192 protein-coding genes (2 of these 192 only partly in view) are annotated in these 230,686 nt (G+C 60.7%); 104 read left to right on the top strand and 88 right to left on the bottom strand.

The genetic code is table 11. From position 1 onward, the window contains the following. From OZ428_RS19250 to OZ428_RS19200, 11 genes are all read left to right on the top strand, one after another. Window positions 1–3,207, top strand: partial view of a nitrate reductase subunit alpha gene (locus tag OZ428_RS19250; RefSeq protein ID WP_269130929.1) — the 3' portion only. The gene continues 567 nt to the left of window position 1, outside the view; the window shows 3,207 of its 3,774 coding nt (coding positions 568–3,774); the start codon falls outside the window, past its left edge; its stop codon occupies window positions 3,205–3,207. A 1-nt stretch (window position 3,208) separates the two neighbouring features. Then, window positions 3,209–4,747 carry a nitrate reductase subunit beta gene (gene narH, locus OZ428_RS19245; protein WP_269130928.1) on the top strand — a complete coding sequence of 513 codons (1,539 nt, stop codon included), beginning with the start codon at window positions 3,209–3,211 and terminating at the stop codon, window positions 4,745–4,747. Window positions 4,748–4,750: 3 nt separating this feature from the next. Then, window positions 4,751–5,506: a nitrate reductase molybdenum cofactor assembly chaperone gene (gene narJ / locus OZ428_RS19240; RefSeq protein ID WP_269130927.1), complete on the top strand. Its 756-nt coding sequence runs from the start codon at window positions 4,751–4,753 to the stop codon at window positions 5,504–5,506. After that, window positions 5,499–6,179: a respiratory nitrate reductase subunit gamma gene (gene narI, locus OZ428_RS19235; protein WP_269130926.1), complete on the top strand. Its 681-nt coding sequence runs from the start codon at window positions 5,499–5,501 to the stop codon at window positions 6,177–6,179. Before narJ ends, narI begins: the two co-directional genes overlap by 8 nt. Before the next feature lie 10 nt (window positions 6,180–6,189). Then, window positions 6,190–7,005: a peptidylprolyl isomerase gene (locus tag OZ428_RS19230; RefSeq protein WP_269130925.1), complete on the top strand. Its 816-nt coding sequence runs from the start codon at window positions 6,190–6,192 to the stop codon at window positions 7,003–7,005. A gap of 1 nt (window position 7,006) precedes the next feature. Then, window positions 7,007–7,993, top strand: coding sequence for a GTP 3',8-cyclase MoaA (gene moaA / locus OZ428_RS19225; RefSeq protein ID WP_269130924.1), 987 nt, complete (start codon window positions 7,007–7,009; stop codon window positions 7,991–7,993). A gap of 138 nt (window positions 7,994–8,131) precedes the next feature. Then, a complete protein-coding gene (locus OZ428_RS19220) occupies window positions 8,132–10,126 on the top strand; it encodes a ribonucleoside triphosphate reductase (protein ID WP_269130923.1) in 1,995 nt (664 codons plus the stop codon). Between the two features lie 31 nt (window positions 10,127–10,157). Beyond that, complete coding sequence (gene nrdD, locus OZ428_RS19215; RefSeq protein WP_269130922.1) at window positions 10,158–10,313, top strand: anaerobic ribonucleoside-triphosphate reductase; 156 nt, start codon at window positions 10,158–10,160, stop codon at window positions 10,311–10,313. Further along, on the top strand, window positions 10,310–11,005 hold the full coding sequence (locus OZ428_RS19210; RefSeq protein WP_269130921.1) for an anaerobic ribonucleoside-triphosphate reductase activating protein: 696 nt from the start codon (window positions 10,310–10,312) through the stop codon (window positions 11,003–11,005). Before nrdD ends, OZ428_RS19210 begins: the two co-directional genes overlap by 4 nt. Before the next feature lie 69 nt (window positions 11,006–11,074). Continuing rightward, window positions 11,075–12,694, top strand: coding sequence for a methyl-accepting chemotaxis protein (locus tag OZ428_RS19205; RefSeq protein WP_269130920.1), 1,620 nt, complete (start codon window positions 11,075–11,077; stop codon window positions 12,692–12,694). A gap of 109 nt (window positions 12,695–12,803) precedes the next feature. After that, window positions 12,804–13,013, top strand: coding sequence for a DUF3079 domain-containing protein (locus OZ428_RS19200; protein ID WP_033901870.1), 210 nt, complete (start codon window positions 12,804–12,806; stop codon window positions 13,011–13,013). Here the strand turns inward: OZ428_RS19200 and OZ428_RS19195 are convergent. Both OZ428_RS19195 and OZ428_RS19190 read right to left on the bottom strand, forming a co-directional pair. Then, on the bottom strand, window positions 13,002–13,286 hold the full coding sequence (locus tag OZ428_RS19195) for a hypothetical protein (RefSeq protein ID WP_269130919.1): 285 nt from the start codon (window positions 13,284–13,286) through the stop codon (window positions 13,002–13,004). The genes OZ428_RS19200 and OZ428_RS19195 overlap by 12 nt on opposite strands. A gap of 65 nt (window positions 13,287–13,351) precedes the next feature. Then, window positions 13,352–13,828 carry a hemerythrin domain-containing protein gene (locus tag OZ428_RS19190; protein WP_269130918.1) on the bottom strand — a complete coding sequence of 159 codons (477 nt, stop codon included), beginning with the start codon at window positions 13,826–13,828 and terminating at the stop codon, window positions 13,352–13,354. 267 nt (window positions 13,829–14,095) lie between these two features. Here OZ428_RS19190 and OZ428_RS19185 point away from each other — a divergent pair, with 267 nt between their 5' ends. After that, entirely contained in the window at window positions 14,096–14,302 is a 207-nt protein-coding gene (locus OZ428_RS19185) for a PLDc N-terminal domain-containing protein (RefSeq protein ID WP_028616597.1), read from the top strand. Between the two features lie 58 nt (window positions 14,303–14,360). On the opposite strand, the gene OZ428_RS19180 is transcribed toward OZ428_RS19185, so the two are convergent. Next, window positions 14,361–14,921: a type 1 glutamine amidotransferase domain-containing protein gene (locus tag OZ428_RS19180; protein WP_269130917.1), complete on the bottom strand. Its 561-nt coding sequence runs from the start codon at window positions 14,919–14,921 to the stop codon at window positions 14,361–14,363. 200 nt (window positions 14,922–15,121) lie between these two features. On the opposite strand from OZ428_RS19180, the gene OZ428_RS19175 reads away from it, so the two are divergent. Both OZ428_RS19175 and OZ428_RS19170 read left to right on the top strand, forming a co-directional pair. After that, window positions 15,122–15,334, top strand: a complete 213-nt coding sequence (locus tag OZ428_RS19175; RefSeq protein ID WP_269130916.1) for a hypothetical protein — start codon at window positions 15,122–15,124, stop codon at window positions 15,332–15,334. A 2-nt stretch (window positions 15,335–15,336) separates the two neighbouring features. Next, complete coding sequence (locus OZ428_RS19170) at window positions 15,337–15,768, top strand: DNA methylase (RefSeq protein WP_269130915.1); 432 nt, start codon at window positions 15,337–15,339, stop codon at window positions 15,766–15,768. Window positions 15,769–15,775: 7 nt separating this feature from the next. Here OZ428_RS19170 and OZ428_RS19165 read toward each other — a convergent pair whose 3' ends face one another. Beyond that, on the bottom strand, window positions 15,776–16,558 hold the full coding sequence (locus OZ428_RS19165) for a DeoR/GlpR family DNA-binding transcription regulator (protein ID WP_033901874.1): 783 nt from the start codon (window positions 16,556–16,558) through the stop codon (window positions 15,776–15,778). Between the two features lie 121 nt (window positions 16,559–16,679). On the opposite strand from OZ428_RS19165, the gene OZ428_RS19160 reads away from it, so the two are divergent. Continuing rightward, entirely contained in the window at window positions 16,680–17,840 is a 1,161-nt protein-coding gene (locus OZ428_RS19160; RefSeq protein WP_269130914.1) for an alpha-hydroxy acid oxidase, read from the top strand. 192 nt (window positions 17,841–18,032) lie between these two features. Here OZ428_RS19160 and OZ428_RS19155 read toward each other — a convergent pair whose 3' ends face one another. Continuing rightward, entirely contained in the window at window positions 18,033–18,959 is a 927-nt protein-coding gene (locus OZ428_RS19155; RefSeq protein ID WP_269130913.1) for an alpha/beta hydrolase, read from the bottom strand. A gap of 163 nt (window positions 18,960–19,122) precedes the next feature. Here OZ428_RS19155 and OZ428_RS19150 point away from each other — a divergent pair, with 163 nt between their 5' ends. Both OZ428_RS19150 and OZ428_RS19145 read left to right on the top strand, forming a co-directional pair. Beyond that, entirely contained in the window at window positions 19,123–19,980 is an 858-nt protein-coding gene (locus OZ428_RS19150) for an SDR family NAD(P)-dependent oxidoreductase (protein ID WP_269130912.1), read from the top strand. Window positions 19,981–19,991: 11 nt separating this feature from the next. Next, window positions 19,992–20,579, top strand: coding sequence for an NUDIX domain-containing protein (locus tag OZ428_RS19145; protein WP_269130911.1), 588 nt, complete (start codon window positions 19,992–19,994; stop codon window positions 20,577–20,579). Between the two features lie 200 nt (window positions 20,580–20,779). Here OZ428_RS19145 and OZ428_RS19140 read toward each other — a convergent pair whose 3' ends face one another. Further along, complete coding sequence (locus OZ428_RS19140) at window positions 20,780–21,193, bottom strand: hypothetical protein (RefSeq protein ID WP_038846883.1); 414 nt, start codon at window positions 21,191–21,193, stop codon at window positions 20,780–20,782. Window position 21,194: 1 nt separating this feature from the next. Beyond that, the gene (locus OZ428_RS19135; protein WP_269130910.1) at window positions 21,195–25,985 is read right to left on the bottom strand and encodes an RHS repeat-associated core domain-containing protein; all 4,791 of its coding nucleotides are present in this window, start codon (window positions 25,983–25,985) and stop codon (window positions 21,195–21,197) included. Window positions 25,986–26,186: 201 nt separating this feature from the next. Here OZ428_RS19135 and lexA point away from each other — a divergent pair, with 201 nt between their 5' ends. The 6 genes from lexA to uvrA all read left to right on the top strand — a co-directional run bounded on the left by lexA (window position 26,187) and on the right by uvrA (window position 36,244). Continuing rightward, window positions 26,187–26,804 carry a transcriptional repressor LexA gene (gene lexA, locus OZ428_RS19130; protein ID WP_033901881.1) on the top strand — a complete coding sequence of 206 codons (618 nt, stop codon included), beginning with the start codon at window positions 26,187–26,189 and terminating at the stop codon, window positions 26,802–26,804. Continuing rightward, the gene (gene imuA / locus OZ428_RS19125; protein ID WP_033901882.1) at window positions 26,804–27,418 is read left to right on the top strand and encodes a translesion DNA synthesis-associated protein ImuA; all 615 of its coding nucleotides are present in this window, start codon (window positions 26,804–26,806) and stop codon (window positions 27,416–27,418) included. Before lexA ends, imuA begins: the two co-directional genes overlap by 1 nt. 7 nt (window positions 27,419–27,425) lie before the next feature. After that, the gene (locus OZ428_RS19120; protein ID WP_269130909.1) at window positions 27,426–28,838 is read left to right on the top strand and encodes a Y-family DNA polymerase; all 1,413 of its coding nucleotides are present in this window, start codon (window positions 27,426–27,428) and stop codon (window positions 28,836–28,838) included. Then, window positions 28,814–31,906, top strand: a complete 3,093-nt coding sequence (locus OZ428_RS19115) for an error-prone DNA polymerase (RefSeq protein ID WP_269130908.1) — start codon at window positions 28,814–28,816, stop codon at window positions 31,904–31,906. Before OZ428_RS19120 ends, OZ428_RS19115 begins: the two co-directional genes overlap by 25 nt. A 109-nt stretch (window positions 31,907–32,015) precedes the next feature. After that, window positions 32,016–33,728: an ATP-binding protein gene (locus OZ428_RS19110; protein WP_269130907.1), complete on the top strand. Its 1,713-nt coding sequence runs from the start codon at window positions 32,016–32,018 to the stop codon at window positions 33,726–33,728. Beyond that, window positions 33,725–36,244: an excinuclease ABC subunit UvrA gene (gene uvrA, locus OZ428_RS19105; RefSeq protein ID WP_269130906.1), complete on the top strand. Its 2,520-nt coding sequence runs from the start codon at window positions 33,725–33,727 to the stop codon at window positions 36,242–36,244. Before OZ428_RS19110 ends, uvrA begins: the two co-directional genes overlap by 4 nt. A gap of 826 nt (window positions 36,245–37,070) precedes the next feature. On the opposite strand, the gene tkt is transcribed toward uvrA, so the two are convergent. Then, window positions 37,071–39,134, bottom strand: a complete 2,064-nt coding sequence (gene tkt, locus OZ428_RS19100; RefSeq protein ID WP_269130905.1) for a transketolase — start codon at window positions 39,132–39,134, stop codon at window positions 37,071–37,073. 178 nt (window positions 39,135–39,312) lie between these two features. Between tkt and OZ428_RS19095 the strand changes: the two genes are divergently transcribed. Next, window positions 39,313–39,537, top strand: coding sequence for a DUF465 domain-containing protein (locus tag OZ428_RS19095; protein ID WP_038843444.1), 225 nt, complete (start codon window positions 39,313–39,315; stop codon window positions 39,535–39,537). 412 nt (window positions 39,538–39,949) lie between these two features. Here OZ428_RS19095 and OZ428_RS19090 read toward each other — a convergent pair whose 3' ends face one another. Then, window positions 39,950–40,867, bottom strand: a complete 918-nt coding sequence (locus OZ428_RS19090) for an EamA family transporter (protein ID WP_269130904.1) — start codon at window positions 40,865–40,867, stop codon at window positions 39,950–39,952. A gap of 323 nt (window positions 40,868–41,190) precedes the next feature. Beyond that, window positions 41,191–42,567 carry a 2-oxoadipate dioxygenase/decarboxylase HglS gene (hglS, locus tag OZ428_RS19085; protein ID WP_269130903.1) on the bottom strand — a complete coding sequence of 459 codons (1,377 nt, stop codon included), beginning with the start codon at window positions 42,565–42,567 and terminating at the stop codon, window positions 41,191–41,193. A gap of 289 nt (window positions 42,568–42,856) precedes the next feature. On the opposite strand from hglS, the gene OZ428_RS19080 reads away from it, so the two are divergent. Next, on the top strand, window positions 42,857–44,266 hold the full coding sequence (locus OZ428_RS19080) for an OprD family outer membrane porin (RefSeq protein WP_178950984.1): 1,410 nt from the start codon (window positions 42,857–42,859) through the stop codon (window positions 44,264–44,266). A 69-nt stretch (window positions 44,267–44,335) separates the two neighbouring features. After that, on the top strand, window positions 44,336–46,969 hold the full coding sequence (locus OZ428_RS19075; RefSeq protein ID WP_269130902.1) for an MGH1-like glycoside hydrolase domain-containing protein: 2,634 nt from the start codon (window positions 44,336–44,338) through the stop codon (window positions 46,967–46,969). 46 nt (window positions 46,970–47,015) lie between these two features. Here the strand turns inward: OZ428_RS19075 and OZ428_RS19070 are convergent, their stop codons facing one another. Further along, window positions 47,016–47,330 (bottom strand): SCP2 sterol-binding domain-containing protein, encoded by a 315-nt coding sequence (locus OZ428_RS19070; protein WP_048730219.1) that lies wholly within the window; start codon window positions 47,328–47,330, stop codon window positions 47,016–47,018. Between the two features lie 56 nt (window positions 47,331–47,386). Further along, on the bottom strand, window positions 47,387–48,097 hold the full coding sequence (locus tag OZ428_RS19065) for a histidine phosphatase family protein (protein ID WP_177111642.1): 711 nt from the start codon (window positions 48,095–48,097) through the stop codon (window positions 47,387–47,389). Between the two features lie 193 nt (window positions 48,098–48,290). Between OZ428_RS19065 and sohB the strand changes: the two genes are divergently transcribed. Further along, window positions 48,291–49,316, top strand: coding sequence for a protease SohB (sohB, locus tag OZ428_RS19060; RefSeq protein ID WP_269130901.1), 1,026 nt, complete (start codon window positions 48,291–48,293; stop codon window positions 49,314–49,316). 6 nt (window positions 49,317–49,322) lie between these two features. On the opposite strand, the gene OZ428_RS19055 is transcribed toward sohB, so the two are convergent. Beyond that, window positions 49,323–50,858 (bottom strand): MFS transporter, encoded by a 1,536-nt coding sequence (locus tag OZ428_RS19055; RefSeq protein ID WP_269130900.1) that lies wholly within the window; start codon window positions 50,856–50,858, stop codon window positions 49,323–49,325. Between the two features lie 150 nt (window positions 50,859–51,008). Here OZ428_RS19055 and OZ428_RS19050 point away from each other — a divergent pair, with 150 nt between their 5' ends. Next, window positions 51,009–51,884: a LysR family transcriptional regulator gene (locus OZ428_RS19050; RefSeq protein WP_269130899.1), complete on the top strand. Its 876-nt coding sequence runs from the start codon at window positions 51,009–51,011 to the stop codon at window positions 51,882–51,884. Here OZ428_RS19050 and OZ428_RS19045 read toward each other — a convergent pair. Beyond that, window positions 51,862–52,977 (bottom strand): MDR/zinc-dependent alcohol dehydrogenase-like family protein, encoded by a 1,116-nt coding sequence (locus OZ428_RS19045; protein WP_038846173.1) that lies wholly within the window; start codon window positions 52,975–52,977, stop codon window positions 51,862–51,864. The genes OZ428_RS19050 and OZ428_RS19045 overlap by 23 nt on opposite strands. 63 nt (window positions 52,978–53,040) lie before the next feature. Then, window positions 53,041–54,048 carry a substrate-binding domain-containing protein gene (locus OZ428_RS19040; protein WP_033902333.1) on the bottom strand — a complete coding sequence of 336 codons (1,008 nt, stop codon included), beginning with the start codon at window positions 54,046–54,048 and terminating at the stop codon, window positions 53,041–53,043. 481 nt (window positions 54,049–54,529) lie between these two features. Here OZ428_RS19040 and OZ428_RS19035 point away from each other — a divergent pair, with 481 nt between their 5' ends. Further along, entirely contained in the window at window positions 54,530–56,086 is a 1,557-nt protein-coding gene (locus tag OZ428_RS19035) for a TerC family protein (RefSeq protein WP_269130898.1), read from the top strand. Here the strand turns inward: OZ428_RS19035 and OZ428_RS19030 are convergent. The 3 genes from OZ428_RS19030 to OZ428_RS19020 form a co-directional block, all read right to left on the bottom strand. After that, a complete protein-coding gene (locus tag OZ428_RS19030; RefSeq protein WP_269130897.1) occupies window positions 56,067–57,146 on the bottom strand; it encodes a GGDEF domain-containing protein in 1,080 nt (359 codons plus the stop codon). The two genes, OZ428_RS19035 and OZ428_RS19030, sit on opposite strands and share 20 nt — an antisense overlap. Window positions 57,147–57,194: 48 nt before the next feature. Next, window positions 57,195–57,560 carry a thioredoxin family protein gene (locus OZ428_RS19025; RefSeq protein ID WP_269130896.1) on the bottom strand — a complete coding sequence of 122 codons (366 nt, stop codon included), beginning with the start codon at window positions 57,558–57,560 and terminating at the stop codon, window positions 57,195–57,197. 75 nt (window positions 57,561–57,635) lie between these two features. Continuing rightward, entirely contained in the window at window positions 57,636–57,884 is a 249-nt protein-coding gene (locus OZ428_RS19020) for a hypothetical protein (RefSeq protein WP_033902336.1), read from the bottom strand. 333 nt (window positions 57,885–58,217) lie between these two features. Between OZ428_RS19020 and OZ428_RS19015 the strand changes: the two genes are divergently transcribed. From OZ428_RS19015 to OZ428_RS18980, 8 genes are all read left to right on the top strand, one after another. Next, window positions 58,218–59,066: a transporter substrate-binding domain-containing protein gene (locus OZ428_RS19015; RefSeq protein ID WP_016976587.1), complete on the top strand. Its 849-nt coding sequence runs from the start codon at window positions 58,218–58,220 to the stop codon at window positions 59,064–59,066. A gap of 51 nt (window positions 59,067–59,117) precedes the next feature. Continuing rightward, complete coding sequence (locus OZ428_RS19010; RefSeq protein WP_269130895.1) at window positions 59,118–59,780, top strand: amino acid ABC transporter permease; 663 nt, start codon at window positions 59,118–59,120, stop codon at window positions 59,778–59,780. 11 nt (window positions 59,781–59,791) lie between these two features. Beyond that, window positions 59,792–60,454, top strand: a complete 663-nt coding sequence (locus tag OZ428_RS19005) for an amino acid ABC transporter permease (protein ID WP_016976586.1) — start codon at window positions 59,792–59,794, stop codon at window positions 60,452–60,454. Continuing rightward, complete coding sequence (locus OZ428_RS19000; RefSeq protein WP_033902339.1) at window positions 60,451–61,233, top strand: amino acid ABC transporter ATP-binding protein; 783 nt, start codon at window positions 60,451–60,453, stop codon at window positions 61,231–61,233. Before OZ428_RS19005 ends, OZ428_RS19000 begins: the two co-directional genes overlap by 4 nt. 15 nt (window positions 61,234–61,248) lie before the next feature. Next, window positions 61,249–61,635: a RidA family protein gene (locus OZ428_RS18995; RefSeq protein WP_016976584.1), complete on the top strand. Its 387-nt coding sequence runs from the start codon at window positions 61,249–61,251 to the stop codon at window positions 61,633–61,635. A 189-nt stretch (window positions 61,636–61,824) separates the two neighbouring features. Continuing rightward, the gene (locus tag OZ428_RS18990; RefSeq protein WP_269130894.1) at window positions 61,825–62,589 is read left to right on the top strand and encodes an IclR family transcriptional regulator; all 765 of its coding nucleotides are present in this window, start codon (window positions 61,825–61,827) and stop codon (window positions 62,587–62,589) included. Window positions 62,590–62,598: 9 nt separating this feature from the next. Then, window positions 62,599–63,807, top strand: a complete 1,209-nt coding sequence (locus OZ428_RS18985; RefSeq protein ID WP_061448800.1) for an amino acid deaminase — start codon at window positions 62,599–62,601, stop codon at window positions 63,805–63,807. 10 nt (window positions 63,808–63,817) lie between these two features. Beyond that, window positions 63,818–64,729, top strand: coding sequence for a sugar kinase (locus OZ428_RS18980; protein ID WP_269130893.1), 912 nt, complete (start codon window positions 63,818–63,820; stop codon window positions 64,727–64,729). Window positions 64,730–64,809: 80 nt separating this feature from the next. On the opposite strand, the gene OZ428_RS18975 is transcribed toward OZ428_RS18980, so the two are convergent. The 15 genes from OZ428_RS18975 to OZ428_RS18905 form a co-directional block, all read right to left on the bottom strand. Further along, entirely contained in the window at window positions 64,810–65,085 is a 276-nt protein-coding gene (locus OZ428_RS18975; protein ID WP_003174397.1) for a peptidylprolyl isomerase, read from the bottom strand. 43 nt (window positions 65,086–65,128) lie between these two features. Further along, entirely contained in the window at window positions 65,129–67,624 is a 2,496-nt protein-coding gene (locus OZ428_RS18970) for a PAS domain-containing hybrid sensor histidine kinase/response regulator (RefSeq protein WP_269130892.1), read from the bottom strand. A gap of 135 nt (window positions 67,625–67,759) precedes the next feature. Then, a complete protein-coding gene (locus OZ428_RS18965; protein ID WP_269130891.1) occupies window positions 67,760–69,718 on the bottom strand; it encodes an acetoacetate--CoA ligase in 1,959 nt (652 codons plus the stop codon). Between the two features lie 13 nt (window positions 69,719–69,731). Continuing rightward, window positions 69,732–70,505 (bottom strand): 3-hydroxybutyrate dehydrogenase, encoded by a 774-nt coding sequence (locus OZ428_RS18960; RefSeq protein ID WP_033902345.1) that lies wholly within the window; start codon window positions 70,503–70,505, stop codon window positions 69,732–69,734. 7 nt (window positions 70,506–70,512) lie between these two features. Continuing rightward, a complete protein-coding gene (locus OZ428_RS18955; protein WP_269130890.1) occupies window positions 70,513–71,904 on the bottom strand; it encodes a GntP family permease in 1,392 nt (463 codons plus the stop codon). 286 nt (window positions 71,905–72,190) lie between these two features. Further along, on the bottom strand, window positions 72,191–73,594 hold the full coding sequence (locus tag OZ428_RS18950; protein WP_330911101.1) for a sigma-54 interaction domain-containing protein: 1,404 nt from the start codon (window positions 73,592–73,594) through the stop codon (window positions 72,191–72,193). Next, window positions 73,591–75,165, bottom strand: a complete 1,575-nt coding sequence (locus OZ428_RS18945) for an ABC transporter ATP-binding protein (protein ID WP_269130889.1) — start codon at window positions 75,163–75,165, stop codon at window positions 73,591–73,593. Before OZ428_RS18945 ends, OZ428_RS18950 begins: the two co-directional genes overlap by 4 nt. Window positions 75,166–75,175: 10 nt before the next feature. Continuing rightward, complete coding sequence (locus OZ428_RS18940; RefSeq protein ID WP_028616409.1) at window positions 75,176–76,198, bottom strand: ABC transporter permease; 1,023 nt, start codon at window positions 76,196–76,198, stop codon at window positions 75,176–75,178. After that, the gene (locus tag OZ428_RS18935) at window positions 76,198–77,259 is read right to left on the bottom strand and encodes a microcin C ABC transporter permease YejB (RefSeq protein ID WP_016976573.1); all 1,062 of its coding nucleotides are present in this window, start codon (window positions 77,257–77,259) and stop codon (window positions 76,198–76,200) included. The genes OZ428_RS18940 and OZ428_RS18935 overlap by 1 nt, the downstream gene beginning before the upstream one ends. Further along, window positions 77,259–79,118, bottom strand: a complete 1,860-nt coding sequence (locus OZ428_RS18930) for an extracellular solute-binding protein (RefSeq protein WP_269130888.1) — start codon at window positions 79,116–79,118, stop codon at window positions 77,259–77,261. Before OZ428_RS18930 ends, OZ428_RS18935 begins: the two co-directional genes overlap by 1 nt. A gap of 130 nt (window positions 79,119–79,248) precedes the next feature. After that, window positions 79,249–79,530: a peptidylprolyl isomerase gene (locus OZ428_RS18925; protein WP_010210937.1), complete on the bottom strand. Its 282-nt coding sequence runs from the start codon at window positions 79,528–79,530 to the stop codon at window positions 79,249–79,251. Between the two features lie 88 nt (window positions 79,531–79,618). After that, entirely contained in the window at window positions 79,619–80,467 is an 849-nt protein-coding gene (locus tag OZ428_RS18920) for a response regulator transcription factor (RefSeq protein ID WP_269130887.1), read from the bottom strand. 65 nt (window positions 80,468–80,532) lie between these two features. After that, a complete protein-coding gene (locus tag OZ428_RS18915) occupies window positions 80,533–81,951 on the bottom strand; it encodes an aminotransferase (protein WP_269130886.1) in 1,419 nt (472 codons plus the stop codon). A gap of 25 nt (window positions 81,952–81,976) precedes the next feature. Beyond that, a complete protein-coding gene (locus tag OZ428_RS18910) occupies window positions 81,977–83,077 on the bottom strand; it encodes a polyamine ABC transporter substrate-binding protein (protein WP_269130885.1) in 1,101 nt (366 codons plus the stop codon). Window positions 83,078–83,174: 97 nt separating this feature from the next. Further along, window positions 83,175–83,669 carry a DUF1543 domain-containing protein gene (locus tag OZ428_RS18905; RefSeq protein ID WP_269130884.1) on the bottom strand — a complete coding sequence of 165 codons (495 nt, stop codon included), beginning with the start codon at window positions 83,667–83,669 and terminating at the stop codon, window positions 83,175–83,177. 106 nt (window positions 83,670–83,775) lie between these two features. Here OZ428_RS18905 and OZ428_RS18900 point away from each other — a divergent pair, with 106 nt between their 5' ends. Beyond that, window positions 83,776–84,597, top strand: coding sequence for an aldo/keto reductase (locus tag OZ428_RS18900; protein WP_033902355.1), 822 nt, complete (start codon window positions 83,776–83,778; stop codon window positions 84,595–84,597). Window positions 84,598–84,649: 52 nt separating this feature from the next. On the opposite strand, the gene OZ428_RS18895 is transcribed toward OZ428_RS18900, so the two are convergent. Further along, complete coding sequence (locus tag OZ428_RS18895; protein WP_033902356.1) at window positions 84,650–85,165, bottom strand: Hcp family type VI secretion system effector; 516 nt, start codon at window positions 85,163–85,165, stop codon at window positions 84,650–84,652. A gap of 480 nt (window positions 85,166–85,645) precedes the next feature. On the opposite strand from OZ428_RS18895, the gene tssA reads away from it, so the two are divergent. From tssA to OZ428_RS18815, 16 genes are read left to right on the top strand one after another with little or no spacing between them, the layout of a single operon-like run. Next, window positions 85,646–87,196: a type VI secretion system protein TssA gene (tssA, locus tag OZ428_RS18890; protein WP_269130883.1), complete on the top strand. Its 1,551-nt coding sequence runs from the start codon at window positions 85,646–85,648 to the stop codon at window positions 87,194–87,196. A gap of 32 nt (window positions 87,197–87,228) precedes the next feature. Then, complete coding sequence (tssB, locus tag OZ428_RS18885; protein WP_269130882.1) at window positions 87,229–87,726, top strand: type VI secretion system contractile sheath small subunit; 498 nt, start codon at window positions 87,229–87,231, stop codon at window positions 87,724–87,726. A 28-nt stretch (window positions 87,727–87,754) separates the two neighbouring features. Then, window positions 87,755–89,230, top strand: a complete 1,476-nt coding sequence (gene tssC, locus OZ428_RS18880; RefSeq protein WP_269130881.1) for a type VI secretion system contractile sheath large subunit — start codon at window positions 87,755–87,757, stop codon at window positions 89,228–89,230. Window positions 89,231–89,244: 14 nt separating this feature from the next. Further along, entirely contained in the window at window positions 89,245–89,646 is a 402-nt protein-coding gene (gene tssE / locus OZ428_RS18875; RefSeq protein WP_269134200.1) for a type VI secretion system baseplate subunit TssE, read from the top strand. After that, window positions 89,636–91,423, top strand: coding sequence for a type VI secretion system baseplate subunit TssF (tssF, locus tag OZ428_RS18870; protein ID WP_269130880.1), 1,788 nt, complete (start codon window positions 89,636–89,638; stop codon window positions 91,421–91,423). Before tssE ends, tssF begins: the two co-directional genes overlap by 11 nt. Continuing rightward, window positions 91,387–92,400, top strand: coding sequence for a type VI secretion system baseplate subunit TssG (tssG, locus tag OZ428_RS18865; protein WP_269130879.1), 1,014 nt, complete (start codon window positions 91,387–91,389; stop codon window positions 92,398–92,400). Before tssF ends, tssG begins: the two co-directional genes overlap by 37 nt. A 6-nt stretch (window positions 92,401–92,406) precedes the next feature. Continuing rightward, on the top strand, window positions 92,407–94,839 hold the full coding sequence (locus tag OZ428_RS18860; RefSeq protein ID WP_269130878.1) for an AAA family ATPase: 2,433 nt from the start codon (window positions 92,407–92,409) through the stop codon (window positions 94,837–94,839). Next, window positions 94,836–96,368, top strand: coding sequence for a sigma-54 interaction domain-containing protein (locus tag OZ428_RS18855; protein ID WP_269130877.1), 1,533 nt, complete (start codon window positions 94,836–94,838; stop codon window positions 96,366–96,368). Before OZ428_RS18860 ends, OZ428_RS18855 begins: the two co-directional genes overlap by 4 nt. Window positions 96,369–96,409: 41 nt before the next feature. Next, a complete protein-coding gene (locus tag OZ428_RS18850) occupies window positions 96,410–96,541 on the top strand; it encodes a hypothetical protein (RefSeq protein WP_033902364.1) in 132 nt (43 codons plus the stop codon). 16 nt (window positions 96,542–96,557) lie between these two features. Further along, window positions 96,558–97,730, top strand: a complete 1,173-nt coding sequence (tagH, locus tag OZ428_RS18845) for a type VI secretion system-associated FHA domain protein TagH (RefSeq protein ID WP_269130876.1) — start codon at window positions 96,558–96,560, stop codon at window positions 97,728–97,730. Between the two features lie 5 nt (window positions 97,731–97,735). Then, window positions 97,736–98,221, top strand: a complete 486-nt coding sequence (tssJ, locus tag OZ428_RS18840; protein WP_269130875.1) for a type VI secretion system lipoprotein TssJ — start codon at window positions 97,736–97,738, stop codon at window positions 98,219–98,221. A gap of 1 nt (window position 98,222) precedes the next feature. Then, the gene (gene tssK / locus OZ428_RS18835; RefSeq protein WP_269130874.1) at window positions 98,223–99,551 is read left to right on the top strand and encodes a type VI secretion system baseplate subunit TssK; all 1,329 of its coding nucleotides are present in this window, start codon (window positions 98,223–98,225) and stop codon (window positions 99,549–99,551) included. 5 nt (window positions 99,552–99,556) lie between these two features. Continuing rightward, window positions 99,557–100,420: a type IVB secretion system protein IcmH/DotU gene (icmH, locus tag OZ428_RS18830; RefSeq protein WP_269130873.1), complete on the top strand. Its 864-nt coding sequence runs from the start codon at window positions 99,557–99,559 to the stop codon at window positions 100,418–100,420. A gap of 15 nt (window positions 100,421–100,435) precedes the next feature. Beyond that, complete coding sequence (tssM, locus tag OZ428_RS18825; protein WP_269130872.1) at window positions 100,436–103,786, top strand: type VI secretion system membrane subunit TssM; 3,351 nt, start codon at window positions 100,436–100,438, stop codon at window positions 103,784–103,786. Then, window positions 103,783–104,496, top strand: a complete 714-nt coding sequence (locus OZ428_RS18820) for a PP2C family protein-serine/threonine phosphatase (RefSeq protein ID WP_442964804.1) — start codon at window positions 103,783–103,785, stop codon at window positions 104,494–104,496. Before tssM ends, OZ428_RS18820 begins: the two co-directional genes overlap by 4 nt. Beyond that, the gene (locus OZ428_RS18815) at window positions 104,493–105,338 is read left to right on the top strand and encodes a serine/threonine-protein kinase (RefSeq protein WP_269130870.1); all 846 of its coding nucleotides are present in this window, start codon (window positions 104,493–104,495) and stop codon (window positions 105,336–105,338) included. The genes OZ428_RS18820 and OZ428_RS18815 overlap by 4 nt, the downstream gene beginning before the upstream one ends. Window positions 105,339–105,342: 4 nt before the next feature. Here OZ428_RS18815 and OZ428_RS18810 read toward each other — a convergent pair whose 3' ends face one another. Then, window positions 105,343–105,672, bottom strand: coding sequence for a DUF6388 family protein (locus tag OZ428_RS18810; protein WP_269130869.1), 330 nt, complete (start codon window positions 105,670–105,672; stop codon window positions 105,343–105,345). A 13-nt stretch (window positions 105,673–105,685) separates the two neighbouring features. After that, window positions 105,686–105,952: a hypothetical protein gene (locus OZ428_RS18805; protein ID WP_269130868.1), complete on the bottom strand. Its 267-nt coding sequence runs from the start codon at window positions 105,950–105,952 to the stop codon at window positions 105,686–105,688. A 296-nt stretch (window positions 105,953–106,248) separates the two neighbouring features. Here OZ428_RS18805 and OZ428_RS18800 point away from each other — a divergent pair, with 296 nt between their 5' ends. Further along, window positions 106,249–108,324, top strand: a complete 2,076-nt coding sequence (locus OZ428_RS18800; RefSeq protein ID WP_269130867.1) for an EAL domain-containing protein — start codon at window positions 106,249–106,251, stop codon at window positions 108,322–108,324. Here the strand turns inward: OZ428_RS18800 and OZ428_RS18795 are convergent. The 3 genes from OZ428_RS18795 to OZ428_RS18785 are packed head-to-tail and all read right to left on the bottom strand — an operon-like array spanning window position 108,321 to window position 111,595. Beyond that, a complete protein-coding gene (locus OZ428_RS18795) occupies window positions 108,321–109,154 on the bottom strand; it encodes a metal-dependent hydrolase (protein WP_269130866.1) in 834 nt (277 codons plus the stop codon). The genes OZ428_RS18800 and OZ428_RS18795 overlap by 4 nt on opposite strands. Before the next feature lie 15 nt (window positions 109,155–109,169). Further along, window positions 109,170–110,060 (bottom strand): SDR family NAD(P)-dependent oxidoreductase, encoded by an 891-nt coding sequence (locus OZ428_RS18790; RefSeq protein ID WP_269130865.1) that lies wholly within the window; start codon window positions 110,058–110,060, stop codon window positions 109,170–109,172. Next, a complete protein-coding gene (locus OZ428_RS18785) occupies window positions 110,057–111,595 on the bottom strand; it encodes a flavin-containing monooxygenase (protein ID WP_269130864.1) in 1,539 nt (512 codons plus the stop codon). Before OZ428_RS18785 ends, OZ428_RS18790 begins: the two co-directional genes overlap by 4 nt. A gap of 204 nt (window positions 111,596–111,799) precedes the next feature. On the opposite strand from OZ428_RS18785, the gene OZ428_RS18780 reads away from it, so the two are divergent. The 12 genes from OZ428_RS18780 (at window position 111,800) to OZ428_RS18725 (ending at window position 127,783) form a co-directional block, all read left to right on the top strand. Next, window positions 111,800–112,861, top strand: coding sequence for an alpha/beta fold hydrolase (locus OZ428_RS18780; protein ID WP_269130863.1), 1,062 nt, complete (start codon window positions 111,800–111,802; stop codon window positions 112,859–112,861). Between the two features lie 294 nt (window positions 112,862–113,155). Then, window positions 113,156–114,436: an alkane 1-monooxygenase gene (locus OZ428_RS18775; protein WP_269130862.1), complete on the top strand. Its 1,281-nt coding sequence runs from the start codon at window positions 113,156–113,158 to the stop codon at window positions 114,434–114,436. Between the two features lie 131 nt (window positions 114,437–114,567). Then, a complete protein-coding gene (gene praA / locus OZ428_RS18770; RefSeq protein ID WP_038843880.1) occupies window positions 114,568–115,062 on the top strand; it encodes an alkane oxidation protein activator PraA in 495 nt (164 codons plus the stop codon). 132 nt (window positions 115,063–115,194) lie between these two features. Next, the gene (gene praB, locus OZ428_RS18765) at window positions 115,195–115,704 is read left to right on the top strand and encodes an alkane oxidation protein activator PraB (protein ID WP_269130861.1); all 510 of its coding nucleotides are present in this window, start codon (window positions 115,195–115,197) and stop codon (window positions 115,702–115,704) included. 122 nt (window positions 115,705–115,826) lie between these two features. Beyond that, the gene (locus OZ428_RS18760) at window positions 115,827–117,272 is read left to right on the top strand and encodes an outer membrane protein transport protein (RefSeq protein ID WP_269130860.1); all 1,446 of its coding nucleotides are present in this window, start codon (window positions 115,827–115,829) and stop codon (window positions 117,270–117,272) included. A gap of 436 nt (window positions 117,273–117,708) precedes the next feature. Then, entirely contained in the window at window positions 117,709–118,203 is a 495-nt protein-coding gene (gene praB, locus OZ428_RS18755; protein WP_269130859.1) for an alkane oxidation protein activator PraB, read from the top strand. A gap of 150 nt (window positions 118,204–118,353) precedes the next feature. Beyond that, a complete protein-coding gene (locus OZ428_RS18750) occupies window positions 118,354–119,760 on the top strand; it encodes an outer membrane protein transport protein (RefSeq protein WP_442964846.1) in 1,407 nt (468 codons plus the stop codon). 200 nt (window positions 119,761–119,960) lie between these two features. Continuing rightward, a complete protein-coding gene (locus tag OZ428_RS18745) occupies window positions 119,961–122,486 on the top strand; it encodes an acyl-CoA dehydrogenase (protein WP_269130857.1) in 2,526 nt (841 codons plus the stop codon). Window positions 122,487–122,515: 29 nt separating this feature from the next. Then, entirely contained in the window at window positions 122,516–123,859 is a 1,344-nt protein-coding gene (locus OZ428_RS18740; protein ID WP_269130856.1) for a 3-oxoacyl-ACP reductase, read from the top strand. Window positions 123,860–123,862: 3 nt separating this feature from the next. Next, the gene (locus OZ428_RS18735; RefSeq protein ID WP_269130855.1) at window positions 123,863–124,753 is read left to right on the top strand and encodes a MaoC/PaaZ C-terminal domain-containing protein; all 891 of its coding nucleotides are present in this window, start codon (window positions 123,863–123,865) and stop codon (window positions 124,751–124,753) included. Continuing rightward, window positions 124,750–126,048: an acetyl-CoA C-acetyltransferase gene (locus OZ428_RS18730; protein WP_269130854.1), complete on the top strand. Its 1,299-nt coding sequence runs from the start codon at window positions 124,750–124,752 to the stop codon at window positions 126,046–126,048. Before OZ428_RS18735 ends, OZ428_RS18730 begins: the two co-directional genes overlap by 4 nt. 31 nt (window positions 126,049–126,079) lie before the next feature. Further along, the gene (locus tag OZ428_RS18725; protein WP_269130853.1) at window positions 126,080–127,783 is read left to right on the top strand and encodes an AMP-binding protein; all 1,704 of its coding nucleotides are present in this window, start codon (window positions 126,080–126,082) and stop codon (window positions 127,781–127,783) included. Window positions 127,784–127,853: 70 nt separating this feature from the next. Here OZ428_RS18725 and OZ428_RS18720 read toward each other — a convergent pair whose 3' ends face one another. Beyond that, complete coding sequence (locus OZ428_RS18720) at window positions 127,854–128,969, bottom strand: Gfo/Idh/MocA family protein (RefSeq protein ID WP_269130852.1); 1,116 nt, start codon at window positions 128,967–128,969, stop codon at window positions 127,854–127,856. Window positions 128,970–129,275: 306 nt separating this feature from the next. Here OZ428_RS18720 and OZ428_RS18715 point away from each other — a divergent pair, with 306 nt between their 5' ends. From OZ428_RS18715 to OZ428_RS18695, 5 genes are all read left to right on the top strand, one after another. Next, window positions 129,276–130,304: a WD40/YVTN/BNR-like repeat-containing protein gene (locus OZ428_RS18715; protein ID WP_269134199.1), complete on the top strand. Its 1,029-nt coding sequence runs from the start codon at window positions 129,276–129,278 to the stop codon at window positions 130,302–130,304. Between the two features lie 15 nt (window positions 130,305–130,319). After that, window positions 130,320–132,695 (top strand): efflux RND transporter permease subunit, encoded by a 2,376-nt coding sequence (locus OZ428_RS18710; protein WP_033902391.1) that lies wholly within the window; start codon window positions 130,320–130,322, stop codon window positions 132,693–132,695. A 78-nt stretch (window positions 132,696–132,773) separates the two neighbouring features. Beyond that, window positions 132,774–133,070, top strand: coding sequence for a DUF5629 family protein (locus OZ428_RS18705; RefSeq protein WP_033902392.1), 297 nt, complete (start codon window positions 132,774–132,776; stop codon window positions 133,068–133,070). Then, complete coding sequence (locus OZ428_RS18700; protein WP_269130851.1) at window positions 133,057–134,232, top strand: lactonase family protein; 1,176 nt, start codon at window positions 133,057–133,059, stop codon at window positions 134,230–134,232. Before OZ428_RS18705 ends, OZ428_RS18700 begins: the two co-directional genes overlap by 14 nt. A gap of 156 nt (window positions 134,233–134,388) precedes the next feature. Continuing rightward, window positions 134,389–134,568: a hypothetical protein gene (locus OZ428_RS18695; RefSeq protein WP_016980181.1), complete on the top strand. Its 180-nt coding sequence runs from the start codon at window positions 134,389–134,391 to the stop codon at window positions 134,566–134,568. Between the two features lie 318 nt (window positions 134,569–134,886). Here OZ428_RS18695 and OZ428_RS18690 read toward each other — a convergent pair whose 3' ends face one another. The 11 genes from OZ428_RS18690 to OZ428_RS18640 form a co-directional block, all read right to left on the bottom strand. Further along, window positions 134,887–135,480 carry a glutathione S-transferase gene (locus OZ428_RS18690; protein ID WP_269130850.1) on the bottom strand — a complete coding sequence of 198 codons (594 nt, stop codon included), beginning with the start codon at window positions 135,478–135,480 and terminating at the stop codon, window positions 134,887–134,889. Further along, complete coding sequence (locus tag OZ428_RS18685; RefSeq protein WP_269130849.1) at window positions 135,477–139,115, bottom strand: AAA family ATPase; 3,639 nt, start codon at window positions 139,113–139,115, stop codon at window positions 135,477–135,479. Before OZ428_RS18685 ends, OZ428_RS18690 begins: the two co-directional genes overlap by 4 nt. After that, on the bottom strand, window positions 139,112–140,353 hold the full coding sequence (locus tag OZ428_RS18680; protein WP_269130848.1) for an exonuclease SbcCD subunit D C-terminal domain-containing protein: 1,242 nt from the start codon (window positions 140,351–140,353) through the stop codon (window positions 139,112–139,114). Before OZ428_RS18680 ends, OZ428_RS18685 begins: the two co-directional genes overlap by 4 nt. A gap of 82 nt (window positions 140,354–140,435) precedes the next feature. After that, the gene (locus tag OZ428_RS18675) at window positions 140,436–140,669 is read right to left on the bottom strand and encodes a DUF6124 family protein (RefSeq protein ID WP_269130847.1); all 234 of its coding nucleotides are present in this window, start codon (window positions 140,667–140,669) and stop codon (window positions 140,436–140,438) included. Window positions 140,670–141,219: 550 nt separating this feature from the next. Continuing rightward, the gene (locus OZ428_RS18670; protein ID WP_269130846.1) at window positions 141,220–142,860 is read right to left on the bottom strand and encodes a BatD family protein; all 1,641 of its coding nucleotides are present in this window, start codon (window positions 142,858–142,860) and stop codon (window positions 141,220–141,222) included. Then, window positions 142,857–144,596, bottom strand: coding sequence for a tetratricopeptide repeat protein (locus OZ428_RS18665; protein ID WP_269130845.1), 1,740 nt, complete (start codon window positions 144,594–144,596; stop codon window positions 142,857–142,859). The genes OZ428_RS18670 and OZ428_RS18665 overlap by 4 nt, the downstream gene beginning before the upstream one ends. Beyond that, the gene (locus tag OZ428_RS18660; RefSeq protein WP_269130844.1) at window positions 144,593–145,681 is read right to left on the bottom strand and encodes a vWA domain-containing protein; all 1,089 of its coding nucleotides are present in this window, start codon (window positions 145,679–145,681) and stop codon (window positions 144,593–144,595) included. The genes OZ428_RS18665 and OZ428_RS18660 overlap by 4 nt, the downstream gene beginning before the upstream one ends. Then, a complete protein-coding gene (locus OZ428_RS18655) occupies window positions 145,674–146,168 on the bottom strand; it encodes a DUF4381 domain-containing protein (protein WP_028616472.1) in 495 nt (164 codons plus the stop codon). Before OZ428_RS18655 ends, OZ428_RS18660 begins: the two co-directional genes overlap by 8 nt. Continuing rightward, on the bottom strand, window positions 146,165–147,097 hold the full coding sequence (locus tag OZ428_RS18650) for a DUF58 domain-containing protein (protein WP_033902401.1): 933 nt from the start codon (window positions 147,095–147,097) through the stop codon (window positions 146,165–146,167). Before OZ428_RS18650 ends, OZ428_RS18655 begins: the two co-directional genes overlap by 4 nt. 5 nt (window positions 147,098–147,102) lie before the next feature. Beyond that, complete coding sequence (locus OZ428_RS18645; RefSeq protein WP_003174327.1) at window positions 147,103–148,062, bottom strand: AAA family ATPase; 960 nt, start codon at window positions 148,060–148,062, stop codon at window positions 147,103–147,105. 319 nt (window positions 148,063–148,381) lie between these two features. Further along, window positions 148,382–148,735, bottom strand: coding sequence for a hypothetical protein (locus OZ428_RS18640; protein ID WP_269130843.1), 354 nt, complete (start codon window positions 148,733–148,735; stop codon window positions 148,382–148,384). Between the two features lie 490 nt (window positions 148,736–149,225). Here OZ428_RS18640 and OZ428_RS18635 point away from each other — a divergent pair, with 490 nt between their 5' ends. After that, window positions 149,226–154,085: an NAD-glutamate dehydrogenase gene (locus OZ428_RS18635; protein ID WP_269130842.1), complete on the top strand. Its 4,860-nt coding sequence runs from the start codon at window positions 149,226–149,228 to the stop codon at window positions 154,083–154,085. A gap of 64 nt (window positions 154,086–154,149) precedes the next feature. Here OZ428_RS18635 and OZ428_RS18630 read toward each other — a convergent pair whose 3' ends face one another. The 4 genes from OZ428_RS18630 to OZ428_RS18615 all read right to left on the bottom strand — a co-directional run bounded on the left by OZ428_RS18630 (window position 154,150) and on the right by OZ428_RS18615 (window position 157,680). Beyond that, complete coding sequence (locus tag OZ428_RS18630) at window positions 154,150–154,770, bottom strand: hypothetical protein (protein WP_269130841.1); 621 nt, start codon at window positions 154,768–154,770, stop codon at window positions 154,150–154,152. Between the two features lie 104 nt (window positions 154,771–154,874). Beyond that, entirely contained in the window at window positions 154,875–155,582 is a 708-nt protein-coding gene (locus OZ428_RS18625) for a GntR family transcriptional regulator (RefSeq protein ID WP_269130840.1), read from the bottom strand. A gap of 18 nt (window positions 155,583–155,600) precedes the next feature. Further along, window positions 155,601–156,302 (bottom strand): FadR/GntR family transcriptional regulator, encoded by a 702-nt coding sequence (locus OZ428_RS18620; RefSeq protein ID WP_016980165.1) that lies wholly within the window; start codon window positions 156,300–156,302, stop codon window positions 155,601–155,603. Between the two features lie 52 nt (window positions 156,303–156,354). Continuing rightward, window positions 156,355–157,680, bottom strand: a complete 1,326-nt coding sequence (locus OZ428_RS18615; RefSeq protein ID WP_269134198.1) for a C4-dicarboxylate transporter DctA — start codon at window positions 157,678–157,680, stop codon at window positions 156,355–156,357. A 217-nt stretch (window positions 157,681–157,897) separates the two neighbouring features. Here OZ428_RS18615 and OZ428_RS18610 point away from each other — a divergent pair, with 217 nt between their 5' ends. Next, window positions 157,898–158,527, top strand: a complete 630-nt coding sequence (locus OZ428_RS18610; protein ID WP_269130839.1) for a DNA-3-methyladenine glycosylase I — start codon at window positions 157,898–157,900, stop codon at window positions 158,525–158,527. A gap of 3 nt (window positions 158,528–158,530) precedes the next feature. On the opposite strand, the gene OZ428_RS18605 is transcribed toward OZ428_RS18610, so the two are convergent. The 3 genes from OZ428_RS18605 to pdxR form a co-directional block, all read right to left on the bottom strand. Next, window positions 158,531–158,932 (bottom strand): cupin domain-containing protein, encoded by a 402-nt coding sequence (locus tag OZ428_RS18605; RefSeq protein WP_269130838.1) that lies wholly within the window; start codon window positions 158,930–158,932, stop codon window positions 158,531–158,533. A 96-nt stretch (window positions 158,933–159,028) separates the two neighbouring features. Beyond that, window positions 159,029–159,310, bottom strand: a complete 282-nt coding sequence (locus OZ428_RS18600; protein WP_033902410.1) for a putative quinol monooxygenase — start codon at window positions 159,308–159,310, stop codon at window positions 159,029–159,031. An 84-nt stretch (window positions 159,311–159,394) separates the two neighbouring features. Next, entirely contained in the window at window positions 159,395–160,828 is a 1,434-nt protein-coding gene (gene pdxR / locus OZ428_RS18595) for a MocR-like pyridoxine biosynthesis transcription factor PdxR (protein WP_269130837.1), read from the bottom strand. Between the two features lie 144 nt (window positions 160,829–160,972). Between pdxR and OZ428_RS18590 the strand changes: the two genes are divergently transcribed. The 3 genes from OZ428_RS18590 to OZ428_RS18580 all read left to right on the top strand — a co-directional run bounded on the left by OZ428_RS18590 (window position 160,973) and on the right by OZ428_RS18580 (window position 166,776). Continuing rightward, window positions 160,973–161,413, top strand: coding sequence for a carboxymuconolactone decarboxylase family protein (locus OZ428_RS18590; protein WP_269130836.1), 441 nt, complete (start codon window positions 160,973–160,975; stop codon window positions 161,411–161,413). Between the two features lie 22 nt (window positions 161,414–161,435). Beyond that, a complete protein-coding gene (locus tag OZ428_RS18585; RefSeq protein ID WP_269130835.1) occupies window positions 161,436–164,849 on the top strand; it encodes a calcium-binding protein in 3,414 nt (1,137 codons plus the stop codon). A 76-nt stretch (window positions 164,850–164,925) separates the two neighbouring features. Continuing rightward, window positions 164,926–166,776, top strand: a complete 1,851-nt coding sequence (locus tag OZ428_RS18580; protein ID WP_269130834.1) for a hypothetical protein — start codon at window positions 164,926–164,928, stop codon at window positions 166,774–166,776. 53 nt (window positions 166,777–166,829) lie between these two features. Here OZ428_RS18580 and OZ428_RS18575 read toward each other — a convergent pair whose 3' ends face one another. From OZ428_RS18575 to OZ428_RS18555, 5 genes are all read right to left on the bottom strand, one after another. Then, window positions 166,830–167,597, bottom strand: a complete 768-nt coding sequence (locus OZ428_RS18575) for an SDR family oxidoreductase (RefSeq protein ID WP_269130833.1) — start codon at window positions 167,595–167,597, stop codon at window positions 166,830–166,832. Between the two features lie 9 nt (window positions 167,598–167,606). Beyond that, window positions 167,607–168,674: a phosphotransferase family protein gene (locus OZ428_RS18570; protein WP_269130832.1), complete on the bottom strand. Its 1,068-nt coding sequence runs from the start codon at window positions 168,672–168,674 to the stop codon at window positions 167,607–167,609. 129 nt (window positions 168,675–168,803) lie between these two features. Continuing rightward, window positions 168,804–169,757: a 2-hydroxyacid dehydrogenase gene (locus tag OZ428_RS18565; protein WP_269130831.1), complete on the bottom strand. Its 954-nt coding sequence runs from the start codon at window positions 169,755–169,757 to the stop codon at window positions 168,804–168,806. Between the two features lie 53 nt (window positions 169,758–169,810). Continuing rightward, window positions 169,811–170,335: a cysteine hydrolase family protein gene (locus OZ428_RS18560; protein ID WP_269130830.1), complete on the bottom strand. Its 525-nt coding sequence runs from the start codon at window positions 170,333–170,335 to the stop codon at window positions 169,811–169,813. Between the two features lie 184 nt (window positions 170,336–170,519). Continuing rightward, a complete protein-coding gene (locus tag OZ428_RS18555; RefSeq protein WP_269130829.1) occupies window positions 170,520–171,113 on the bottom strand; it encodes a TetR/AcrR family transcriptional regulator in 594 nt (197 codons plus the stop codon). Window positions 171,114–171,397: 284 nt separating this feature from the next. On the opposite strand from OZ428_RS18555, the gene OZ428_RS18550 reads away from it, so the two are divergent. Both OZ428_RS18550 and OZ428_RS18545 read left to right on the top strand, forming a co-directional pair. Further along, on the top strand, window positions 171,398–172,675 hold the full coding sequence (locus OZ428_RS18550; protein ID WP_016980153.1) for an HAAAP family serine/threonine permease: 1,278 nt from the start codon (window positions 171,398–171,400) through the stop codon (window positions 172,673–172,675). Between the two features lie 191 nt (window positions 172,676–172,866). Then, window positions 172,867–173,991 (top strand): IS481 family transposase, encoded by a 1,125-nt coding sequence (locus tag OZ428_RS18545; protein WP_269130828.1) that lies wholly within the window; start codon window positions 172,867–172,869, stop codon window positions 173,989–173,991. An 863-nt stretch (window positions 173,992–174,854) separates the two neighbouring features. On the opposite strand, the gene acnB is transcribed toward OZ428_RS18545, so the two are convergent. After that, window positions 174,855–177,464, bottom strand: a complete 2,610-nt coding sequence (gene acnB, locus OZ428_RS18540; RefSeq protein WP_033898481.1) for a bifunctional aconitate hydratase 2/2-methylisocitrate dehydratase — start codon at window positions 177,462–177,464, stop codon at window positions 174,855–174,857. Between the two features lie 397 nt (window positions 177,465–177,861). On the opposite strand from acnB, the gene OZ428_RS18535 reads away from it, so the two are divergent. Next, window positions 177,862–178,332, top strand: a complete 471-nt coding sequence (locus OZ428_RS18535) for a DUF1289 domain-containing protein (protein WP_016979484.1) — start codon at window positions 177,862–177,864, stop codon at window positions 178,330–178,332. A 3-nt stretch (window positions 178,333–178,335) separates the two neighbouring features. Here OZ428_RS18535 and OZ428_RS18530 read toward each other — a convergent pair whose 3' ends face one another. Further along, window positions 178,336–179,199, bottom strand: coding sequence for a universal stress protein (locus OZ428_RS18530; RefSeq protein WP_038841892.1), 864 nt, complete (start codon window positions 179,197–179,199; stop codon window positions 178,336–178,338). A gap of 156 nt (window positions 179,200–179,355) precedes the next feature. On the opposite strand from OZ428_RS18530, the gene OZ428_RS18525 reads away from it, so the two are divergent. Then, window positions 179,356–179,958 (top strand): tRNA-(ms[2]io[6]A)-hydroxylase, encoded by a 603-nt coding sequence (locus OZ428_RS18525; RefSeq protein ID WP_016979482.1) that lies wholly within the window; start codon window positions 179,356–179,358, stop codon window positions 179,956–179,958. Here the strand turns inward: OZ428_RS18525 and OZ428_RS18520 are convergent. After that, entirely contained in the window at window positions 179,914–181,113 is a 1,200-nt protein-coding gene (locus OZ428_RS18520) for an MFS transporter (RefSeq protein ID WP_269130827.1), read from the bottom strand. The two genes, OZ428_RS18525 and OZ428_RS18520, sit on opposite strands and share 45 nt — an antisense overlap. Window positions 181,114–181,270: 157 nt before the next feature. Here OZ428_RS18520 and OZ428_RS18515 point away from each other — a divergent pair, with 157 nt between their 5' ends. Both OZ428_RS18515 and OZ428_RS18510 read left to right on the top strand, forming a co-directional pair. Continuing rightward, complete coding sequence (locus OZ428_RS18515; protein ID WP_269130826.1) at window positions 181,271–181,978, top strand: winged helix-turn-helix domain-containing protein; 708 nt, start codon at window positions 181,271–181,273, stop codon at window positions 181,976–181,978. Further along, entirely contained in the window at window positions 181,979–183,256 is a 1,278-nt protein-coding gene (locus tag OZ428_RS18510) for an ATP-binding protein (RefSeq protein WP_269130825.1), read from the top strand. A 9-nt stretch (window positions 183,257–183,265) separates the two neighbouring features. On the opposite strand, the gene OZ428_RS18505 is transcribed toward OZ428_RS18510, so the two are convergent. The 7 genes from OZ428_RS18505 to OZ428_RS18475 all read right to left on the bottom strand — a co-directional run bounded on the left by OZ428_RS18505 (window position 183,266) and on the right by OZ428_RS18475 (window position 193,103). Next, complete coding sequence (locus OZ428_RS18505; RefSeq protein ID WP_269130824.1) at window positions 183,266–187,318, bottom strand: hypothetical protein; 4,053 nt, start codon at window positions 187,316–187,318, stop codon at window positions 183,266–183,268. Window positions 187,319–187,441: 123 nt separating this feature from the next. Then, the gene (locus tag OZ428_RS18500; RefSeq protein WP_269130823.1) at window positions 187,442–188,233 is read right to left on the bottom strand and encodes a MipA/OmpV family protein; all 792 of its coding nucleotides are present in this window, start codon (window positions 188,231–188,233) and stop codon (window positions 187,442–187,444) included. 17 nt (window positions 188,234–188,250) lie between these two features. Further along, entirely contained in the window at window positions 188,251–190,065 is a 1,815-nt protein-coding gene (locus OZ428_RS18495; protein ID WP_269130822.1) for a serine hydrolase domain-containing protein, read from the bottom strand. Window positions 190,066–190,175: 110 nt separating this feature from the next. After that, window positions 190,176–190,901 (bottom strand): amino acid ABC transporter ATP-binding protein, encoded by a 726-nt coding sequence (locus OZ428_RS18490; protein ID WP_269130821.1) that lies wholly within the window; start codon window positions 190,899–190,901, stop codon window positions 190,176–190,178. Further along, window positions 190,894–191,553 (bottom strand): amino acid ABC transporter permease, encoded by a 660-nt coding sequence (locus tag OZ428_RS18485; RefSeq protein WP_269130820.1) that lies wholly within the window; start codon window positions 191,551–191,553, stop codon window positions 190,894–190,896. Before OZ428_RS18485 ends, OZ428_RS18490 begins: the two co-directional genes overlap by 8 nt. 5 nt (window positions 191,554–191,558) lie before the next feature. After that, window positions 191,559–192,221 (bottom strand): amino acid ABC transporter permease, encoded by a 663-nt coding sequence (locus OZ428_RS18480; protein WP_269130819.1) that lies wholly within the window; start codon window positions 192,219–192,221, stop codon window positions 191,559–191,561. Between the two features lie 51 nt (window positions 192,222–192,272). Next, entirely contained in the window at window positions 192,273–193,103 is an 831-nt protein-coding gene (locus OZ428_RS18475; protein WP_177077046.1) for a transporter substrate-binding domain-containing protein, read from the bottom strand. A gap of 372 nt (window positions 193,104–193,475) precedes the next feature. Here OZ428_RS18475 and OZ428_RS18470 point away from each other — a divergent pair, with 372 nt between their 5' ends. Beyond that, entirely contained in the window at window positions 193,476–194,720 is a 1,245-nt protein-coding gene (locus OZ428_RS18470) for an NAD(P)/FAD-dependent oxidoreductase (protein WP_269130818.1), read from the top strand. Between the two features lie 21 nt (window positions 194,721–194,741). Beyond that, complete coding sequence (locus tag OZ428_RS18465) at window positions 194,742–195,743, top strand: 4-hydroxyproline epimerase (protein WP_269130817.1); 1,002 nt, start codon at window positions 194,742–194,744, stop codon at window positions 195,741–195,743. A 40-nt stretch (window positions 195,744–195,783) separates the two neighbouring features. On the opposite strand, the gene OZ428_RS18460 is transcribed toward OZ428_RS18465, so the two are convergent. From OZ428_RS18460 to OZ428_RS18445, 4 genes are all read right to left on the bottom strand, one after another. Beyond that, window positions 195,784–196,482 (bottom strand): GntR family transcriptional regulator, encoded by a 699-nt coding sequence (locus OZ428_RS18460; protein ID WP_177077040.1) that lies wholly within the window; start codon window positions 196,480–196,482, stop codon window positions 195,784–195,786. 109 nt (window positions 196,483–196,591) lie between these two features. After that, window positions 196,592–198,166 (bottom strand): aldehyde dehydrogenase (NADP(+)), encoded by a 1,575-nt coding sequence (locus OZ428_RS18455; protein ID WP_269130816.1) that lies wholly within the window; start codon window positions 198,164–198,166, stop codon window positions 196,592–196,594. Window positions 198,167–198,241: 75 nt separating this feature from the next. Beyond that, entirely contained in the window at window positions 198,242–199,138 is an 897-nt protein-coding gene (locus OZ428_RS18450; protein WP_269130815.1) for a dihydrodipicolinate synthase family protein, read from the bottom strand. Window positions 199,139–199,264: 126 nt separating this feature from the next. Beyond that, window positions 199,265–199,753 (bottom strand): GFA family protein, encoded by a 489-nt coding sequence (locus OZ428_RS18445; RefSeq protein WP_269130814.1) that lies wholly within the window; start codon window positions 199,751–199,753, stop codon window positions 199,265–199,267. Window positions 199,754–199,844: 91 nt separating this feature from the next. Between OZ428_RS18445 and OZ428_RS18440 the strand changes: the two genes are divergently transcribed. From OZ428_RS18440 to OZ428_RS18425, 4 genes are read left to right on the top strand one after another with little or no spacing between them, the layout of a single operon-like run. Then, entirely contained in the window at window positions 199,845–200,966 is a 1,122-nt protein-coding gene (locus OZ428_RS18440; RefSeq protein ID WP_269130813.1) for an AAA family ATPase, read from the top strand. Continuing rightward, on the top strand, window positions 200,963–201,409 hold the full coding sequence (locus OZ428_RS18435; RefSeq protein WP_269130812.1) for a bpX5 domain-containing protein: 447 nt from the start codon (window positions 200,963–200,965) through the stop codon (window positions 201,407–201,409). Before OZ428_RS18440 ends, OZ428_RS18435 begins: the two co-directional genes overlap by 4 nt. Beyond that, window positions 201,396–203,192 carry a hypothetical protein gene (locus OZ428_RS18430; RefSeq protein ID WP_269130811.1) on the top strand — a complete coding sequence of 599 codons (1,797 nt, stop codon included), beginning with the start codon at window positions 201,396–201,398 and terminating at the stop codon, window positions 203,190–203,192. Before OZ428_RS18435 ends, OZ428_RS18430 begins: the two co-directional genes overlap by 14 nt. Next, window positions 203,185–206,061, top strand: a complete 2,877-nt coding sequence (locus OZ428_RS18425; RefSeq protein WP_269130810.1) for a bpX6 domain-containing protein — start codon at window positions 203,185–203,187, stop codon at window positions 206,059–206,061. The genes OZ428_RS18430 and OZ428_RS18425 overlap by 8 nt, the downstream gene beginning before the upstream one ends. Here the strand turns inward: OZ428_RS18425 and OZ428_RS18420 are convergent. After that, a complete protein-coding gene (locus OZ428_RS18420; RefSeq protein WP_269130809.1) occupies window positions 206,048–206,947 on the bottom strand; it encodes a LysR family transcriptional regulator in 900 nt (299 codons plus the stop codon). The two genes, OZ428_RS18425 and OZ428_RS18420, sit on opposite strands and share 14 nt — an antisense overlap. A 131-nt stretch (window positions 206,948–207,078) precedes the next feature. Between OZ428_RS18420 and OZ428_RS18415 the strand changes: the two genes are divergently transcribed. From OZ428_RS18415 to dctM, 8 genes are all read left to right on the top strand, one after another. After that, window positions 207,079–207,897, top strand: coding sequence for an FAS1-like dehydratase domain-containing protein (locus OZ428_RS18415; protein ID WP_269130808.1), 819 nt, complete (start codon window positions 207,079–207,081; stop codon window positions 207,895–207,897). A 28-nt stretch (window positions 207,898–207,925) separates the two neighbouring features. Then, window positions 207,926–209,089 (top strand): acyl-CoA dehydrogenase family protein, encoded by a 1,164-nt coding sequence (locus OZ428_RS18410; protein WP_269130807.1) that lies wholly within the window; start codon window positions 207,926–207,928, stop codon window positions 209,087–209,089. A gap of 10 nt (window positions 209,090–209,099) precedes the next feature. Further along, window positions 209,100–210,449 (top strand): MmgE/PrpD family protein, encoded by a 1,350-nt coding sequence (locus OZ428_RS18405; protein ID WP_269130806.1) that lies wholly within the window; start codon window positions 209,100–209,102, stop codon window positions 210,447–210,449. 9 nt (window positions 210,450–210,458) lie between these two features. Further along, complete coding sequence (locus tag OZ428_RS18400; RefSeq protein WP_269130805.1) at window positions 210,459–211,652, top strand: CaiB/BaiF CoA transferase family protein; 1,194 nt, start codon at window positions 210,459–210,461, stop codon at window positions 211,650–211,652. 18 nt (window positions 211,653–211,670) lie between these two features. Further along, window positions 211,671–212,486: an HpcH/HpaI aldolase/citrate lyase family protein gene (locus OZ428_RS18395; protein ID WP_269130804.1), complete on the top strand. Its 816-nt coding sequence runs from the start codon at window positions 211,671–211,673 to the stop codon at window positions 212,484–212,486. A gap of 102 nt (window positions 212,487–212,588) precedes the next feature. Then, entirely contained in the window at window positions 212,589–213,572 is a 984-nt protein-coding gene (locus OZ428_RS18390; protein WP_028616372.1) for a TRAP transporter substrate-binding protein, read from the top strand. 180 nt (window positions 213,573–213,752) lie between these two features. Further along, window positions 213,753–214,385: a TRAP transporter small permease gene (locus tag OZ428_RS18385; protein WP_033896622.1), complete on the top strand. Its 633-nt coding sequence runs from the start codon at window positions 213,753–213,755 to the stop codon at window positions 214,383–214,385. Beyond that, window positions 214,385–215,665, top strand: coding sequence for a C4-dicarboxylate TRAP transporter large permease protein DctM (dctM, locus tag OZ428_RS18380; RefSeq protein WP_016979464.1), 1,281 nt, complete (start codon window positions 214,385–214,387; stop codon window positions 215,663–215,665). Before OZ428_RS18385 ends, dctM begins: the two co-directional genes overlap by 1 nt. 133 nt (window positions 215,666–215,798) lie before the next feature. On the opposite strand, the gene ampC is transcribed toward dctM, so the two are convergent. Beyond that, a complete protein-coding gene (ampC, locus tag OZ428_RS18375) occupies window positions 215,799–216,953 on the bottom strand; it encodes a class C beta-lactamase (RefSeq protein WP_269130803.1) in 1,155 nt (384 codons plus the stop codon). Between the two features lie 128 nt (window positions 216,954–217,081). Between ampC and OZ428_RS18370 the strand changes: the two genes are divergently transcribed. Then, window positions 217,082–217,960, top strand: a complete 879-nt coding sequence (locus tag OZ428_RS18370) for a LysR family transcriptional regulator (RefSeq protein ID WP_269130802.1) — start codon at window positions 217,082–217,084, stop codon at window positions 217,958–217,960. Between the two features lie 78 nt (window positions 217,961–218,038). Beyond that, window positions 218,039–219,223 carry a DUF2252 domain-containing protein gene (locus tag OZ428_RS18365; protein ID WP_033896618.1) on the top strand — a complete coding sequence of 395 codons (1,185 nt, stop codon included), beginning with the start codon at window positions 218,039–218,041 and terminating at the stop codon, window positions 219,221–219,223. Here OZ428_RS18365 and yghX read toward each other — a convergent pair. Together yghX and OZ428_RS18355 are read right to left on the bottom strand one after the other, a co-directional pair. After that, window positions 219,220–220,107, bottom strand: coding sequence for a YghX family hydrolase (yghX, locus tag OZ428_RS18360; protein ID WP_269130801.1), 888 nt, complete (start codon window positions 220,105–220,107; stop codon window positions 219,220–219,222). The genes OZ428_RS18365 and yghX overlap by 4 nt on opposite strands. A gap of 43 nt (window positions 220,108–220,150) precedes the next feature. Next, window positions 220,151–220,645 (bottom strand): PaaI family thioesterase, encoded by a 495-nt coding sequence (locus OZ428_RS18355; protein ID WP_269130800.1) that lies wholly within the window; start codon window positions 220,643–220,645, stop codon window positions 220,151–220,153. Window positions 220,646–220,779: 134 nt separating this feature from the next. On the opposite strand from OZ428_RS18355, the gene OZ428_RS18350 reads away from it, so the two are divergent. Beyond that, on the top strand, window positions 220,780–221,334 hold the full coding sequence (locus tag OZ428_RS18350; RefSeq protein WP_426129110.1) for a YceI family protein: 555 nt from the start codon (window positions 220,780–220,782) through the stop codon (window positions 221,332–221,334). Here OZ428_RS18350 and OZ428_RS18345 read toward each other — a convergent pair. Beyond that, the gene (locus OZ428_RS18345; protein ID WP_269130798.1) at window positions 221,331–222,221 is read right to left on the bottom strand and encodes a DMT family transporter; all 891 of its coding nucleotides are present in this window, start codon (window positions 222,219–222,221) and stop codon (window positions 221,331–221,333) included. The two genes, OZ428_RS18350 and OZ428_RS18345, sit on opposite strands and share 4 nt — an antisense overlap. 90 nt (window positions 222,222–222,311) lie before the next feature. On the opposite strand from OZ428_RS18345, the gene OZ428_RS18340 reads away from it, so the two are divergent. Then, window positions 222,312–223,637, top strand: coding sequence for an aminotransferase-like domain-containing protein (locus OZ428_RS18340; RefSeq protein ID WP_269130797.1), 1,326 nt, complete (start codon window positions 222,312–222,314; stop codon window positions 223,635–223,637). Between the two features lie 28 nt (window positions 223,638–223,665). On the opposite strand, the gene OZ428_RS18335 is transcribed toward OZ428_RS18340, so the two are convergent. Beyond that, on the bottom strand, window positions 223,666–224,097 hold the full coding sequence (locus OZ428_RS18335; RefSeq protein ID WP_016979456.1) for a nuclear transport factor 2 family protein: 432 nt from the start codon (window positions 224,095–224,097) through the stop codon (window positions 223,666–223,668). Between the two features lie 247 nt (window positions 224,098–224,344). On the opposite strand from OZ428_RS18335, the gene OZ428_RS18330 reads away from it, so the two are divergent. Together OZ428_RS18330 and OZ428_RS18325 are read left to right on the top strand one after the other, a co-directional pair. Next, the gene (locus OZ428_RS18330) at window positions 224,345–224,584 is read left to right on the top strand and encodes a DUF6434 domain-containing protein (RefSeq protein WP_269130796.1); all 240 of its coding nucleotides are present in this window, start codon (window positions 224,345–224,347) and stop codon (window positions 224,582–224,584) included. An 11-nt stretch (window positions 224,585–224,595) separates the two neighbouring features. Then, complete coding sequence (locus OZ428_RS18325; protein WP_442964845.1) at window positions 224,596–225,315, top strand: CPBP family intramembrane glutamic endopeptidase; 720 nt, start codon at window positions 224,596–224,598, stop codon at window positions 225,313–225,315. A 1-nt stretch (window position 225,316) separates the two neighbouring features. Here the strand turns inward: OZ428_RS18325 and OZ428_RS18320 are convergent, their stop codons facing one another. Continuing rightward, window positions 225,317–227,017, bottom strand: coding sequence for an amidase (locus OZ428_RS18320; protein WP_269130794.1), 1,701 nt, complete (start codon window positions 227,015–227,017; stop codon window positions 225,317–225,319). A 54-nt stretch (window positions 227,018–227,071) separates the two neighbouring features. Next, a complete protein-coding gene (locus OZ428_RS18315; RefSeq protein ID WP_269130793.1) occupies window positions 227,072–227,860 on the bottom strand; it encodes a helix-turn-helix domain-containing protein in 789 nt (262 codons plus the stop codon). An 84-nt stretch (window positions 227,861–227,944) separates the two neighbouring features. Here OZ428_RS18315 and OZ428_RS18310 point away from each other — a divergent pair, with 84 nt between their 5' ends. Then, window positions 227,945–228,292: a DUF2834 domain-containing protein gene (locus tag OZ428_RS18310; RefSeq protein WP_269130792.1), complete on the top strand. Its 348-nt coding sequence runs from the start codon at window positions 227,945–227,947 to the stop codon at window positions 228,290–228,292. 11 nt (window positions 228,293–228,303) lie between these two features. Here the strand turns inward: OZ428_RS18310 and OZ428_RS18305 are convergent, their stop codons facing one another. The 3 genes in view from OZ428_RS18305 to OZ428_RS18295 are tightly spaced (at most 41 nt apart) and all read right to left on the bottom strand, a layout consistent with a single transcriptional unit that may run on beyond the window. Continuing rightward, a complete protein-coding gene (locus OZ428_RS18305) occupies window positions 228,304–229,227 on the bottom strand; it encodes a sugar ABC transporter substrate-binding protein (RefSeq protein ID WP_016979990.1) in 924 nt (307 codons plus the stop codon). A 41-nt stretch (window positions 229,228–229,268) separates the two neighbouring features. Then, window positions 229,269–230,402, bottom strand: a complete 1,134-nt coding sequence (locus OZ428_RS18300; protein WP_269130791.1) for a phytanoyl-CoA dioxygenase family protein — start codon at window positions 230,400–230,402, stop codon at window positions 229,269–229,271. Then, window positions 230,402–230,686 carry the end of an SDR family oxidoreductase gene (locus tag OZ428_RS18295; RefSeq protein ID WP_269130790.1) on the bottom strand. It continues 552 nt past the right edge of the window, so 285 of the gene's 837 nt are visible here — the last part of the coding sequence; its start codon lies beyond the right edge, outside the window; it ends in the stop codon at window positions 230,402–230,404. Before OZ428_RS18295 ends, OZ428_RS18300 begins: the two co-directional genes overlap by 1 nt.

Genomic DNA, 230,686 nt, shown 5'->3' with positions numbered 1-230,686 from the left:
CCGATCCCGGCCATGTCCATGGTCAGCTACGCCGCCGGCTCGCGTTACTTGTCGCTGCTCGGCGGGGTGTGCCTGAGTTTCTATGACTGGTACTGCGACCTGCCACCGGCCTCGCCCATGGTGTGGGGCGAACAGACCGACGTGCCGGAATCGGCCGACTGGTACAACTCCAATTACATCATCGCCTGGGGCTCCAACGTCCCGCAGACCCGTACCCCAGACGCGCATTTCTTTACCGAGGTGCGCTACAAGGGCACCAAGACCGTGGCCATCACCCCCGACTATTCGGAAGTGGCCAAGCTCACCGACCTGTGGCTCAACCCCAAGCAGGGCACCGACGCCGCGTTGGCCCAGGCCTTCAATCATGTGATCTTCAAGGAATTTCACCTCGACCACCCGAGCCCCTATTTCACCGATTACGCCAAGCGTTTTACCGACCTGCCGGTGCTGGTGATGCTCAAGCCCGTGACCGGTTTTGCACCGGGTGCCGGCTTCCAGCCTGACCGCTTCCTGCGCGCCTCGGACCTCACCGGCAACCTCGGCCAGGACAACAACCCGGAATGGAAAACCATCGCCCTCGACGAAAGCGGCGAACTGGTCTCGCCGCAAGGCTCTATCGGCTACCGCTGGGGCGAGAAGGGCAAGTGGAACATCCTCGCCAAAGAGGGCGGAGAAGGTCGCGCCATCGACCTGAAACTGAGCCTGATCGGCGCGGACGTGGCCGAGGTGGGCTTCCCGTATTTTGCCGGCGAATCCCACGAGCACTTCCAGCATGTGGCCGGGGATGCCGTGCAGTTCCGACGCGTGCCGGTGCACAGTGTGACGCTGGCCGATGGCAGCGTGGCCAAGGTCGCCACGGTGTTCGACCTGTCGGCCGCCAACCTGGCCATCGACCGTGGCCTGGGCGGCAGCAACGTCGCCAAGGGCTACGACGATGCCAGCGTGCCCGGCACCCCGGCCTGGCAGGAAGCGATCACCGGCGTCAGCCGCGAGAAAGCCATCCAGATCGCCCGCGAGTTCGCCGACAACGCCGACAAGACCAAGGGCCGTTCGATGATCATCGTCGGCGCGGCGATGAACCACTGGTACCACATGGACATGAACTACCGTGGGCTGATCAACATGCTCATGCTCTGCGGTTGCGTCGGCCAGACCGGCGGCGGCTGGGCCCACTACGTCGGCCAAGAGAAACTGCGCCCGCAATGCGGCTGGCTGCCCCTGGCGTTTGGCCTGGACTGGAGTCGTCCGCCACGGCAGATGAACGGCACCAGCTTCTTCTACGGCCACAGCTCGCAGTGGCGCCATGAAAAAATGAACATGCACGATGTGCTCTCGCCCATGGCGGACAAGTCGCAGTTTCCCACCCATGCGCTGGACTACAACATCCGCGCCGAACGCGCCGGCTGGCTGCCGAGTGCGCCGCAGCTCAACACTAACCCGCTGCACATCTGCCGGGATGCGGCGGCGGCGGGCATGGACCCGAAAGACTACGTGGTCAAGTCCTGGCAGAACGGCACCTTGCGTTTTGCCTGCGAACAACCGGACAGCCCGGCGAACTTCCCGCGCAATATGTTTATCTGGCGCTCCAACCTGCTCGGTTCGTCGGGCAAGGGCCATGAGTACATGCTCAAGTACTTGCTGGGCACCAAGAACGGCGTGATGAACGAAGACATCGGCTTTGGCGGCGAGAGCAAGCCCACCGAGGCCGAGTGGGTCAACGAGGGCGCCATCGGCAAGCTCGACCTGGTGACCACGTTGGACTTCCGCATGTCGTCCACCTGCGTGTATTCCGACATCGTCTTGCCGACCGCTACCTGGTACGAAAAAGACGACATGAACACCTCGGACATGCACCCGTTCATCCACCCGTTGTCGGCGGCCATCGACCCGGCGTGGGAGTCGCGCTCTGACTGGGAAATCTACAAGGGCATCGCCAAGGCCTTTTCCGACATGGCGGTCGGGCACCTGGGCGTCGAGCAGGATCTGGTCACCGTGCCGCTGATGCATGACAGCGTTGGCGAACTGGCCCAGCCCTTTGGCGGCACCGACTGGAAAAGCGCCGGTGTGGCGCCGGTACCCGGCAAGAACGCGCCGAACATGGCGGTGGTGGAACGCGACTATCCGAATATCTACAAAAAATTCAGCTCCCTCGGCCCGTTGCTGGAAAAACTCGGTAACGGCGGCAAGGGCATCAACTGGAACACCGAGGAAGAAGTCGAGTTTCTCGGCGAGCTGAATCATCACGAAGGTGATGCAGGCATCAGCCACGGTCGGCCGAAGATCGACACGGCCATCGACGCGGCCGAGGTGATCCTGTCCCTGGCCCCGGAAACCAACGGCAAGGTCGCCCTGAAAGCCTGGGCCGCGCTGTCGGAATTCACCGGCATCGACCACAGCCACCTGGCGATTTCCAAGGCCCACGAAGCCATCCGTTTTCGCGATATCCAGGCGCAGCCGCGCAAGATCATTTCCAGCCCCACCTGGTCGGGCCTCGAAGACGAGCACGTGAGCTACAACGCCGGCTACACCAACGTTCATGAAAACATCCCATGGCGCACCATCACCGGCCGCCAGCAGTTCTACCAGGACCATCCGTGGATGCAGGCGTTCGGCGAGCAGCTGATGAGTTATCGGCCACCGGTCAACACCCGCACCATCGAGGGCGTGAAGGGCAAGCGCAGCAATGGCGAGCCGGAGATCGTGCTGAACTGGATCACCCCGCACCAGAAGTGGGGCATCCACAGCACCTACAGCGACAACCTGCTGATGCTCACCCTGAGCCGTGGCGGGCCGATCGTGTGGCTCTCGGAAATCGACGCCAAACGCGCCGGTATCGAGGACAACGACTGGATCGAATGCTTCAACGTCAACGGCGCGCTCACCGCCCGTGCGGTGGTGAGCCAGCGGGTCAAGGAGGGCATGGTGATGATGTACCACGCCCAGGAACGCATTGTGAACGTGCCGGGTTCGGAAACCACCAAGACCCGTGGCGGCCACCACAACTCGGTGACCCGCGTTGTGCTCAAGCCGACCCACATGATCGGCGGCTATGCCCAGCAGGCCTACGGCTTCAACTACTACGGCACGGTCGGTTGCAACCGCGATGAATTTGTCGTGGTGCGCAAGATGGCCAAGGTCGATTGGCTCGATGGCTCCCACGGCGATGACCTGCCACGCCCATTGCCGACCGATATCGAGGAGAACTGAGATGAAAATTCGCTCACAGATCGGCATGGTGCTGAACCTGGACAAATGCATCGGCTGCCACACCTGCTCGATCACCTGCAAGAACGTGTGGACCAGCCGTGAAGGCATGGAATACGCCTGGTTCAACAACGTCGAGTCCAAGCCCGGCATCGGCTACCCCAAGGAATGGGAAAACCAGGACAAATGGAAGGGCGGTTGGATCCGTAACGCCAGCGGCACCATCAACCCGCGTATCGGCGGCAAATTCCGCGTGTTGGCCAACCTCTTCGCCAACCCCGACCTGCCGAGCCTGGACGACTACTACGAGCCCTTCGACTTCGACTACCAGCACTTGCACACGGCGCCGCTGGGCGAGCACCAGCCCACTGCGCGCCCGCGTTCGGTGGTGTCGGGCAAGCGCATGCAGAAAATCGAGTGGGGGCCCAACTGGGAAGAAATCCTCGGCACTGAGTTCGCCAAGCGCCGCAAGGACAAGAACTTCGACCAGATCCAGGCCGACATCTATGGCGAGTACGAAAACACTTTCATGATGTACCTGCCGCGCCTGTGCGAGCACTGCCTCAACCCGGCGTGTGCGGCGTCGTGCCCCAGCGGTGCGATCTACAAGCGTGAAGAAGACGGCATCGTGCTGATCGACCAGGAAAAATGCCGGGGCTGGCGCATGTGCATCAGCGGCTGCCCGTACAAGAAAATCTACTTCAACTGGAAGAGCGGCAAGTCCGAGAAGTGCATCTTCTGCTACCCGCGCATCGAAGCCGGAATGCCCACCGTGTGCGCCGAAACCTGTGTCGGCCGCATCCGCTACCTTGGTGTGTTGCTGTACGACGCCGACCGCATCAGCGAAGTGGCCAGCACCGCCAGCGAACACGACCTCTACGAGAAACAGCTGGAGATCTTCCTCGATCCCAACGATCCGGCCGTAATCCGCCAGGCTCTGGCCGATGGCGTGCCACAGTCGGTAATCGACTCGGCCCAGCGCTCGCCCGTCTACAAAATGGCCGTGGACTGGAAGCTGGCGCTGCCGCTGCACCCGGAATACCGCACCTTGCCGATGGTCTGGTACGTGCCGCCGCTGTCGCCGATCCAGAACGCCGCCGCTGCCGGCACCGTGGGCATGAATGGGGTGATCCCGGACGTGGACAGCCTGCGCATCCCCCTGCGTTACCTGGCCAACATGTTGACCGCCGGCGACGAAAAACCGGTCAAGCGTGCCCTCAAACGTCTGCTCGCGATGCGTGCCTTCAAGCGTTCCCAGCAAGTGGAAGGCGTGCAGGACCTGCAAGTGTTGGAAGATGTGGGCTTGAGCGTGCCGCAAGTGGAAGAGATGTACCGCTACCTGGCCATCGCCAACTACGAAGACCGCTTTGTGGTGCCCAGCGCCCACCGCGAGGACGCCATGAGTGACGCCTTTGCCGAGCGTTCCGGCTGTGGCTTCAGTTTCGGCAGCGGTTGTAGCGGCAGTTCCGACACCAATATGTTCGGCGCCAAAAAGGCTAACCGCCGCGACGTGCTGAAAACCGTACAGATCTGGGAGGACTGAGCCATGCGCATTCTTAAAGTGATCTCGCTGCTGCTGGACTATCCCACTGAGCGCATGGTGTGCGGTCGCGATGAGCTGGAGCAGGCGATTATCGAATCTCGGGAAATCAGCCCCAAGCAACGTGGCGCCTTGTTCGAACTGCTGGAACTGATCTGCGCCAATGACCTGATGGATGGCCAGGAACACTACGGCGCGTTGTTCGGCCGTGGGCGTTCACTGTCGCTGTTGTTGTTCGAACACGTGCACGGGGAGTCCCGCGACCGTGGCCAGGCGATGGTCGACATGATGGCCCAGTACGAGGCAGCCGGTTTTGCCATCGGCGTCAAGGAGCTGCCGGACTTTATCCCGTTGTACCTGGAGTTCCTCTCTACCCGCGAAGATATCGAGGCCCGCGAGGGCCTGGCGGACGTAGCGCACCTGCTGGCGTTGCTCGCGGCGCGCCTGGAAGAGCGTGAAAGCGCCTACGCCAGTTGCTTCCGGGCACTGCTGCAAATCGCCGGCGCCGAGCCGCACCAGGCCGTGGCCGAGGTGCGAGCCCAGGTGGCTGCAGAACCGCGTGATGACTCCCTCGAAGCCCTCGACAAGATATGGGAAGAGGAGGCCGTGGACTTTATGCAGGCCGAACAGCAGGACCGCTGCGGTGCGCTACCGAGCGCACCGGGTAAAGCGCGGGAAGAAAGCGCCGTGCCGTTGCACTGGGTGGATTTTCAGCAAGAAGGGCGGGCCGCGTTGCCTGCCGGGGAGGTGGGTAATGTCTAAGTGGAATTTGCTGGTATTCGGGGTGTACCCCTATGTGGCCCTGGCGATCTGTTTGTTGGGCAGTTGGGCACGGTTCGACCTGTCGCAGTACACCTGGAAGGCCGGCTCCAGCCAGATGCTGGCCAACCGTGGCATGCGCGTGGCGAGCAACCTTTTCCATATCGGCGTGCTGTTTGTGCTGGCCGGGCATTTTGTCGGTTTGCTGACCCCGGCGTCGGTGTACCACCACGTGATCAGCACTGAAAACAAGCAACTGCTAGCGATGGTCTCCGGCGGATTTTTCGGTCTGCTGTGCCTGGTGGGCTTGCTGATGCTGGTCAAGCGTCGCCTGAGCGACCCACGTATGCGTGCCACGTCGAGTGCGTCGGACATCCTGATCCTGCTGGTGCTGCTTGCGCAGTTGCTGCTCGGGCTGCTGACCATTGTCGCCTCGACTGGGCATATGGACGGCTCGGTGATGGTGATGCTCGCCGACTGGGCGCAGAACGTGGTGTTGCTGCGGCCGGTGCAGGCGGCGGAGTCGATCGCGCCGGTACCGTTGATCTACAAGGCCCACGTGGCACTGGGCCTGACGCTGTTCGTTTTGTTCCCGTTTACCCGCCTGGTGCACATGGTCAGCGCACCGATCTGGTACCTGGGCCGTCGTTATCAAATCGTGCGGCAGAAGTCGTGAGGAGCGCGTAATGACCCAGCCTGAATTGATTGCCAGCAGTGAACAGGAATGGCCCATTGTCAGCGTCAACGGCGTGTCGATCACGCCCGAGGCGATGGCCCTGGAGCTGCAATACCACCCGGCCGAAAGCCGCGAAGCGGCGGTGTACCTGGCCGCCCGCGCACTGGTGATTCGCGAGTTGCTGCAACAGCGCATCACTGAGCTGGGCCTGGCGGTGGACATCGCCCCCGGCGAGAACGAAGAAGAAGCCGCCACGCGTTTGTTACTGGAGCGCGAGATTACCGTGCCGCAGTGCGACGAGGCGACTTGTCGGCATTATTTCGACAGCAACCGTGGGCGTTTCCACAGCGCGCCATTGCTGGCGGTGCGGCACATACTGCTCGAATGCGCGCCGGACGATGCCGAGGCCCGGCAGATGGCTCATGTGCAGGCCGAAATCCTGCAGATGAGCCTGGCGCAGGCCCCAGGCAGCTTCGCCGAACTGGCTCTCAAGTATTCGGCATGCCCGTCCAAGGCCCAGGGCGGTTCACTGGGCCAGATCAGCAAGGGCCAGACCGTGCCGGAACTGGAGCGCCAGTTATTCACCCTGGCGCCCGGCCTGGCCGACAAGCCCTTGGAAAGCCGTTACGGCTGGCACGTGATCAGCGTCGACCAGCGCATCGAAGGCCAGCCGTTGCCCTACGAAGCCGTGGCGGGCGCCATCCGCACCCAGTTGCAGCAGGGCGTGTGGCAGAAGGCGTTGGTGCAATACCTGCAAACCCTGATCGGCGCGGCGGACATCCGTGGCCTTGCGCTGCAAGGCGCCGACTCGCCGTTGGTGCAGTGACATGAGCCTGGTGGATGGACTCGGCCGTTCAATCGATTACCTGCGTTTGTCGGTGACCGACCGATGTGATTTTCGCTGTGTGTACTGCATGGCGAAAACCATGACCTTCCTGCCGCGCCAGCAGGTGTTGAGCCTGGAAGAGCTGGAACGCCTGGCCCGGCTGTTTGTGGGCCAAGGCGTGCGCAAGATTCGCCTGACGGGTGGTGAGCCGTTGATCCGTCCAGGCATTGTGGATTTGTGCCGCAACATTGCGGCGCTGCCGGGCTTGCGTGAGCTGGTGATGACCAGCAATGGCTCGCAGTTGGCGCGCCTGGCGCGGCCGTTGGTGAAGGCGGGGGTCAAGCGCATGAATATCAGCCTCGACAGTCTGGATCCCGAGCGGTTTCGGGCGATCACGCGTAACGGTGATTTGCGCCAGGTGCTGGAGGGGATCGAGGCGGCGCGGGATGCGGGGTTTGAGCGGGTCAAGCTTAATTGTGTGGTGATGAAGGGGCGCAATTTTGATGAGGTGTCGGGGTTGGTTCGGTATGCGATTGAGCAGGGGATCGATATCAGTTTTATCGAGGAAATGCCTTTGGGGGATGTGGGGCGTTCGCGGGGGGAGGCGTTTTGTGCCAGTGATGAAGTACGTGGGGTGATCGCGCGTGAGCATGTCTTGCTCGACAGTGCAGAGAGTAGCGGGGGGCCGGCGCGGTATGTGCGGTTGGCGCGTTATCCCGACACGCGTATCGGGTTTATCTCGCCCAATTCACAGAATTTTTGTGGGAGTTGTAACCGGGTGAGGATGACGGTGGAGGGACAGCTTTTGTTGTGTCTCGGGCAGGATGATGCGCTGGATTTTCGTGGGTTGCTTAGGCGGTATCCGCAGGATGATGGGCCTTTGATTGAGGCATTGCATAAGGCATTGCAGGGGAAGCCGGTGCGGCATGATTTTACTGGGGCGGGGGAGGTGCAGGTGGTGCGGTTTATGAGTATGAGTGGGGGGTGATAGTGGGCTGGGTACATATGTACACGATCAAAAAACCTTGACCCCGATCAATAGCGCTGCAACCCAATCTCCGTAATCTCACTGCATATTGTGCTAGCCAAGAAAAAAATACCTATATGTAGTGTCTGGAGCCCCCCAATGCAAACCACGCTAACCCCGCTCACCAGCACCCACCTCCAAAAACGCGACGGCACCCTGGCCCCCTTCAACGCCGAAAAAATCCGCCAAGCCCTGATCGCCGCCGGCACCGCCACCGCCGAATACCCAACCACCGAGGCCGACCTGCTACTGAGCGCAGTCCTGGCACGCCTAAGCAGCATCAATCCCCTGGGCGTCGAACAAGTCCAAGACAACGTCGAACGCGTACTGATGGACGCCGGCCACTTCCAGTCAATGCGCGCCTACATCGTCTACCGCGAACAACACGGCCGCCTGCGCCGCAACCGCAAAACCCTGGTGGAGGTCGCCACCTCGATGAACGAATACCTCAACCGCGAAGACTGGCGCGTGCAAGCCAACGCCAACCAGGGTTATTCCCTGGGTGGACTGGTGCTGAACGTGGCCGGCAAAGTCACCGCCAACTATTGGCTCGACGAGGTCTACAGCGAGCAGATCGGTCGCGCCCACCGCGAGGCGGATCTGCATATCCATGACCTGGACATGCTCGCCGGCTACTGCGCCGGCTGGTCCCTGCGCTCGCTTTTGCACGAAGGCCTCAACGGTGTGCCGGGCCGGGTCGAAGCCGGGCCACCCAAGCACTTGAGCAGTGCCTTGGGCCAGATGGTCAACTTCCTCGGCACCCTGCAAAACGAATGGGCCGGCGCCCAGGCGTTCAGCTCTTTCGACACCTATCTCGCACCCTATGTGCGCAAGGATCAACTGAGCTATCCCGAAGTGCGCCAGGCCGTGCAGGAGTTCATCTACAACCTCAACGTGCCGTCGCGCTGGGGCACGCAGACGCCGTTTACCAACCTGACCTTCGACTGGGTCTGCCCGCAAGATCTGCGTGAGCAGGTGCCGGTGATCGGCGGTGAAGAAATGCCCTTTGCCTATGGCGACCTGCAAGCGGAAATGGAGCTGATCAACCGCGCCTACATCGAAGTGATGCAGGCCGGGGACGCCAAGGGCCGGGTGTTCACCTTTCCGATTCCCACCTACAACATCACCCATGATTTTCCCTGGGACAGCGACAACGCCGACCGCCTGTTCGAGATGACGGCGCGTTACGGTTTGCCGTATTTCCAGAACTTCCTCAATTCCGATATGCAACCCAACCAGGTGCGCTCGATGTGCTGCCGCCTGCAACTGGACGTGCGTGAATTGCTCAAACGCGGTGGCGGATTGTTCGGTTCGGCGGAGCAGACCGGCTCACTGGGTGTGGTGACGATCAACTGCGCACGCCTGGGTTACCTGTTCAAGGGCGACACCTCAGGCCTGCTGCAACGCCTGGACAGCCTGATGGAAATGGCCATGGAGAGCCTGGAGGTCAAGCGCAAGGTGATCCAGCACCACATGGATGCCGGTTTATATCCCTACACCAAGCGCTACCTGGGCACGCTGCGCAATCACTTCTCCACCATCGGCCTTAATGGGATGCACGAGATGCTGCGCAATTTCAGCGGTGACGAGGAGGGCATGCACACCGAGCAGGGCCGCGCCTTTGCCCTCAAGCTGCTCGACCATGTACGCGCCACGTTGCTGCGCTTCCAGGAAGACACCGGCCACCTCTACAACCTCGAAGCCACCCCGGCCGAAGGCACCACCTACCGCTTTGCCAAGGAAGACCGCAAGCACTACCCAGACATCCTGCAAGCGGGCAGCGACGTCGCGCCGTACTACACCAATTCCTCGCAGCTGCCGGTGGGCTTTACCCAAGACCCCTTCGAAGCCCTGGAACTGCAAGATGAACTGCAATGCAAATACACCGGCGGCACCGTGTTGCACCTGTACATGGCCGAGCAGATTTCCTCGACCCAGGCCTGCAAGCAACTGGTGCGCAAGGCGCTGGGGCGTTTCCGCTTGCCGTACTTGACGGTGACGCCGACGTTTTCGATCTGCCCGGTGCATGGCTACCTGGCCGGTGAACATGAGTTCTGCCCCAAGTGCGATGAAGTGTTGGCCCTGGCCAGCTAAGCGAACCTTTCAACCCTCAAGGAGATTCACCATGCAAACCTCCCAGCCACAACGCCAGCGCTGCGAAGTCTGGACCCGGGTGATGGGCTACCACCGGCCGGTGTCGGCGTTCAACCCCGGCAAACAATCCGAGCACAAGGAGCGCGTGCACTTCACTGAAACGGCCGCTGCGGCCGGGCGCCAATGAGTCGAGCGCTACAGGTCGGGGGCCTGGTGCCCCTGACCACTCTCGACTACCCCGGCATGCTCGCCTGTGTGCTGTTCTGCCAGGGCTGCGCCTGGCGTTGTCGTTACTGCCACAACCCGGACCTGATCCCACCGCGCGCCAGCACGCAGGTGGATTGGCGCCGGGTGTTGCTGTTTCTGCAACGGCGCCGCGACTTGCTCGACGCCGTGGTGTTCAGCGGCGGTGAACCGACCTTGCAGGAAGGCTTGCCGGCGGCGATGGATGAAGTGCGCGCGATGGGTTTTCACATCGGCCTGCACAGCGCGGGGATCAAGCCGGCAGGGTTTGCCCATGCCTTGCGCCATGCCGACTGGGTCGGGTTTGATGTCAAGGCGCTGGCCGAAGACTGCCAGTCGATCACCCAGGTCAAAGACAGCGGCGCCGCCAACTGGCGCAGCCTCGACACCTTGCTTGCCAGCGGCGTGGAGTATGAATGCCGCACCACCGTGCATTGGCACCTGATCGACCCACCGCGCCTTTTGCTCCTGGCCCAACGTTTGCAAGCCCGTGGTGTGCAGCGCTTTGCCGTGCAGATGGTGCGCACCGCCAGCATGCTCGACACGCAGTTGCCGAGTGCCCCGGCACAGGCCGCATTGCCGGAGCTGTGGGGCCGTCTGCGCGAGTTGTTTCCCGCTTTTGTATTGCGAGGGTGACCCGCACCCTCAGCCGGTTTTTATCGATGCTGCCCATGGTGGGCAGGTTTTCATCAAGGAATGTTCAGAATGAAGCAGTTAACCACGGCACAACGCATTGTCATCGGTTTCGCGATTGCGCCGCTGGCCCTGGTCGGTTTGGTGTTCTATGCCTTGCACGACCTGGCAACCCTCAAGCAACAATCCCAACAGATTGTGCAGCAGGACTGGCCGAAAATCGCGCCGATCATGGTGATCGCCACCGGCGTGCGCGATAACGGCCGCAACACCCGCGACCTGCTGATCGACCAGGATAACCAGCAGGCCCAGGAAGCCATCGGCACCACCCGGCAACGCATTACCCAGGCGTTCGCGACCCTGGAGCCGCTGCTCGATACTGCCGAAGGCAAGGCGGCCTACGCGACATTGAAGGCCCATCGTGAAACCTATGTGGCGGCGTTCACGCAAGTGCAAGCGCTGATCAAGCAAGGCGCCCGCGAGCAGGGCCTGGCCCAGCTCAAGCAGCAGGTGGTACCGGCCGAGCTTGAAGTGTTCAAGAGTCTGGACGCGTTGATGGCCATGCAGGGACGTTTGTTCGCCGAGCGTGAGCAGGCCGCGCAGTCGCTGTACGACAACGCTCGACGCAACATGATCGGGCTGCTTTTGCTGTGCGTGGCGTTGGTGGTGACCGCCGCCGTGATCGTCACCCGCAGCGTGATCCGTCCTTTGGGCGGCGAGCCGGACGAAGCCGCGCGTGTGTTGAGCCATATCGCCCAGGGCGACCTGACCATCAACGTGCCGGTGGGCAACAGCGCCGAGGGCAGTGTGATGCGCAACCTGCATCAGATGCAGCAGAACCTCAACCAGATGGTGCGCCATATTGCGGCGTCGGTGGACGGCGTGGCCAGTTCCTCCGAGGAGCTCAGCGCGGTCAGCAGCCAGACCAGCAGCAGCCTGCAGTCCCAGGGCCATGAGATCGAACAAGCCGCCACGGCGGTGAATGAAATGACCGCCGCCGTGGATGAAGTCGCGCGCAACGCCGTGAGCACCAGCGAGGCCTCGCGCCTGTCGGAACAGACCGCCCAGCGCGGCCGTGCGCAGGTGCAGGAAACCGTGGCGTCGATCAACACCTTGGCCACCGGCGTTGTGGAAACCTCCGAACGCATCCAGCAACTGGCGGGCCGCGTGCAAGACATCAGTAGCGTGCTGGAAGTGATCCGCAGCATTGCCGACCAGACCAACCTGCTGGCCCTCAATGCCGCCATCGAAGCGGCCCGTGCCGGCGATGCCGGACGCGGCTTTGCGGTGGTCGCCGATGAGGTGCGCGCGTTGGCCCATCGCACCCAGGCGTCGACCCAGGAGATTGAGCAGATGATTGGCAATATCCGCCAGGACACCGAGCACGCAGTCGCGGCCATGCACAGCAGCAGCGAGCGCGTACAGGCGACCCTGGGCGTGGCGCAGCGTTCGGGTGAAGCCCTAGATGAGATCACCCGGTCTATTTCGCAGATCAACGAACGCAACATGATGATCGCCAGCGCCACCGAGGAACAGGCCCTGGTGGCGCGGGAGGTGGATCGCAATCTGGTGGGTATTCGCAACTTGTCGCAGCAAGTGCTGCAAGGGGCGTTGCATACAGAGACGGCGGGGCATGACCTGGCGGGCATGGCGGGGGCGCTGCACCAGACGGTGGCGCGGTTCAAGGTTTAGCCTGCAGCGGGCGCCGAAACAGTGCGGACTGTGGGTTTGATTTCAGTCAAGTCCACAGCCGTGCGTCAGCAGTAGGGTGGGGGCTCTGTCCGGAGTAAGGAGCACAGCCATGGCCAAGCCTTTTCCGTTGCACCCCAAACACCCCGAACGTATCTGCTGGGGCTGCGACCGCTACTGCGGTGCGGCCGACCTAGCTTGCGGCAACGGTGCCGACCGCACCATGCACCCGGCCGAGATGCTCGGTGATGACTGGTACGAACACGGCGACTGGGGGCTTGCGCCTGAGCCGCCGGTGACGGATGAGTCGTCAACTGCCTGAGCGAGGTTTTTGCTGAGTTTCTTTTTGCTGGCGGTCGGCGGGTTTAGCCGGCTTGCTCGGTTGCTTTTCAGTTTCTTTGGTTTTCTTGTCGCTGTCGGGGGGGCTGCTGGGGTAGGTTCCCGGCGGCAGTGCTGAACCGGCAGCGCTGTCGCCGCTCAAGGCGCTCGCAGCCGGCTCGGGGTTATCGCCAAATGCGGCGAAGGCAGGGCCGGCGAGCAGGGCTGACAGGCCGACGACTATGAGTAAAGTCCTTTGGGGCAACCAGGTCTTCATGACGCAATCCCCTCTCGTGATGCATCAAGAGCCTGGATTTGCTCCAGGCTCGGGTCATGCCTCGATCAGGCCGCCATGGGCTTGGTCGAGTGCAATTTTTTATGCGCCGCTTTCACCGCTTCCATTTCAGCACCCAACTCTTCAAGCAGCGCTTTGCCCAGCAGTTTTTTTGCCTGGGGGAACATCTCGGTTTCTTCTTCCTCGATGTGGTGTTCGAGCAGCTCCTTGACCACTTTGACGCGACCGGAAAACTCCGTAGTCGAAGGTTCGGTCTGCTTCAGATCAGGCAGTACCAAGGAATCGACAGTGCGGTGCTCCTCTTTGGCTTCGTGATACATGATGTCCTGCTCCTTGCCGCCGGCTTTCCTGAACGCCGGGTAGAGAATTTCTTCTTCGAGCTTGGTGTGCAGGCTTATTTCCGCTTCCAGCTTGGCCAACAGCTCAGTGCGTTTTTTGACCCCGCGTTCGGTGGACTCACTCAATTGAGTCAACAGGGCCTTCACGCGTTCGTGGTCGGCTTTGAGCAGGTCAATGGCGTTCATGGATGACACCTCACGGGAATATTCAGGGCATGTCGAAATGCATACCTCGTCCCGTACTCTGGTGCATCAGTTGTACCAACTTGAGCTATTTTTAATTCATCAATTAATTCAATGGCCTACGATAATCTGAAGGTGAAGCGTGTCGTGCAGGTTGCATGGTGTTGCCTGTGACACGTTGCATTCCACAACCCGAATCAGTTGACGCAAATTTTTATGAACCCTCGCAGCCATCGCTTGACCTAATGCATACGACCTAGGAGGTGAAGCATGGAAATTCAATACATCTGGATCGGGTTGGCGGTGATTCTGCTGCTCTTGGAACTATGGGCCATCAACATCGTACTGCGCAGCACGGGGGGCTGGGAGTCGAAAGGATTGTGGCTGGTCATTCTGATTTTTGTGCCGTTGTTTGGGCTTATCGCCTGGGCGATGTTCGGGCCCAAACGCGAGATGCCCGAGCAGCGTAAAAGTTGAGTCAGGCCTGAACAGACAACAGGCGCCATTGCGGCGCCTGTTTTCGTTCTGCTCAGAGTCAGCCGGCGACAGCTTTGGCGATTGCCTCGCTGAACGCTGACAAATCGTCCGGTGTACGCGACGTTATCAACGTCCAACCATTGGCCTGGCATTCCTTGACCTCGGCATCGACCCAGCCTGCCGCACCCGCGTTTTCCAAGTCGATACGTACACTTTTATAGGAGGTCAGGGTCTTGCCCTTGATCACACCGGCATCAATCAATGCCCACGGACCGTGACAGATTGCCGCCACGGTTTTACCCGCTTTGACGAACTCATTGATTAACGTCAGCGCCGCTGCATCCTGGCGCAAGGTATCCGCGTTAACGGTGCCGCCGGGGATCACCAGTGCATCGAACTCACTGCCCGATAGCTCGGACAACTTCGCATCGGACTCAACTGTTGTGTCCTTTTCGGTATCACCGACGAAGGTCTGGGTGGTGCCGCCTTTGCTGGAACCATGGGTTACCGTTGCGCCAAATCCACGCAAGGCTTCCAGGGGTTTGAGCAGTTCATCGCGCTCGATACCGGTGTTGGATGTGATGACCAGAATCTTCTTGCCGTTAAGGTTTGTACTCATGATCGAGTGTCTCCTGATGGGGGTGCGAAGGATGGGATATGGGAGAGTTGATCCGGCCCGGGCGGCAAAGGTTTAAATTAATTTGCGCTTATTTCTTGGGTGGTTGGCGCGGCCAATTTCCTTGAACTATCCAAGGCGGGTGGCTTCTGTTGCACAGGTGCCCGACATTTTTGCGGGCATTCATTGATTGGAGAAACACCATGACTGTCGATAAGACCCCAGCACCTATCAGTTCCGAAGAAGCTCAGCAGGGCACTGATAAAGCCACAAAAGGCCAGACCCTGGAGCGCCCAAATCCCAACACCGAAACCGTCGACAAAGTGCTGACGCCCACCTCGATCAAGGACACCGAGCGCCAGACCGATGCCATCAATGAACAGGCTGCTAAGGCCGAGCGCAAGCTGGGCCACTGATCGTGGCTCGTTCTATCACCGCGTCGGAGTTGGGCATCGAGCTCAAACCCGACGATGATGGCGGCCTCTTCAAATGGTTTATCGCCAGCTTCCTGATGGGCAAGCGCATCCAGGCTCCGATTGCCGCACAGGCCTACAAGGTGATCGTTGAAGAGCAGGGCCGCGACACGGCGCGCAAGCTGCAGCACTGCACATCGCGTGAGTTGGTCGCCATGCTCGGACGCGCGCGTTATGTGCGCTATGACGAAACCACCGCACAACGTTTGCTCGACCTTAGTGCCAAGTTGAATGCTGAGTACGCAGGCAAGATCACCCACATGCGTAGAGCCAGTGATGACCGTCAGGCCTTCGAAAAACGCCTAGGGGAATTCGACGGTGTAGGGCCCAAGACCATTGAGATTTTCATGCGCGATGCCGCCAAGGTGCTGTTCTAATCATCACTTAGACTTCCACCCGCAACACTTCCAACCCCAGCTGCTCATACGCCTCCACACTCGGCACATGCCACTCCGTAATCAACGTGTGAATGCGACTGCACGGTGCCACCACAAAAGGCTCCACGGCACCGAGTTTGTCGGCCATGGTCACCGCTACCACATGGGAAGCGCTGTCGAGCAGTGCCTGCTTGACCGCCACTTCATCAAAATGCAGCGAGCTGATGCCCACTTGCGGGTGCAGCGCGCAGACGCCGGTAAATAGCAGGTCGGCCTTGATGCCCTGGATCATTCGCACGGTTTCATGGCCGCTGGTGGACAGCGTCGCCGGGTTGAGCTGGCCGCCCGTGAGGATCACTTTCACGTCAGGATGGTCGGCCAAAGCGATGGCGATCATCGGTGATGTCGTGACCACGGTGAGGCGGATCGAGCGCGGCAATGACTGGGCAATCTGCAGCGTGGTCGAGCCGGAATCGAACAGTACGATTTGCCCATCTTCCACACGGTCTGCCGCCAGCCGAGCGAGGTGGCGCTTGGCCTCATTGGTCTCGCCGACGCGGGTGAAAAAGTCTTTTCCGGTGTCCTTGGGCCGGGGCAGGGCGCCACCGTGGACGCGTTGCAACAGCCCGGCGGCGGCGAGTTCGCCGAGGTCGCGGCGGATGGTGTCCTGGGACACGGCAAAGTGTTCCACCAGCTCTGAGGCGGTGACTTTACCGTCGCGCTCCAGCAGCAATAGGATCTTCTGTTTGCGCAAAGAAGGCAGGTCGATGTCTTGGTGAGTGTTGTGCATGTTTGTGCGCTTTTTTGCGGGTTTATGCGAGATTAGCCGTGCAGCTATCTAAACGCAATGGCTGGTTGCGCAGCCGATGGGCGGTTACTCTCAGCATTCAGTTCAGGGAGAGGTGACCTAGATGCCGTTGATCACAACCATCGAAGATTTACGCAAGCTCGCGCAAAAACGTGTCCCACGGATGTTCTACGACTACGCCGATTCCGGCTCCTGGACTGAGAGCACCTACCGGGCAAATGAAAGCGATTTTGCCAGCATCAAGTTCCGCCAGCGCGTGGCGCGCAACATTGATGAACGCTCGATCCGCGCCACGATGATCGGCCAGGAGATGGCTATGCCGGTGGCACTGGCGCCTACCGGATTGGCCGGTATGCAGCACGCCGATGGCGAGATTCTGACCGCGCGTGCCGCCGCTGCATTTGGCCTGCGCTATACCTTGTCGACCATGAGTATCTGTTCTTTGGAAGACATCGCCGAGCACGTCGGCCAGCCGTTCTGGTTCCAGCTCTATGTGATGCGCGACCGCGCCTTTATCGCACAGTTGATCGAGCGCGCCAAGGCTGCCGGTGTGGATGCCCTGGTGCTGACCCTCGATCTGCAGATCCTCGGCCAGCGTCACAAGGATCTGATCAATGGCCTGTCGGCGCCACCGAAACTGACCTTGCCGAATATCCTCAACATGGCCACCAAGCCACGCTGGGTGATGGGCATGCTCGGCACTAAACGCCGGGGTTTTGGCAATATCGTCGGGCACGTGAACGGCGTGGCGGACATGAGTTCGCTGTCGTCCTGGACCGCCCAGCAATTCGACCCGCACCTGAGTTGGGACGATGTGGAGTGGATCAAGAAATGCTGGGGCGGCAAGCTGATCATCAAGGGCATCCTCGATGTGGAGGATGCTCGCCTGGCCGCGAACGCCGGCGCCGACGCACTGGTGGTGAGCAACCACGGTGGTCGTCAATTGGACGGTGCGCCTTCGAGCATCAGCCAGTTACCGGCGATTGTCGAAGCGGTGGGCGAGCGCATTGAGGTGTGGCTAGACGGTGGCATTCGTTCCGGCCAGGACGTGCTCAAGGCGATGGCATTGGGCGCCAAGGGCACCATGATCGGCCGCCCGCATTTGTATGGTTTGGGCGCGATGGGCGAGGCGGGTGTGACCAAGGCGCTTGAGATCATCGCCCGTGAGTTGGACGTGTCGATGGCCTTGTGTGGGTATAACGATATACGCGATGTGAATCGCGAGATTTTGTTGCCCGGTACATTTCCTGAAAGCGTTTGCTGAGCAAAAAAAACGTAAAAATATAAAAAGAGTTGTCCACGAAAACCGTGGGTATCTCTGTGGATAACTTTGCGAAGCCCCGGCAGGGTTGGCGATTTCGGCAGAGGTTATTATTTGATCAACTTCTGTTTTGGCCCAGCATGGGCAGGGTTTGCGCTTGACACGCAAGCGCGAACCCAGTGCCGAAATACGCTTTTACGAGTCGCCGCTGCGACCTGTGGAGTGTGTGACTACCTGCGTCGGCATCTTCGCTTGCATCAGCTTGTCCAGCGCCTGGCCATAGCTGCGACCCGCCAGGCTCATGCTGTTGTTATGGCTGGCACCGGGTACCAATAGCAGTCGCTTGGGTTCCTGGGCAGCTTCAAACAATTGCTGGCTGAAACGGGGCGGTACGTAGCGATCGTCCAGGCCATGCACCACCAGCAGCGGCATATGGATATCGGCAATCTTGTCGATGGAATCGAATTTCTGCGACAGCAACCAGCGCACCGGCAATGAGGTGTTCGCCACGGCCGTGGCCACATCCGCCAGCGACGTGAAGGTGGATTCGATCACCAGCCCGCGCACCGGCAGCGGTGTTTGCTTGCCCAACTCGGCAGCCAAATCGATGGCCACTGCGCCGCCGAGTGAGTGCCCGTAGATCAGGCGTTTATTCGGGTCCGGTTGCAGCACCTGGAAACGCTCCCAGGCGATGCGCGCGTCTTCATACACGGTGGTTTCCGACGGCAGTTCGCCGTGGCTCTGGCCGAAGCCGCGATAGTCGATAGCCAGGACCGAATAACCCAGGGCGTGCAGTTGCTCGATGCGAAACAGTTGCCCGGTCAGGTTCCAGCGCACGCCGTGCAGGTAGAGGATGGCGGGCGCGTCTTTCTTGTCCGCCGGGTACCACCAGCCATGGATATTCTGTCCGGCTTTGAAACTGGCCGGCTTGAGTTCGAATTCCTGCACTGCCTTGGGCAAGCCGCTGTACCAACTGGCGGTGCCCGGCTCGATGCGAAACACCAGCTCGCGCTCCTTGTGTTGCAGCACAGCACAGCCTACCGGCAGGCCGACGATCAACAACGCCATGCACACCAGGGGAAACCAGCGCAGGCTCAGGCGCGAGAAGAAACGAGAGGACATGAAGGTTCCAGGAAAAAGGTGAAGCAGGGGTTTTACCAGATGGCCCAATCAGGCAGGAATTAATTCGACAGCCGTCAACGGGGATTGCTTGCAAAGTATTACAGCATTGAACAAGGCGCGCCGAGGTTGTTAGGGTGGGCGGCCCGAACAGGAGAGCAAGCACATGGACTTCACAGGCAAAACAGCACTCGTCACTGGCGGTGCACGCGGGTTGGGGCTCAGTTACGCACGGGCTTTGGCCCAGGGCGGCGCACGGGTGGTGATCAGCGATATCGGTGCCGACAATGCCGGCGCGGGCAGCGATGCCTCGGTGGTCCAGGCAGCGGCAGAAACCCTGCAGGCCGACGGCTTGAACGTGCTCGGCCATGGGGGTGACTTGTCCACGAACGCGGGCTGCGAGCAACTGATCGCGTACGCCATCGAGGCCTTCGGCCAACTCGACATCTTGATTCACAACGCCGGCTGGGTCGGTTACCAGCCCATCGCCGACCTCGACGCCGCGTTCCTGCAACGCGCCATGGACATCAACCTCTACGCACCGCTATGGCTGTGCAAGCACGCCTGGCCGCACCTGCTGCGCTCACCTGCACCGCGCATCATCCTCACCACCTCCGACCGCGCCATGTATGCGCAATATGAGCAGACCGGCCTGGTGGCCTACAGCGCGGGCAAGATGGCGCAACTGGGGATCATGAACGCGTTGAGCCATGAGGGCGTGGAGGCCGGGATCAAGGTCAATGCAATCTCGCCGGTCGCCAAGACGCGCATGTGGGGCGTGACCGAAGAACCGGACGAACTCAAGCCCGAATGGGTGACGCCGGGGGTGCTGTTTCTCGCCTCTGAGCAGTGCGAGGACACGGGTTATATCCTGCGCGCCAGCAACGGCCAATTCACGGCCACGCGCTTCACCGAAAACCCAGGGGTGGACTACCCGCGCAACTTGGCACGGATCAAAGCGGGCAGCGCCGAAGCAGTCGCCGCTGCCTGGAACAGCATCAAACAAATACAACCTTTTTCTTGAGACGCCCAAGCATGGACAACAGCCCCGTTCGCATCACCGCCGAAGAGATCCTCTCGAAAAACTGGTACCTGCTGAAAAAATACAGCTTCGACCTGCGCCGCCGCGACGGCAGTTGGCAAGCCCAGACCCGCGAGGTGTACGACCGCGGCAATGGCGCGACCATCCTGCTGTACAACCGCGAGCAGCGCACCGTGTTGCTGATCCGCCAGTTTCGCATGCCGACGTTCGTAAACGACTACCCCGGCTACCTGATCGAAGCGGCAGCCGGCTTGCTCGACAATGCCAGCCCCGAAGAACGTATTCGCCTGGAAGCGGAAGAGGAAACCGGGTATCGCGTGGGGCATGTGGAGAAGATCTATGCGGCGTTCATGAGCCCGGGGTCGGTGACGGAGCGGATTCACTTTTTTATCGGTGAGTATCAGCCGGGGGATCGGGTGGGGAGTGGTGGCGGTTTGGAAGAGGAGGGTGAGGATATCGAGGTGTTGGAGCTGGGGTTTGAACAGGCGCTGGGGATGGTGCAGAGTGGGGAGATTGTGGATGGGAAGACGATTATGTTGTTGCAGCATTTGGAGTTGCGGATGCTCAAAGAAGGGTGGTGAGTGGGTTGATTGCTGTGTGAACTCGATCTCTGTGGTGAGCAGGTTTACCCTGCGTCGGGCTGCGGAGCAGCCCTAAAACAGACACTGCGATATAACAAAAAAAACCATTGCCTGGATTGGGGCCGCTTCGCGACCCAGCGCGAGCAAGCTCGCTCACTACAGGACGGTGGTATACGTTGAGTATTCATATGAAGAAAGACTCAGTTGAATTTTTCATAGTCTTGGGCACCTAGTGATGCTAGCCACTTTTTAAAGAAGTCAATCTGTTCTTGTGGGTTGTTTGTAAGGTTGTCCTCTTCATAATCGAACAGGTGAACGATGTTTTCGTTAGTTGCTTGCTTGCCTAGCGTCATTTCGTATGCGACAAGACCGGCACTCATTTGAGATGCCATTCTTGAGGGCTTGACATTTAACTTAGCACCTTTGCATAAAAATGTTATGTGGGGGAAGTCTGCCCTGATTTTTGCGAGGCAGACATACATGTCTCTTCCTTCGTAAATGGTTTTAAAATTATCAGCCTCTGAGAAAACCATGAGTGATTTCGATGTGTCATATTTTACAGTCACTTCTGTTTTCTGATTGCCGATTATTGCGGGTATTTTTTGCGTTTTCATTTTATTTCCTGTTTGGGTTCGGGATCGAATATCCTATATAACTTCCATCGGCTTTGACTGGTGTGGCTCCTAGAACGTCCTCGGGACTTATTTTGTGGTGAATGGCAAATTCTTTTTCTTTTGGATATGGTGTCTGGTTACCTAATTCTAAGTTTATATCATGTCCCTCGATACTTTTAAGCGTGTACAAATAACCCTTCTTCTCTCCGTAGCTAGTAGCAAAGGTGATACCTACTGTACGAAGAGGCGATGTACTAATAAAGTTGCTTGGTGGGTCATCGCTGTCAACGGCGTGCAAATATAGGTCCTCGCTGTTACCTTTGCTTTTGAAACCATTTTTAAATACCTCGCTTGGGGGGATTTTATCTCCGCGGAAAAGGTATTCCTCATCTCGATTTGGAGCCGGTGGGTTGGGCTCCGATTTCGTAATTGACGCTTGTGCTGAAGACTCTGGAGGGCCAGATGTGGGTTTGCATCCCCCTTCACCTGGACATCTGTTCAAACCCAGTGGATCCACCCACCCCGTAGGATTGGGCACGTATTGGTACGTATTAATCCCACCCGCCAGCTTCACCGGGTCCGGTGTCAGATAGCGACCAATATCCGGATTGTAATAGCGATGGCGGTTGTAGTGCAGCCCGCTTTCTGGGTCGAAGTATTGGCCCTGGAAACGTAGCGAATTGTCAATTTTGTTGATGTCGAGGCGGCTGATTTCGCCATAAGAACGGTAATGCGCAGACCAGACGATTTCGCCGTTGGCATCGGTGAGTTCCTGCGGCGTACCCAAGTGATCCAGTTGGTAGTGGTAGGCCTTGGTTTCCTTTGGACCAAAGCCTTCCAGCAGCGCCAATGGCCTGAAGCTGTCGGGTTCGTAGAGGTAACTGCGATGGCGATCCGCTTGGTGTTCGGCGATGAGTTTGTCGCCTTGCCAGAAAAACTCGGTAGTCACGCCATCAACGGTCTTGCTGATCCGCCGCCCAAACGGGTCATAGCGATAGCTGGCAGTCTGGCCGTTGGGTTTTTTAATCCCGATGAGCCGGTGCTGGCAGTCGTAGCGATACTCGGTGACGAGTTGGTGACCTTTGCCGCGCCGTTCGCGGATAAGGTTGCCGAAGGCGTCGTAGTCGTAGTGGTGGTCGCCTTGGATCATCAGGCGGTTGCCCGCCACGATGTCCGGGCCGGGGCGGTTTTGCATGAGCAGGTTGCCGGCCGGGTCGTGGGCGAAGCGTTCCAGTTCGCCTTGGGAGTGGTCGGCGTGGGTGAGGCGGTTGAGTGGGTCGTAGTGGTAGTGGTGTTCGCCTTTGTGGGTGTCGATCAGGCGGGTGAGGTTGCCGGCTTTGTCGTAGTCGTAGTGGCGTTGGTAAAGGGTATGTTGCTGTTGGGTGACGGCGTGGGCGTGCAGGCGTTGCTGGTCGTCGTAGTGGTAGTGACTGATCAGTTGGCCTTGTTGGCGCTGGTGTTCCTGGCCGGCTTTGAACAGGTGGGAGGTTAGGGTTTCACCGTTCAGCTCGACGGTGGAGAGGTGGCCGCCTTTGTCGTGGTTGAAGGTGAGACGGTTGTTGTCCGGTAACCGTAGGTTTTGCAGGTGGCCGCAGCTGTCGTAGCCATAGCGCAAGGTGCCCCAGCCCTGGTGTTCGGCGGTGAGACGGTTTTGGCTGTCGTACTCGTAGGCCAGCGCCCAGTGGCCGTCTTCGACGCTTAAGAGATTGCCCTGGCGGTCGTAGGCGTAATCGACCAAGTTGCCATCGGGCAGGGTTTTTCGTACGAGGCGTCCTGCATAGTCGCGCTCATAACGTGTAACCAGTTGACTACCGTCATCGCCGTGTTCGGTCTTTTCCTGCAGGTTGCCGTTGAGGTCGTAGACGTAAGCCGTGCGCTGGCCGTCAAACCCTGTTTCCTGTTGGATCAGGCCATTGGCGTGATACTGGAGTCGGTAGCTTTCTCCGACTTCGTTTTCGATCTCGGTCAGCAACAACCGCACATTGTCGTAACGGTATTTGACCTGAGTGCCGTCAGCGTTAATGCGCCGGCTGATCAGGTGTAGGCCGTCGGCGTATTCGTAGCGGGTAACGTGGCCGAGTTCATCCCGTTCGGAGGTGATTTTTCCGTAAGCGTTGTAGGTATATTTACGCGTATCACCGCTCGGCAAGACGATTTGGATTAATCGCCCAACTGTGCTCCATTCAAATTGCGTGAGCGCGCCGTGCTCATCTTCCTGGCTGATTTTTCGCCCAAGATCGTCATAGCGATAGCGCTTGATTCCGCCATTCGGCAACTGCTCCTCAAGCAACTGCCCACGCTCATTCCAGACCAGCCGATGACAGCTGTGATCCGGCAGCCAAACCTGCGTCAGTTGCCCACGTGTGTTGTAGCTGTACTCCGTTGAGTTACCGTCAGGATCGGTCCTACGCGTAACGTCGCCCTGGTCATTACGCTCATACTTCCAAATCGCCTGACCCCGCCTTACAACCCGTACGAATCCATTGTCATGCTCGTAGGTCGTCGGCTCATCATCCCCCGGAAACAACGCCACCAAACGCCCGGCTTCGTCGTACTGGTAGGCCGTGATCGCCCCCAACGGATCCTGCTCAACCGTCAGCCGGCCTTTGTCATCGTAGGATTTGAAATGTTGGGCCCCATCCGGATCCACCCGCCGCACCAGCCGCGCCCGCTGGTCATGCACGTAGACTTCCTGGCTGCCATCAGCGTTAAACACCGTGACCTGCCCGTTGTCATCCCAGGCATAGCGCGTGTCCATCTGCGAGAAACTGGCCCAATGCCGGACACATCGCGCCGCCTTACCAGACCGTTCCCACGCCCAGAAGAAACTCGCGCCACCGGCCAAGCCACGCTCAAGAATGACGTGCTGCTCGTCGTACCGATAAATCTCACTTTCGCCTACGGCATTGGTCGCTGAAACCAACCGACCCGCCGCGTCATAGGCGTAGGAAACAACGTTCTGCTCCGTCACCCAGACAAACGGACCGTCATCCACCGCCCGCTCAATCTGGTAATCCACCGCCACAATGCGACCCGACGCATAGCGCAAAAACAACGAGCGCCCGACGCCGTTATCCAGCCGCTCAATCTGCCCCAGGTAATTACGGAAAATGCGCAACCGGTTGTCATACGCATCGCTGATCGCCGTCAGCACGCCGTCGCGGAAGTGGTAGAAACGTGCCCCTTGAGACAGGACTAATTCATCGGGTAAAGCGCCCAGATAAATCGCGGCTTCGGCCAGGCTATTGGTAATCGCCGGCCGAGAAACCGTGGGCAAGGGCAGGGTAGTCGTGCGGTTCTCATGATCCGTCCACACCACCGAATCACCGGACACACTCAGCCGATGCGCCAGCGAGTGACTCCAGCCAAACCCCAACCCGCAATCCACTTCCACCGCGCTGGTGCGATACAACCGCGTCCACTCAAACGGCAAGATCCCGTCCAGCGTGCCATCGGTCAGCGTCAGCAGTTCCTCGCCCGTGACCATCGACACCGGGCAGCCGTTGGTGGCGGTCTTATCCGAAGAAGCAGCTGCATCCCCAGCCGGGTTTCGAGCAGAAACAGGCACATCGTCGACAGCCTCCTGGCGCACCAACACCGTCCGCTGCCTAACCTTATCCCGCACCAACGGCACAGGATTCGAAACCACCTGATCCCCAGCCTTCAACGGCACATCCGGAATCGTCCGAATCGGCGTCGCCGGGCTACCCAGCAATATCGGCTTCGCCACCTCCGCGTGATCATCCACACGAAATTTCCCGAACTGCCCTGCCATGTGCTCCAACCACCTGCGCGCCCGCTGAGACTTGATGCCGTCCAGCACCTTCGTACTCAAACGCACCGCCATCCCCATCCCGGCGGTGGCGAGACACAGCAGCAAATTGATCAGGACGTCGGCGCTGATTTCTCCCAGCAACTCGTTCATGTAAGGCGGCGGCAACATCCGCATCCAACTGACCATCGCCGACACATAAATGAACAGCAGCGGTTCATCGCTCAGCACCAACAAGCCCTTCGCGAGGCTTTCAGTGCCGAGCTTCAACAGCTTTTCGAATTCCTCCTGGGAGAGGTAATGCAGGAGTTTTTCCGCATAACCCATTGGGTCAGAAAGCCACTGGAACAGCTGCTTGAGGCTGTCCCAGAGCGCATACAGCGCCTCGCCAAAACCGCGGGCGTAGGCTTGGTGCAGCGAGAGATAGCGTTTGAGGAAGTTGGCTTCGGAATAACCCTCCCACAGCGGTTCAAAGGTGCTGCTCCATTCCGCACGCAGCCAACCTTCCAGCGGTGCGAGAACCGCCTGGTAAGAGGCGTACAGCGCCTTGAAATGCGTGTTGGAGACGTTGGGGTAGAAACTGACTCGGTACTGCTGGTTGCGATCACATTCGGTGATTTCGAGAATGCCGCTGGGGCCGATGGTTTTATGAATGGGCTCACCCAGCGGGCCGCCGTTGGGTTCGATGCGTTGCACCATCACGGGCGTATTGCCAATGGGCACGAAGCGTGAACTCTGGAACATGTGCACCAGGGTCAACGTGCCGTTGGCCTGGCAGGTGGCGGTGGTGGTGCTGGGAAACAGGGAGCGGTTGATCGGCGCGACCAGTGCTACTTCATCCCCGACCTTGAAGACTTGCTCGATATCCAGCGCCGAAAAGCTGAAAAAGCTCTCCGCCCAGGCGTCGTAGTGATTGAGGCTGCGCTTGAAATCGCGGATGACGGATTCGACGTCTCGCGTTTTCGAATCCAGGGTGGCCAGTACTAGATAACCAATGGTTTGGCTGGTCAATTCGATCATGAGACAGCCCCGTCCACCGGGGGCCCAACAAATAACGCCATCCGCAATCCCTCGCACTGTGTATTCAGGCGAGGGACTTTGCGGACCTTTGCAGGGGAGGGGAGTAGAGCTAATCCGGCAACCATGTGGGAGGTTTCGACAAACCTTGTCGTCCCCTACACGACTAGCGGCTATTGTCAGAAATTTCCCACAGGAGTACAAATGTACTCCATGACGACTCTAACCCCCCGCCGTACCGCCATCCTGACCTTTATCCGCGACCGCATCGCGCAGCAAGGCCAGCCTCCCAGCCTCGCCGAGATTGCCGAGGCGTTCGGCTTTGCCTCGCGCAGCGTGGCGCGCAAGCACGTGCTGGCGTTGACGGAAGCCGGGTTTATCGAGGTCAACCCGAACCAGGCACGCGGCATTCGCCTGCTCAACCAACCGAAGCGTCCAGAGTGGCTGGATGTGCCGGTACTCGGCCGTGTGGCGGCTGGTTTGCCCATCGGCGCCGATGCGGAGGTACACAACCGCTTGCAACTGGACCCGTCGACCTTCGCGAAAACCCCGGATTACCTGTTGCGGGTGCAGGGCGACTCGATGATCGAGGACGGCATTCTCGACGGTGACCTGGTGGGCGTGCGCCGCAGCGCCGAGGCCTTGAACGGGCAGATTGTGGTGGCGCGCCTGGACGGTGAAGTGACCATCAAGCGTTTCGAACGCCAGGGCGACAGCGTGCGCTTGCTGCCGCGCAACCCCGCGTACCAACCCATTGTGGTCGGGCCCGATCAGGACCTGGCGATCGAAGGGGTGTTCTGCGGTTTGGTGAGGCAAGGCTGATGGGCGCCGTGGTTGCGCTGGACACGCTGTTCAATGGCGGGCGTGTCTGGAAAGGCCGGCCTGCCGCGCCGCCGGCCAGTGTGCACCCCACCGGGTTGGCGGCGCTGGATGCGGTGTTGCCTACGGGCGGCTGGCCGGAGGCGGCCTTGAGTGAAATCCTCATGGCCAAGGAGGGGGTGGGCGAACTGCAACTGGTGCTGCCGACCCTGGCACGCTTATCAAAAATGGGGGAGCGCATTGTGTTGGTCGCGCCGCCCTACACGCCGTACCCCCATGCCTGGCAGAACGCCGGGGTGGACCTGCGCTTGCTGTCGGTGATCCAGGCCGAGGAGCGCGACGCCTTGTGGGCGGTGGAACAATGCCTGCGTTCCGGCAGTTGCGGCGCGGTGTTGTGCTGGCCACGCAAGGCCGATGATCGGGCGCTGCGGCGCCTGCAAGTGGCGGCGGAAACCGGACAGACCCTGGCGTTTGCCTGGCGTGCCTTGAGTGAGGCGATCAACTCATCGCCTGCCGCCTTGCGCCTGGCCGTGGAAGCCAAACCCGCGCAGGTGCGCGTGCTCAAGTGCCGGGGCGGCCTGGCCCATCCGGCACCGATTGCGCTGGCGGGGCATTGAGGTTGCCATGCGCTGGGTGTGTATTGTCTTCCCGCAATTGGCGCTGGACGGGGTGCAGCGTGTGCACCCCGAGCCAGACCAACCCCTGGTCTTGCTGGCCGGCACGCCGCAACGCCGTGTGCTGCAAACCGTCAACGATGCCGCTCGCGCCCTGGGCCTGCGCCCCGGCCAATCCCTGACGGCGGCGCATGCGCTGGCCAAGAACTTTGCCAGTGCCGAATACGATCCCGCCGAGATCGAACGCTACCAGCAGTTCCTCGCGGCCTGGGCCTATCAGTTCAGCTCCCAGGTCAGCCTGTATTATCCGCGTGCCTTGTTGTTCGAGATCGAGTCGAGCCTGGGGCTGTTCGGGCCATGGCCACGCCTCGAGGCGCGCTTGCGCAAGGAATTGACCGAACTGGGTTTTCGTCACCGTATCGTCGCTGCGCCTAACCCGGTAGCGGCGCGGGTGCTGGCGAATATCAAGGATGGCCTGGCGGTGCAGGATGACGGCTTGATGCAGGCTCTGGCGCCGTTGCCCATCGACCGCGCCGGCCTCGACCCACAGGCCGCCACGGCTTTGTCGCGCATGGGCCTGCGCACATTGGCCCAGGTGCAGGCGCTGCCTCGGCACACCCTGGCACGCCGCTTTGAGGCCAGCCTGCTCAAGCACCTGGACGCACTGGCCGGGCAGCGGCCGCTGGGCTTGGCGTTCTATCAGCCGCCAGACCGGTTCGATGTGCGTATCGAGCTGAATTTTGACGTGCAATCCCATCAGGCGCTGCTGTTTCCGTTAAGGCGTTTGACGGGCGATCTGTCTGCGTTTCTGTGTGGCCGCGACAGTGGCGTGCAGCGTTTCGACCTGCATTTGGAACACGCTCAGGCGCCCGACAGCGTGATCAAGGTCGGCCTGCTCAGTGCCGAGCGTGAACCGGCGATGCTGTTTGAATTGGCCCGCGGCCGCCTGGAGCAAGTCCAGGTCACCTCACCGGTACGTGGCTTTCGCCTGGTGGCCCAGGACCTGCCGGTGTTTGTGCCCCAGCGTCAAGACCTGTTCGACGACCGCCCGCAGCAAACCCTGCCGTGGGAGCAATTGCGCGAACGCCTGCGTGCCCGCTTGGGCGATGAGGCGGTGCAGGGCTTGCGCTTTCACGCCGACCACCGCCCCGAATGCGCCTGGCAAGCGACGGCGGATAAAAATCCGTGCCCAACCTTGAACACAGTGCAGCGCCCCGGTTGGCTACTGAGCGAACCGACCTTGTTGGGCGAGCAGGGCGTGCAGATCCTCATGGGCCCGGAACGCATCGAGTCCGGCTGGTGGGACGGCGCTGATATCCGTCGCGACTACTACCTGATCCAGACCCGCGCCGGTCAGCAAGGCTGGGCCTTTCGCACCGTGGGGCAGGGCGAAGGCCTGTGGCTGCAGGGCTGGTTTGCATGAGCTACGCCGAGCTGCACTGCCTGTCCAACTTCAGCTTCCAGCGCGGCGCTTCCAGTGCGCTGGAACTGTTCGAGCGCGCCAAGCGCCAAGGCTACAGCGCCCTGGCGATCACCGACGAATGCACCTTGTCCGGCATCGTGCGTGCCTGGCAGGCGGCGAAGGCGGTGGAGTTGCCGTTGATCATCGGCAGCGAGGTGCGCATCGACAACGGTCCGAAACTGGTGCTGCTGGTGGAAAACCTCAGCGGCTACCAGCACCTGTGCCGCTTGATCACCCTGGCCCGGCGGCGTGCCGAAAAAGGCCGCTATCGTCTGCTGCGCGAGGACTTCGAGCAACCGCTGCCCGGCCTGCTGGCGCTGTGGGTGGCCGAAGACAGCGACACCCAGTCCGACGTCCAATGGCTGTGCCGAACCTTCGCCGAACGCCTGTGGCTGGCGGTGCACCTGCATTGCGGCCAGGACGATGCTCGCTATCTGGAACAACGCCTGCAATTGGCTGCCAGCCTGCACATCCCGGCAGTGGCGTGCGGCGATGTGCACATGCATGCGCGCGGTCGCCGCGCGCTGCAAGACACCATGACCGCCATTCGCCATCACGTCCCGGTGGCCGAAGCCGGTACTCGGCTGCACCCCAATGGCGAGCGGCACCTGCGCAGCCTGGAAGCGTTAGGCGCGCTGTATCCCGCGTCGTTGCTCGACGAAACCCAGGTCATCGCCCGCCGCTGCACCTTTGACCTCAGCCAATTGCGCTATCACTATCCGCGCGAACTGGTGCCTGCCGGCCACAATGCCAAATCCTGGCTGCGCGCCGTGACCGAAGAGGGCATCGCCAAACGTTGGCCGCAGGGTGTCGACGCCAAGACCTTGCAGCAGATCGACAGCGAGCTGGAGTTGATCAGCGAGTTGGGTTACGAAAGCTATTTCCTCACGGTTCACGACATTGTGCAGTTTGCCCGCAGCCGGTCGATCCTGTGCCAGGGACGCGGCTCGGCGGCCAACTCGGCGGTGTGTTTTGCCTTGGGCATCACCGAGATCGACCCGAGCCTGACCAGTATGTTGTTCGAGCGTTTTCTCTCCAGGGAGCGCAATGAGCCGCCGGATATCGACGTGGACTTCGAACACGAACGCCGCGAAGAAGTGCTGCAATACGTGTTCCAGCGTTACGGCCGCACGCGCGCGGCGCTGACGGCGGTGGTCAGCAGTTACCACGCGTCCGGCGCGGTGCGCGATGTGGCCAAAGCCTTGGGGTTGCCGCCCGACCAGATCAACGCCCTGGCCGACTGCTGCGGGCGCTGGAGTGACGAAGCGCCTCCGCTGGAGCGCCTGCGTGAAGGCGGCTTCGACCCCGACAGCCCGATCCTGCGCCGCGTGCTCACGCTGACCCAGCAGTTGATCGGCTTCCCCCGGCACCTGTCCCAGCACCCTGGCGGCTTCGTGATTTCCGAATACCCACTGGACACCCTGGTGCCGGTGGAAAATGCCGCCATGGCCGAGCGCACCATCATCCAGTGGGACAAGGACGACCTAGACGCCGTCGGCCTGCTCAAAGTGGATATCCTCGCCCTGGGCATGCTCAGTGCGATCCGCCGCTGTTTCGATCTGCTGCGCCGCCATCGCAACCGTGACATGAGCCTGGCGTCGGTGCCCAAGGAAGATCCGGCCACTTACGCGATGATCAGCAAGGCCGACACCATCGGCGTGTTCCAGATCGAGTCGCGGGCGCAGATGTCGATGCTGCCCAGGCTCAAGCCGCAGACGTTCTATGACCTGGTGATCGAGGTCGCCATCGTAAGGCCGGGGCCGATCCAGGGCGGCATGGTGCACCCGTATTTGCGGCGGCGGAACAAGGAGGAGGCAACCACTTACCCTTCGCCGGAACTGGAAGTGGTGTTGAAACGTACCCTGGGCATTCCGCTGTTCCAGGAACAGGTGATGCAGATCGCCATGGTCGCCGCCGACTACAGCCCCGGTGAGGCCGACCAGTTGCGCCGTTCCATGGCCGCCTGGAAACGCCACGGTGGCCTGGAGCCGCACCAGGCACGCCTGCGCACCGGTATGCTGAAAAACGGTTACACCGAGGCCTTTGCCGCGCAGATCTTCGAGCAGATCAAGGGCTTTGGCAGCTATGGCTTCCCCGAGTCCCACGCGGCCAGTTTCGCCTTGTTGACCTACGCCAGTTGCTGGCTCAAGTGCCATGAGCCGGCGGCGTTTGCCTGTGCGTTGCTCAACAGCTGGCCCATGGGTTTCTACAGCCCGGACCAGATCCTGCAGGACGCGCGGCGTCATCGCTTGCAGATCCGCCCGGTGGACGTGCAGGACAGCGACTGGGATTGCAGCCTGGAGCCGATCGACGGCGCACAGCCGGCGATTCGCATGGGCTTGCGCATGATCGCAGGGTTTCGTGAGGAGGATGCGCGGCGCATCGAAGCGGCGCGCCAATATCAGGCGTTCAGCGATATTGCCGACCTGGACGCGCGTGCCGGGCTGGATGCACGCGCCCAGGCACTGCTGGCGGATGCCGGCGCCTTGCGCGCCCTGGCCGGCAACCGGCACAACGCGCGTTGGGAAGTGGCCGGCGTGCACAAGCAACTCGGGCTGTTTGCCGGCCTGCCAAGCCCGGACGAAGCCGTGGTGGAGTTACCGACGCCTACCGTGGGCGAGGACCTGCACGCCGACTACGCCACGGTCGGCACCACCCTGGGCCCGCATCCATTGGCGTTGTTGCGGGCGGAACTGCGCAAGCGGCGCTGCCGTAGTTCCCAGGAGCTGATGGCGGTGGAGCATGGGCGCAATGTCAGCGTCGCGGGGCTGGTCACCGGTCGTCAGCGTCCGGGCACGGCGAGCGGGGTGACCTTTGTCACCCTGGAAGATGAATTCGGCAACCTCAATGTGGTGGTCTGGCGTGACCTGGCTGAGCGTCAACGCCAGGCATTGGTCGGCTCGCGGTTGTTGAAAGTGGACGGCCGCTGGGAAGCGGTGGGCGAAGTGCGGCACCTGATCGCCGGGCGTCTCACCGACCTGACGCCGTTACTGGAAGGCATCCATGTGCGCAGCCGGGATTTTCATTAGGGCCAGTGGCTTCTGCGGCCATTACCCCCTAAGTTATACAGGATGAAACCATCCGGCCCTGGTGCGCTCCAAATTTTGCGGCTGTCTTTTCTTTGCGCAGAGTTCAATGATGCAATTTTTATCCAATCCCCACGGCTGTGAAGGTTGGGCCGGTGAAATGGCCCAGCGGATCCGCGCGTTCAATTGGGCAACCACCGACCTGGGCCCTATCGACCAATGGTCCACCAGCCTGACCTGCACCGTGCAGATGATGCTGGCGTCACCCGTGCCGATGGTGATGCTGTGGGGCCAATGGGGGTACATGATCTACAACGACAGCTACTCGGCCTTTGCCGGTGGCCGTCACCCGTACCTGCTGGGCACGCCGGTAGAACTGGGTTGGCCTGAAGTGGCTGAGTTCAATCGTCATGTGATGGACACTTGCCTGGCCGGTGGCACCCTGTCGTTCAACAACAAGGACCTGGTGCTGCTGCGCAATGGCCAGCCGGAAACCGTGTGGCTGGACCTGTATTACAGCCCGGTCGCCGGCGACAACCAACAACCCGCCGGGGTATTGGCGATTGTGGTGGAGACCACCGAACTGGTGAAGTCCGAACAGGTGCGCCAGGAACTCACGCATAACCTGGAGCAACGGGTCGCCGCTGAAGTGCAGGCGCGCTCCGCTGCCGAGGACCAACTGCGCCAGTCGCAGAAACTCGAAGCCATCGGCGGCCTGACCGGCGGCGTGGCCCACGACTTCAATAACCTGCTGCAAGTGATCGCCGGCAACCTGCATTTGCTGGCCCGCCACGAACCGGACAACGCCCAGGTGCAGCGCCGTGTCGCCGCGGCCATTGCCGCGGTGGAACGCGGGGCCAAGCTGTCGTCGCAATTGCTTGCGTTTGCGCGTCGCCAACCGTTGTCGCCGGCGGTGTACAACCCGCAACGCATCTACGCGGGGCTTGGCGAACTGCTGCAACGGGCGCTGGGGGAAACCATCCACATTGATGTGCAATTGCCCCAGGACTCCTGGTTTATCAACGTCGACCGCAACCAGCTGGAAAATGCGCTGCTCAACCTGGCGATCAACGCCCGGGACGCCATGCAGGGCGAGGGCGTGATCCGTATCACTGGCGAGAACATCATCCTTAACCCCGACGACTGCGCGGGCAAAAGCATCAAGCCCGGCGAATATGTGCGCCTGGCGGTCATCGACACCGGTGTGGGCATGTCCGAGTCCACGCTGAAACGCGCGTTCGAACCCTTCTTCACCACCAAGCGCGAAGGCCATGGCACCGGTCTGGGCCTGAGCATGGTGTTTGGCTTTGTGCGCCAGAGCGGCGGGCATGTGGAGATGTGGAGTGAGCAGGGCAAAGGCTCGGTGGTGCAGATGTATTTCCCCCACAGCCTGGAGCCGGAAAGCCTCGATGTGCATATCGACCAGATCCCGCAGAGTGGCGGCCAGGAAACCATCCTGGTGGTCGAGGACAACGAAGGCGTGCGCCTGACCGTCGTCGAGTTGCTCGAACAATCCGGCTACACCGTGCTCACGGCCGATGACGGTGACCAGGCCATGCTAAAGCTGCAAGCCGGTTTGCAGCCGGAGCTGATCTTTACCGATGTGGTCATGCCCGGCCGCGTCAAAAGCACCGACCTGGCCGACTGGGCCCGTGTGCAGGACCCGCCGGTGGCGGTGTTGTTCACCTCCGGCCATACCCGCGACATTCTCTCCAGCAATCACCTGCTGAGCGCCGACATTCATCTGCTGAGCAAACCCTACAGCCCCGAAGCCCTGACGCAACGGGTGCGCAGCGTGCTCACCGCCCGACAAGGTTGTCCATGACTTCACAGCGCAACATTCCTGCGATCACTGCCCCGCCAAGCGGTTTCGTCCGCGTACGCGGCGCCCGCGAACATAACCTGCGTAACGTCGATGTGGACATTCCCCGGGATGCCCTGGTGGTGTTTACCGGGGTGTCGGGTTCCGGCAAATCGTCCCTGGCGTTTTCCACGGTGTATGCCGAAGCGCAACGGCGTTATTTCGAGTCGGTGGCGCCGTATGCGCGGCGGCTGATCGACCAGGTCGGCGTGCCGGACGTGGACAGCATCGAAGGCCTGCCGCCCGCCGTGGCCCTGCAACAGCAGCGCGGTACGCCGAGTGCGCGCTCGTCGGTGGGCAGCGTAACCACGCTGTCGAGCCTGATCCGCATGCTGTACTCCCGCGCCGGCAGCTATCCGCCGGGGCAACCGATGCTGTACGCCGAAGACTTCTCGCCCAACCTGCCCCAGGGCGCGTGCCCGCAATGCCATGGCCTGGGCCGTGTGTACGAGGTGACCGAAGCGCTGATGGTGCCGGACCCTTCGCTGACCATCCGCCAGCGTGCGGTGGCGTCCTGGCCATTGGCGTGGCAAGGTCAGAACCAGCGCGACATCCTGGTGACGTTGGGCTACGACGTGGATATCCCCTGGCGCGACCTGCCGAAAAAGCAGCGCGACTGGATCCTGTTCACCGAAGAAACCCCCACCGCACCGGTCTACGCCGGCTTCACGCCGGAACAGACCCGCGACGCGCTCAAGCGCAAACTGGAGCCGAGCTACCAAGGCACCTTCATGGGCGCCCGGCGCTACATCCTGCACACCTTCGCCCACACCCAGAGCGCGCTGATGAAGAAGCGCGTGTCGCAGTTCATGCAGGGCAGCGCCTGCCCGTTGTGCGAGGGCAAACGCCTGACCAAGGCCGCGCTGTCGGTGAAGTTTGCCGGGGTGGACATCGGTGAGTTGTCGCAGTTGTCGTTGGCGCAATTGGCCGAGTTGCTGCGGCCAGTGGCGGCGGGGCAAGACAAGATGAAACTGTCGGTGGAAAAACGCCTGGCTGCCCAGCGGATTGCCCAGGATTTGCTGGAGCGGGTCAGCACGTTGACCGAGTTGGGCCTGGGTTATTTGTCTTTGGAGCGCAGCACACCAACCCTGTCATCAGGGGAGTTGCAACGGTTGCGTTTGGCGACCCAGTTGGGTTCGCAGTTGTTCGGCGTGATCTATGTATTGGATGAACCCTCGGCGGGCCTGCATCCGGCGGATGGCGAGGCGTTGTTCACCGCTCTGGACCGACTGAAAGCCGCAGGCAATTCGTTGTTTGTGGTGGAACACGACCTGGAAACCATGCGCCGCGCCGATTGGCTGATCGATGTGGGTCCGGCCGCCGGCGAGCATGGCGGGCAGGTGTTGTACAGCGGCCCGCCGGCAGGGTTGGTACAGGTGCAGGCGTCGCAGACCCGTGAGTATTTGTTTGCAGAAAAACGCGTTTCTAACCCGGTGCGCCGCGAGCCGACCGGCTGGCTGAAACTGCAAGGGGTGACGCGCAATAATCTCAAGGACCTGAACGTCGATTTCCCGTTGGGCTGCTTCACGGCGGTCACCGGGATTTCCGGGTCGGGCAAGTCCAGCCTGGTCAGCCAGGCGCTGCTGGAGCTGGTGGGCGCCGGTCTTGGTCGCGTGGTGGAAAACGACGAAGAACCGAGCCTGGAAGACGACGCGCCGCAAACCAGCGGCGGGCACATCAGCGCCGGGCTGGAGCATGTCCGTCGCCTGGTGCAGGTGGACCAGAAACCCATCGGCCGCACCCCGCGCTCCAACCTGGCGACCTACACCGGCCTGTTCGACAACGTGCGCAAGCTGTTCGCGGCCACCCCGGCAGCGAAGAAGCGGCATTACGATGCCGGGCAATTCTCGTTCAACGTCGCCAAGGGCCGCTGCCCGAACTGCGAAGGGGAAGGTTTTGTCAGTGTCGAGTTGCTGTTCATGCCCAGCGTGTACGCACCGTGCCCGACCTGTCATGGGGCGCGCTACAACCCCGAGACCCTGGCGGTGAAATGGCAAGGCTTGACCATCGCCCAAGTATTGGGGCTGACGGTGGAGCAGGCGGTGGACGTGTTTGCCGAGCAACCGAGCGTACTGCGCTCGTTGCAGGTGCTGCGGGACATCGGCCTGGGTTATCTGCGCCTGGGCCAACCGGCGACCGAGCTGTCGGGCGGTGAAGCGCAGCGCATCAAGCTGGCGACCGAGCTGCAACGCAATGCGCGGGGCGCGACCCTGTATGTGCTGGATGAGCCGACTACCGGGTTGCATCCACGGGATGTGGACCGCTTGCTCAGCCAGTTGAATCATCTGGTGGACGCGGGGCATACGGTGGTTGTGGTGGAGCATGAGATGCGCGTGGTGGCGCAGAGTGATTGGGTGATTGATATCGGGCCGGGGGCGGGGGATTTGGGGGGGAAGGTGGTTGTCAGTGGTACGCCGCAGAAGGTTGCGAAAAGCAAGGTGAGCCGGACTGCGCCGTTTCTGGCTCGAGAGCTGGTTTAACTGGCAGTTTCGATCAAATATGGGTGGGTATTTGTGTTGGTGTACATATCCGTTGCTGCGGTGATGGCTGATATTGGTTCCGCCCTTACGGCGGGTCACTTTCGAAAAGCGCGAAAGTAACCAAAGCGCTCTTGCCCCAACACTCGGCACCTCGCCTAGGCTCGGTGTGCCCTCACTCCGGCTTGAATCCGTGGGCCGCCGCGATGGGCCATCCTTGGCCCAGCGCGGCTAACCCGGCGTCCTGCCGGGTTACCCACGGATTCAAGCCTGCGTTCGGCCAGCGTGTTTAACGGGGCGCCTAAGATCAAAATCAAAAGCAAAAGCGCGGCGGCCTGGTAGCCGACCGGTTTCTGGAAGCCGGTCTCAGTTTTAAATGTGGGAGCGGGCTTGCTCGCGAAGGGGGCGTGTCAGCGATTACATATCTAACTGATCCACCGCTTTCGCGGGCAAGCCCACACAATTTAGATCTCAGGTAGACATCAATCTGCTCTGGCTCTGCTTTTGATTTTGATCTTAGGCGCCCCGTCAAACACGCTGGCCGGAATCTGGCAGGGATTTGGGGGGTAAACCGGCAGGGATGCCGGTTTAGCCGCCCCGCGCCATGGATGGCGCGTGGCGGCGGCCCCCCAAATCACTGTCGGATTACGGGCACACCGAGCCTAGGCGAGGTGCCGAGTGTTGGGGCGAAGCGTTTTTGGTTACTTTTGGCGCTCTTCCAAAAGTGACCCGCTGTAAGAGCGGAACCATAAGTAGCCGTTACCGAAGAATCGGATATGTACCCGATCAAAAAAATCCCCCCGCATTCGCCCGCAATCCCACTTTTAGCTCAACCCTGAATCAATTGAACCTGCGATACAGCCTGCTTCACCACATTCTCAACAGTAAACCCAAACTTCTCCTGCAACTTGGCCAACGGTGCCGACGCACCAAAGCTGTTCATCACCACCTTGGCCCCGGTCTGCCCCACATACCGGTCCCAACCCAATGGCCCAGCCTGTTCCACCACGACCCGCGCCTTCACCGCTGGCGGCAACACGCTGTCGCGATACGCCTGGTCCTGGTCTTCAAACAACTCCCAACTCGGCATCGAGACCACCCGAGCAGCTATCCCTTCGTTTTCCAACTGCTCATACGCCGCCACCGCCAGGCTGACCTCGCTGCCGGTCGCCAGCAGAATCACCTTCGGCTCGTCCGCACTCGCCAGCACATAAGCCCCCTTGGCGGCCCCGGAAGCCGCCGCATACTTTGTACGATCCAATGTCGGCAACGGCTGGCGCGACAACACCACACAACTTGGCCGATGGGTTTGCGCCAAGGCAACCTTCCACAGTTCCAGGGTTTCATTGGCATCGCCGGGGCGCAGCGTCAGCAACCCCGGTGTGGCGCGCAGTTGCGTGAGGTGTTCGATCGGCTGGTGCGTCGGCCCGTCTTCACCCACGCCAATCGAGTCATGGGTAAACACAAACACCACCGGCAATTCCATGATCGCCGCCAGGCGGATCGGCGGTTTCATATAGTCGCTGAACACCAGGAAGGTCGAGGTGTAGGGCCGCAGGTAGGACAGCGCCATGCCATTGGCAATCGCGCCCATGGCGTGTTCTCGGATGCCGAAGTGCAGGTTACGCCCGCTGTAGTCGTCGGCACTGAAACGTCCGGCGCCGTCGAAGGTGAGGTTGGTCTTGGTCGACGGTGACAAGTCCGCTGAGCCGCCCAGCAGCCACGGGACTTGTTGGGCAAACGCATTCAGCACTTCGCCACCGGCTGCGCGGCTGGCGATACCCTTGGGATCGCTGTCGAAGTGAGGTAAATCGTCTTGCCAATGCTCGGGCATTTCTCCTGCACGCATGCGGCGCAACTCGTCAGCCAGTTCCGGCTCGTACTGCTCCAACTGCGACAGGTGCTGACTCCATGTTTCGTACAACGCCTGGCTGCGTTCCAACAGGGCATCACGCAAGACGGTGCGCGCGTCGTCCGGCACCAGAAAACTTGAATCCTGCGGCCAGCCATAAGCGGCCTTGGTCAGGCGGATTTCTTCATCGCCCAACGGTTCGCCATGGGCGGCGGCGGTGTTGTGCTTGTGGGGGGAGCCGTAGCCGATCACGCTGTCGACCACGATCAGGGTCGGTGCGCCGGTATTGCTTTTGAAGGTCTCAAGCGCCCCGCTCAATGCCTGCAAGTCATTGGCGTCGGTCACGTGCAGCGTGTGCCAGCCATAGGCCTGGAAGCGCTTGATCACGTCTTCGCTGAACGCCAACTCGGTGTGGCCTTCGATACTGATGGTGTTGTTGTCGTAGATCCAGCACAGGTTCGCCAGCTTCAGGTGGCCGGCCATCGACGCCGCTTCGCTGCTGATGCCTTCCATCATGTCGCCGTCACCGCACAGGGTGTAGACGTTGTAATCGAACAACACCTGGCCCTCACGGTTGAAACGCTCACCCAACCAGCGCTCGGCCATCGCCATGCCGACGCTGTTGGCGCAGCCCTGGCCGAGTGGCCCGGTGGTGGTTTCCACGCCAGTGGTCATGCGGTACTCGGGGTGGCCCGGCGTTTTCGAATCGGCCTGCCGAAATTGCTTGATGTCGTCCAGGCTGATCGCCGGCTGGCCCGTGCGCTTGCCATGGGCATCGATCTCTACCACACCGGCCAAGTGCAACAGCGAATACAGCAACATCGACGCGTGTCCCACGGACAACACAAAGCGGTCACGGTTGGGCCAGTCGGGATGCTCCGGGTGATAACGCAGGAAGCGACTCCACAGCGTGTAACCCACCGGCGCCAGGCCCATGGGCGTGCCCGGATGGCCGGAATTGGCCTTCTGTACGGCGTCCATGGCCAGGGTGCGGATCGTGTTGATGCATTGGGTGTCGACAGCGGTGGTGGCATGAGTCATGAAACCGGTCTCCCACGAATGGCTATCTAGAGTGGAGGGCAGGGCGCCGCAAAGGTTTGATCCAAACACCTGCGCCGCGACGAACGGGGCTGTATTGACCCCGGACATGACAAGACCCCTCGCAATGGTCTAGCTTCTAGGTCGTAGTAAGCCATTGATCAACGTGCGGAGGTACGCCATGCCAGTGAAACACGACCTGTATCTGGATTTGGGGAAGAGCAAGGAAGAGGTTCACGAACGCAGGGCGAGCGACAAACGCCTGGACTCGCTGCTCACTCAATACGATGACGCTGACAAGGAGGTGCTGAAGGCAGAATCGGCAAGCGCCAGCGATGAGGATGTGGAGAAGCTGAAGAAGAAACGGCTGTTGATCAAAGACGACATTGTGGCGAAGTTGGGTTAGGCGATGGTCCGCGCTCCTACAGGGCGCGGACACATTTGTTCAGAATTGTCTGAAGGACAGGGCGGCTTTCACTGCCTATGATGCCCACCGCCCACCCGGCTCTGGGGACTGTTGCGGCGCAAGGATTGCGCTGGTGAGCCGGGTGGGTACTTCATCGGGGTGACGTTGAGCCAAATCGGTCGGGTTTAAATCCGTGCCCTGAGCACGCTGATCTGACATAGGTTTGGCGGCCGTGTGCTAGCGCTTGAACGCCAAGCCTAGGATTTCCGAGATCTCAACCCAGCCACCAAATTGAGCCACGGCCCCCATCGAACGGATAGCCTCTTCAACATGCCCATTCTGGTATCGCAAGCGATAGAGCAATGCACTTGACTCGAATATTGCTTTCATCTCATTTCGCATAATGATGCTTTCATAGATGTTTTCCGCTTCTAATGTTTTTTGCATTTAATGATGTGGCGGTGGATAAATCGTAAGCAAGGAGTATCGCTAGTATGCCGGCTGTTGTCATGAGGAGTGCCAGGGATAACTTGGATATTGTCTGTTCGTAGAAAAATATGCCGATACTGAACAGTGTGAGCGGTAGTATAAACTGTAAAAACCCAGTTGCCGATAGTGGTATTTTGTTAGTGGCGAAAGAAAACATCAGCAATGGCGTTACGGATACCACGCCAGCGAGCAAGATTAATAAGTTTTGGTAAGAGGATTCATTGGGTTGAACGATGGTGAGGTTGAATGCCCAAATAGCGAGAGTCAGAAACGCGGACAAAAAAAGCGTTTCTAGAAATAACCCACTTACTGCGTCTAATGAGGTGGTTTTTTTTAGATATGTATATGAGCCCCATGTCGTGGCGATCAGCAGGTAGGTCCAGTGATTTAGGTTTTCACTGAGGAGAACGAGAGATACGACCGAGCTTAGCGCAACGATGGTGGACAGCATTTTTCGCGGTGTGATGGGTTCATGGTAAATCAAGCAGCCCATCCCAATGGAGATGAAAGGAGCTAGAAGGTACCCGAGACCACTTTCTAATAGATGTCCATTGAGGGATGACCAAATGAAGGCTCCCCAGTTGAAAGCAATCATTGTTGCGGCTGCGCAGTGCGTGAGGATTAATCCTGTTGTAATGTTTTTGAAGTTGCCAAGTCGCCTGAATGCAAGGAGGAGCAAAGCGAGAGTGGCGCTGGATAACGTGACTCTGTATATAAGTAATGTTATGTATGAAAAATCGCTAAGTGCTTTCCAGTAAAGAGAAGATGCACCGAGGAGCAAGTTTGCAAGTCCGGATAGACCTGCTGCCAGGCGTTGTTGGTCTATCTTCCTTGGGTTCATGATTTATTATTTTGTTTTATGAGTTTGTGTGTGGCGTGACCAAAATATTCTTCCTTATTTATCATGGGGTACATCAGAATATTCGTGGCTGTTGTCATGATATCTCCTGTTCGACACGATTAACGCTGTACGGGGGATCACGTACTTTCAGCTTCGTCTCGATTAGGATTTATCTCAAACCATGGGCTTCCTAAAAACGTGTAGGTTGTTTCTGGCAACGACCTTTCCGGGATATTAGGAGGGATTTACAACTGAGGGGCACCCGGCTCTGGGGACTGTTGCGGCGCAAGGATTGCGCTGGTGAGCCGGGTGGGTACTTCATTTCAGGCCAGCAGTGCCTTTGTACAGTCATCAATCGAGCGCTGCTGCGTCTCGCCATACAGTTTCAATTCATCAATCGTCCGACGGCCCAGCGCATTTTCAAATTCGGCCTGGTTCGAATTAGCCGCGTAGTGACTCTGCGCCGCATCCCCCAGGTTCGACTGGAAAATCCCCGCCGCACTCACCGGCAGAAAATCTTCATACACCAACGGCTCCACATCAATGTGGCCCGCTGCGATCAGTGCTTCAAGAGTACGCGGTTGCTCGGCCGTTCCGCGCGCCCCCAGGCCCTGTGCGGTGGTGAAGTAGCGGAAGTACGCCAAGCCCTGTTCACGCATCTGCGCGTGGTTATCCGGGAAGGCCTGGAAGTGATGTTCCATCAATTGCATATAACGCGCGGCGTTGCCCTCATTGGGGAAGGCGCCCAGTTCGTCGCGCGCGGCGTTTAGCAACTGGTCGTACAGCGCACGGCCTTTGGGGGTGAGCGCCACGCCGCGTTGTTCGATTTCGCCGAAGCGTGCGCTGTGGCTGCCCTGGGCGTCGGTAAAGGCGATGGGTTCGTCGAGGGCCTTGAAGCTGGTCTGGCGCAGCAGGATCGGGCACTGGCGGCAAGGGGGGCCTTCGATCACGGCTTTTGGCATGATGCCTTTGCCGGGCATGGCAGCCTGGACCTGGTCGATGTCCAGGGTGCGCGGGGTCAGGTGGTTGATGTGCGGGCCTTTGAAGGCGACCACGTCGGCGATCAGGCGATGCTGGTCGCTCAGTTGCTGGTACTGCGCGCCGGTGACGGTGGCGGTGTGGTGCCAGCGGAAGGTTTCCAGGGCCTGGCGGATGAACTCATCGGCGTCCGCAACGTTGAGGCCGCCGTCTTTTTCCGCTTGTTCGATCAGCGCCAGGGCGCCAGGGGTGAAGATCGAGCGTTTGGCCAGGGCGGTTTCGGCAAAGGCGCGCAGGTCGTGGTTCTCGATCAGTTCCAGGCGCAGCAATGAGGTGAACACGCGAAACGGGCTGGTTTGCAGCGCCTGCTCATGCACGGCGCGAAATGCGGTGGAGTGCACGGGTACGCCAGCCGGTGTCAGGTCGTAGTAGCCCACCGGTTGCATGCCCATCACTGCGAACAGGCGGCTGATGGTCGCCAGTTCTTCTGCCGTGCCCAGGCGGATCGCGCCGTGGCGTTCCATGTCCAGGCGCTGGATTTCGCCGGTGCGTTGCAGCTGCTGCGCCAGCTGCGGCTGGGTGTCGAGCACGTGGGCATTGGTCTCGGCCACCAGCGCCATCAGCGCGCCATACAGGGGAACTTCATCTCGGTACATGTCGGACATGGCCTTGGAAAAGCCCTTGCGGATCTCGTCTGGGCTGACATGTGAAGTGGTGGGCATAGAAAAATTCCTGATGGCGATGACGATAGAGGCGACCTTTGCCTGGATTTTGTTGAGCGCAAGGCACGCTTGCAAACGAAGAATCCTCAGGACTTCATTCTGCAAATGAATGAGATGACGTGAATATGACAAAAAACAGCCGGTGAGAAATTTCATTTAAGGGCGATTTTCCTAACTAATTCTTCACGGAGTCTGCCCCGGTCGGCATGAAAGAATCGTCACGTTTGCAAGGATGAAAACGCCGTTATGCACACCAGACACATAAAAAAATGTTTAGGGGCTGTCGTTAATGAAAATTTCTACACTGGCGTTGTCGATCACCGCCGCCGTTCTTGCACAACAGGCATTCGCTGATGATTTCGGGCTCGGTTCGCTGGGCACGGGCAACGGTCACAGCGGTTTCCTTGAAGACAGTCACGCGGCCATCAGCTCGCGGACCATGTACTACAGCGCGGATAACCGCTCGGGGACCAACAACGACCTGCGCGAAACTGCAACGGCGCTGCGTTTTGACTACAAATCCGGCTTTACCCAAGGCACCGTCGGCCTGGGGTTTGACGTCATGGCCTTCGGCGCGCTGCGCCTGGACGGCGGTGATGGCCACACGGCGGGCGCGGGCCTGTCGGGTAACGGCAACAGCTTCTTCCCGACCAAGAACAACGGCACCGAACCTGCCGATTCCTTTGGTCGTGCGGCGGGCAATGTGAAGTTCCGCGTTTCCCAGACCGAGTTGCATGTCGGTGGAGGCTTGGCGCCGGTGCTGCCGATTTTGGTGTCCAACGACAGCCGCGTAGCGCCGCAGACCTTTGACGGCGGCATCCTGACCTCCAACGACATTCCCAACGTCACCTTTACCGGCGGTGAGCTGAACCGTGCCGAAGGCCGAGCCTCCAGCAACTCCACAGGTTTGAGCGTGGCCGGTGGGACGCGCGACAGTGACAGCTTCAAGTTCGGTGGGGTGGACTACAAGCCGTTTGGTTCTTCCGACAACGTCATCGCGAAAAACCTGACGCTGCAGTACTACTACGCGCAGTTGCAAGACTTCTACAAGCAGAACTACTTCGGCCTGGTCCACGTATTGCCGCTGGGCAATGACCAGTCGTTCAAGACCGACCTGCGCTACTTCGACAGCAGCAGCGACGGCAAGAACGGCGAGAGCGGCTACCAGTTCAACAACAACGGCGGCTACGCCAAGCACGCCGGCGAAGTGGACAACAAAACCTACAGTGCGGCCTTCACCTACCAGTTGGGCGGCAGCAGCTTGATGCTCGGCCACATTGGTGTGGGCGACGACGGCGGCTTCGTGTGGGTGAACCAGGGCAGCCTGGCCGATCCGCATGCACAAGGCGCGGGCGGTAGCGACTTCTACCTGTTCACCGATGCTGTGGTGGGCCAGTTCTCCCGCGCGGGCGAGCAGGTCAATTTTGGTCAGTACTCGTATGACTTCAAGGCCTACGTGCCGGGCCTGAAGGCGTCCGTGGCTTATCTGGATGGCCGGGACATCAAGTCGAAGGTAGCCGGTGGCCCTGACCAGAAAGAAAACGAAGCCGACTTCCGCCTGGACTACGTTGTGCAGGCCGGTCCTCTGAAAGGCTTCGGTACGACTTTCCGTACCGGCACCTATCACGGCAAGAACACCGGCACCGCCGACCAGGACCAGACACGCCTGATCTTCAACTACACCTACGCCATCTTCTAAGTCTTCATGTGCACCCGGGCGTCATTGGGCTCTACACTGCCTTTCATCTGGTAGGCGATGGAGGACCCGATGACGGCCACACCCAACAACCGAATACGTGCAACCCTCGAAGGCCAACGCCTGGCGCAGCAGGATGCCGAGCGTTGGCGCGAGTGGGGCCCTTATCTGAGTGAACGCCAATGGGGCACGGTGCGCGAAGACTACAGCGCCGATGGCGACGCCTGGACCTACTTCCCCCATGAACACGCGCGCAGCCGCGCCTATCGTTGGGGCGAGGATGGTTTGGCGGGTTTCAGCGACAAGGCGCAACGCTGGTGCCTGGGCCTGGCCCTGTGGAATGAGTGTGACGCGATCCTCAAGGAGCGCCTGTTCGGCCTCAACAATGCCGAGGGCAACCACGGTGAAGACGTCAAGGAACTGTACTTTTTCGTCGACGGCGTCCCAAGTCATGCCTATATGCGCATGCTCTACAAATACCCCCATGCCGCCTTTCCCTACGTCGACCTGATCAGCGAAAACGCCCGCCGTGGCCTGGCGGATGCCGAGTACGAGATCCTCGATACCGGCGTGTTCGAAGACAACCGCTACTGCGATGTCAGCGTCGAATATGCCAAGCATCAGCCCGACGATATCTTCATGCGTGTCACCGTACACAACCGTTCTGACCAGCCAACGCGTGTGCAGGTGTTGCCCCACCTGTGGGCGCGCAATGACTGGAGCTGGACCTTCGACGCACCCAAGCCGCAGTTGACGCTGGACGGCGAGCACGTGCTGGCGCGTCATCATGAATTGACGGATCGCCATCTCAGCGCCTGGGGCCAGGACGGGATGGAGTGGTTGTTCTGCGAGAATGAAACCAATATCCCCCGGCTGGATGGGCAGGCGGTGCCGGGGCCGTTCAAGGACGGAATCAATGATTACGTAGTCGGCGGTGACCAGGCTGCGATTCGACGCGACAGCGGGACTAAAGTCGCCGCGCGTTTCATCCTCGACCTGGCAGGCCTGGAAAGCAAAACCCTCTACCTGCGTTTTGCGCCGGTCGACGCGCCGCCAGTCTACGCCCGCAAGCTGTTCGAGCAACGCCGCCAAGAGGCCGATGACTTCTACGCCGCCTTGCAACACGGTATCGCCGATGAGGACGCGCGCAATGTGCAGCGTCAGGCCCTGGCCGGGTTGCTGTGGTCCAAGCAGCTTTACTATTTCGATGTGAACCAGTGGCTCGACGGCGACCCGGCACAACCCGCGCCGCCGCCCGAACGCCTGCATATCCGCAATACCCATTGGCGGCACTTGTCGAATTTCGACATCCTTTCCATGCCCGACACCTGGGAATACCCGTGGTACGCCTCATGGGACCAAGGCTTCCAGGCAGTGGCCATGGCATTGATCGATCCGGGCTATGCCAAGCAGCAACTGTTGCTGCTGGTGAAAGACCGCTTCATGCACCCCAACGGCCAGTTGCCGGCCTACGAATGGCGCTTCGACGACGCCAACCCGCCGGTGCATGCCTGGGCCAGTTGGCGCGTCTATCAGCAGGACAAGGCGCTGACCGGCGTCGGTGATATGGATTTCCTGGAGCGGATTTTTCACAAGCTGCTGTTGAATTTTTCCTGGTGGGTCAATCGTAAGGATGCCGAGGGGCGCAATCTGTTCCAGGGCGGCTTCCTCGGGCTGGACAATATCGCCTTGTTCGACCGCTCGGCCGCGTTGCCACCGGGTTACCAGCTGGATCAGGCCGACGGCACGGCGTGGGTTGCGGCGTATGCGCTGGACTTGATGCGCATCGCCCTGGAGCTGGCCAAGCGCAACGCGGTGTACGTCGATATCGCGGTGAAGTTCTTCGAGCACTTCCTGTATATCGCCGGCGCCATCAACCGCGTCGACGACGGCGCCGAAGGCCTGTGGGATGAGCAGGACCTGTTCTTCTACGATGTGCTGCACCGCCCCGATGGCCAGAACGAGCCGGTGCGCCTGCGCTCTATCGTCGGGCTGATGCCGCTGTTTGCCGTGCTGGTGCTGGAGCAGCGCGAGCATGAAAGTCTGGAAGGGTTGCGCGAGCGTTTGCTGGGCTTCATGAAGCACCGTCCGGACCTGGCCAAACTGGTCTCGCGCTGGAACGAACCTGGGCAGGGTAATCGCCTGTTGCTGGCGTTGCTGCGTGGCGAACGCACCAAGGACCTGTTGCGACGCATGTTGGATGACAATGAGTTCCTGTCGGCATTTGGCGTGCGCTCCTTGTCCAAGGCGTTCGCCGAACAACCGCTGGCGTTGAAGATGAACGGCAATACCCTGTGTGCGAGTTACCAGCCGGGCGAATCCGACTCGCGGCTGTACGGCGGCAACTCCAACTGGCGCGGGCCGTTGTGGATGCCGGTGAACTACATGCTGATCGAATCGTTGCGCGAATTTCACCGCTATTACGCCGATAACTTCTCGGTGGAGTACCCGACGGGCAGTGGTTATCTGTCATCTCTGGAGGAAGTGGCTGACAGCCTCAGTCAGCGCCTGACCCGGTTATTTCTACGCGATGAGAATGGCCTGCGGCCGTCGATGGCCGGGTATGCGCAGCTGGAGGCTGACCCGGAGAGTCGCGATCTGGTGTTATTCCATGAGTATTTTCATGGCGAGACCGGGCGCGGGTTGGGGGCTTCACATCAGACGGGGTGGAGTGCGTTGGCGGCGTTGTTGCTACAGCCCAACTAAAAATCCCGCCTGTAAAGGCGGGATCGGATTCAGGGTTGCCCGTGAATCAAGCCGGGAACAGTTCGCTCAGCTTCATCGCCAGCATCATGTCGCCTTCGGTGCGCAGCTTGCCGCCCATGAAGGCCTGCATGCCGTCAGTGGAACCGTCGACGATGCCTTTCATGGTGTCGCCGTCCATCACCAGGGTGACCTGGGCGTCTGGGTTTTCGCCTTCCAGCAGTTCGCAGGTGTTGTTTTTTACCACCAGCGAGAAGTTCTGGGTGTCGTCGATGCGGAAACCGAACACCAGGTCCAGGCCGTCGGCGGCGGCTGGGTTGAATTTGGCTTTCATTGCTTCTACAGCTTTGGCTACGTCAGTCATGGTTTCGATCCTTTAGGGTAGAGTCCAGTGACCTTGGGGTCACGGTTGGCCGCAGCTCATCGGAACGTGATGAGCTGCGGCGCCTTCAACAGTTGCAAGTGGGCATGACTGTTGAAGGAAGCCAGTGCCACCTCGCGACCGCGGAATTTCAGCTGGTTGAGCGAGGTGTTAACAATTTGCCAGTTCAGTTCGAACGCTTGCGCGGCAGGCATCCGGGTAATCAGGTGGAGCAGGGCGGTGATGGTGCCGCCGGAGGTGAACACAGCGATTTTCTGCGCGTTGTCCGCCGCTTCAAGAATACGTTGCAGGCCACCCTGGACACGTTCCACAAAGCCCAGCCAGCTTTCCAGCCCTGGCGGGTCGTAGGTGCCGGCCAGCCAGCGCTCGATGATCAGGGCGAAAATTCGCTGGAATTCGCTGCGGTTCTGCGCGGCGTTGCGCAGGATCTCCAGGGCTTCGGGTTCGGTGGTGAGCAGGTCGGGGAGCAGGGCGCGGATGATTGCGTCGGCATCGAATTCGTTGAAGGCGCTGTCGGTTTCCAGTGCCGGTACCGGCAGGCCCAGGGCGCTGTACTGATCGAACGCAGCGGTGGCAGTGTGCTGCTGGCGGCGCAGGTCGCCGGCCACGCAGCGGTCGAACACCAGGCCCATTTCCGCCAGGTGGCGGCCGAGTACCTGTGCCTGTTCCACGCCGACGGGCGACAGGACGTCATAGTCGTCTGCACCGAAGGAGGCCTGGCCATGTCGAATCAGATAGATGCTGCCCACGTCCGTTTTCCCGGTACGTTGAAAGTCTGGCGAGGTTATGAGGATGCCTGCGAGCTGTCAATGAAAAAACATACGCTTGTTTTAAAAGCTCGTTAGAGGGCGCTTGGTGGCGGTTTGAGCACTGGCTCCCGGCAAGCCCCGCCGGTATGCTTGGTCAATCCGCGCCTGGCGCACTGCACTTGTAAGGAGAACCATGGATTTTTTGGCCGAATACGCGAGCTTTCTGGCGAAGACCGTCACCCTGGTGGTCGCTATTCTGGTGGTACTGATCAGCTTTGCGTCGCTGCGCAGCAAAGGCCGTCGCAAATCCGCCGGCCAATTGCAGGTCAGTAAACTCAATGACTTCTACAAGGGTCTGCGTGAGCGCCTGGAATCGACCTTGCTCGACAAGGATCAGCTCAAGGCCCTGCGCAAGTCCGAAGGCAAGGCTGAAAAGAAGAAAGGCAAGCAGAAAGCCGAGGCCAAGCCACGGGTGTTCGTGCTGGATTTTGATGGCGACATCAAGGCCTCGGCCACTGAAAGCTTGCGTCATGAAATCACCGCCTTGCTGAGCCTGGCCACACCGAAGGATGAGGTGGTACTGCGTCTGGAAAGCGGCGGCGGCATGGTCCACAGCTACGGCCTGGCCTCGTCGCAACTGGCGCGTATCCGCCAGGCGGGCGTGCCCTTGACCGTGTGCATCGACAAGGTCGCGGCCAGCGGCGGCTACATGATGGCGTGCATTGGCGAGAAGATCATCAGCGCACCGTTTGCCATCCTCGGTTCCATCGGCGTGGTCGCACAGCTGCCTAACGTGAACCGCCTGCTGAAAAAACACGACATCGACTTTGAAGTGCTGACCGCCGGTGAGTACAAACGCACCCTCACCGTGTTTGGCGAAAACACCGAGAAGGGCCGCGAGAAGTTCCAGGAAGACCTGGACATCACTCACCAGTTGTTCAAGAACTTCGTCTCGCGTTACCGCCCGCAGCTGGCGATTGATGATGTCGCGACTGGAGAAGTGTGGCTGGGTGTTGCAGCCCTCGACAAGCAACTGGTCGATGAGCTGCAAACCAGCGACGAATACCTGGCCACCAAGGCCAAGACCGCCGAGGTGTTCCACCTGCACTATGCCGAGCGCAAGAGCTTGCAGGAGCGGGTTGGCCTGGCCGCCAGTGGCTCGGTGGACCGCGTGCTGTTGACCTGGTGGAGCCGGTTGACCCAGCAGCGGTTCTGGTAAGGCTGATCAGCGGTGTGCAGGTTTCCTGGAGGCCTGTTGCACCGCTGGTATTGGGTTTCTCATCAACGTCCCTACGACTAGAGCCCCCAGCAAGCCCAACAACCCCGCGACCCACAGCACACCACTGAACCCGCCCACAAACGCCTGCCGTGCCAACGGCCGCACCGCCTCTCGCGCCGACTCCGGTAGCAATCCCATCGCCGCCGGCATATCCCCGGCCACCACGCGTGAAGCAATCCCGTTCACGTGCGCCTGCCATTGCGTGTCGATGCTTGCACTCAGCAGCTGTTCGCTGTGGCTGCTCAGCAACGCCCCATACACGCCAATCGCCAACATGATCGCGCTGAAACGCATGGTGGTGCTCATGCCGGAAGCCATCCCTGCACGGTCCCGAGGCACGCAGGCCATGATGTTTTTCTGCGTATCACCATTGAGCAGGCCCGCACCGGCGCCCGTCACGGCAATGGCCAGGGCAAAGGGCAGGTAGCCGCCCAGATTGACCGCCCAGGCACTCAGCAAATTACCGCAACCTACCAGGGTCAATCCGGCGGCCATCATTGTCGCGGGCGTAAATCGTTCGGCCAGGCGTGCGCCAATGCGTGGGCAGGCCAGCATGGTCAAGGCAAACGGCAGCATGCCCAGGCCCGAGGCAATCGCGGAGAAACCCAAGCCGTTTTGCAGGTAGAACGGCAGCAACGTCATCATCACCTGAGCGCAACCGGCGTAGGCAAACATGCCCAGCAGCGCGCCGATAAAGCGTGGGTGGCGAAACAATTGCAGGTCGACCATGGGCCGCTGCTGCAGGCGTTCAACCAGTACGAACACGCCCAGCAATGCCGCGCCGCCGATCAGCCGCGCATAAGTCAGCCGGTTATCCCAGCCAATCCGATTGGCCTCGATCAACCCCCAGATCAGGCACAACAGGCTCGCGCTGAACGCCAGGCTGCCCCAGGGATCGAGCCGTGCGGACTGGGTATCGCGGGATTCCGGAATGGCGCGCAGCACCAGGCTCATCAGCGCCAGGCCCACTGGCAGGTTGAGGTAGAAGATCCAGCGCCAGCCCAAATACTGGGTAATAAGGCCGCCGAGGGTAGGAGCGGCAGTCATCGCCACGCCCATGCACGCGCCCCAGAAGGCCCAGGCTTTGGCCCGTTCCGCTTCATCGTGGAAGGTGTGGCCGATGGATGCCAGGGCTGACGTCAGCAACAGTGCCGCGCCCACGCCTTTGATGGCGCGAGCGATATCCAGCAACAGCGCAGTGGGCGCTGCACCACAACCCAGGGAGGCGAGGATGAAAATGCCCAAGCCCCAGATCAGGGTTTTCTTGCGCCCGAAGCGGTCGGCGATACTGCCCGCCGGTAGTAGTAAGGTGGCAAACGCCAGCATATAGGCGCTGACCACCCACTCGATGTCGGCAAAGTTTGCCCCCAGGTCGCGAGCAATGCTCGGCAGGGTCACGGCGACGATATTGGTGTCGAGCACAATCAGCGAGCAGACGCCGGAGGCTGTCAGCAAGGTAAGGCGTGGGCTGACCCGGCTCATGATTGAATTACCTCAAAGGCAACACGGAAAATGCAGTTGACGGACATCGCAAGGGCTCTCTACTGTTCTAGTTGCTCCAGCATATCCGCGCTGCCCAAAGTCCTTGTTAGCCAGGCGGAACCACTTCATTACCTTTGAGCTAATCCAGCAATGGACATCCGCCACTTTCGCTACTTCCTGGCCGTCGCCCGGCAGCGCAATTTCACCCGCGCTGCCGAACAATTGGGGATTGCGCCGCCGACGTTGAGTCGACAGATCCAGGACATGGAAACCAGCCTGGGCACACGCCTGTTTATCCGTCAGCAACGCGAAGTCAGCCTCACCGAGGCGGGTGCTGCGTTGTTGATCGAGGCGGAGGCGACGGTGCGTCAGTTCGAGTTCGCCCAGCGCAATGCCCAGCGCGCCGGGCGTGGTGAGATCGGCCACATTGAGCTGGGCTATGTGGCATCGGCGGTGTATTCCGGGGTGCTGCAGCGGCAGATGCGCGGGTTTTGCCAGGCGTTTCCCGATGTCAGCGTGAACGTACGCGAATGCGCCATGGCCACGTTGCCGGGTGCGGTTGCGGACGGGCGCTGCGATATCGGCTATATCCGCTCACCGATGACCTTGCCGGAGAGTGTGGAAGCGCTACGCCTCGACAGTGAAGGCTTTGTGCTGGCGCTGCCGCAGGATTCGTGGCTGCTGGGGTTGAAAGCCATCCACTGTGAGCATTTGCAAAACGAAACCTTCATCCTGCCGGAACAGATCAGCGGCACGCTGCATGTAGCCGCCCAAGGCAGTTTTGCGCCGCGCCTGGGGCCGCAACCCGGAGGTTTGGTGGCGGTGGTCGCATTGGTGTCATTGGGGCAGGGCGTGGCCGTGGTGCCGGCGTCGGTGGTGGGGCATGCCAGCTTGCCGGGCGTGGTGTATCGCACGATCCAGGGCAGTGACGCGTCGTCCTGGCTGTCGTTGATTCACCGGCGCTTCGAAAAAGCGCCGGCGGTGGTGCGGTACATCCAGCAGGTCAGGGCTCAAGCACAACCTTGAGGGATTTGTCGCCGCGTTCCATCACGGCAAAGGCTTCCTTGAAATCCGCCAGGGCGAACTTGTGGGTGACCACGTCGCGCATGTCGATCTTGCGGTTGCCGATAAAGTCGATGGCGCGCGGGTACATGTAGGGCCCCAGGTGCGAGCCGAGTACATCCAGCTCCTTGCGGTCGCCAATGATCGACCAATCCACCGTGGCCTCGTCATTGAACACGCTGAACTCGACGAAACGCCCCAGCTTGCGCAGCATCGCCAGGCCCTGGTTGACCGCCTTGTGATGACCGGTGGCTTCGATGTAGATGTCGCAACCGTAGCCGTCGGTGATTTCACGGATCTTGGCCAGCACGTCGACTTCGGCGGGGTTCCACACCTCGTCGGCGCCCATGCGCAGGGCGAGGGCGGTGCGTTCGGGCTTCATGTCCAGCACGATGAGCTTTTTCGGGTTGCGCATGCGCACCGCGCCGATGATGCCCAGGCCCAGTGTGCCGGCGCCGGCGACCACCACCACATCATCGAAATCCACGTTGGCGCGTTCGGCGGCGTGCAGCGAGCAGGCCAGCGGTTCGATCAGGATGGCTTCGTCGGGGGCGATGGAATCCGGCACTTTATGGATGATGCCTTCCTTGGTGAAAATCATGTACTGAGCCATGGCGCCCTGCACATTGTTCTGGAACCCATACAGGTCGTGTTTCTGGCACATCCAGTACTGGCCGTGGTTGCAGAAGCGGCAGCCCCAGCACGGCACGATCTGCTCGGAAATGACCCGGTCGCCAATCTTCACGCCGCGTTTTTCCGCGCCTGGGCCGAGGGCGACCACACGGCAGACGAACTCATGGCCGGGGATCATTGGCGGCTTTACGTAGCGCGGTTGCTCGGCATCACCCCAGAACGAGGGCGCGCCGCGATAGGTCTTGATGTCGCCCATGCAGATGCCGCACAGCTCGACCTTGGTGAGGATTTCCTCGGGGCCGGGCGTAGGCACGTCGACGGTTTCCAGCCGGTAGTCTTCCGGGCCATGGCAGACCACGGCCTGCATGGTTTTCGGAATGATCGGGGACAGTTGTTCTTGCGGGCGTTCGGTGACGGTGGACATGGCTGGCCTCACAACAAAGATGAACGTATCGCTCCCGCGCGGGGAGCGATAATCCGGCAGGGCTTACTTGGCGCCGCTGACTTGTTTGTACAGCGCGTCGGCGTTGGCGTTGGTGACCGGCACCCAGGGCAGGATGTAGTTTTTGGCGGTGCCGTCACCCCATTTCACGTCTTTGGCGTAGCGCTCCCAGATCACCGATTGCGGCTTGTAGTCGCTGCCGGCCAATGCGCGCAGGGCCACATCCAGGGCACCTTGGGACTGGGCCTGGGCGTCTTGCAGGAAGGTGGTGACTTCGTCTTTTTTCGCCGCCTGGATCGCGTCCGGCATGCCGTCGATGGAGGTGACTGGCACATCCTTGGAAGTCAGTCCGTGGGACTTGAGCGCTTGCACGGCGCCGAGGGCCATGTCGTCGTTTTGTGCGATCACGCCGTTGATGCCTTTGGGGTGGGCGTTCAGCCAGTCCTCGGTCAGTGTCAGGGCTTGGGCGCGGTCCCAGTTGGCGGTTTTTTTCTCGATGATCTTGATGTCCGGGTGCTTGCCCAGCACTTCCAGCTCGCCTTTTTCGCGGTCGATCTGTGCCGACTGGCCAATCGGCCCCTGGATGATCACCACATTGCCCTTGCCGTTGAGCTTGTCGACCATGGCCTGGGCCTGCAGGCGGCCGCCTTCCACGTCGTCATTGCCGACATAAGGCACGGAGGCATCGGCTACTTTCGTATTGGAGGCGATGACCACCACGTCGTTGCTCATGGCTTGCTTGACGGTGCCCACGCCGGCCTTGGTGTCGATGGGCACGAACAGGATGGCGTCGTAGTGCTGGGTCACCATGTTTTCAATCTGGTTGTTCTGGGTCAGCGCGTCGTAGTTGCCATCGAACACCGTGAGCTGCACGGTGCCATCTTTGACGGCAGGGTGCTCCTTGAGCTCGCGCACCCAGTTCTGCATGAATTGGCCCTTGAGGCCGTAGACCGCCGCGCCGACCTTGTAGGTCTTGCCGTCGGCGGCCAGGGCGATGCTGCTGGCGAGGAGGGAGAGGGCCGCAGCGGCGGCGAAGGTCGTACCAAGTTTCATGATGAGCACCCCATTTATTGTTGTAGTCAGTCGGTCATTCATTGCCTTGCACTGATCATATGTTTATCAAATGAAAATCTGATCAGTCAAACGCTTTTGCTAAAAATGCTTAAATAGCGTGTTTTATGGGTTTTAATGAATAGAGTGACGATTTATGGCACGCATTTTGTTGTTGTTTGCATGATATAAATTTCAACAGGTGATCATATGATCGTGAAGGTCTGGCAACAGTTACAGATCTTGTAATAGTTTTGCGTTGTGGGAATTTTCTGTTTCGGCTGTACGATTCAAGTCCTTTTGTCATCGCAGGATTTGCATGAACACCCTCTCGGAGCCTCCCAGTCGTCTTTCCCCAAGACAACCGCTGCCGCTGTTCCCTCTGAAGCACCCCGTATTCCGACTGCTAACCTTGTACCGGTCCACTGACCGCGCCTTGCCGTGTCCGGCATTCTGAAAATCGATGACTGAAGAGACTTAATAAATGGAATGGTTAGCGGATCCAACGGCCTGGCTCGGCCTGTTGACCTTGATTGTGCTGGAACTGGTACTGGGCATCGACAACCTGGTGTTTATCGCGATCCTGGCGGACAAGTTGCCGCCGGAGCAGCGTGACCGTGCGCGGTTGATTGGCCTGTCCCTGGCATTGCTGATGCGCCTGGGCCTGTTGGCGAGTATTTCCTGGCTGGTAACCCTGACCCAGCCGCTGTTCGAGGTGTTCGACAAGAGCTTCTCGGGCCGTGACCTGATCATGCTGTTCGGTGGTGTGTTCCTGTTGTTCAAGGCCACCATGGAATTGCACGAACGCCTCGAAGGCCACGTGGCCCAGCGCACAGGCAATGCCGCCTACGCGATGTTCTGGCCGATCGTGGCGCAGATCGTGGTGCTCGATGCGGTGTTCTCCCTGGACGCGGTGATTACCGCCGTGGGCATGGTGGATGAACTGGCGGTGATGATGATCGCGGTGATCGTGTCCATCGGCGTGATGATCGTGGCGAGCAAGCCATTGACCCGCTTCGTCAATGCGCACCCGACGGTGATCATGTTGTGCCTGGGCTTCTTGATGATGATCGGTTTCGCCCTGACCGCCGAAGGCCTGGGCTTCCATATCCCGAAAGGCTACCTGTACGCGGCGATTGGCTTCTCGATCCTCATCGAATTGTTCAACCAGATCGCACGGGCCCGCCGCAAGAAGTCGGCGCAAGGGGTGTTGCCGGTGCGTGAGCGCACGGCTCATGCGGTGATGCGCTTGCTGGGTGGTCGGAGTCTGGCGGTGGAGGAGGTGAGCGATGAGGTTGCCGACCTGTTGGGCGAGCCGGATGCAGCGCAAGGCCCGGTGTTTGATCGACGTGAGCGTGTGATGATCAGTGGCGTGCTGCAACTGGCCGAACGGCCGATCCGCACGCTGATGACACCACGGGCCAAGGTCGACTGCATCGACCTGGCGGACGATCCCGAGAGTATTCGCCTGAAACTGATGCATTCGTCCTACTCGCGACTGCCGTTGATCCGCAACGGCGCGGTCGATGAGCCGCTGGGCTTCGTGCACAAGAAAGAGCTGCTCAAGGAATACCTGGCCGGTAATGAGCCGAACCTGGAGTACTTGGCGCGTCGCGCGATCAACCTGCTGGACAGCTTTTCGGTGCTCAACGCCCTGGAGCAGATGCGTCAGGAATCTACCCACATCGCGTTCGTGATCAACGAATTCGGTGACTTCATGGGTGTGTTGAGCATGACCGACATTCTCGAGTCCATCGCCGGTGAACTGCCGGACGCCAGCGAGATCGAGGGGCCGGATATCGTCGAAGAGGGCGCAGGTTTTCGCGCCAATGGTGCGCTGAACCTCAATCAGGTGCGTCAGCGCACGGGTTTCAACGCGGTTGCGACCGACGATTACCAGACCTTGGCCGGCCTGGTCATGAGCCTGCTGGACCGCCTGCCCGTGGTGGGCGACAGTCTGGTGCATGAAGGCTGGCGCCTGAGTGTGGCGGCCGTCGAGGAGCGGCGCGTGACCCAGGTGTCTATGGTGCGTGAAACGTAAAGCGGTCCTTGCCCGAGTGCTTTGATACGTACAACGCCTGGTCCGCCTTGATCAGTGCCTGGTTCAGGGTTTCGCCGTCCTCCACCCGGGCCAGGCCGATGCTGATGGTCACCGGGTGCTGGGTCGCTTTCTCACGCACTCGGGCACAGAGCAGGTTCGCCAAGTGCGCCGCATCCTCGCGGCGCACGCCTGCCAAGTAGATCCCGAACTCTTCGCCGCCCAGCCGGGCGTAATCGAAGTCGACCATGACCGTCTTGATGTCCTGGGCCACGCGCTTGAGGACGTCATCGCCGATGTCGTGGCCATACACATCATTCACTTTCTTGAAGTTGTCGATGTCGATCATCGCCAGGTAGTGATCGTGCGCCTTGGGCTGTTGGCTGAGCTTTTTCCCGGCGCTGGTCATGAAAGCGCGGCGGTTGGGGATTTCGGTAAGGGTGTCGAGGTAGGCCTGTTCCAGTAGCAGTTTGGACATGATGAAGTTATGCAGCTTGGCCTGGCGCAGTTTCAGGAAGCTGTAGAGCGTCAGGAAGGTCAGGAACACCGAATAGAAGGTCACCAGGGCGCCACGCACTTCCAGCAACGAGAGCTGGGCCAGGTGAAACGGGTTGAGCAATGCCCAGGTGATCAGCATTGTCGTGACGAACGACCAATGCTTGAGCGGTAGCACCGATGCGCTATAGAGGATGCTCGAAGCGGCCAGGATCAACCAGCTGGGGTGCAGGTCCATCGGCAAACCTTCGATCAGCAGGCGGGTGCCGAGGGCGATGATCGCGACGAATATAAGGTTGATCCACTGGAAGTGCTGGGCGTCGCGGGTAAATCCCAAGGTAATGGTGTTGATGGTCAGCAGCGCGAGAAAGAGCATCGAAAGCCCGGTAAAACCCTGGCCGCCCGGAAAGCTGACGATCAGGTCGAACACCAGCCAGATGCAGATGCTCGCGATGTAGATCAGCAGGCAGAAAGGCTTGAGTCGCTCGAAATCATGCTGGGCGAACTCACGTTGCAGGGCGGGTGAGGGGTGTTTCTTCAGGACTTCGGCTTCAATGGTCTTGAACATTGCTGACCCTGGTTCGGCTGAGACGGCACTCAGCAGCGTAGCCCGTGGTCAGCGACGTGCAAGGGCGGGTTTGACGGGGCGGCGTCGCTTGGCATAGCGCTTGAACAGGTTCTCCACCAGCTGGGCTTGATGCTCGGGTGGGCCGAAACCCTTTAGCTTTTCCTTTAATTCCCCATTGACGATGATCAGTCCTGTCGGGGTGCCTGTGACCTCTGGATTTCTTACGGTCTCTGCACAATCAATCACCAGGCTGACCACGCTAGGGTATTTGGCGGCGATCATTTCAAATAATGGCACTGCGCTGGTGCACGCTGGGCAGTGGGCTGAAACGTAAAGTAGGAACACCGCGCGTCGCGTATTCAATACACGCTGGTATTCCTCGGCGTTGGCAATCGTTGCGTTGGCAAGTCCCATGGCAATCGCTCTCCTGCGGATTTTCCGTGAGTGCCAACGCTAAGTCGCGAATTCCCTTCCGTCTACTGTCAACCTTCACAGGTCGCTATCGCGCTCCAGGCGTTCCCGTGCCTTGCGCGCCTGGCTTGCGCATTTCTTGTATTCAAGGTTGTCCCTCGAAGCCTTTGCCTGGCGATAGCCATGATGATTCTGGCTGGTGTAATTGGTGCTCAGGGCTGCGTTGAGCTTGCGCAGTTCTTCCTTGCACTCGCGGCGGTCGTTACTGGCCAATGCGCTGCCAGCCACCAGAAAGGAGAGCAAAACCAGGGTGAGGCGCAACTTCATCAGGGCGGAGTCCTTGTCGGAATGAATGTGCCAAGGCTAGCCCAGCGTGGGGATTTTTCCACGCGCCAGACGCACTGCAACGGTGCGCGGTAACGCCTTTGTGGCGCACGCAAGTGGGGCCTGTCACCGCTGTGTGGGGCCTTGGGTAGCAAAGTGATTTCAGGTGCTGGCTCAACGCCTTACTCCACATAATCTTTTATCTATCTGATTTAACACAAATTTATCCATATCGTTTTTTTCTGTTACCGCGTGTGGCACACTTTCTGCTGTCTATTCCGTTGTTACATACTAGGTTCCGGTATAGCGGAATACACAACTCCTGGAGTGCTTGTCATGCATCACCGACCTTCCGTGTTTAAAGCGTGTGTTTTTCTCTTCGCCGCATCGGCTTCCCTCGCCAGCATCGTGCAGGCGGCGGACAGCAAGCTCGATGATGTGCTCAAACGTGGGCACCTCATCGTGGGTACAGGCAGTACCAATGCGCCGTGGCACTTCCAGGGAGCGGATGGCAAGTTGCAGGGGTTTGATATCGACATCGGCCGCATCGTGGCCAAGGGTTTGTTCAATGACCCGAGCAAAGTCGAGTTCGTGGTGCAGTCGTCTGACGCACGGATTCCCAACCTGCTGACCAACAAGGTCGACATGAGTTGCCAGTTCATTACCGTCACCGCCAGCCGTGCCCAGCAGGTCGCCTTCACCCTGCCGTACTACCGCGAAGGCGTGGGCCTGCTGCTGCCGAACAACAGCAAGTACAAAGAGATTGAAGACCTGCAGGCCGCCGGCGACGGCGTCACCGTGGCCGTGCTGCAGAACGTGTATGCCGAAGAACTGGTGCACCAGGCGCTGCCCAAGGCCAAGGTCGACCAGTACGACAGCGTCGACCTGATGTACCAGGCCGTGAACTCCGGTCGCGCCGATGCCGCTGCCACCGACCAGTCCTCGGTCAAATACCTGATGGTGCAGAACCCAGGCCGCTACCGCAGCCCGACGTACGCCTGGAGCCCGCAGACCTACGCGTGCGCCGTCAAGCGTGGCGACCAGGACTGGCTGAACTTCGTCAACACTGCGCTGCATGAAGCCATGACCGGTGTGGAGTTCCCGACCTACAAGGCCTCGTTCAAGCAATGGTTCGGTGTCGACCTGCCGGAACCTGCGATCGGCTTCCCGGTTGAGTTCAAGTAAATCGAAACCCTGGGGCGTCGCTGACGACGCCCCAATCAGGTACTGCTGACCATGAACTATCAGTTGAACTTTGCCGCCGTGTGGCGCGACTTCCCCAGCTTGCTGGCGGGGCTCGGCCTGGGCCTTGAGCTGGCGCTGCTGTCGATCACCATCGGCTGCGTGATCGGCCTGATGATGGCGTTTGCCATGCTGTCCAAGCACCGTGCGTTGCGGGTCTTCGCCTCGGTGTACGTGACGGTGGTGCGCAATACGCCGATCCTTGTGTTGATCCTGTTGATCTACTTTGCATTGCCCAGCCTCGGGATCCGTCTGGACAAGATCCCGTCGTTTATCATCACCTTGTCGCTGTACGCCGGTGCTTACTTGACCGAAGTGTTCCGCGCCGGGCTGTTAAACATTCCCAAGGGCTTGCGCGAAGCCGGGCTGGCCATCGGCCTGGGCGAGTGGCGTATCCGCGCCTACATCACCGTGCCGGTGATGCTGCGCAACGTACTGCCCGCGCTGTCGAACAACTTCATTTCGCTGTTCAAGGATACCTCCCTCGCTGCGGCCATCGCGGTGCCGGAGCTGACCTACTACGCCCGCAAGATCAACGTCGAAAGCTACCGGGTGATTGAAACCTGGCTGGTCACGACCGCGCTCTACGTGGCTGCCTGTTACCTCATTGCCATGCTGCTCCGTTACCTGGAACAGCGTCTGGCGATCCGTCGTTAAGGAGGGCTTTCATGTACGAGTCCCCAAGCTGGCTGCATGAGTTGTGGATCGCCCGGGATACCCTCTGGGCGGGCTTTCAAGCCAGCGTTTATGTGTCTGCGTTGGCGATTATCTTTGGCACCCTGATCGGCATTGTCGCGGGGTTGATCCTGACCTACGGCAAGTTCTGGATGCGTGCGCCATTCCGCCTGTACGTCGACCTGATCCGTGGTACGCCGGTGTTTGTGCTGGTACTCGCGTGTTTCTACATGCTGCCGGCGCTCGGGTGGCAGATCACCGCGTTCCAGGCCGGTGCGGTCGGGTTGACGCTGTTCTGTGGCTCCCACGTCTCCGAGATCGTGCGCGGCGCGCTGCAAGCCATTCCCCGTGGGCAACTGGAAGCGGGCAAGGCGATCGGCCTGACGTTCTACCAGTCCCTGGGCTACGTGCTGCTGCCCCAGGCGCTGCGCCAGATTTTGCCGACCTGGGTCAACTCCTCCACGGAAATCGTCAAGGCCTCGACCTTGCTGTCGGTGATCGGCGTGGCCGAGTTGCTGCTCAGTACCCAGCAGGTGATCGCACGCACCTTCATGACCCTGGAGTTCTACCTGTTCGCAGGCTTTATGTTCTTTGTCATCAACTACGCCATCGAGTTATTCGGGCGCTACATTGAAAAGCGGGTGGCCTTGCCATGAATCAATCTCAAACCAACCAACCGCTGCTGAACATTCGTGGCCTGCGTAAGCAATACGGCCAAGTGGAAGTACTCAAGGGCGTTGACCTGTCCATGCAGCGTGGCAACGTGGTGACCTTGATCGGCTCCAGCGGCTCGGGCAAGACCACACTGTTGCGTTGCGTCAACCTGCTGGAAGAGTTCCAGGGCGGGCAGATCACCCTGGATGGCGAGTCCATCGGCTACAGCGAAATTGCCGGCAAGCGCGTGCGCCACCCCGAGCGGGTGATTGCCCAGCACCGTGCGATGACCGGCATGGCGTTCCAGCAATTCAACCTGTTCCCGCACCTGACGGCCTTGCAGAACGTCACCCTTGGCTTGCTCAAGGTCAAGAAGATGGGCAAGGACGAAGCCGTCGCACTGGCAGAAAAATGGCTGGACCGCGTCGGCCTTCTGGAACGTCGCAATCACTTCCCCGGTCAGCTGTCCGGCGGTCAGCAACAGCGTGTAGCGATTGCTCGCGCCATTGCCATGAACCCCAGCCTGATGCTGTTCGACGAAGTCACCTCGGCCCTCGACCCGGAGTTGGTGGGCGAAGTGCTCAGCGTGATCAAGGGCCTGGCGGAAGAGGGCATGACCATGTTGCTGGTCACCCACGAAATGCGCTTTGCCTACGAAGTCTCGGACAAGATCGTTTTCATGAACCAGGGCCGCATTGAAGAGCAGGGCACCTCGAAAGACATCTTCGAACGCCCGCAATCGCCGCGCCTGGCGGAATTTCTCAAGAACATTCGTTTTTAATCAGGAGCCTTTTTTATGAGCATTACTCGTTACGGTGCCGGTAGCACAGCCGGCGGTGGTCAACCCCGTCCTTTCGCCCGTGCGGTGGAAGCCGATGGTTGGTTGTACGTCTCAGGCCAAGTGCCTGCGGTGGACGGCGAAATCATCACTGGGGGCATCATCGAACAGACCCGCCAGACCATGCGCAACGTGGTGGCGATCCTTGAAGAAGCCGGTTACGAATTGAAAGATGTCGTGCGCGTCGGCGTGTGGCTGGAAGACCCGCGGGACTTCTGGAGTTTCAACAAGGTCTTCGGTGAGTACTTCACCCCGGAACACGCCCCGGCGCGGGCTTGCGTGCAGGCCAATATGATGGTCGATTGCAAGGTGGAGATCGATTGCGTGGCGTACAAGAAGAAGTAAAGATGATCGCCCTGTTTGTGAGGCATGGGTTTCCTGTGGTGAGGGGGCTTGTCCCCCGCTGGAGTGCGCAGCGCTCCCGCTTTTTTTGGGGCCGCTTCGCAGCCCAGCGCGAGCAAGCTCGCTCACCACAACAGCTCGCTCACCACAGGTTGATCGCCCGCTTTGAGCATTTATGAGACCGAAACTGCCATGACCGAAGACACCATCAAACGCCGCGCCAAAGGCCTGGACCGTGCATTCGATATCCTCGATTTTCTCAAGGAAATCGGCCAGCCCCTGCGCCCGAATGATATTGCCAGCGGCATCGGCAGCCCCAAGTCCACCGTCTATGAACTGGTGGCGTCGCTGCTTGAGCGGCGCATCCTGGAAACGGTAGGCAAGGACGGTCACGTCTACCTCGGCCGCCAGCTGTATTTTCTCGGCCAGGCGCACCTGCGTCATTTCGACCTGACCCGCGAGGCCGATCACGCCCTGCAGGAGATCGTCAGCCAGACCCACGAAACTGCGCAGATGTGCCTGCTCAACGGGCGCAAATACACGGTGGCGCTGATGCGTGAGGGCGAGCGGCATTTCCGTATTTCTTCGGACATCGGCGAAAACGCTCCCATCCCGTGGACCGCCTCCGGGCGCCTGTTGCTGGGGCACTTGAGCGACCAGCAGATCATCGACCTGATCGATCACGATGACTTCATCCTTCCGGACGGCCAGCGCCTGCCGCTGGACACCTTCCTGGCGCAAATCCGTCAGGCCACCCTCGATGGCTTCTTTTCCTTCGACAGCGTGGCCGACACCTTTACCCATTGCTTTGCCGCCCCGGTGCGGGACGCGCAAGGCATCAGCATCGCGACGCTGTGCATCGTCGCCCCACGCGCCGATGCCACAAAAAACTACAACGACTATCGCCGGGTGTTGATCGACAGCGCCAACAACCTGGCCCGGCGTATCAACGAATAGGAGTTTTCCATGTCTGCCATCAATGCCGTTGAAAAGGGCGCCGCCGCCGTTGGGGCCCACCTGGTCCGTGACGTCAGCCTGCCTGCCCTGGTGCTGCACCGTGACGCCCTGGCACACAACATCCGCTGGATGCAGGACTTCGTCAGCAACAGCGGCGCGCAGCTGGCGCCCCATGGCAAGACCAGCATGATGCCGGCGCTGTTTCAGCGCCAGATCGAAGCGGGCGCCTGGGGCATCACCCTGGCCAATGCCGTGCAGACCCGTGCCGCCTATGCCGGTGGCGTGCGTCGCGTGCTGATGGCCAACCAACTGGTAGGCGCGCCGAACATGGCGTTGATTGCTGACCTGTTGGCCGACAAGGACTTCGACTTCCACTGCATGGTCGATCACCCGGACAACGTCGCCGACCTGGGCCTGTTCTTCGCCGCCCGTGGCCTGCGCCTGAACGTGATGATCGAATACGGCGTGGTCGGCGGTCGTTGCGGCTGCCGCAGCGAGCAGGAAGTGCGCGACCTGGCCAAGGCGATCAAGGCCCAACCGGCCCTGGCCCTCACCGGGATCGAAGGCTACGAAGGCGTGATTCATGGCGAACACGCGATCAGCGGCATTCGCGATTTCGCCGCCAGCCTGGTGCGCTTGGCGGTAGACCTGCAGAACAACGGTTCTTTCGACCTGCCCAAGCCCATCGTCACAGCGTCGGGTTCGGCCTGGTATGACCTGATTGCCGAGTCTTTCGAAGAGCAGAACGCTGCTGGCCGCTTCCTCAGCGTATTGCGCCCTGGCAGCTACGTAGCTCATGACCACGGCATCTACAAAGAGGCGCAATGCTGCGTGCTCGACCGTCGCAGCGACCTCAGCGAAGGCCTGCGCCCAGCGCTGGAAGTCTGGGCTCATGTGCAATCGTTGCCCGAGCCGGGCTTTGCAGTGATCGCCCTGGGCAAACGTGATGTGGCCTACGACGCCGGTTTGCCGGTGCCGCTCAAACGCTACAAGGCCGGTATTTTGCCGGCAGAAGGTGATGACGTGGGCACGTGCAAGGTCACCGCGGTGATGGACCAGCATGCGTTCATGACCGTGGCGCCGGGGGTTGAGTTGCGTATTGGCGACATCATTTCGTTCGGTACATCCCACCCTTGTTTGACGTTCGACAAGTGGCAGGTCGGATGCCTGGTGGATGAGCAGTTGCAGGTGATCGAATCCCTGGAAACCCGATTCTGAGTGTAAAGCCATGACCCGCTTGTCCCCACGCATCGCCCTGATCGGCGAATGCATGATCGAACTGCAACACCGCGCCGACGGCAGCCTGCACCAGAGCTTCGGCGGCGACACTTTAAATGCGGCGGTGTACCTGCGCCGCGAACTGGGCGACACCGGCAGCGTCGACTACGTCACCGCCCTGGGCGATGACAGCTTCAGCGATGCCATGTGCCAGCAATGGGCACAGGAAGGCCTGGGCCTGGAAAGGGTCCAGCGCCTGCCCGGACGCCTGCCGGGTTTGTACTGCATCCAGACCGACGCCAATGGCGAACGCAAATTCCTCTACTGGCGCAACGAAGCCGCCGTGCGTGACTGTTTCACCACGCCCGCCGCCGAGCCGATCCTGGCCGCTTTGCCGGACTACGACGTGGTGTATTTCAGCGGCATCACCCTGGCGGTGTTGGGTGATATCGGCCGTGAGCGTTTGCTGCAAACCCTGGTCGAGACCCGTCGGCGAGGGGGCAAGGTGGTGTTCGACAACAACTATCGGCCGCGTCTGTGGGCCAGTGTGGACGCGGCGCGCGCGGCGTATCACCGTGTGTTGGCCGAGGTGGATATCGCCTTGCTGACCGAGGACGACGAGCGTGCGTTGTTTGGTTATGCCGACAGCGAGCAGGTGTTCGCGGCGTATCCGGGGATTGAAGAAGTGGTGCTCAAGCGCGGGGCGGATGAATGTCTGATCCGTTGCAACGGCGAGCACTTTGCGGTCCCGGCGCTGAAGGTGGAAAAGGTGGTGGACACGACAGCGGCGGGGGATTCGTTCAGTGCGGCGTATTTGGCGGGGCGGCTCAAGGGCGGTTCGCCAGAGGAAGCCGCTTTGGCTGGTCATCGGCTGGCCAGTCGGGTCATCCAAGTGCCTGGCGCACTCATCTCCAAAGTGTAAACCGAACCCTTGTGGTGAGCGGGCTTGCCCCGCGCAGGGCAAGCCTGCTCACCACAAAAGGTAGGTTTGGCACCGGTTTATCAGTCGCGGTAAAACACCTGCACCAAGTGATACCCGAACTTGCTCTTGATCGGCCCGTGAACCACCTTCACCGGCTTCTTGAAGATCACCGCATCAATCGCCCCCACCATCTGCCCCGGCCGCACTTCACCCAAGTCGCCGCCACGTTTGCCGGACGGGCAGGTGGAGTACTTCTTGGCCAGCACATCAAAGGCTTCACCCTTGGCGATGCGCTGCTTGAGTTGTTCGGCTTCTTCGCTGGTTTTCACCAGGATATGACGGGCTTGGGCTTTCATTGATCTCTACCAGGTGTGCGACGGCGCGCGATTATGCCTGAACTCATGCGTCGACGCTGATCATGCTACGGATTTTGGTGGCCAGCAGGTCGATGGAGAACGGCTTGGCGACCATGTCCATGCCGTCCTCCAGGAATCCCTGGCGTTCGGCGGCTTTTTCGGCATAACCGGTCATGAACAAGACGCGCAAGCCAGGCCGGTGTTGGCGGGCAATCTCCGCCAATTGCCGGCCATTCATGCCCGGCAGGCCAACATCGGTGACCAACAAGTCGACGCGCAGGTCCGACTCCAGCAGCGGAAGTGCCGCCCGCGCATCCGCCGCCTGGTGCGCGGTGTAGCCCAGTTCGTCGAGCACATTGACCACCAGCATGCGCACTGCCGGGTCGTCTTCGACCACCACCACCGCTTCGCCGGCCAGGGCCACCGGTGCTTCACCGAGGCTGGCAGGTAAACTGCTTTCCAGCGCCGTGCCATACAGGCGCGGCAGGTACAGACGTACGCACGTGCCTTGGCCCGGCTCGCTATGAATGGTCACATGACCACCGGACTGCTGGGCAAACCCGTAGATCATCGACAGCCCCAGGCCAGTGCCCTGGCCGATGGGTTTGGTGGTGAAGAACGGGTCGAACGCCTTGGCCAGGATTTTCGGCGCCATGCCGGTGCCGTTGTCGCACACGCCGAGCATCACGTAGTCGCCGGCCTTGACCGGTTCAAGGGTGGTGATGTCGGTGCCGTCCAGGTAACTGTTGGCGGTTTCGATCAGCAGTTCGCCGCCGTCGGGCATGGCGTCGCGCGCGTTGATCACCAGGTTGAGCAGGGCGTTTTCCAGTTGGCTGGCGTCGGTGTTCACCGGCCAGATGTCGCGACCCAGTTGCACCTTGAGCCCGATGTGCGCGCCTTTGGTGCGACGGAACAAGTCTTCCAGGGAGGCGACCAATTGGTTCGGGTCCAGCGGGCGTCGGTCCAGCGACTGACGGCGCGAGAACGCCAGCAACCGATGGGTGAGAGCGGCCGCGCGATGGGCGGAGGACACGGCGGCATCGGTAAAACGGCCGATCTCGTCACTGCGCCCGGCGGCGATGTAGCGCTGCATCAGGTCCAGGCTGCCGATGATACCGGTGAGCATATTGTTGAAGTCATGGGCAATGCCACCGGTGAGCTGGCCCACGGCTTCCATCTTCTGCGCATGGCGCAACGCGTCTTCGGCACGCTCACGCTCGTACATCTCGTTTTGCAGGCGCTGATTGGCTTCGGCCAGGGCCTGGGTGCGCTGGGCCACGCGTTCTTCAAGGTTTTCGTTGAGGTGGCGCAGGGCTTCTTCGGTGAGTTTGCGTTCGGTCTCGTCGATCACGAAGATGTAGAAACCATTGACTGAACCGTCATTGCTGAACCGCGGCAGGTACTTCATCAACGCATGGCGCGGACGGCCATCGTGGTGCGGAGTGATGGTCATGAAGCTGCAGGCCTTGCCCTTGAGCGCGGCGGCGATCTTGTCTTCACGCCCGGCGTACACCTCGTCGCCGAGCACTTCGCGGATGGTCTTGCCGTACAGCTCCTGGGGCGTCATGCCGTACCATTCCAGGTACGCGCTGTTGTTCAGGCGAAAGCGCTGTTCATGGTCGACATAACCGATCAACACCGGCATGGCGTTGATGATCAGTTGCAACTCGGTCTGGCTCTGACGCAAGGCCTGCTCGGTGTTCTTGCGCTCGGTGAGGTCCAGCGCGGCCCCGAGGAAACGTGCCGGGCGGCCTTGATGATCCTTGTAGCAACGGCCACGGGCGAACACCCAGCGTACCTGGCCGTCGGCTTGCAGCAAGCGATACTCCTCGGCGTACTCGGTGCCAAAGGTGATGCAGTGCTTGATGCTGCGCGCCACCATGCCACGGTCTTCCGGGTGCACGCCGTGCAGGTAATCGCTGATCGGCAACGAACGCGCATCGCTGGGGTCGACGCCGTGCAAGTAGGCGAAGTGCGCGTCGGCGATGAAGCGGTCTTCGCCGATGTCCCAATCCCAGGTGCCTACCGCGTCGGTGGCGGCCAAGGCCAACTGCAAGCGTTGTTCGGTGTTGTGTTGGGCCTTGCGGCGTTCGTTGGTTTCGATGGCGGTGACCAGAATCCCGGCCACACGGGCGCTTTCATCGCGGATCGGGCTGTAGGTCAGGTCCAGCCAGATTTCCGTGTCGCGATTGTTGCGTTGCAGCACGAACCGCTGCTCGCTGAAGGTGCGCACCTGGCCGCTGAGCACGGCGTCGTAGATCGGCGCGGTAAAGCTTTCCAGCTCCGGCCAGGTCTGATGCGCCGGCTGGCCCATCGCTTCAGGGTGTTTGTTGCCGGCGAGTTGGGCGAAGCCGTCGTTGTAGAGCTGCGTGAGCTGGCTGCCCCACAGCAGGAGCATCGGCATCGGCGAGTGGACGACAATATCCACGGCGGTGCGCAGGCTTTGCGGCCAATCACTGGCCTCACCGAGCGGGCTTTGCGCCCAGTCCAGCCGCGCAATCAATGCAGCGGCTTCGCTACCGGTGGATGTTCCAATCATGAAAAAGCCCTGAGCGTAACGCTTTGAAAGATGACAACACCCATTATCCCGTGACTTGGGAATGGGTGACTACCCCCGAAAAATAGCATGCATTCGGGGTTTGTCTTCAAATGAGTGCGTCAGCGCTGAAACCTTTCATCCGTTCGCCAGTTCAGGCCGGTCGCGAAACTGCTCCAGCGCCTGCGGGTTGGCCAGGGCGTCGGTGTTCTTCACCGGCTCACCGTGCACCACATTGCGCACCGCCAATTCGACGATCTTGCCGCTGATGGTGCGGGGGATATCGGTGACAGCGAGGATCTTCGCCGGCACATGGCGCGGTGTGGTGTTGGCGCGGATCACCTGGCGGATCTGCTGCTCCAGCGCGTCGTCCAACTCGACACCCTCGTTGAGGCGTACGAACAGCACCACGCGCACGTCGTCCTGCCAGCGTTGGCCGATGGCCAGGCTTTCCTGCACCTGTGGGACTTTTTCCACCTGGCGATAAATCTCGGCCGTGCCGATCCGCACGCCGCCGGGGTTGAGCACCGCGTCGGAGCGCCCGTGGATCAGCAGGCTGCCGTTGGGACGCTGTTCGGCGTAGTCCCCCTGAGCCCATACACCGGGAAACTGGCTGAAATACGAAGCGCGCAGTTTTTTTCGCTCTGGGTCATTCCAAAGCCCAATCGGCATGGCCGGGAAATGCCGAGTGCACACCAGCTCGCCTTTTTCGCCGACCAACGGCTGGCCCTGGTCGTCCCACACCTCAATGGCCATCGCCAGGCTCTTGCACTGCATTTCACCGCGACGCACCGGCAGCACCGGGTTGCCGATCACAAAGCAGGAGACGATATCGGTGCCGCCAGACATGGAGGAAAGGCACAGCTCGCCCTTGATTTCGCGGTACACGTAGTCGTAGCTCTGCGGCGACAGGGGCGAACCGGTCGAAATCAAGCCTTTGAGACTGCTCAGGTCGTGGCTCAGGCGCGGTTGCAAGCCGGCCTTTTCCAAGGTGGCGAGAAACTTGGGGCTGGTGCCGAACACGCTGATCTTCTCGGCATCGATCAGGTCGATCAAACGCTCGGGCCCCGGATGAAACGGCGAACCGTCATACAGCACCGCCGTGGCGCCGATGGCCAGTACCGACACCAGCCAGTTCCACATCATCCAGCCGCAGGTGGTGTAGTAGAACAGGCAGTCCTCGCGGGACAGGTCGGCATGCAGGCCGTGTTCCTTGAGGTGGGTGAGCAGCACGCCGCCGGTGCCGTGGATGATGCACTTGGGCACGCCGGTGGTGCCGCTGGAATAGAGGATGTACAGCGGATGGTCGAACGGCACCGCGACGAATTCAGGCGCGCCGCCGGGCTGGTAGAAGTCCTGCCACAGCGCGACGCGGGCGTGGGTTTGATAGTCCTCGATCCTTGCCTGGTGCCGCGCGTACGGCACGACGATCAACTGCTCCAGGGACGGCAGGCGTTCGAGGATTTCATTGAGCTTGGCGGTCTGGTCGATGGTTTTGCCGGCATAACGATAACCGGCGCAAGTGATCAGCACCTTGGGTTCGATCTGGCCGAACCGGTCGATCACGCCCTGGGTGCCGAAGTCCGGCGACGAACATGACCAGATCGCGCCCAGGCTGGTGGTGGCAAGCATGCCCACCAGGGTTTGCCAGGTGTTGGGCATGCAGGCCGCGACGCGGTCACCCTGCACGACACCGGCCGCCCGCAGGCTGCTTTGCAGGCCGGCGACATGGGCCGCCAGTTCGGCGTAGGTCAATTGCTCGCGCTGGCCGTCTTCACCGAGGGCGACCACGGCGGGGTGATCGTCGCGACGGCGCAACAGGTGCTCGGCGAAGTTCAGGGTCGCGCCGGGAAACCATTGGGCGCTGGGCATCTCGGCGTCTTCGATCAGCACCGCCGTGGGCGGATTGCGAAATTGCACGTCGAAGTATTCCACGATCGCCCGCCAGAAATCCGCGCGCTGGTCGATGCTCCACTGGTGCAGCGCCGGGTAGTTGCTCAGCTGCACGCTGTAGCGCTGGTTGATGTAGCGCCGGAACTGGTCCATCCGCGTGTGGACGATGCGTTCCGGGGAGGGTTGCCAGAGGATCTCGGACATAGTGGGCCTCTTGTTATTGTGCCAGCCAGCCGCCGTCGATATTCCACGCGGCGCCGCGCACCTGGCTGCCGGCTTCGCTGCACAAAAACAGCACCAACTCGCCCAATTGCGGCGGCGTGACAAACTCCAGGGACGGCTGCTTCTCCGCCAGCAGATCATGCTGCGCCTGTTGCGGGTCAACGCCGGCGGCGGCACGGTCATCAATCTGCTTCTGCACCAGCGGCGTCAGCACCCAGCCGGGGCAGATGGCGTTGCACGTCACGTTGCTGGTGGCGGTTTCCAGGCCGACGACCTTGGTCAAGCCAATCACACCGTGTTTGGCGGCTACATACGCCGCCTTGCCCACCGAACCGACCTGGCCATGCACCGAGGCGATATTGACAATACGTCCCCAGCCCTTGGCCTTCATGCCCGGCAAGCTCAAGCGTGTGCTGTGGAACACCGACGACAGGTTGATCGCAATGATCGAGTCCCAGCGCTCCGCCGGGAAGTCTTCCACCGCCGCCACATGTTGAATGCCGGCATTGTTCACCAGGATATCCACGCCGCCGAATTCACGCTCGGCGTAGGCGATCATGTCGGCGATTTGCGCCGGGTCGCTGACGTCCGCCGGGTGATGGCCGACCTTGCCGCCGAACGCCTGTACCTGGGCGATCACCGCGCTGGCGTCGCCGAAGCCGTTGAGGATCAGGTTGGCGCCGGCCTTGGCCAGGCTCAAGGCAATGCCTAAGCCGATGCCGCTGGTGGAGCCGGTGACCAGGGCGGTCTTGCCGTTCAATGTCGTCATGAAAACCTCACACAATGCCGGTGGCGTAGAAAGTACCGATCACCACGAACACCGCGAGGGTCTTGATGATCGTGATGCCGAAAATATCCTTGTAGGCTTCGCGGTGCGTCAGGCCAGTGACCGCCAGCAGCGTGATCACCGCGCCGTTGTGGGGCAGGGTGTCCATGCCGCCGCTGGCCATGGCCGCGACGCGGTGCAGCACTTCAAGGGGGATATTGGCCGCGTGGGCCGCCGAAATAAAGCTCTCGGACATGGCCGCCAGGGCGATGCTCATCCCACCCGACGCCGAGCCGGTGATACCGGCCAACAGGGTCACGGTAATCGCTTCGTTGACCAGTGGGTTAGGGATGCCCTTGAGCCAGTCCGCCAACACCAGAAAGCCTGGCAGCGAGGCGATCACGGCACCAAAGCCGTATTCGGACGCGGTGTTCATCGCCGCCAGCAACGCACCGCTGACCGCGCTTTTGCTGCCTTCGGCGAGTTTGCTCTGGATGGCCGACCAGCCAAACACCAACACCATGACGATGCCCACCAGCAACGCCGCTTGCACCGCCCAGATCGCGGTGAGCTTGGCGATTTCGGTGGTCACCGGCGTGGTCATGCCTGGCAGGGCGAGGCTGTGGGTCTTGCCGTACCACTGCGGGATCCAGTGGGTGAACAGCAGGTTCATCACGCCCACCAGAATCAGCGGCGACAGCGCGATCCAGGGGTTGGGCAGCGCCAGGTTGTCGGCCGTTTCCGGCTCGTTGCGCAGCTCGGTGCCGTAGCCTTCACCGGCCCGTTGCGCTTTGTTGCGCTGGCGTGCCAGGTACAGCATGCCGGCGCAGAACACGAAGATCGTACCGATCAGGCCCAGCCATGGCGCGGCCCAGGCCGTGGTGTTGAAGAAGGTACTGGGGATGATGTTCTGGATCTGCGGCGTGCCGGGCAGGGCGTCCATCGTGAACGAGAACGCGCCGAGGGCAATGGTCGCCGGGATCAGGCGTTTCGGGATATTGCTCTGGCGGAACATCTCCGCCGCGAACGGGTACACCGCAAACACCACCACAAACAGCGACACGCCGCCGTAGGTGAGCAGGGCGCAGACCAGCACGATCACCAGCATCGCCTGGCGCGTGCCGAGCAGACGGATTGCTGCGGCCACGATGGAGCGCGAAAAGCCCGACAGCTCGATCAGCTTGCCGAACACCGCGCCGAGCAGGAACACCGGGAAATACAGTTTGATAAAGCCGACCATCTTCTCCATGAACACCCCGGTAAAGGCAGGCGCGACGGCGGACGGGTCGGTAAGCAGGACAGCGCCGAGGGCGGCGATGGGGGCAAACAGGATAACGCTATAGCCACGGTAGGCAGCCAGCATCAGCAACGCGAGCGCTGCCAGGGCAATGATCACACTCATGGTGTGTCTCCATCGGATTGTTATTTTTGTGGGGTGTTGCTGTAGGAAGGGGCTATAGCGAGATGTGTGCCAAAACCATAACTTGTTGATATGTATGAAATATTTTTAGTTTTACAGCGAATTTCTCGAATGCTGTCTCGATTTTGAGACAAGTGGAAATCAAATGTGGGAGCTGGCTTGCCTGCGATAACGGTGTTTCAGTCACCCATGACTCTGCTGAACCACCGCTATCGCAGGCAAGCCAGCTCCCACAATAGTTCATCTATATATTGAGATTTAAGTCTCTTTATTGAGACTGCTCTATCCCCAACGCCACCATCTTCTTGTACAACGTCGACCGCCCAAGCCCCAGTTGCTTGGCCGCCTCCACCACATTGCCCTCATACGCCTTCAACGCTGCCGTGATGATCTGCCGATCAAACCGCTCCCGCGCCGCGTTGAAACTTTCCCCCTCCACCGTCGCGACGACACTGTTACGCGCCACCGGCGTAAAGGTACCAATCGCCGCCCGTATTTCCCTGGCATTCAGCACCAGGTCATCACTCAGCAGCGCCGCGCGTTCCAACACATTGCGCAGCTCTCGGATATTTCCCGGCCACGCGTGCTGTGCCAGCAGGGCCAGTGCCTCACGGTCCAGTTCATGCTGGCTACGCAACTCTTCAAGAATCGCCTCGCTCAGCGCCGGAATATCCTCCAGCCGCTCACGCAGCGGCGGCACCTGGATCGGCAGCACATTCAGCCGGTAATACAAGTCGGCGCGAAATTCACCGCGTTTGATCGCCGCTTCAAGATCCATGGACGTGGCCGCGATCACCCGCACATCGCTGTGCAGCATCTCGTTGGAGCCCACCGGCTCGAATTCCTTCTCCTGCAACACCCGCAGCAATTTGCTTTGCAGCGGCAGCGGCATGTCGCCGATTTCATCGAGGAACAGCGTGCCGCCCTGGGCAATCTGGAATTTGCCCGCACGACCCTTGCGGTCGGCGCCGGTAAACGCGCCCGGTGCGGTGCCGAAGAACTCGGCCTCCAGCAGGTCAGCGGGAATCGCTGCACTGTTGATGCTGACAAAGGCCTTATGCGCACGGCTCGACGCGCCGTGAATCGCCTGGGCCAGCAATTCCTTGCCGGTGCCGGTCTCGCCCAGCAGCAACACCGGCGACTCGGCGCTGGCACTGCGCCGCGCCCGGCGTTTGACTTCGAGGCTGGCGGCGCTGGTGCCGATAAAGTGCGCGAAGTTGTATTTGCTCTGGCGTGAACGCAGCAATGAGCGTGTCGAGGCCAACTCCTGCTGCATGCTCAGGTAGCGCTCGATCAGCGGTGACAGGTTGCGCAGTTCATCGAACAACGCAAAGCCAATCGCGCCGATCACCGCGCCGGCATCGTTGTGGATCGGCAAACGCATCACCACCAGCGGGCCTTTGGGCGTGTCCTGGATGTCCAGCAGGATCGGCTGATCATTGCGCACCACTTGGCGCAACAGGCTGTTGGAAATCACCTGCTCGCAGGGCTGGCCGATGGCTTCGTCGGCGCTTTTCAGGCCAAAGCGCTTGGCGTAGCGCTCGTTCATCCACACGATGTTCGCGTCGCGGTCGACAATCACCGTGCCTTCGCTGGACTGCTCGATGATCTCGAACAGCGACTGGATGGCCAGGCCGCGAACCTGTTGGTAATCCGTGAGGCTGGTGCTCATGAGGATAATCCGCAGGCGGCCGCCAGCAATTCCTGGGTGTAGGGATGCTGCGGCGCATCAAACACCCGATGGCTCGCGCCAGCCTCAACGACCTTGCCGTCCTTGATCACGATCATGTCGTGGGCCATCGCGCGCACCACCGCCAGGTCATGGCTGATGAACAGGTAAGTCAGGCCGTATTTCTCCTGCAGTTCACGCAGCAGCGCCACCACTTGCTTCTGCACGGTGCGGTCGAGGGCCGAGGTGGGTTCGTCGAGCAGCATCAGCGCCGGCTTGAGCACCAAGGCGCGGGCGATGGCAATGCGTTGGCGCTGGCCGCCGGAAAACTCATGGGGGTAGCGGTGACGGCTGGCGGGGTCGAGGCCCACATCCTTGAGCACCTGCACCACTTGCGCGTCGCGGTCGGCCAGGCTGCACGGCGCGTGCACTTCCAGGCCTTCGCTGATGATCTGCTCCACGGTCATGCGTGGGCTGAGGCTGCCGTAAGGGTCCTGGAACACCACCTGCATCTGCTTGCGCCATGGGCGCATCTGCTGGTTATTCAGCGGGTCGAGGGCTTCACCCTGGAAGCGGATGCTGCCGGTGGAGTCCAGCAGTCGCAGGATCGCCTGGCCCAGGGTGGATTTGCCCGAGCCGGACTCACCGACAATCCCCAGGGTTTTGCCACGTTGCACGCTGAGGCTGATGCCGTCCACTGCACGCAGGTAGGTCTTGCGCCGAAACAAGCCGCCGCCGAGGGGGAATTGCACGCTCAGGTCGTCTACCTGCAACACGGTTTCGCGCTCATCGCTGCACAGCGCATCACCGTCCGGCTCGGCATCCAGCAGCAATCGGCTGTAAGGATGTTGCGGCGCATTGAACAGGCTCTGGCAGTCGGCCTGCTCGACAATCTCACCCGCGCGCATCACGCACACGCGCTGGGCAATGCTGCGCACCAGGTTGAGGTCGTGGCTGATCAGCAGCAGCGACATGCCCAGGCGTTGTTGCAGGGACTTGAGCAGCAGCAGGATCTTGCGCTGCACGGTCACGTCCAACGCGGTGGTCGGTTCGTCGGCGATCAGCAGTTCCGGCTCGCAGGCCAGGGCCATGGCGATCATCACGCGCTGGCGTTGCCCGCCGGACAGTTGATGGGGATAGGCCTTGAGCCGTTCCTGGGGTTTCTGAATGCCAACCAGGTCAAGCAATTCGAGGATGCGCGCCTGGGCCGCCTTGCCTCCCAGGCCCTTGTGCAACAGCAGGGTTTCACCGATCTGCTTTTCGATACTGTGCAACGGGTTCAGGGAGGTCATCGGCTCCTGGAAGATCATCGCAATACGGTTGCCGCGCAGCTTCTGCAGGGTCGCCGCCGATGCGCCAATCAGCTCCTGGCCGCGGTAACGGATAGAGCCGGTGGTTTCGGTGCCGGCTTCGGGCAGCAATTGCAGGATCGAGTGGGCGGTCACCGACTTGCCCGAGCCCGACTCGCCCACCAGCGCCAGGCACTCGCCGGGGCGTACGTCCAGGCTCAGGTTGCGCACCACGGTCTGGCCGCTGAAGGCGACGCTGAGGTCGCGGATTTCGATCAGGTTCATAGGCGGTCACTCATGAGCGTGGGTCGAAGGCATCACGCAATGCCTCGCCGATAAACACCAGCAGCGACAGGATCAGCGCCAGTGTGAAGAACGCCGTCAGGCCCAGCCAGGGCGCTTGCAGGTTCTGCTTGCCCTGGGCAATCAGCTCGCCCAGGGAGGCGCTGCCTGCCGGCATGCCGAAACCGAGGAAATCCAGGGCGCTCAGGGTAGAAATCGCGCCGGTCAGGATGAACGGCAGGTAGCTCAAGGTCGCGGTCATGGCATTGGGCAGGATATGCCGGCGAATGATCTTGCCATCACCCAAACCCAAGGCCCGTGCGGCCTTGACGTATTCCAGGTTGCGCCCGCGCAGGAACTCGGCGCGCACCACGTCCACCAGGGCCAGCCAGGAAAACAGCGCCATGATCCCCAGCAGCCACCAGAAATTGGGCTCGACAAAACCGGACAGGATGATCAGCAGGTACAGCACCGGCAGCCCGGACCACACCTCCAGCACGCGCTGGCCAATCAAATCCACCCAGCCGCCGTAATAACCCTGCAACGCACCGGCTGCAATACCGATGGCGGCGCTGATCGCGGTGAGCGCCAGGGCAAACAGGATCGACACCCGCGCACCAAAGATCACCCGCGCCAACACATCCCGCGACTGATCATCGGTGCCCAGCCAGTTCACCGCCGAGGGCGGGCTGGGGGCAGGGCGGGTCAGTTCGTAGTTGGGCGTGTCGTCGCTGAACGGGATCGGCGGGAACAGCATCCAGCCGCCGTCCTGCTCGATCAGCTTTTTCACGTAGTCACTGCGGTAGTCAGCCTGGAAGGGCAACTGGCCGCCGAACTGTTGTTCGGTGTAACGCTTGAACACCGGGAAATACAGTTCGTTCTTGAAACTCAGCACCAAGGGTTTGTCGTTGGCGATCAACTCACCGCCGAGGGTCAGGATAAACAGGCCGATAAACAGCCACAGCGACCACCAGCCACGGCGGTTTTTCTTGAAGCGCTCGAAACGGCGGCGCGCCACCGGAGACAGGTTAAGCATCAGGCGTTCCTCGCGGCAAAGTCGATACGCGGGTCCACCAGGGTGTAGCAGAGGTCACCGATGAGTTTTATCAAGAGGCCGAACAAGGTGAAGATAAACAACGAACCGAACACCACCGGATAATCGCGGGAGACGGCGGCTTCGTAGCTCATGCGGCCCAGGCCATCCAGGGAGAAGATCACCTCGATCAGCAGGGAACCGGCGAAGAACACGGCGATGAATGCCTGGGGAATCCCCGAGATCACCAGCAACATCGCGTTACGGAACACATGGCCGTACAACACGCGCCGTTCGCTCAGGCCCTTGGCACGGGCGGTCACCACATACTGGCGCGTGATTTCATTCAAGAACGAGTTCTTGGTGAGGATGGTCAGCGTGGCAAACCCGCCGATGACCAGCGAGGTGACCGGCAATACGAGGTGCCAGAAATAGTCGGCAATCTTGCCCACGGTGCTGAGTTCTTCGAAGTTCTCCGACACCAGCCCGCGCACCGGGAACCAGTTCAGCGACGTGCCCCCGGCAAACACCACGATCAGGAACATCGCAAACAGGAACGCGGGCATCGCATAGCCGATGACAATCGCGGTGCTGCTCCATACATCAAAGCTGCTGCCGTGGCGCACCGCCTTGCGAATCCCCAAGGGGATCGACACCAGGTAGGTGATCAGCGTTGCCCACAGGCCGAGGGAGATGGTCACCGGCATCTTTTCCAGGATCAGGTCGATCACCGTCTTGCCGCGAAAGAAGCTGTTACCAAAGTCCAGTTGCGCGTAGCTCTTGAGCATCAGCCACAAGCGCTCCGGTGCCGGCTTGTCGAAGCCGTATTGTTTTTCGATGTCTGCGATCAACTTCGGGTCCAGGCCACGGCTGGCGCGGGAGCCGCCGCTGATGCCTTCGCCGGAGGAACCACCGACGCCACCGCCGCCAATGCCTTGCAAATGGGCAATGGCTTGCTCGACCGGGCCGCCGGGCGCGGCTTGTACGATCACGAAATTCACCAGCAGGATGATCACCAGCGTCGGGATGATCAGCAGCAGGCGCCGCACGATATAGGCAAACATCAGCGCGCACCTCCGCGTTTTTTCAACTCAGCGTTCATTTGTTCGTTGGTCAGGGGCGTGGGGCTGATTTCCCACCAGGTTTCCAGGGCTTCGTCGTTTTTCGCCTCGATGGCCGGGCGGCCGAAGCGGTTCCACCACGCGGCGGACGTGCCGGGCGGGTAGTAGTTGGGAATCCACAGGTAATTCCATTGCAGCACCCGGTCCAGCGCGTGGGCGTAGGTGAGCATCTGCGCCTGGTTGTCGGCCTTGACCAAGCCCTTGATCAGGCTGTCGACGGCCGGGTCCTTGAGCACCATATAGTTGTTGGCGCCGGGATCGAACGCGGCGGCCGAGCCGAAGTAGTTGTACAGCTCCATGCCGGGCGAGGTGGTGACCGGAAAACCGGTGACGATCATGTCGTAGTCCCGTGCCATCACGCGGTTCACATACTGGGAGGAGTCGATACGACGGATATTCAGGGTGATACCGATTTGCGCCAGGTTGCGCTTGTACGGCAGCAGCAGGCGTTCCATGCCGCTTTGGGCATTAAGGAAAGTGAATTCCAGCGGTTCGCCCTCGGCATTCACCAGTTTGTCGCCGTCCGGTTTCCAGCCGGCTTCCTCCAGCAAGGCCAGGGCCTGCAATTGCTTGTCGCGGATCATGCCGCTGCCGTCGGTGACCGGCGCCTTGAACACCTGGGTGAACACTTCGTCCGGTACCTGGCCGCGCAAGGGTTCAAGAATCGCCAGTTCTTCCGGGGTCGGCGGCTGGCTGGCCGCCAGCGGGCTGTTGGAGAAGAAGCTCTGCTGGCGGATGTACATGTTGCGCATCATCTGTCGGTTGGCCCATTCGAAGTCCCACAGCATTGCCAGGGCCTGGCGCACGCGGCGGTCCTTGAACATCGGTTTTTGCACATTGAACACATAACCCTGGGCCGGTTGCGGCATTTCCTTGGCCAGGTGCGCGCGTTGCAGGCGACCGTCATCCAGGGCCGGGCCGTTGTAGCCGATGGAGTAACCGGTGGCGGAAAACTCGCGGTTGAAATCGTAGGCACCGCCGCGCAATACCTGGCGGGCCACTTCGGTGTCGCCGAAGTACTCCAGGCTCAGGTGATCGAAGTTATACAGGCCACGGCTGACGGGCAGGTCCTTGCCCCACCAGTTCGGATCGCGGGTAAAGGTGATGGTGCTGCCGGAGTCGATCTTGCTGACTTTATAGGGGCCGCTGCCCAGAGGCGCTTCATAGCCGCCGCCATTGGCGAAGTCGCGGGTCTTCCACCAGTGTTCCGGGAAGACCGGCAGGGTGGCGATGTCCAGGGGCAGGGTGCGGTTTTCATTGCTGGAGAAATCGAAACGCACTTGGCGTTCGCCCTCGACTTCGACGTGCTTGACGTCGGCAAACAGGGTGCGAAAGCGCAGGCTGCCTTGGGTCATCAGCAGGTCGAAGCTGTAGCGCACATCTTCGGCGGTGATGGCCTTGCCGTCGGCAAAGCGGGCCTTGGGGTTGAGGAAAAAACGCAGCGACAGGCCGTCGTCGGCGCGCTCCATCTTTTCGGCCACCAGGCCGTAAACGGTGTAGGGCTCGTCCAGGGAACGCTGGGCCAGGGGCGCATACAGCCAGCCGTCGACCTGAGAGACGCCGATGCCTTTGTCGATATAGGGCAGCACGTGGTCAAAGCGCCCGATCTCGATGGCCGAGCGGCGCAGGCTGCCGCCCTTGGGGGCGTTCGGGTTGGCATAGTCAAAATGGGTAAAGCCGGCGGGGTACTTGGCCGGTTCGCCGTACACGGTCAGGTACGGTTGAGGTGCCGCGATCACGGCGGTGCTGGCCAGCAGCAGGGCCAGGGTCGAACTCAAAATGTAGGAAAAAGCCAATCGCATTGTCAGCCTTGAACGCCGTGTGAAGTAGAAAAGGGATTTGTACGCTAACGGCATCAGCGTCGCCAGTCATCACATGCACAACGGCCCACCAAAAGGCGGGCCGTTGTTTAAAGCATCAGCGCAGACTGGATCAGTCCTGGCGGCTGGTGACTTCCAGCAGATGGTAGCCGAACTGGGTTTTCACAGGGCCTTGCACGGTATTGACCGGGGCGCTGAAGACGACAGTGTCGAATTCCTTGACCATCTGGCCTGGACCGAACGAACCCAGGTTGCCGCCGTCGCGGCTGGACGGGCAGCTGGAGTTGGCTTTGGCGATCTCTGCGAAATCGGCGCCGCCTTCGATTTGGGCCTTGAGTTCGTTGCACTTGTCTTCAGTGGAAACGAGGATGTGACGGGCGGTGGCTTTGGCCATGGGAAGTAACTCCTTGAATGAAAAGGGTGAGCCTACCGGATTCAGGCGGTTATTTCCTGGCAAAGTTCCCGCCGATTGCCTGAGTGGTTCAACTGCGGGCCATGGCGCCACTGCGGGTCAGCCATTCGATAAACAGCGCAAACAGCTCGGCCTGGGAATTGATCGCCAGCTTGGTGTACAGATTCTTACGGTGCATGCGCACGGTTTCCGGCGAAATGCCCAGCACTTGCGCGGTGGATTTCACCGAATGCCCGCGCAGGATCAAGTGCGCGATCTCACGTTCACGAACGGTCAATACGCCGCTGCCAAATTCCATGAACGCGGCTTCAATCTGCTGATGGGCCTGGGTCTGGGTGAAGGCGTCGTCGCTGATCACTTTGGTCAGGCCACCGCTCGTGCCGAAACGGCGCAGTAATTCGCGGACCATGGCCTGGGTGGCTTTCTGCAGGGCCAGTTGTGGCTCAGTGAATTGGCCGGCGCTCAGCCCCTGGAACATGCACAGCGAGATCTTGCTCTGCGGGCACAGGTCGACAATGTAGTAGCTCTCCTGGGCGCCGCCGCTGCGCAGGTAATAGGTCTTGTAGTACTCGCTGTTGAAAAAGTCGTCCGGGGCAATCTCGGCCAAGTGGTAGAAACCTTCGGCCAGGCCTTTGTCCACTGCCAGGCAGAAGGGATCGAGCAAGTAGCCGCGGGAAAAGTAGCGGTGAATGATCTCGTCCTGGTAGGTCCGGGGAATGCCTTGCTGATACAGCAAGTGCGGCGGCAGGCCCTGGCGTTCCAGGCTGATCATCATCGATTCGATGGGCGTGAGCGTGCAGAGCGCGCTGGCCAGGTGTTCGAGGAACGAAGCCTCGTCCACATGAATAAGCGCCTGGCCCAGGGCGTGGTGCCAGGCTTCCAGTTGCTGCAGGGAGGGGGCAGGGCTGGTGGTTGTCATGACGGCCAGTCTACCCGGCCGTCGATGCCCAAGCCACAACGCCGAGACGGGCTCGGCGCTATAGGTCATCGGCCCTGGTACTCGCCGCTGGCGCGCAGTTCGGCTGCCGTGTCGAGGATGCACTGGCGCAGGGTCTCCACCACTTCATCGACCTGGGCGTGGGTGATGATCAGTGGCGGTGACATCACGTTCAGATGGCCGATGGGGCGCACCAGCAAGCCTTTGGCCTGGGCGCGCAGGTGGATTTTCTCACCGATGTTGACCGCGTCCGGCAACAGCGCCTTGGTGCGTTTGTCCGCCACGAACTCAATGCAGGCCATCAGGCGCTGGCAGCGGATGTCGCCTACCAGGGGCAACTCGGCCAGGGTCTTCAGGCGTTGCTCCAGATACACGCCGACCTCTTCGACATGGGCCAGCAGGTTTTCCCGTTCGATGATTTCGATGTTTTTCAGTGCCGCCACACAACTCACCGGATGCCCGCTGTAGGTGAAACCGTGGGTGAAGCAGCGACCCTTGCCCGGTTCACCGATGACTTGCCAGATTCGCTCCGAGAAAATGCACGCGCCCAGCGGCAGGTAGCCGGAAGTCAGGCCCTTGGCGGTGGTGATGATGTCGGGCTGCATGCCGAACACCTCTTCGGAGGCGAAAAACGCACCGAGGCGCCCGAATGAGGTCACCACTTCATCGGCGACGTACAGCAGGTCATGACGCTGGCAGATTTCCCACATGCGCCGATGGTAGCCCAGCGGCGGAATGATCACGCCGCCGGAACCCATGATCGGCTCAGCGAAGAACGCCGCCACATTGTCCGCGCCGAGGGTGAGGATCTTGTCTTCGAACTCATTCACCAGGAAGTCGAGAAAGTCCGCTTCGCTCATCCCCGCCGGCGCCCGGTAGTAGTTGGGGCAAGAGATGTGGTGGAACAGGTCGCTCATGAAGTCGAATTCCGGCGCGCGGTCAGCGGCCTTGTTACCAATCGACATCGTCAGGAACGTACTGCCGTGGTAGGCGCTGAAGCGCGAGATAATGTGCTTCTTGGTCGGTTTGCCGCGACTGTTCTGATAGAACTGCACCAGTCGGTAGGCCGTGTCCACCGCCGTGGAGCCGCCAGTGGTGAGGAACACATGATCAAGGTCGCCGGGCGCCAGGCTGGCGAGCTTGGCGCAGAGTTCGATGGCGGTGACGTTGGCCATGTCGCAGAACGGGTTGGAGTACGCCAGTTGGCGCACCTGGTTGGCGATGGCGTCGGCCATTTCCTCGCGGCCCAGGCCGATATTCGTACACCACATGCCGCCGACCGCATCCAGGTAACGGTTGCCGTGAGTGTCATAGATGTAGGCGCCGTCGCCCATCGCGATGTTCAACGAGCCTTGTTCACGGTGTTCGTCGAACATGTGGAAGCCGTGCATGTAGTGGGCTTTGTCGGCGGCGTCCAGTTTGTCGTGGTCGAATTGGGCGAAGAAAGCGGGATTTGGCAGAGTCATGGCATTTACCTTCAATGGCTGGGGGTCACTTGCCGGTCTTGACGGCGTTCCAGGTGCGGGTGATCAGGCGTACAGCGGCCGGCGGCTGGCTTTTCTGAGTGAACAGGCGCTGCATCGTCGTCGGGTCGGGGTAGATGGCCGGGTTGTCGCGGATACCGGCATTCACCAAGGGCTTGGCGGCCAGGTTGCTATTGGCGTAGTGGATGGTGTTGCTGACGCCGGCCATGGTGCTGGGCTGAAGGAGAAACTCGATGAACTTGTGGGCGTTGGCCACATGGGGCGCATCGGCGGGGATGTAGAAGTTATCGAACCAGATCAGCGAGCCTTCCTTGGGAATGAAATAGTCCAGCGTGATCTTGGCCCCGGCCTCCGTTGCCCGTGCCTGGGATGTGGCGTAGTCGCCGGACCAAGTGGTGGCAAGACACAGATCACCGTTGGCCAAACCGTTGATGAAACCGCTGGAGTCGAATTTGCGGATGTACGGACGCACTGCCATCAGCACGCCCTGGGCGGCCTTGAGGTCATTTGGGGCGACGCTGTTAGGGTCCAGGCCGAGGTAGGTCAAGGCCAGGGGAATCATGTCGGTCGGTGAGTCCATGAACGTGATGCCGCAATCGGCGAAGCGCGACACCACCTTCGGGTCAAAAATCATCGCCAGGGAGCCGATAGGCGCGTCCGGCATGCGCGCCTTGATCATGTCGACGTTGTAGGTCACGCCATTGCTGCCCCAGGTGTAGGGCGCGGAATAAGTGACGCCGGGGTCGTGGGCTTCCAGGCTTTTCAGCACCAATGGATCAAGGTTCTTCCAGTCGGGTAACTGGGACTTGTCCAGTGGCTGGAAGACGCCGCCCTTGATCAGCAGCGGTACCAGGGAAGCGTTGAGCAGGGCCAGGTCATACCCGGAGCGTCCGGAAAGCAACTTGCCCTGCACGGTTTCGTAGGAGTCGTAGGTGTCGTAGACCACCTTGATCCCCGTGGCTTTCTCGAAATCGGCCAGGGTGGTGTCGCCGATGTAGTCCGCCCAGTTGTAGATGCGCAAGGTATTGCCTGGGTCGTCGGCGGCCTGGCTCAAGGTGGCGGAGGCAAGCAATGCGGCGCTGAACAGGGCGATAAAGGCTTTACGCATGGGGACCCACCTTGAGTTGTGCTTGTTATCAGGCTGAGGGACTGATTGCACTGTCAGGCAGGTGGCCGGTGGGCGCCATACCCCGTTCGGGTAGGGTTCAGCTCAGGACGATGTAGTCGTTCTGCTGGATGATTGGCCGGTGCGGGCCCTGCACCAGATGAATATAGCGACCGCTCACCAGATCAATGGGCAGGCAGTCGTCGATGTCCAGCACCCCATCGGTGTGGGCTTGGGACCAGTGGCGCAGCATCCGTTGCTTGCCTTTGCTCATGGCTTCCTGTTTGTTGCGGGCGACCACCAGCAGGTAGTGGTGGGCTTCACCAAAGCTATTGGACTCGTAACCGCCAAGGTTGATGAAGTACAGGTGATGTGCACCAGCAGCCGGGGCCAGATGGCTCAGTTCGACTGTCCAACCGTCCACGCCCTCCACGGCCATCCAGGCATCGATGTGCACACCCTTGGGACTGCCGAACCAACCGGCGCGTAGTTGCGGGTAGGTCGCTTCCAGCGTGTCCGCGACCGCAAACACCACATCGTGCACTTCAATCTTTGCCCGTGGGTGCTTGCCCCCGAGCATGACGACAAACAGCATTACAGGTTCTTCCAGGTGACTTGGCAGAGGCTAACCTTACTTCGATTGAACCCTTTTGTCCGGTCAATGCCACACTGTTAATCCGCGAACTCATCAGGAGGTTGTCATGCGTACCATTGATCTGGCGGGCGTTCCCGTCCCTGTCATCGGCCAGGGAACCTGGCGCATGGGCGAAAATCCCGACCAGCACCGCGCCGAAGTCGCGGCCTTGCAACTGGGCATCGACGAGGGCATGACCCTGATCGATACCGCCGAAATGTACGGTGAGGGCGGCGCCGAAACGGTCGTCGGCGAAGCCATTCGCGGCAGGCGCGACCAGGTGTTCCTGGTGAGCAAGGTCTACCCGCACAACGCCAGCCACAAGGGCGTGCCCCGTGCCTGTGAAGCCAGCCTCCAGCGCCTGGGCACGGACTACATTGATCTCTATCTGTTGCACTGGCGCGGCCAACACCCCCTTGAGGAAACCGTCGAAGCCTTCGAGCGCTTGCGTGAAGTCGGCAAGATCGGCCGCTGGGGCGTCTCCAATTTCGATGTGGCCGATCTGCAGGAGCTCGCATCCCCGGCGTGCGCCACCAATCAGGTGCTCTACAACATCGAAGAGCGCGGTATCGAATTTGACCTGCTGCCGTGGTGGCAACAGCATCACTTGCCCTTGATGGCGTACTGTCCGATTGCCCAGGGTGGCGAGTTGTTGTCCAGCCCGACCCTCAAGCAGATCGCCCGTCGACATGAGGTCACGCCCGCCCAGGTCTCCCTGGCCTGGGTGTTGCGCCAAGACGGTGTGATCGCGATCCCCAAGGCGGTCACCCCAGAGCACGTGCGGCTCAACGCAGCCGCCGCCAAGCTGGTGCTGGATGAGCACGACCTCGACGCGATTGACCGCGTGTTTGGCGCACCCAAGCGCAAGCACCCTCTGGCGATGGTTTAGCCCGCGGTCAGGAACGACGCCTTCCTTGGCACCGTTCCCTGGTTAATTCGGTTTAACCCGTAACCGGGCTGCGCCAGTCATCGGACCCGGAAGTACCGGACACTTCGTGGGTCCACACGATCTTGCGGTAGGTGAAATACACATCCTCCAGGTGGGTGAAGTGGGCGTTGTCCGGGTCCTGGCAGTTGGGCATGCGTGACTGGATGTCCACGATGGTCGCGCCCTCCAGTTCGATGGTGAAGTAGTGCTCCTGGGTGCCGGCGGACGAGGTGCGCAGCCATTCCAGCCGGCACTTGACCTCTTCGCCGCTGGTCAGTGCGCTGAACAGCAATGGGGAGGATTTATCGAAGACTTTGCTGATCATCATGGGTTTGTGGACCCGCTGGCCGGTGGGCTGGCCGGATTGTGGGTCGCGCGGAATGATCACCTGATGAGCAAACGCCTGGACCAGGATCTGGTCCTCATGGCCTTCCTGGTAAATATTACCTACCGAGTCCTGGGTAAACGTGCCTGCCGTGATCAAACCTTGTTTGACGCCGGTGATGGATAGATAGGCGGGTGTTGGCATGACGGGTTTCCTTGTCTGATTGAAGAGGTAGTTCCAACCGATCATGACACCGGCTGGCAAGTCACCATTACTACAAGAACCGTGCCTGAAAGTGAGCGGGTTAATAAATACAGGGGTTTGGCGTTAAATAAGGCTGGAGTGATAATCAGGCGAGATGGTTTTGGTAGTTATATGGCGTATTTAGTTGCGCAGAGCTGCGCATTTAATTGCTCAGTGCGCACGCGAGTTAAATAGGGAAGTTGTAAATAGAGTCTAAATCGCACCTGTGCCTCAGTGCGCAAAATGCTGCGCAGTGGCTTTGTTTGCGCGTTTGTAGGAAAAGGATTAAGTATTTCTCTGTCGCTTGCTGAATGCTTTTGGCGTGGCTAAGGTTTGGGAGCTTTGCAGAAGTTACAGCAAGGTTAAGATGGCCTATTGGTGTGCTTTTTAAGTGTCGCTAGTTGGCTTTTTCCTGTCTTGGTTAGTTGCATCAGGTGTTGAATGTCGTATTCGGACAAGCTGTGTGATTACTATCTAGAAGTTGCGAGGCTGCCCTGTGCGCAAACAAGTTTTGCGGGCAGCGATATGCGCTTTTCGAGTGAGTATGAAACCTTGGAGTCCGAGCTGGCAAAGGCACAATCGATCCATGGCAGTGGTCAGCCGGATTGGCACAAAGTCCTGGAAATCAGTGAAGGCCTGTTACGGCAACAATCCAAGGATCTACGTGTGGCTGTCTGGTTGACCTGGGCGTTGCACCAGCGCGAATCCTATCCAGGGCTGCTGGCGGGGCTCGGGATGTTGCGCTATCTCTGCGAGCATCATTGGTCGGTGGCCTACCCCGAAAAACTGCGCACCCGTGGCGCAGCATTCGCTTGGTTGGTGTTGCGCCTCGAGCCTTTGTTCGCGCAAGGCTTGCCGTTGCAGAACCAGCAGCCCTTATTTCGCGCCGTGCTTGAGCAACTGACAGGTCTCGATGAGCTATGGGCCAAGCACTTCGCGGATGACGCGCCGTTGCTGCTGCCGATTCGCAGGCAATTGGCTCAACGACTGGAGCGTGCGGCTCAGGACGATACCCCGGCGGCGGGATTAAGCGGTGTCATTGCGCAGGTCCAGCAAGCGGCCAGCCAATTGCTCAAACCCGAAACCGTTGTGAACAACGAAAAAGACGCCAGCAAGTTACTACGTACCTTGCAGGAGCAGGCCCGCCCGTTGTGTACCTGGTGGTTGCGCCAGAACGCTACCGACCTGCGCGCCTTGCGCCTCAACCGAACATTGAATTGGTTGGTACTGGCCAGCTACCCGGATGCCGACAACGAACGGGTGACCGCGTTGCGCGGGCCTGCCCCTGACAAGCTCAAGCGTTATCAGGAGCGTTTTGCCCAAGGGCATTACGCCGACCTGGTACTTGAACTGGAGGCCAGTCTGGCCGGTGCCATGTTCTGGTTCGATGGGTTGCGCATGCTCTGGCAATGCCTGGAAGCCTTGCAGGCCGAACAGGCCATGCTCGAGTTGGAAGTTGTCTTCGCCTTGTTGTTGCAACGCTTGCCGGACCTGCCGTCGTTCTGCTTTCACGACCGCGTTCCTTTTGCCGACGCCGCCAGCCGTGACTGGATCACGCTGCAGGTCAGCCGGCATTTGCAAGTACCCGAATCAGCCGCCGTGGTGGATTCCGAAGCCGAGCCCTGGGAGCTCGCCTTGCAGGCGGTAGCGCCCAGGTTGCGCAAGGATGGGCTCAAGGCCGCGATCCATGAACTCAAGCGAGGCAGCCTCGCCGCTCGCAGTGATCGCGCGCGTTTTCACTGGCGGCTGGCACAGGCGCGCCTGTGTGTGCAGGCGGGCAAGCATGAGCTGGCGAAGATCCAGCTCGAACACCTGGACCACGAACTGCAACGCACAGGCCTTGAGCGCTGGGAACCGGAGCTGGCACTTCAAGTTGCCCAGCTTCTGTATCGCTGCTGCGACCTGTTGCCACAAAACCACGCCGTGCGCGAGCGCAAGGAAGACACCCATCGCAGGCTGTGCCTCTTCGATCTGGAAGCGGTACTTGAATAGGCTTTCGAGCCACTTGAAAAAGGAGAGACACCATGGCCAAAGAAGCTTCGGTCGCCCCCAAGGAACGCATCAATATCACGTTCAAACCCGCTATCGGCGGGGCGCAGGAAGAAGTCGAACTGCCATTGAAACTGTTGGTGCTGGGCGATTTCACCCAACGTGAGGACGTGCGCAAGCTCGAAGATCGCAAGCCCATCGCGATCGACAAGAACACCCTCGATGACGTGCTGGCCAAACAGGCGTTGAGCCTGACGCTGAACGTGCCCAACCGCCTGCAGGAGGATTCAGGTGTTGAGGAGTTGGCCATTCAGGTGCGCATCAATGCAATGAAGGACTTCAATCCCGCGAACCTGGTTGAGCAGGTGCCCGAGTTGCACAAGTTGATGGCGTTGCGCGAGGCACTGATGGCGCTCAAAGGACCCCTGGGTAACACCCCGAGCTTTCGCAAGGCTATCGAGCAGGCCCTGGCGGATGACGCGTCCCGCGCCAGGGTACTGGCTGAGCTGGGTCTGGACAGCCCCGACGCCTGACATTTTTCAGTAAAAGGACACTGACCGCATGACCACACAACAACACACACTGCCAGCACCCACCGATGATCAATTCAGCATTCTCGACAACATCGTTGCCCAGACTCTGCTGAGTGCAGACGACGAGGCGTATGGCATTGCCAAGCGGGGCGTCTCGGCGTTCATCGAAGAGCTGATCAAGCCGCAGAATCGTGGTGAGCCCGTCAAGAAACGCTTGGTCGACCGGATGATTGCCGAGATCGACACGAAGCTCAGCTTGCAGATGGATGAGATTTTGCACCACCCGCAATTCCAGGCCCTGGAAGCCGCCTGGAAGGGATTGCAGTTGTTGGTTGACCGGACCAACTTCCGCGAGAACATCAAGATCGAACTGCTGAACGTCACCCGGCAAGACCTGCTGGAAGATTTCGAGGATTCACCGGAAGTGACCCAGTCCGGGTTGTACAAACATATCTACAGTGCCGAGTATGGTCAGTTTGGTGGTCAGCCGGTGGGCGCGATTATCGCCAACTACTTTTTGTCTCCCAGCGCCCCCGACGTGAAACTGATGCAGTATGCATCCAGTGTGGCCTGCATGGCCCATGCGCCATTCATCGCCGCTGCCGGGCCGGCGTTCTTCGGGTTGGAGAGTTTTACCGGCCTGCCGGACCTGAAAGACCTGAAGGACCACTTCGAAGGTCCTCAATTTGCGAAATGGCAAAGTTTTCGCCAAAGCGAAGACGCACGCTATATCGGCTTGACCGTGCCGCGCTTTCTGCTCCGTACGCCCTACGATCCAGTTGAGTGTCCGGTCAAGACCTTCGCCTATCAGGAAAACGTGGTCAACAGCCATGAACATTACCTGTGGGGCAACACGGCATACGCCTTTGCCACGCGCCTGACTGACAGCTTCGCGCGCTTTCGCTGGTGCCCGAATATCATCGGTCCGCAAAGCGGTGGTGCGGTGGAAGACTTGCCGTTGCATCACTTCCAGAGCATGGGTGAGATCGAAACCAAAATCCCGACGGAAGTGCTGGTTTCCGACCGCCGTGAGTACGAGCTGGCGCAAGAGGGCTTCATTGCCTTGACGATGCGCAAGGGCAGCGATAATGCCGCGTTTTTCTCCGCCAGTTCGGTGCAGAAGCCGAAACACTTTGGCCTCAGTCCCGAGGGCAGGGAAGCCGAGCTGAATTACCGCTTGGGTACCCAACTGCCCTACATGATGGTGGTCAATCGCCTGGCCCACTACCTCAAGGTTCTTCAGCGCGAGCAATTGGGTTCGTGGAAGGAGCGTACAGACCTGGAGCTGGAACTCAATAAATGGATTCGCCAGTACGTCGCCGATCAGGAAAACCCCAGTGCCGAAGTGCGTGGACGACGGCCATTGCGCGCGGCGCGCATCGTTGTCAGTGATGTCGACGGTGAGCCCGGCTGGTACCGCGTCAACCTGAGTGTACGGCCGCACTTCAAGTACATGGGGGCCGACTTCACGCTGTCCCTGGTCGGCAAGCTCGATAAAGAATGAGCAGCGGCCAGGAAGTGTCCTACCACCAACGCCTTTTCGAGCGTCTTGAACGTCCGGCGGCTACTCCCGCGTGTGGCGTGACATCTGTCGCGATGCATCTGGGAAAAATGCTCAGTATCCGTGCCGGCAGCGTGCAGACACTGCCGGATTACGGCTTGCCCGACCTCAACGACATGAACCAGAGCTTGCATGAGTCATTGACTCAATCGCGTTTGTTGATCGAGCGATTTATCCGGGCGTACGAGCCACGCTTGAAGCATGTGCGGGTCACGACGTTGCCGCGGGACCAGGATCCATTGGCGCTGGCGTTCGCTATCGAAGGCACACTGACGGTCAAGGGTGTCAAGCAAACGGTGGTGTTTACCGCGCGACTCTGTGACGCCGGTCAGGTAGAGGTTTTGCCGGATGTCTTTTAACCGTTACTACCAAAGTGAGCTCAGTGCGTTGCGACTGCTCGGACGGCAGTTTTCCGAGCGCAATCCTGCGCTGGCCCCTTTCCTCGCAGAGTCTGGCCAGGATCCCGATGTCGAGCGGCTGCTGGAGGGGTTTGCATTTCTCACGGGGCGCTTGCGGCAAAAACTCGACGACGAACTTCCAGAACTCACGCACTCGCTGATGCATTTGCTGTGGCCCAACTACATGCGCCCAATGCCAGCGTTCAGCATGCTGCAATTTGACCCGTTGAAGCACTCACGTCCCGGTGTGTGTGTGGCGCGTGATACACCGGTGGAAAGCGCCGCAGTCAACGGTGAGCGATGCCGTTTTCGTACCTGCTACGCCATACAGGTACTACCGCTGCAACTGAGCGCCCTGGAGTACAGCGCACAGGCAGGGCAGGGCGTGTTGAGTCTGCGCCTGCACATGAGCGCCGCCGGTAATTTCAGTGATTGGGCCTTTGATCAGTTGCGCCTGCATCTGGCCGGGGATAGCTACATCAGCCAGGCGTTATACCTGAGCCTGCTGCGCCACCTCGAAGGTATCGAGCTGTTGCCTTTGGGCCACGATGGATTGCCCGTCAGAGGGCCCGATGGGCAGGCCATATCACTGCGACTGGGTGCTGAACAGGTACAGCCGGTGGGGTTCAGTGAGGAACAGGCGCTAATCCCCTATCCGCAGAACACCTTCCCGGGGTACCGCCATTTGCAGGAATATTTTGCCTTTCCTGACAAGTTCCTGTTTGTCGATGTGAACGGCCTGGGCGTACTGCACAAATTGCCCGGTGAGCTGCTCAAGCAAGTGTGTGGGGTGATAGTGCGCTTTGAGTTACGCACGCCATGGCGTGAGTCCCAACAGCCCACCCTGGATAACGTAAAGCTCTACTGCACACCCATCGTAAATCTGTTCAAGCATGACGCGGTGCCCATTCGCCTGGACGGGAAGCAAGATGAGTACCTGCTCATTCCCGGCGAGTATTCGCGGGAGAACGCGAGTGTGTTTTCCGTAGACCGTGTAACGGGTTGGCAGCCAGGTGGGCGTGGATATGAGGCCTACGTGCCGTTCGAATCCTTTGAACATGATGGCGATACCGACCTACCGGAAAACCCGCCCAGCTACAGCATTCGCCAACGGCCATCGACGCAGCATGCCGGGCTGGAAACCTGGCTTGGGATTGGCAACGGCCTCGAGTCGGACCAGCAAACACTGTCGATCGAGTTGACGTGCACCAATCACAACCTACCTCGACTGTTGCAGTCAGGCGACATCAACCGGCCTTGCGAGCAGACGCCAGAGGGGCTGTCGTTTCGCAACATCTGCGCGCCGACAGCCAGTCTGTCTCCGCCTCTGGACCAGGATTTTCTCTGGCGGCTTATCAGCAACATGTCGCTCAACTACCTGTCATTGAGCGATATCGACGCTTTGAAGGTGATTCTCAAAACCTATGACTTGCCGCGCTATCACGACCGACTGGCGCAAAAGGTCAGTAAGAGGAAGTTGGGTGCAATGCTATCCGTCAGTCATTCATCGGTCGACCGATTGCACCGCGGCTTGCCGTGTCGCGGAGTACGCATTGATCTGAAGATTGATCCCCAGGGTTTCTTGGGGCCGGGCGAAGTGTTCATTTTTGCGTCAGTACTCAACGAGTTCTTTGCGCTCTACGCCAGCCTCAATGCTTATCACGAACTAAGAGTCATCAGCACACAAGGAGACGTGTATCTATGGCCACCACGGATGGGGCAGCAGCCCCTGCTTTGACGCGACTGTCGCGGATCATCCGCGAATATTCGCTGTTCCAGGCGGTTTTGCAGGTGATCAAGCGTCTGCGCGATGCCCATCCTCTGTTGGATGACGACGCGCTGTATGACTTGCTGGAGTTTAAAGCCAACCCTGGCCTCGGTTTTCCCGGTCACGATATTGATCGCGTGGAATTTTTTGTCGAGCACGAACAGCTGCGCGCACGCCTTCGCCTCAACGTCTTGGGCTTATGTGGCGCGGGTTCGCCGTTACCTGCGTTTTATGGCGAGCAGGCCTATGGCGACGGGGCAGGCGGTAACGCTACGCGAGATTTCCTGGACGTGTTTCATCACCGCCTGCAACGACTGATGCTGCCCATCTGGCGCAAATATCGTTATCGGGCGTGTTTCCAGGCGGATGCGCGTGACACCTTTTCCGAGCAGATGTTTGCGTTGATCGGGTTGAGGGGACGGCAGATTCGCAGTGTCGCGCAATTGAACTGCAAGCGGCTGTTGCCCTACTTGGGGCTGCTAGGTCTGCGGGCACATTCGGCAGCCTTGATCGAGACGGTCCTGCGCTACTACTTCAAGCACAACCGGCTGTTCATCGAGCAATGGGTGCTGCGCACGGTTGTCATCGCCGACTCACAGCGAAACCGGCTCGGCGTCGCGAACAGCGTGCTGGGTCATGACCAGGTATTGGGCAGCCAGGTGGCCGACCGCAGTGGCAAGTTCAGGGTGCATCTGCAGGGCCTGCGCTGGCAGCAACTCCATGGGTTTCTGCCCACGGGTGCGGACTACCCGCTGCTGTGCTCATTGGTGCGGCTGACGGCGCGAGACCCATTGGAATATGACCTGCGCCTGGTGCTTGCCAAAGAAGAGATCCGACCGTTGCACATTGGCGAGCACAACGTCTGTCGTCTCGGCTGGACCAGCTGGCTGGCACATGAGTACGCCGATGGTGTGGTCATGGTGCCGAGCAACGCTCATGAGGGATGAATCATTATGATGAATGTGGACCTGCAACAACTTATCCAGACCTTGACCCCCCAGGCTCGTCGCGATTTGGTGCGCGCGGCTGAACGCTGCGTAACGCGCGGCGGCCGGGAGGTGTTGGTGGAAGACCTGCTATTGGCCCTACTGGAGCATCACGACGGCCTTCTGGTACGGGCATTGGCAGATGCGGGCATCGAAAACGGCGAGCTGCAAGCGGCACTGCAACCCAAAGGGGAGGCGAGTGCTTCGCGCAATCCGGTGTTTGCCCAGGCGCTTGTAGAGTGGCTGCAACAGGCCCTGATGGTTGCCCATCTGGAACTGCGACAGACCGAGGTCGATCACGGCGCCCTGTTGCTGGCATTGCTGCGTCATCCGCTGCACCACGCGGGGAGTGTCTATCAGGTTTTATTGAATCGGTTGGATGCGCAGCGTGTGCTCGACTTTGTGCGGAGCCAGGCACCTGATACTGACCCTGCCCCGAAGGGTGAGTCACTGCTGGAGCGCTTCACCCACGACCTGACGCGCCAGGCCCATGAAGGGCGTATTGATCCGGTGTTGTGCCGGGATATCGAGATCGGCCAGTTGATCGACATCCTTATGCGCCGCCGCAAGAACAACCCAATACTCGTCGGCGAAGCCGGGGTCGGCAAGACGGCCGTTGTCGAAGGCCTCGCGCTACGCATTGCCAGTGCGCAGGTGCCGGGGCCACTGCAGGATGTCCGGGTGCTGACCCTGGACATGGGCTTGCTCCAGGCCGGTGCCAGTATCAAGGGTGAATTCGAGCGGCGCCTCAAGGGCTTGATCGATGAGGTCAACGTTTCAGTGCCGCCTGTGATCCTGTTTGTCGATGAGGCGCATACCTTGGTCGGGGCGGGCGCCCAGGCAGGCGCGTCCGACGTCGCCAATCTGCTCAAGCCAGCCCTGGCTCGTGGCGAACTGCGCACCATCGCTGCCACTACCTGGTCGGAATACAAAAAATACTTCGAAAAGGATCCGGCATTGGCGCGGCGTTTCCAGCCTGTACGGGTGGGCGAGCCCAGTGTCGAGCAGGCGGTTTCGATCTTGCGCGGGCTGGTTTCGGTGTATGAGCGCAGTCACGGCGTTTACGTGTGTGACGATGCCGTCGTGGCGGCGGCGCAAATGAGTGCGCGTTACCTGTCCGGGCGCCAGTTGCCCGACAAGGCGGTGGATGTATTGGACACGGCCTGTGCTCGCTTGCGTACCCGACGGGAGACCGCACCGGAGGCATTACAGCGCCTGTACGCGGAGCAGGCGGAAGGTATGCGGCAGCATCAGGCATTAAGTCGTGACAGGGATGCAGGGTTTGCCGTGGATGAGCAGATCTTGCACGCGTTGAAACTGCGCAGGGATGCAATGGACAGTGAGCGCCGGGAGCTGGAACAGCGCTGGTTTGAGCAACAGGCTGTGCCGCAGCAGGTTTGCCCGCGCCTGGTGGCCCAGGTCATCAGTGCCTGGACCGGTATCCCGGTTGAACAACTGGCACTCGAGCACAGCGCAAGGGCACTGGGCTTTGCCGATGCGCTGCGCGCGCGCATTCTTGGCCAGGAACAGGCGGTGCAGGCCCTGGACCGCAACTTGCGCGCCGTTGCCACGGGGCTCAACAAAGCCGATGCACCGGTCGGTGTGTTCCTGCTGGTCGGCCCAAGCGGTGTAGGCAAGACCGAGACAGCACTTGCCCTTGGCGATCTACTGTATGGCGGTGAACGGTTCGTCACGACACTCAACATGTCGGAGTTCCAGGAAAAACACTCCCTGTCGCGGTTGATTGGCGCACCGCCCGGTTATGTCGGTTTCGGCGAGGGCGGGGTGCTGACCGAAGCCGTGCGCCAACGACCGTATTCGGTGGTGCTGCTCGATGAGGTCGAGAAAGCCGACCCGGAAGTGTTGAACCTGTTCTATCAGATTTTCGACAAGGGTCTGGTCAATGACGGGGAAGGCCGGGAAATCGACTTTCGCAACACACTGATCCTGATGACTTCCAACCTCGGCAGTGAGTGTATCGGTGAGCTGTGTGCCGGCGGTCAACGGCCTGACGTGCAAGTGCTGCAAGAGGCGATCCGTCCGCTGCTGCGCGACCACTTCAAACCGGCATTGCTGGCCCGCATGCGTGTGGTGCCGTATTACCCGATCAAGGGTGAGGTTCTGCATGACCTTGCAAGGCTCAAGCTTGAACGCTTGGGACAACGGTTGCGTTTACGCAAGCTGGCTTTCAGCTATACGCCAGAGCTGGTTGCACACATGGCCGAACACTGTGCCCATGCAGACAGTGGTGCGCGTTACATAGACCAGTGGATCGAGCTTAATTTGTTGCCGCAGGTGGCGGATCGGCTGCTGGCGGCCATGGCCCAGGGTGAATGCTTGGCGAATGTGCATGCGCGCCTGGAGGGTAGCGGCTATCCCATTTGTGAGTTCAGCCAATGAGGGATAATCGGTCCACTCAACTATCCCATCCCCTGGCCTTCGCCGACGCGTTGCTCGGCTGGTTCATTCGCTTGGGTATCGATGGCGACGAAGCCTCTTTGCCCGGCCTGTGTGTGACGGCGGTGGCGCAACTCAGCCAGTGCGAACTCAGCCAGTTGTACTGGCGAAATGAGTCTACAGGCCGACTCGAACTGATTGCCCAGCATTTATCCGGGGAGCTTTGCCCCGGTGATCCGGTCGGCACCAAGGACTTCCAGCACGAGCAGGTATTGCACTACGTACTCAGCCATCAAACGGCCCTTAGCCTGGAGGACCTATCGAGCAGCGTGTACGAATACGGCTTCCTGCCAGCCATGGCGACAGCCTGGGAAGCGCTGTCATGTGTGCCGTTGTTCAACCGGGACAAGGCCATCAGCGGCGTGTTGCTGTGCGCCAGCCAATACCGGAAACACTTGCAGGACTACTCCGTCTCCCTGAGCCAACTGGGTAGTTTTACCTTGATGCAATTGGCTTTGCTGCGCTGTCAGCCATCCTTGGGAAGTGTCGTCCGACAGAATCAATCCGCACCGGCTCCCCGTGCAGCATTTGGCTTGGTCGGTAGCAGTACGGCCATGGATGAGACATACCGTCTGATTGGCAAGGTCATGCATACGTCCTACACCGTATTGCTGCGAGGGGAGACGGGGACGGGTAAGGAGGTGGTGGCGCGGGCTATCCATTCTGCGGGGGCGCGTCGCAGCAAAGCGTTCGTGGTGCAGAACTGTGCGGCATTTCCCGAAGGCCTGCTGGAAAGTGAGCTGTTTGGCTATCGCAAAGGTGCTTTCACGGGGGCTGAACGCAACCACACCGGGCTGTTTGATGCGGCACATGGCGGCACGCTGCTCCTGGACGAAATCGGCGACATGCCGCTGTCGCTGCAGGCCAAGTTGCTGCGGGTTCTACAGGAGGGCGAAGTCCGCCCTTTGGGCGCCAGCGCGGCACACAAGGTGGATGTGCGGATCATCGCCGCGACTCACCGTGATCTCGCCGCGATGGTCGCCCAAGGCAGTTTTCGCGAAGACCTTTACTACCGGCTGGCGCAATTTCCCATCGAACTGCCGCCCTTGCGCGAGCGCGACGACGATGTGTTGTTGTTGGCGCGTGAATTTGCGCAAAAGGCTTCTCTTGCCCTTGAGCGCGAACCGGTGTCGTGGTCCAGCGCAGCCCTTGACCAACTGTCGAGTCACGCCTTTCCCGGCAATGTCCGTGAACTCAAGTGCTTGGTGGAACGTGCGGTACTGCTCTGCGATGACGGTGTGATCCTGCCCGAGCATTTGTCCTTGTCTGCACCCGCCACCGATGAGTCCGTCGATGCAACGTTGCGTCAACGCCTGGAGCGGGTCGAGCGAGTATTCCTGATCGATTGCCTGCACAAAAACCGTGGCAATCGCACCCGTACCGCACGTGAGTTGGGCGTCGCTCGCCGCACGCTGCTCTATCGCCTGGCGCGCCTGAAGATCCCCCTGGGTGATGTCTGCGAGGGGGGCTGAATGGGGGCGTGTTGGCACCTGATTTTCATGGGAGATACCTGATGTTTTTTCGTGCGTGGCAAGGCCTTTTGCTGGTGCTGTGTTTGTTGAGTGGCTGTAACGCCAATTATGTCTTTGATGATGCCGACTACCGTCCGTTGGGTGACCCCCAGGCGACCCGACGTGGGCAGTGAGCAGGGGAGCTCCGCCATGCAACTAGTGTTTGAAGTCTGTGGTACCGAAGGCGCTGCGACGCCTGCTCGCAAGACGTTTGAGGGCGTCGGTGGCGTGATCGGCCGTGGGGTGGGCTGTGACTGGATCATTCCTGATGCCAATCGCCTGATCTCCAGTCATCACGGCTTGGTCAGTTACCGAGAAGGCCGCTACTTCCTGACCGATATCAGCAGCAACGGCATCGGTGTATCAGGCAGCATGGAACGCCTGGAAAAGGGGCAGGCACGGCTGATCAGCGAGGGTGACGTGTACCAATTGGGCGGGCTGGAGATCCGCGCTCGCTTGCTGGCAAATGAGCGGCGGTCATATGCCCGGGATGACGCGATCCCAGACGATGCGTTCCTGGGACTTGACCCTGTCGATGCACTGGATCGCGAGCAACTGCGTGCTGATTCATCGGCAGAACTTGATGCCTTGGATACAGCCATGCAGGTGCCGTCCCAAGCTTTATGTCAGGGGGCCGTGGATCGTGATCATCTGGTCGTGCCGAAGTGGGCTGACACCGTCAGGGAGGTCCTACCTACCGGGTCCGCTGCGGCCGCGCCGGGTGGCTCGGAAACATTCTGGCCACAGTTCGCGCAAGCGTTGGGCATGCAAATGGACATGCTTGATACGCTGGGCCGTGAGGCCCTGGCGATCAAAGTGGCAGGGCTGTTCAGGCTAACCATCGGTGGGTTGCAGCAGAGCCTGCGAACCCGCGACGAGCTGAACAGTGAAATCAACTCTGTACTGACCGCTCCAGGGCTCGATACCCGCAACCCATTAAAAGCCTGTGCCGACGGCCCAACTGCCATTAAGTCATTGCTGGGTGTTGGCGAACTGGGCGAACACTCTGCCGAATACGCCGTCGCCCAGGTCTGTCGTGAACTGCAAGTGCATCAACTGGCCTTGGTCGTGGCCAGTCGGGCCGCTGTGCGCAGTGCATTGGCAGCCTTTGCGCCAGGCCACTTGCTGCTGAGTTTCGAACGCGAGGGCAAGCCACCCAGGTTCTTCAGCGATGGCGCCCATTGGCGGGCGTATCAACGCCACTATCAACGGTTGACGTCCGAAGAGCCCTTGGGCGAGCAGAGGTTGCTGAATGATTTTTCCAAAGCCTACGAGGAGCAGGTGCGCCTGGTCTCCACCTTGCACGTCGGGTGCCCAGGATGATGTTCATGTATCGGATCGCTGTCATATCAACGCTGTCAGCACTTGGCCTATTGGCCGGCTGTAGCACGCTTTCACCTTTTTCGACCCTGACCAAGCTGGACTTGACGTTGACCGCTGGCGATGAGGTCAACCCCGACCTGCACGGTCGTCCCTCACCCGTGGTGGTGCAACTGCTTGAGCTGCGGCATCCCGTGGCCTTTGAAAACGCCGACTTCTTCAGCCTCTACAGCCGGGCCGAGCAGACTCTCGCCAAGGATTGGGTCAGCAGCGAGGAGTGGGAGTTGCGTCCCGGCGAGCAGGTGCCGCTCAAGCTCAGTGTCGAGCCGCATAGCCGTTATGTCGGCGTGCTGGCGGCCTACCGCGATTTGCCCCACGTGCAATGGCGGCTGGTGCTGCCAGTGGTGCCAGGGCAACTGACGCAGGCCGAAGTTGCGCTGGACCAGACGGGCCTCCGCCTGGTCGCGCCTCAGACTGACAGGACGGAGGATTGAAATGAACGTCCATAACGTGATCTGGCAAGAGGGCATGTTGCTGCGGCCCCAGCACTTGCAGCATAACGACCGCTACTACCACCGACAGCTCAACCGTACCCGCCTGCTGAGCAGTGACGCCTGGGGTTTCCTGACCTTGGAAGTCGATGTGCAGTACCTCAATCTGGGCAAGGTTGTGGTCAACCGGGCCAGCGGTGTCTTGCCGGATGGCAGCTTGTTCGAGCTGAGTGGCGCGATGGAGCCTTTGGTGTTGCAGGTGCCTGCCAATGCAGGCAGACAAGCTGTGTACCTGGCGCTGCCGCTGGCAACAGAGAATCAGGTTGAAGTGCGCAGGCAGGAGCAAGGCGATGTCCTGGCTCGCTACGTTGCCTATGAAATGGAGATAGGGGACTCCAATGCCGGCGTCGACGCTCGTTGCCAGATCCACTGTGCACGGCCGGACTTGCGCCTGATGCTGGGGGAAGGGCCCAGCGATCCGTTCTACGTGAAACTCCAGGTCGCTCAGGTGCAGGATTCGACCCAGGAGGGCGGCGTAACGCTGGAGGCGGATTTTGTACCGACGTTCATCTATCTCCAAGGTTCGGGGTATGTGTCTTCATGCCTCAAGGAGGTGATCAGTCTGCTGGCAACGCGTGGCGATGCGATCGCATCACGCATCCAGGGCAGTGGCGCCTCGGCTGGGGCACAGGTTGGCGACTTTTTGATGCTGCAACTGATCAACCGTGCTGAGTTGATATTGCGTCATTACCAGGGGCAAACCCAGGTGCGGCCGGAGTTGTTGTATCGGGAGTTGTTGGCGATTCTCGGGGAGCTGTCGACGTTCGCCTGCGACAACAAACGTGCGCAATTGGCGGTGCAGTACCACCACGGCGACCAGGGGGCGAGCTTTCGCGGGCTGATGGAGGGTCTTCGCACCGTCTTGTCGTCGGTGCTGGAGCAACATGCCATTGAGCTGACGTTGCAACAGCGACAGTACGGAGTGCTGGTCTGCCCGGTCAGCGATCTCAAATTGCTCGGCACTGCGACATTCATTTTAGCGGCTAGCGCCCAGTGTGATACGGAGGAGCTGCGTCATCGCCTGCCGGCGCATCTCAAGATCGGCCCTGTGGAACGTATCCGCGAGCTGGTGAACCTGCATCTCGCAGGTATCAAGGTCCAGCCGCTGCCGGTAGCACCTCGACAGATTCCGTATCACGCCGGCAAGACCTATTTCATGCTCGAACTCAGTCCACGTGACATCGCGCAGTTGGAGCAATCGGGTGGTTTCGCCTTCCACGCCAGTGGCGAGTTCGCCGAGCTGGAACTCCACTTCTGGGCTATCAGGAACTGAACACCATGACGATGGACAGTGAATACCCGCAGGATGAAAAAACCATATTGCTTGATCGTGAAGGGTTCGGTCCGGCACAGGGGCCCGTCACGGACTTTCCAGCGCCGCCACGCTTCGAGCAGCTGGAAGACCGCATGATCTACACCGCCCAGCTGCAGGGGGCGCAAAGCTTCAAGATGGGTTCCAACATTCTGTTGGCGGCGGCCTGGGAACTCTTGTCGCAGGTTGCCCTGCTCAAGGCCAGCCCCGGTCGGGAAAGCCTGCAGACGCTCAATGACCAGCTTTCATCGGGTATCACCGCGTTTGAGGCCCATGCCTTGCATTTGGGGGTGGAGAGCAGTCAGGTGATCTCGGCGCGTTACGTGTTGTGCAGTGTCATTGATGAGGCCGTAGTGACCACGCCGTGGGGCAGTAGCAGCGATTGGTCGAAGAGAAGCCTGTTGAGCCGCTTTCACAACGAAACCTTCGGGGGGGAAAAGTTTTTCCAGTTGCTGGAGCGTTTGTCCCGCGACCCCTTCAAGCATCTGGCCATGCTGGAACTCATGTACTTGTGCTTGTCGTTGGGCTTCGAAGGCAAATACCGCGTCATGGAGCGGGGAAGGGCGCAACTTGAAGCGCTTCACGACGCTGTGTACCGCCAGATCAGGCATGTGCGCGGGGACCGTTTGCCGGTATCCATTTCGCCAGAGGCGGGGAGAGCATCCCGGTCACGGATACGTATTGCCTCCGGCACAGGGGTCGCCATCTGCGTGCTGGTCTGTTTGCTGGTGATGTATTCAGGATTTGCCTGGGTACTGGGCCAGGAACGCAAGACGACGCTGCAACCTCTTCAATCCTGGGTGCCAGGTTTGTTTCGGACGCACTCATAACGCTGGGAGCAATGGATGAACGCATTTTTCAAGGGCGTGGGGACGGTGCTGCGCAAAAGTTGGCTGTGGAGCTTGTTGCTGGTGTTGTCCAGCGCACTGCTGATTTGGTTTTTCGGGCCTTTGCTGGCGGTGGATGACTACCGTTTCTGGCAGAGCCCGACATCCCGGTTACTGACCATCAGCGGGTTGCTGCTGTTGTGGGGGCTGTCGATGGTCGTGGTGGGTACTCGCCGTACCGCTCGTTTGAATCAACACGAGCACCACGAGCAACATCAGCGTCAGGCATTGATCAACGACGAAACAAAGCAGGTGCAGGGGCGCTTCAAGGAGGCCCTGCACACGCTGAAAAGCTCCCGACACTATGGTGACCGCAGCGAGCGCTGGCGGAACGAGTTGCCCTGGTACCTGTTGATTGGCGAGCAAGGCAGTGGCAAGACCAGCCTGTTGGCTGCCAGCGGCGTGCAGTCTCTGTTCGGGCGACCAGAAACCGTGCTCCCAGGCACTACGCCTTACTGTGACTGGTATTTTGCCGAAGACGCCGTGATGGTCGAGACGGCCGGCCGCTACTTGGGCCAGCCAGACCCCTCGGTTGATGCTGCGGGATGGATGACACTCCTGGGTCTGCTCAAGTCGCGACGCCGGGCGCGGCCACTCAATGGCGTGGTGGTCACGCTGTCTGTCGATACACTTTCAAGCAGCAATGAGCACGACCTGGAGCGCCATGCGCGTCATGTACGTAGTCGCTTGCAGGACATCCAGCAGACATTGCATGCGGATGTTCCGGTCTATCTGGTGTTGACCCAGGCTGATCGGTTGGCCGGGTTTGCCGAGTTCTTCGACGCGCAGCAGGGCGATGGCGCAGAAGTCGTCTTGGGTGGGCACCTGGTGACAGGTACCGCCGGCACAGACATCGCTCAGGTCAGAGAGGCGTTCGAGAGCCTTTTGCAGCGTCTGGGCGCGGAGCTGATCCCGCGCTTGCATCAGGAGCGAAATATCGCGCGTCGACGCCGGATACTGGACTTTCCTCGGCAGGTTGCACACATCGGTGATCGCCTGTGCCTGTTTATCGAGACTGGATTTTCCGCCTATCGCTACCCACACATCAATGGTTTGCGAGGGTTCTACCTGACCTGTGCGAAGACGGTCGATGTACGGCCTCATTTTGTCCAAGGCTTGTTCAAGCGCGTGATTTTTGCCGAAGCCGATCTTGCCGGACTGCGTAGTCCTGAGCGGCAGCGCATACATCGGCGTCATGGGCTGATGGCGCTGGCTGCGTCGGTGGTGATCGGCACGGCGGGGGCGTTGTGGACGCACAGTTACACCTTTAACCATCAGCGGTTGGTGCAACTACTGGGATTGATCAACAACCAATCCTCTACACAACAAGGGGACGACGAGAGCCTCGTACTGTTGACGCTGCTGGACAGTCGCCTGGCTGCAACGCAAGTGTTTCCACCGCTGGCCGAAGCACGTTGGGTTGATCGGGCTGGCTTGTATCAGGGAGAGGTGAGTTATCCGCTGCTGGCCAGCGCCTATGACCAAGCCTTGCAGCTGCATTTACTGCCGTACGTGACCAGGCTGCTCGAAGGACGAGTACGAGGCAGCCTGGGTGACCGCGGGCAATTGCTGGACAGCCTGCGTGCCTACCTGATGCTTAATCTGCGCGAGCGGCGTGATGCGGGGTGGTTGGCAGAGCACGTGGCGGGTCAGTGGCGTGGGGATACTTCGACACATAAGCGTCTGAATGAGCACTTTATGCGGCTCCTTGAGCGACCATTCCTGGTGCCATTGAATGAAGAGCTGGTCGCCCAGGCTCGCTTGGTGTTGCGCGGTGAGTCGCTGGCGGAAGTGGTCTACCGGGCGCTGCGGGAACAAGCGCGGAGCCTGGAGCCTTACCGTCTGGCCGAAGGCCCGGCGTTTTCCAGTTCAGGGCCCCCTATACCGGGGTTCTACACCCAAAAATACCTGCAGGTTTTCGAAACACAGGGCGCTCAATGGGTCAATGCCATCGCCCAGGACAATTGGGTACTCGGGGAAAGCTCCGACCTCAGCGTCACGGAACTACGCCGGTTGATGCTGGCGCTGGAGCAACGCTATTTCAGTGAATACGCCGATGCCTGGAGTGACGCCCTGGGTCGGGTCAGGCTGCAGGACAGTGGCAGCCTGCGACAAGGCGCGGAGCAACTTGCGGGCCTCACATCAGCCCAGTCGGCCTTGGTGCAGTTGCTGCAGCAAGTGCGCGAAAACACGCGGTTAGTGCCGATTCCCGATCGGTTTGAGGCGGTGAGCTCGCACGTTGGCGAACTGGGCGCTGCGACTTCCAAGGTTCTGGCCAGAACACCACTGCCCGATACGGCCCGGCGTGCATTGCAACGCCGCTTCGAACCCTTGCACCAGTTGCTCGACGAAGAGCAGAACCCAGGCGGCGAGTTGACACAGGCATTGCGCTTGCTTGATGAGCTGCAGTTGCAATTGCTGGCGCTGAACCGAGATAGCTCGCCGGAGCAGGCCGCGTTCAAAATGGCCAGGCAGCGGATGGATGGGCAGCAGCCGCTGTTGGGCAACCTGCGTGATACCGCGGCCCGCTTCCCGCAGCCGCTCAAAGGTTGGTTCGAGGGTATTGCCGACCAAACTTGGCGCCACCTGCTTGATGATGCGTATGGGTACGTGAATCAGCGTTATCAAAGCGAGGTCTACGGCCTCTATGCGAAAGCCATCCAACGCCGATACCCGTTCGATGCCCACACCGGCAGCGACGTCGCCCTGGGCGATTTTCAAGCGTTCTTCAAACCACGGGGCGCGCTGGCGCGCTTTTATGAGGGGTACCTGCGGCCATTTGTAAGTGTCGAGGGCGACCGTTATCGCATGCGGGCCCTGGAGGGGCGCAGCCTGCCAATGTCGCGTTCGGTTTTGGACCAATTGACCCGGGCGCAGACCATTCGCCAGGGGTTTTTCACCGAGGACCAGGGTGATTGGGCCGTGCGGTTTACATTGGCGCCCTACAGCCTGGACCAGGCCGTCAGCCGGGCGACGTTGCGAGTCGGCGATCAGCAATTGGAATACCGTCACGGCCCGATCGTGCCAATGACCTTCCGCTGGCCGATCGAAGCCGAGAATGGTCGCAGCAGCCTGGTGCTGGAGCGCGGTGCAGAGCGGCCGCTGGGGATCGAGAAGGACAGTGGCGCCTGGTCGTTGTTCCGGTTTTTCGACTTGATGCAAAGCGAGTCTGCCAGCGGCCGGGATACGCAGATTCTCAAGGCTGACCTGGCAGGCCTGCGGGCCAATTACCTGCTCACCAGCCAACGCAACCCTAGCCCGTTCCAGATGGCGACATGGCGCACGTTCCGCTTGCCGGAGCAATTGTGAGCGGGCCGTACGCATGGCGCAGTGCCGGGCGCACGGCACAAGGCAAAAGCCGTGTGCGCAATGAAGATGCTCTCCTCGACTGCCCACAACGCGGTTGCTGGGCGGTCGCTGACGGCATGGGCGGTCATCAGGCCGGGAATGTCGCCAGCCAGTGGGTGGTCAACAGCCTTGCCGCACTGCCAGGCAAAGGCGGCTTTGACCAACGGATCGAGGCCGTCCGCCTTTGCCTGCGTGGCCTCGACAGTCAGTTGCAACCCGTCGATGGCGGGGCGGGCATCATGGGCAGTACGGTGGTTGTGTTGTTGCTCGAACCCAACCGTGCGGCCTGTATCTGGGCTGGGGACAGTCGATGCTATCTCTGGCGGGGTCAGCGGCTGTATCAACTGTCACGCGACCACTCCTTGCAGCAGCAACTGATCGACCGCCAGCAGTTGAGTCCAGAACTGGCCCAGGCTCATCCAGGCAGCAGGGCCTTGACCCGAGCGGTCGGAGGCTGGCAGCCGCTGAGCCTGGAAGTACTGGAGTTGCGCACCCAACCCGGAGACGTGTTTTTGTTATGCAGCGATGGCTTGTACCAGGGGCTCAGTCACAGGGAATTGGGGCGTGCCATGAGCGCCGGTACACCACGGCAGGTCGTGGACCGGCTGTTTCACGACGTATTGCGCGGCGCGGCACGCGATGACCTTACCGCCGTGGTGATTCAGCCATGAACGCGACGGTAGGCCCACCGAACCTACTTGCGGGGCGTTACCAGCTTGAACGCATCCTGGGTACTGGGGGGATGGGCGTGGTCTATCGCGCCCGGGACCTGCTGCATGAAGCATTTGGCGAGCCAGACTGCCGCGTGGCGCTGAAGTTGCTGGGCGAGAGCCTGTCCGCGTCGGCTGACGCTCATGTGCTTCTCTACAGCGAATTCGCCCTGACCCGAAGCCTGCGACATGATCATGTGGTGCGGGCATTTTCTTTTGAGGTGGACACGGCGCACCAAGTGGCATTTTTTACCATGGAAGTCATGCCCGGCCTGACGCTGGACCGCATGCTCCCGGAGTGTCCGCAGGGGTTGCCCTGGCAAGAGCTGCAGCCCATGGCCCTGCAACTGCTGGATGCACTGGCCTACACCCATAGGCAAGGTGTCCTGCATGGCGATGTGAAACCGGCGAATATCATGGTGAGCGAGCAGGGCGTGCGCCTGTTTGATTTTGGCTTGGGTCACGCCGAGGCCCAGGTCAGGTCAGGGTTACCGGGTTTGAGCCGAAACCGCCTGAATGCCTGGACCCCTGCGTATGCGGCGCCGGAGTTGATGGCCGGAGGATTGCCGTCTGCCAGCGCCGATCTGTACGGAGCGGCCTGTGTGCTCTATGAGCTGGCAGAGGGCCGGCGGCCTGGGGAGCGCCAATGTCATCAGCGACTGCCTCGGCCCAGGCAATTGCCCAGGCAGTACTGGCCTTCGTTACGTTCAGCATTGGCCATGGACCCCGAGCAGCGCACCTTAGGGGTCGCTGAGCTGCGCGAAGGGTTGGCCAATCGACGGCGCTTGTGGTTCGTGGGGTGATGGGTCAACCGGCCAAGTCATGCAACTGGCGGTATTCGTCCCAGCTCAGGCCGGCCATCTGTGCCACTTCCTTATGCACTTCAAGACGTTGGGCTTCAAAGTCTTCGGGGGATTCGGCGGTGAGTTTAAGGGTCAACTCCCAGGCAAACAGGCCCTGGCGTTCGGCCTCTGCTTCGAAGGCCTCATGCAGCCGTTCGGCGCGATAGTGCGCCAGGGTTTCGCCCTTGGCTTGAGCCGCCAGCGGGTTCAGGGTGTTGAGTTCCACGGCTACATCGGGGTGTTCGTTGAGAAACCGATCCAATGCCATTTGGTGGTTATCGCCGGGTGGTGACAAAGGCTTGCTCCAATCAATGGCCAGGCTTTGGACGGTGGCCGGCGCTAAGGCGGCGGGCGCGCTTGCGTAGTCGGCGTTGGGTCCAGGCGCGTATGGGGGTGAGTAAAAACAATAACAGATAGGCGATCAACACCAGGGGCAGGTCCAGGGAACCCCCGTCGGTGGATCCCGTCATTCGTTCGATCACGCCCTTGCTGATCAACAGCAGCGTAACCCCGAATACCCACAGCAGGATGTTGAAAAACAGCGGGCGTACGTTTATTGACAGCTTGTCTTGCATATCCAGCTTCTCTCCCTGGTGCCTGCTTCCTTCGCAGGCAGCCGTCCATGAATACGGCGAATCCATTGCGCAATACAGGTGCCGATAATACCCATTGAAGCAGATTCGGCGGTTGGCCCAGGTCAGAAAACTCAATTATTTTTAAAATCCAGGGGTTTGCCTGTCATCCATTACGGAAAAAACACCTGGTTGAATGGCAAAAGGCTTTCGCTCACTGTGCCAGGACGTGTAGCGTTAGCCCCGTGTTTCCGGCCCTGCCTTCCAGGGACAGTGGGCGATGGGCAGAGGGATGGGTCATGGCGCAAACGCTGTTCAAGCTTTTCTTCACCCAACGTCTGGCCGCCTTGGCCAGCACTGAGTCTCTTCGAGCGATCCGCGAAGGTTTGTTGTGGATCCTGCCATGCCTGTTGGTGTCTGCCGGCTTCCTGATCCTGTCGGAATGCGCACGGGTGCTGGGCTTCGATCCGCAAGTGGTGACGTTCCTTGCAGGCTTGCACAATCAAATCAGCTCAGTGATCCCGCTGTTGGTCGCTGCGTCAATCGGTTACATGCTGGCAATTCAGTATCGCCTGCCACAACTGCCGGTGGCGTTCCTGTGTCTGGCCCATGTGGTGGTGGCGACGTTTATCCTGCGCGAATATCCCCGTGCTTCGGCCACCTTCGTCCTGTTTATTGCGATTGCTTCGCCGCTGTTGAATGTGCCGGCGATTGCCTGGCTGCACCGTTACCGCTGGACTCGCTTGGTCAACGAAGACTTGGTAGGCCACAACCTGCGGGGCACGATCAATATGGTGGTGCCGGGCGCCATCACCGCTCTGGGGTTGGTGGTGGTGCTGTCCTTGCTGTTGCAGGTGCCGTATGTGGCGCACCTGCAGGGGCCCCAAGTACTCGATGCCCTGGAGTCGCCCTACGGCAGCGGGCTGTTCGTGACCCTGATGAATTCGTTGCTGTGGTTTTTCGGCATTCATGGCGTGTACGCCATGCAACCGCTGTTCGATGTGCTGGACCAGGCGGTGGTGCTGAACAGTACGGCGCTGGCAGCGGGCGAGCCGATCAAATATATGTTGAACAGCGGGCTGCTCGGCAGCTTTGCGTTTATCGGCGGCTCCGGCGGTGCGTTGTGCCTGTTGCTGGCGATCCTGCTGTTTTCCAAAAGCCAGTCCATGCGCTTGTTGGCGGTGGCGAGCCTGCCGCTGTCACTGTTCAACGTCAGCGAAGTGCTGTTGTTCGGTTTGCCCATCATCCTCAACCCGCGCTTGTTCATCCCGTTTCTGATCGTACCCGCATTGAATGCCATGGTGGCGTTGACGGTGGTGCAGATGGGCTGGGTCTCGCCTGCGGTGGTCAGCGTTCCATTCACAGCGCCTGTTCTGCTCAATGCCTACTTGAGCACGCACGGCGACCTCGCGGCAGTGGCGCTGCAACTGGCGCTGCTGGGCCTGGGCACTTTGGTGTATGCGCCGTATGTGCGTGCGATTCATCGCCAGGCCACCGAGGGGGGTACGGTCTACCTCAAGTCCCTGGACATGACCTTCCGGGGTCTTGAAGAAAAGGGCCGGCTGCGCGAGCTGGACCCGGTGCTCGCGTCCCACAAGACACTGGCGCGCCAGGCCAATGAATTGAGCCGCATCCAACAAATCAGTGACTACGAGTTCTACCTCGAATTCCAGCCGCAGGTCTCGACCCGTACTGGCTTGTGCACCGGTTGTGAAGCCCTCATGCGTGCCCGTGATGCCGAGGGCAAGGTGCATTCGCCGTGGGAGTTCCTGCAATGGCTGGCCCAGGCGCGGTTGATGCCGGACGTTGATGTGTGGGTAGCGTCCCAGGCGGTTCGCCAATACCAGAAGTGGCAGAAACTCGGCTTTGCCTTGCCGATGACCATCAATATTTCCAGCGCAACCCTGACCGACGCCGCCTACGGCGAGCGCCTCGTGGAAATCCTGGCCCAGGCCCGAGGGCAGGTCTCGGTGGAAATCACCGAAGACGCACTGGTCAGCGATATCCAGGTCACGCGCCAGACCATCCAGAAACTGCAAGCCATTGGCGCCAAGGTCTATATCGATGACTTCGGCACCGGGTTTTCGGCCTTGAGTTACCTGCATCAGTTTCCGGTGGATTTCATCAAGATCGACCGCAGTTTCGTGGTGGCCCAGCACGATCCCAAGGGCGCCCAGGTCATGACCGGCATGCTGCGCTTCTGTGAGGCGCTGAACCTGGGCGTGGTGGTGGAAGGCGTGGAGACCGCCGAGCAGTTGGCCTTCCTGAATACCGGCGCCGAATTGATCATCCAAGGCTGGTATTTCAGCAAGGCACTGCCGGGCGATCAACTGGAAGGTTTTGTGCGTGAACGCGCCGCCTTGGCGCAAGCCTAATACCCGCGTTGGGTCTGCTCGATGTCCTCGACCAGGTCGTCAATTGCGGCCAGTCGCGCACGGTTGTCATGATCCCAGGGGTGAAAGCCGGGTTTGAAGTAATGCAGCCACGGCACCAGCATCCGTGGGAAAACGCCCTTGGGCCCATACAGAAATTTCAGCATGCGCCAGAAGCCTTTCAGGTGTCCGCCGCACTTGCGGTCGGCGATCAGCAGGCGCAGGTGGAAGTCGAAGACCACCAGCCAGAAAAACACGGTGGTGGTGAGCATGGTCCCGGTGCGTAGCAAATAGCGCTTGGGCCCGGGCTTGATCACCGTGTTCCAGACATCAAAGGCCACCGCCTTATGTTCGGTTTCCTCCAGCGCGTGCCAGTACCACATCTGTTGGTAGCCCTTGAGTGACTCGCCAAAGCGGGACGGATCGCTCAACAGGATCTCGGCCAGCATCGCGGTGTAGTGTTCAAGGGCAATGGTCACGGCCAGGTTGAAGGACGCCGGCAGATGTTTTTTCTGCAGGTCGAGGATGAATTTCAGCCGGCGGTCCAGGGTATGCGCGGGCAAGCCGGCGGCTTGTAGCAAGTCGTTGTAGGCTACGTGTTCGCGGCTGTGCATCGCCTCCTGGCCAATAAAACCCTGGATCTCTTTCTTCAGCACGGGGTCGTCGATGCGTTGGCGGTAGTGGCGCACGCTGTCCATGAAAAACAGCTCGCCCTGAGGGAACAGCAGCGACAGGGCATTGAAGAAATGTGTGATGAACGGACCCTGTTCATGCCAGTCCTTGATGCGCTCGGCGGGCAGGGCGAAACGGATGTCACGGCGGATCGGCAACATGGTGCGTGCTCCTGTTCAGAGGCGGGGCTCGTCGTTGGGTTCAAGTACCGGCGTGCGGGGTTTTGGCGCCATGCGTTTGCTGGCAAACACCACCAGGGCTTGATAGGCCGCTGGCAGGCAGCGGGCGAGCAGGTCGAGGCAATACGCGTCGCGGCCGATCAGCACACGGCGCTTGTTTTTGCGTACCCCGTGCAGGATCACTTTGGCGGCCTGGTCGGCGTCGGTGATGAACAGCTTTTCGAAGTCGGCGCGGGCTTGCTGTTCGCTGTGGATCAGGAACCCCGTCATGTTTGCGTCGATACGGCTGCTGCGGCAGATATCGGTGCGAATGCCGCCAGGGTGAACGCAAGTGGCCGATACACCGCAGCGTTGCAGGTCCAGCTCCTGGCGCAGGGATTCGGTAAAGCCGCGCACGGCAAACTTGGTGGCGTTGTAGCCGCTCATGCCCGGTTGGGCAAACAGGCCGAACACGCTGGAGGTGTTGATGATATGGCCATCGCCTGCGGCTTTCAGGTACGGCAGAAACGCCTTGGTGCCGTAGACCACGCCCCAGAAGTTGATGCCGACGATCCATTCCAGGTCGGCGTAGTCCACACCCTCTACGGTGCTCGACAGAGCCACCCCGGCATTGTTGAACACCAGGTTGACCTGGCCGTGATCGGCCGCGCAGCGTGCAGCCCAGTCCTCCATGGCCTGGCGATCGGACACATCCAGTACCTGGGTGGTGATCAGCACAGGCGCCAGGGTTGACGTTTTGATCAGCGCCGACGTCTGTTCCAGCCCCTGGCTGTTTTTATCCGCCAGTGCCAGGTGGCAACCTTCCCGTGCCAAGGCTAATGCCAACGCGCGACCCATGCCCGACGCCGCGCCGGTAATGGCCGCCACGCGGCCGCTGAATGACTTCATGACAGGCTCCCTTCGGCAGCGGAATGGGCAGCGGGCACAGGACGGTCGGGCGCATTGATCGGCACCAGGCTGGCCACATAGTCCTTGAGCGCAAACTGGCGTGTGACCTGCTTGAAGCGCCAAGTCGAGCCGGGCCACAAGGTGGTGTTCTTGCCGGTGCGAGGGTCGAGGTACCAGCTCTGGCAACCACCGGTATTCCAGATGGTGCGCTTGAGTTTGTCTTGCAACTGTTGGTTGAAGGCGCTTTCCACGCTGGGTTTGACGTCCACACTGGCGATGCGATGCCGCTGCATTTGCTTGAGCGCATCGAGGATGTAAGTGACCTGGGCTTCGATCATCAGGATCATCGAGTTATGCCCCAGGCCGGTGTTGGGGCCGACGATCAGGAACAGGTTGGGATAGCCGGGCACCGTGGTGCCCTTGTAGGCATGCGCGCCGTCTTGCCAGGTGTCCATCAGGTCGACGCCGCCGCGCCCGATGATGCAGTCGCGGGGCAGGGGATCGGTGGCCTGGAAGCCGGTGCCGAAGATCAGGCAGTCGGCCGGGTGCTTGATACCGTCGGCGGTGATCACCCCGTCAGCTTCGATGCGCTGCACGGTGTCGGTGACCACCTCGACGTTACTGCGCGACAGCGCGGGGTAGTAGTCATTGGAGATCAGTACGCGCTTGCAGCCGATGGTGTAGTCCGGGGTCAGGGTCTTGCGCAGGGAAGGGCGCGCCACTTGTTTGTTCAGGTGGCGCAGGGCGATTTTCTGCACCATTTTCATCAGCCGTGGGTGCAGGGCAAAGCCGACCACGCGGCCTTCCAGCGCCCAATAAAAAGCGCTACGCACCAGGCGTTGGGTGAAGGGCAGATGCTTGAACAACCAGCGTTCGAAAGGCGAGATCGCCCGGTCGGGCTTGGGCATGATCCAGGGTGGAGTGCGTTGGAACAGGTCCAGATGAGCCACTTGCGGCGCAATCTGTGGCACAAACTGAATGGCGCTGGCGCCGGTGCCGATCACTGCCACGCGCTTGCCCTTCAAGGAATAGTCGTGGTCCCACTGCTGTGAGTGGAAGCGCTTGCCCTTGAAACTGTCGAGCCCCGGAATATCCGGCAGCGCCGGGCGCGACAGGCCGCCCATGCCCGAGACCAGCACCCGTGCACTGACCTGGCGACCATCGCTGAAGCGCAATTGCCAGCGCTGGTGTTGCTCATCGAAGACCGCCCGCTCAAGGCCCATGCCGAAACGCAAGTAGGGCGCTAGCCCGAAACGCGTGGCGCATTGCTCCAGGTAAGCGCGGATCTCCGCTTGCGGCGCGAACTGGCGAGTCCAGTCCGGGTTGGGCGCGAAGGAAAACGAATACACGTGGGACTGCACATCGCAGGCGCAGCCGGGATAGTGGTTGTCACGCCAGGTGCCGCCGAGGGTATCGGCCTGCTCGGCGATAAAGAAGTCGGTGAACCCGGCCTCCTTGAGCTTGATCGCCATGCACAGGCCGGCAAAGCCGGAGCCGATGATGGCGATGTCGATGGCGTCGCGCTGGGCAGTCATAAGCATTCCTTCATGGGCATCGGGTGTGCTCCTTTTCTTGTTGTGTCTTTTAGATAGAGCACCATTGCAAAGAAAAATTGAATTACTTATTTTAAAAAAGATTTTAAATAATCTACCTGAAAATATCGCCTACGCTAGTCCCAGGTTCCTCATGTGCGACTTGTCCGACGGACAGGCACGACGTTCAGGTCCAGGGTGTGGACGATGGCTGAGGCCTTGATCAATTCCGGTCGGGTCGCCAGCCGCAGGGATGCAGAGGACCGAGCTATGGCTGTTGAATGGGTTATCGCTGCGGCTGTATTGATAGGCGCAAGCGCCGTTTTGTGGGGATTCAGCGCGTGGATGACGCGACGTATTGAAGCCGCCGTTCCGAACAACGGGCGCTTTGTGGAGGTGAATGGCGAGCGCTTTCATTATTACGAAGAGGGCAAGGGCCCGCCGTTGGTGATGATTCACGGCCTGATGGGCAGTAGTCGCAACCTGACGTATGCCTTGTCCGGACAATTGCGTGACCAGTTCCGTGTCATCACGCTCGACCGTCCTGGGTCGGGTTATTCCACACGCCACAAAGGCACCGCTGCGGACCTGCCAGCCCAGGCGCGGCAAGTGGCGGCCTTTATCGAGACGCTGGGCCTGGATAAACCCGTGGTGCTGGGGCATTCCCTGGGCGGAGCGATTTCCCTGGCGCTGGCCCTCGACCATCCCCACGCGGTGTCGGGGTTGGTGTTGGTGGCGCCACTCACCCATCCACAACCCACATTGCCCGTGGTGTTCTGGTCACTGGCGGTGCGACCGGCCTGGCTGCGACGCTGGGTGTCTCACACGCTCACGGTGCCGATTGGGCTGTTGACGCGCCGCGCGGTGGTCAAAGGCGTGTTCGCACCGGACAGTGCCCCTGACGATTTCGCCACCCGTGGCGGGGGGCTGCTGGGCATGCGCCCCGATAACTTCTATGCCGCGTCCAGCGAGATCGCCTTGGTCAACAACGACCTGCCGGGCATGGTCACGCGTTACCCGCAACTGACGCTGCCCATCAGCCTGATCTATGGCGCGCAGGACAAGGTCCTGGACTTTCGCAAGCACGGGCAGGCCCTGGCAGACAAGGTTCCGGGCCTGAAATTGCAGGTGGTGGAGGGGCGCGGGCATATGCTGCCGATCACCGCCACCGCGCGGGTGGTGGAGGCGGTGCACCACCTGGCCAAGCGTGCGCGGCCAGCGCAAAGCGCTGCAATCCTGCATCCGCCGTTTGCGTTGGCAAGCAAATAATCGTGGCACTCACTGCGGGTTGTGCCGTCCGAAATGCTTGCCCTAGAGACCTGACCCAGCGGCTGAAAAAGAGACTGTCCGGTCACGTAAAAAAGGCCTCGAAAAAGTAGTTGACGACCTAACGATTCCGCGCTATTTCTTTAAAAAAATATTTCAATGTTTATTTTGAAATGATTTTTGAAATGCCTAAGAGCGAATAAAAATGAAAAAAACGTCTTTTATCGCATGGTTGATTTCCTGGAGCATTCAACGCTCCCTGAACCTGTTTTGCACTGCCCAGCAACGGTGGCTGCCATGAATCAGACACTGGCAGCACCAAGCGTATGGACCGACGGCAAGCGCCACCTGTGGTGGTTGGGCATCATGCCCTTGGCCACGCCTTTGTTGTCCGGCGCCCTGGCCATCACCACCGGTATCCAGCAACTCTGGTGGGTCGGCGTATTGGTGATCTTCGGCCTGATCCCGCTGATCGATGGTTTGCTCGGTGAAGACGTGAGCAACCCGCCCGAATCCGCCGTCAGCCACCTTGAATCGCAAAGCTACTACCGCTGGATCGTCTACACCGGCGTACTGTTTGTCATCTCGTCGGTGGTGATCACCGGTTGGCTGGCTGCCGGCGGTATCGACTGGATCATTCAGGGCGGGCTGTTGCAGGCTGCCGCGAACCTGGAACCGTCGAGTTGGCTGTCCCATGCGGCCAGCTACCTCACCGCACGCACCCAGCTGCATGGCGAAGTGAGTTGGTTCACTTACTTGGGCATGGCCATGTCGACCGGCGCCGCCACCGGCATCGCGATCAATACCGCCCATGAACTGGGCCACAAACCCAATGCGCTGGAAGTGTTCCTGGCCAAAGTCACCTTGGCCCCGACCTTCTACGGTCACTTCTACACCGAACACAACCGTGGTCACCACGTCCGTGTCGCCACGCCGGAAGATCCCGCCAGTTCGCGCCTGGGGGAGAGCTTCTGGGCCTTTCTGCCGCGCTCGGTGTGGTTCAGTGCCCGCTCGGCGTGGAACCTGGAGCGCGAACGCCTGCGCAAGCTCGGCCTGCCGGCCTGGCATTGGCAGAACGGCGTGCTCAGTGCCTGGATGTACAGCATGGTGCTGTGGGGCGCGATGATCGCCTGGTTGGGAGCGGCAGTGATTCCGTTCCTGATTATCCAAGGCATCTACGGGTTTTCGCTGCTGGAAGTCGTGAACTATGTAGAACACTACGGGCTTAAACGTCAGAAGTTGCCCAATGGTCGTTATGAACGTTGTTCGCCACGGCATTCATGGAACAGCAATCGGATTGTTACCAATATCTTCCTGTTTCAATTGCAACGGCACTCCGATCACCATGCCAATCCCACTCGTAGTTATCAGTCGTTGCGTCATTTTGATGAATCGCCGCAACTTCCTTATGGTTACGCCAGCATGATTGTCTGGGCCTACGTGCCTTACTTATGGCGGCGGCGCATGGACCATCGGGTACTGAATCATTATGCGGGAGATATTACGCTGACCAATCTTCAGCCCTCACAACGGTTGAAGTACCTGGAGAAGTACAGCAACAGCGCCAAGCCTTTTTAAGTTCAAGCTATACCGTGTGCGTACTCGGGGCCTGCGTGCCGCGCAGGTCTCTATCGCCCGCAAGTTTGCAAATGGATAGCCAGAAAGTTGTTTGACCCGAACAAAAATAATTAAAGGGAAGGACGTACACCATGCAAGCACCTGCCAAGTTCACCACCCATATCGTATTGGCTGCGCTGGGCCTTATTGCCTATCACCAGGCCCAGGCAGCGCGCATCGAACCCGCCGGCAGTGCATTCACCGCCCAAGGCCCCATCAGCTTTTCCAAAGGCGCACTGATCAGTGCCGATTGCACCATCAAGGTCGCCGGCAAAGTGGCGGCGGATGGCTCATCGGTGAATGTCGACAAAGTTGAGTTCGACGGCGGCCTCAAGTGCAGCCGGGTCGAAGCCATCAACCTGCCTTGGGTACTGGTCGCCAAAGACACCAAGAGCGGTTCCATGTCGAAGATCAGCGTGGATGTCCATGCATTTGGCCTGGGCGGCAAATGCGGTCCCTCTACCGCCGATGGCACCTGGGACAACGCCACCGGCAAGTTGGAGGCCGCCAATGTACCAATCGGCGACGACTGCACGATCAAGACGGTATCTATCAAGATGCCACCTAACTTTAAGGTTGTTGAGTAACCACCTGATTTTATTGCGGTAATTGAATTGAGATTTGGCTGGAAAGGGAAGTTCTGCAGTTTCACCGTGACCTCTCGATCATGGCCATTACCCCTGGCGAAATGACTTCGCCATAACATGTGAGGAAAAACAATGAAAAGCTTGAAAACCCTCGTGTCGTTGACTGCTTTGACTGTTTGCATGGGTGCTGCTTCCATGGTGAGTGCCGCTACCATTTCTCCTGCTGGCGCGGGTTTCACCACGCCCGCAGGTGCTATCACTGTTACATCGCCCGCGTCGTTCGGTGCGCCCGTTGCTTGCACCATCGTCTTTACCGGCAGCGTGGCTGCGAGCGGTGCCAGCGCTGCGATCACCGGTGCCACTGTGAGCGGCTCCAACCCACTTTGCGGTGTGCCAGTGTTGCTGGGTTTGCCATGGACCTTGACCGCCACCACCGCCACCGGGCCTGACACCTTTGCAGGCACTGTATCGGGCGTGAACTTCAAGATCGTCAGCAACTGCGCAAGCGCTCCAGCCACCATCAATGTGGTCTACAACAACAGCAACCACACCATTACTGTTCCATCGGCACAAACCGTCGGCAGTTGCAAAATCACTGCGCTGAACGCGACGCCAACCCCAACGCTCACTGTCAACCCTTGATAGGCGTGCGCTTGACGTGATGATCACACGTTGAAACGCAAGTGCCCTGCAAAGGGCACTTGTTAAGGCAAGCCAAGGCGGTGATTCCGGCTGTGGTGGATAAAAATAATAAGGAGTGGAGCATGAATAATAAGAAACAACAGGCCCAGGCGTTACTTGGCCTGGCGTTGTTGAGCGGGTTTATGGTCGCAGCCGGGCCCGTTCAGGCTGGCGGGTACTCGACTCCTACATTTGGCGCGCAAGGCTGGGGCCGTGCGTTTGGCGGTGGTTCACTGTTCAAGAATGACCCTTCTTCAGCCTACAACAACCCGGCCGCCATGGCGTTCATTGACCAGACCATCGCGCAGCAGAACGTTATCTATGCGCGTATCAATATCAAGTTCAAGGGAAATGCCTATGACTACAAAGGGGACCCGACGTCCACCGGGGTCATGGACGAATTCGGCGGTGTGACCTCCACCCCGCGTGAAGGCAATGGGGGTGAAGCCGGCTTTACGGCTTGGTTGCCCACCGGCTTCTTGGTGATACCTATCAACGATCGCTTCAGTTTTGGCTTGAGTCAGGTCGTCCCGCAGGGCATGAAATCCACGTGGGACCAGGACTGGAAAGGCCGTGACTTCGCCGTTGACACCAAAATTGAAACCGTCGGTTTGACCGGCTCGCTGTCGTTCAAGGTCAATGACCAGTTTTCTATTGGTGCAGGTGCCATTGTCCAGCACAGCACAGGCTTCGTGAGCCAGAACGTCGACCTGTATGCGGCGGCGGCGGTCTCGCCGGGGCTCGGTGGTCTCGGCATCCCGTTCCCATCGGGGGTAGGGCAGTCGCTGATGCGGGTCAAGGTCGATAACACCTCGGTGGGCTGGTTTGCCGGCCTGGCCTGGAAACCCACTTTGCAAGACACGCTGGGTTTCAACTACCACGCCAAGATCAAGAACAAAATGGAGGGCAAATACAACATCTATGCTGATCCAGGCAGCAGGTTGCTGATGACCGATGCCGGAGGGGATGGCTTGACGCTGGTCGAGCGTGCTTACCCCGGCCTCAAACTGTTTCCGGACGGCGCCAACGCATCCACTCAATTGGACATCCCGGCCACCGCCGCCATCGACTGGGTGCATGTGTTCAACGACCGATTCAGCCTGGGCGCCAGTGTGCTGTGGACCCAATGGTCGTCATTCAAGGCGCTGACCCTGAAGTCCGATGGCAATACCATCGTGTCGATTCCCTACAAGTACAGGGACGTCATGATGTATTCCCTGGGGGGCGACTATAAGCTTACCGATGACTTCACCCTGCGCGCCGGTGTTGCCTATGACCAGACTCCCACCCGCAATTCCACGCGTGACCCACGTATCCCCGACGGCGATCGTTACTTCGCTTCTCTCGGCTTTGGCTACGATATCAAGGCCATACCCGGCTTGAGTATCGACGGTGCCTACTCTCGGCAGTTTGTCGAGCAGGTGAAGCTCAAAACCGTCAACGTCGACCGCCTGGGCGCTGCGCGCCTGGATGGTAAAGTCGACAGCAAAGGTGAGGTTGTCAGCCTGTCGGCCACTTACAAGTTCTAATGCATGCGGTAGTGGAGCAGCCAGTCAGCGCATCTTTCTGCTGTTTCACGCGTTTACCGCATCGACGGGTCGCCTCTGCGACCCGTTTCGATTGTCACTGAGGCATCTCCTGCCTCTCGCTTCATCATCCCTCGCAAGTACTCACGACCCCCGCCTGGCTCCGTCATTATTTCCTAATAAATCGATGGTTTTCACTCGCTCGGATTAGTCCTATTCCGGCGCCTGCTTAGTTGCAGGAAAGTTGTTCTACCCGAACAAAAACAATTTGAAGGGATGAACGCTAATTATGCAATTTCCTACAAAGTTCCGCACTCATCGGTATCGGTCATTGACTTGAAGTTTGGCCTGGCCGAGGAGTGTTGCTGTTTCACCTCAACGCCTCAGTCATGGTCATTGTCCCTGGCGACTAACTCGCCTTTCTACGTGAGGAATAACAATGATGAACTTTAAAACTGTCGTATCGTTGTCTGCCTTGGCTGTTCTGATGGGGGCCGCCTCCATGGCCAATGCCTACAGCATCACCCCTGTAAACACCAACTTCACCGCACCCGGCACGATCTCGGTGAAATCGCCATCCTCCTATCAGGCCGCGGTCAATTGCGGGGCGACTTTCACCGGTAATGTCGATGCCGCTGGCGTTGCCAAAATCACGGACGTTGCCATCACGGGTGGCGGGCTTTGCAGCCTGCCCAAGATCACCGGCTTGCCATGGACGTTGACGGCCAACGGTGCTACCGCAGGTTCGGTGACCAACGTCGGATACACCATCGCGGGTTCGATTCTGTACCCCGTCTCCAATTGTGGTGCTTCCACTATCACCGCCAACTACAGCGGTGGTGTGTTGACGGCTACCAATCAATCCCTGGCAGGAAACTGCACCGTGGTAAGCCTGAGCGTCAAGCCAACACCAGCGTTCACTGTTGTTCCTTGAGGATGGCGTGAATACAAGGGGCTGAGCGCCCGTTAAAAGGCAGGCGCCTCCCATGAGGCGCCTGTTGCGGCTGGCTGATTGAGAGCGCAGTAGAGGTGCCGTGTGAAGTTAAATAAACGACAGATTGAAGTGCTGCTGGGCCTGGCGTTGATGGGCGGATGGATGGTGGCCGCTCCCGTGCAGGCCGGTGGTTTCTCCACCCCGACCTATGGCGCCCCCGGTTGGGGCAGGGCCTTCGCGGGCGGGTCGCTGTTCAAGAACGATCCGAGTTCGGCGTATAACAACCCGGCCGCCATGGCGTTTGTCGACCGCAATGTTGCGCAGTTCACGGTCGATTACGCGCGCATCAACATCAAGTACAAAGGCGACGCCTATGATTATGCTGGCAAGCCGATTTCCAGCACGCCGCTGGATGACAACGGCTTTCCTGATTCCACCGCGACGACCGCGAACCACAATGACGGTGGCCAAGGGGGCTTCTCCGCCTGGCTGCCCACAGGCTTCATGGTCATGCCGCTGGGCGACCGGTTTGCCTTCGGCCTGAGCCAGGTCGTGCCCCAAGGCATGCGTTCCACCTGGGACCAGGATTCGAAACTGCGTGGGTTTGCAGTGGACACCAAAATCGAAACCGTGGGTTTGACCGGCGCCTTGTCGTTCAAGGTCAACGACCAGTTTTCCGTCGGCGGTGGGGTGATCGTCCAGCACAGCAAGGGGTTCGTCAGCCAGAACATCGACTTGTTGTCGGCGGCGGCGGTATCGGACTCTGAACTGGGCGGTATTGCTTTCCCGTCGGACGTCGGCGGCGCGCTGATGCGGGTCAAGGTCGACAATGTGTCAGCCGGCTGGTTTACCGGTGTGGTGTGGAAACCCACGGAAAAAGACACGCTGGGGTTGAACTACCACGCCAGGATCAAGAATAAGATGTCCGGCAAGTACAACATCCATGCCGATAAGTTTTCCTACAACCTTATGACCCAACCAAGCCCCTTCGGCGGCAGCGGTACGCTGGTGGGCACGGCCTATCCGGGGCTTGAGCTGTTTCCGGACGGTGCCCATGCCAGCACCCAGTTGGATATCCCCGCCACCGCAGGCCTGGACTGGGTGCACCAGTTCAATGATCGGCTCACCCTGGGCGCGAGTGTGGTCTGGACGCAGTGGTCCTCGTTCAAGGACCTGACACTCAAGTCGGGGGACATCACCATCGTGTCTATTCCCTACAACTACAGGGACACCTGGATGTACTCCCTCGGTGGCGACTTCCGTGCGACCGATGAGCTGACCTTGCGTGCAGGTGTGGCCATTGACCAGACGCCAACCCGCAATTCCACCCGTGACCCGCGCATCCCGGATGGTGATCGCACCTTTGTGTCCCTCGGTGCCGGGTACGACGTGAAGGCAATTGAGGGCCTGACCCTCGACGTTGCCTATTCCCACCAGTTCGTTCGGACGGTCAAGTTGAAGACCCAGAACGTCGACCGGCTGGGGGCCGCGAGCCTCGATGGCAAGGTGAATGCGTCCGGTGATGTCGTCAGCCTGTCGGCCACCTATACGTTCTGATGTTTCAAGGCGGTATTCCCCTTTGGTGATGACTTGACCAGGCGGCTCGCTCAGCCGCCATTTTTTTCGCCCAGGCATTAAATAATAATTTCAAAACAAAATTTGAATATAGTTTTCGAATTTTGTAGTGTGGCGTTACGCCGCATGTCATCCGACCTGGCGCACGTAGGCCGTACCCTGAATCGAATCGAGGTATCTCCATGGTTATCTGGTTACTGGTGGGTTTCGCAGCAGCGATCGCCCTGGCATATCGACAAGCTGTCGCCACCCTGTGGTTGGGCGCAGGCCTGATCTGGCTGGCAGCGGGTTACCTGTTCAACGTCGTGGCCGGTTTCGGCGCCACAGTCGCGGCGATACTGGTGGTGGCGCCCGCGTTGCTGATGACCATCAAACCCCTGCGCCGCACCTTGCTGACCAGCAAGGCTTTGGGCCTGTTTCGTACGATCATGCCAGCGATGTCTGATACCGAACGCGCCGCCATCGAGTCCGGCACCGTGTGGTGGGACGCCGAGCTGTTCAGCGGCAAGCCCAATTGGCAGCGTCTGCTGCAAGCCGCACCGGCCAGCCTGAGCGCAGAGGAACAAGCCTTCCTCGACAACGAAGTCGAAACCCTGTGCGATATCGCCAACGACTGGGAAACCACCCAGGTCTGGCAAGACATGTCACCCGAAGGCTGGCAGTACACCAAAGATGCCGGGTTCCTCGGCATGATCATTCCCAAGCAATACGGCGGCAAAGGCTTCTCCCACTACGCGCACTCGCAGGTGGTGATGAAGCTGTCGACGCGCTGCTCGGCGGCCGCCATTTCGGTGATGGTGCCCAACTCCCTCGGCCCGGCCGAACTGCTGCTTCACTACGGCACCGATGCCCAGCGCAATTACTACCTGCCGCGTCTGGCACGAGGTGAAGACATCCCATGCTTTGCCCTGACCAGCCCGTATGCCGGCTCCGATGCCGGGGCGATTCCCGACCTGGGCATCGTCTGCAAAGGCACCCATGAAGGCGAGGAAGTGCTGGGCTTTCGCGTGACCTGGGACAAGCGCTACATCACCCTCGGCCCGATTGCCACGGTGCTCGGCCTGGCGTTCCGCGCAGAAGACCCGGACGGGTTGCTCGGCGCTCCGGGTTCACTCGGTATCACCTGCGCACTGATCCCAACCTCCCATCCCGGCGTCAACAGCGGCCGCCGGCATTGGCCGCTGAACGCCGTCTTCCAGAACGGTCCTACCACCGGCAAGGATGTGTTTATTCCGCTGGAGTGGGTGATCGGCGGCCGCGAGCAAGTCGGCAACGGCTGGCGCATGTTGATGGAATGCCTGGCCGCCGGCCGTGCGATTTCTCTGCCGTCGGCCAACGTTGGCCTGGGCAAGGTGGCGGTGCGCGGCACCACCGCCTATGCCGCGATGCGCAAACAGTTCGGCCTGCCCATCGGCAAATTCGAAGGCGTGCAGGCGCCCTTGGCGCGCATGGCCGGACACTTGTATGCCTGTGATGCGGTGCGCAAGGTGTCGGTGGCGTCCCTGGACGCGGGTGAGAAACCCTCGGTGATCTCGGCGATTGCCAAGTACCACGTCACCGAGCGTGCGCGGATCATCGTCAACGACGGCATGGACATCGTTGCCGGCAAGGGCATCTGCATGGGCCCCAATAACTTCCTGGCCCGTGCCTATCAGCAAAGCCCCATTGCCATTACGGTGGAAGGCGCGAACATCATGACGCGCTGCCTGATCATCTTTGGCCAGGGCCTGATCCGTTGCCATCCTTATGTGTTCCGCGAGATGGAAGCAGCGCGTAACCCGGACCGACGTAAAGCGCTGGAAGCCTTCGACAGTGCCATGTTCGGCCATGTGAGCTTTGTGCTGGCCAATACCGTCCGTGCGGCGGTGCATTCCCTGACAGGCGGGCGGCTGATTTCCGTTCCGGCCAAGACCGACCCTGCGCTGGCGTCTTACTACCGCCAGGCCAATCGTCTGTCAGTGGTACTCGCGCTGATTTCGGATATTTCCATGGGCGTGCTGGGCGGAGCCCTCAAGCGCAAGGAAAGTATTACCGGGCGCCTGGGCGATATTCTGTCGCAGCTGTACATCCTGTCCTGCGTACTCAAGCGGTTTGAGGACGACGGCCGGCCCCAGGCGGATCTGCCGTTGGTGCACTGGGCGGCGCAGGATGCATTGTTGCGGGCCCACGAAGCGCTGGCGGAAGTGCTCGATAACTACCCCTCGAAACCTGCTGCGGCGGTGCTACGTGGCCTGACATTCCCGTTCGGGATCCCACTGCGCAAACCGTCGGACCGTCTGCTGGCCCAGGTGGCCGACGTGGTGCAGACCCCGGGCGAAACCCGCGACCGCTTGTTGGCCAACTCTTACATCCCACGTCCGGAAATCGACAAGTTGGCCTACGGCGAACTGGGTTTCCGCCTGCTGCCCCAAGTCGAGCTGATCGACGCGCGGCTCAAGCCCGCCGTGAAGCAGGGCCTGATCGAGCCGATGCCGATCTCCGCCACGGCCTTCACCGCCTGGCGCGTCAAGGCGCGGGCGCTGGACCTGATCAGCGACGACGAAGACACCTTGCTCGGCCGCTACGTGGAATACGCCGACCACGGCATCCAGGTGGACGACTTCCCGCAGGACTTCGGCTTGCTGGAGGCGTTGCAGCAGCGCAAGCAAGCGCTGGAGCCGACGGCGAAACGTCGCACCAACCAAAGCGAAAACGCCTCGGTCAATTAGCCAACACCGTGTTGTGAGTGAATCTATCAATGAGTGACAGCTACCTTTCTTTCGTCAATTCCCCTTGGGGCCGGCGCCTGGCTCAGGCCATCGGCTTGCCGCAGCCCCTGCCACTGCAACGCCACCGCAGCGGCCAGCAGGGCTTGGTCAACCCGGTGATCATCGCCGGGGCAGGGCGCCTGGCCGCCGAGGTGCAGCGGATTTTCGCGGCCACTGATACCGTCGCCGCCACCCCGGCGACGCTCAAGGCGCCGTCCACGGTGAAAGTGCAAGGCGCCGTGTTTGACGCCAGTGCCGTGGCCGACCTGCAACAGTTGGACGAGCTGTATGTGTTCTTCCACACCAACGCCAAGCGCCTTGGCCACCATGGCCGCGTCGTGGTACTCGGCACCGCGCCGGAGCATTGCCAGGATTTGCCCCAGGCCATCGCCCAACGCGCCCTCGAAGGCTTGGTGCGCTCGTTGGCCAAGGAGCTGCGCCGGGCGATCACCGTGCAGTTGATCTACGTGGCGCCGGGTGCCGAAGACGTACTGGACAGCAGCTTGCGTTTCTTCCTGTCGCGCCGTTCGGCCTATGTGTCGGGGCAAGTGGTGCGCCTGGAGAAACCGGTGGACGGCCACGTCACGGTCAATTGGGACAAACCCTTCGCCGGCCGTCGCGCCTTGGTCACCGGCGCCTCCCGTGGCATCGGCCTGGCGATTGCTCAGGTGTTGGCGCGGGACGGCGCCCATGTGGTGTGCGTGGACGTGCCCCAGGCCCAGGCAGCGTTGCAACAGGCGGCGGACAGCGTCGGCGGTTCGGCGCTGCCCCTGGACATCACCGCGCTGGACGCGGCCGCACTGTTGCAAGCACATGTCAGCCAATACGGCGCCTTTGACGTGGTGGTGCACAACGCCGGGATCACCCGCGACAAGACCATCGCCAAAATGACCGAGGCCGCCTGGCGTAGCGTGCTGGCGGTTAACCTCGAAGCGCCTTTGCAGCTCAGCGAGGCATTGTTGGACAGTCAAGGCCTCAATCCTGGGGGGCGAATTGTTTGTGTCTCGTCGATTTCCGGTATCGCCGGCAACCTCGGACAAAGCAATTACGCCACCTCAAAGGCCGGTGTGATCGGCCTGGTGCAAGGCCTGGCACCGCGTGCATCGGCACAGCAAGTGACGGTGAATGCGGTGGCGCCGGGGTTTATCGAAACCCTGATGACCGCGAAGATCCCGCTGATGATCCGTGAAGCCGGGCGACGCATGAATTCGCTGTCCCAGGGCGGACAGCCGATCGACGTGGCCGAGACCATTGCCTGGCTGGCGCATCCGGCGTCCGGCGGGGTCAACGGCCAAGTCGTACGGGTGTGCGGCCAAAGTCTGCTGGGAGCCTGAGCCATGGACTACGTGACGCAGATCATTGATCCGCCGCCTTCACGCACCCGCTTGCTGCTGGACGGTGTACGCGCCCTGCGCAAACCCAAGCTAGACGGTGCGCCTGTGCTGCCCAAGGAGCGCCTGGTGCGCTCGGCGGTGGGGTTGTCTGCCGCCGACATCGCCGCCTATGGCCGTGCCTGTGGTTTTCGCCGCGAGCAGGGCGTGCCGTTGTCCTATCCCCATGTGCTGGCGTTCCCTTTGCACTTGATGCTGCTGACCCGCCCCAGCTTTCCGTACCCGGCCAGCGGCATGGTGCACCTGGCCAATCGCATCCGTCAGCACCAGCGCTTGCACGAAGGCCAGGCGTTGCGCATTGAGGTGTATTGCGAGCGTTGGGTCGCCCATCCCAAGGGCCAGGCGCTGAGCATCGCCACCCGTGCCTATGGTGCCGGCACGCTGATATGGGAAAGCGATAGCCTGTACCTGCGCCGGGACGTCAAGGACCCGGTCGGCGAACCGTGGGGCGACGCGTTGCCGCTGCAGGAAGAAGGCTTGTTACGCACCCAACGCTGGGTGCTGCCCGCCGACCTGGGCCGACGTTTTGCCAAGGTCTCAGGGGATTTCAACCCGATTCACACTTCGGTGATCGGCGCCAAGCTGTTCGGCTTTCGCCGCGCCATCGCCCATGGCATGTGGACCCTGGGCCGCGCGCTCGCCGCCCAGCAACCGCCTGGTGGCCTGGACCAGGCCGAGGCCCAGTGTGACTTCAAGCTGCCGATCTTCCTGCCCGGCCAGGTCGCGCTGTGGAGCCATCCGGTGACTGGCCCGCGCCGCGAATTCGAAGTGCGCAATTTTGCCGGTGACAAACCCCATATGCGTGGCCTTTTCATCTGGAAAGAGAACCTGGAATGAGTGACTACAGCTTCAACCCGGCCCCGGTCCGTCGTGTGGCGATCATCGGCGGCAACCGCATCCCGTTTGCTCGCTCCAACACGGTGTACGCCCACGACAGCAACCAGGACCTGCTGGTCGCCGCGCTGCAAGGTCTTGTCGACCGCTACAACCTGCACGGCCAACGTCTCGGTGAGTTTGCCGCTGGCGCTGTGATCAAGCACTCGCGGGATTTCAACCTGGCGCGTGAGTCGTTGCTGTCTACCACCTTGTCGCCGGATACGCCGGCCTACGATGTGCAGCAAGCCTGCGGCACCGGGCTGGAAGCCGCATTGCTGGTGGCGAACAAGATTGCCCTCGGCCAGATCGAGGTGGGCATTGCCGGGGGGGCCGACACCACCTCTGATGCGCCCATCGGCATTAATGAATCCCTGCGCCACACCTTGCTCGCGGCCAATCGCGCCAAGGGCATGGGTGATAAGCTGAAGACGTTGCTCAAGGTTCGGCCCTCGATGTTCTTCAAGCCATTGCTGCCGCGCAACGGCGAGCCGCGCACCGGCCTGTCCATGGGCGAGCACTGCGAAGAAATGGCCAAGCGCTGGCAGATCAAACGCCTGGCCCAGGATGAGCTGACCCTCACCAGCCACCAGCGCCTGGCGGCGGCCTACCAACGCGGCTTCTTCGACGACCTGATCAGCCCCCATCGCGGCCTGGCCAGGGACAACAACCTGCGCGCCGATGCCAGCCTGGAAAAGCTCGCGGGCCTATCCCCAGCCTACGACCGCCAGAACGGCACCCTTACCGCCGGTAACTCCACTCCGTTGACCGACGGTGCCTCGGTGGTGCTGCTGGCCAGTGAAGAGTGGGCCGCCGCCAACGGCTGGCCAGTGCTGGCCTACCTGCGTACCGGCGAAACCGCAGCGGTGAATTTTGTCGACGGCAGCGAAGGCTTGCTGATGGCCCCGGCCTACGCAGTGCCGCGCATGCTTAAACGCGAAGGCCTGAGCTTCAAGGATTTCGACTTCTTCGAGATCCATGAAGCCTTTGCCGCCCAGGTGTTGTGCACGCTCAAGGCCTGGGAAGACCCGGATTATTGCCGCGAACGTCTAGGCTTGGAGGCGCCCCTGGGCACCATTGATCGCGCGAAGATGAACGTCAACGGTGGCTCGCTGGGCTGCGGCCATCCCTTTGCCGCCACGGGAGGCAGGCAGTTGGCGGCGCTGGCCAAGATCATCCATGCGAACGGCGGCGGGCGCGGTCTGATTTCCATCTGCGCGGCGGGCGGACTGGGCATTACCGCCATCGTCGAAAAGTAGCTCTATCAAAAACAACAACAAGGAGACTGCCATGAACGCTGTAAGCCTGGAACACACCGAACGGATCTGGTTGAACGCTTACCTGCCCGGCGTCCCGGCAGATATCGACGCCGCTATCGAGGACTACCCATCGCTGCGCGAGGTGTTCCTGGAACACCTGGAGAAGTTTCGCGAACGGGTGGCGTACGTCAGCATTGGCACCGAAATGACCTACGCCGACTGGCAGGTGCAAGGCTATGCCTTTGCCGCCTGGCTGCAGGGGCAGGGCGTCAAGAAAGGTGATCGTGTGGCGCTGATGATGCCCAACTGCTTGCAGTATCCGATTTGCCTGTTGGGTACGATCCTGGCCGGCGCGGTGGTGGTCAACGTCAACCCGCTGTACACCTCCCATGAGCTCAAGCACCTGCTCAAGGACAGCGGCGCGGAAACCGTGGTGATCTTCGAGAATTTCGCCCATACCCTGGAAAAAGTCATCACCGGCAGCAGCGTCAAGCGCGTGGTGATCGCGGCCATCGGCGATTTGCTGGGGACGTTCAAGGGCGCCGCGATGAACTTCATCCTGCGTAGCGTGCAAAAGCAGGTGCCAGCGTTCAATCTGCGCGGCTCGCTGCGCTTCAACCAGGTGCTGAAACAGGGACGGGCGCTCACTCATTTCCCGGTGGAGATGCACCTCGACGACCTGGCCTTTCTGCAATACACCGGCGGCACTACCGGCGATGCCAAGGGCGTGATGCTCAGCCACCGCAATATCATCGCCAATCTGTTGCAAGCCAAGGCCTGGGTTGGCGACCAACTGGACCAGGACAAGCAGGAAACCAACGTCACCCTGCTGCCGCTGTACCACATCTTTTCCCTGACGGTGAACTGCCTGATGTTCATGTGCCTGGGCGGGCGCAACATCCTGATCGCCAACCCACGGGACGTGAAGCGCGTGCAGATGATCCTGCGCAAGGAGCGCTTCAACGGGATTGCCGGGGTCAACACGCTGTTTAATGGCTTGCTGGAGAACAAGGAGTTCTGCGCACGGGACTTTTCCGACCTGCGCATGGTGATCGCCGGCGGCATGGCCACGCACACGGCGGTGGCCAAGCGCTGGAAGGAAGTCACCGGGCTGCCGATCATCGAAGGCTACGGCCTCACCGAATGTTCGCCGGTGGTGAGCATCAGCCCGATCAACATTGCACGCATGCGCGAGATGGAATTCACCGGCAGCATCGGCGTGCCATTGCCCTCGACCTGGGTGCGGTTTGTGCGCGAAGACGGTGAGTTGGCTGAGATTGGCGAACAGGGCGAACTGCAAGTGCGCGGGCCACAGGTGATGCAGGGTTACTGGAAACGACCGGAGGCCACTGCCGAAGTGCTGGATGCCGAGGGGTGGTTGTCGACCGGTGATATCGGCATGATGGACACGCGCGGTTATATCCGCCTGGTGGACCGCAAGAAGGACATGATCCTGGTCTCGGGCTTCAACGTGTACCCCAATGAAATCGAGGACGTGGTGGCGCTGCACCCTGGCGTGGCCGAAGTGGCGGCGATTGGTGTGGAAGATGGCGTGACCGGGGAGAAGGTCAAGATCATCGTGGTGCGCAAGGACCCGAGCCTGACCCAGGAGCAGATTCTTGCGCATTGCCGGGAGTACCTGACGGGGTACAAGGTGCCCAGGTACGTGGAGTTCCGCACCACTGAGTTACCGAAGACCACCGTCGGCAAAGTCCTGCGCCGGGCACTGCGCTAGACTTCTCTTTTTGTGGTGAGCGAGCTTGCCTCGCGCGGGGCAAGCCCGCTCACCACAAGGTTCGGGGCTGTTAAACCTCTTCGACCTGTACCCAGCGTTCTTCTCTGGCCGCCACGCGAATCGCCGTCGCCAACCGCTCCACCTCCCACGCTGCCTCAAAGTCTGTGCCATCCGCACCTTGACCGGCCAGCGCCAGGATCAACTCCTGCACCTCCAGCGTCTTCAGTTCGTTGTAGCCCAACTGATGGCCCGCCGCCGGGCTGAACGCCGCATAACCGGGCAGGGCAGGGCCAGCGAGCAAACGCTGGAATCCATCCTGGCCGATGCGACACACCTGCAATTCATTCAAGCGCTCTTGATCGAACGCCAAGGTGCCTTTCGTCCCGCTGATCTCGAAACTCAGGTGGTTTTTGTAGCCCTGCTTGAGCCAACTGCTGCTCACCGTGCCGCGTGCGCCATTGGCAAAACGCAGCAGGGCGTGCACTTGGTCATCCACCGCAATCGATTTAAGGTCGGTGCTGCCTTTGACGGCCGGCCGCTGGGCGTGGACGGTCTGGGTGTCGGCACACACACTCACTACGTCGCCCACCAGATAACGCGCCATCGATAGCAAGTGACTGCCCAAGTCCGCCAAGGCGCCGCCCGCGTGTTCCACTTCACAACGCCACGACCATGGCGAGGCCGGATCAGCCATGAAATCTTCGCTGAACTCGCCCTGGAAGCTGATGATCTCGCCCAGTTCGCCGTTAGCGATCATCTGCTTGGCCAACACGATCATCGGGTTGTGCTGGTAGTTGTAGCCCACCCGCGTCACCACGCCCGCAGCACTGGCGGCGCGGCGCATGGCGTCGGCCTGTTCCAGGCTCACGGCCAGGGGTTTTTCGCAGTACACCGCCTTGCCCGCTGCGATGGCGGCCATGGCCATGGGGTAGTGCAAATGGTTGGGCGTGGTGATGGCGACCACGTCCACGTTGGGGTCGTTGATCAGCGCCTGCCAGTCGCCATGGGCCTTGGCAAAGCCCCAATCCCTGGCGCAGCGCTGGGCACGTTCGGTGTCGGCGTCGGCCAGGGCGGCCAGCTTGAGGTGTACCGGCAGTTCAAATACCGCACGGGCGTTATTGAACGCCAAGGCATGGGCGCGCCCCATGAAGCCTGTGCCGATCAAGCCGATTCCGAGTTCACGCATCGCCGTGGTCCTTTGGATTATTGTTTTCAGGAGGACTATTAATGGAATAAAAATTCCCAGATTTCAATAGACAGAATAAAAATTCATTAAGGCCTCGCCGATCACTCCAACGAATGCAGCTATATTCAGCCTCTGACGAAAGGCCCTCAGTTAACAAAAGATAACGTAGCGCCGATTGTCAGACGATTCGAAAGCCCGATAGGATGGCCCCTGCTTCCTCCAGGCGCTCTAGATTGCAGGTTTCAAGGCCCCGGAAGGCAGCGATAACAATAATAAATGGGAGAAAGGTCTATGAGTGAGCCTGTCATGGGTTGGGTTGTTTGCCGCCCACGCGCCGCACGCAGGGTTGCGATGCTGGCCGCAGCGCTCTCGCTGTTTGGCGCTGTCGTGTTACCGGCAGCCGTCCAGGCCGCCAGCGATACCTCGTTTGCGATTGAATCCCCCAAGGCCGCCAAAGGCCTGATGATCGACGTGGTCCACGCGGGCAAGCGCCTGGTGGCGGTCGGTGATCGCGGGCACATCCTCTATTCCGATGACCAGGGCAGCACCTGGACCCAAGCCAAAGTCCCCACCCGGCAGTTGCTCACGGCGGTGTTTTTCGTCGATGACACGCAGGGCTGGGCGGTGGGCCATGATGCGCAGATTCTTGCCAGTTCCGACGGCGGCGCCACCTGGACCCAGCAGTACCAGGACCTCAAACGCGAAGCCCCGCTGCTCGACGTTTGGTTCAACGACGCCAACCATGGCCTGGCCGTCGGCGCCTACGGTGCGTTGATCGAAACCACCGACGGCGGCAAGACCTGGGACGACGTCAGCGACCGCCTCGACAACGAAGACCAGTACCACCTCAACGCCATTGCCCATATCAAGGACGCCGGCCTGTTCATCGTTGGCGAGCAGGGCAGCATGTTCCGCTCCAGCGACGACGGCCAGACCTGGGAAAAACTCGAAGGCCCCTACGAGGGCTCGCTGTTTGGCGTGATCGGCACCGCCCAGCCGCAAACCCTGCTGGCCTATGGCTTGCGCGGCAACCTGTACCGCTCCACAGATTTCGGCAATACCTGGGAGCAAGTTGAACTGAACGCTGCGCGGGGAGCGCTGGAGTTTGGTTTGTCCGGCGCGACCTTGCTGGAGGACGGCTCGATTGTCGTGGTCGGCAACGGCGGCAGCGTGGTGGTCAGCCATGACGACGGCGTGACCTTCAGCGTGTTCAACCGTGCGGACCGGATATCCCTGTCGTCCGTCACGGCGGCAGGCAATGGCAACTTGATTCTGGCCGGGCAGGGGGGCGTTCGCGTCGCTAAAGCCGATGGCGCCGAACCGACAAAACAATAAGAAGGCGGGGAAAGAATGAGCAGTCATCACAACGATAAAGCGACCTTTCTTGAGCGCCTGATCTTCAACAACCGCCCGGCAGTGATCGTGATCTGCCTGCTGGTGAGTATTTTCCTGTTCTGGCAGGCGACTTTGATTCGCCCGTCCACCAGCTTTGAAAAAATGATCCCGCTCAAGCACCCCTTCATCGAGAAGATGATGGAGCACCGCAATGACCTGGCGAACCTGGGCAACACGGTGCGCATTTCGGTGGAAGCCAAGGACGGAGACATCTTCACCAAGGAGTACATGGAGACCCTGCGTCAGATCAACGACGAAGTGTTCTACATTTCCGGTGTCGACCGTTCAGGCCTTAAGTCGCTGTGGAGCCCCAGCGTCCGTTGGACCGAAGTGACCGAAGAAGGCTTTGCCGGCGGTGAAGTGATCCCGCAGAGCTACAACGGCTCGCCGGAAAGCCTCGATCAACTGCGCAACAACGTGCTCAAGTCCGGCCAGGTCGGGCGCCTGGTGGCCAACGATTTCAAATCGAGCATCGTCGATATCCCGCTGCTGGAGTCCTACCCGGACCCACAGGACCAGGGCAAGTTGCTGGCCCTGGACTACCGCAAGTTCTCCCATGAACTCGAAGACAAGATCCGCACCAAGTTCCAGGAGCAGAACCCCAACGTGCAGATCCACATCGTCGGCTTCGCCAAGAAAGTCGGCGACCTGATCGATGGCCTGATCATGGTCGTGCTGTTCTTCGGCGTGGCGTTCGGCATCACCCTGGTCCTGCTGCTGTGGTTCACCAACTGCCTGCGCAGCACCATTGCGGTATTGAGCACCACCCTGGTGGCGGTGGTCTGGCAGTTGGGGCTGATGCATGCCGCCGGTTTCGGGCTGGATCCTTACTCGATGCTGGTACCGTTCCTGATCTTTGCCATCGGTATTTCCCACGGCGTGCAGAAGATCAACGGTATTGCCCTGCAATCCAGTGAAGCGGACAACGCGCTGACGGCCGCACGCCGCACTTTCCGCCAGCTGTTTCTGCCGGGAATGATCGCGATCCTCGCCGATGCGGTGGGCTTTATCACGCTGCTGATCATCGACATCGGCGTGATCCGCGAACTGGCCATCGGCGCCTCTATCGGCGTGGCGGTGATCGTGTTCACCAACCTGATCCTGTTGCCAGTGGCGATTTCCTACGTCGGCATCAGCAAGCGCGCCATCGCCAAGAGCAAGAAAGACGCGAACCGCGAACACCCGTTCTGGCGCCTGCTGTCGAAGTTCGCCAGCCCCAAAGTCGCGCCGGTCTCGATCTTCCTGGCCCTGATCGCCTTTGGCGGCGGCCTCTGGTACAGCCAGAACCTCAAGATCGGCGACCTCGACCAGGGCGCGCCGGAACTGCGCCCGGACTCGCGCTACAACAAAGACAACAATTTCATCATCAGCAACTACTCCACCAGCTCCGACGTGCTGGTGGTGATGGTCAAGACCAAGGCCGAAGGCTGCTCGCGCTATGAAGCCATGGCGCCCATCGACCAGTTGATGTGGAAGATGCAGAACACCGAGGGCGTGCAGTCGGCGATCTCGCTGGTGACCGTGTCCAAGCAGATGATCAAGGGCATGAACGAGGGCAACCTGAAATGGGAAACCCTGTCGCGCAACCCGGATGTGCTCAACAACTCCATCGCCCGTGCCGATGGCCTGTACAACAACAACTGCTCCCTGGCGCCGGTGCTGGTGTTCCTCAACGACCACAAGGCCGAAACCCTCGACCGCGCGGTGCATGCCGTGCAGGATTTCGCCAAGGAGAACAACAAGGACGGCCTGGAGTTTATCCTCGCCGCCGGTAACGCCGGGATCGAAGCGGCCACCAACGAGGTGATCAAGGAATCGGAACTGACCATCCTGATCCTGGTGTACCTGTGCGTGGCGACCATGTGCATGATCACCTTCCGGTCCTGGGCGGCGACCCTGTGCATCGTGCTGCCGCTGGTGCTGACCTCGGTGCTGGGCAACGCGTTGATGGCGTTCATGGGCATCGGCGTCAAGGTCGCGACCTTGCCAGTGGTGGCCCTGGGCGTGGGGATTGGCGTGGACTACGGCATCTACATCTACAGCCGCCTGGAAAGCTTCCTGCGCGCCGGTCTGCCGCTGCAAGAGGCGTATTACCAGACGCTCAAGTCCACCGGTAAAGCCGTGTTGTTCACCGGCCTGTGCCTGGCGATTGGCGTGTGCACCTGGATCTTCTCGGCCATCAAGTTCCAGGCCGACATGGGCCTGATGCTCACCTTCATGCTGCTGTGGAACATGTTCGGTGCGCTGTGGCTGCTGCCGGCGCTGGCGCGGTTCCTGATCAAACCGGAGAAACTGGCGGGGCAGAAGGGCAACTCACTCTTCGCGCATTGATCGATTAGACCATTGCCGCAAGGCACCGCGGGGGAATTGACCTATCATGTGTCTTTTCCCCCGCAGTGACTTCACATCATGACCGATTCGCAACCCAACCTGAGCACCGCCCTGACCGACAGCGACATGCTGATCATCAACGGGCTGCACGCCTTCGACTTCACGTTTGACCAGCACTTGCTGATCGAAAGCATGGACGGCCGGGAACTCAAGCGTTGGAAGTTCAGTCCAGAACAACTGAACGCCGCCACCTTTGATGACAGCTTGCAAAGCTGGCTCTTGCGCAACGAAGACGGTGAACACCGTCTGGTCTGCCTGAGTGCGATCAAGGGCGACAACAATAACGATGAGGATGAAGCGGATGATGATGCGTAAATTCTGGCCCCTGCTGATGGCGGGCAGTGTCGGTGCCATGTCGGTGCAAGCCGCGCCGGCCGAGACCTATGAACTGTTGGTGGGCAGCTACACCGCTGGCAGCAGCGAAGGGATCTACCGCCTGCAATTCGACAGCCGTACCGGCCAGTTCCAGGGCCAGCCTGTGCTGGCGGCCAAGGCGGACAATCCGTCGTGGCTGACGATCTCCAAGGACCAGAAGCACCTGTTTGTGGTCAACGAAAACGGCCCCGGCCAGCAAGACCCGGTCGGGCGTGTGAGCAGCTACAGCATTGACCCGCAGAATCATCAGCTGACCTTGATCAACCAGGTGCAGAGCCTGGGCAACGAGCCGACCCATTCCAGCGTGGCCGCCGATGGGCGCTACCTGTTCGTCGCCAACTATTCGGTGCTGGAAGATCCGGGCGGCAGCCTGGCGGTGCTGCCGGTGGATGCCACGGGCAAGCTGTCGGCCCCGGTGCAACTGAGCGGGCACCCCGCCAGTCGCGTCAACCCTGAGCGCCAGGCGTCCAACCATGTGCATTCGGTGGTGTCATCGCCCGATGGCAAATACGTGTTTGTGCAGGACCTGGGGGCGGACAAGGTATTTGCCTACCGCTACGATCCGAAGGCCAACCCTGAGCTGCCATTGACCCCGGCGAAACCGGCGTCGGTGCAATTGCCACCCGGCAGTGGCCCGCGTCATTTGTTGTTCAGCGCCGATGGCAAGCATGCCTGGCTGACCACCGAGATGAGCGCGCAGGTGGCGGTGTTCGACTACAAGGACGGCCAACTGACCCAGACCCAACTGGTGGATTTCGCCGCCGGGCAACCGGTGACCGACAAGGCCGGTGCCGCGCTGCATGCCTCCAGTGATGGCAAGTTCCTGTACCTGAGCAACCGTGGCACGGCCAATCAACTGCTGGTGTTCAGCATCGATCCGGCCACCGCGCATCTCAAGGAACTGCAGCGCCGCTCCGTGGAAGGCGATCATCCGCGTGAGTTCAGCCTGGACCCGAGCGGCAAGTTCTTGCTGATCGCCAACCAGAAAAGCAACGAAATCGTGGTGGTCGAACGCGACCCCAAAACCGGCCTGCTGGGTAAAACCGTGCAGAAATTGCCGATCAATGCGCCCAGCGACCTCAAGTTCCTGGTGCGTCAATAAGCCACAGGCCCCGTCATGCGGGGCCTGAGCCTTTCTATTAATTCTGTTAATAGCGGCTACTGTTTCAAAGCATTTCTAAGGCTTAGCCCTCGGGCGTAAGTTTGGTTCCAAGGCCTTCCCCGGCCACTCAACCAAACGAACACAAGGGTTACCGACATGAATCTGAATCTCTTCTCCATCATCGCCGCTTCCGCTGTTTCCGCCACTGTTGCCCTGCCAGCCGCGGCCAGTGTGGAAGTCTCCGGCAAAAAATCCAGCACCAGCGCCTACACCCAGAAATACCTGCAACAAAGCGCCAACTTCTACGCCGCACTGGATCACAAAACCCAGCAATAACCTGCACAAAAGCAGACGCCAAACCACTGGAACGAAGCCTGGCTCGTTCGAGTGGTTTGGCGTTTGTGCATCTGGTAGACGGTGAGCCTGAGATTGCCCGCGAGCGACTGTTGGATTTGGTCCAGGGCTAAGCTTGGTTGGGTTAAATGTGGTGAGCGGGCTTGTCCCGCGTTGGGGCGCGAAGCGGCCCTAATACCAAGCACCGCATTCCTTTAGACATAAATGCGGTGTACTTATTGGGGCTGCTGCGCAGCCCAGCGCGGGGCAAGCCCGCTCACCACAGAAGCCCGCTCACCACAGCAAGCCAGCTCGCCACGGTTAATGCTTTGCCATCACCGCAGTAAACAGCGGTGATTGCAGAAACTGTTCCAGCCACTGCTGCAACCGGGGATACGGCGCGCCGGCAAACCATTCCCGATCCACATGGGCAAACTGCCGCACAAATGGCGCCAGGGCCATGTCTGCCAGGCTCGGATGATCAGCCAACAGATAGGCGTGTTCCGTCAGTAAATCCTCCAGCTTCTGCAAGAACACCTCGCCCTCGGCCCGATAATGCTCCATCGGCTGTTCCGGGTAGCGTTCGGCGTACTTGTATCGATCCAAGTGATACTTGAAGCCTTGGTCGTTCTCGGCGATCAATGCGAATACCGCCGGGTCGCCGTGCCTCAACCAGTTATCCGGATCGTTTTGCGCCAAGGCCCACTGCATGATCTCCAGGCTTTCTTCAATCACCCTGCCATCAACGTTCAATACCGGCACGGTGCCCTTGGGCGACAGCGCCAGCATTTCTGCGGGCTTGGCCTTGAGGCTCACCTCGACGATGCGCACCGGTACGCCCGAATAACGCAGCGCCAGCCGTGCCCGCATCGCATAGGGGCAGCGGCGGAACGAATACAACAGCGCCTCGCTCACTTGACCTCCAAGGTGCTCAAGCCATTGCCCTGGCGCTTGACCTGGATCTGCACCGGAATGCGTTCGTGCATTTCCTGCACGTGGGAGATCACCGCCACTTTACGACCCTGAGCCTGCAAGCCATCCAGAGCGTCCATTGCCAATTGCAGCGATTCCGGGTCCAAGCTGCCGAAGCCTTCATCGATAAACAGCGATTCGATCTTCAACGTGCTTGACGCCATCGACGCCAAGCCCAGGGCCAGCGCCAGTGAGACCAGGAAGGTTTCGCCGCCGGACAACGAATGCACCGAGCGCAGTTCATCGCCCATTTCCGTGTCCATCACCAACAGGCCAAGCATGCTGCCGCCGCGCTTGAGGCGATAACGCCGTACCAATTGACGCAGTTGCACGTTGGCGTGATGCACCAACAAGTCGAGGTTGTAAGCCTGGGCGATCTTGCGGAAGGTGTCGCCGGTGGCCGAGCCGATCAGCGCGTTCAGGCGTGCCCAGCGTTGCCATTCGTCATAGGCCTTGGCGATCTGCTCGGCGAAGGCCTGGTTGGCGTTCTGGCGGCGCTGGTCTTCGGATTGGCGCGCGCGCAGTTCAGCGCAGTGTTTTTCACTCTCGGCAAGTTGCTGATTGAGCGTGGCCAAGGTGCTGTCCAGCTCTTCGGCTGCGAGGTTGCCGTTGTGCAGGGCCTGATGGTCGGCAAGGCGTTGTTCGCGTTCTTGCAGCAGTACCTTGGCCTGTTCGACGGCTTTTTCGCTGAGCTGCACCTGCTGGCGCAATTGGCTGACTTGGGCGTCATCGTAGGCCAGCAAGCGGTTGAGGCCAGCGTCATCGAGTTCCGGATGCAAGGCGCGCCATTCGCTGATACGCGTGACGAGGGCCTGTTGTTCGGCCTGCAACGCGTGTTCGCGTTCCTGTTGTGCCTTGAGGTCCGCCGCCAGCTGGATCAGTGCGTTGTGGATTTCCTGCAACTGTTTGCTGGCGTCGGTTTCGCTTTGGCGTGACTGGGTCACGGCCTGTTCCAGTTGCTGCTGCCAGTGTTCGGCACTGGTGAACTCGCCCAGTAACGTGCTGAGTTTTGCCTGGGCTGCTTGCTGTTGGGTCGCCAACTCGGTGACCTGCTGGCGCAGAGCGTCGAGTTGCTGCTGACGATGCTGCTGGTGGGTCTGTTCCTTCTCGATCGCCTGTTGGCGTTCGTGTTGCTCGGCCAGTTCATCGCGTTGATGGCCCAGCTGTTCCAGGCGCTGGCTGACTTGCTGGTCCAGCTGCATGAAGGTGGCGGCCGGCTCGGCGCGCAAACCTTCCAGGGTTTCTGCGGGCAGCAGGCTGGCGAAGGCGTTCAGTTCCTGTTCGAGGCGTTCGCGGTCGCTGGTTAGCTCGCGTTGCTGATCGACCATCAATTGACGGGCCTGTTGGCTGGCTTCCTGGGCCGCTTGCAGTTGCTGCTGCAAGCGCCCGGCGTTTTGTTGCAGGTTGAGCAGGGCGCTTTGGCGTTGTTCGTCCTGGGCGATGCTTTGGTTCAGTTGGCCCAGTTGCTGTTCAAGCCAGGCGCTGCGCTTGGCGGGTTCCTGGTTGAGCATTGACGCAGCCAGCGGGTGCGCATCCAGGCTTGGCTGGAGGGCTTGCTGTTGCGTGGTCAGGTGTTCCTGCTGTTGCAGGTATTCCTTTTGCTGGGCGATCAAACCGCCCACTTCGCCGCGCAACTCTGTGAGTTTTTCCTTGAGGCTGTCCACGGCTTTCTGCGCGGTGGCTTCTTCGTTTTCGTCATGTCGACCGAGGCTTTGCAGCAACGCTTCGGGCTGGTGATACGGGTGTTCGTGGCTGCCGCACACCGGGCAAGGTTGGTCGTCCTGCAACTGCTCGCGCAACTCCTCGACGCTGGCGCTGCGGGCCAGGCGCTGGCGTTCCAAAAGTTGCTTGGTCACGTTCAGCGTCTGTTCGGCAACCGTCAGTTCGGCCTTGGTTTGCAGACCGGTCTGGTTCAGTTGTTCGCGTTGCCGTTGGGCGTCGGTGAGCTTTTGCGTCAGGCTGGCGGCGTGTTGGTCCAGCTGTTGCTGGTTGTCCCACAGGCGCGTCAGGTCTTCAAAGGCGCGCTGCTGTTTGCGATTGTCTTGCAGCAGGCTCGCCAGCAACTGGATCTGCTCGGCCACGGCGTGAGGCTCTGCACCGGCCTCCTGATACAGCAGGTCCAGGGCTTCGCGTTGCTGAGCGAACTGCTCGGCGGCGCTGGTCGCACGTTGCTCCAATTGCGGCAGTTCGGCCTGGCCTTTATTCAGGCGATTGCCGATCTGCGTCAGCTGTTGCAAGCGGTCGCGGTAGGCGGTCCAGGCATCGCTCAGCGGCGCGAGGGCGGCGCTGCGCTCAAGCTCGGTGCCCAGGCGTTGCAGGCGTTCAGTGACGTGATTCTGCTTTTCCAGCAGCGCAGTGAGGTGGGCCTGACCTTCGGCGCAGGCGCTTTCGTGCTGCTGTTGGTCTTCGGTGCGCTTGGCCAGCTCCTTGGTCAAGTGGGCGAGGGTGCTTTGCTCTTCAAACGCCTGTCGCAGCAACGGCACGGCATCCGTTTGGTTTTTCAGGGCTTGCGCCAATGCAGTTTGCGCGCTGGCTTGTTGCTGCCGGGCCTGCTCCTGGCGGGTGTGCAACTCGGCTTGTTGTTGGATATGCGACTGAATTTGCACGGCCAACGGGGCAAGCACGCTGCCGAGTTCGGCCTGGCGCGCAAACTGGTGACGCTGAGGCGCCAATTGGTCCAGGCGGCTCAGGTCTTCACGTTGCTGGCCTTGGTTATCCCAGTCGGCCTGTGCGCGCTGCAGTTGTTCGGTGGCAGCGAGTTGGCGTTCCTGCCATTCGCGCAGCTCCTTGAGCCAGGTGTGCTGAAGCTCAAGTTGCTTGAGTTGGGCTTGCTGGGTCTTGAGCTGGGTTTGCGCGGCATCGAACTGCTGATCCAGCTCCACACGTGCCTCGGGCGCCAGGGGCACCACGCCGGTGGCCTGGTCCTGCAGCTGCTTGTGCGCATCCCTGGCCTCTTTGGCCTTGTCGAACGCGCGCCGCCCGAGTTGGGTGTACAGAGCCGTGTCGGTGAGCTTTTCCAGCAGTTCGCTGCGCTCGTTGTCGTTGGCCTTGAGGAAGGCGCTGAACTCACTCTGCGCGAGCAAGACGGCACGGGTGAACTGTTCGAAGTTCAGGCCCAGGGCCAGTTCCAGCTGGGTTTTGTATTCGGTTTTCTGGCTGGCCAGCAGTTGGTCGCTGTCCAGGTCAATCAGGCTCTGCCGGCTGTTCTGCAACTTGCCGCTGGCCTTGTCGCGGGCGCGATTGGCTTCCCAGCGCGCGCGATAACGACGGCCACTGACGCCGACAAAATCCACTTCGGCATAACCGCCACCGGTGCCACGCCGCAGCAGAGTGCGCGGGTCTCCGATGGAAATGTCGCTGTCGGCATCCGGCATCTTCGCCTGGCCGGTGTCGCCCAGGCGTGGCACCGCGCCAAACAACGCCAGGCACAAGGCATCAAGCAGGGTACTTTTACCCGCGCCGGTCGGCCCGGTAATCGCGAACAACCCGGCACTGGCCAGGGGCTCGGCAGTAAAGTCGATTTCAAACGGGCCGGCCAGTGAAGCCAGGTTTTTCAGGCGGATGGCGAGGATCTTCATGGCTGTTCCTCCTCCTGTTGCACTTCCTGGAGCAGCACGGCGAAGTCCTTCAAGGTCTGTTCATCCACTTCACTGCCATAACTGTCCTGCCAGGCGCGGCTGAACAGTTCCTGGGGCGTGAGCTGGTCGAGTTCGATCAGGCGGTCGTCGCCTTCGTCTTCACGGCTGCCGTTACCTGCGTATTCAGCGGCGATGCGCACCAGGCGCACGGCCTTGCCTTGCAGGGCGCTTTCGATCTGCTGGCGCAGGTCGGGTTGCGGCTCGTCGAGGCGCACGCGCACTTCCAGCCAAGGATGGCGCTGGGTTTCGGCCAGCAGGTCGACGTCGGGCAACTCGGCCAGGGCCTTGAGGATATCGGCCAGCGACGCGGCTTCCAGCCGTTGCAGGTCGACCGAGCGCGGAATCAGGATCGGTTCGACGTTCACCAGGCATTGGCCTTGGAATGTCACGTCGAGGATCTGGTGCTTGTAGCCGATTTCGGAAAACGACAGCGGAATTGGCGAACCGCTATAGCGAATGCGCTCCTCGCCATTGACCTTCTGCGGCTTGTGCAAATGGCCGAGGGCGACGTAAGCGACACTTCGATCAAACAGGCTGGCTGGCAGCGCCTCGGCATTGCCGATGATCAGGCTGCGCTCGGAGTCTTCCGACACCGAGCCGCCGGCCATGTGCGCGTGACTGATGGCAATCAGCGCCTGGCCTTTTTTGCGCTTGGCGTTGGCGGCGGCGATCAGCCATTCGTGCACCTGACCGATGCCGCGCAGGTAGTCGTCACCCAAGTGCGCACCGGTCACTTCCGCCGGGCGCAGGAACGGCAGCGCCAGGCACCAGGCAGCGATCTTGCCTTTGGCATCCGGCAGCGGGATCAGCAGGCGCTCGGCGTCGAGTTGCCCGTCATCCAGCCACAGCACCCGGCCTAGCGCATGGGTGCGCAGGCGGCGCATCAGTGGCGCGGGTAATTCGATACGCGAGCCGGAGTCATGATTACCGGCGATCATTACGATGGTGAGTTTCGGATTCTGTTCGTGGGCGCTGATGATGAAGTCATACAGCCGCTCCTGGGCCTTGAGCGGCGGGTTGACCGTGTCGAAGATATCCCCGGCGATCAGCAGTACATCCGGCAGATGGGTGTTCAGTTGGCCCAGCAGCCACTCAAGAAAGCAGGCGTGTTCGAAGTCGCGTTCCTGGCCGTGGAGGTTTTGGCCCAGGTGCCAGTCGGAGGTGTGAAACAGACGCAAGGCGAACTCCGTTGAAGAGATGAAAAGGAGGGGAGTTTACCCTGTAAACCTGTGGGAGGGGACAAGCGCCCTCCCACAAGGGTCAGGCGGTGTGCAGGCAGTCTAGCGCTCGGTCAGCCAGGGTTCTGGCACTGTTGATCAAGTGCTCGGTGGCGCCGGCCATGTGGCGCTGATCACTGCTTAGCGCTTGGGTGGTTCCAGCAGCGGTCGCGGCTGCGCAACGCAGCAGGTCGCAGATCTGGGCGAGGGCGTCTTCGAAGCTGAGGTCCTGGTGAACGGTGAAGGCGGGTGGTGGGTCGGGGACGATTTTGTTCATGGAGGTACCTACAGGGTTTGGAGCCATTCTTTTGCCGATCTCACACGTCAAAAGGTGGCAGCTATGTGCGGGGTGAGATACCGGATTTGTAGGCGCACCCGGCCAGACCGAAGTCTGCCCGCACACAGCTGCCATAGAGCATGTTGCCCATGGCGCCTACAAATTCACGGGATCTCACACCCGATCGCTGATATGCAGCGACGGAGCGAAGGCTAGCCAGTGGAATGAGCAGGCGCAAGGCCGTGGGATTGTCTAGGAAACTTCCTGCAAATTAAAGCGATATGGATTGCTGGCCTTTAACAATGCATGACAGTTGATTGGCTGGGCGTCCTGCTCGCGGCGAATGGGCTTGTTGTGGTGAATGGGTTTGTTGTGGTGAGCGGGCTTGCCCCGCGCTGGGCTGCGAAGCAGCCCCAAAACCTGCCAACGAGGTCTGGCTGAATGATTGAGTCGTCTGGATTAGGGCCGCTTCGCGCCCCAGCGCGGGGCAAGCCCGCTCACCACAACAAGCCCATTCACCACCGAAGGCCCGCGCACCACAGCAGGCGGGTTATTTGGGATACAGCGGCGGCAAGCTGGTGGTATCCGCCGCTGGGTCCGCCTCGCGCTCAGCCATCGGGATCGCCTTCACCGCACGCCACAGGTCTTCACCCAGCCAGAAATGCCCGCTCTCGCTGTACAGCGCGCCATTCAACCCATCCAATGCATCCGACAGCGGCACAAACCGCGCCGCCATATCCGCGAGCGTTTCCGGCTGCTGGCGGGCCCAGGCGTCGAGGGCCTGGCGGGTGGCTTGCGGGTCGTTGGCCTGGGTGGCGCGCTTGAGGTCATCCAGCAGCGTGCGCGGGCTCGGGCCGGTTTGTGCGGCGCGCAACACGGCCGGTTGCCGACGGGCACGCCACCACAGGCCAAAGCCCAGCAGGGTGGTGCAGGCTAGGATCAACGTGCTCAGTTGCCACAACCACAGGCGTTCATCGTCCGGAGCGGTGATCACGGTCGGCGTTGCAGGTGTGTCCACGGCCAGGCTCGGGTTGATCGCAACCTGCAGGGTGCGCGCGGGCAGGCTGGTGCGCTCAAGGTGGTCTTCATGGGTGTTCCACCACACCACGTCCACGGCGGGCAGTTCCAGGCTGCCGGCGCGGGTGGGCACCAGGGCTTCGCGGTCTTCGCGGCTGCCGATCAGGCCACGGTCGTTGGTCTGGTTGCCGAGCACCGGTTGGTCCGGGTAGCGGCGCAGGCCGTTGATGTCGGTGCTGGGCAGGGCCGGCAGTTGTGCACTGGACAGGCCCTCGGCCTTGACCGTGAGGCTGCGGGTCAGGGAGTCGCCGACCTGCACATGCTCCGGCTCCGGGTTCCAGCTTTCGCTGAGGGTGAGGCTGCGCGCTGGCAGCCACGGGGTATCAGCGGGGTACAGCGCGGGCTTGGGTTTGACCACCAGGGGCAACTCCGCCGAGCTGACGTGGATCAGCTTGCCCGGCTTGGTGCCTTGCAGGGTGTTTTCCTGGGGCGGGCGCGACTCCACCAGCGTCGCGCTGAAGGTCTGCGCCGGGATCGCCAGCGTGCCGCTGTGTTGCGGGTAGATCGCGTAGCGGGTTTCGATCACGCCGTGGCGGATGCTGTTGATGACCTTCTCGTAGGTGCGCGACTCGCCCAACTGCTCCACGCGCGCATCGGCAATCTGCAAGGGCGTGAGGCTGCTGTCGTCATACAGCGACACCGAGTGGTAGACGCGCACGGTCAACAGCGCCTGGGCCTGCACGTAGACGCTGGTCTGGTCGAGGTTGGCCTCGACAAACACCGGCGCCAGTTCGGCGGCGGTGTTCTGGCTGGCGGTTTCGACCACTTGCAGGCTGATCGGCTGGGTCTTGTAGTCGCCAACTTGTAGCGGCGGGATGACCACTGTGCCGTTTTCCTTGGGCAGCAGGGTAATGATCCAGCGCGTGGTGGCGTGGTTATCGCCGCCCAGGGTGGTGAGTTGGTTGATCTGGCGCGTGCCGCTGACTTCGAACTGCGCATCCAGCGGCGTCAGGTCTGGCTTGCCGAACTGCGTGACATCACTGGATTCCACCGTCAGTTCCACCGTTTCCCCGGAGTTGACGCGGCTGCGGTCGACGCTGGCGGACAGGTTCGCCGCCTGGGCGTGGCCTGCCGAGAGGGCGAGCAGGAGCAGTAGGGTGGTGCGGCGGCTCATCGAGTCTTGTCCTGATGTTGTTGCTGTTCGTACCAGAATTTGCGGCGCAGCAGTTCGCCGGGGTTGTCCGGGATCTCCTGCAGCCATTGCTCCAGGGCCTGGCGGTGCTCACCGTCGAGGCTGGCATCAGTGGGGCGCAGCGGCGGGGTGGTGGTTTGTTCGTCGCCCAGTTCGCTGCCCGGCACTTCGTTACCTGTGGTTTGCGCTGTGTTGCCGGGTTGGGTGTCGTCAGTCCCGGCTTCGCCTTGCCCTTGGGACGACGGCTCGCCACCTGTGGCGTTCTGCCCACTGGCGCCCGGTTGCGCAGTTTGGCCGGGTTGGGTGGTTTCGTCATCCTCGTTTTTTGCGGGTTCGGTGGGTTCCGGCTCGGCCTGTTCCTGCATCAGCGCTTCCACCAGCGCCTTGTTTTTCAGGGCCGGTTGCAGGTCGGGCTGCGCTTCCAGGGCCTGTTCGTAGGCGTCGATGGCGGCTTCCAGTTCGCCGGACTTAGCCAGGGCGTTACCCCGATTGTAGTGGGAGTAGGCGTCATTGCCCTCGGCAAACAGCTTGATCGCCTCGGCATAGTTGCCGGCTTCGTAAAGCGCCACGCCTTTCCACTGCGGGTCTTCGAAGTGTTCGGCGGCTTCGGCGGGGCGCTTTTTCTTCAGCAGGTATTGGCCTTGCTGGTCGGGACGCAGCCACAAGTCTTGCAAGCCGAACGCATAGCTGGGCTGTGGCGCGCTCAACAGCAGCAGCGGCAGGCAGAACAACCAACCACGCCGTCCGGCGCAGGCGGCGAGCAGCAGCAGGGGCAGGAGCAGCCAGTAACCCTGGTCGGCCCAGGTGTCGAGGTGCAGCCGTTGGCCGTCATTGCGCAAGGTTTGCGGCGGGTCGAGCACGCCGAGTTGGCGCAGGTCCTTGTCGTCCAGGCGCGCGGCACGGTAGCGGCCGCCCATTTCACTGGCGAAGGCCTTGAGTGTCGGGCTGTCGAGACGCGGTACCAGGATCGCGCCTTGTTCGTCCTTGAGGAATTCACCGCTTTCCTGGGTGACTGGCGTGCCTTCGCGGCTGCCGATGCCAAGGATCGACAAGGTGGGCGATTGTGCGTTTTGCAGCAGCAGGCGAATGCCCTGGCGTTCCTGTTTGGACAGCGAGGAACCAATCAGCAGCAAGCGACCCTGGCCGAGGCCACCTTGCTTGAGCAGGCCGAGGGCTTTCTCGACGGCCAGGTCGGCGCGATGGCCGGCCTCGGGCATGATCGAGGGGCGCAACGCTTCGAGCAAGTTGCGGCTGGTGGCCAGGTCGTCCGACAGCGGCACCAACGTGTGGGCGCTACCGGCATACACGACGATGGCGGTTTGCGCATCGGTGCGCGCCTGCAACAGGTCGTACAGCTTGCGACGTGCCTGCTCCAGGCGGTTGGGCGGGCTGTCGGTAGCGAGCATTTCCGGGGTCAGTTCCAGCAACACCACCAGCGGGTCGGAAGGCTTCTGGCTGGACTGCTCCACACGCTGCCAGCTCGGGCCGAGCAACGCCAATACGGCTAACAGCCAGGCAATGCCCAGTACCACCCAGGGCGATTTGCTCTCGCGGCCGTTGCCACCGCTGAGCAACACCGCGTGGAAGGCCGGCGGCAGGATCATCTGCCAGCGCCCGGCGCGCTTTTGCCGGTGCCACAGGTGCCACAGCAACCAGCCGAGCAACGGCAGCAGCAACAACCACCATGGACGGAACCAATGCGGCCACAGGTCGATCATCGACGCCTCCGCAAACGCAGGCGTTTGAGGCGCTGGCGCCACTCAGGGTGTTGTTGCAGGAAAATCCCCTTGCTCGACAGTTTGTTGAACAGCCGTTGCAACGCGTTGTTCGGCCAGCGCTCCTGAATCACCAGCAACATGCTCAGCACCAAGGCCAGGGCCAGTGGCGCGCTGTACAACGCCAGGGCCGGGCGCGCTTGGGTGGGTTGCTGTTCGACGGGCTCGAGTTTGTCGAGGGTCGCTTTGATCGCTTGCAACTCTTCACCATCGCGGGCACGGAAGTACTGGCCGCCGGTGGCTCCGGCGATGGCCTTGAGTGCCGGTTCGTCCAAGTCCAGACTCGGGTTGACGCCCAGGATGCCCAGGGAACCGGTTTGTTCCGGGTCGGCACCGATGCCGATTGGGTAGATCTTCACGCCTTCTTCAGCCGCCAGGCGCGCGGCGGTCAGCGGGTCGATCTGCCCGGCGTTGTTGGCGCCGTCAGTGACCAGGATCAGCACGCGGCTCTGCGCCGGGCGCTGGCGCAGGCGTTTCAGGGCCAGGCCGATGGCGTCGCCAATCGCGGTGTTCTTGCCGGCGATGCCGATGCGCGCTTCGTCCAGCCAGGCGCGCACGGTGCGGCGGTCAAAGGTCAGTGGCGCTTGCAGGTAGGCCTGGCTGCCGAACAGGATCAGGCCGACGCGGTCGCCTTCACGCTCCTCAAGGAAATCGCCAAGCAGGTGCTTGACCAGGCTCAAGCGACTTACGTCGTCGTCCTGCCAATGCATATCGGGGAAATCCATGGAGCCAGACACGTCCACCGCCACCAGCAGATCGCGGCCACTGGCGGCAATCGGTAACGGTTCGCCGAGCCATTCCGGGCGCGCGGCGGCGGTCAGCAGCAGCAACCACAGCACCACGAACGGCGCTTGCTGGCGCCAGCCGGGCAGGTTGACGCGGGCGCGGCGACGGGCCAGGCCTTCAAGGTCGCTGAGGTAGCTGACCTTCAAGGCGGGCTCACCGCTGTCGGCGGCCGGCAGCACAAGGCGCATCAACCACGGCAAGGGCAACAGGGCGAAGATCCACGGCCAGGCGAACTCAAACATGTTTGCGAATCCAGGTGTCGACGGCCTGGGTCAGGCCGGCGATGGCCTTGTCGTCGAGTTTGCATTCGGGTTTGTAGGCGCCTTCGACCAAGACCATCCAGCGCGTGAGGCCTGCGGCGGGGCAGCGGTTGTCGAGGAATGCCAGCCATTTGCGGCCGTTGAGGGTGTGGCTCTGGCTGTAGGGGTAGTCGTTGCGGCACAGGCGCTTGAGCAGGCCGTTGAGCTGTTGCAGCCAGGCACCGGCGGGCGCGCCATCGTAAGGCTTGGGCATGAGCGCAAGCTCTGCCAGGGCGGCGATGCGCAGTGGGTCCAAGGGTTGTTCGGCACGGGCGATGGGGCGGCGGGTCGGCAGAAAGCGGCGCAGTGACCACAGGCCCCAGCCGAGCAGCGGAATCACCAGCAGCAACAGCCACCAACCCGGCGCGGGCGGCCAGAAGCCGATGGCGGGTGGGGCGATCAGCGGTTGCAGTTGGTCAAGGCTGCTCATTGTTTTTTAACCGGACGTTGCGGGTTGAGGTATTCGCGCAGTTGCTCGACCATTTCGCTCTGGGTGCTCAGGGGCATCAGCAGCACGCGCAGTTTCTGCGCGAGCAACTCCCAGCGCGCAAGGCGCGCTTCGGCCTGGGCCTTGTAGGCCTGGCGCAGGTCGAAATTCAGCGTGTCCAGTTCCAGCTGGGCGCCGCGTTCGGCGAAGCGCAACAGCCCTGCGGCGGGCAGGGCGTGGTCCAGTGGGTCGGAGATCGGTAACAGCAGCAAATCGCAATGCCGCGACAGCAAGCTCAGCTGTTGCTCGGCGCCTTCGGTCAGCGCGCGTTCATCGCAGATCACAATCACCAGGCTGCCAGGGCGCAACACTTCGCGGCCACGGCGCAGGGCCATGCCAAGGGCGTCGGCTTCGGGGCGGCTTTCGGTGCTCAGGCTCTGGTTGACGCGCACCAGGCGGTTGAGCAGTTGCAGCAGGCTTTGCTTGCTGCGGCGCGGCTTGATTTCGTAGTGCTCGTTGTCGCCGAACACCAGCCCGCCCACACGGTCGTTATGCCCCAGCGCGGCCCAGCCGATCAGGCTGGCGGCCTGGGCGGCCAGCACCGACTTGAACATCTGCCCCGAGCCGAAAAACAGCCGGCAGCTTTGCTCTACCATGATGAAAATCGGGCGTTCGCGTTCTTCATGGAACAGCTTGGTGTGCGGTTCCTGAGTGCGTGCGGTCACGCGCCAGTCGATGGTGCGCACATCGTCGCCGGCCTGGTAAACGCGCACCTGGTCGAAGTCCACGCCACGCCCGCGCAGCTTGGAGTGGTGCAGGCCGATCAAAGGGCTGCGCTGGCTTGGCGTGGAAAACAGCTGCACTTCGCGCACGCGATGGCGCATCTCGATCAATTCGCTGAGCGTGACACGAATCCCATCACCGGCGTTCATGGGTTTCAAGCGACGGCAACGACGTCGAGAATGCGCTGCACCACACGGTCTTGGTCAATGCCAGCGGCTTCGGCTTCGAACGACAGGATGATGCGATGGCGCAGCACGTCGAACAGCACCGCCTGGATATCTTCCGGGCTGACGAAGTCGCGACCGGCCAGCCAGGCATGGGCGCGGGCACAGCGGTCCAGGGCGATGGAACCGCGTGGGCTGGCACCGTACGCTATCCACTCGGCCATTTCCGGGTCGAACTTGGCCGGCGTGCGCGTGGCCATCACCAGTTGCACCAGGTATTCCTCCACCGCGTCTGCCATGTACAGGCCGAGGATTTCCTTGCGTGCGGCGAAGATCGCCTGCTGGCTGACGCGGCGCTCCGGCTTGGTTTCGCCGTTGAGCGCTTCGCCACGGGCTTGTTGCAGGATGCGCCGCTCGACGGCGGCGTCCGGGAAACCGATTTTCACATGCATCAGGAAACGGTCGAGCTGGGCCTCGGGCAGCGGGTAGGTGCCTTCCTGCTCGATGGGGTTTTGCGTGGCCATCACCAGGAACAGCGGCGACAGGTCATACGTGCTGCGCCCGACGCTGACCTGGCGCTCGGCCATGGCCTCCAGCAAGGCCGACTGCACCTTGGCCGGGGCGCGGTTGATTTCGTCCGCCAGCACCAGGTTGTGGAAGATCGGTCCTTGCTGGAACACGAAGCTGCCGGTTTCCGGGCGATAGATCTCGGTGCCGGTGATGTCGGCGGGCAACAGGTCGGGGGTGAACTGGATACGATGGAACTGCGCTTCGATACCTTCGGCCAACTCTTTGATGGCCTTGGTCTTGGCCAGGCCTGGCGCGCCTTCCACCAGCATATGGCCGTCGGCGAGCAAGGCGATCAACAGGCGATCGATGAGTTTTTCCTGGCCGAGAATCTGCGTAGAAAGAAAGGTTCGCAGCGCGAGCAGCGCTTCACGATGTTCCATCGATGACGGTTCCTGGAGAGATGAGCCCGGTGGTCGAGAAAAAAACGCCGGGCTTGGGAGGCTTACTTTAATGCATCGAAGGGGCTGGCGACTAACGGCGTAACGGGTATTTTTGGCAAATCTTGTAGGATTTTTGTGTGGTCACTGCGGATTGGGCTCGGTCTTTGTAGTGAGCGGGCTTGCCCCGCGCTGCGTGGCGAAGCCGCGCTAAATCCAGGCAGCACGGTTTTTGAGGCATCGTGGAGACTCGATTGGGGCGGCTTCGCCACCCGGCGCGGGGCAAGCCCGCTCACTACAACAGCCCGTTAGGCGCAGGAAATCAAATTCGGGTGAAGGTGCCAGTGCCTTTGAGGATGTTTTGCAGGGTTTCCTCGACTTCGGCCAGGTCCGACGCGCTGGTGGCGTGGGTGATCTCCAGCTGGTCCTTGCCGCCCAGTGCATCGGCATCGCCTGCGGCCAGCTCAACCAGCAGCGTCGTGGCGCCCAGGGTGACTTTCAGCCCGTCGAGGGTCGACGGCTCGTAATCCCAGGTCAGTTCCACTTCGTCTTCATCCGGGTAACGGGTCAGCATGAACATCTCGCCGGTCTTGCCGTGACAGCACAGCATTGCCATGTTGTCTTCTTCGTTATCGCACGGGGTGACCATCAGGGCATCGGTTTTCAGCTGCAGCATGGGGAATCCTGTCTGGGGTAAGGCGTAATGCGGGCAATTGTGCCATTGCGGCGAATTTTGTGCTGCATCCTGTGTCAGACCCAGTGCATGACCTGACGGGCAATATCAGTCATTTCTGGTACTCGCAGGCGGTTCAACAGGCGGTTTTTTGCCTGGAAATAGCGGGTTGCCCAAGTCGCAACCCCACGCCTGCTTACCGATGACCGAATATGTCGCAGCGTCGCAAGCAGTGGGCTTCCCACACTCGTTAAGCTGCGCAACGGATGTGCATGAGCCAGGCGCCTGACCTGCCCGTCGTACCGTCACCCGGCAAGGTGCGCATCTTATGGAAGTTGTATGTGACCTCATTGTCTTGTCCAGCTTCACCCACCTGTCACCCTGATTCGCTAGTGTGCTTATATCAGTACCAGCGAACAGCGCTGACGGTCTCCCCGCAAGGGGATAACACGCGACGCTTCCATCAATAACAAGCCCAAGCGGAGTACCACAGATGGCGTTCTTCACCGCAGCCAGCAAGGCCGACTTCCAGCATCAACTGCAAGCGGCACTGGCGCAGCACATCAGTGAACAGGCACTGCCACAAGTGGCGCTGTTCGCTGAACAATTCTTCGGCATCATTTCCCTGGACGAACTGACCCAGCGTCGCCTTTCCGACCTGGCCGGTTGCACTCTTTCTGCCTGGCGCCTGCTTGAGCGCTTTGATCACACCCAACCGCAAGTGCGGGTCTACAACCCCGATTATGAACGTCATGGCTGGCAGTCGACCCATACCGCGGTCGAAGTGCTGCACCATGACCTGCCGTTCCTGGTGGATTCGGTGCGTACCGAGCTGAACCGCCGCGGCTACAGCATTCACACCTTGCAGACCACCGTGCTCAGCGTACGCCGTGGCGCCAAGGGCGAGCTGCTGGAGATCCTGCCAAAAGGCACCCAGGGCGAAGGCATCCTGCAAGAATCGCTGATGTACCTGGAAATCGACCGCTGCGCCAACGCCGCCGAACTGAACGTGCTGAGCAAAGAGCTGGAGCAGGTGCTGGGCGAAGTGCGCGTGGCCGTAGCCGATTTCGAACCGATGAAAGCCAAGGTCCAGGACCTGCTGGCCGGTATCGACGCCAGCCAGTTCAGCATCGATGGCGAAGAGAAAGCCGAGATCAAGAACTTCCTGGAATGGCTGGTGGGCAACCACTTCACCTTCCTCGGCTATGAAGAATTCGTGGTACGTGACGAGGCGGACGGCGGTCATATCGAATATGACGCCGATTCGTTCCTCGGTCTGACCAAACTGCTGCGCGCCGGCCTCACCGCCGATGACCTGCGCATCGAAGACTATGCCGTAGCCTACCTGCGTGAACCGACTGTGCTGTCGTTCGCCAAGGCCGCGCACCCGAGCCGCGTACACCGCCCGGCGTATCCGGACTATGTGTCGATCCGTGAGATCAGCGCCGACGGCAAAGTGATCAAGGAACACCGCTTCATGGGCCTGTACACCTCGTCGGTGTATGGCGAAAGCGTGCGGGTGATTCCATATATCCGTCGCAAGGTTGCGGAAATCGAACGCCGCTCCGGCTTCCAGCCCAAGGCTCACCTGGGCAAGGAACTGGCGCAGGTGGTTGAAGTATTGCCACGCGACGACCTGTTCCAGACCCCGGTCGACGAGCTGTTCAGCACCGTGATGTCGATTGTGCAGATCCAGGAACGCAACAAGATCCGCGTGTTCCTGCGCAAAGACCCGTACGGTCGTTTCTGCTACTGCCTGGCCTACGTGCCACGCGACATCTATTCCACCGAAGTGCGCCAGAAGATCCAGCAAGTGCTGATGGATCGCCTGAAGGCCTCGGACTGCGAATTCTGGACGTTCTTCTCCGAGTCCGTGCTGGCCCGTGTACAGCTGATCCTGCGGGTTGACCCGAAGAACCGCCTGGACATCGACCCGCTGCAACTTGAAAAAGAAGTGGTGCAGGCCTGCCGCAGCTGGCAGGACGACTACGCCAGCCTGGTCGTGGAAAGCTTCGGCGAAGCCCACGGCACCAACGTGCTGGCCGACTTCCCGAAAGGCTTCCCGGCCGGTTACCGCGAGCGTTTCGCCGCGCATTCGGCCGTGGTCGACATGCAGCACTTGCTCAGCCTCACCGAAGCCAACCCGCTGGTGATGAGCTTCTACCAGCCGCTGGGCCAGGTGTCCGGCCAGCGCGAGCTGCATTGCAAGCTCTACCACGCCGATACCCCGCTGGCGCTGTCCGACGTGCTGCCGATCCTGGAAAACCTCGGCCTGCGGGTGCTGGGCGAATTCCCGTACCGTCTGCGTCATGCCAATGGCCGTGAGTTCTGGATCCACGATTTCGCGTTCATCGCCGCCGAAGGCGTGAACCTCGACATCCAGCAGCTCAACGACACCCTGCAGGACGCGTTTGTACACATCGTGCATGGCGACGCCGAAAACGATGCGTTCAACCGCCTGGTACTCACCGCCGGCCTGCCTTGGCGCGACGTGGCACTGCTGCGTGCCTACGCCCGTTACCTGAAGCAGATCCGCCTGGGCTTCGACCTGGGTTACATCGCCAGCACCCTGAACAACCACACCGACATCGCCCGCGAGCTGACCCGGTTGTTCAAGACCCGCTTCTACCTGGCGCGCAAGCTCACCGCCGAAGACCTGGAAGACAAGCAACTGCGCCTGGAACAAGCGATTCTTTCGGCCCTGGACGACGTTCAGGTGCTCAACGAAGACCGCATCCTGCGTCGCTACCTGGACCTGATCAAGGCGACCCTGCGCACCAACTTCTACCAGACCGACGCCAACGGCCAGAACAAGTCGTACTTCAGCTTCAAGTTCAACCCGCACGCGATCCCTGAACTGCCTAAGCCCGTGCCGAAGTTTGAAATCTTCGTGTACTCGCCACGGGTAGAAGGCGTGCACCTGCGCTTCGGTAACGTTGCGCGTGGTGGCCTGCGCTGGTCCGACCGTGAAGAAGACTTCCGCACCGAAGTGCTCGGCCTGGTAAAAGCCCAGCAAGTGAAGAACTCGGTCATTGTGCCGGTGGGTGCGAAGGGCGGCTTCCTGCCGCGTCGCCTGCCACTGGGCGGCAGCCGTGACGAGATCGCGGCCGAGGGCATCGCCTGCTACCGCATCTTCATTTCCGGCCTGTTGGACATTACTGACAACCTGAAGGACGGCGCCTTGGTGCCACCGGCCAACGTCGTGCGTCATGACAACGATGACCCGTACCTGGTCGTCGCAGCGGACAAGGGCACGGCGACCTTCTCCGACATCGCCAACGGCATCGCCATCGACTACGGCTTCTGGCTGGGTGACGCGTTCGCGTCCGGTGGTTCCGCCGGTTACGACCACAAGAAGATGGGCATCACTGCCAAGGGCGCGTGGGTCGGTGTGCAGCGTCACTTCCGTGAGCGCGGCATCAACGTGCAGGAAGACAGCATCACCGTGGTCGGCGTCGGCGACATGGCCGGTGACGTGTTCGGTAACGGCTTGTTGATGTCCGACAAGCTGCAACTGGTCGCGGCCTTCAACCATCTGCATATCTTCATCGATCCAAACCCGAACCCGGCGACCAGCTTCGTCGAGCGTCAGCGCATGTTCGAGCTGCCGCGTTCGGCCTGGACTGACTACGACACCAGCATCATGTCCGAAGGCGGCGGTATCTTCTCGCGCAGCGCGAAAAGCATTGCCATCTCGCCACAGATGAAAGAGCGCTTCGACATTGCGGCCGACAAGCTGACCCCGACCGAACTGCTGAATGCCTTGCTCAAGGCGCCGGTGGACCTGTTGTGGAACGGCGGTATCGGCACCTACGTCAAGGCCAGCACCGAAAGCCATGCCGACGTAGGCGACAAGGCCAACGACGCGCTGCGCGTCAACGGCAACGAGCTGCGCTGTAAGGTAGTGGGCGAGGGCGGTAACCTCGGTATGACCCAGCTGGGTCGTGTGGAATTCGGCCTCAATGGCGGTGGTTCCAACACCGACTTCATCGACAACGCCGGTGGCGTGGACTGCTCCGACCACGAAGTGAACATCAAGATCCTGCTCAACGAAGTGGTGCAGGCCGGTGACATGACCGACAAGCAACGCAACCAGTTGCTGGCGAGCATGACCGATGAAGTCGGCAACCTGGTGTTGGGCAACAACTACAAGCAGACCCAGGCCCTGTCCCTGGCTGCGCGCCGTGCCTACGAGCGTGCCGCCGAGTACAAGCGCCTGATGAGCGACCTGGAAGGCCGTGGCAAGCTGGACCGCGCCATCGAGTACCTGCCGACCGAAGAGCAGCTCACCGAGCGCGCCGCGAACGGCAAGGGCCTGACCCGTCCGGAACTGTCGGTGCTGATTTCCTACAGCAAGATCGACCTCAAGGAAGCGCTGCTCAAGTCGCTGGTGCCGGATGACGACTACCTGACCCGTGACATGGAGACCGCCTTCCCACCGAGCCTGGTCGCCAAGTTCTCTGAGGCCATGCGTCGCCACCGCCTGAAGCGTGAGATCGTCAGCACCCAGATCGCCAACGACCTGGTCAACCACATGGGTATCACCTTCGTTCAACGACTCAAGGAGTCGACCGGCATGAGCCCGGCGAACGTGGCAGGCGCTTATGTGATCGTGCGTGACATCTTCCACCTCCCGCACTGGTTCCGTCAGATTGAAGCCCTGGACCACCAGGTTTCCGCTGACGTGCAACTGGAGTTGATGGATGAGCTGATGCGCCTGGGCCGCCGTGCTACACGCTGGTTCCTGCGCAGCCGTCGCAACGAGCAGGACGCTGGCCGTGATACCGCGCACTTCGGTCCGCACCTGGCGGCGTTGGGCCTCAAGCTCGACGAACTGCTGGAAGGCCCGACCCGCGAAGGCTGGCAGAACCGCTACGGCAAATACACCGAAGCCGGTGTGCCGGAGTTGTTGGCACGCATGGTTGCAGGTACGACGCACCTGTACACCTTGCTGCCGATCATCGAAGCCGCTGATGTGACCGGGCATGACGCCGCCGAAGTGGCCAAGGCCTACTTCGCCGTCGGCAGCGCCTTGGACTTGCCGTGGTACCTGCAGCAGATCAGCGATCTGCCGGTGGCCAACAACTGGCAGGCCCAGGCCCGTGAAGCCTTCCGCGACGACGTGGACTGGCAGCAACGCGCAATCACCATCTCTGTGCTGCAAATGGCCGACGCGCCACAAGACATGGAAGCCCGCGTGGCCCTGTGGCTTGAGCAGCACAAGGACATGGCGCAGCGTTGGGTGGCGATGATGGTGGAAATCCGTGCCGCTGTGGGGACGGACTACGCCATGTACGCGGTGGCCAACCGTGAGTTGCTGGACCTGGCATTGAGCGGTCAGTCGGTGCTGTAACCGGCTTGATTCCGCTGTAGGACAAAAAGCCCCGTATCCTGAGATACGGGGCTTTTTTTATGGCTTAAAAACTGGCGTTGCCCAGGCAGGGCTGGATAACTGTTTTCAAACCGTTGTTGTTAGCAGGCAATAAGAATGTCGCGGTCAGCGGCTTGCCACCCTCTTTGGCGGGCGCTATTGAGAGTTTTAGTGTCTGGCCGCGTGAGGCATCGCTGGCCCAGTAGGCTAATTCGTCATGGGGGACAGCAGCACTGAGCGCAAATACCGTACCGATCTGGAACGCTCCGCCGTAAGTCCAGATGCCGTTTACCGGGTGGTCGATGGCCGTGCGTGTTGCCGTAGTGATACGCAACGGACCATCGGTGCTGGCGTCTGGACCTTCGAAAGGCGCGACGTCAAAGCCCAGTGCTGTTGGTGTGATTTGCAATGCAAGGCTGGCGGTCGGGCTCTGCGGCGAACAGCTGATCTCAAGGCTGGCCTTGACGTGGTAGTCGCCGTAAGCGCTGCCACCGAAGGTGCGGGCGGTGAGCATGGGGCTATCTGCGTAGGGTTGTTCAAGCAACCACACGGGGGCTGCCGGGGTGATGATGTAAGTCCCGGCAGTTAACGCGTCGCCGGCCCGTGCATCGGCACTGAACTGTGTGACGACCAGGCCAGTGACCAGTGCGAAAGTGAGGGGGTGCATAGTGCTATTCATCCGCGTTCAAGGCTTTAGGAATGAATGTAATTCTGCGGTTCTATGACGGTCCCTGCTGTCGGTGATTTCGTAGATCAGCGTTGTAATTGTAGTCAGCCAGGGTGGGCCATCTGGCCATCGTGGCTCAGCAATTTGGCTTCCAGGTGATCCAGGTGTTGGGTCATCAGGTTCATTGCGCGGTTCACATCGCGTTGTTCGACTGCATCCACAATCGCTTCATGCTCCTGCCACGCGCAATAGGTACAGGCCTTCGCTTCGTACTGGGCGATGATCAAGGACGTTAACGGCACCAGGCTGTTGAGAAATTGCGCCAAGGGCGCGTTACGTGCCATTGCTGCCAGTTGCAGGTGGAATTCGCCGGACAACCGGATCGCTGCTCCACGCTGATCACGCTCGATGTACTCGCGTTCCCGTGCGATCAGCTCACGTAGCTGGCGGATTTGTAGTGGTGTGGCTTGGGCGCAGGCCAATTGCACCACAGTCATTTCCGTCAATCGCCGCGCTTCCAGGATTTCCCGGGTTTGCTGTGTATCCGGCGCCGCCACCTGGGCACGCTGGTTGGGGCGCAGGATGATCACTTGCTGATGGGACAGCTTTGCCAATACTCGGCGGATCACACTGCGGCTCACCCCAAAAATCTCGCCCAGGCCTTCTTCGGTAAAGCGACTGGCCGGGGCGATCCGCTGTTCCAGGATGGCGTCGAACAGGCGTGGGTAGATGTCGTCCACCGAAGGTTTTTTACCAGCGACCAGGCGCAGGGTTGGGAGGATCGGTTCGTAGTGCAAGGCGTGGGCGGTCATGGCCTGTCTCCAAAAAAATCAGCTGCCCAGATGGTCGTCCGGGATGTTCAAGCGAATGCCCATGCGCAGGCCTTCCTGAAGGATGTGCCGACGCATCTCGGCACTGGCCAGGGCGCTGTTCTTGTTGCGAATGGCGCGCACCACGGCGTCGTTTTCCTGCAGGCGTTCGGCCAGGTGTTCCGGCGAGTTGCGCAGTACCTGGGCGCTTTGCTTGAGGGCGTTGCTGGTCTGTTGCACCACGTTCTGGAAGATCGGGTTGGAGGTGAGGGCGAACAGTTCTTCGTGAAAGCCGATGTAGGCGTTCATCCCGGCTTCGGCGTCGCCGGCGTCAAGGGCTTCGCGCATGTCCATCAGGGTCAGGCGCAGTTGGCCGACTTCCTTGCTGCTGATGGACTGGGCCACCAGGCCGACAATGAAGGGTTCGAGGGTGTAGCGCAGTTGCAGGATGTCTTCCAGGCTGGCGTCGGCCACGGCGTCGCTGGACTGGGGTTCGCTGACGCTGGTTTCCAGCACCACCACGCCTTTGCCGGGCATGGAGCGCACCAGGCCGAGGGTTTCCAGCACGATCACTGCTTCACGCAGGCTGGGGCGGCTGATGCCCATCTGTTCGGCCAGTTCGCGCTGGCCGGGGAGCATTTCACCCCGGCGCCACTGGCCACGCGCCAAGGCGGCGCGGAGTTTTTCTACCACTGAATTGACGACGGTTGAGGTGCTGATCACGTCGTACGCTCCTTAAGAATGAATGAAGGGCCGGCCACCCGGCCCCGCAAAATCAGAACTCCTGATGCGCCGGCAACACTGGTTGCTTGGCCTGGAAGGCATACCCTTGCTGGCCGTCCAGCACCTTGTTGGCGCGCTGGAGGTCGATGTCTTTTTCCCAGCGGGCGATGGCCACGGTGGCGACGCAGTTGCCGATCAGGTTAGTCAATGCGCGACCGATGCCCATGAACCAATCCACCGCCAGCACCAACACCAGACCCACCACCGGGATCGCCGGAATCGCCGTAAGCGTCGCCGCCAGAATCACCAGCGCCGAACCGGGAATGCCGTGGGCGCCCTTGGAGGTGATCAGCGACACCAGCAGGATGGTCAGCAGGTCGGTCATCGACAGCGGTGTGCCGGTGGCGTTGGCGATAAATACGATGGCCAGGGTCAGGTAGATGGAGAACCCGTCGAGGTTGAACGAATACCCCGTCGGAATCACCAGGCCCACGGTGGAGCTGCCGATGCCCAGGTGTTCGAGTTTACGCATGATCTGTGGCAGCACGGCGTCGGAGGAGGCGGTGCCCATCACGATCAGCAGTTCTTCACGCAGGTACTTGAGCAGCGGCAGCATGCGCAGGCCCGACAGGCGCATCACCAGGCCGAGGATCAGCCCGACGAAGGCAAAGCACGTCAGGTAGAACAAGCCCACCAGGCTGCCCAGGTGTTGCAGGGAGTCCAGCCCGTAGGTGCTGGTGGTGAAGGCGATCGCGCCAAACACGCCGATCGGCGCCAGGCGCACGATCATGCCCATGATGCGGAAGATCACATGACTCAATTCGTTGATCAGCCGCGAGATACCCGAGGCGGCTTCGCCCACCAGGTTCAACGCACTGCCGAACAGCACCGAGAACAGCAGCACTTGCAGCACGTTGTTGTCGGCAAAGGCGCCGATCACCGAGTTGGGGATCAGGTCCATCAGGAACTGGCTGGTGCCGCGGATGTGTTGACCTTTGTCGGCCAGTTCATTGAGGCCGGCGGACGACAACTGCTCCAGGTGGATATTGGCGCCTTGGCCGATACCGGTGCTGAAGGCCATCACCAGCCCGATCACCAGGGCGACGGTGGTGAGCACTTCAAAGTAGATCACCGACTTGAGGCCGATACGCCCGACTTTCTTCAGGTCGCCTGCACCGGAAATGCCGCTGACCACCACGCAGAACACGATCAGGCCGATCAGCATCTTGATCAGCTTGATAAAGCCGTCACCCAGGGGTTTAAGTTGCGAGGAGAATTCGGGAAGGGCCAGGCCGCAAATGATGCCGAGCATCAGACCAATCACGACTTGCAGGAAAATCGAACGCGAGCACCATCTGAGCATGGGAGGGATCTCTATTCGGTGCCCTGGTGGTTCCAGGGCTTAATTGTTGTGGTCATACCGGTAAGTCCAGTGCGGGGCCAGTCTACGCCCGGTATTTTTGAAATCACAAGCAATTATTTGACGGTTGACAGGTCCCGGTCTGACCAGTTGGTCGGTAACGGCGATGCTTGAGCGGTTGGCGTGCGAGAAATTTTTTCGCTTATCATCCGCCGCTCGGCACATGAGGTGATGGATGGACACACCAGGACTGACCCCTGACGAAACCGGGCAGACCCACTGCACCTGGCGCACAGCTGCGCCGGAATACCTGCGTTACCACGACCAGGAGTGGGGCGTGCCGGTGGCGGATGATATCCAGCTGTACGAAAAGGTCTGCCTGGAAGGCTTCCAGGCGGGCCTGGCATGGATCACCATCCTGCGCAAGCGTGAGCAGTTTCGGGCGGCGTTCGACGGGTTTGATTTCAGAAGGGTGGCGCAGTACGGCGAGGCGGATATCGAGCGCTTGATGCAGGAGCCGGGCATCGTGCGCAATCGGGCCAAAATCGTGTCTACCATCAACAACGCGCGGCGAGCCTGTGAACTGGTGGATGAGACGGGTTCGCTGGCGCGCTGGCTGTGGGCGTTTGAGCCCAGTGAAGACGAGCGCCCGGCAGTGGTGGATATGGCTTATTGGACAGGCAACCCCACGTCACCGGCTTCGGTGCACTTGTCCAAAGCCCTGAAGAAACGCGGTTGGACCTATGTGGGTCCGACCACGATGTATGCGTTGATGCAGGCGATGGGGATGGTCAATGATCATTTGGAAGGCTGTGCGTGCCGGCCACAGATCGAAGACCTGCGCCGGCGGTTCCAGCGACCTTAGGGCTTACTGCTTGAGAGGCGTCAGCACTTCAGCCTTGTCATCCAGCACCATCACCACCAGCAACTTGGCCGGTTTTGTCTGGCTGGCATTGCTCGATTCAAAGTGCCGGGAACCCGCAGGTTCGTAGAACGATTCGCCGACCTGGTAGGTCTTCGCTTTCTCATCATTCACCCGCGATGTGATCGCGCCTTCTAGCACATAGGCCACGGCAGTGCCGGTGTGGCTGTGGGGCACGGTGGCCTGGCCAGGGGCGTAGTCCACGGTGAGCATGAGGGTTTTCTTGCCGGGTACATTGGTCAAGGCGTGTTCTTGCAAGACCTTGATCGATTCCTGGTTGTACACCGGTTCGTGGGCAAAGGCGCTGAGCGAGGCGAGCATCAGGGTGGCGGCGAGCAGTGGTTTCATGGCGAAATTTCCGAGTAGTTCGAGACCTCTTCACCCTACGCCGCAAGGCCTGGGTGACCAATGACCAATCCTGGCGAAGAGCAGGAGACCAATACTTCAGTGGTCGAAATCCAGGCGACGGGCCAGGTGTTCACGGGTCAATTCGATAAAGCCTTGCAGGGCCGGTAATGCGAAGTGTGCGCTGAGCTGCTCGGCACAGGACCAGCGTCCCGTGACGGTCCACAGGTCGGGGTCCATCGGGTCGCGCTGCACCCCGTAATCCAGGCAACCGGGGGCGGTGCGCACCGCGTCGGCTATCTGCTGCAGGCGCTCGCCCAGTTCCGCTGAGCGCCCGGCGGCCGCGCGGACAAGGACAGTGTTGAAGGCACAGGCTGGCATGGCGATGGTCTCCGAGGGCGGGGTCAGTGCACAGGCTAGAGCCTGGCGACGCCAGGACCAATGACCAATCCGCCGGAAAATCCGCTAGCCAATCTGCTGGAGAATATCGCGCACCTTGTCCAGCGCCGGGTCGATATCCAGGGTTTCGATGGCGCCAAAGCCGATGATCAGGCCAGGGCGTACTGGCGCATCGTGGAAAAATACATCCAAGGGGTACAAACCCACTTCTACCCGGCGCGCCAGTTCCATCAGCAACGGGATGTTCACCGGCACCTTGCACAGCGCCGCCATGTGGAACCCGGCCACGGTAGGCACCGCTTCGAACCAGGGCGACAAGTCGCCTGCCAGGCGTTGCAGGATGCGTTCACGGCGCCCGGCGTAGACCGTGTGGCAGCGACGGATATGCTTGAGCAGGTAGCCTTCACTGATGAACTTGGCCAAGGCCCATTGCGGCAGCGTCGAGCTGTGTTGGTCGGTCAATTGCTTGGCCTTGAGCACTGCGCCGTAAATCGCCGGCGGCAGTACCGCGTAGCCCAGGCGCAGCTCCGGCAGCAAGGTTTTCGAGAAGGTGCCGACGTAGGTCACCACGCCACGGGTGTCCATGCTTTGCAGGGAGTCGGTGGGCCGCCCTTCGTAGCGGAACTCGCTGTCGTAGTCGTCCTCGATGATGATTGCGCCCAGCTCGAACGCCCGTGCCAGCAAGGCTTCACGGCGTGGCAGGCTCATGGGCATGCCGAGCGGGAACTGGTGCGAGGGCGTCACGTAGATCAGTCGTGTGCCGTCGGGAATCCGCTCGACCTGAATGCCCTGTTCATCCACCGGCACGCTGGCGACGCTGGCACCCATCGCCATGAACATCTGGCGTGCGGGGCTGTAGCCGGGGTCTTCCATGGCGACAATGCTGCCCGGTTCCAGCACGACGCGGGCGATCAGGTCCAACGCCTGTTGCGCGCCGTTGGTGACCACGATGTCGCTGTCACGGCAGTTGACCCCGCGCGAGAACGCGATATGCCCGGCGATAGCGCTGCGCAGCGCCGGCAAGCCTTCGGGCTGGCTGTAGAAACCACTGTTCTGAGCGATGCGCCGCAACGCGTCCTGGGTACAGCGCCGCCATTCATCCTGGGGGAACTGGTTGCGGCTGGTGGCACCGCCGATGAATTCATAACGCAGTGTGCTATCGCGGGTGGGGTGGCGCATGGGCGAGGGCAGTGACTGCCATTTCGCCAGGTTGGCGGCGCAGGCCAGGTCGGTGGCGGCTTGCAGGCGTTCGGTCTGTGGCGCACGAGCGTTGACGAAGGTGCCGCGACCGGTCTTGCCGATCAGCAATCCCTCGTAGGTCAGGGTGGCGTAGGTATCCGACACGGTCTTGCGTGACACGCCCAACTGCTCGGCGAGCAAGCGGCTGGGCGGCAGCTGAGCGCCGGCGGCCAGGCGCCCGGAGCGGATGGCTTCGTGCAGTTGCTGGTACAGCTGTTCGGCCAGATCCTTGCGGCCGTTGATCACGACGTGCAGTTCCATGTTGCATCCCAAGGCTTCAGTCTGCGCCAAGACTACGCGCTAGCGCGGTGGGTGCAAAATGGTCTGCGCATAAACCGGCCGATTGGCTATAGGGCTTATGTCGTGGGGCTTTTAGGCTGGGATGTCATTTCAGAGAACTGCCCAATGGAACCCCGCCTGGATTACTACACGGCCTCGCCGCAAGCCCTCAAGGGGATGCTGATGCTGGAAGCGACACTGTTTGACCTGTCTGTCGAAAAGCCGCTGCTGGAATTGGTGAAGATTCGCGTGTCGCAGCTCAATCATTGTGCGTTCTGCACGGACATGCACGGCCAAGCCGCATTGAGTCGTGGCGAAACCCCCAGGCGATTGCTTGCGTTGTGCGTGTGGCAGGAATCGCCGCTGTTCAGCGCGCGGGAAAGGGCCGCGCTCGCCTGGAGCGACGCCATCACGACATTGGCCACCTCCGACGTACCTGACGTGGTGTATCAGGTCCTGCGCATGGAGTTCACAGAGCAGGAGGCCGTGGACCTGACAATGGCCGTGTCCACGATCAGCGGCTGGAACCGCCTCGCTGTAGCGTTTCGCCAGCGGCCGCCCGGCTGACGGTGTTTTCGGGGCAGGACATATGCACCGCAGTTCCACCCGGCAAGGCTTCACTATCGACGCAGTGCGCTGTTTATGCGCGATGTCGAATAGGGGAGTGCTGCAGATGGGAGTTTCACGGGATGGGGCGCGTCAGCAGGCCCTGGGCGCGCTGGACAGTGCGTTGGGGCCGTTGAGGATCGGCGAGACCGCGATCAGCCGCGCGCTACTAGACAGCATGGGGGCTCAACTGGATGGGATGAGCATTCCGTTGGCGCGTTTGAACGTCGCGCAAGCAGATCAGGTGCTGATTGACCAGATAGGTTTTTCAGCGAGCCACCTCAAGGCAAGCCTGGCAAGTGCAGACACGGGTACCACAAGCTTGGCCTCTGCCGTCCTGTTTGAGTTGGCTTCCCTGCGTTCTGCCTGGGTACCTGCATTGCTTGACCAGGTTGAGGCGCCGGACACCACGATCAACCGGCTCGACCGGCTCTTACAGTCGGTGCAAAGCGTCAATCTCAACGATCTGAGCCGCGTGCAAAGCCTGCCCGGTTGGGCGGACAAGGTAAAAAGCCACGGTCTTCAGACCCTTGGCTCGGGGCTTCAACTCTACAGTTTCTACAGCGCAATACGCGGCGTCAGCGAGGCAATTAGAACGGGTGACACCCGCGAGCTGCTGTTTGAAGGGGGGGCTTTTACCGCCGAAGTGGTTTCCCTGGGGGTAGAACTCGCGCTGGAACGCGCCGGTACGAAAATGATGAGCGCTGCTCAATCGGTGTATCGCGGCTTCTGTGCTTCGCGTGCCGGCTTGATGTTGCAGCGTGGTGCGGGGTTGATCGCTTCGGTCTTGACCTTGCCTTTCGACATTGCCCAGGCCGCTATCGCACTGTCAAAAGCCGCTGAGTCGGAGGGCAAAGCGGCTCAGGACCTCTATGTAGAGGCCGGATTCAGCCTTGCCAGCGCCGCCTTGAGTATCGCGCTGGGCGCCGCTGCGTTGGCCGGTTTCAGTGCCGCCGGACCTGTCGGCTTGGTCGCCTCTGCAGTGCTTATAATCGGTGCCCGCGCTTATGCGGCCGGACGCGTGGTTGATGAAATACATGACTACATTGAGCTGAGTATCCACGAACGTCTGCGCACTGGGTGGTTTGCGTTTATAGGGGTGGAACTAGATGAAAATGTGACTGATCGCTACAAGATCAAACGCACAGATTCGGTTCATACGCGCGCGCTGAAGGCCCAGGCCAGGGCGCTGCTTGATGGTGAACTCAAGAGCACCGTGCAGGCTATCGTCAATGGCAAGTTTGAAGTGCGCCTGCAGACAATACGCCACTGGAGGCACCAGTGGGCCGAGTCAGAAGGTGAAAGCGCCTATGTGCAGGTGCGTGAGCCGGTGGTCCAGGATCTCGACGATTACTTCGATGCGCGAAAGGATGGGGCCATTGACACATTGCCCGAGGCGCACTGGGGCACAAAAGGGCCTGAAAAAGGTGTGGTCTGGCTGCTGGGCGGCGGCAATGACACGGTGCTCGGCGTGACGGCCAACCCCAATCACTTTCGCTATACCAGCGGCAAAAAGTATCTGTTAGGCGGCAGTGCGGATGACGAGTTTGTTTTCGAGGTGCCCAGGGAGACCTTTTCAGCGCCGAATGCCCCGGTACACGAATCGACATTGATTGGCGCTGCGGGAGTCAACACGCTGAACCTGGTCGGCGATGCAAGGGCGTGGGGGCGCGCAGGGTTCAATGTGAACCTGGGAGCAGGGACTGTGCATTTGAATACCGACACCCCCCGCAAGTGCATGGCATTGTGGAACATTCAAAACATCTCTACGTTGCCCGGCGCCGACAACATCGTGACCGGTAGCAATGAGGCCAATCGCATCGTCATGCAGGGGAGGCAAGACATCGTCGATGCAAACGCTGGAGACGACCACCTGCTGATACTGGAGGGCAGTGCCAGGGTCAACGGTGGGCCAGGCGCGGATTACTATGAAATTTCCGAGCGGGTACGCGATGTTGTCATCGTGGAAGATGGTCAGCAGGCAAGCCTCATCCTGCTCAACTGGGCCTTCAGCCGTATTCAACGCTGGTGGATCATGGGGGGCGAGTTGAGGGTCGCCTCGGTGCTGGGTGAAGACGGTGAGTTACCTGGCCCCTCGGTCACCGTCCAGGGCGTCTACACATCGTGTGAAGGCAAGCGCTATCTCGAGAACAAGCAGTTCAGCTTCCTTACCAGCGACGGCTACCGGTTGATACCGTTGTTGCTCGATGAACTGGAGGCAACAGGTGAGTACCCGGTGAGTATGGAGGTCATCGTGCCCCAGGGGCCTATCTTGTCTCCCGCTGTCCTGGGCCCAGGTCAGTCCATTTCCCTGGCGGCAAGAAAGTTCGATTATTTCTTCAGTCGTGGTTTTGGCGAATCAGTCATTGATGCGTCAGCAGGCATGGACACTTCACGGTGTTCTCTATATGTGGACTATGACAGTCAGGAGCTGTCGGTCGTGTACACGCACTATCATGTTGCTACGCGGCGTCAGAGCAACTTTGACTATCTGTACTACACAGCGGTCGAAATAAGATTTGTATTCGTCGGTGGTCGAGTGCTTACACTTAATAACTACGCGGCCCAGCCGTCGGATAAATGGACAAGTGTTGGTGGCGTATTACAGGCGAGTGCACTCAAGCCACGGCTCGCCTGTGTTGTTGTTATGCGCGACGGTGTTTCTTATCGGTTACTGCCGCCCGTGCAATCTTATATCAGTGACCACGCCAGCCCAGGCCATAAGCGCATGGATGGCAGCGCATCATTGGTCTTGCGAAACGGCTTTTATCCGTTCTTCAGGCCGAGGCGAGCTAAAAGTATCAATCTGACCACAGACCCTCAGCGGGTAATAGTGAAGGAACCACCCCATACCGAAACCTACCAGCTGTTAGGGCAAGGGGGTGTGTATGAGCTTGAGTTGAGGTCCTGGGCCACCCTTGAACTGTCCACTCCAAGTGCGGGGGCCAGGAAGTCTGGCGCATCGACGTGGGACATCCATTGTACTGGGCTAGTGGAGGACGTTGACCTGGATAACATCGTTGTTGATAAAGACCAGATAAAGATTGGAAGTGTTTCTGTGCAAATTTTATCGCACGATGATCCGGGCGCTCCTCTGGAAAACATACGGATTTATTCCAGGCAAGGTGTGCGATACGACGTCAGGCTGGATATTGGAAAAGTGTTCATTGCCAGTGTAGCCGCCCGTGCCGGACGCTCTGTCGAAGACGTGTTGAAGCTGTTACGCCACGGTCGGCAAAGAAGCAGTGTGTCTATGCCTCATGTTAATGTCGTGGGGCTAAGTTTGAGGGATGGTACATACGGTACTGTTTATTACGATTGGGTGAGCGACCGCTGGGTCTTGGAAACAGAAAAAACGCGACAGATTTCATCTGGCCAGTTAATGATCTCAAGTTGATTTAATCTCCCGCCGGTATTCGTCGAATACCCGGTACTTCAGCTCACTTCGTTTTGTTATAGTCAGGGGCTCTTATATGAAGCAATATACATCTGGTTCCGTGCCTTCGGGGACGGGGCACGCGCCTACTCGTCCCTTGGGAACGGCTCCTCAAGCTCGCACCTCGTTTTCCACTGTGGATTTCGCGCACAGGGCCACTTCGGCGGAACCGAGCCTGCTTGAGGACAATCCTTCATTGGGGATTTTTGGTGCAACGTATCAATACATCGTCGATTTGCCGTCAACTCCCGAGGTCACTCGAAACCCTGTTTTTGTGCCCCATGGCGATCCCATCCCGGCCCCTGATCCCACCACCGGCCTGCGCCATTATGCTTCGCGTGATTATGCGGACACAGAGGATGGGACAACCGTGATGGTTACCCATGATCCCGTTACCGGAGAATGGCATGAAAGGGCGCCTGATTCGCGGGTGACGCGAGGCCCTGCTCTTCATTGGATGGCACCGACGATGACTTGGCGCAGTGGTTCGCCCGACAGTTCTTCCTCCTCCTCTTCCCCTGGCGTCAGCCATAGCGATTCCGGTTCATCACTCAGCCACAGCACCTCATCGTCGTCTATACCCCGCACTATGAGTCATGTGAATTTATCGAGCGTCACACGTATTGACCCCGTTTGGAGCCTTGCCCCTTATAAGTTGGTCGCGGGCGGGGCTCCAACTCTTTCGACTGCGCCAACAGGGTTCAAGTCCTTGATGATCGGTCGCGAGCAGTTCTTCGTGGATATCCATTTTGGCGATCTGTCTGGAACTGTCCCGCACGCGAAGCCTGATCTTTATTCGGTCGATATGAGTGGTAAACGGATCAGGGTTGGGCGTGTCGAACCTAACGGTTTATATCAGGTGAACGGTCTTCGACATTACCTTCCCCTCGGCAGTGACTTTTACGCGGTGGCCTTTGACAGTGCAGGAAAACAGTGGAGTATCACCTGCCCACAAGGCACGGTACTGCCCGATATTCGGATTGAAATGGGCAGTGCACCGGATAAGTGGGTGCCGACACTGGCAGTGGACAATGTACTGGACTTGTTCCAATCGTCCCGACAGAACAGAGGTTATACCTCGTTGGTTGGCCCGGTCGATTTGGCAGGAAATAGCCATGATCGGCAGGTATATAGCTATATGCAGAACTACCTGCGGCAAATTATCGGCTTTTGCGACCCGTTCATTCGCAGGGCGCCGATGGCGATGAAGGGGGACATGATTGATGCTTACATTTGGACGAATGGGTATCCCTATGACTGCCTGACTGCCATTCATGCTGCGTTGGCGCGCGGGCAGCCGCTCCCCCCCGGAATGCCTGTGTTCGATGCGCTTGAAGGGTTGGGTACGGTTAAATGTTCCAAGAACGGTAACTTCAGCGTGGCGCGCATCAGTTCGCAGCGGCAGCTTTGCTACCCAGACAGAACCAGGTCGGCGGCCGAGAATGACCTGCTGGTTGAGTGGAAGAAATGCCGTGATGCCAAGGATGGAAAAGCACAAGGTGAGCGGAATGAACAGATGTATGAAGCCCGGCTGACGGAAGATGGCTACACGTTGCTTCCGGGTGGGACCTACGGGGCCGGGCAGAACGGCTTTGACCGCGTATTTGAAGGGCCGACTGGCAATATCTACTTGCTAGAGGTCAAGCACGTCAGTAAGAAACCATCTGGCGAACTGGGCAATGCTAGCTTGGGAAGCATGACGGACGCGCGCCAAATGACGGACAAATGGGTGAGAAGAGTATTGGGGTTTTCCGATCCGACCTCGGCTGCAAATACAGCGGTTTCAAAGGCGTTGGCCAGGGGGCAGCTATTTAAACTGTTAGGTACGACGACAGAAGACGGCCAGCTCATCCTATTTAAGATTGACATGAGTCTCGTGGATTTCTAGCCATCGCACGATGGGTATCGGGAGCGAGCATCTACCCGCTCCCGCGCAGAGTCTCAGGAGAGGAACCCCCCGTCCACGTTGAGCGACACGCCCGTGGTGTAGCTCGATGCATCACTGGCCAGGAACAGCACCGCGCCGGCCATTTCGCTCGGGTCGGCCACGCGCTTGAGGGGGATCTGCGCCAGGGCCATTTTCAGGATCGCGTCGTTCTTCACCAGCGCCGAGGCGAACTTGGTGTCGGTCAGGCCCGGCAGCAGGGCATTGCAGCGAATGCCGAACGCTGCGCATTCCTTGGCGAACACCTTGGTCATGTTGATCACAGCGGCCTTGGTCACCGAGTAGATGCCCTGGAACACACCGGGGGAAATCCCGTTGATCGACGCGACGTTGATGATGCTGCCGCCGCCGTTCTCGCGCATCAGCTTGCCGGCTTCCACGGACATGAAGAAGTAGCCCCGGATGTTCACGTCAACGGTCTTCTGGAACGCACCGAGGTCGGTGTCCAGGACGTTGCAGAACTGCGGGTTGGTGGCGGCGTTGTTGACCAGAATATCCAGGCGCCCGAACTGTTCGCGGATACCGGCGAACACTTGGGTGATCTGTTCCATTTCACCGATATGGCAGGCCACGGCCGTGGCCTTGCCGCCGTCGGCGATGATCGCGTCGGCCACGTGCTGGCAGCCTTCGAGCCTGCGGCTGGAGACGATCACATGGGCGCCTTGCTGGGCGAGCAACTTGGCGATGGCCTCGCCGATGCCACGGCTGGCGCCGGAAACGAATGCGATCTTGCCATCGAGGTCGAACAGGTGGGTCTTGGACATAGCGGTTCCTTAAAGGGACGATTTGCTGATGACGTTCAGGCTCATCTGCTCCAGCAGCTTGTTCATGTGAATGAACTGCGCAAAGCGTTTGTCCTGGGTCTGGCCATGGAAGAAGCGGTAGTAGATCTGTTGCACGATGCCGGCCAGGCGGAACAGGCCGTAGGTGTAGTAGAAGTCGAAGTTGTCGATCTGGATGCCCGAGCGCTCGGCGTAGTAGTCGACGAATTCACGGCGGGTGAGCATGCCTGGCGCGTTGCTCGGCTGGCGGCGCATCAGTTGCACCGGCGCCGGGTCGGCCGCTTCGATCCAGTAGGCGAGGGTGTTGCCCAAGTCCATCAACGGGTCGCCGAGGGTGGTCAGCTCCCAGTCCAGCACGCCGATGATCTGCATGGGGTTGTGCGGGTCGAGGATCACGTTATCGAAGCGGTAGTCGTTGTGCACGATGCTTGATGTCGGATGGTCGGCCGGCATTTTGTCGTTGAGCCAGGCGCGTACCGCTTCCCAGCGCGGCGCGTCGGGGGTCAGGGCTTTCTCGTAGCGATCGCTCCAGCCACGGATCTGGCGCTCTACATAGCCTTGCGGCTTGCCCAGGTCGGCCAGGCCGCAGGCGCTGTAGTCCACCTGGTGCAGTTCGACGAACTTGTCGATGAAGCTTTTGCACAGTGCTTCGGTCTTGGTTGCGTCCAGGCCCAGCTCAGGCGGCAGGTCGGAGCGCAGGATGATGCCGTTGACGCGCTCCATCACATAGAACTCGGCGCCGATCACCGATTCGTCTGTGCAATGCACATAGGCCTTGGGGCAATAGGGGAAGCCATCTTTGAGCTGGTTGAGAATGCGGTATTCGCGACCCATGTCGTGGGCGGACTTGGCCTTGTGGCCAAAGGGCGGGCGGCGCAGCACGAATTCCTGGCCAGGGTATTCCAGCAGGTAGGTCAGGTTGGACGCGCCACCGGGAAACTGGCTGATCGTGGGCGTGCCGCTCAGGCCGGGGATATGGGCCTTGAGGTAGGGATCGATCAGGCTGGCATCAAGTTCTTCGCCTGGGCGAATCTGGGTCGATTGGTCGTTCAGCGCCATGCTTATCCCTTCTGCTTATTCTAAAGGCCTTGGACTATTTCCTAATCTAATGCGCACAACCGCCCAGCGACAAGGTCGGGGCGGCTTAATAGGTTAGCGTGTTGGACGATGATCAGCGTGCCTGATCGGTCATTGAGTGGGCGGGGGCAGGGCGACCGGCGTGAGCACCGGGCGACCGGCGAAGTATTCCACCAGGTTATCGGCCACGCGCTGCACGGTGTCATGGGCGGCTTCGGGCGACAGGCCGGCGACATGGGAGGTGAGCACGGTATTGCTGAGCTTCTTGAGGGCGTCGGGCACTTGGGGCTCGTCGTCGAATACATCCAGTGCGGCGCCGCCGATGCGGCGTTGCTCAAGGGCCGCGACCAGGTCGGCGGTGACCACCACGCTGCCACGCCCAATGTTGACCAGGTAGCCATTCGGGCCCAGGGCATCCAGGGCGTGGCGATCGATCAGGTGGCGGGTGCTGGCACCGCCGGGGGTGGCGAGGATCAGAAAGTCCGAGGTGCGCGCCAGTTCCACCGCAGTCGCGCAGTAGGTGTAGTCCACGTCATCGCGTGGTTGGCGGTTGTGGTAACTCACCTCCATGCCGAAGCCCAGGACTGCACGCTTGGCGATTTCCAGGCCAACAGCACCGAGCCCGAGGATGCCCAACTGTTTACCGCCCAGGGACGGGCGCATCACTTTCGGCCATTCGCTGCGGCGCACGGCGGCGTCGGTCTGCGGGATGCCGCGCACCAGCGAGAGCAGCAACGCCATGGCGTGATCGGCCACCGATGGCGCGTTCACCCCGGCGCCATTGGTCACGACGATCCCGCGATTGCTGGCGGCTTGCAGGTCTACGTGCTCGTAGCCGGCGCCGATCACACAGATGATTTCCAGCAGCGGCAGGGCGGCGATTTCCTCGGCGTACAAGCCCAGCGGGCCACGGGTCAACACGGCCCTGATCTGGCTGCCGTGGGCCTTGATGGCTTCGGCGCGTTCGGCGGGTGTCGGTGCCAGGATCACATGAAAGTCATTGCCCTCGATGATGGGCAGGTATTCGTTGATGGTTTCAACCAGGACCAAAACAGTAGCGGTCATCGGAAGGCTCTTCCTGAAGGGTTTGAGGGGAGGAGTATGCCGTATTTGTGCGATCAGAAGCTTATCTCGACCGCACGTGCACGCTTCACAAACGCCCCGGCCAGGGTCGCATTGTGATGCTCGATAATCGCTTCGGCCTTGAGTGCCGGTGTGTCCATGCAGGTGTGGCCGTCTTCCGGCAGCACCACCGCAAACCCCAATTCCACGGCTACCCGGCAAGTGGTGTCGAGGCAGAACTGGGTTTTCATGCCGACGATCACCAGTTCATTGACCTGGGCCGCTTTCAGTTGCGCTTCCAGATTTGTGCCCAGGAAGCAGCTGGGGCGAGTCTTGTTGAACAGGTGGTCGCGGGATTCGTCTACCTCCAGCCCATGACACAGCTGCCAGAGCGGGCTGCCTGCTTCTATCGGTGAGCCTGCCGGCCCAGTGTGGTGGGCGACGAATATCGGGGCGCCAGCCAGGCGTGCGCGCTGAATCAGCAGGTTGATAGTGGCGAGCACGCGTTCACGCTCGAAGGGTTTCTCCGGGCCATCGTATAAGCCGGTTTGCATGTCGATGATCAGCAGGGCATCAGCCATGGTGTTGCTCCTTGTGATTGCCGAACGGGCGGAGCAATAAAAAGGCCCCGTCCATTGCTGGCGGGGCCTTGGGTTGAATCTGTGAAGTGTCTAGCTCAAGCACTCACAGCCACCGCGCGACCCGCCGGAAGCGGTCGTGGTGGTGGTGCGGGTGAGGGAGCGCTGGAAAATATTCATGGCCTGATCATGCTGGGACGGAGGAAGGGCTGTCAACGGTCAGTAGGGCATTTCGTGCAGCAGCCAGGAATTCATCCGATAGATCATTGCCACGTGTCGCACGTGCCAGGGTCACGGCGCCGATCATCATCGCGTACTTGGCCAGCATTGCCTGGCGATCTCCATCCTGTAGTTGCGCAAACACCTCAAGGGACTTCTCGACGCCCTCAATAAAGGTGTGTTGCAAGGCGGTGTCGGCGGGCTCATGGCACATGTCCGGGGCGAAGGCCGACACGGGGCAGCCGTCTCCAGGGTTGTCGCGATGGGTGGCTGTCAGATAAGGCCCCATCACGGCCTCGCGGGCAGCCCGTTGATCTTCGCTGTGATCGATCTTTGCCTGCCAGCCCAGGTTCGCTTGCTCGAACGCCTGCTGGCAGGCTTCGGTGGCCAGGGCTTCCTTGGAGGCGAAGTGCCCGTAGAAACCGCCGTGGGTCAGGCCAGCGGCGGCCATGACGTCCGATAGGCTAATACCGTGCAAGCCGCGCTCGCGAAACAGGTGAGTGGCCGCCTCGACGATGATTTCGCGATTGAGGTCGGCTTGTTTGCGGGAAACGCGCGGCATGGCGGGGCTCTCTGGATAAACGGCGGATGCTGGATGAAAACTACAGGATCAAGCGCGATTCTAAAATAGATTTGTGCGGGAATGTATATTCCGCATTCAGCCGCACGCCCCGAAAACCGCCGTATACAGGTGCCCCTGCGGGCCTGCACCGCACCACCGTTCCTCAGCTAAGTCTTTGCTTATTCACAAGAATCCCGGACAATCCGGCCCCTTCTATGGTCGGGGCGCTGCCTGTCAGGTTTTTCTGACTCGTCCCGGCCGTGTAAATGCGGAGATCCGACCGGATGAATGATCAGGCCAATAGCGTCGACGAACGCTATGCAACGACACCTGCAACCCTCACAAGCTGGAGCCGCCAGGACACCACCTGGATGCTTGGCCTGTTCGGCACCGCCATTGGCGCCGGTACGCTGTTCTTGCCGATCAACGCGGGCCTGGGCGGCTTCTGGCCACTGGTGATCCTTGCGCTGCTGGCGTTCCCGATGACCTTCTTCGCCCACCGTGGCCTGACCCGTTTCGTGCTGTCCGGCCGTGAAGGCTCCGACATCACCGACGTGGTCGAAGAGCACTTCGGCATTAAAGCCGGTGCGCTGATCACCTTGCTGTACTTCTTCGCAATCTTCCCGATCCTGCTGATCTACAGCGTGGCGTTGACCAACACGGTCGGCAGCTTCATGGAGCACCAACTGCACATCATGCCGCCGCCACGCGCGCTACTGTCGTTTGTGCTGATCCTCGGCCTGCTGGCCGTGGTGCGTTGCGGTGAGCAGGTGATCGTCAAGGCGATGAGCCTGATGGTGTATCCGTTTATCGTCGCCTTGCTGTTCCTGGCGGTGTACCTGATCCCGCATTGGAACGGCGGCATCCTCAGCACCGCCAGCCAGGTCCCGGCGCCGTCTGCGCTGCTCAACACCTTGTGGCTGGCGATTCCGGTGATGGTGTTCTCGTTCAACCATTCGCCGATCATCTCGGCCTTTGCGGTGGACCAGAAGCGTCAGTACGGCGTCCACGCTGATGAGCGCAGCTCGCAGATCCTGTCCCGTGCGCACCTGTTGATGGTGGTGATGGTGCTGTTCTTCGTGTTCAGCTGCGTACTGACCCTGTCGCCGGCGCAGCTTGCCGAGGCTAAGGCACAGAACCTGTCGATCCTGTCGTACCTGGCCAATCACTTCAATAACCCAACCATTGAGTTCGCAGCACCGTTGATTGCGTTCGTGGCGATTGCCAAGTCGTTCCTGGGGCACTACATCGGTGCCAGTGAAGGCCTCAAGGGCCTGGTGCTGAAGACCGGTCGTCGTCCGGAGGCCAAGCGTCTGGACCGTATGACGGCTGCGTTTATGCTGGTGGTGTGCTGGATTGTGGCGACGTTGAACCCGAGTATTCTTGGGATGATTGAGGCGCTGGGGGGGCCGATCATTGCGTCGATCCTGTTCCTGATGCCGATGTACGCCATTCGTAAGGTGCCGGCTATGGCCAAGTACCGTGGGCAGGCGTCCAATGTGTTTGTCACGGCGGTGGGGTTGGTGGCGATTACTGCGGTGGTTTATTCGTTTTTTGCTTGAGGTTGTGTGGGAGGGCTGTGATAGCGGTGGTTCGGTGTGCATATCCGTTATTTAGGTAACGGCCACCTAGGGTTCCGCTCTTACAGCGGGTCACTTTTGGAAGGACCCTGTATGGACCGGACACATGGTGGACGGGTGTACGGGGACATGGTGGACACTTTTCGGCGAGCCAACTTCGCCGGAAAGCCATCATGCCCTGGAACACGAGAGACACCATGAGCCTGAAAGAAGAGTTCATTGCCTTTGCACGGCAACCCGGTAGTAATAAACGAGAGCTATGCCGACGATTCGGCATCAGTCCGCAAACGGCCTACAAGTGGCTCAAACGCTACGAAGCGCACGGTCAGCCAGGGCTGCAAGAGAGGTCTCGCAAACCGGCCACCAGTCCCAAACTGACCACCGCAGCTCTGGAAGCGCAGGTCATAGCACTTAGGCAAGACCATCCAGCATGGGGTGGACGCACAATCAGCAGCCTCTTGAACAAGCAGATCGCTCCCAGCACCGTCACCAATGTCCTGCACCGGCACGGTCTGATTCAGCCTTCTCAGAAGGAACAAGAGGCAAAGCTGAGATTTGAGCACGATGCGCCTAACGATCTTTGGCAGATGGATTTCAAAGGGCATTTTCCTACGCAAGAAGGCCGATGCCATCCGCTGACCATGCTGGACGACCATTCACGATTCAATTTGGCAATTCAGGCCTGTGACAACGAGCGTGGAGCTACGGTGAAGGAGAAGATGATCGAGGTATTCCAACGCTTCGGATTACCGGCTCGCATCAACGTTGATAACGGCCCGCCATGGGGCTCGCCACGCAACCCTGGTGAAATCACAGAGCTAAGTATCTGGTTGATTCGCCTAGGAATTCGGATCAGCTTCAGCCGTCCATACCATCCTCAAACAAATGGAAAAATCGAACGTTTCCACCGCTCACTCAAGGCCGAAGTGCTTGAAGGGCGTCATTTTTCCACTACCAAGGAGGCTCAAAAAGCGTTTGATCAATGGCGTGAGATTTATAACCTACAACGTCCTCATCAAGCGTTGGATTACAAGGTACCTATGGACCGGTATCGCTCCAGCCCCTGGATTTATCCGCAGCAGTTATCGGAGTTTGAATACGGTCCGGATGATGTGCTGGCTAAGGCTTATCACAGTCGATTTCGCTTTCAGAAACGCTATTTCAGCATTGCCAAGGGTTTGGCTGGGCTTCATATCGCGATACGGCCTAACCCTGAAAGTGATGGCCTTTTTGATGTCTACTTCTGTCATCACTTCCTACGAACGATCGACGTGAGCAAACCTGACTATGGTTCATAATGTGTCAACCATGTCCCCGCACATGTGTCCACCATGTATCCGGTCCATACAGAAGGACCCAAAAAGTAACCAAAAGGTCCTCGCCCCAACACTCGGCACCTCGCCTAGGCTCGGTGTGCCCTCACTCCGGCTTTAGAGCGTGGGCCGCCGCGATGGGCCATCCTTGGCCCAGCGCGGCTAACCCGGCGTCCTGCCGGGTTACCCACGCTCCAAAGCCTGCGTTCGGCCAGCGTGTTTGACGGGGCGCCTCAGATCAAAAGCAAAAGCGCGGCGGCCTTCGAGCCGACCGGTATTGTGTGGTCTATCTCGGTCAAAATGTGGGAGCTGGCTTGCCTGCGATTGCGTCAACTCGGTTTGCCTGATGTACCGAGGTGTCTGCATCGCAGCGATGCGGCGGTCCGACAAGCCAGCTCCCACAGAAAAGCAGATCCAATTCGGCTCTGGCTCTGGCTCTGGCTTTGCTTTAGATCTTGATTTTGATCTTAGGCGCCCCGTCAAACACGCTGGCCGGAATTCGGCAGGGATTTGGGGGGTAAACCGGCAGGGATGCCGGTTTAGCCGCCCCGCGCCATGGATGGCGCGTGGCGGCGGCCCCCCAAATCACTGTCGGATTACGGGCATACCGAGCCTAGGCGAGGTACCGAGTGTTGGGGCGAAGCGTTTTTGGTTACTTTTGGCTGGGCCGCATTCGGACTCTTCCAAAAGTGACCCGCTGTAAGAGCGGAACCAATACCAGCCGTTACCCAAATAACGGATATGTACTCGATCTCACCCAGCACCCAGCACCCCGGCCGATACTATATTCCAGACATAAAAAAGCGCCGCGTACCTCACGATACGCGGCGCCTCTTCACATCAACACTTTAGGCTTGAATCACCGGAATGTTGGCGCTAGCTGCGATCTTGCGGAACTCAGCAATCTGGTCGAAGTTCAGGTAGCGGTAAACGTCACTGGCCATGGTGTCCAGTTTCGCCGCGTAGCCCATGTACTCTTCGACGGTCGGCAGGCGACCCAGGGTAGAGGCCACTGCCGCCAGCTCGGCCGAAGCCAGGTAGACGTTAGCGCCGTCACCCAGACGGTTCGGGAAGTTACGGGTCGACGTCGACACAACGGTCGAATTCGGCTCTACACGTGCCTGGTTGCCCATGCACAGCGAGCAGCCCGGCATTTCCATGCGTGCGCCAGCCTTGCCGTAGATGCCGTAGTAGCCTTCTTCGGTCAGTTGGTGAGCGTCCATCTTGGTCGGCGGCGACAGCCACAGACGAGTTGGCAGCTGACCCTTGACCTGCTCCAGCAGCTTACCGGCCGCGCGGAAGTGACCGATGTTGGTCATGCACGAACCGATGAACACTTCGTCGATCTTCTCGCCGGCAACGCTCGACAGCAGACGGGCATCGTCCGGGTCGTTCGGTGCACAGAGGATCGGCTCGTTGATCTCGGCCAGGTCGATCTCGATGATTTCCGCATATTCCGCGTCGGCATCGGCTTCCATCAACTCTGGGTTCTTGACCCAGGCTTCCATCGCTTGAGCACGACGTTCCAGGGTACGCGGGTCACCGTAGCCTTCACCGATCATCCAGCGCAGCAGGGTGATGTTGGAGTTCAGGTACTCGGTGATCGACTCTTTCGACAGCTTGATGGTGCAACCGGCAGCCGAACGTTCAGCCGAGGCGTCGGACAGCTCGAAAGCTTGTTCCAGCGTCAGGTCGTTCAGGCCTTCGATCTCCAGGATGCGGCCGGAGAAGGCGTTCTTCTTGCCTTTCTTCTCTACAGTCAGCAGACCCGACTGGATCGCGTAGTAAGGAATGGCATGAACCAGGTCACGCAGGGTGATGCCAGGTTTCATCTTGCCTTTGAAACGCACCAGGATCGATTCCGGCATGTCCAGTGGCATAACGCCAGTGGCTGCGGCGAACGCGACCAGGCCAGAACCGGCCGGGAACGAGATGCCCATCGGGAAACGGGTGTGGGAGTCACCACCGGTACCGACGGTGTCCGGCAGCAGCATGCGGTTCAGCCAGCTGTGGATGATGCCGTCGCCTGGGCGCAGCGATACACCGCCACGGGTCATGATGAAGTCAGGCAGGGTGTGGTGGGTGGTCACGTCGATCGGCTTTGGATAGGCCGCGGTGTGGCAGAACGACTGCATGACCAGATCGGTCGAGAAGCCCAGGCACGCCAGGTCTTTCAGTTCATCACGGGTCATAGGACCGGTGGTGTCCTGGGAGCCCACGGTGGTCATCTTCGGTTCGCAGTAGGTGCCAGGACGAACGCCTTTGCCTTCTGGCAGACCGCAGGCCTTGCCGACCATTTTCTGTGCCAGGGTGAAGCCTTTGCCGGTGTCGACAGGCGCTTCTGGCAGCTTGAACAGATCGGTTGGGCCCAGGCCCAGTTCGGCACGGGCCTTGTCGGTCAGGCCGCGACCGATGATCAGCGGGATACGGCCGCCGGCGCGGACTTCGTCCAACAGTACCGGGGTCTTCATTTCGAAGGTGGTGATGACTTCGTCGGTGCCGTGTTTGCAGACTTTACCAGCATGCGGGTACAGGTCGATCACGTCGCCCATGTTCATGTTGGTAACGTCAAACTCAATTGGCAGTGCGCCCGCATCTTCCATGGTGTTGTAGAAGATTGGAGCGATCTTGCTGCCGAAGCAGAAGCCACCGGCGCGCTTGTTCGGCACGTACGGAACGTCGTCGCCGAAGAACCACAGTACGGAGTTGGTGGCCGATTTACGCGACGAACCGGTACCGACCACGTCACCGACGTAGGCGATCGGGAAGCCTTGGCCGCGCATTTCTTCGATCTGCTTCATCGGGCCGGTCTTGCCTTGCTCGTCCGGCACGATGCCTTCACGGGCCATTTTCAGCATGGCCAGGGCGTGCAGCGGGATGTCAGGACGGGACCAGGCGTCGGGAGCAGGGGACAGGTCGTCGGTGTTGGTTTCGCCGGTGACCTTGAACACACGCAGGCTGATCTTGTCGGCCAGGGTTGGGCGGTTGCTGAACCACTCGCCGTCGGCCCAGGACTGGATCACGGCTTTGGCGTGTTCGTTGCCGTTCTTGGCTTTTTCAGCCACGTCGTGGAACGCGTCGAACATCAGCAGGGTGTGCTTGAGTTGGGCGGCGGCGACCGGAGCCAGAGTGGCGTCGTCCAGCAGCTCAACCAGGGTCACGATGTTGTAGCCGCCTTGCATGGTGCCAAGCAGTTCAACGGCGCGTTGCTTGCTGATCAGGGGGGAAGTGGCTTCGCCCTTGGCCAGGGCAGACAGGAAACCGGCCTTGACGTAAGCAGCTTCGTCAACGCCTGGTGGAATGCGGTTGGTGATCAGGTCAACGAGGAATTCTTCTTCGCCAGCCGGAGGATTTTTCAGCAGCTCGACCAGGCCTGCGGTTTGTTCGGCGTTAAGCGGCTGGGGAACGATACCCAGGGCTGCACGCTCTTCGATATGTTTGCGGTAGGCTTCAAGCACAGTTATTACCCTCATCAGTGGTCCCACGGGACGCTCATCCAGAAATGAACGGCACGCATGCGCTCGGGGGCTTTTTGGGCCGCAAAGCCAGCGCTGCCGGCATTCCTCACAGAAGCTGCTTTCAAAGTTTTACGCCTGCAGAACGGAGCTGATGAGGGTTGGCGAGGGCTCTGACCTACCGAGTCATTAACCATCGCCAACACCGTTCTGAAGGAACGACTGTGCTCGTGACGCTTTGAAAACAGCTTCCAGCGGATTATTGGCGCCTTACAAGGCCGGATGATTCTACGGCAAAAAAAATCTAAAGGTAAGTTGCCTAACCAAGTTTGCTGGGTGATCAAGCTTAGACAAAGGGCTAACATGGCGCATTGTTTCGCTGATTTGCGTGTCGTTGCCCATGTCCAACCAAACCATCAAGACCCCCTGCGTCGGCCTGTGCTCCACGGTCTACGGCGATCTCGTGTGCCGTGGCTGCAAGCGCTTCCACCACGAAGTGATCCAGTGGAACGGCTACGGCGAAGAGGAAAAACGTGCGGTCTGGCTGCGCTTGGAGCAGCTGCTGGTGCAGGTGATGGCCGGCAAACTGGAGGTTTTTGACCCCAAGACCCTGCGCGGCCAACTGGAACAGCGCAAGATCCGCTTCGTGCCGCACCAGTCCGAATACTGCTGGGCCTACCAGTTGATCGCCCGGGGGGCACGGGTGATCAATAACCTGGAAGCCTACGGCATGGTGCTGTTGCCCGAGTTTCGCGACTGGCCCTTGCCGGACCTGCGCGATGCCATTGATCGGGAGTTCTTTATCCTCTCCGAAGCCCACTACCAGCGCTATATCGCGCCGGGGTTTCTCAAGGATGCGTTTGGCGCCTAGCTGTCAGGCTTTGGTGGCCTGTTCCACCAGACGGTCCATCACTTCTTCTGGCTTGAGCACCAGCACATCGCTTTCCAGCGTATCCAGCACGACCTCTGCGGTGTTGCCGATCAGTGCCCCGGAAATACCCGTGCGACCCACGGTGCCGATGATCGTGACCGCCGCCTGCAGCTTGTGGGCGAGATGCGGTATCAACACGTCCGCCGGTCCTTCCTCGATATGCAGGTGTTTGTCGTCCACGTCGAACTCCGCCTGAAACGCCCTGCATTGCTCGCGATAACGCGCCTCGATGGTTTCCTTGAGCTGAAACGTCGGGTCCGCCGCCGACAGCATCGGCGACGGATGGGCGCTGATCACATGCAACTGCGCCTTGGCCAGGTGGGCGATATCAAAGCCATGGTCAATGATCGAATTGTGCAATGAGCGGTGCTCACCGTCGGTATTGCCCACATCGATCGCCGCCAGGATCACCCCGCCAGCCCACGGTGTGGCGGTCTTGACCAGCAACACCGCCGTCGGGCAATAACGCAGCAACTTCCAGTCCGCAGGCGTCAACAGCGCCTTTTTCAATGGGCTGTCCGGGAAATGCTGCTTGATCACCAGCCCACAGCCTTCGGCCTGCTGCACGTCGATAATGGTTTCATGCAGGCTGGCATTCCACGCCTGCTCGGTGCTGACGCTGTAGCCGTCCTCTTGCAAACCGGCCTTGAGCAGAGCCAGCAGCGCCGAGTGCTCATGCTTTTTGTCGCAGACCAGCAGATGCAGGTGCGCGCCGGTGACCCCGGCGATCAGCTTTGCACGCTTGAGGGCCAGGCTTTCCGAATGCTCGGGCTCGATGACCACCAGGATGCTGCGGATGGCTTGCATGATCGGGATCTCCATAAAAAAGGGCGGGGGCCTGGAACAACTATAGTTGCTGGCGAGCGCACGTCATGTTGATGCACATCAAGGCCGGTGGCTGGTGGTCTGCGGCGGGGTCGGTATAATCGCCGGCCTTTTGTGATCCTTTTGCCCGTGAGCCCGATGAACCTGCCCGAAATCCACGAATTCCTCGGTTGCCGCACCCCTGACGCCTGGGTCCAGGCCGCGCTGGCCGATCAGGACACCCTGCTGATCGACCACAAGAACTGCGAATTCAAAGCCGCCAGCACCGCCCTGAGCTTGATCGCCAAGTACTACAGCCATGTGGACCTGATCAACATGATGTCGCGCCTGGCCCGTGAAGAGCTGGTGCACCACGAACAAGTCATGCGCTTGATGAAAAAACGCAAGGTCGAGTTGCGCCAACTGAATGCTGGTCGCTACGCCTCGGGTTTGCGCAAAGTAGTGCGCACCCATGAACCGGTCAAGCTGGTGGACACGCTGGTGGTGGGCGCGTTTATCGAAGCACGCAGTTGCGAGCGTTTCGAAGCGCTGGTACCGCATTTGGACGAAGAACTCGGCAAGTTCTACTTCGGTTTACTGAAAAGCGAAGCACGGCACTTCCAGGGCTACCTCAAGCTGGCCTACCAGTACGGCGACGCCAAAGACGTCGCCCAGGTGATCGAGCGGGTGAGGGCGGCCGAGCAGGAACTGATTGAGTCACCCGACATCGAGTTCCGCTTTCACAGTGGCGTGCCAGCCTGAGGCCACGGCCACGCCGATCAGCGCGGTGATTCCGGCCAGCAACAGGATCACCGCCTGCGTACCCAGCGGTACCGCCAACAGCGCAATCGCCAGGCCCGCCAAGGGTTGCGGCAGGTTGTTGAGTAAGGTGATCACACCTACGGTCTTGCCGAAGTCCTGCACGGGAATCACCCGCTGACGGGTGCTGCGCAGGTAGACGTTGAACATCTTGTCGAAACCGGTGACCAGCAGGAAACCCACGGCGTACAGCCACACGCCGGGGCTGACCGCCATGATCACCGCACCGACCGCAATCATCGAATACGACAAGCCGCCCAGCACCTTCAGCGGCAGCCCGGCCCGCGCCAGGTAAAACAGAATCCCGATGGTCACCAAGGCGCCGGCTGCCTGCAGCAGGGCATAGGTGTCCTTATCCTGTGCAAATTGGCCCGTCACCATCGCCGCAGACGTGGCCAGCGTGACGCCAATGATCAGGTTCACACCCACGGCCAGGGTGATGATCCGCTTCAGTTCCGGCAGGCGGCGGATATGCCCGAAGGCAATCTTCAATGGCCGCAGCCAGATATCCCGGTGCTGTTCGAAGGTTTCCAGGCGTGTGGTGCTGGAGCGTTGCCACAGCCGCATCGCCAGGTCGGCCAACACGAACAGCCCGGCCACACCGAGGACGACCCAGTGCCAGGCCCACACTTCCAGCATCAGCGCCGCCATCAGCGGCCCGAGCACCAGCCCGCTCTGGTCGGCAATCTGCGAATAGGACAGCGTCTTGGCGTAGCTGTAGTGGGGGAAGACATGGGGCATCAGCACTTCCCGCGCCATGATGCCCTGGGTAGTCAGCACGCCGCAGAGCGCCGAGAGCAGTACGATCCAGACGATGCCGTCGAATACCCCGTACAAAACCACGGCCGTCACACAGGCCAATGCCCGGTAAACCTGGCTGGTATGCAGGATGCGCACCGGCGCGAACTTGTCGCACACTGCGCCACACACCGGGAACGCGAGATAACGCGGCAGCGACTCGATAAAGAACGCCAGCCCGGCCCAGGCCACGCTCTGGGTGGTCTGGAACACGATCAAGGGCACGATAAACAGTAGAATCTGGTCCGCCAGCCGCGACAGGAACAGCGAAACAAAGAACGCCAGGTAATCCTTGCGCATACAACTCCCTGTGGATGGCGTTAAAGATTGCGGGGTATTTGTTAAAAACTCTTAAAAGCATGAAGCTTCGTCGGCCAATGCTGGCCAGCTGCTTTAGTTGCCCAGCTTGCCACCTATAATGCCCGCTCTTCAATCCGTGTCTGCAAACTGAGAACTTATGGAAAACCTGGGGCTGGGCAAGGTCTTGCTCGTTGAGGACGACGAAAAACTGGCAGGGCTGATCGCGCACTTTCTCGCGCAGCATGGCTTTGAGGTGCGCGTGGAGCACCGGGGCGACGAGGCCCTGGCCGCGTTCCTGGAGTTCAAGCCGAAGATCGTCGTACTCGACCTGATGCTGCCCGGCCAGAGCGGGCTGCATGTGTGTCGCGGGATTCGCACGGTGTCCGACACGCCGATCGTGATCCTTACGGCCAAGGAAGATGACCTGGACCACATCCTTGGCCTGGAGTCCGGTGCCGACGATTACGTGATCAAGCCGATCAAGCCCCCTGTGTTGCTGGCACGCTTGCGTGCGTTGCAACGACGCCAGGCGCCGGAGCCGACCGTGCGCGGGTCGCTGGCTTTCGGGCGGCTGGCCATCGATCGCAGTTGCCGGGTGGTCAGCCTGGGGGACGACAAGATCGACCTCACCACCATGGAGTTCGAACTGTTGTGGTTGTTGGCCAGTCACTCGGGGACGATCCTGTCCCGCGATGACATCCTCAACCGCATGCGTGGCATTGCGTTCGACGGCCTCAACCGCAGTGTCGATGTGTACATCAGCAAACTGCGCGGCAAGCTCAACGATAACCCGCGCGAACCGGTGTGCATCAAGACCATCTGGGGCAAGGGCTATCTGTTCAATCCGTTCGCGTGGGAGGCCTAGATGCTGCGGCTCTATATTCGCCTGTACATCATCCTGGCGCTGGGGCTGGCGGGGGCGATCTGGCTGGTCAACTACACCTTTGATGAGCTGCTGCCCGAAGCCAATGAAACCTATAACCGCGAAGCCCTGCGCGGCCCGGCGTATGGTTTGGTCGAGCAGTTGCGGCCCTTGCTCGGTGACGCCCGTCAGGCGCGGCTGAGCGAGCTGCAACCGCATTACGGCCTGCACCTCAAACTGGTGCAGCGCGATGAGTTGGCGCTGGACCAGCGTGAGCAACAGTTGCTGGCGGCCGGCCAATTGGTGGTGCGGGGCGACTTCATGGAGTTCATCGCCAATATCGACGGCGGCCCTCAGTTGCTCAATATCAAGCTGCCCGACGAGCCGAAATGGCTGTACTTGTGGGCCTACAGCCTGCTGGGGCTGAGCCTGGCGATCGTGCTGTATTTCTGGGTGCGTCCGCACTGGCGCGACCTGGAGCATATCCGCCTGGCGGCCCAACGTTTCGGTGACAACGACCTCAGTTCGCGCATCCTGCTGCCACGCCGTTCCACCGTGCGCGAACTGGCCGGGCACTTCAACCAGATGGCCGAGCGCATCGAAAGCCTGATCGCCAACCAGCGCGAACTCACCAACGCCGTGTCCCACGAATTGCGCACGCCGATTGCACGCCTGTCGTTCGAACTCGACCAGCTCAAGCAACAGGCCGATCCACGCCAGCGTGGCGAATTGATCGCGGACATGTATGCCGACCTGGGCGAGCTGGAGGAAATGGTCTCCGAGCTGCTGACCTACGCGAGCCTGGAACGCGGTGCCACCCAAGTCACCCGTGAAAGCATCGAGGCCCACAGCTGGCTCGACAGTGTGATCGGCAGCGTGGCCCTGGAGGCCGAAGCGGCGGGCATCCAACTGTCGTTGCGTACATGCGAGGTGGACTATATCCAGATTGAGCCGCGCTTCATGGCGCGTGCGGTGATCAACCTGTTGCGTAACGCAATTCGCTATGCCGAGCGCCGTGTGGAAGTGTCGCTGGTCAAGTTTGGCAGCGGCTATGAGGTGCGGGTGTGTGACGACGGCCCTGGCGTACCGGAAGAAGGTCGCTCCAAAATCTTCCAACCCTTCATGCGCCTGGACGCCAGTCGCGACCGCCGCACCGGCGGCTTCGGCCTGGGCCTGGCGCTGGTGCAGCGGGTGTCGCAGTGGCATGGCGGCCAGGTGCAGGTGCTGGATTCGGAGTGGGGTGGGGCTTCGTTTCGGATGACGTGGGCGTATGCCGAATAGGCCCTCGGATTATCGATTGAAGTGACGCGGTCGGTAGCTGATGGTTGTGCGTTGGTAGTGTGCCGGCGAGTCGGGGGGAGCGATATTTATAAGAATTTTCTTACCGTGCAGTTTCTCTACGTGCTGGGTGATCTTTCCTATAAATTTGTCCTGTACCAATATGTCGGCGGCTTGATTGACATTTGACTGAGTTGCTTGCGGGTAGGTTTTTTGGATTTCGTTTCGCACGATGTTACGCCTATGGGTCATTTCTGTTGATCCGTGCGCTATTGATACTGTTCCCTCAAACGCCTTGACTGGCTTTTTGATTTCTTTTTGGAAAAGGCGTGCGAATGCATTGCTCCTGCCTTCTCCTGAGTGGCAAACCAGAAGGCGTACGTTATCGAAGCTGGAGGGGTCCACACCTTTGCCTTTTAATAAGTTAACCAGGTCAGGCGCGTCATATAGCGTGCCGTCGATGTACACTTTTGTACCGTTTCCTTTCAGTTTGTCAGTCCAGCTCCGTTCGATGCCATGTGCAACAATGTTGAGTCGGTTGGTGCCTTTGTAAGTATCGGCAAATGTATGAATTTCCTCGTCAATCAACTTTAAGTCCCGCATGGGCCCACCCATTTGAATGACGTTGTCACGCCCTAACCCAATGTCCAGTGCGGTGCGTTTGGTTGCGTTGGACGTGCTGGGTAGTCCCGGCAATGTATCGTCGACCCAATTAGAAACCTGAGGTTTGAAGTTATCGAGTGGCTTTCCGTATAACCGTTGGTTTACCGGGTCCACTGCAAAGTATTTTCCCGTTTTTGCATCGACTCCTGCCGGAGTCGATATCTCGGTTAGGCCTTTCTTGTAAGTGCCCTCTGCAATATCTGGACGGCGGGCCGTCTTGGGAAAATTGTACGAGCCGGTTCGCCCCGGTCGAAGCGTATTCAAGCGGTTTAACACGCTCTCGGAGGTTGAGGCCGCCACCTGTTCAAACAGTTTTTTTCCCACAGGTTTCCCTACACTGTTTGCAACGCTTCCCAGTGGTTTTACCGATCTCGCAGCCTTGCCAAATCCAGCTGTTGTCGCATACATGACGCCGTCAAATATAAGTTCCGAAGCCACTGCCAGCCAGTCTCCCTTGATTGCATTTCTGGCAAGCGAGACGAAGGGAATGGAGCCCAGCAACAGTTCCTGGTTTTTCTCGAACTCATCGTCTTCCTTGTCGAATTGAGTGATGTGGCGCGCAGCGGCAACCAGTTCTTCGAGGCTCGCAGGGCCAAGGGTGTGCCTGGACAATAACTCACCGAGAAATTGGCTGCGGTCGCTGGTATACGAAGCTGGGTTAGTGGGGTGGGGTGGCTGTGTAGCCATTAATTTGCTTTTGTCTTTTTCCTCCAGGCTGAACGCTTCAATTGCAGTGTTTGAATACCTCTCGCCGCCCAGAACACCTGGATCCTCTTTGATCCATTGGCCTTGTGGGCCCGGCTTGAAGTCGGCGCCTAAGTCTTCGCGATGTTTAATATAGTTTTGCTGTGGGCTGATTTCGTAGAATTTTACGTTGGCGCCGTGTGTCGACTTGATGATGAGTGAACGCCTGTCCTGGGCCTGTTCGGGTGTCTTGCGATCATGATTGAGCGTGGCGCCTGGTACATAACTGGTGTGTTTAATAACCGTTCCTTCGAAGTAAGGGACGAGCTCTCCGTATTCCAGCTGTTTGCGATCCTCAAGGGGAAGTTGTGCAATCAGGTGTTTGGTCCGATTGACAAGACCCTCTTCTCTGCCTTGCTTGTAATTGGCTATTGCGATTCGGTGCAGGTTATTGATGTCCGGCAACTGGCCGAGGTAGTCCGGCGCACTTCCCATTACTGGGTTGTTTTCACGCGACCTCCATCCGCTTTCTTCAGGGTTGTTAATGTAAACATCCAGCAACGAATAGGGCCCCAAGGTGACGTGCATGGGGCCGCTGTCCAGGGCGTTTTTTTGTCGGATACTCGGGTTCGATAAAATCGCGCGCTCAAACGACACATTGGTGAAATGCTCGCTGAGTACCGCCAGTGCCATGTCTTTCTGCATTGGAAGCGGGGCGGTCAAGTCGTTGGAGACCTTTCTCAGTGATTCCATGACGCTGGCAAACGTTTCCTGTGCCTTGTTGAGCTGTTCTGGCGAGTAAGTTGCATCAGGCGAGGCCGGTAAAATGCCGTGCACCAATGCCCAGTCGATTAGCGTTTCGCGCTTGGCTTCACTCAGCAGTGCAGCGTCTTCTTCCGAAACTGGGTCGATCGCCGCGTACTTGAGCACCTCGGGGAAACTCAACGAAGAACTGCTCCCGGGGCTCTTGGCTTCGATCATCGCCACCGTTGTCTTCAGTAGGAACCAGGCCGGAGAGCCATAGGTCAGTTCAGCGGGAACGTCTTTGACCAACAGTTCGGGTGCTGCGCTTGACAGCAAGAGGTGGGCCCCGACAGGTGCCATCTCTTGTGTGCAGCGGTGACTTTCTGTCAGATGGTCAATCAGGCCTTGCTTGATGTCACTCAACGGTTTGCCGTAGAAGCGTTCATCAGCCAGATTGAACTGGGCTGTCTGATTGCGTTTGGGGGGCATCAAGGTGTTATCGGAATCCAGCCCGGCCACCATCGCACCCATGACCCAGTCTCGGCTGCTGGGACTTTCAATTGCGCCCATCTTTTTTTGCAGGGCATTTTCCAGGGCAAGGGCTTTGGGCGAGTCGAGAATATCCGCAATGACGTTGCGCGGATCAGTCAGCTCAGAACGGGTCCAGTGGCGGTGTTTAGTCAGGTAGGTAAATGCCCCGCCTCGAATCTCCAACAGTGTCTGAGCGTCAAGCCCTGGCAGGTTGAGGTTGTTATAGCGGACGTTGCTGTAGAGCTGTCTTTTTTCTGGTTGATCAAGCGGTGCCTGCCAGCCCATGGCGCCAGTGAGGTTGCCGTTGGGGAGTGCGGGTAATGGCCCTCGCCTCAGGGATTGAATCAAGTTACTTATATCGTCTTTTGTCTGAGGTACAAACCAGCCGTTGTCAACGATGAACTGCTTGAGCGTTACCTTTGATTCAGGTGTCAGTTGCTGGTCCTGAAAGTACCAAGAGGCAGGGTCGATCTTTAGCTCTGTATTTTCCAGCGTTGCCGCAATCGAGGCCTTCTCCTGGCGAACGGTTTGTTCCGGAGTGGGGCGTACGCCCAAAAAGGTCGGGTCCGTGTAGGAGGTTGCAGCGTCTGCGCCGAGCGATAGCAAGGCAGCGTCAAGACTCTTGGATAAAAGGGTTATGTTTTGAATGTCGCCCCTTTCATATCGTTGATTCTCGAGCGCCACCTCCCCACGCATTTCAAATGTGTCGGGCATTGCAGGTGTATCGAGGTGCGGGAACGCGCCAGCCTGTTTTAATTCGGTTGCCCTTTGTTGCAGTGCACTCTGGGTATCGGGAATGGTTTCTCCGTAAAAGGCAGCCAGCTCCTCAATGTGTGCAGAACGTGTGGCGTGCACATCGGGTGACGATTGACTTGCCGGGGTCACGCTGACTGACGTCCTGCCGCTGCTCAGGGTGTTAGCGGCTTGCATGATCAGCGACCAGGAGGCTGGCAGCGATAGTCCATCACCAAAGCCGGCACCGAATGTACGTGGCAGCGACGCGCTGATGTTGGCGGGCGCCGAGGGAGTGGGTTTCAGGGTGGCACTGATAAAGCCTGGCCGGGAGTTCCGAGAAGGGAAGATTCGCACGGGCTTGGTCAAATCAATACGATTGTCGTCAGCCCATTGTTTGAAGTCGTCACTTGCCACCAAGGTGTCGAGGTGCTGGCGCCATTGTCCAAATGTACAGTCGCTGGGGATCGGCTCAATGCCCGTGATAGCACGGGTAAAAAGGGGTGGCGTGTTCGCTGCGCTAGACAAGGCATTGTCGTAGAGATTTTTGAGTGCTGCATCGGCCTTGAACCTGGGTGTCTCAGCGATCAGTTTTTCAAGCGCTGATGGCTCGGTTTGCGGTTGGGTCGACGCAGGAGATTCAGTGCGCTCGTGCTCATTTGAGCTGAGGGACGACGCTTGTAGAGGGCGAGACAATGCTGGCACGGTCATTTGGACATTCTCAAGGGTTGGCAACAAGGCAGCAGGGAAGGAACCTGACTACTTTTTGTGTCCAACCTCTGGGAGCGGTTCATGACCGATGTGTAAACAAATACCTCTCGGTGATCCGTACAGTCAGAAGCTGTATTCCAGCACGCCCATCACCGATGTTTGCAGCCGCCGCTCCACAATCGGACTTTTCCCCGCTTCATCCGCCAAGTACTGCACATCCAGCAAGGTCGAAAACTGGGTGTGCTCGCTGATCGGCAGGCTCCACACCAGGTTCAGGCCATTGCTGATATTGCCCGCACCCGCCTTGTAGGCTTTGAAACGGCTGCGGGCCGCTTGGTCGGTGGTCACGCCGTACCAGGTCTGCAAGTAGTCACGGTCACCAAAATGGCTGCTGAGGCTGGCGTCGACGGAGCCGAAACGACCTTCATACAGGGTGGTGCCCAGGCTCAGTTCCAGGTGGGTGAATGCTTTGCCGCTGTCCTTGTGGTCATCTTCCTTGAGGGCATGTTCCAGCGTGGCGCCGACAATCATGCCGCCCAGATTGTAGCTGGCACTCACACCCAGCTGCGGGCGTGACTTGATTTCGCCCATGCCTTTCAGGCGTTTGGAGCCCAGGTGCATGGATTCGTTTTTGTCTTTGCGTGATCCACTGGCGCCGACATAAGCACTGAAGCTCAAGGCATTGCCTTCGTAGCCCCAGCCCAGGCCCTTGTCGGTGTCGAGGAAAATCCCCCAGGGGCTGACGATGGCGCCGCCGAATACCGGGGCGGTCATGCGTTCGTCGCTGCCGCTGTAGCGGGGCAGGTTGGCTACGCCGGCCTTGAGGCTGTAGGTCCAGTCCTCAGCCAGTACGCTGTTGGCGCTCGCGAGCAAACACAGTGAGGTCAGGGACAGGCACAGATTTTTTGGGTTCATCAGGGTTTTCATGTCGGTTAGAAACTCAAGGGTGGATGGGTACGTTTGAAGGAGTAGCCCGAAGCGCTCAGGCCATTGATCTGGCGGCTGACGGTGTCACCCAGGCCATAACCGTTGCCGGCGAGTACGGCATGGGCGTTGTCCACCGGCAGCAGGATGTAGTCGGTCAGCGGTTCGTCGTGCAGTTGGCCGCGAATCACCAGGAAGCCTTCTTCGAGTCGCACGCTGATGCCGCTCAATGGCGCATCGGGTTCATGGGTGTTGAGTACTTGGTAGGTGCCGACGGTGTCGGCCCAGGCCAAGGGCAGTGGCGGCGGGTCGATGCGTTCGCCGATGGGGATGCGCTGGCCATGGCTGCGCGCCGTGAGCATTTGTCGGCCTTGTACGGTGATGACGTCGAGTTGTACCTGGCCCAGTTCGCCGAGGTCCTTGAGCCAGAAACCGAAGAGTTTCTTCTGGGCGCGCAGCCAGCCTTGATCGTCACGCAACAGTTCGAAGTTGAAGCCGGCGAGTTCGCCGCGCAGCCTCTGGTTATCATCTTTGATGCGGAACACGCCCCAGGCGGTGGCGTAGAACCCGGCCAGGCGCTGGCGGTCGATGGCGGCCGGCACCTGACGCAGCTTGAGCCCATGACGGGGTGCCTGGCAGTCATCGCTGCATACCTGTTCGCCGGTTTGCGCCTGAAGCATCAGGCGCAAGGCGTCCGTGGCCAGTGTGGCGACCAGGTCTTCGGCATTGCTGTCGTTGGCCATGATGATTACGGCCAATTGATGGTCCGGCAGCAGGGTCAACTGTGCGGCGAAATCATCGCCACCCCCACTGTGCTGGTAGGTGCGCACCCCTGGGCCGATCGGCTCGTCACCGCAAGGGGCCAGAAACCACGCCAGGCCGATCTGGCAATCGAAGTCCAGGGCATTGCCGGTGTTTTGCTGGGTGAACATTTCATCGATGGAGCGGCTGGCCATCACCCGATTACCCTTGTAGAGGCCTTCGGCAAATAGCATCTGCACGTAATGGCTGAGGTCCCTGGGGCTGGCCCACAAGCCGCCGGCGGCGATGTCACGCAGTTGCGCATCGGTGCTGGCGACGCCTTCCTGGTAGCCCTGGGCGCGATAGCCGATTTGCGCGGCGGTCCCGACAAAGCTCGCACGGTCCATCTCCAGCGGTTTGAGCAGGCTGTGTTGCAACTGGGCTTCAAACTCCTTGCCGCTGCTGCGCTCGATGGCCGCACCCACCAGCGCATAACCCAGGTTGGAGTAGGCCACTTGCGTGCCGGGTGGGGTGCTCAGCCAGACGCCGGACAGGCGCATCGGCATCTGCCCCATGGCGTAGCTGTTGCGCAGGTCACGCAGGTGTTCACTGGGCAAGCCGGACTGATGGCTGAGCAGGCGACGCAAGGTGATGTCGCGGTCTGCGGCCTGTTGGTCGACGTGGAAGCGCGAGCGCACATAGAACTCGCGCAGGGTTTGCTGGATCGGTGCGTCCAGCGCCAGTCGCTGTTGTTCAACCAGTTGCAGGGCTGCGCTGGCGGTGAGCAGCTTGGAGATTGCCCCGGCCCGAAAGGCGGTGTTTGGCGTCACCGGCAAGCCCTTGGCTTTGTCGGCCATGCCGAACCCGCGAGCCCAGATCAACTCCTGGCCGTTGACCAGCGCAATCGACAGGCCCGGAATGTTGTCCTGGGCCATGTCCCGCGGGATCCGGGTTTGCAGGTAACGGATGATCGCGCTGTAGTCGCCCTTCGGAATCGACGGCGGGGCAGGTGACTGCCCGTGGCAGCCGATACTGCCCAACAGGCAACCGAGCAACGGAAGACCGCGCAATGTGCGAAGCATGACGAGCACCCAGCAGGTGGTTTGGAGGCTCGAATGCTAGGGCTGCGATGCCCGACGGTCTTTGACAGCTTTGTCGATAAACTGTCAAAGACTGTTAACGGTGCTTGCTGTCAGTGCAGTACACGTTGGAGGAACTGCCGGGTCCTGTCCTCCCGAGGCTCATTGATGACTTGGCGGGCGTCGCCCACTTCACAGATCAACCCGTTATCGAAGAACGCAATCCGGTCCGCGGACTCACGGGCGAAGGCAATGTCGTGGGTCACCATGATGAGGGTCATGCCGGAGTCCTTGAGCTTGCGAATGGTGTCGAGTACTTCTCCCACTAGCTCAGGGTCAAGGGCGGAGGTGATCTCGTCGAACAGCATGTAGTCGGGCTGCATGGCCAGGGCACGGGCAATCGCCAAGCGTTGTTGCTGGCCTCCGGACAGGCTTGCCGGGCGCATGTCTGCGCGATTGCCGAGGCCGACGAACGTCAGGTGCTCGTGGGCCAGTTGCAGGGCCTGGGCCTTGGGGATCTTCTTGACCAGGCGCGGTGCCAGCGCGACGTTTTCCAGCGCGGTGAGATGGGGGAAGGCGTTGTATTGCTGGAACACGATGCCGAGTTTCTGGCGCAACTTGTTCAAGTCGGTTCCCTTGGCGTGCACATCCGTACCGTCGACCAGGATGTGGCCTCCTTGAATCGGCTCCAGGCCATTGATGCACTGCAGCAAGGTTGACTTCCCCGAGCCGCTGGCGCCGATCAGGCACAACACTTCACGCTTCTGGATCGTCAGGTTGACGCCCTTGATGACTTCGACAGCGCCGAAGCTTTTGCGGACATCCTTGATATCAATCATGGTGCATTACCTTTTCAAGATGGCGGCTGTAGCGGGAAATCGGGTAGCAGATCGCAAAGTAGAAGAACCCTGCGCCCGCGAGCACCAGGAGGGCCTCGTTTGAGCGGTTGATCAGGATCTGTGAGACCCGCAGCAACTCGATGTAGCCCACCACGCTCACCAGGGCCGTGTCTTTTGTGAGGCCAATCACCGTGCCGATCCAGCCGGGGAGCAGCGTGCGCAAGGCAAGCGGGGCGGATATATACCGCAGCTCCTGCCAGTAGCTCAGCCCGAGTGAACGGCTGGCTTTTTTCAGTTGCGGGCGCACGGATTGCAAACCCGAGCGCACCAGTTCCGAGGTCAACATGCCCATGTAAAGACTGAGGACGACGACACCGATGAGCAATGGGCTCATCCCGAAGCCGGCCATGGCAAACAGACTGTTGACCAGGATGAACTGGATGATCAGCGGGATGCTGCGGATGACGTTGACGAAGGGCCCCAGTGTGAGTCGGGCGAAAACCGATTCCTGGCGAAGGCAGCCCACCAACACGCCGAGCAGGGTACCTAGAACGGTGGCCAGCAGGGTCAGTAACAGGGTGTGCCAGATGCCGGTGAGCACAAAGGGAATATCGCCCCAGTGCAAGCCCGTGTAGGCCAGTTGGAATTGCATGGTGACTACCCCTTGGACATGCGCCAGAAAGTGAATCGGGCGCCGCCCTCGATCAGCTTGGACATGACGAAATAGATCATGGCGGCGACGATGAAAAACTCGAACGTCCTGAAGGACTCTGACTGGGCGGCTTGGGTGGCGCCCGTGAGTTCGCGCAGGCCGATGATCATGCCCAGCGAGCTGTTGAGCAGCGCCCAATTGAGCTGGTTGACGTAGGGAAAATAGACAATCCTGAACAGCTGTGGAAAGACCACGTGGGTGTAGGCGGCGAATGATGAAATGCCCAAGGATCTTGCGGCCCGGTGTTGTTGCCGTGGAATAGCCTGCAACCCTCCGCGAAAAATCTCGGCAAGGTAGCCGGCATTGTTGAACGACAGGGCCAGCAACATCGCCAGGTAGCTGGAGAAATGCAGCCCCAGTGCGCCCAGGCCAAAATAGATCATGTACACCTGAAACAGCGCCGGTGTGTTGCGGGCGACTTCGATCCAGGACGTGGCGAGGGTGTATCCCAGGCCTTTTTCTTGTTGGCGCAACAGGGTCAGCGCAAGGGCGAGCAGCGTGCCGATGATCATTGAGAGCACGGTGAGAACCAGTGTCGTTTTTGCCCCTTCGATCAGCTCGGGGAGCTTTTCCCAGACCATCGACCAGTAAAACGTGTACCCGAACATAGCGCAGGCTCCAGGCAGAAGCGGCCGAGGTCGGTCGCTCGAAAGGTAGGGTTAGTAGTCCACGCCGGCGACCGTCAGCGAAGGCGCCTCGCCATCACCGAAGTACTGCGCATACAGCGCCTGGTAGCGACCGTTCTTGACCTGGGTCCAGACGAATGTCTTCACCCAATTAAGCATTTGCTCGTCCGACTTTCTCACAGCGATGCCGCACAGGTCGGGAGGTGTCGGCGCAACGCCTTTGATCGCGAGCGTGGGAAATTGTCCGCTCTGAACCAGCGCGGCTGCCGACGCATTCCCGATGATCACGCCGTCTATCTTGCCCTGGGCCAGTGCCAGGTAGCCCTCGGCCTCACTGCCGAACCCCGTGTAGCTGCCGTTCGGGTCACCCCAGCCCTTGCGCAGAGCCTGCAGCTCCTGCTCGGTCGTGGTGCCCGTGACGCCGCCGATGTTGCGGCCTTTGAGGTCCTCGAAACGTTCGATGTTGGCGTCTTTGCGCGTGAGCACGACGTTGGTGTAGTTCACGTAGGGCTGGGAAAAACTCACGCTCATGGCGCGCTGGGGTGAGATCGAGGCGGAAGCGATCAGCACGTCGATGCGATTGGAGACCAGCGCGGGAATGCGCTCGGAGGAAGGCGTTTCGACAATCACGGCGTTTGCCCCAAGAGCCTTGGCCATGTCCTTGCAGTATTGAACGTCGTATCCCTCCGGCTCATTGGCCTGATTGCGAAAGCCGGCTGGCGGATAGTCGAGCTGCACACCGCATCGTAGGGTTTTCGAAGAAATGACCTGGTCCAGGGTGGAGCTGGTAGCCGCTGAGACCATGGAAGTGGTTGTCGCGAGGGCGAGCAGCAGTGAAGCGCTTGCGTGACGTGCAATGTTCATGGGGATCCCCGATCTGATTGGCATTGTATTTTTTAGGGGTGTGGCTTTGCGTTAGTTGTATCCAATCTACATCTGGCGAAAAATCTACCAAATGTTTATTCGTAGAAAAAGAGGTGGGGAGGGCGTTTTTTGTACCATGGCTCAAGGAATAGGTATGAATATGGAAGTTAAATATTTAAAAACAATGGGTTATAGATTCTAAAGAAGATGTTGCTGACTATGAAGTGTGTCAGGGTTTGGCCAAAGCGACCGGGGTGGTTGACAGGCTATGTTTAATGTATCCAATCTACATGTCCATCAGTTCGGCTGATCAGGTCAAGCATGGCTGCCTGCAAAAAGGTGCATTTTTTCCATATCAGAAGGGTGTGATTCATGGGGCACATAATCGTCATTGGCGCCGGTATCGTGGGGTTGGCAACGGCGCACCATCTGCTGAGGGAGGGCGTCTGCGTGACGGTGGTCGACCGCGACCCTGAAGGTGACAAGGCATCGTTCGGCAATGCCGGGGGCATCGCGGTCACGGAAGTGATTCCAGCCTCGGTACCGGGCGTGTTGTGGAAAGTGCCCGGCTGGCTGGCGGACCCACTGGGGCCCTTGGCGATACGTCCGGCGCACGCGCCCAGGCTGATACCATGGCTGCTACGGTTCTCCCGTGCCGGCAGACCCTCGGAGTTCAAGCGCATCACGGCGGCATTGGCGGCACTTAACACTCGGGTCTATGACGACCTGCTGCCGTTGCTCGCTGAACATGATCTTCGCGAAGAATTGCAGCAGCTCGGCGCCCTGACGGTTTACGAGCAAGAAGCGGCGTTCGACGAAGATGCAATGCAGTGGGGCCTCAAGCGGTCCTGCGGTATTGAGGTGCGCACGTTGACCGGCAACGAAGCACGTGAAATCGAGCCTGCATTGAGTCAATCGATCACACGCGGGGTGTTCACGCCGCAGTGGTCACACGTCAGGGACCCCAAGACCCTGGTCGATAAATTGCGTCAGTCATTGTTGGCCAGAGGTCTCTGCATCCAGGTTGGCGAGGTCTGCGGTATCCGGCCAGGCCTTGAGGGCGGCGCCGTGTCGGTGGGGCTTGGCGATGGCCGCTGGTTGCCGGCCGATAAGGTCGTGGTCGCCGCTGGCGCGTGGTCCGGCCTGCTGGCCCGAAGCCTTGGGGACAAGGTCTTGCTGGAAAGCGAGCGCGGCTACAACACCACCATTCCCGACCCAGGCGTGGTTTTATCCAGAGAAGTTATCTTCGCGGAGCGCCATTTCGTCGCCACGCCGTTGAGCTGTGGCTTGAGGATCGGTGGCGCCGCCGAGTTCGGTGGGCTGCATGCGCCCGCGAATTTCAAGCGCTCCCAGGCTTTGGCCAGGCTAGCCGAGCGCTATCTTCCCGGCCTTCGCACCGAGGGCGGTACCTGTTGGGCCGGGCATCGCCCGGCGACCCCTGACAGCCTGCCGGTGATCGGTGCGTCACCGCGCCATCCTGGCGTGATCTACGCCTTTGGCCATGGTCATCTCGGCCTGACCCAGGCGGCCACCACTGGCCGTCTGGTCAGCGATATTGCCCTGGGCAAACCGCCTCTGGTCGATCTTGCGCCCTATGCAATCAGCCGTTTCAACTAACGCGTTCAAAAGGGAGTTCCTATGTCTCGTCATACGTTCTTTTGCATCGATGCGCACACGTGCGGCAATCCAGTGCGCGTCGTGGTTGGTGGAGGGCCATTGCTGCCCGCTGTTCCAATGGCTGAAAAGCGTCAGATCTTCCAGCGTGACCATGATTGGGTCCGGCAAGCCTTGATGTTCGAACCCCGTGGCCATGACGTCATGTCGGGCAGCATTCTGTATCCGTCGTCCCGTGAGGATTGCGACATCGGCGTATTGTTCATCGAGGTCAGCGGTTGCCTGCCCATGTGCGGCCACGGCACCATCGGTACGGTCACGGCCGCGCTGGAAGCCGGCCTGGTGGTGCCGAAGGTCGAAGGCACGCTTGCCATCGAGGCGCCGGCGGGGCGCGTCGCAATCGACTACGTCAGGACGGGCGCGGCGGTGGAGCAGGTGCGCCTCTACAACGTTGCCAGTTACCTTCACGCAGCCGATGTGGAACTTGATGTGCCCACCCTCGGCAAACTGAATATCGACCTGGCGTATGGTGGCAACTTCTACGTCATCATCGAGCCGCAGGCCGCTTGGGCCGGGCTGGATTCCATGGCAGTCAGTGAGATAGTCCGATTGAGCCCCATGGTGCGGCAAGCGGCGCAGGCGCTGCTGGCGCCGGTACACCCGCTGGACAGTCGTATTCAGGGCGTCAGCCATGTGATGTGGTGCGACAAGCCCAGGAACCCCCGCGCCCACGCGCGCAATGCGGTGTTCTATGGCGACAAGGCCATTGATCGTTCGCCCTGCGGTACTGGCTCCTCAGCGCGCATGGCGCAACTGGTTGCGCGAAACCGCTTGAAGGTGGGTGATGAGTTTGTCCACGAGAGCATCATCGGCACGATGTTTGATTGCCGGGTCGAGTCGGCCACTGAGGTCGGCACGTTTCCAGGCATCATGCCGAGCGTTGCGGGCTGGGCCCAGGTAACCGGTCACAACACGCTCTTTGTGGATGACCGCGACCCACTGGCGCATGGATTCCAGCTGGGTTGAACCGATGGCGGCGGGCGCCCTCCGAGGGCGCCGCCGGCATTCAAACCTGAGGGGCTTTGTCGCGTTTTTGCTTGAGCAGCGTGACAAGGTCAGTGCCTGCGCGCTGGATGTGCTTGCGCAGGAACTGCACCGCTTTCTTGGTATCGCCTTGTTCACACAGCTTGAGCAGTTCGCGGTGGTCGACTTCGGCTTCTTTTTTTCCGGCCGTCAGCAACAGTTGCAAGCGGATGTAGCGATCCGTCTGAATGTTGATGCCTTGAACGATGGCCAGTGTTTGCACGCGATCAGCCGCTGCGTACAGGCTTTCATGAAACCGCCAGTTGAGCTTGCCCCATTGCGCGATGTCATCGTCGAGGTAGGCGGCTTCAAGTTGCGGCAGCAGTTGCTGGGTGACTGCAAAGTGCGCGTCCGTCATCTTCGGCAGGGAGCGTTCCAGCAGCTCGGACTCCAGTAACGCGCGCAGATCAAACAGCTCGGCGATTTGCTCCAGGGGAATGGACTTCACCACCGAGCCTTTGTGAATCTGCGTGGTGATCAGCCCCGACGCCTCCAGCTCCTTGAACGCTTCACGCACCGGCATGCGGCTCACACCGTACTCGGTCGCAATCGTCTCTTGGATCAGTGACTCGCCTTCCTTGAATTCCCCATTCAGAATCCGCTCACGCAATGATTCCGCCAGGGTTTCGGGCAAGCTTTGACGTTTGATGCGCAGGTTGGGCAAAGGCTCTTTTTTAGGCATTCTTCAACTACTGACAGGTGAGTGGATCCAGGATTTGAGATCCTCATCGGTCGATCATACCTCAGGCACGCGGGTGTAGGACGCTTCCAGTCAATGAGCGCGAAACAGGTCAAGGTTGCACGCAGCCCTCCACCCTTCGGTTGAGGCCAAACGGATTGCTGTCCTGGAGTGCGGGCGGCAGCAACGCCTGGGGAAAGTCCTGGTAACACACAGGCCGCAGAAATCGGTGGATCGCCAGGCTGCCCACCGAGGTAGTACGTGGGTCAGAAGTCGCTGGGAATGGTCCGCCATGAACCATCGCATGACACACCTCCACGCCCGTACCAAACCCGTTCAGCAGAATACGCCCGGCCTTTTTTTCCAGGGTGGGTATCAGTGTGGCGAGTGCTGGTTGGTCGTCGGCGCCGGTGTGAACGGCAATCGTCAATTGACCTTCCAGTGCCTCAAGTACCTGCAGCAGTGTGGGGGCATCAGGGCATCGAACAATCAACGATGAAGCGCCAAACACCTCGTCACGCAATGCCGTGTGTGTAAGGAACGCCTGCGCGCTGGTGGCAAACAGCGCGGCCTGCCCTTGAAACTGTTCACCCGCGCGGCCTCGGCCAACGAGTTCTACACCCGGATGCGCGCTGAGTTTTTCAACGCCCTCGCAATAGCTTTCGTAGATTGCAGGCGTCAGCATGATTGCCGCAGGCACTTCGCTCAGGGCGGCGCTTGCCGCGTGCTCGAAGGCGGCGAGTGACGGGCCGTCGATTGCCAGTATCAAGCCGGGGTTGGTACAGAACTGGCCTGCGCCCAGGGTGAGTGAAGCGACGAAGGCGTCAGCGATCGCCGCACCGCGCTCGGCCAGCGCATGGGGCAACAGCACCACGGGGTTGATTGCGCTCATTTCGGCGTAGACCGGAATCGGTTCCCGACGCGCCGCTGCAATGTTCATCAAGGCGACGCCGGCCCGTTGCGAGCCCGTAAAGCCCACCGCCTTGATCCGGTGATCGGCAACCAGCGCCTGGCTGATGCTGTGCTGCGCATCGAACAGCAGGGAAAACACACCCTCCGGCAATTGGCATTCACGTATTGAACGTTGAATCGCCTGGCCCACCAGTTCGGACGTCCCTGGATGGGCCGGATGCGCCTTGACGATCACAGGGCAGCCAGCGGCCAGTGCAGAGGCGGTATCGCCTCCCGCAACTGAAAACGCCAGCGGGAAATTGGAGGCGCCGAACACCGCCACCGGGCCAAGGGCAATGTTGCGCAGCCGGATGTCTGCGCGTGGCAGCGGTGTGCGTTCAGGGTATGCCGGATCAATGCGCGCCTCCATGAAACCGCCATCGCGGACAACGGAGGCGAACAGCGCCAGTTGGTTGACCATACGGGCTCGTTCGCCTTCGAGCCGCCCGCGTGGCAGGCCGGTTTCGGCCATGCAGCGTTCGATCAAGGCATCGCCCAACGCGAGGAGATTGCGCGCGATGGTTTCCAGGAAAACCGCACGGCGCTCTGGCGTGGTTTCGCGATAACGATCGAAAGCGGCGCTGGCCAGGGCGCAAGCGCTGTCGAGGTCGTCTAACGTGGCACCGCCGAACGCCGGGGGAAGGGTTTCACCGGTGGCGGCGTTGACTCCCCAGATCTGAGCGTTTTTACCGCGAACCTTCGACTGGCCGATTAGCATTTCACCTGTAATGGACATGACAAACCTCCCTCAATGAAAAATAGATGTGCACGACAAAACGGGCCCCTTGCCGTGGCGAAGGGGCCCGTGGCGTCAGCCGCGAACGGCGAGGGTGTCGATGGCCTTCTGAACGGTGCTGATCACGTATTCGCGCTCCTGGCCGACCAGTGCCAGGCGCGGTGCGCGAGTCCACTCAGGCGCGCCATAAACCAGATGTTCGGCCAGCTTGATGTACTGCACCAGTTTGACGTGTACGTCCAAGTGAAAGGACGGCGTGAGGATGTGATACAGCTCGCGGGCCTCACTGAAACGTTGCTGGGCACAGAGGTTGAACAGCTTTACGCATTCTGCCGGCCACACGTTGGTCATGCCCGATACCCAGCCGGTGACGCCCAGCGCGCTGCTTTCGACGATCAGGTCGTCAACCCCGCAAAAAATGCTGAAACGCTCGCCGAAGGCCACATACATGTCGGTTACACGCCGGATGTCGCCGGTTTCTTCCTTGACGCAGACGATTTCGGGCGTATCGACCAGGTCGGCCAGGATCGCCGGGGTGCAGTCCACGCCGTAGGCGATCCGGTTGTTGTAGATCATGATCGGCAGGTCGGTTGCGCTGGCGATGCCCTTGTACCACTCCACCGTCTCGCGATGGTCGGTCTTGTAGCCCAGGCTCGGGAACACCATCAGGCCTTGGGCGCCGAAGCTCTTGTACAGCGCCGCATGTTTCTTCGCCGTGTGCAGGGTGATTTCGGCCAGGCCGGACAGCACCGGCACGCGGCCGGCGGCCACTTCGACCGCCGCGCGAATGACCGACTCGCGCTCCTGCAGGCTCATCGATGCGTTCTCACCCAGCATCGGCAGGACGATAACGCCCGAGACGCCATTGTTGATCAGTCGATCAATGCTGGCTTGGGTTGCCGCCAAGTCGACCTCGCCATCCTGGGTCAGCTTGGTGGTGACTGCAGGGAAAACGCCTTTCCAGATTGCCATTTCAATTACCTTTTTTGTTGTGATGGAGTTGCTTTTGAATTGTCAACTGTATCCAATCTACAATTTGGCAATTCGGCTTGTCCACCCAAGGCTTGTTTTTTTTATGGCAAAAAAATTCCGAGGCGCTTATCGCGCCAACCCGAGTCGCGCATGCCATTGGGCAATGGACTCTTCGGGGTATTCATCGAACTGCCGGTCGCCTTGGCGCAGTGTGACTTCTACCCAGTGCGCCTTGGATCCAAGCATCAAGTGCGTATGCTCCGGTGGCACCGGCAATGGCGTGTCGATAGCCGAGGCAAATGGATGGATCAGCTCGGGCCATTCCGGGCTGAACACCCACAGCGCGCTGCCGCATTGCGAGCAGAAGTGCCGCTCGGCCGTACTCGCATGGGCACGGCTGGCGCCTTCGGGCTTGAGCTTGGCGTGGTAGACCGAAATGAATTTTCGCCCACGCACCTTCAGGCTGGCGGTGTCACCGGCCAGGTTGATCGCATAACCGCCACCGCCCTGGGTCTTGCGGCAGATCGAGCAGTAGCAACGCTGGTAAGGGTAGGGGTGGGCGCTGGCGAGGCTGAACGTGACGGCGCCGCAATGGCAGGATCCTTCAAGCTGCATGGGCTGACTCCTGATGAGAGTGTGTAACAACACTTTTCTAATACCTTAGCCTCAGGCAAGATCCTCCGCTTTGGTTTCAGGGAAGACGCCCATGATTGCTCAGTTGCAAAGCGCTGCCGCGCAAATCCGCCACGCCGTGCGTGCCGCCACTGAAGGGTTGGTCGGGCGTGAGCAACTGGCCGAATTGATTGTGCTGGCCGCCGTGGCCCAGGAGCACATCCTGGTGATCGGGCCGCCCGGCACCGCCAAGAGTGCGGTGGTGCGCCGCGTCGCGCAGTCCATGGGCGGGCGGTACTTCGAGTACCTGCTTGGGCGATTCACTGAGCCTTCTGAGTTGTTTGGCGCGGTCGACCTGAAAAAACTTCGCGAAGGCACGGTGGAAACCGATGTCAGTGGCATGCTGCCGGAAGCCGATATCGTGTTTCTCGACGAAGTTTTCCTGGGCTCCACTGCGATCCTCAACACGTTATTGGGTGTACTTAACGAGCGCCGTTTCCGCCGGGGTCATACCCAGGTGCAATGCCCGCTGCGCGTGTGCGTCGGCGCCGCCAACGGCCTCCCGGATGATGAAGCGCTGGCGGCCTTTGGTGACCGCTTCTTGCTGCACCTGTTTGTCGAGTCGGTGCCGGACAACCAATTGGAAGCCATGTTGGCCGGTGGCTGGCAGTCTGAGCAGCGCCCGATGCAACAGTTGCTGGGCCTCTCGCAACTGGACACGCTTGGCCATGCGTTGAAAAACGTCGACCTGACCGCCGTGCGTCCCGCCCTGGCCCAGGCCATTCGCCGTTTGCGCGAGGCCGGTATCCAACTGTCCGACCGGCGCATCGTCAAATCCCAGCGCCTGATCGCCGCCGCCGCATTGCTCGGCGGTCGCCTGGAAGCCAGCGACGCCGACCTATGGCCGTTGCTCTATGTGCTGCCGACCCAGGCCACCCAACAACAGGGTCGTGAAGTGTTGCGTGACCTGTTTGCCGCGTCCAGCAACAGCCATCTGTTCAGCGCGGTGGAAGAGGCCACGTTGCAGCCGATGTCACGTTTGAATCGCCTGCTGGAAACCGCCGAAGACTACCTCGCCCGTAGCGAGCCGCCGACCAGTACTGTGCTTGAAGGCCTGTTGCGCGAGATCGATGCCAACTTCAACAGCCAGACCATGCCCGAGCCGTTGCAGCAGGCGCGGGGGCAACTCATGCGTTTGCTGACACCCGCCGAATGAGTGCGTTGAGCCACCCTTGGCGCTGGCGCTCACGCCAGGCACCTGCCGAGGCACAAGCCGCCGTGGCCTGGGGCGATGCGGCACGCCGGATGCTTGGGCGCCTGGCGTTGCTTGAGGCTGAACACGCCGCGCGTCTGCACGCCACGGCCAATGCTGAGGTGTTGGTGGTGACCGGCGCGACGGCTGATCTGCCGTGGGTCGACGGCGTGGCGTACGCCGCCCCCAGCGCCAGCGCGCCACACCTCTGGTTGCCGACCAGTTGGGAACCGGATGTGCCCCAGGATCTGCTGGGCCAGGCCTTTTCAGCACGCTTCAAGCGTTCGCCCTTGCTGGTGTGGCGTGAACCTGCGGCGGTGATCCCGCTGGACCGCTTGCTGGTCGTGTCGCCCGACCATCTGCAACGTATCGCTGATTATTGGGGAGTCACCCATGCAACTGCCTGAGGCGCTGCAACCCTGGCGGCAATGGCTGGAATGGTTTGCCCCGGAACATTTGCCAGTGTTCGCCGACCTGCTGGGTCGTCTCAACCCGCTGCTCGGTCCGCTGCGTGGCCTGCACCAGGGTGGCGTGCCGGAGCCCGATGGCCTGGGCGACCTGCACCGGCGCGGCCCCTATGAGCGGTTGCTGTCCAGCGAATGGCTGCTGGCCGATGAAGTGCCGGATGAGTTCCTGCGCCGGGCAGTGGGCGGTGAGCATATGTTCCTCGCCCCGCAATACCGTGCCCATGAGGCGAACCGCCTGATCGTGGTGTTGTTCGACGCCGGTCCCCTGCAATTGGGCGCTGCACGCCTGGTACACCTGGCGCTGCTGATGTTGCTGGCGCGCCGTGCGCAGGAGGCGGGGGCGCAATTGCGCTGGGGCATTCTGCAGGGCACGCCGGTGTTGCAGGAGCTGGACTCGGCGGCGCAACTTACGCGCTTGCTCGAAGCCCGTACCTACGAGGTCGTCAGCGACAAGCATTGGCTGGCTTGGCGTGACACCTTGGCCGAACAGACGGTTGGAGAGTGCTGGGTGGTCGGCCAGCGCTTGCCTTCGACCGATTCCACGACTTGCACCCACCGCGTGCAGATTACGCGTAACCTGGACGGCCGCAGCCTGTCTTTCGCCTTGCAGTCGCGGCGCGTGTCGCTGCCGATGCCTGACGAGCAACAGGCGGTGCGCCTGCTCAAGGGGCAGTTCGATAATGCCGTGCATACTCCGGCGCCAAGCGCTGCCGGGCGGGTGGCGCGGGTTGCGTTGACATTGCCACCCGTCATCTCCGGCTCCGGCAACTATGTCGCCCTGCGCCTGCTCGACGAACACGGCATGGCGGTGATCAAGCTGCCCAACAAGAACCAGAAAAAAACCCTCGAAGTGCGACGTCGCCTGTGGGGCAAACACCAGCATGTGTTTGCAGCCGCCTTCAACTATCGCAGCCTTGGGGCGGTGCTCGGTGATGGCAACCTCCTGACCTTCTGGAATATCCCCGGCCTGGTTTCTGCCAACAAGCCCACGCGCGAAGAGCTGCACCTGCCACCGGGCACCGCGACCTTTCTGCCCGCAGTGTGGCTGCGTGGTCAACAGTCGGAACGCCTGTATTTACTCGATACAAACGGTCAGCTCGCCCACTGGCAGCGCCCCGGTCATGAACCGAGAGCCGCGAATTTTTCGGTGACGAACAATGTCATGGGGCTGGCGCAGCTGAATGCGTTGTTGTTGGTCTACGCCCGCAGCGAGGCCGGGCAACTGGTGGCGTACCCCGCAACGGCCTCCGGCGTCCGCAGTTCCGGCTACGCAGTCGGTGCGGCTGCCGGAGTCAGCCAGATACTGTTCGCCAGTACTGCCCATTGGAAGTACGCCTTTGGCGGTTGCGCATTACTCACTCACCATGACGGCCGCCAGAGTTGGCGCCTGGTGACCCACGACAGCTTCCCCGCAAAAAGGGCGCAGATCGACTTGGCGCCTGGCTGGAGTGGTATCGGCCTGCATCACCAGGTGGCTGCGCAGGAGTGCTATTCACTGGTCCTGCTGGGCCCCAACCAGCACACCATTGGCCTGTACTCAGAAGGCCAACAACAGACACTGTTCACCACCTCGGCACCGATTGCCCGTGCGAGTTTCTGTCCCATGAGCGGGCTGGTGGCGGTGCTGACCACGGCGCGGGAGTTACTGGTGTTCAACGTCACCGAGCGCGCCATGCGTTTGCAAGTCATGTGCGACCTGAAACAAGAGCCTGCCCATGCGTGAGCACGAACCCCTGCAGATCCGCCGCCCGCTGCTGACTGGGCACCAGTCCATCGACGGCGTGTGGCTGCCTGCCGAGCGCTTCACTTTGCAGGAGCGGGCCCGCCTGATCCTGGAGCACTGGCGCGCGGGCGCCGTCGCCTACCGGTTTGCCGACGGTGATGGGGTGCAGTTCAGTACACCCGTCGCATTGGATTGCCAAACCCTTGCCGGCTGGCCGCTGGTCCGCCAGGGGCGTGGGTTGTGTTCGGCACAGCTGACCGCTGAAGAGCTGCGTGCGTTACCCGCCGCCGACCTGTGGCTGGTGCGCGGCAGCCAGGTTCACGCCTTGCAGTTGCGCGACGCCGAGGTCCTCAAGCCTGGCTTGTGGCTGGAGATCAGCGCGTACACCTTGCTGGATACCTTCGATTGCCATGCGCCGATTGTGCCGGTGCTGCCCGCGCCGGACATCACCGATGTGCGTGAGATCCTCGGCGGCCTGGCGCCGGTCAGCCCCGAGCAGGAAGGCGTGATCCGCGCGTTGCTGGAGCGTCAACAGCCCGCGCCGAAAGCCGCGTCTCCCAAGGCCACTCGGCAATGGGCCAGCGAGGAGCCCGCGCAGTACCCAGCGTTGAAACTGGGCGCCACCCTGGCGTTGGTGGCCGGGTTGATCTGGATGGCCACCCAAGGCCAATCCAAACCCTTGACGCCGGTTCCGGCCGCGACCACTGAAGACATCAGCGGCGTGATACTCGGCATGCTGCTGAGCGCTATTGTGTTCACCGCCGTGTTGATGGGCATCAACAAATTCCTGCGCCGAGGTGTACAGGCCGTCAGCGCCGTGCCTTCAGCGCCGGCTGATCCTGGTATCGCAGAGCGGGCCAAACCGGCTCGGCCTAAACCGTCCGCCTGGCGCCGTTGGCTGACCCGCCTGACCGAGCATTCAAAACTGTCCAGGCTGTACGGCAAACGCCAGGCCGCCTACATGCAGCGCATGCTGGAGATGTTCGAGGACGGTGATTTTGCCGAGGCCTTGCGCCATGCCATCCCTTTGGGCGGCCAGGAATCGAATGCTGAACAGAATTTCGGCACGCCGCAGCGGCGCCAGGACCTGACCCTCAGCCAGCAGAGCGGGTCCGGCCGTGCGTACCATTTCGAACAAAGCCTGACCGAGCATCTGCGCGAGGTCTATCGCCGCTCCTACGAACGCCTGGCGCGCGAGAACCGTATTGAAGAAGCGGTCTTCGTCCTCGCGGAACTGCTCAAGGAGCGCCAGGAAGCCCTCGACTACCTGGAAAAGCACGCGCGCTACCAACAGGCTGCCGACTTGGCCCTGGCCTGGGACATGCCGTCGGCGGTGATCGTGCGTCTGCTGTGCCTGGCCGAGAACTGGCAGCGTGCCTTGCTGGTGGCGCGGCGTGACGATGCATTTGCCGATGCTGTGGTGTTGCTCCAGGCCAAGCAGCCGCAGATTGCCGAGCGCTTGCGCCTGGAATGGGCTGAATCGCTGATCGCCAAAGGCCTGTGGCTGCAAGCCGTCGAGGTGGTGTGGAGCCTGCCGGATGAGCGCCCGCGCGCGGCTCAATGGCTGCTGGATGCTGAAGCGGCTGGTGGGCGGCTGGCGATGGGCGCCTTGGTCAAACGCGCGATTCTGCTGCCGCAGACCCTGGAGGCTTACGGGCCCTGGATCGAACAATTGCGTGACGATCCCGACCGATACGCCGAGCGCGACGCCCTGGCGCACGCGCTGCTGGCGCACAAGTCCGACACCGCTGCCCTGCGTTGGCTGGCTGGCGCGACGGTGCACGCGGTGCTGGCCGACCAACTCAGTGGTCACGGCGGGTTGAACTTCAATCAGTTGCAATCGCTGGTCAAGATGAGCCGCGATAAATGTTTGCAGGCGGACTTGCCTGGTCAGGCGCTCAAGCGTCCTGCCCGGCGCTCGTTGGTCCGTGTGGACGATGCGCTGGAGTGGACCGCTCCGACCCAGGGCAGCCGACCGGTCTACGACGCGGTGTCGTTGGATGACGAGCGTTATCTGGTGGCACTGGGCGAGGCCGGTGCGGTGGTGACGGATGCCAGCGGCCAGACCCTGTATCACTTCGCCGTTCCGGCCCAGCGGATTGTCCTGGCCCACAGCCGGCAGATGGCGCTGGTGCTGACCCGCCGTGACAGGGTGTGGCGCATCAGCAAGCTCGACCTGGTCAACCGTACCGCCACCGACCTGGGCGTGCAGGTGCTGGACGTGTTCGCCGAGCAGTTTGACGGCAGCACCTGGACCCTCGGCCAGGGCCGGCAACTGCGCGTGGTGGACGTGGATCGCAACTTTGAAACCCTGTGGCACGTCAGCGACTTGCCGGGCACGCTGCGCGCGCTCAAAGGTGATGAGCGCAATGAGTTCCTCTGGCTCTACAACCCGCGTGATGGCGTCGAACGCTGGCACTACCGCTTGCCTGAGCGTCGGCTGGCCGGGCGTGAGCCGGCGTCAACGCAGTCGGAGGAGAACCACGCGCTGTACTGTGCGCTCGATCAAACCATCGAGTACGCGATCAGGTGCCGCGATGACGAAGAGCCGACGCTGATCCTGGATGTCGCGGGCAACCGCAAGGGTTATCGCCTGCCGGGCTGTGACGAAGGTTTCTTCGACGGCGACCCGGTGCGCATCGCCCTCGATGCTGACTGGCTGGTGTTCGGCTATATCGCTGGCGAACGCGACACGCGCTGGCACTTTATCCATCGTGCCAGTGACCACCTGTGTGCGGTGCTGCATTGGCCCCGCTACGAAGTGAACATCCGTCGCAGCGGGGAGGGCTGGCTGTTATTCGATGACCAGGGGCGTTTGAGCCATATCAGCGTGGACGGTGCACGTCTGCGTAACCTCAGCCTGCACTGACCGAGTCCGGCATCAACGTGGCAATCAACGCACGAATGGTGCCGGGCAACGCCTCCAACTCCCGCACCAGGATACTGCGCTCGCGAATCGCCCAGGGTTCGTCCAGCTTCACCGCCACCAATTGCATGGTGCGGCTGTGACGCACGGCGGCCGACTCCGGAATGATACCAATCCCCACACCGGCCTCGACCATCCGGCAGATCGCCTCGAAGCTCGACACCTGGATACGCAGAGACAAATGTTTGCCGAGCCGCTCGACGCGCTCGCGCAGGAAGCTCAGCAAGGTGCTGCCTTCGTGCAGGCCGATATGCTGGTAGGCGAGGGTCTGTTCCAGCGTGACCGAGGGTTGTTCCGCCAAGGGGTGGCCGACCGGCACCATCAACACCAGCTCATCGGTGCTGAAATGCAACACCTGCAAGCCCGAGGCTTCCACGGGGCCGGCGATGATGCCCATGTCGCTGGTGCCATCCAGCACGCCGCGCACGATGTCGCGGGACAGGCGTTCCTGCAGGTCAACGGTTACGCCGGGACGTTGTGACAGGAATCCTGCCAGCACTTCGGGTAAAAATTCGGTGACGGCGGTGGTATTGGCAAAGATGCGGATATGCCCCGCCGAATCCACGCCGTATTGGGTGAATTCGCTCTTGAGGTAATCCACCTGACGCATGATCAACCGTGCATGGTGCAACAAGCGCTCGCCGGCCGGGGTGATCTCGACGCCACGGCTGTCGCGGTACAGCAGGCGGGTGTCGAGTTGGCCTTCGAGGGCTTTGATCCGCGCACTGGCGGCAGCCGGCGAGAGGAACGCGCGCTTGGCGCCCTGGGTCAGGCTGGGGGATTCGGCGATATGGATAAACAGCCGCAGGTCGGCCAGATCGAAGTGCATGCAAGACTCCCAGGGCAGGATGGCGGCGTTCAGCATAACCGAACGCCGGTTTATTGAAATGCAAATTCTCAGAACGGCGATAGGCTTGCATGATCCGGGGCAGACACTCACTGCCCGAGGACCTGCACCCGATGAGCGCCACCGATTGGATCGGCCGAAGCGAAACCGCCCACGACCACCTCAGCCATAACCTGCTCAAGCGTATTGCCGCCACCTTCGGTGAAAAAGTGCCCGAAGACGGCGCGGACATCCCGCCGCTGTGGCAGTGGTGTTTCTTCCAAGACCCGCTGCCGGAAACCGCGCTAGGCAGCGACGGTCACCCGGCCCGTGGCGGTTTCCTGCCGCCGGCCGACAACCGCAACCGCATGTGGGCCGGTGGGCGCATCGAGTTCCTGCAGGCACTGCGGGCCGGTGAGGCGGCGACCCGCGTGTCGACCATTACCCAAGTGGAAGAAAAAACCGGGCGCACCGGTTCGCTGCTGTTTGTCACCGTACGCCACGACTATTCCCAGGGCGGTCGCCTGGCGATCCGTGAGGAACAGGACATCGTCTACCGCGAACCCACACCGCCCAAGTCCGGCAGCGGTGATGCGCTGGAGCAGGGCGAATGGTCTGAAGCCGTCGATCCCACGCCAACCCTGTTGTTTCGCTACAGCGCCGTGACCTTCAACGGGCATCGCATTCACTACGACTACCCCTATGTCACCGGCACCGAAGGCTATTCAGGCCTGGTGGTGCATGGGCCGCTGATCGCCACCCTGAGCCTGCGCGCATTCTGCCGCGCCAACCCTGGCGCCACCTTGCGCCGGTTTGCCTATCGCGGCGTGCGCCCGTTGATTGCGCCGCAGCCGTTTGCAGTGGGCGGCCGCGTGACCGAAACCGGTGTGGCGCAGCTGTGGGCCGGCAACGCCCAGGGCCTGGCGCAGCAAGCCAGCGTGCATTTCGAATAATCCAAGAACAACAGGCGGAGAGCCGTTAATGAACCCCAATGACAATGAAGAACTCAATGCCATCCGCGAAGGCGTGCGCGCCTTGTGCGCCGAATTCGATGCCGCGTACTGGCGCAGGATTGATGAGGAAAAAGGCTTCCCCGAAGCCTTCGTCAAGGCGTTGACCGACGCCGGCTGGCTGTCGGCGATGATCCCCGAAGAGTACGGCGGCTCCGGCCTGGGTCTGGCTGAAGCCTCGGTGATCCTTGAAGAAGTGAACCGCTGCGGCGGCAATTCCGGCACCGTACACGGCCAGATGTACAACATGTTCACCCTGTTGCGGCACGGCAGCGAGGCACAGAAACGCTTCTACCTGCCCAAGCTTGCGAGCGGCGAATTGCGCCTGCAATCCATGGGCGTGACCGAGCCCACCACCGGCACCGATACCACCAAGATCAAGACCACCGCGATAAAACGTGGCGACAAGTACGTGATCAACGGCCAGAAAGTGTGGATCTCGCGGATCCAGCATTCCGACCTGATGATCCTGCTGGCGCGCACCACGCCATTGGCCGAAGTGAAGAAAAAGTCAGAGGGCATGTCGATCTTCCTGGTGGACTTGCGCGAAGCCATCGGCAACGGCCTGACCGTGCAGCCCATCGCCAATATGGTCAACCACGAAACCAACGAGCTGTTCTTCGACAACCTGGAGTTGCCCCTGGACAGCCTCATCGGCGAAGAGGGCAAGGGCTTTAAATACATCCTCGACGGCCTCAACGCCGAGCGCACGCTGATCGCCGCCGAATGCATCGGTGATGGCCGCTGGTTTATCGAAAAGGCCAGTGCTTATGCCCGCGACCGCGTGGTGTTTGGCCGGCCTATTGGGCAGAACCAGGGCGTGCAGTTCCCGATTGCTGAAGCGCATATCGAGATCGAAGCGGCCGACCTGATGCGTTGGCGTGCCTGCGAGGAATACGACAGCGGCGCCAATGCCGGGGCCAGTGCCAACATGGCCAAGTACCTGGCGGCCAAGGCGTCCTGGGAGGCGGCCAACGCCTGCCTGCAAACCCACGGTGGTTTCGGGTTTGCCTGCGAATACGACGTGGAGCGCAAATTCCGCGAGACGCGCCTGTACCAGGTGGCGCCGATCTCCACCAACCTGATCCTGTCCTACGTGGCCGAGCATCTGCTCGAACTGCCACGCAGCTTCTGAGGGCCTGACCATGAGCCATACCCAAGCCTTGTGTCGGTTCCTCGCCGAACTGGATTACGCGCAACTGCCGGAAGATGTGCTGGCGCGCACCGAAGATTTGTACCTGGACTGGCTGGCCTCGGCGCTGGCAAGCCAGGGCGCGCACCCGATTCCGTTGTTCGAGCGTTATGCGCAGAAAATGGGCCCCGGCAGCGGTCCGGCGCAGGTGATCGTCAATGGCGGCAGCACCAGCGCGTACTTTGCCGCGCTGGTCAACGCGGCTTCATCCCATCTGGTCGAGCAGGACGACCTGCACAACAGCTCCGTGCTGCACCCGGCGACCGTGGTGTTTCCAGCAGCGCTGGCGGCCGCCCAGGACCTCGGCAAATCCGGCCGCGATTTGCTGCTGGCGTCGGTAGCCGGTTATGAAGCGGGTATTCGCATCGGCGAATTCATGGGCCGTTCCCACTACCGTATCTTTCACACCACGGCCACCGTCGGCACGTTGGCGGCGGCGGTAGCTGTAGGCAAGTTGCTGGATTTCAACGAAGAACAATTTATCAACCTGCTCGGCAGCGCGGGCACCCAGGCGGCCGGCTTGTGGGAGTTCCTGCGCGATGCCGCCGATTCCAAGCAACTGCACACGGCGAAAGCGGCGGCGGACGGCTTGCTCGCCGCTTACCTGACGGCGGATGGTCTGACCGGCGCGCGCAATATTCTGGAGGGCGATCAAGGTCTGGCGGCCGGTATGTCCCGTGATGCCGAGCCTGCCAAGTTGTCCGCCGACCTGGGCAGCCGCTGGGCGTTGCTGGAAACCTCGTTCAAGTTCCACGCCTCATGCCGCCACACCCATCCGGCCGCCGATGCGCTGTTGGACCTGATGCAAGGCGAAGGCCTGCACGCCGAACAGATCGCTCACGTGGAAACACGCGTGCACCAAGGCGCCATCGATGTACTGGGCAGGGTGAAAGTACCGACCAGCGTGCACCAGGCCAAGTTCTCCATGGGCACCGTGCTGGGCCTGATTGCCGTGCATGGCAAGGCCGGGCTCACCGAGTTCCATGAGCTGGCGTTGACCGATCCAGCGGTCTCGGCGTTTCGCGACAAGGTCAGCATGACCTTCGACCCCGACGTCGACGGTGCTTACCCGCAACGCTGGCTCGGTCGCGTCACCGTCACCACGCTGGATGGCCGCACGCTGCGCGGCGCCATCGACGAGCCCAAAGGCGATCCGGGCAACACCCTGAGCCGTGCCGAGCTGGCCGATAAATTCCAGCGTCTCAGCCAGTTCAGCAACGCCCGCACACCGGCCCAGGCCAATGCCCTGATCGACAAGGTCTGGGACCTGCGCAACGCCGCATCCATGGCCGACTGGCTTTGAGGAACTGTCATGACTAACCCAAGACCGCTGGACGGCATCACCGTTGTCAGCCTGGAACACGCGATTGCCGCGCCATTCTGCACCCGCCAATTGGCCGACCTGGGCGCCCGCGTGATCAAGGTGGAACGCCCCGGTGCCGGTGATTTTGCCCGTGGCTACGATGAGCGTGTGCGTGGCCTGGCCTCGCATTTCGTGTGGACCAACCGCTCCAAAGAAAGCCTGACCCTGGACCTCAAACAGGACGAGGCGGGCACTATTCTCGATACCTTGTTGGCTGACGCCGACGTACTGGTACAGAACCTCGCGCCCGGCGCCGCCGCGCGCATGGGCTTGTCGTTCGAGGCGTTGCATGCGCGCTTCCCACGCCTGATCGTCTGCGATATTTCCGGCTATGGCGAAGGCGGGCCGTACGAAAAGAAAAAGGCCTACGACCTGCTGATCCAGAGCGAAGGCGGCTTTCTCTCCGTCACCGGCGGGCCTGGCGACGACCAGATGGCCAAGGCCGGTTGTTCCATCGCGGACATCTCGGCGGGCATGTACGCCTACAGCGGCATCCTCTCGGCGCTGCTGCTGCGCGGCAAGACGGGGAAGGGCAGCCGCATCGATGTGAGCATGCTGGAAAGCCTGGTGGAATGGATGGGCTACCCGATGTACTACGCGTTCGACGGCGCACCGCAGCCGCCGCGTGCCGGGGCGGCGCACTCGACAATCTATCCCTATGGACCGTTTCCCACCGGCGACGGCGGCACGGTAATGCTCGGCCTGCAGAATGAACGCGAATGGGCGGCGTTTTGCGACAAGGTGCTGCTCACCCCGGCCTTGGCGACTGACGAGCGTTTCTCCGCCAACTTCAAGCGCTCGGCCAACCGCGACGTGCTGCGCCAGATCATCGTCGATAGCTTCGCGCAGTTGGATGCCGAGGCGGTGATCCAGCGCCTGGAAGGCGCGCAGATCGCCAGCGCCCGGGTCAACGATATGCAAGGCGTGTGGGATCACCCGCAGCTCAAGGCCCGTGACAGTTGGCGCGAAGTCGACAGCCCGGCCGGTGCGTTGCCGTCACTGTTGCCACCGGCACGCAACGCTGCGTTTACCCCGCGCATGGACGCTGTTCCAGGTTTGGGGCAGCACAGCCAAGGCATTCTCGAAGGGCTCGGTTACGCCGCAGACGCCATCGACGGCCTGCGCACGCGCGGTGTGATTTAACCATAAGGAATTCAACAGATGCCCAAGCCATTGGTACGTTCGGCGTTGTTTGTACCCGGTAGCCGACCGGAGCGATTTTCCAAAGCCTTGGCCAGCGGTGCCGACGCGGTGATCGTGGATTTTGAGGATGCGGTGGAAGAACCGCTCAAGCGCCAGGCGCGGGATAACCTTGGGGCGTTTTTGACCGCCAATCCCGCCGCCCAGGTGTGGGTGCGGATCAACGCGCCGGAACATGCCGAGCACTTTGAGGATGTGGCGTTCTGCAAGGCGCATCCGAATGTGGCAGGCGTGCTGTTGCCGAAGGTCGAAAGCGCAGCCCAGGTCGCCGTGGTGGCGGCCACTGGCAAAGTCATCTGGCCGATCATCGAGAGTGCGCGGGGTTTGCTGGCGGTGGCCGAGATCGCCCATGCAGCGCAGGTAGAGCGCCTGTCGTTCGGCGGGTTGGACCTGGCGCTGGACCTGAACCTGAGCAGCCATTCCCCGGCCGCGCAGTTCGCCCTGGACCAGGCGCGCCTGGCGCTGATCGTGCATTCCCGTGCCGCCGGCCTGGTCGCACCGCTTGATGGCGTGCACCCAGCCATCGATGACCCTGAAGGCCTGCGCCGCTCGATCCGGCATGCCTATGAGATGGGGTTTGCCGGCGCACTGTGTATCCATCCCAAGCAGGTGGCGGTGATTCACCAGGCGCTGGCGCCCAGCGCCGAAGACCTGGCCTGGGCCCAGCGCGTGGTGGAAGCCGGCGCCCATGGGGCAGGGGCCTATCAGATCGATGGGCAGATGGTGGATGCGCCGGTGTTGCTGCGCGCGCAACGGCTGCTGGCCGCTCAGATCTAGCGTTCGTCCAGACCGAACGCAGGTATCAAAAAATCGAAATTCACTACACGCGTGACATCAGGCACCTTGCCCTACAACACAACAATAAGAAGGTGATTTCCCATGCTCAAGCTTTCCCGGGCGCTGCTGTGCGCCGCCACCTTGTTTGCCGCGGGCCTGGCCCAGGCGGCGGATCCGATTGTCATCAAGTTCGCCCACGTGGTTGCCGAAAACACCCCCAAGGGCCAGGGCGCGTTGCTGTTCAAGAAACTCGCGGAAGAACGCCTGCCCGGTAAGGTCAAGGTCGAGGTGTACCCGAACTCGTCGCTGTTCGGCGATGGCAAGGAAATGGAAGCGCTGCTGCTGGGCGACGTGCAGATGCTCGCGCCGTCCCTGGCCAAGTTCGAGCAGTACACCAAGCAAGTGCAGATCTACGACCTGCCGTTCCTGTTCAACGACCTGGCTGCGGTCGACCGTTTCCAGGCCGCCCAGGGCAAGGAATTGCTGACCTCCATGCAGGACAAGAACATCCTCGGCCTGGCCTATTGGCACAACGGCCTCAAGCAACTCTCCTCGAACAAGGCGCTGCATGAGCCCAAGGACGCCCGTGGCCTGAAATTCCGCGTGCAAGCGTCGAGCGTGCTGGAAGAGCAGTTCAAGGCGATCCGCGCCAACCCGCGCAAGATGAGTTTTGCCGAGGTGTATCAAGGCTTGCAGACCGGCACCGTGAATGGCACCGAGAACACTTGGTCGAACTACGAAAGCCAGAAGGTCAACGAGGTGCAGAAGTACTTCACCGAGTCCAACCATGGCCTGATCGACTACATGGTGATCACCAACGCCAAGTTCTGGAATGGCCTGCCACCGGACATCCGCAGCACGCTGGAGCAGATCATGGTCGAGGTCACCGTCGAGGTGAACAAGCAGGCCGAAGCGCTGAACCAGTCGGCCAAGCAGAAGATCGTCGATTCCAAGACCAGCGAAATCATCGAACTGACCCCGGAGCAACGCCAGCTGTGGCGCGAAGCCATGCGCCCGGTGTGGCAGAAGTTCGAGGGTGAGATCGGGGCTGACTTGATCAAGGCGGCCGACGCGTCCAACCAGTAAGCATCGGCAGAGGAGGACAGGCCTGTGTGGGAGCTGGCTTGCCTGCGATACGGGCAACTCGGTGTCCCGGTAGAACCGAGTTGATGCCATCGCGGGCAAGCCCGGCTCCCACAGAGGTCCACTCCCACAGTTTGGCCCGGTTTCCACTCCGACATCATTCCCGCTTCGCGAGGTTTTGCCATGCAAACGCTAAGGCGCGTCTGGGAGCACCTGGAGGAAGGTTTTATTGCCTTCCTGCTGGCCGCCATGACCCTGGTGACATTCGTCTACGTCATGCTCAACAACATCTACACGCTGTTCTTTGCCCTGGCTGACAAGTGGGCGTTGAGCAGCAACTTCTTCAATGCCCTGGGCGATCACACCATGACCTGGGCCCAGGACATGACCTGGAGCGTGGCGCTGACCAAGGCCATGTTCGGCTGGCTGATCTTCTTCGGTATTTCCTACGGCGTGCGTACCGCCGGCCACCTTGGCGTGGATGCACTGGTGAAGTTGACCAAGCGCCCGGTGCAACGCGTGCTCGGCATGCTTGCGTGCCTGTGCTGCCTGGCGTATGCCGGGCTGTTCATGGTCGCCAGCTACAAGTGGGTGAGCGCCGTGATGGGCGCGCACATCGGCGCCGAAGACCTTGACCAGTACGGCGTGGACGTCGGCGATATCGTGGTGATCGTGCCTATCGGGTTTGCCATGGTCTTCATCCGTTACCTGGAAATTTTCTACCGCATCTTTACCCACCGTCAGGTCGGGTTGGGGCTGGCCGACGAGGCTGGTGAGGCCAGCAAATTGGCCGGCAGCCATGAGGAGCGTCACTGATGGCCGTGCTCTGTCTATTCCTGTTGTTGTTTGTGTTCATGTTCCTTGGCGTGCCCATTGCGATTTCCTTGGGGCTGTCCGGCGCGGTGTCGATCCTGATGTTCAGCCAGGACTCGGTGAGTTCCCTGGCGATCAAGCTGTTCGAGACCTCCGACGCCTATACCTTCCTGGCGATTCCGTTCTTCCTGCTCTCCGGCGCGTTCATGACCACCGGCGGTGTGGCGCAACGCCTGATCGACTTTGCCAACGCCTGTGTCGGCCATATCCGTGGCGGCCTGGCGATTGCGGCGGTGCTGGCGTGCATGCTGTTTGCGGCGCTGTCCGGTTCGTCACCGGCAACGGTGGCGGCGGTGGGCTCGATTGCCGTGGCGGGCATGGTGCGTTCCGGTTATCCGAAGGAGTTCGGCGCCGGGATCATCTGTAACGCGGGCACCTTGGGCATCCTGATTCCGCCGTCGATTGTGATGGTGGTGTACTCGGCGGCCACCGAAACCTCGGTCGGCAAGCTGTTCATGGCCGGGGTGATTCCTGGGTTGCTGCTGGGCCTGATGCTGATGATCGCGATCTACATCGTCGCGCGCATCAAGAAGCTACCGGCGCAACCACGGGCGACCTTCCGCGAGTGGCTGACCTGCGCACGTCGCGCGTTCTGGGGCCTGTTGCTGTTGGTGATCATCCTCGGCGGCATCTACAGCGGCATGTTCACCCCGACTGAAGCGGCGGCGGTGGCGGCGGTGTACTCGGCGTTCGTGGCCTTGTTCATCTACAAGGACATGAAGCTGCGCGACTGCCCCAAGGTGCTGCTGGAATCCGGGCGACTGGCGATCATGCTGATGTTCATCATCGCCAACGCCATGCTGTTTGCCCATGTGCTGACCACCGAGCAGATCCCCCAGGAAATCACCGCGTGGGTGATCTCCGAAGGGCTGACGCCGATTGGTTTCCTGATCATGGTCAACGTGGTGCTGCTGGTGGCGGGCAGCTTCATGGAGCCTTCGGCCATCGTGCTGATCCTGGCGCCGATCTTTTTCCCGATTGCCATGAAGCTGGGGATTGACCCGATTCACCTGGGCATCGTGATGGTGGTGAACATGGAGATCGGCCTGGTGCACCCGCCGGTGGGGTTGAACCTGTTCGTGACCTCGGCGGTGACCGGGTTGAGCCTGGGGCAGACCATTCGTGCGGCGTTGCCGTGGTTGATGATCTTGTTGGTGTTCCTGATCATGGTCACCTACTTGCCGTTTATCTCCCTGGCGCTACCGCACTGGCTCGGTATGTAGATCCCAATCACCCTGCAATACCTTGTGGGAGCCGGGCTTGCCCGCGATAGCGGTGTGTCAGTTGCCAAGTTCATCGGCTGACACTCCCTCATCGCGGGCAAGCCCGGCTCCCACATTTGATCCGCGCCTGTGCTTAGTGGTCCAGCGCGCTCAAGATCGCATGGGCCACTTTCACCCGTTCCCCGTTCGGGTAGTTTTTGTTGGCCAGGATCACGACCCCCATTTCCTTGCTCGGCACATACGCCACATACGCGCCAAAGCCGTTGGTGGAGCCGGTTTTGTTCACCAGTGTGTTGGCGTGCGGCGCCTGCGCTGGGGTCAGCCAGTTGACCGGATGCGGCTCCATCGCCATTTTTGTCGAGTTGCCATCCACCAGGGCATCCAGATTGATCGGGTACGGGTACATCTCCCAGCCCAGCCCCTGGGTCATGCGCTCGACCGTGTAGTAGCCGGTGTGCGTGGTGGTAATGGCTTGTTGCAGCACTGGGTCCAGTGTTGCCGGGCGCATATTGACCTCTACGTAATGCAACAGGTCCGAAGCGCTGGTCTTGATGCCGTAGGCTTCGCTGTCCATCGCACCGGGGCCGACGCGCACGGGTTTGCCGTCCTTGCCATAGCCCTGGGCGTACAGGTTCATCTGGCTCTTGGGAACAGTGATGAACGTGTGCTTGAGCCCCAGTTTCGGAATCAGAGTTTTCTCCATCACCTGATCAAACGGCTGCTTCAGGCTCTGCGCCGCCAGGTAGCCGAACAAGCCCAGGCTCGGGTTGGAATACAGGCGTTGGATGCCGGGGGCGAAGTCGGGTCTCCACTGCTGGAAGTAGCCGATCATGTGCTGGGTGTTGTCCGCTTCGCGGGGGAATTGCAGCGGCAGGCCACCGGCGGTGTAGGTGCCCAGGTTGAGCACGCTGATGTGGTCGAACTTGCCGCCACGCAACGCTGGCAGGTACTGGCTGGCCGGATCGGTGAGGGTCAGTTTGCCGCTCGCCACGGCATAGCCGGCGAGGGTGGCGGTGAAGGTCTTGCTCACCGAGCCAATTTCAAACAGCGTGTTTTCACTGACGGGCTGTTTGGCGTCTTTACTGGCCACGCCGTAGTTAAAGTATTGCGCCTTGCCGTCTTTGATGACACCGACAACGAGACCTGGAATAGACTGTTGCTGCATCAGCGGCTTGACGCTGGCGTCCACCACGGCGCGCAGGTCGTCGGCGGCCAGGCAGTGGCCGGTGGCGAGAAATAACGCCATGGCGCCTAAGTTACGCACTCCGGACAGGGAGAGTTGAGGCATGATATCGCTTCCATGAGAGTGATCGATTGAATGAAGAGCCTGCGCGGGCGTGGCCAATGTAGGCAGTTCGCGGGCGTTGGGCAAACGATGATATCTCGCACCTGCCATTAGATTAATTGGGGTCAAGCATGCTGCGCTCCCATCTTCCCCTCAATGCCCTGCGTGCCTTTGAAGCCTCGGCCCGGCATTTGAGCTTTACCCGCGCCGCCATTGAGTTATGCGTGACCCAGGCGGCGGTCAGCCATCAAGTCAAAAGCCTGGAAGCGCAATTGAACGTGACCTTGTTCAAGCGCCTGCCCCGTGGCCTGATGCTCACCAGCGAAGGCGAAACCTTGTTGCCGGTGGTGCGAGACTCGTTTGACCGCATCGCCCAGACCTTGAGCCAATTCGAAGGCGGGCATTACCGCGAGGTACTCACGGTGGGCGCGGTGGGCACCTTTGCGGTGGGCTGGTTGCTGCCACGGCTGCCCGAGTTCCAGGCGCGTTACCCGTTTATCGACCTGCGCCTGTCCACCCACAACAACCGTGTCGACGTGGCGGCTGAAGGCCTGGATTACGCGATCCGCTTCGGCGCGGGTGCCTGGCACGGCACTGAAGCCTGCGAGCTGCTGGAAGCACCTCTCACCGTACTCTGTGTGCCGCAGTTGGCCGAGCAACTGCACGCACCGCAAGACTTGCTTAAACACACCTTGCTGCGCTCCTACCGCGCCGATGAATGGAACCTGTGGTTCCAGGCCGCCGGTTTGCCTGCCGATACCCTGGTGCCGCGCAGCATCGTGTTCGATTCTTCGTTGGCGATGATGGAAGCCGCCTTGCAAGGCATCGGAATAGCACTGGCACCGGCAATGATGTTTTCGCGGCAACTGGAGAGCGACGTGATCCGCCAGCCGTTCGACGTCGGCATCAGCACGGGCAGCTATTGGTTGACGCGCTTGCAGTCGCGGGCTGGAACACCAGCAATGTTGGCGTTCAAGGGATGGTTGCAGGAGCGGGTCGCGCAGCACTGAAGGGTTTTATTTTTGAAACATAATGAAACATTTGCTGAAGGTCAGCGCTCTACCGCAACACCTGTCTTGAGTTATTCCATGAAAACACCGCGCCCCTCCGCCCGTATGTCCCACCTGACCCAATTGCGAAACCTCAAGATGGCGCGCTCGGCCCACGCCTACGTGCGCGGGAGCACCGTGCAATTCTACGAGTGGTTGCACAGCCAGCCCGGCAGGCGTCTACCCCATGGCCCGGCGATCTGGATCTGTGGCGATTGCCATGCCGGCAACCTGGGACCGACCGGCGACAGCAAGGGCCGCATCGACATGCACATCCGCGACCTCGACCAGACGGTGATCGGCAACCCCGCCCACGACTTGGTGCGCCTGGCGCTGTCCCTGGCCACCGCCGCGCGCGGTTCGGACCTGCCCGGCGTCACCACCGCACGCATGCTCGAAGAAATGATGGTGGGCTACGAACAGGCGTTCAAGGATAAACCCGACGAAGCCCCGCCGCGTCCGTCCCAGGTCAAGGCCGGCATGCGCAGTGCCGTGGAGCGCACCTGGAAAAACCTGGCGCGCGAACGTATTGAAAACGCCCGGCCGAGCATTCCTTTGGGCAAGCATTTCTGGTCGTTGTCGCGGGCCGAAAAAAACGCGCTGGAAACCCTGTGTGCCTCGGATGACATCCATCAATTGGTCACCTCGCTCAAAGGGCGCCCCAAGGATGCCAGGGTCGAGTTGCTGGATTCGGCCTATTGGGTCAAGGGCTGCAGCTCGCTCGGTTTGTTGCGTTATGCCGCCTTGCTCGGCGTGGGCGACAAAGATGACCAGGCGTATTGCCTGATCGACATCAAGGAAGCCGTCGGCGCGGCGGCACCTCGTGTGGCGCGGGCGAAAATGCCCAGGGACAATGGTCGCCGTGTGGTGGAGGGCGCGCGTCAGCTTTCACCGGGCCTGGGGGAGCGCATGGTGGCGACACGATTTCTGGATCATGGGTTCTTTATCCGCGAACTGTTGCCCCAGGACATGAAGTTGGAGCTGGACGAGTTGAGCGAGATCGACGCCATGCACGCAGCGGGTTACCTGGCACGGGTCGTGGGCATTGCGCATGCCCGGCAGATGGACCGTGCTACACGCAAAGACTGGATGGCGGTGCTGCAGGAGAACCGCTCCAGGCAGTTGGATGCGCCGTCATGGTTATGGAGCAGTGTGGTGCAACTGGTGGGTAGCCATGAGCAGGGCTACCTCGACCATTGCCGGCGTTACGCGCTGGAGCACTAAGCCAAGTATTTATTGAACCAACCGAGCGTCCTTTCCCACGCCAGATTCGCCGCCGCCTCGTCATAGCGTGGCGTCGAATCATTATGGAAACCGTGGTTGGCGCCCTTGTAGATATACGCCTCATACGTGGTTCCGGCGGCCTTGAGCGCCTGCTCATACGCCGGCCAACCCTCGTTGATCCGCGTATCCAGCTCACCGTAATGCAGCATGATCGGCGCTTTGATCCGGGGCACGTCCTTGGCTTCCGGCTGGCGCCCATAGAACGACACCGCCGCGCCCAGTTCCGGGTAGGCCACGGCCGCCGCGTTGGTCACGCCGCCGCCATAACAGAAGCCGGTAATCCCGACCTTGCCGGTGCTGCTGTCGTGGTGCATCAGCCATTCGATGGCGGCGAAGAAGTCGTTCATCAGCTTGGTCGGGTCGACGGTCTGTTGCAGGGCCACGCCTTTTTCGTCGTTGCCGGGGTAGCCGCCCACCGAGGTCAGGCCATCCGGGGCCAGGGCGATAAAACCCGCTTTGGCCAGGCGTCGGGCGACGTCTTCGATGTAGGGGTTGAGGCCGCGGTTTTCGTGGACCACCACCACCGCCGGCAGCTTGCCCGTGGCCTTGGCTGGGCGCACCAGGTAGCCGCGCACCGTTCCGTTGCCTTTGGGCGATGGGTAGGTGATGTAGTCGGCGACGATGTCCGGGTCGGTGAATTTCACCTGCTCAGCCAGCGCGTAGTTGGGGCTCAGCGCAGCCAGCAAGGCCGAAGCGGTGAGGCCGCCAAAGGTGAACAGCGCAGCGCGGTCGAGAAATTCGCGGCGGTTGATCTTGCCGTGGGCGTAGCCGTCATAGAGTTCCAGCAGTTCGGGGGCAAAGTCTTTCGCGGTGAGACGAGTCATCGGTGCATCCTCGATTAGCGGTGGCGGTCAATGTAGCCCAGGATCAGCCCTCGCGACCATGGGCGGCGGCGGCCAATTGGCCGGTGTCGACACGCACAAAGATCGAATCGCCGATGGCGGTCAGCACGTCACCGGCGTACACCTCGCAGATCACGCGGGTCTTGCGTCCCACGTCACCGTCGACCCGCGCGCGCAGGGTGAGGGGGATGCCCATGGGCGTCGGCTTGATGAATTTGATGCCCAGGTTGCCGGTGACGCAGTCGATGCGCGGCAGGCTGCCGGGTTCGCGCGCTTCGGCGCGGTAGTGGTAGGCCATGGCGGTCCAGTTGGAGTGGCAGTCCACCAGCATGGCGATCAGGCCGCCGTAGACCAGGTCGGGCCAGCCGCTGTAGTGGGCCTCGGGCAGGTGCTCGGCGACCAGGTGGATACCGTCCGCGTCCCAGCGGCTCTTGATGTGCAGGCCGTGGGGGTTGCTGGCGCCGCAGCCGTAGCAGATGCCTTCCGGCGCGGTGATGTCCTGGAGTGAGGGGGCGTGCATGCAACGTCCTTATTATGGGTGGGGCGACTACTCTGTTTAGCAGGACAAACGCCCGAATGGAATAAATCCCTGGTATGGCGTGTTAGTTCAGTACCTGTGTCCTTTCCTTTGCGGAGCGTTGCATGAAACGTCTTATGTCCCCGGTCACCGTACTGGCCTTGATCCTTGCGTATGGTTCCAGCGCCCAGGCGGTGGAGTACAAGGACGTCAACCGCACCGCCAGCCAGATCAGCTTCACCTACAAGCAATTGGGGCAGCGGGTGTACGGTACGTTCAGCGAGTTTGAAGGCACCTTGACCTTCGACACGCAAAAGCCGGAGACCGGGCATGCCTTGCTCAAGATTCAGCTGGCCAGCATCGACGCGGGTAGCCCGGACGCGAATGACGAGCTGCAACGCGCGTCCTGGTTTGATACCGCGACCTTTCCGGTGGGTGTGTACGAGTCCACCGGTGTCAAAGCCTTGGGCGACAACCGCTACACGATCAGCGGCAACCTGACCATCAAGGGCACCACGCGTCCGGTGGACGTGGATGTGGTGCTCAAGGAGCAGAGCGGCATTGGTGTGTTCGACGGTGAGTTCGTCCTCAAGCGCGGCGACTTCAAGATCGGCGAGGGTGAGTGGGCCGGCAACAGCGTGGTGTCCAACGACATCAACATCAAGTTCAAGATGGTCGCGCCGCAGCGTTAACGGGCGAACTTCTTTGCGCCGGCCACGCAGCCGATCACCGCGACCGTCACCAGCACCATGCCCAGGCTGACCTGCTCATGCAGCAGGCCCGCCGCCAGCGCCAGGCCGAAAAACGGTTGCAGCAACTGCAACTGGCCGACGGCGGCAATGCCACCCTGGGCCAGGCCGCGATACCAGAACACAAAGCCGATCAACATGCTGAACAGCGACACGTAGCCCAGGCTCAACCAGGCGGGCAGGCTGATGCCGCTGAAGGTCGACGGCGCGAGCATCAGGCTCAACGGCACCACCACCGGTATCGACACCACCAGCGCCCAGCAGATCACCTGCCAACCGCCCAGGCTGCGCGAGAGCTTGGCGCCTTCGGCATAACCCAGGCCGCACACCAGCACCGCCAGCAGCATCAACAGATCGCCGGCCGGTGCGGCGCTCAAGCCTTGGGCCACGGCATAACCCATCACCAACCCACTGCCCACAATCGAGAACAACCAGAACACCGGACGCGGCCGCTCGCCGCCGCGCAACACGCCAAACACTGCGGTGGCCAGAGGCAGCAGGCCGATGAATACGATGGAGTGGGCCGAGGTCACGTATTGCAGCGCCAGGGCGGTGAGCAAGGGAAAGCCGATTACCACGCCCAGGGCGACAATCGCCAGCGGCACCCACTGATTGCGCGCGGGGCGTTTTTCCTTGAACAGCCACAGCAGGATCACGCCAAGGAAGGCGGCGATCGCGGCACGGACCATGGTGAGAAACACCGGGTCGAATTCCATCACGGCCAATCGGGTGGCGGGCAATGAGCCGCTGAAAATCACCACGCCAATAAAGCCGTTGATCCAGCCCTGGGTGCTGGTGTCCAGGGTGTTGAGGGGGGATGTACGTTCCATGAGGGAGTGCCCGTAGCCGGAGGGGTTGCGTTCTGGCCATCCTAGGGGTGAGCATTAGGACAATCAAAAAATTGTCATGGATACATCCCAATGCCGCGCGCCCGCTACAAGTCCCTGGTCGATACCTTTGCCCAAGCCATCCGCAGCGGCAACATGCCGCCCGGCACGCGGCTGCCGACGCATCGTCAATTGGCCGCCGACCACGGCCTGGCATTGGTCACTGCCAGCCGCGTATACACCGAGCTTGAAGCCATGGGCCTGGTCAGCGGCGAAACTGGGCGCGGCACCTTCGTACGCGAGATCTCGCTGCCGCCAGGGCAGGGCAGTGGGCAGATGACGGTGACGGCGGGCATGCTCGACCTCAATTTCAATTACCCCTCGTTGCCGGGCCAGGCGGAGCTGTTGCGCACGGCGTTGCGCCAATTGGCGCTGTCCGGTGACCTCGAAGCACTGTTGCGTTACCAGCCCCACGCCGGGCGCCTGCATGAGCGCGCAGCCTTTGCGCGGCATTTGCTCAGTCGCGGGCTCAGTGTCGACGCCGAGCAGGTGCTGCTGGTCAGCGGCGCCCAGCATGGCCTGGCGGTGACGATGATGGCGCTGCTCAAACCCGGCGATGTGATCGCGGTGGACGCGTTGACCTATTCGGGGTTCAAGGTATTGGCCGAGACCCTGCACCTGGAAATTGTCGCGATCCCGGTGACGCCGACCGGCCCGGATTTGGAGGCCTTGCAAAACCTGTGTCGCAAGCGGCCGGTGCGTGCCGTGTACAGCATGCCGACTCTGCACAATCCCCTCGGTTGGGTGATGGCTCTGTCCCAGCGCGAACGGCTGGTGTCCATTGCCCGTCAGCACAATCTGATGATCATTGAAGACGCGGCCTACGCGTTCCTCGCTGAAGACGCACCGCCACCGGTGGCGACGCTGGCGCCAGAACGCACGGTTTACGTGGGCGGGCTGTCGAAAAGTGTCGCGACCGGCCTGCGCGTGGGGTTTATCGCGGCGCCGATGGAATGGGTAAAGATGCTGGAGCGCACCATCATGGCCACCACCTGGAATGTGCCCGGTGTGATGAGCGCCATAGCGGTGGCCTGGCTGGAGGACGGCACGGTGGCGCAGCTTGAGGCGCAAAAGCGCGAGGATGCCCAGGCGAGACAGGCCCTGGCGGCTCAGGTGTTCATAGGGCTGACCACGATCAGCCATCCCTCGTCCTACTTCTTGTGGCTACCCCTGGCGGAAGACGCCCGGGCCGATCAGATCGCCATGGCCTTGCAGCGTGACAACATTGCCGTGTCGACCGCTGAGCCGTTTGCCGTCTCGGCGCATGTCCCGCATGCGTTGCGATTGGCCTTGGGTTCGGTGCCGATCTCGGCACTGCACGAAGCGTTGCTCAAGGTGCGCAAGGTGGTGGCGTGGTGAGCCGGTTTCAGCGGCTCACCGCAAGGTATCAGTACTTGTAGGCCTGACGTCCGATCAGCAGCCATTTGCCTTTTTGCTTCTGCCAGACCTGGAAGTTGTCGATGTCGGTAGGCACTTCAACACCGCTGTTCACGGCCAGGGCGTGGAAGTGGTTGCGTACCAGCGCGGTGTCGCCTTGCAGGGTGATGGTCTGGTTTTGCATTTCCAGGGTCTTGAAGGCGCTGGTATGGGTTTCCAGATCAGCGATGAATTGGTCTTTGTTCTGCACCTTACCGCTGGAGTGGCCGTAGGTGAGCTTGTCGGCCGTCAGCGCGTGAAGCTGCTTGAGGTCTAGGTGCAGCATGGCTTGGGTCAGTTGGTCGACCGCTTGGGCCACATCCTTTTCGGCTGGGGCAGGCGCGGCTGCGACGTAACCGGTGAACAGGCACAGAAAACCGATCAGCACTTTGACGTTTTGCATGGGTGTTTCCTTATTGTTGTGGGGGGCTGGCACGACAGCTTAAGTCGTCGTACAACCATGCAATATTTCGGGTGAGGAAGGAAAGTGAAATTTCGAAATATCTTGAAAAGATTAGACTTAAAGGCGTTATAAACCACAGGTCAACTTATACGATGTCTCAACACGCTGATCGAATCATGCCTCGCTTCCTGTGCAAGTAGCACATCGCTATGCTACTGCCGAAACCTGACACTGCCCGAGAGACAAAATGGATTTTGACTGGCACAGCGAGACCCTCACCCGCGCCACTCCGGTAACCCCGCACTACAAAAACACTCAAAACGTACGCCGCTTCATGCTTGAGCACTGCGGCCCAGGGTTCAGGTTCGACCGGCCATTCATGGCCTGGATTCGCAACGAGGTGCCCAAGACCCTGGGCGATGTGGTGGAGGAGTGGCAACGCCGAAACGATGCCGTTGGCAACGTCGACGGCGGCGCAGATCGGTGATTACCCAAGGCATGGCGGTACTGATCCACTACAGCACTTACCTGGCACCGGGCCTGGCCTTGTTTGGCCTGTGGTTTGCACTTACGCCGCGGTCGCTGACGGCGCTGCGCATCTTGATTTTGCTGGCGGCGTTCGTGTTGATGCGCGATGTGATGACGCCCTTGGGCCTGTGGTCGCTGGGCAGCGAGGTGCAGCTAGGCTTCACGGCGAATACCTTTGTACTGGCAGTGTTGGGCGGTTTGTCGGTGCTGTTGGTTACGGCGCTTGTGCGGACGGCGCCTGACTTGGCGGCGCTGATCGTCTGGTCAAAGGGGCCGCGCGCTGCCGGCCTGATGATCGGGCTCGCGGTCGGCTGCTTGATCGGTGTGTCGCTGCGGTTGTACCAGGGGATCGAAGCGTCAGCGCTCCCTGGTTATTGGGTATGGCTGCCGGGCATGGTGGTGTTGGCTTATGGCGCCAATGCGTTGGAAGAGGTGCTGTTTCGCGGGTGCTTGCAGGGCTATCTGGAGCAGCATGTCACGCCGTTGCGCGCGGCACTGGGCAGTGGCGTAGCCTTCGCGGCCTGCCATGGGTTCCTGGCCTTGAGCGTGACTCAGTTGGGCTGGTCAGTATTGCTGTTCACCTTGATCGAAGGGTTGGCGTGCGCGCTGGTGCGCATGCGCTATGGCGTATTGGCGGCGACATTGACCCATGGCACGGCAATCCTGTTGATTGCCGTGCCCATGCACTGAGTTAAAGCGCCGGCGTACGTGGCGGAACCAGGCGTTTGCTGCCCGTCGCCTCATACGCCGACGCAAACCGCAGCAACGCCGAATCGTCATACGCCCGCCCGGCAAAGGTCAGGCCCACCGGCATGCCGATATCCGCCATCACGCCCATTGGCACGGTGACAGTCGGCACGCCGAGGTGGCGAATCGCGAGGTTGCCGTTGGCGACCCACACGCCGTTGCTCCAGGCGATGTCGGCAGAGGCTTCGTTCACATCGGCATCCGCCGGGCCTACATCAGCCACGGTCGGGAACAACACGGCGTCGAGACCGAGCGTGTCCATCCAGTCTTCCAAGTCGATGCGGCGGGTTTGCTCCAGGCCGCGCAGGCCGTCGGGGACCGTGCTGATCTCGTTCCACGGCGTGATACCGCGTTCGGCCATGCGCACGTATTCGTCCATGCCGGCGGCCAGATCGTCCTCACGGTTGGGCAGGGTGCCGGGGTCGTGGGGGAAGATCTTCGGCCCGTCCACATCCGCCAGGCGGTTGAGGGCCGGGTCGTTGTTGGCGCGCAGGAAATCATCGAAGGCCCAGGCCGACAGTTCCCACAGTTCATCGTGGAGGAACTCTTTGGAGACCAGTCCACGGGTGAACACGGTGGGTGCGCCAGGGCGGTCGCCTTCGCAGTTGGACACCAGCGGGAAGTCCACATCGATCACTTCGGCACCGGCCGCAACCAGCGCCTGGCGCGCGTCGTTCCACAGGTCTATCACGCTGGCGCGAGTGTTGATCTTCTGCCCGGTGGGGCCACCGATGCCGGGCTTTTCACTGGTGCCGGCGTCGGGGTCAGCATTGATGTACATGCGCGGCACGCCAAAGCGTTTGCCGACGAGGGATTCGGAACTCACGGCCAGTTCAGCGTAGGACGCCGGGCGCACCGAAGTGACGCTCGGGATCGGCACCCAAGGCTGCAAGCGCCAGAGGTCGCCACGGGTGTCCGGGTCTTCGGCCACCACCACATCAAGCACTTCCAGCAGGTCGGCCATGGTGCGGGCGTAAGGCACCACCACGTCCATGGTCGGCGTGAGCGGCCAGTTGCCGCGCACCGATATCACGCCACGGGACGGCGTGTAGGCACACAGGCCATTGTTGGACGCCGGGCCGCGTCCGCTGGACCAGGTTTCTTCGGCCACGCCAAATGCGGCGAAACTGGCCGCCGTCGCAGTGCCGGCGCCGTTGGACGAGCCGGAGGCAAACGGCGCCGTCAGGTAGTCGGCGTTATACGGGCTTTCAGCGCGGCCATACACACCACGCTGCATACCGCCATTGGCCATCGGCGGCATATTGGTCTTGCCCAGGCAGATGGCACCGCCGCCGCGCAGACGCTCGATGGTGAACGCGTCACGCTGGGCGACCAGGTGGGCAAACGCCGGGCTGCCGGAGGCTGCGGTCAGGCCCTTGACCAGGTAGCTGTCTTTGGCGGTGTAAGGAATGCCATCCAATGGCCCCAAGGTTTCGCCTTTGGCCCGGCGTGCGTCGGACGCCTCGGCTTCTTTCAGGGCCTCGGGGTTGCGCACTACCACGGCGTTCAAGGCGGTGGCGGTCTGCGGGCCGTCGTAGGCGTCGATCCGCGCCAGGTAGGCGTTGACCAGTTCAACGGCCGTGGTCTGGCCGGATTCAAGCGCAGCGCGCAATTGGGCAATGGAGACTTCGGTAACTTGCATCACGTTTTTTTCGCCGCCTTCAAGTGGGGGTATGGCGGCAGTCTACGGACAGATATTTCACAAAACCAGCGCGGCATAATCTGCATAAGCGTCGCGCATCACCTGCCAGGTGGCCTCGTCCGCAGGAATCAGATGTTCGATCCGCAGGGAGGTGAGGGTGATGTCCTGAGGCATGCCAAACGTGGTGAAGGTGGACAAAAAGCTCAGCTCACCCTGGCGTGAGCGCACGCGGGTCAGTACCAGCGGCGGCATGTGTGCGGGCAGTTCGGTGTTGGCCGGTGTCGGCAAACTCGCCAGTAATGCGGCCAATTCGGGATTGCCCAGCGCTTCACGGGTGGCGCGCTGCCAGGCCAGGGTGCGGATCTCCTCGGCATTGCTCAGGTGATCGCCCAGGCCGCCCGGCTGCAGCAGCGTCGTCAGCAAGTTCACGCCCTCAGCGGCATCCGGGCGGATACCCACTAATTCAAACAGCAGGCCGGTGCTGGCATTCGCCGCCAGCACTTCCCACTCGCTGCCCAGCAGGATGGCAGGGGCCGGATTGTTGGCGTGCAGCACATGGCTGACGGCTTCGCGGATCGCTGCCATGGCGGGCGAGGCGAGCGGGGTGGCGGCGTAACGCGGCGCATAGCCGGCGGCGAGGAAAACGCGGTTGCACTGCTCCAGGGGTGCCTCCAGCGTGGTCAACAGGTTGTGTAACGTGCCGGGACTCGGTTTGGCGCGACCGGTCTCGATGCAACTGAGGTGGCGCTGGGAAATGCCGGTGATCAGGGCCAGGTCGAGTTGGCTCAGCTTGGCGTGCCGGCGCAATTGGCGCAGTTGTTCGCCGGCAGTAGCAGGGTTGTCCATGGCGGAATCATGACCTCCAAGGTCATTGCGAGGGGCCGAACCTTATCACTAACGTGGGGCCTCTATCACTCCAAGGAAGACCCCATGAACAGTCGCTTTATCGCCCTGGCCGGTTTGCTCGGATTCTCGCTCTACACCCTGGTAACGATGCTGACGGCCGAGCAGTCGCTGTTGGCCTTTGGCCGCGAATTGATGTCGCGGCCGGACACTGCGCAGGTGGTGATCGACCTGTATTTGATGGCGTTGCTGGCGTGTGTATGGATGTACCGGGATGCGCGGCGACGCGGGCGCTCGGTGGTTTCGTTGCTGCCGTACTTTGTGCTGACGGCGGTGTTTGTGTCGGTGGGGCCGTTGCTTTATCTGGTGGTGAATGGGCTTTCTGTGGTGAGCGAGCAAGCTCGCTCACCACAGAAAGCCCGCTCACCCTGTTAAATTGTCAGGTCTCAAGGGTTGAGAAATGCCTGGTAATTCTCCTTGGTGATCTGCTGATAAGGAATCGTCAGCTCAGCCGTATACGGTTCCTTCTTCACCATCTTCACCGCCAGGTCAATCGAGCCCACCGCCTGGCCTTTATTGTCCTGGTACACCGTCACCAGTAACTGGCCCTTCTTGACCGCGTCCAACCCCGCTGGGCCGCCATCGCTGCCGGCCACCAGGATGTCCTTGCCCGGCTGCATCCCTGCCTGGCTGATTGCCATGGCCGCGCCGATCGCCATTTCATCGGCATTCGCCGCCACCGCATCGATTTTGCGCCCGGAGACGATCCAGTTGTTCATCAAGTCGATTGCCTTGTTGCGTTGCCACTCGGCGGTCTGCTCCTCGACGATCTTGATGTCGGGATACTCCTTGAGCACGGTCTTCACCCCCAGCGTGCGGTTGTGCGTGGCGTTGTTGGACAGCAGCCCGAGCATGATCGCCAGGTTGCCCTTGCCGCCCATTTTCTCGGCCAGGTAGCGCATTTGGATTTCACCGGCCTTGACCTCATCCGAGCCCACGTAGCCCACGCCTGCTGGCAACTGCTGGGCATCCGGGCGGCGGTTGACGTAGACCAGCGGGGTCTTGGCCTGCTGCGCGTTGGCGGTCATTTTTTGTGTGGCCGCCGTGTCCACCGGGTTGACGATAATCGCGTCCATGCCCTGGGCCGTGAAGTTCTGCACCTGGTTGAGCTGGCGCACTACATCGCCCTGGGCGTCTTCAAATTGCAGGGTCACGCCGGGCAGTGCCTTGGCGTGGGCGGCCATGTAGTCACGCATTTGCGCGAGGAAGACATCGTCGACCTGGGCGATGCTCACGCCGATACGGATATCGGCCAGCGCCCAGGGGCTGATTGCCAGGGTAAAGAGTGCCGCAAGGAGTTGCTTCTTCATGGTGGTGCTCCGTTCTTCTTGTTGTTGTTAAAACAGAGGGTTCACGCTTGGCGTTTGGCCCGCATCTGCGCTACGGCAGCGGCAAAGTCCGAAAGCGGCCAGCGTTCGTCGAGGGCTTGCTGCATCAGCTGCTGCCCGGTTTGCGGGGCCAGGCCCTTCAAAGGTGGGTCGGTGTCCAGGTTCGTGGGGAAGGAATAGCCGTCGGCGGTGCAGGCAATCACGGCGTGTACGGCCTGGGCATCCAGTGCGGTGTTATCGAGCAAGGCCGGGTACACCGCGAGCATCATGCGATCGCGGTCGAGGGCTTCCATGGGCTTGCCGAATGCCGAGGAGATCTGCAGCAGGTTGGCCATGCGCTGGCGGTCTGGCGTGCGGTTGGTGCCGGCGGCATGGAACAGCGCCGGGTTGAAGAACAGCAGGTCGCCCTTGTTCAGCGGCAGTTGCACGGCATGCTGCTGGAAGTAGTCGATGAACTCCGGGCGCCGCCATGCCAGATAGCCCAGGGCGTATTGCTGGGAAAACGGCAGCAGTTGGGTCGGGCCGGTTTCCAGCGGCATGTCCGAGTGTGCCACCGCGCCCTGTAGTGTCAGGTATTGGGACAACAGGTGCAGGGGCAGGGGAAAGCGCTCCACCACGTCATTGGTCTGGAACCCCAAGTGGTAATCACGGTGTGGTTGCTGCGCCTGGCCGCCGGGGTGCACCACGTTGACCTGGGCGGTCACCTGATAGCTCGGGCCCAGCCATGCCTCGGCGATCAAGCCCAGCAACGGGTTGGCGTAGTACTCGACAAAGGAGGCGGGCGACTCCAGCGCGGCTTTCTGCAACGAATTCCAGATGCGCCCATTGCTGCCGGCCTTGGCAAAGTGGTCGGCGGCCACCCCTTGCGCGGCCTCGTTGGCGAAAATCGCTTCGAACACCTGGCTGTGGCGGTCTACCACTTCCAGGTCTTCATAAGCGCTGCGCACCACCATCACCCCAGGCCCCTCGCGGAACAGGCGGTGCAGTTCGTTCATCGCCGTCAAACGCTCAGCATTGCGCAGGGTCTGGGCCTGATAGATCGGCACATTGTTCAGCACTTCAGAGCACAGCAGGTAATCCTCGGGATTGACCTGTTGCGCGCAAAGCTCGCTGAAATCCGCCAGGCGCACGGCCTGTTCAGTCACGAACACCGACATCACACACCTCCCAGCGCCTGATTGGGCTGCGGGCTGCCGCCGTCGGTGCAACCGACCACGCCTTGCTCCAGGTCGATCACCGAGCCGGTCATCATCCCCGACTCGCGGGACAGCAGGAATGCCACGCTACGCGCCACTTCGTCAGGCTTGAGCAGGCGCCCAAACGGTTGTACGCGTTCGGCCTTCTCCAGCCAGCCATCCTGGGCGCCGTGGTACTGGCGCTGGATATCATCTTCATGGGGCGTGTCCATCCAGCCGATATTCAAGCCATTCACGCGGATACG

The organism is Pseudomonas sp. GXZC (genome assembly GCF_026967615.1).
Lineage (GTDB): Bacteria > Pseudomonadota > Gammaproteobacteria > Pseudomonadales > Pseudomonadaceae > Aquipseudomonas > Aquipseudomonas azotoformans_A.
This window is presented reverse-complemented; position numbering and strand designations above follow the sequence as displayed.

Coding starts and splice junctions, on each gene's coding strand:
- narH (WP_269130928.1), top strand. CDS start 3,209: ATGAAAATTCGCTCACAGATCGGCATGGTGCTGAACCTGGACAAATGC.
- narJ (WP_269130927.1), top strand. CDS start 4,751: ATGCGCATTCTTAAAGTGATCTCGCTGCTGCTGGACTATCCCACTGAG.
- narI (WP_269130926.1), top strand. CDS start 5,499: ATGTCTAAGTGGAATTTGCTGGTATTCGGGGTGTACCCCTATGTGGCC.
- OZ428_RS19230 (WP_269130925.1), top strand. CDS start 6,190: ATGACCCAGCCTGAATTGATTGCCAGCAGTGAACAGGAATGGCCCATT.
- moaA (WP_269130924.1), top strand. CDS start 7,007: ATGAGCCTGGTGGATGGACTCGGCCGTTCAATCGATTACCTGCGTTTG.
- OZ428_RS19220 (WP_269130923.1), top strand. CDS start 8,132: ATGCAAACCACGCTAACCCCGCTCACCAGCACCCACCTCCAAAAACGC.
- nrdD (WP_269130922.1), top strand. CDS start 10,158: ATGCAAACCTCCCAGCCACAACGCCAGCGCTGCGAAGTCTGGACCCGG.
- OZ428_RS19210 (WP_269130921.1), top strand. CDS start 10,310: ATGAGTCGAGCGCTACAGGTCGGGGGCCTGGTGCCCCTGACCACTCTC.
- OZ428_RS19205 (WP_269130920.1), top strand. CDS start 11,075: ATGAAGCAGTTAACCACGGCACAACGCATTGTCATCGGTTTCGCGATT.
- OZ428_RS19200 (WP_033901870.1), top strand. CDS start 12,804: ATGGCCAAGCCTTTTCCGTTGCACCCCAAACACCCCGAACGTATCTGC.
- OZ428_RS19195 (WP_269130919.1), bottom strand. CDS start 13,286: ATGAAGACCTGGTTGCCCCAAAGGACTTTACTCATAGTCGTCGGCCTG.
- OZ428_RS19190 (WP_269130918.1), bottom strand. CDS start 13,828: ATGAACGCCATTGACCTGCTCAAAGCCGACCACGAACGCGTGAAGGCC.
- OZ428_RS19185 (WP_028616597.1), top strand. CDS start 14,096: ATGGAAATTCAATACATCTGGATCGGGTTGGCGGTGATTCTGCTGCTC.
- OZ428_RS19180 (WP_269130917.1), bottom strand. CDS start 14,921: ATGAGTACAAACCTTAACGGCAAGAAGATTCTGGTCATCACATCCAAC.
- OZ428_RS19175 (WP_269130916.1), top strand. CDS start 15,122: ATGACTGTCGATAAGACCCCAGCACCTATCAGTTCCGAAGAAGCTCAG.
- OZ428_RS19165 (WP_033901874.1), bottom strand. CDS start 16,558: ATGCACAACACTCACCAAGACATCGACCTGCCTTCTTTGCGCAAACAG.
- OZ428_RS19160 (WP_269130914.1), top strand. CDS start 16,680: ATGCCGTTGATCACAACCATCGAAGATTTACGCAAGCTCGCGCAAAAA.
- OZ428_RS19155 (WP_269130913.1), bottom strand. CDS start 18,959: ATGTCCTCTCGTTTCTTCTCGCGCCTGAGCCTGCGCTGGTTTCCCCTG.
- OZ428_RS19150 (WP_269130912.1), top strand. CDS start 19,123: ATGGACTTCACAGGCAAAACAGCACTCGTCACTGGCGGTGCACGCGGG.
- OZ428_RS19145 (WP_269130911.1), top strand. CDS start 19,992: ATGGACAACAGCCCCGTTCGCATCACCGCCGAAGAGATCCTCTCGAAA.
- OZ428_RS19140 (WP_038846883.1), bottom strand. CDS start 21,193: ATGAAAACGCAAAAAATACCCGCAATAATCGGCAATCAGAAAACAGAA.
- OZ428_RS19135 (WP_269130910.1), bottom strand. CDS start 25,985: ATGATCGAATTGACCAGCCAAACCATTGGTTATCTAGTACTGGCCACC.
- lexA (WP_033901881.1), top strand. CDS start 26,187: ATGTACTCCATGACGACTCTAACCCCCCGCCGTACCGCCATCCTGACC.
- imuA (WP_033901882.1), top strand. CDS start 26,804: ATGGGCGCCGTGGTTGCGCTGGACACGCTGTTCAATGGCGGGCGTGTC.
- OZ428_RS19120 (WP_269130909.1), top strand. CDS start 27,426: ATGCGCTGGGTGTGTATTGTCTTCCCGCAATTGGCGCTGGACGGGGTG.
- OZ428_RS19110 (WP_269130907.1), top strand. CDS start 32,016: ATGCAATTTTTATCCAATCCCCACGGCTGTGAAGGTTGGGCCGGTGAA.
- uvrA (WP_269130906.1), top strand. CDS start 33,725: ATGACTTCACAGCGCAACATTCCTGCGATCACTGCCCCGCCAAGCGGT.
- tkt (WP_269130905.1), bottom strand. CDS start 39,134: ATGACTCATGCCACCACCGCTGTCGACACCCAATGCATCAACACGATC.
- OZ428_RS19095 (WP_038843444.1), top strand. CDS start 39,313: ATGCCAGTGAAACACGACCTGTATCTGGATTTGGGGAAGAGCAAGGAA.
- OZ428_RS19090 (WP_269130904.1), bottom strand. CDS start 40,867: ATGAACCCAAGGAAGATAGACCAACAACGCCTGGCAGCAGGTCTATCC.
- hglS (WP_269130903.1), bottom strand. CDS start 42,567: ATGCCCACCACTTCACATGTCAGCCCAGACGAGATCCGCAAGGGCTTT.
- OZ428_RS19080 (WP_178950984.1), top strand. CDS start 42,857: ATGAAAATTTCTACACTGGCGTTGTCGATCACCGCCGCCGTTCTTGCA.
- OZ428_RS19075 (WP_269130902.1), top strand. CDS start 44,336: ATGACGGCCACACCCAACAACCGAATACGTGCAACCCTCGAAGGCCAA.
- OZ428_RS19070 (WP_048730219.1), bottom strand. CDS start 47,330: ATGACTGACGTAGCCAAAGCTGTAGAAGCAATGAAAGCCAAATTCAAC.
- sohB (WP_269130901.1), top strand. CDS start 48,291: ATGGATTTTTTGGCCGAATACGCGAGCTTTCTGGCGAAGACCGTCACC.
- OZ428_RS19055 (WP_269130900.1), bottom strand. CDS start 50,858: ATGAGCCGGGTCAGCCCACGCCTTACCTTGCTGACAGCCTCCGGCGTC.
- OZ428_RS19050 (WP_269130899.1), top strand. CDS start 51,009: ATGGACATCCGCCACTTTCGCTACTTCCTGGCCGTCGCCCGGCAGCGC.
- OZ428_RS19045 (WP_038846173.1), bottom strand. CDS start 52,977: ATGTCCACCGTCACCGAACGCCCGCAAGAACAACTGTCCCCGATCATT.
- OZ428_RS19040 (WP_033902333.1), bottom strand. CDS start 54,048: ATGAAACTTGGTACGACCTTCGCCGCCGCTGCGGCCCTCTCCCTCCTC.
- OZ428_RS19035 (WP_269130898.1), top strand. CDS start 54,530: ATGGAATGGTTAGCGGATCCAACGGCCTGGCTCGGCCTGTTGACCTTG.
- OZ428_RS19030 (WP_269130897.1), bottom strand. CDS start 57,146: ATGTTCAAGACCATTGAAGCCGAAGTCCTGAAGAAACACCCCTCACCC.
- OZ428_RS19025 (WP_269130896.1), bottom strand. CDS start 57,560: ATGGGACTTGCCAACGCAACGATTGCCAACGCCGAGGAATACCAGCGT.
- OZ428_RS19020 (WP_033902336.1), bottom strand. CDS start 57,884: ATGAAGTTGCGCCTCACCCTGGTTTTGCTCTCCTTTCTGGTGGCTGGC.
- OZ428_RS19015 (WP_016976587.1), top strand. CDS start 58,218: ATGCATCACCGACCTTCCGTGTTTAAAGCGTGTGTTTTTCTCTTCGCC.
- OZ428_RS19010 (WP_269130895.1), top strand. CDS start 59,118: ATGAACTATCAGTTGAACTTTGCCGCCGTGTGGCGCGACTTCCCCAGC.
- OZ428_RS19005 (WP_016976586.1), top strand. CDS start 59,792: ATGTACGAGTCCCCAAGCTGGCTGCATGAGTTGTGGATCGCCCGGGAT.
- OZ428_RS19000 (WP_033902339.1), top strand. CDS start 60,451: ATGAATCAATCTCAAACCAACCAACCGCTGCTGAACATTCGTGGCCTG.
- OZ428_RS18995 (WP_016976584.1), top strand. CDS start 61,249: ATGAGCATTACTCGTTACGGTGCCGGTAGCACAGCCGGCGGTGGTCAA.
- OZ428_RS18990 (WP_269130894.1), top strand. CDS start 61,825: ATGACCGAAGACACCATCAAACGCCGCGCCAAAGGCCTGGACCGTGCA.
- OZ428_RS18985 (WP_061448800.1), top strand. CDS start 62,599: ATGTCTGCCATCAATGCCGTTGAAAAGGGCGCCGCCGCCGTTGGGGCC.
- OZ428_RS18980 (WP_269130893.1), top strand. CDS start 63,818: ATGACCCGCTTGTCCCCACGCATCGCCCTGATCGGCGAATGCATGATC.
- OZ428_RS18975 (WP_003174397.1), bottom strand. CDS start 65,085: ATGAAAGCCCAAGCCCGTCATATCCTGGTGAAAACCAGCGAAGAAGCC.
- OZ428_RS18970 (WP_269130892.1), bottom strand. CDS start 67,624: ATGATTGGAACATCCACCGGTAGCGAAGCCGCTGCATTGATTGCGCGG.
- OZ428_RS18965 (WP_269130891.1), bottom strand. CDS start 69,718: ATGTCCGAGATCCTCTGGCAACCCTCCCCGGAACGCATCGTCCACACG.
- OZ428_RS18960 (WP_033902345.1), bottom strand. CDS start 70,505: ATGACGACATTGAACGGCAAGACCGCCCTGGTCACCGGCTCCACCAGC.
- OZ428_RS18955 (WP_269130890.1), bottom strand. CDS start 71,904: ATGAGTGTGATCATTGCCCTGGCAGCGCTCGCGTTGCTGATGCTGGCT.
- OZ428_RS18950 (WP_330911101.1), bottom strand. CDS start 73,594: ATGAGCACCAGCCTCACGGATTACCAACAGGTTCGCGGCCTGGCCATC.
- OZ428_RS18945 (WP_269130889.1), bottom strand. CDS start 75,165: ATGAACCTGATCGAAATCCGCGACCTCAGCGTCGCCTTCAGCGGCCAG.
- OZ428_RS18940 (WP_028616409.1), bottom strand. CDS start 76,198: ATGCTTAACCTGTCTCCGGTGGCGCGCCGCCGTTTCGAGCGCTTCAAG.
- OZ428_RS18935 (WP_016976573.1), bottom strand. CDS start 77,259: ATGTTTGCCTATATCGTGCGGCGCCTGCTGCTGATCATCCCGACGCTG.
- OZ428_RS18930 (WP_269130888.1), bottom strand. CDS start 79,118: ATGCGATTGGCTTTTTCCTACATTTTGAGTTCGACCCTGGCCCTGCTG.
- OZ428_RS18925 (WP_010210937.1), bottom strand. CDS start 79,530: ATGGCCAAAGCCACCGCCCGTCACATCCTCGTTTCCACTGAAGACAAG.
- OZ428_RS18920 (WP_269130887.1), bottom strand. CDS start 80,467: ATGACAACCACCAGCCCTGCCCCCTCCCTGCAGCAACTGGAAGCCTGG.
- OZ428_RS18915 (WP_269130886.1), bottom strand. CDS start 81,951: ATGACTCTGCCAAATCCCGCTTTCTTCGCCCAATTCGACCACGACAAA.
- OZ428_RS18910 (WP_269130885.1), bottom strand. CDS start 83,077: ATGCGTAAAGCCTTTATCGCCCTGTTCAGCGCCGCATTGCTTGCCTCC.
- OZ428_RS18905 (WP_269130884.1), bottom strand. CDS start 83,669: ATGCTGTTTGTCGTCATGCTCGGGGGCAAGCACCCACGGGCAAAGATT.
- OZ428_RS18900 (WP_033902355.1), top strand. CDS start 83,776: ATGCGTACCATTGATCTGGCGGGCGTTCCCGTCCCTGTCATCGGCCAG.
- OZ428_RS18895 (WP_033902356.1), bottom strand. CDS start 85,165: ATGCCAACACCCGCCTATCTATCCATCACCGGCGTCAAACAAGGTTTG.
- tssA (WP_269130883.1), top strand. CDS start 85,646: ATGTCGTATTCGGACAAGCTGTGTGATTACTATCTAGAAGTTGCGAGG.
- tssB (WP_269130882.1), top strand. CDS start 87,229: ATGGCCAAAGAAGCTTCGGTCGCCCCCAAGGAACGCATCAATATCACG.
- tssC (WP_269130881.1), top strand. CDS start 87,755: ATGACCACACAACAACACACACTGCCAGCACCCACCGATGATCAATTC.
- tssF (WP_269130880.1), top strand. CDS start 89,636: ATGTCTTTTAACCGTTACTACCAAAGTGAGCTCAGTGCGTTGCGACTG.
- tssG (WP_269130879.1), top strand. CDS start 91,387: ATGGCCACCACGGATGGGGCAGCAGCCCCTGCTTTGACGCGACTGTCG.
- OZ428_RS18860 (WP_269130878.1), top strand. CDS start 92,407: ATGATGAATGTGGACCTGCAACAACTTATCCAGACCTTGACCCCCCAG.
- OZ428_RS18855 (WP_269130877.1), top strand. CDS start 94,836: ATGAGGGATAATCGGTCCACTCAACTATCCCATCCCCTGGCCTTCGCC.
- OZ428_RS18850 (WP_033902364.1), top strand. CDS start 96,410: ATGTTTTTTCGTGCGTGGCAAGGCCTTTTGCTGGTGCTGTGTTTGTTG.
- tagH (WP_269130876.1), top strand. CDS start 96,558: ATGCAACTAGTGTTTGAAGTCTGTGGTACCGAAGGCGCTGCGACGCCT.
- tssJ (WP_269130875.1), top strand. CDS start 97,736: ATGTATCGGATCGCTGTCATATCAACGCTGTCAGCACTTGGCCTATTG.
- tssK (WP_269130874.1), top strand. CDS start 98,223: ATGAACGTCCATAACGTGATCTGGCAAGAGGGCATGTTGCTGCGGCCC.
- icmH (WP_269130873.1), top strand. CDS start 99,557: ATGACGATGGACAGTGAATACCCGCAGGATGAAAAAACCATATTGCTT.
- tssM (WP_269130872.1), top strand. CDS start 100,436: ATGAACGCATTTTTCAAGGGCGTGGGGACGGTGCTGCGCAAAAGTTGG.
- OZ428_RS18815 (WP_269130870.1), top strand. CDS start 104,493: ATGAACGCGACGGTAGGCCCACCGAACCTACTTGCGGGGCGTTACCAG.
- OZ428_RS18805 (WP_269130868.1), bottom strand. CDS start 105,952: ATGCAAGACAAGCTGTCAATAAACGTACGCCCGCTGTTTTTCAACATC.
- OZ428_RS18800 (WP_269130867.1), top strand. CDS start 106,249: ATGGCGCAAACGCTGTTCAAGCTTTTCTTCACCCAACGTCTGGCCGCC.
- OZ428_RS18795 (WP_269130866.1), bottom strand. CDS start 109,154: ATGTTGCCGATCCGCCGTGACATCCGTTTCGCCCTGCCCGCCGAGCGC.
- OZ428_RS18790 (WP_269130865.1), bottom strand. CDS start 110,060: ATGAAGTCATTCAGCGGCCGCGTGGCGGCCATTACCGGCGCGGCGTCG.
- OZ428_RS18785 (WP_269130864.1), bottom strand. CDS start 111,595: ATGACTGCCCAGCGCGACGCCATCGACATCGCCATCATCGGCTCCGGC.
- OZ428_RS18780 (WP_269130863.1), top strand. CDS start 111,800: ATGGCTGAGGCCTTGATCAATTCCGGTCGGGTCGCCAGCCGCAGGGAT.
- OZ428_RS18775 (WP_269130862.1), top strand. CDS start 113,156: ATGAATCAGACACTGGCAGCACCAAGCGTATGGACCGACGGCAAGCGC.
- praA (WP_038843880.1), top strand. CDS start 114,568: ATGCAAGCACCTGCCAAGTTCACCACCCATATCGTATTGGCTGCGCTG.
- praB (WP_269130861.1), top strand. CDS start 115,195: ATGAAAAGCTTGAAAACCCTCGTGTCGTTGACTGCTTTGACTGTTTGC.
- OZ428_RS18760 (WP_269130860.1), top strand. CDS start 115,827: ATGAATAATAAGAAACAACAGGCCCAGGCGTTACTTGGCCTGGCGTTG.
- praB (WP_269130859.1), top strand. CDS start 117,709: ATGATGAACTTTAAAACTGTCGTATCGTTGTCTGCCTTGGCTGTTCTG.
- OZ428_RS18750 (WP_442964846.1), top strand. CDS start 118,354: ATGGGCGGATGGATGGTGGCCGCTCCCGTGCAGGCCGGTGGTTTCTCC.
- OZ428_RS18745 (WP_269130857.1), top strand. CDS start 119,961: ATGGTTATCTGGTTACTGGTGGGTTTCGCAGCAGCGATCGCCCTGGCA.
- OZ428_RS18740 (WP_269130856.1), top strand. CDS start 122,516: ATGAGTGACAGCTACCTTTCTTTCGTCAATTCCCCTTGGGGCCGGCGC.
- OZ428_RS18735 (WP_269130855.1), top strand. CDS start 123,863: ATGGACTACGTGACGCAGATCATTGATCCGCCGCCTTCACGCACCCGC.
- OZ428_RS18730 (WP_269130854.1), top strand. CDS start 124,750: ATGAGTGACTACAGCTTCAACCCGGCCCCGGTCCGTCGTGTGGCGATC.
- OZ428_RS18725 (WP_269130853.1), top strand. CDS start 126,080: ATGAACGCTGTAAGCCTGGAACACACCGAACGGATCTGGTTGAACGCT.
- OZ428_RS18720 (WP_269130852.1), bottom strand. CDS start 128,969: ATGCGTGAACTCGGAATCGGCTTGATCGGCACAGGCTTCATGGGGCGC.
- OZ428_RS18715 (WP_269134199.1), top strand. CDS start 129,276: ATGGGTTGGGTTGTTTGCCGCCCACGCGCCGCACGCAGGGTTGCGATG.
- OZ428_RS18710 (WP_033902391.1), top strand. CDS start 130,320: ATGAGCAGTCATCACAACGATAAAGCGACCTTTCTTGAGCGCCTGATC.
- OZ428_RS18705 (WP_033902392.1), top strand. CDS start 132,774: ATGACCGATTCGCAACCCAACCTGAGCACCGCCCTGACCGACAGCGAC.
- OZ428_RS18700 (WP_269130851.1), top strand. CDS start 133,057: ATGATGATGCGTAAATTCTGGCCCCTGCTGATGGCGGGCAGTGTCGGT.
- OZ428_RS18695 (WP_016980181.1), top strand. CDS start 134,389: ATGAATCTGAATCTCTTCTCCATCATCGCCGCTTCCGCTGTTTCCGCC.
- OZ428_RS18685 (WP_269130849.1), bottom strand. CDS start 139,115: ATGAAGATCCTCGCCATCCGCCTGAAAAACCTGGCTTCACTGGCCGGC.
- OZ428_RS18675 (WP_269130847.1), bottom strand. CDS start 140,669: ATGAACAAAATCGTCCCCGACCCACCACCCGCCTTCACCGTTCACCAG.
- OZ428_RS18670 (WP_269130846.1), bottom strand. CDS start 142,860: ATGAGCCGCCGCACCACCCTACTGCTCCTGCTCGCCCTCTCGGCAGGC.
- OZ428_RS18665 (WP_269130845.1), bottom strand. CDS start 144,596: ATGATCGACCTGTGGCCGCATTGGTTCCGTCCATGGTGGTTGTTGCTG.
- OZ428_RS18660 (WP_269130844.1), bottom strand. CDS start 145,681: ATGTTTGAGTTCGCCTGGCCGTGGATCTTCGCCCTGTTGCCCTTGCCG.
- OZ428_RS18655 (WP_028616472.1), bottom strand. CDS start 146,168: ATGAGCAGCCTTGACCAACTGCAACCGCTGATCGCCCCACCCGCCATC.
- OZ428_RS18650 (WP_033902401.1), bottom strand. CDS start 147,097: ATGAACGCCGGTGATGGGATTCGTGTCACGCTCAGCGAATTGATCGAG.
- OZ428_RS18645 (WP_003174327.1), bottom strand. CDS start 148,062: ATGGAACATCGTGAAGCGCTGCTCGCGCTGCGAACCTTTCTTTCTACG.
- OZ428_RS18640 (WP_269130843.1), bottom strand. CDS start 148,735: ATGCTGCAGCTGAAAACCGATGCCCTGATGGTCACCCCGTGCGATAAC.
- OZ428_RS18635 (WP_269130842.1), top strand. CDS start 149,226: ATGGCGTTCTTCACCGCAGCCAGCAAGGCCGACTTCCAGCATCAACTG.
- OZ428_RS18630 (WP_269130841.1), bottom strand. CDS start 154,770: ATGCACCCCCTCACTTTCGCACTGGTCACTGGCCTGGTCGTCACACAG.
- OZ428_RS18625 (WP_269130840.1), bottom strand. CDS start 155,582: ATGACCGCCCACGCCTTGCACTACGAACCGATCCTCCCAACCCTGCGC.
- OZ428_RS18610 (WP_269130839.1), top strand. CDS start 157,898: ATGGACACACCAGGACTGACCCCTGACGAAACCGGGCAGACCCACTGC.
- OZ428_RS18605 (WP_269130838.1), bottom strand. CDS start 158,932: ATGAAACCACTGCTCGCCGCCACCCTGATGCTCGCCTCGCTCAGCGCC.
- OZ428_RS18600 (WP_033902410.1), bottom strand. CDS start 159,310: ATGCCAGCCTGTGCCTTCAACACTGTCCTTGTCCGCGCGGCCGCCGGG.
- pdxR (WP_269130837.1), bottom strand. CDS start 160,828: ATGGAACTGCACGTCGTGATCAACGGCCGCAAGGATCTGGCCGAACAG.
- OZ428_RS18590 (WP_269130836.1), top strand. CDS start 160,973: ATGGAACCCCGCCTGGATTACTACACGGCCTCGCCGCAAGCCCTCAAG.
- OZ428_RS18585 (WP_269130835.1), top strand. CDS start 161,436: ATGCACCGCAGTTCCACCCGGCAAGGCTTCACTATCGACGCAGTGCGC.
- OZ428_RS18580 (WP_269130834.1), top strand. CDS start 164,926: ATGAAGCAATATACATCTGGTTCCGTGCCTTCGGGGACGGGGCACGCG.
- OZ428_RS18575 (WP_269130833.1), bottom strand. CDS start 167,597: ATGTCCAAGACCCACCTGTTCGACCTCGATGGCAAGATCGCATTCGTT.
- OZ428_RS18570 (WP_269130832.1), bottom strand. CDS start 168,674: ATGGCGCTGAACGACCAATCGACCCAGATTCGCCCAGGCGAAGAACTT.
- OZ428_RS18565 (WP_269130831.1), bottom strand. CDS start 169,757: ATGACCGCTACTGTTTTGGTCCTGGTTGAAACCATCAACGAATACCTG.
- OZ428_RS18560 (WP_269130830.1), bottom strand. CDS start 170,335: ATGGCTGATGCCCTGCTGATCATCGACATGCAAACCGGCTTATACGAT.
- OZ428_RS18555 (WP_269130829.1), bottom strand. CDS start 171,113: ATGCCGCGCGTTTCCCGCAAACAAGCCGACCTCAATCGCGAAATCATC.
- OZ428_RS18550 (WP_016980153.1), top strand. CDS start 171,398: ATGAATGATCAGGCCAATAGCGTCGACGAACGCTATGCAACGACACCT.
- OZ428_RS18545 (WP_269130828.1), top strand. CDS start 172,867: ATGCCCTGGAACACGAGAGACACCATGAGCCTGAAAGAAGAGTTCATT.
- OZ428_RS18535 (WP_016979484.1), top strand. CDS start 177,862: ATGTCCAACCAAACCATCAAGACCCCCTGCGTCGGCCTGTGCTCCACG.
- OZ428_RS18530 (WP_038841892.1), bottom strand. CDS start 179,199: ATGCAAGCCATCCGCAGCATCCTGGTGGTCATCGAGCCCGAGCATTCG.
- OZ428_RS18525 (WP_016979482.1), top strand. CDS start 179,356: ATGAACCTGCCCGAAATCCACGAATTCCTCGGTTGCCGCACCCCTGAC.
- OZ428_RS18520 (WP_269130827.1), bottom strand. CDS start 181,113: ATGCGCAAGGATTACCTGGCGTTCTTTGTTTCGCTGTTCCTGTCGCGG.
- OZ428_RS18515 (WP_269130826.1), top strand. CDS start 181,271: ATGGAAAACCTGGGGCTGGGCAAGGTCTTGCTCGTTGAGGACGACGAA.
- OZ428_RS18510 (WP_269130825.1), top strand. CDS start 181,979: ATGCTGCGGCTCTATATTCGCCTGTACATCATCCTGGCGCTGGGGCTG.
- OZ428_RS18505 (WP_269130824.1), bottom strand. CDS start 187,318: ATGACCGTGCCAGCATTGTCTCGCCCTCTACAAGCGTCGTCCCTCAGC.
- OZ428_RS18500 (WP_269130823.1), bottom strand. CDS start 188,233: ATGAACCCAAAAAATCTGTGCCTGTCCCTGACCTCACTGTGTTTGCTC.
- OZ428_RS18495 (WP_269130822.1), bottom strand. CDS start 190,065: ATGCTTCGCACATTGCGCGGTCTTCCGTTGCTCGGTTGCCTGTTGGGC.
- OZ428_RS18490 (WP_269130821.1), bottom strand. CDS start 190,901: ATGATTGATATCAAGGATGTCCGCAAAAGCTTCGGCGCTGTCGAAGTC.
- OZ428_RS18485 (WP_269130820.1), bottom strand. CDS start 191,553: ATGCAATTCCAACTGGCCTACACGGGCTTGCACTGGGGCGATATTCCC.
- OZ428_RS18480 (WP_269130819.1), bottom strand. CDS start 192,221: ATGTTCGGGTACACGTTTTACTGGTCGATGGTCTGGGAAAAGCTCCCC.
- OZ428_RS18475 (WP_177077046.1), bottom strand. CDS start 193,103: ATGAACATTGCACGTCACGCAAGCGCTTCACTGCTGCTCGCCCTCGCG.
- OZ428_RS18470 (WP_269130818.1), top strand. CDS start 193,476: ATGGGGCACATAATCGTCATTGGCGCCGGTATCGTGGGGTTGGCAACG.
- OZ428_RS18465 (WP_269130817.1), top strand. CDS start 194,742: ATGTCTCGTCATACGTTCTTTTGCATCGATGCGCACACGTGCGGCAAT.
- OZ428_RS18460 (WP_177077040.1), bottom strand. CDS start 196,482: ATGCCTAAAAAAGAGCCTTTGCCCAACCTGCGCATCAAACGTCAAAGC.
- OZ428_RS18455 (WP_269130816.1), bottom strand. CDS start 198,166: ATGTCCATTACAGGTGAAATGCTAATCGGCCAGTCGAAGGTTCGCGGT.
- OZ428_RS18450 (WP_269130815.1), bottom strand. CDS start 199,138: ATGGCAATCTGGAAAGGCGTTTTCCCTGCAGTCACCACCAAGCTGACC.
- OZ428_RS18445 (WP_269130814.1), bottom strand. CDS start 199,753: ATGCAGCTTGAAGGATCCTGCCATTGCGGCGCCGTCACGTTCAGCCTC.
- OZ428_RS18440 (WP_269130813.1), top strand. CDS start 199,845: ATGATTGCTCAGTTGCAAAGCGCTGCCGCGCAAATCCGCCACGCCGTG.
- OZ428_RS18435 (WP_269130812.1), top strand. CDS start 200,963: ATGAGTGCGTTGAGCCACCCTTGGCGCTGGCGCTCACGCCAGGCACCT.
- OZ428_RS18430 (WP_269130811.1), top strand. CDS start 201,396: ATGCAACTGCCTGAGGCGCTGCAACCCTGGCGGCAATGGCTGGAATGG.
- OZ428_RS18425 (WP_269130810.1), top strand. CDS start 203,185: ATGCGTGAGCACGAACCCCTGCAGATCCGCCGCCCGCTGCTGACTGGG.
- OZ428_RS18420 (WP_269130809.1), bottom strand. CDS start 206,947: ATGCACTTCGATCTGGCCGACCTGCGGCTGTTTATCCATATCGCCGAA.
- OZ428_RS18415 (WP_269130808.1), top strand. CDS start 207,079: ATGAGCGCCACCGATTGGATCGGCCGAAGCGAAACCGCCCACGACCAC.
- OZ428_RS18410 (WP_269130807.1), top strand. CDS start 207,926: ATGAACCCCAATGACAATGAAGAACTCAATGCCATCCGCGAAGGCGTG.
- OZ428_RS18405 (WP_269130806.1), top strand. CDS start 209,100: ATGAGCCATACCCAAGCCTTGTGTCGGTTCCTCGCCGAACTGGATTAC.
- OZ428_RS18400 (WP_269130805.1), top strand. CDS start 210,459: ATGACTAACCCAAGACCGCTGGACGGCATCACCGTTGTCAGCCTGGAA.
- OZ428_RS18395 (WP_269130804.1), top strand. CDS start 211,671: ATGCCCAAGCCATTGGTACGTTCGGCGTTGTTTGTACCCGGTAGCCGA.
- OZ428_RS18390 (WP_028616372.1), top strand. CDS start 212,589: ATGCTCAAGCTTTCCCGGGCGCTGCTGTGCGCCGCCACCTTGTTTGCC.
- OZ428_RS18385 (WP_033896622.1), top strand. CDS start 213,753: ATGCAAACGCTAAGGCGCGTCTGGGAGCACCTGGAGGAAGGTTTTATT.
- dctM (WP_016979464.1), top strand. CDS start 214,385: ATGGCCGTGCTCTGTCTATTCCTGTTGTTGTTTGTGTTCATGTTCCTT.
- ampC (WP_269130803.1), bottom strand. CDS start 216,953: ATGCCTCAACTCTCCCTGTCCGGAGTGCGTAACTTAGGCGCCATGGCG.
- OZ428_RS18370 (WP_269130802.1), top strand. CDS start 217,082: ATGCTGCGCTCCCATCTTCCCCTCAATGCCCTGCGTGCCTTTGAAGCC.
- OZ428_RS18365 (WP_033896618.1), top strand. CDS start 218,039: ATGAAAACACCGCGCCCCTCCGCCCGTATGTCCCACCTGACCCAATTG.
- yghX (WP_269130801.1), bottom strand. CDS start 220,107: ATGACTCGTCTCACCGCGAAAGACTTTGCCCCCGAACTGCTGGAACTC.
- OZ428_RS18355 (WP_269130800.1), bottom strand. CDS start 220,645: ATGCACGCCCCCTCACTCCAGGACATCACCGCGCCGGAAGGCATCTGC.
- OZ428_RS18350 (WP_426129110.1), top strand. CDS start 220,780: ATGTCCCCGGTCACCGTACTGGCCTTGATCCTTGCGTATGGTTCCAGC.
- OZ428_RS18345 (WP_269130798.1), bottom strand. CDS start 222,221: ATGGAACGTACATCCCCCCTCAACACCCTGGACACCAGCACCCAGGGC.
- OZ428_RS18340 (WP_269130797.1), top strand. CDS start 222,312: ATGCCGCGCGCCCGCTACAAGTCCCTGGTCGATACCTTTGCCCAAGCC.
- OZ428_RS18335 (WP_016979456.1), bottom strand. CDS start 224,097: ATGCAAAACGTCAAAGTGCTGATCGGTTTTCTGTGCCTGTTCACCGGT.
- OZ428_RS18330 (WP_269130796.1), top strand. CDS start 224,345: ATGGATTTTGACTGGCACAGCGAGACCCTCACCCGCGCCACTCCGGTA.
- OZ428_RS18325 (WP_442964845.1), top strand. CDS start 224,596: ATGGCGGTACTGATCCACTACAGCACTTACCTGGCACCGGGCCTGGCC.
- OZ428_RS18315 (WP_269130793.1), bottom strand. CDS start 227,860: ATGGACAACCCTGCTACTGCCGGCGAACAACTGCGCCAATTGCGCCGG.
- OZ428_RS18310 (WP_269130792.1), top strand. CDS start 227,945: ATGAACAGTCGCTTTATCGCCCTGGCCGGTTTGCTCGGATTCTCGCTC.
- OZ428_RS18305 (WP_016979990.1), bottom strand. CDS start 229,227: ATGAAGAAGCAACTCCTTGCGGCACTCTTTACCCTGGCAATCAGCCCC.
- OZ428_RS18300 (WP_269130791.1), bottom strand. CDS start 230,402: ATGTCGGTGTTCGTGACTGAACAGGCCGTGCGCCTGGCGGATTTCAGC.